This window comes from Haloarchaeobius amylolyticus (genome assembly GCF_026616195.1).
Classification (GTDB): Archaea; Halobacteriota; Halobacteria; order Halobacteriales; family Natrialbaceae; genus Haloarchaeobius; species Haloarchaeobius amylolyticus.
In genome coordinates this window covers 332,122-558,636 of record NZ_JANHDH010000002.1, presented here as the reverse complement: position 1 = coordinate 558,636, position 226,515 = coordinate 332,122, and the positions used below count along the sequence as shown (strand labels likewise).

The 226,515-nt window shown below is 69.5% G+C and carries 211 protein-coding genes and 1 tRNA gene (1 of these 212 only partly in view); 114 read left to right on the top strand and 98 right to left on the bottom strand.

Annotated features, from left to right (window positions below; genetic code table 11):
• Positions 1 to 998: the 5' portion of an MATE family efflux transporter gene (locus NOV86_RS15115; RefSeq protein WP_267642448.1), read on the bottom strand. It extends 448 nt beyond the left edge of the window; 998 of the gene's 1,446 nt are visible here — the first part of the coding sequence; the start codon lies at positions 996 to 998; its stop codon lies off the left edge, out of view.
• Between the two features lie 128 nt (positions 999 to 1,126).
• On the opposite strand from NOV86_RS15115, the gene NOV86_RS15110 reads away from it, so the two are divergent.
• The 4 genes from NOV86_RS15110 (at position 1,127) to NOV86_RS15095 (ending at position 4,285) form a co-directional block, all read left to right on the top strand.
• Positions 1,127 to 2,302, top strand: a complete 1,176-nt coding sequence (locus tag NOV86_RS15110; RefSeq protein ID WP_267642447.1) for an outer membrane protein assembly factor BamB family protein — start codon at positions 1,127 to 1,129, stop codon at positions 2,300 to 2,302.
• The gene (locus NOV86_RS15105; protein WP_267642446.1) at positions 2,295 to 2,882 is read left to right on the top strand and encodes a hypothetical protein; all 588 of its coding nucleotides are present in this window, start codon (positions 2,295 to 2,297) and stop codon (positions 2,880 to 2,882) included. The genes NOV86_RS15110 and NOV86_RS15105 overlap by 8 nt, the downstream gene beginning before the upstream one ends.
• A 32-nt stretch (positions 2,883 to 2,914) precedes the next feature.
• Positions 2,915 to 3,772: an S-methyl-5'-thioadenosine phosphorylase gene (mtnP, locus tag NOV86_RS15100; RefSeq protein ID WP_267642445.1), complete on the top strand. Its 858-nt coding sequence runs from the start codon at positions 2,915 to 2,917 to the stop codon at positions 3,770 to 3,772.
• Positions 3,773 to 3,841: 69 nt separating this feature from the next.
• Positions 3,842 to 4,285 (top strand): hypothetical protein, encoded by a 444-nt coding sequence (locus NOV86_RS15095; RefSeq protein WP_267642444.1) that lies wholly within the window; start codon positions 3,842 to 3,844, stop codon positions 4,283 to 4,285.
• 4 nt (positions 4,286 to 4,289) lie between these two features.
• Here NOV86_RS15095 and NOV86_RS15090 read toward each other — a convergent pair whose 3' ends face one another.
• The 6 genes from NOV86_RS15090 to NOV86_RS15065 all read right to left on the bottom strand — a co-directional run bounded on the left by NOV86_RS15090 (position 4,290) and on the right by NOV86_RS15065 (position 12,348).
• Positions 4,290 to 5,243, bottom strand: coding sequence for a HEAT repeat domain-containing protein (locus NOV86_RS15090; protein WP_267642442.1), 954 nt, complete (start codon positions 5,241 to 5,243; stop codon positions 4,290 to 4,292).
• A 403-nt stretch (positions 5,244 to 5,646) separates the two neighbouring features.
• On the bottom strand, positions 5,647 to 6,315 hold the full coding sequence (locus NOV86_RS15085; protein WP_267642441.1) for a helix-turn-helix domain-containing protein: 669 nt from the start codon (positions 6,313 to 6,315) through the stop codon (positions 5,647 to 5,649).
• 329 nt (positions 6,316 to 6,644) lie between these two features.
• Entirely contained in the window at positions 6,645 to 7,856 is a 1,212-nt protein-coding gene (locus NOV86_RS15080; protein WP_267642440.1) for a segregation and condensation protein A, read from the bottom strand.
• Positions 7,849 to 11,436 carry a chromosome segregation protein SMC gene (smc, locus tag NOV86_RS15075; RefSeq protein WP_267642439.1) on the bottom strand — a complete coding sequence of 1,196 codons (3,588 nt, stop codon included), beginning with the start codon at positions 11,434 to 11,436 and terminating at the stop codon, positions 7,849 to 7,851. The genes NOV86_RS15080 and smc overlap by 8 nt, the downstream gene beginning before the upstream one ends.
• A gap of 39 nt (positions 11,437 to 11,475) precedes the next feature.
• Positions 11,476 to 11,832 carry a DUF7518 family protein gene (locus NOV86_RS15070; protein ID WP_267642437.1) on the bottom strand — a complete coding sequence of 119 codons (357 nt, stop codon included), beginning with the start codon at positions 11,830 to 11,832 and terminating at the stop codon, positions 11,476 to 11,478.
• A 108-nt stretch (positions 11,833 to 11,940) separates the two neighbouring features.
• Complete coding sequence (locus tag NOV86_RS15065) at positions 11,941 to 12,348, bottom strand: hypothetical protein (RefSeq protein WP_267642436.1); 408 nt, start codon at positions 12,346 to 12,348, stop codon at positions 11,941 to 11,943.
• A gap of 459 nt (positions 12,349 to 12,807) precedes the next feature.
• Between NOV86_RS15065 and gatB the strand changes: the two genes are divergently transcribed.
• The 3 genes from gatB (at position 12,808) to NOV86_RS15050 (ending at position 18,576) form a co-directional block, all read left to right on the top strand.
• Positions 12,808 to 14,292, top strand: a complete 1,485-nt coding sequence (gene gatB, locus NOV86_RS15060) for an Asp-tRNA(Asn)/Glu-tRNA(Gln) amidotransferase subunit GatB (RefSeq protein ID WP_267642435.1) — start codon at positions 12,808 to 12,810, stop codon at positions 14,290 to 14,292.
• A gap of 78 nt (positions 14,293 to 14,370) precedes the next feature.
• Complete coding sequence (locus tag NOV86_RS15055; RefSeq protein WP_267642434.1) at positions 14,371 to 15,942, top strand: response regulator; 1,572 nt, start codon at positions 14,371 to 14,373, stop codon at positions 15,940 to 15,942.
• A 138-nt stretch (positions 15,943 to 16,080) separates the two neighbouring features.
• Positions 16,081 to 18,576 (top strand): DNA topoisomerase I, encoded by a 2,496-nt coding sequence (locus NOV86_RS15050; protein WP_267642433.1) that lies wholly within the window; start codon positions 16,081 to 16,083, stop codon positions 18,574 to 18,576.
• Here the strand turns inward: NOV86_RS15050 and NOV86_RS15045 are convergent.
• Entirely contained in the window at positions 18,573 to 21,122 is a 2,550-nt protein-coding gene (locus tag NOV86_RS15045; RefSeq protein WP_267642431.1) for an Eco57I restriction-modification methylase domain-containing protein, read from the bottom strand. The genes NOV86_RS15050 and NOV86_RS15045 overlap by 4 nt on opposite strands.
• Before the next feature lie 89 nt (positions 21,123 to 21,211).
• On the opposite strand from NOV86_RS15045, the gene NOV86_RS15040 reads away from it, so the two are divergent.
• The 3 genes from NOV86_RS15040 to aspS all read left to right on the top strand — a co-directional run bounded on the left by NOV86_RS15040 (position 21,212) and on the right by aspS (position 24,111).
• Positions 21,212 to 21,910 carry a phosphoglycerol geranylgeranyltransferase gene (locus NOV86_RS15040; protein ID WP_267642430.1) on the top strand — a complete coding sequence of 233 codons (699 nt, stop codon included), beginning with the start codon at positions 21,212 to 21,214 and terminating at the stop codon, positions 21,908 to 21,910.
• A 162-nt stretch (positions 21,911 to 22,072) separates the two neighbouring features.
• Complete coding sequence (locus tag NOV86_RS15035; protein ID WP_267642429.1) at positions 22,073 to 22,738, top strand: helix-turn-helix domain-containing protein; 666 nt, start codon at positions 22,073 to 22,075, stop codon at positions 22,736 to 22,738.
• 68 nt (positions 22,739 to 22,806) lie between these two features.
• Positions 22,807 to 24,111 carry an aspartate--tRNA(Asn) ligase gene (aspS, locus tag NOV86_RS15030; RefSeq protein WP_267642427.1) on the top strand — a complete coding sequence of 435 codons (1,305 nt, stop codon included), beginning with the start codon at positions 22,807 to 22,809 and terminating at the stop codon, positions 24,109 to 24,111.
• 154 nt (positions 24,112 to 24,265) lie between these two features.
• Here aspS and NOV86_RS15025 read toward each other — a convergent pair whose 3' ends face one another.
• Entirely contained in the window at positions 24,266 to 24,652 is a 387-nt protein-coding gene (locus tag NOV86_RS15025) for a hypothetical protein (protein ID WP_267642426.1), read from the bottom strand.
• A gap of 99 nt (positions 24,653 to 24,751) precedes the next feature.
• Here NOV86_RS15025 and NOV86_RS15020 point away from each other — a divergent pair, with 99 nt between their 5' ends.
• From NOV86_RS15020 to NOV86_RS14990, 7 genes are all read left to right on the top strand, one after another.
• Positions 24,752 to 25,318 carry a hypothetical protein gene (locus NOV86_RS15020; protein ID WP_267642425.1) on the top strand — a complete coding sequence of 189 codons (567 nt, stop codon included), beginning with the start codon at positions 24,752 to 24,754 and terminating at the stop codon, positions 25,316 to 25,318.
• A gap of 98 nt (positions 25,319 to 25,416) precedes the next feature.
• On the top strand, positions 25,417 to 26,247 hold the full coding sequence (locus NOV86_RS15015) for a pantoate kinase (protein ID WP_267642424.1): 831 nt from the start codon (positions 25,417 to 25,419) through the stop codon (positions 26,245 to 26,247).
• 297 nt (positions 26,248 to 26,544) lie between these two features.
• Positions 26,545 to 29,340, top strand: a complete 2,796-nt coding sequence (locus NOV86_RS15010) for a DUF1508 domain-containing protein (RefSeq protein WP_267642422.1) — start codon at positions 26,545 to 26,547, stop codon at positions 29,338 to 29,340.
• Between the two features lie 48 nt (positions 29,341 to 29,388).
• On the top strand, positions 29,389 to 30,141 hold the full coding sequence (locus tag NOV86_RS15005; protein WP_267642421.1) for a 4-phosphopantoate--beta-alanine ligase: 753 nt from the start codon (positions 29,389 to 29,391) through the stop codon (positions 30,139 to 30,141).
• Positions 30,142 to 30,195: 54 nt separating this feature from the next.
• Complete coding sequence (locus NOV86_RS15000; RefSeq protein WP_267642420.1) at positions 30,196 to 31,494, top strand: dienelactone hydrolase family protein; 1,299 nt, start codon at positions 30,196 to 30,198, stop codon at positions 31,492 to 31,494.
• Positions 31,495 to 31,574: 80 nt separating this feature from the next.
• The gene (locus NOV86_RS14995) at positions 31,575 to 32,351 is read left to right on the top strand and encodes a hypothetical protein (protein ID WP_267642419.1); all 777 of its coding nucleotides are present in this window, start codon (positions 31,575 to 31,577) and stop codon (positions 32,349 to 32,351) included.
• 6 nt (positions 32,352 to 32,357) lie between these two features.
• A complete protein-coding gene (locus NOV86_RS14990) occupies positions 32,358 to 32,930 on the top strand; it encodes a DUF6517 family protein (RefSeq protein WP_267642418.1) in 573 nt (190 codons plus the stop codon).
• A 10-nt stretch (positions 32,931 to 32,940) separates the two neighbouring features.
• On the opposite strand, the gene NOV86_RS14985 is transcribed toward NOV86_RS14990, so the two are convergent.
• On the bottom strand, positions 32,941 to 33,174 hold the full coding sequence (locus NOV86_RS14985; RefSeq protein WP_267642416.1) for a hypothetical protein: 234 nt from the start codon (positions 33,172 to 33,174) through the stop codon (positions 32,941 to 32,943).
• Between the two features lie 86 nt (positions 33,175 to 33,260).
• Here NOV86_RS14985 and NOV86_RS14980 point away from each other — a divergent pair, with 86 nt between their 5' ends.
• A complete protein-coding gene (locus NOV86_RS14980) occupies positions 33,261 to 34,193 on the top strand; it encodes a sulfide-dependent adenosine diphosphate thiazole synthase (protein WP_267642414.1) in 933 nt (310 codons plus the stop codon).
• A gap of 63 nt (positions 34,194 to 34,256) precedes the next feature.
• Here NOV86_RS14980 and NOV86_RS14975 read toward each other — a convergent pair whose 3' ends face one another.
• The 5 genes from NOV86_RS14975 to NOV86_RS14955 all read right to left on the bottom strand — a co-directional run bounded on the left by NOV86_RS14975 (position 34,257) and on the right by NOV86_RS14955 (position 38,810).
• Positions 34,257 to 35,786: a SagB/ThcOx family dehydrogenase gene (locus NOV86_RS14975; RefSeq protein ID WP_267642413.1), complete on the bottom strand. Its 1,530-nt coding sequence runs from the start codon at positions 35,784 to 35,786 to the stop codon at positions 34,257 to 34,259.
• Positions 35,787 to 35,870: 84 nt separating this feature from the next.
• Positions 35,871 to 36,545, bottom strand: coding sequence for a class I SAM-dependent methyltransferase (locus NOV86_RS14970; RefSeq protein WP_267642412.1), 675 nt, complete (start codon positions 36,543 to 36,545; stop codon positions 35,871 to 35,873).
• Positions 36,542 to 37,438 carry a thiamine-phosphate synthase family protein gene (locus NOV86_RS14965; RefSeq protein WP_267642411.1) on the bottom strand — a complete coding sequence of 299 codons (897 nt, stop codon included), beginning with the start codon at positions 37,436 to 37,438 and terminating at the stop codon, positions 36,542 to 36,544. Before NOV86_RS14965 ends, NOV86_RS14970 begins: the two co-directional genes overlap by 4 nt.
• Entirely contained in the window at positions 37,435 to 38,028 is a 594-nt protein-coding gene (gene dcd / locus NOV86_RS14960) for a dCTP deaminase (RefSeq protein ID WP_267642410.1), read from the bottom strand. Before dcd ends, NOV86_RS14965 begins: the two co-directional genes overlap by 4 nt.
• A gap of 53 nt (positions 38,029 to 38,081) precedes the next feature.
• Positions 38,082 to 38,810, bottom strand: coding sequence for a Yip1 family protein (locus NOV86_RS14955; RefSeq protein WP_267642409.1), 729 nt, complete (start codon positions 38,808 to 38,810; stop codon positions 38,082 to 38,084).
• A gap of 117 nt (positions 38,811 to 38,927) precedes the next feature.
• Between NOV86_RS14955 and NOV86_RS14950 the strand changes: the two genes are divergently transcribed.
• The 14 genes from NOV86_RS14950 to NOV86_RS14885 all read left to right on the top strand — a co-directional run bounded on the left by NOV86_RS14950 (position 38,928) and on the right by NOV86_RS14885 (position 51,549).
• On the top strand, positions 38,928 to 39,425 hold the full coding sequence (locus tag NOV86_RS14950) for a hypothetical protein (protein ID WP_267642407.1): 498 nt from the start codon (positions 38,928 to 38,930) through the stop codon (positions 39,423 to 39,425).
• Between the two features lie 35 nt (positions 39,426 to 39,460).
• Positions 39,461 to 39,799 (top strand): peptidyl-tRNA hydrolase Pth2, encoded by a 339-nt coding sequence (pth2, locus tag NOV86_RS14945; RefSeq protein WP_267642406.1) that lies wholly within the window; start codon positions 39,461 to 39,463, stop codon positions 39,797 to 39,799.
• Positions 39,800 to 39,883: 84 nt separating this feature from the next.
• Positions 39,884 to 41,206: a tRNA pseudouridine(13) synthase TruD gene (gene truD, locus NOV86_RS14940; protein ID WP_267642405.1), complete on the top strand. Its 1,323-nt coding sequence runs from the start codon at positions 39,884 to 39,886 to the stop codon at positions 41,204 to 41,206.
• A gap of 192 nt (positions 41,207 to 41,398) precedes the next feature.
• On the top strand, positions 41,399 to 42,118 hold the full coding sequence (locus NOV86_RS14935; RefSeq protein WP_267642404.1) for a DUF2103 domain-containing protein: 720 nt from the start codon (positions 41,399 to 41,401) through the stop codon (positions 42,116 to 42,118).
• A 111-nt stretch (positions 42,119 to 42,229) separates the two neighbouring features.
• Complete coding sequence (locus NOV86_RS14930; protein ID WP_267642403.1) at positions 42,230 to 42,964, top strand: hypothetical protein; 735 nt, start codon at positions 42,230 to 42,232, stop codon at positions 42,962 to 42,964.
• 104 nt (positions 42,965 to 43,068) lie between these two features.
• Entirely contained in the window at positions 43,069 to 45,294 is a 2,226-nt protein-coding gene (locus NOV86_RS14925; RefSeq protein ID WP_267642402.1) for a type II/IV secretion system ATPase subunit, read from the top strand.
• Between the two features lie 44 nt (positions 45,295 to 45,338).
• Entirely contained in the window at positions 45,339 to 47,219 is a 1,881-nt protein-coding gene (locus NOV86_RS14920; RefSeq protein WP_303647807.1) for a type II secretion system F family protein, read from the top strand.
• A complete protein-coding gene (locus tag NOV86_RS14915) occupies positions 47,216 to 47,944 on the top strand; it encodes a DUF7289 family protein (RefSeq protein WP_267642400.1) in 729 nt (242 codons plus the stop codon). The genes NOV86_RS14920 and NOV86_RS14915 overlap by 4 nt, the downstream gene beginning before the upstream one ends.
• On the top strand, positions 47,941 to 48,420 hold the full coding sequence (locus NOV86_RS14910) for a DUF7266 family protein (protein ID WP_267642399.1): 480 nt from the start codon (positions 47,941 to 47,943) through the stop codon (positions 48,418 to 48,420). Before NOV86_RS14915 ends, NOV86_RS14910 begins: the two co-directional genes overlap by 4 nt.
• Positions 48,417 to 49,103 carry a DUF7263 family protein gene (locus NOV86_RS14905; RefSeq protein WP_267642398.1) on the top strand — a complete coding sequence of 229 codons (687 nt, stop codon included), beginning with the start codon at positions 48,417 to 48,419 and terminating at the stop codon, positions 49,101 to 49,103. Before NOV86_RS14910 ends, NOV86_RS14905 begins: the two co-directional genes overlap by 4 nt.
• On the top strand, positions 49,096 to 49,533 hold the full coding sequence (locus NOV86_RS14900) for a DUF7262 family protein (RefSeq protein WP_267642397.1): 438 nt from the start codon (positions 49,096 to 49,098) through the stop codon (positions 49,531 to 49,533). Before NOV86_RS14905 ends, NOV86_RS14900 begins: the two co-directional genes overlap by 8 nt.
• A complete protein-coding gene (locus NOV86_RS14895; protein ID WP_267642395.1) occupies positions 49,530 to 50,069 on the top strand; it encodes a DUF7261 family protein in 540 nt (179 codons plus the stop codon). The genes NOV86_RS14900 and NOV86_RS14895 overlap by 4 nt, the downstream gene beginning before the upstream one ends.
• Positions 50,070 to 50,170: 101 nt before the next feature.
• Entirely contained in the window at positions 50,171 to 50,392 is a 222-nt protein-coding gene (locus NOV86_RS14890) for a hypothetical protein (RefSeq protein WP_267642393.1), read from the top strand.
• Between the two features lie 179 nt (positions 50,393 to 50,571).
• Positions 50,572 to 51,549: an AAA family ATPase gene (locus tag NOV86_RS14885; protein ID WP_267642392.1), complete on the top strand. Its 978-nt coding sequence runs from the start codon at positions 50,572 to 50,574 to the stop codon at positions 51,547 to 51,549.
• A 30-nt stretch (positions 51,550 to 51,579) separates the two neighbouring features.
• On the opposite strand, the gene NOV86_RS14880 is transcribed toward NOV86_RS14885, so the two are convergent.
• Genes NOV86_RS14880 through NOV86_RS14865 form a run of 4 tightly spaced genes read right to left on the bottom strand, consistent with a single transcriptional unit; the run spans position 51,580 to position 55,116 of the window.
• Positions 51,580 to 52,299, bottom strand: a complete 720-nt coding sequence (locus tag NOV86_RS14880) for a DUF7519 family protein (RefSeq protein WP_267642391.1) — start codon at positions 52,297 to 52,299, stop codon at positions 51,580 to 51,582.
• The gene (locus NOV86_RS14875) at positions 52,296 to 53,573 is read right to left on the bottom strand and encodes a DUF58 domain-containing protein (protein ID WP_267642390.1); all 1,278 of its coding nucleotides are present in this window, start codon (positions 53,571 to 53,573) and stop codon (positions 52,296 to 52,298) included. The genes NOV86_RS14880 and NOV86_RS14875 overlap by 4 nt, the downstream gene beginning before the upstream one ends.
• Entirely contained in the window at positions 53,570 to 54,181 is a 612-nt protein-coding gene (locus NOV86_RS14870; protein WP_267642389.1) for a DUF7269 family protein, read from the bottom strand. Before NOV86_RS14870 ends, NOV86_RS14875 begins: the two co-directional genes overlap by 4 nt.
• Positions 54,178 to 55,116: a DUF4129 domain-containing protein gene (locus NOV86_RS14865; protein ID WP_267642388.1), complete on the bottom strand. Its 939-nt coding sequence runs from the start codon at positions 55,114 to 55,116 to the stop codon at positions 54,178 to 54,180. Before NOV86_RS14865 ends, NOV86_RS14870 begins: the two co-directional genes overlap by 4 nt.
• Before the next feature lie 142 nt (positions 55,117 to 55,258).
• On the opposite strand from NOV86_RS14865, the gene NOV86_RS14860 reads away from it, so the two are divergent.
• The 6 genes from NOV86_RS14860 (at position 55,259) to NOV86_RS14835 (ending at position 62,873) form a co-directional block, all read left to right on the top strand.
• Positions 55,259 to 56,218 (top strand): polysaccharide deacetylase family protein, encoded by a 960-nt coding sequence (locus NOV86_RS14860; RefSeq protein ID WP_267642387.1) that lies wholly within the window; start codon positions 55,259 to 55,261, stop codon positions 56,216 to 56,218.
• Positions 56,205 to 56,990, top strand: a complete 786-nt coding sequence (locus NOV86_RS14855) for a formyltransferase family protein (protein WP_267642386.1) — start codon at positions 56,205 to 56,207, stop codon at positions 56,988 to 56,990. The genes NOV86_RS14860 and NOV86_RS14855 overlap by 14 nt, the downstream gene beginning before the upstream one ends.
• Before the next feature lie 147 nt (positions 56,991 to 57,137).
• Positions 57,138 to 59,222 carry a GAF domain-containing protein gene (locus NOV86_RS14850; RefSeq protein WP_267642385.1) on the top strand — a complete coding sequence of 695 codons (2,085 nt, stop codon included), beginning with the start codon at positions 57,138 to 57,140 and terminating at the stop codon, positions 59,220 to 59,222.
• Between the two features lie 25 nt (positions 59,223 to 59,247).
• Positions 59,248 to 60,009: a helix-turn-helix domain-containing protein gene (locus NOV86_RS14845; RefSeq protein WP_267642384.1), complete on the top strand. Its 762-nt coding sequence runs from the start codon at positions 59,248 to 59,250 to the stop codon at positions 60,007 to 60,009.
• Positions 60,010 to 60,100: 91 nt separating this feature from the next.
• Positions 60,101 to 61,105 carry a glycosyltransferase family 2 protein gene (locus NOV86_RS14840; RefSeq protein WP_267642382.1) on the top strand — a complete coding sequence of 335 codons (1,005 nt, stop codon included), beginning with the start codon at positions 60,101 to 60,103 and terminating at the stop codon, positions 61,103 to 61,105.
• Complete coding sequence (locus NOV86_RS14835; RefSeq protein WP_267642380.1) at positions 61,098 to 62,873, top strand: asparagine synthetase B family protein; 1,776 nt, start codon at positions 61,098 to 61,100, stop codon at positions 62,871 to 62,873. The genes NOV86_RS14840 and NOV86_RS14835 overlap by 8 nt, the downstream gene beginning before the upstream one ends.
• A 33-nt stretch (positions 62,874 to 62,906) precedes the next feature.
• On the opposite strand, the gene NOV86_RS14830 is transcribed toward NOV86_RS14835, so the two are convergent.
• From NOV86_RS14830 to NOV86_RS14810, 5 genes are all read right to left on the bottom strand, one after another.
• Positions 62,907 to 64,085: a sugar-transfer associated ATP-grasp domain-containing protein gene (locus tag NOV86_RS14830; RefSeq protein ID WP_267642379.1), complete on the bottom strand. Its 1,179-nt coding sequence runs from the start codon at positions 64,083 to 64,085 to the stop codon at positions 62,907 to 62,909.
• Positions 64,086 to 64,312: 227 nt separating this feature from the next.
• A complete protein-coding gene (locus tag NOV86_RS14825; protein WP_267642378.1) occupies positions 64,313 to 65,227 on the bottom strand; it encodes a glycosyltransferase family 4 protein in 915 nt (304 codons plus the stop codon).
• Positions 65,224 to 66,267, bottom strand: a complete 1,044-nt coding sequence (locus tag NOV86_RS14820; protein ID WP_267642376.1) for a DUF354 domain-containing protein — start codon at positions 66,265 to 66,267, stop codon at positions 65,224 to 65,226. Before NOV86_RS14820 ends, NOV86_RS14825 begins: the two co-directional genes overlap by 4 nt.
• A gap of 2 nt (positions 66,268 to 66,269) precedes the next feature.
• Positions 66,270 to 67,316, bottom strand: a complete 1,047-nt coding sequence (locus NOV86_RS14815; protein WP_267642375.1) for a glycosyltransferase family 2 protein — start codon at positions 67,314 to 67,316, stop codon at positions 66,270 to 66,272.
• Complete coding sequence (locus NOV86_RS14810) at positions 67,316 to 67,804, bottom strand: hypothetical protein (RefSeq protein WP_267642374.1); 489 nt, start codon at positions 67,802 to 67,804, stop codon at positions 67,316 to 67,318. The genes NOV86_RS14815 and NOV86_RS14810 overlap by 1 nt, the downstream gene beginning before the upstream one ends.
• A 294-nt stretch (positions 67,805 to 68,098) precedes the next feature.
• Here NOV86_RS14810 and NOV86_RS14805 point away from each other — a divergent pair, with 294 nt between their 5' ends.
• From NOV86_RS14805 to NOV86_RS14775, 7 genes are all read left to right on the top strand, one after another.
• Positions 68,099 to 69,415 (top strand): nucleotide sugar dehydrogenase, encoded by a 1,317-nt coding sequence (locus NOV86_RS14805; protein WP_267642373.1) that lies wholly within the window; start codon positions 68,099 to 68,101, stop codon positions 69,413 to 69,415.
• A 236-nt stretch (positions 69,416 to 69,651) separates the two neighbouring features.
• Positions 69,652 to 70,254: a DUF7344 domain-containing protein gene (locus NOV86_RS14800; RefSeq protein ID WP_267642372.1), complete on the top strand. Its 603-nt coding sequence runs from the start codon at positions 69,652 to 69,654 to the stop codon at positions 70,252 to 70,254.
• 62 nt (positions 70,255 to 70,316) lie between these two features.
• The gene (locus tag NOV86_RS14795) at positions 70,317 to 71,780 is read left to right on the top strand and encodes a DUF7343 domain-containing protein (RefSeq protein WP_267642371.1); all 1,464 of its coding nucleotides are present in this window, start codon (positions 70,317 to 70,319) and stop codon (positions 71,778 to 71,780) included.
• 911 nt (positions 71,781 to 72,691) lie between these two features.
• Positions 72,692 to 74,512: a glutamine--fructose-6-phosphate transaminase (isomerizing) gene (glmS, locus tag NOV86_RS14790; protein WP_267642369.1), complete on the top strand. Its 1,821-nt coding sequence runs from the start codon at positions 72,692 to 72,694 to the stop codon at positions 74,510 to 74,512.
• Between the two features lie 255 nt (positions 74,513 to 74,767).
• A complete protein-coding gene (locus NOV86_RS14785) occupies positions 74,768 to 76,396 on the top strand; it encodes an alkaline phosphatase family protein (protein ID WP_267642367.1) in 1,629 nt (542 codons plus the stop codon).
• 292 nt (positions 76,397 to 76,688) lie between these two features.
• Positions 76,689 to 77,441, top strand: coding sequence for a hypothetical protein (locus NOV86_RS14780; RefSeq protein WP_267642366.1), 753 nt, complete (start codon positions 76,689 to 76,691; stop codon positions 77,439 to 77,441).
• A gap of 51 nt (positions 77,442 to 77,492) precedes the next feature.
• On the top strand, positions 77,493 to 78,842 hold the full coding sequence (locus NOV86_RS14775) for a CapA family protein (RefSeq protein ID WP_267642364.1): 1,350 nt from the start codon (positions 77,493 to 77,495) through the stop codon (positions 78,840 to 78,842).
• Positions 78,843 to 78,905: 63 nt separating this feature from the next.
• Here NOV86_RS14775 and NOV86_RS14770 read toward each other — a convergent pair whose 3' ends face one another.
• The 4 genes from NOV86_RS14770 to glmM all read right to left on the bottom strand — a co-directional run bounded on the left by NOV86_RS14770 (position 78,906) and on the right by glmM (position 84,408).
• Positions 78,906 to 80,540, bottom strand: coding sequence for a lipopolysaccharide biosynthesis protein (locus NOV86_RS14770; protein ID WP_267642363.1), 1,635 nt, complete (start codon positions 80,538 to 80,540; stop codon positions 78,906 to 78,908).
• Positions 80,541 to 80,665: 125 nt separating this feature from the next.
• Entirely contained in the window at positions 80,666 to 81,847 is a 1,182-nt protein-coding gene (gene glmU / locus NOV86_RS14765; RefSeq protein WP_267642362.1) for a bifunctional sugar-1-phosphate nucleotidylyltransferase/acetyltransferase, read from the bottom strand.
• A 359-nt stretch (positions 81,848 to 82,206) separates the two neighbouring features.
• Positions 82,207 to 83,007 (bottom strand): dienelactone hydrolase family protein, encoded by an 801-nt coding sequence (locus NOV86_RS14760; RefSeq protein WP_267642361.1) that lies wholly within the window; start codon positions 83,005 to 83,007, stop codon positions 82,207 to 82,209.
• Positions 83,008 to 83,073: 66 nt separating this feature from the next.
• The gene (gene glmM, locus NOV86_RS14755; RefSeq protein WP_267642359.1) at positions 83,074 to 84,408 is read right to left on the bottom strand and encodes a phosphoglucosamine mutase; all 1,335 of its coding nucleotides are present in this window, start codon (positions 84,406 to 84,408) and stop codon (positions 83,074 to 83,076) included.
• Between the two features lie 218 nt (positions 84,409 to 84,626).
• On the opposite strand from glmM, the gene NOV86_RS14750 reads away from it, so the two are divergent.
• On the top strand, positions 84,627 to 84,917 hold the full coding sequence (locus tag NOV86_RS14750) for a PadR family transcriptional regulator (RefSeq protein ID WP_267642358.1): 291 nt from the start codon (positions 84,627 to 84,629) through the stop codon (positions 84,915 to 84,917).
• Between the two features lie 127 nt (positions 84,918 to 85,044).
• Here the strand turns inward: NOV86_RS14750 and NOV86_RS14745 are convergent, their stop codons facing one another.
• The gene (locus NOV86_RS14745; RefSeq protein WP_267642357.1) at positions 85,045 to 85,254 is read right to left on the bottom strand and encodes a hypothetical protein; all 210 of its coding nucleotides are present in this window, start codon (positions 85,252 to 85,254) and stop codon (positions 85,045 to 85,047) included.
• A gap of 177 nt (positions 85,255 to 85,431) precedes the next feature.
• On the opposite strand from NOV86_RS14745, the gene NOV86_RS14740 reads away from it, so the two are divergent.
• Together NOV86_RS14740 and NOV86_RS14735 are read left to right on the top strand one after the other, a co-directional pair.
• Complete coding sequence (locus NOV86_RS14740; RefSeq protein ID WP_267642356.1) at positions 85,432 to 86,355, top strand: DUF1616 domain-containing protein; 924 nt, start codon at positions 85,432 to 85,434, stop codon at positions 86,353 to 86,355.
• A gap of 105 nt (positions 86,356 to 86,460) precedes the next feature.
• Positions 86,461 to 87,039 carry a metal-dependent hydrolase gene (locus tag NOV86_RS14735; protein ID WP_267642355.1) on the top strand — a complete coding sequence of 193 codons (579 nt, stop codon included), beginning with the start codon at positions 86,461 to 86,463 and terminating at the stop codon, positions 87,037 to 87,039.
• A 117-nt stretch (positions 87,040 to 87,156) separates the two neighbouring features.
• Here NOV86_RS14735 and NOV86_RS14730 read toward each other — a convergent pair whose 3' ends face one another.
• Together NOV86_RS14730 and NOV86_RS14725 are read right to left on the bottom strand one after the other, a co-directional pair.
• Positions 87,157 to 88,461 (bottom strand): polysaccharide deacetylase family protein, encoded by a 1,305-nt coding sequence (locus NOV86_RS14730; RefSeq protein WP_267642354.1) that lies wholly within the window; start codon positions 88,459 to 88,461, stop codon positions 87,157 to 87,159.
• Positions 88,462 to 88,705: 244 nt separating this feature from the next.
• A complete protein-coding gene (locus NOV86_RS14725) occupies positions 88,706 to 90,505 on the bottom strand; it encodes a right-handed parallel beta-helix repeat-containing protein (RefSeq protein ID WP_267642353.1) in 1,800 nt (599 codons plus the stop codon).
• 304 nt (positions 90,506 to 90,809) lie between these two features.
• On the opposite strand from NOV86_RS14725, the gene NOV86_RS14720 reads away from it, so the two are divergent.
• The gene (locus tag NOV86_RS14720; protein ID WP_267642352.1) at positions 90,810 to 92,888 is read left to right on the top strand and encodes a glycosyltransferase family protein; all 2,079 of its coding nucleotides are present in this window, start codon (positions 90,810 to 90,812) and stop codon (positions 92,886 to 92,888) included.
• Here the strand turns inward: NOV86_RS14720 and NOV86_RS14715 are convergent.
• Positions 92,875 to 94,485 carry a M14 family metallopeptidase gene (locus NOV86_RS14715; RefSeq protein ID WP_267642351.1) on the bottom strand — a complete coding sequence of 537 codons (1,611 nt, stop codon included), beginning with the start codon at positions 94,483 to 94,485 and terminating at the stop codon, positions 92,875 to 92,877. The two genes, NOV86_RS14720 and NOV86_RS14715, sit on opposite strands and share 14 nt — an antisense overlap.
• 285 nt (positions 94,486 to 94,770) lie before the next feature.
• On the opposite strand from NOV86_RS14715, the gene NOV86_RS14710 reads away from it, so the two are divergent.
• On the top strand, positions 94,771 to 95,970 hold the full coding sequence (locus NOV86_RS14710) for a polysaccharide deacetylase family protein (RefSeq protein WP_267642350.1): 1,200 nt from the start codon (positions 94,771 to 94,773) through the stop codon (positions 95,968 to 95,970).
• A gap of 21 nt (positions 95,971 to 95,991) precedes the next feature.
• Here NOV86_RS14710 and NOV86_RS23230 read toward each other — a convergent pair whose 3' ends face one another.
• The 3 genes from NOV86_RS23230 to NOV86_RS14695 form a co-directional block, all read right to left on the bottom strand.
• On the bottom strand, positions 95,992 to 97,989 hold the full coding sequence (locus NOV86_RS23230) for a right-handed parallel beta-helix repeat-containing protein (protein ID WP_267642348.1): 1,998 nt from the start codon (positions 97,987 to 97,989) through the stop codon (positions 95,992 to 95,994).
• Between the two features lie 305 nt (positions 97,990 to 98,294).
• A complete protein-coding gene (locus NOV86_RS14700) occupies positions 98,295 to 98,792 on the bottom strand; it encodes a helix-turn-helix transcriptional regulator (protein WP_267642346.1) in 498 nt (165 codons plus the stop codon).
• Between the two features lie 65 nt (positions 98,793 to 98,857).
• Positions 98,858 to 99,439 (bottom strand): DUF7344 domain-containing protein, encoded by a 582-nt coding sequence (locus tag NOV86_RS14695; RefSeq protein ID WP_267642345.1) that lies wholly within the window; start codon positions 99,437 to 99,439, stop codon positions 98,858 to 98,860.
• A gap of 379 nt (positions 99,440 to 99,818) precedes the next feature.
• Between NOV86_RS14695 and NOV86_RS14690 the strand changes: the two genes are divergently transcribed.
• Entirely contained in the window at positions 99,819 to 100,688 is an 870-nt protein-coding gene (locus tag NOV86_RS14690; RefSeq protein WP_267642344.1) for a universal stress protein, read from the top strand.
• A 29-nt stretch (positions 100,689 to 100,717) separates the two neighbouring features.
• Here NOV86_RS14690 and NOV86_RS14685 read toward each other — a convergent pair whose 3' ends face one another.
• Together NOV86_RS14685 and NOV86_RS14680 are read right to left on the bottom strand one after the other, a co-directional pair.
• A complete protein-coding gene (locus NOV86_RS14685; protein WP_267642342.1) occupies positions 100,718 to 101,380 on the bottom strand; it encodes an AIM24 family protein in 663 nt (220 codons plus the stop codon).
• A 111-nt stretch (positions 101,381 to 101,491) separates the two neighbouring features.
• Positions 101,492 to 102,196 (bottom strand): helix-turn-helix domain-containing protein, encoded by a 705-nt coding sequence (locus NOV86_RS14680; protein ID WP_267642341.1) that lies wholly within the window; start codon positions 102,194 to 102,196, stop codon positions 101,492 to 101,494.
• Between the two features lie 318 nt (positions 102,197 to 102,514).
• On the opposite strand from NOV86_RS14680, the gene NOV86_RS14675 reads away from it, so the two are divergent.
• From NOV86_RS14675 to NOV86_RS14665, 3 genes are all read left to right on the top strand, one after another.
• Positions 102,515 to 103,123: a hypothetical protein gene (locus NOV86_RS14675; RefSeq protein WP_267642339.1), complete on the top strand. Its 609-nt coding sequence runs from the start codon at positions 102,515 to 102,517 to the stop codon at positions 103,121 to 103,123.
• Positions 103,120 to 103,698: a cupin domain-containing protein gene (locus tag NOV86_RS14670; protein WP_267642338.1), complete on the top strand. Its 579-nt coding sequence runs from the start codon at positions 103,120 to 103,122 to the stop codon at positions 103,696 to 103,698. The genes NOV86_RS14675 and NOV86_RS14670 overlap by 4 nt, the downstream gene beginning before the upstream one ends.
• A gap of 71 nt (positions 103,699 to 103,769) precedes the next feature.
• Positions 103,770 to 103,952, top strand: a complete 183-nt coding sequence (locus tag NOV86_RS14665) for a hypothetical protein (RefSeq protein WP_267642337.1) — start codon at positions 103,770 to 103,772, stop codon at positions 103,950 to 103,952.
• Positions 103,953 to 103,964: 12 nt separating this feature from the next.
• Here the strand turns inward: NOV86_RS14665 and NOV86_RS14660 are convergent, their stop codons facing one another.
• The gene (locus tag NOV86_RS14660) at positions 103,965 to 105,605 is read right to left on the bottom strand and encodes a bacterio-opsin activator domain-containing protein (protein WP_267642336.1); all 1,641 of its coding nucleotides are present in this window, start codon (positions 105,603 to 105,605) and stop codon (positions 103,965 to 103,967) included.
• A gap of 213 nt (positions 105,606 to 105,818) precedes the next feature.
• Here NOV86_RS14660 and NOV86_RS14655 point away from each other — a divergent pair, with 213 nt between their 5' ends.
• Positions 105,819 to 107,207, top strand: coding sequence for an Hvo_1808 family surface protein (locus NOV86_RS14655; protein ID WP_267642335.1), 1,389 nt, complete (start codon positions 105,819 to 105,821; stop codon positions 107,205 to 107,207).
• 23 nt (positions 107,208 to 107,230) lie between these two features.
• Here NOV86_RS14655 and NOV86_RS14650 read toward each other — a convergent pair whose 3' ends face one another.
• The 12 genes from NOV86_RS14650 to NOV86_RS14595 all read right to left on the bottom strand — a co-directional run bounded on the left by NOV86_RS14650 (position 107,231) and on the right by NOV86_RS14595 (position 120,089).
• Positions 107,231 to 107,776, bottom strand: coding sequence for a DUF8054 family protein (locus tag NOV86_RS14650; RefSeq protein ID WP_267642334.1), 546 nt, complete (start codon positions 107,774 to 107,776; stop codon positions 107,231 to 107,233).
• Positions 107,773 to 108,546, bottom strand: a complete 774-nt coding sequence (locus NOV86_RS14645) for a nucleotide-binding protein (protein ID WP_267642333.1) — start codon at positions 108,544 to 108,546, stop codon at positions 107,773 to 107,775. Before NOV86_RS14645 ends, NOV86_RS14650 begins: the two co-directional genes overlap by 4 nt.
• Before the next feature lie 87 nt (positions 108,547 to 108,633).
• A complete protein-coding gene (locus tag NOV86_RS14640) occupies positions 108,634 to 110,559 on the bottom strand; it encodes an outer membrane protein assembly factor BamB family protein (RefSeq protein ID WP_267642332.1) in 1,926 nt (641 codons plus the stop codon).
• A 186-nt stretch (positions 110,560 to 110,745) separates the two neighbouring features.
• Entirely contained in the window at positions 110,746 to 112,674 is a 1,929-nt protein-coding gene (locus NOV86_RS14635) for an outer membrane protein assembly factor BamB family protein (RefSeq protein WP_267642331.1), read from the bottom strand.
• A 305-nt stretch (positions 112,675 to 112,979) separates the two neighbouring features.
• Positions 112,980 to 114,527 (bottom strand): cobyric acid synthase, encoded by a 1,548-nt coding sequence (locus tag NOV86_RS14630; RefSeq protein WP_267642329.1) that lies wholly within the window; start codon positions 114,525 to 114,527, stop codon positions 112,980 to 112,982.
• Positions 114,524 to 115,231 (bottom strand): adenosylcobinamide amidohydrolase, encoded by a 708-nt coding sequence (locus tag NOV86_RS14625; protein WP_267642327.1) that lies wholly within the window; start codon positions 115,229 to 115,231, stop codon positions 114,524 to 114,526. The genes NOV86_RS14630 and NOV86_RS14625 overlap by 4 nt, the downstream gene beginning before the upstream one ends.
• A gap of 4 nt (positions 115,232 to 115,235) precedes the next feature.
• Entirely contained in the window at positions 115,236 to 116,249 is a 1,014-nt protein-coding gene (locus NOV86_RS14620) for a threonine-phosphate decarboxylase (protein WP_267642325.1), read from the bottom strand.
• The gene (locus NOV86_RS14615; protein WP_267642324.1) at positions 116,239 to 117,240 is read right to left on the bottom strand and encodes a nicotinate-nucleotide--dimethylbenzimidazole phosphoribosyltransferase; all 1,002 of its coding nucleotides are present in this window, start codon (positions 117,238 to 117,240) and stop codon (positions 116,239 to 116,241) included. The genes NOV86_RS14620 and NOV86_RS14615 overlap by 11 nt, the downstream gene beginning before the upstream one ends.
• Entirely contained in the window at positions 117,231 to 117,791 is a 561-nt protein-coding gene (locus NOV86_RS14610) for an NTP transferase domain-containing protein (protein ID WP_267642323.1), read from the bottom strand. Before NOV86_RS14610 ends, NOV86_RS14615 begins: the two co-directional genes overlap by 10 nt.
• Positions 117,791 to 118,576, bottom strand: coding sequence for an adenosylcobinamide-GDP ribazoletransferase (gene cobS / locus NOV86_RS14605; RefSeq protein ID WP_267642322.1), 786 nt, complete (start codon positions 118,574 to 118,576; stop codon positions 117,791 to 117,793). Before cobS ends, NOV86_RS14610 begins: the two co-directional genes overlap by 1 nt.
• Complete coding sequence (cbiB, locus tag NOV86_RS14600) at positions 118,567 to 119,469, bottom strand: adenosylcobinamide-phosphate synthase CbiB (protein ID WP_267642321.1); 903 nt, start codon at positions 119,467 to 119,469, stop codon at positions 118,567 to 118,569. The genes cobS and cbiB overlap by 10 nt, the downstream gene beginning before the upstream one ends.
• A complete protein-coding gene (locus NOV86_RS14595; protein WP_267642320.1) occupies positions 119,466 to 120,089 on the bottom strand; it encodes an HAD family hydrolase in 624 nt (207 codons plus the stop codon). The genes cbiB and NOV86_RS14595 overlap by 4 nt, the downstream gene beginning before the upstream one ends.
• Positions 120,090 to 120,347: 258 nt before the next feature.
• On the opposite strand from NOV86_RS14595, the gene NOV86_RS14590 reads away from it, so the two are divergent.
• Entirely contained in the window at positions 120,348 to 120,524 is a 177-nt protein-coding gene (locus NOV86_RS14590) for a hypothetical protein (protein ID WP_267642319.1), read from the top strand.
• Positions 120,525 to 120,743: 219 nt separating this feature from the next.
• Here NOV86_RS14590 and NOV86_RS14585 read toward each other — a convergent pair.
• Positions 120,744 to 120,817: transfer RNA gene (locus tag NOV86_RS14585), tRNA-Tyr, on the bottom strand.
• 165 nt (positions 120,818 to 120,982) lie between these two features.
• Between NOV86_RS14585 and NOV86_RS14580 the strand changes: the two genes are divergently transcribed.
• From NOV86_RS14580 to ftsZ, 3 genes are all read left to right on the top strand, one after another.
• Positions 120,983 to 121,576 (top strand): double zinc ribbon domain-containing protein, encoded by a 594-nt coding sequence (locus NOV86_RS14580; RefSeq protein ID WP_267642317.1) that lies wholly within the window; start codon positions 120,983 to 120,985, stop codon positions 121,574 to 121,576.
• 189 nt (positions 121,577 to 121,765) lie between these two features.
• Positions 121,766 to 121,948 (top strand): transcriptional regulator CdrS, encoded by a 183-nt coding sequence (cdrS, locus tag NOV86_RS14575; protein ID WP_267642316.1) that lies wholly within the window; start codon positions 121,766 to 121,768, stop codon positions 121,946 to 121,948.
• 2 nt (positions 121,949 to 121,950) lie between these two features.
• Complete coding sequence (gene ftsZ / locus NOV86_RS14570; RefSeq protein WP_267642315.1) at positions 121,951 to 123,156, top strand: cell division protein FtsZ; 1,206 nt, start codon at positions 121,951 to 121,953, stop codon at positions 123,154 to 123,156.
• Between the two features lie 144 nt (positions 123,157 to 123,300).
• Here ftsZ and NOV86_RS14565 read toward each other — a convergent pair whose 3' ends face one another.
• Genes NOV86_RS14565 through NOV86_RS14550 form a run of 4 tightly spaced genes read right to left on the bottom strand, consistent with a single transcriptional unit; the run spans position 123,301 to position 126,258 of the window.
• On the bottom strand, positions 123,301 to 123,891 hold the full coding sequence (locus NOV86_RS14565) for a hypothetical protein (protein WP_267642314.1): 591 nt from the start codon (positions 123,889 to 123,891) through the stop codon (positions 123,301 to 123,303).
• Between the two features lie 51 nt (positions 123,892 to 123,942).
• Positions 123,943 to 124,464, bottom strand: a complete 522-nt coding sequence (locus NOV86_RS14560) for an NUDIX domain-containing protein (protein ID WP_267642313.1) — start codon at positions 124,462 to 124,464, stop codon at positions 123,943 to 123,945.
• Between the two features lie 51 nt (positions 124,465 to 124,515).
• A complete protein-coding gene (ncsA, locus tag NOV86_RS14555) occupies positions 124,516 to 125,493 on the bottom strand; it encodes a tRNA 2-thiolation protein NcsA (protein WP_267642312.1) in 978 nt (325 codons plus the stop codon).
• A 60-nt stretch (positions 125,494 to 125,553) separates the two neighbouring features.
• Positions 125,554 to 126,258 (bottom strand): alpha/beta fold hydrolase, encoded by a 705-nt coding sequence (locus tag NOV86_RS14550; RefSeq protein WP_267642311.1) that lies wholly within the window; start codon positions 126,256 to 126,258, stop codon positions 125,554 to 125,556.
• 129 nt (positions 126,259 to 126,387) lie between these two features.
• On the opposite strand from NOV86_RS14550, the gene NOV86_RS14545 reads away from it, so the two are divergent.
• Positions 126,388 to 126,885: a lamin tail domain-containing protein gene (locus tag NOV86_RS14545; protein WP_267642309.1), complete on the top strand. Its 498-nt coding sequence runs from the start codon at positions 126,388 to 126,390 to the stop codon at positions 126,883 to 126,885.
• Between the two features lie 78 nt (positions 126,886 to 126,963).
• Here NOV86_RS14545 and NOV86_RS14540 read toward each other — a convergent pair whose 3' ends face one another.
• Positions 126,964 to 127,833, bottom strand: a complete 870-nt coding sequence (locus tag NOV86_RS14540; RefSeq protein ID WP_267642307.1) for a spondin domain-containing protein — start codon at positions 127,831 to 127,833, stop codon at positions 126,964 to 126,966.
• 234 nt (positions 127,834 to 128,067) lie between these two features.
• Here NOV86_RS14540 and NOV86_RS14535 point away from each other — a divergent pair, with 234 nt between their 5' ends.
• From NOV86_RS14535 to NOV86_RS14525, 3 genes are all read left to right on the top strand, one after another.
• Positions 128,068 to 128,535, top strand: coding sequence for a DUF4442 domain-containing protein (locus NOV86_RS14535; protein WP_267642306.1), 468 nt, complete (start codon positions 128,068 to 128,070; stop codon positions 128,533 to 128,535).
• A 63-nt stretch (positions 128,536 to 128,598) separates the two neighbouring features.
• Positions 128,599 to 129,249: a DUF7095 family protein gene (locus tag NOV86_RS14530; RefSeq protein WP_267642305.1), complete on the top strand. Its 651-nt coding sequence runs from the start codon at positions 128,599 to 128,601 to the stop codon at positions 129,247 to 129,249.
• 80 nt (positions 129,250 to 129,329) lie between these two features.
• Positions 129,330 to 129,536 carry a hypothetical protein gene (locus tag NOV86_RS14525; protein ID WP_267642304.1) on the top strand — a complete coding sequence of 69 codons (207 nt, stop codon included), beginning with the start codon at positions 129,330 to 129,332 and terminating at the stop codon, positions 129,534 to 129,536.
• Between the two features lie 171 nt (positions 129,537 to 129,707).
• On the opposite strand, the gene NOV86_RS14520 is transcribed toward NOV86_RS14525, so the two are convergent.
• From NOV86_RS14520 to NOV86_RS14480, 9 genes are all read right to left on the bottom strand, one after another.
• The gene (locus tag NOV86_RS14520; RefSeq protein WP_267642303.1) at positions 129,708 to 130,799 is read right to left on the bottom strand and encodes an aminopeptidase; all 1,092 of its coding nucleotides are present in this window, start codon (positions 130,797 to 130,799) and stop codon (positions 129,708 to 129,710) included.
• Between the two features lie 224 nt (positions 130,800 to 131,023).
• On the bottom strand, positions 131,024 to 132,103 hold the full coding sequence (locus NOV86_RS14515; RefSeq protein ID WP_267642302.1) for an aminopeptidase: 1,080 nt from the start codon (positions 132,101 to 132,103) through the stop codon (positions 131,024 to 131,026).
• 100 nt (positions 132,104 to 132,203) lie between these two features.
• On the bottom strand, positions 132,204 to 133,295 hold the full coding sequence (locus NOV86_RS14510; RefSeq protein ID WP_267642300.1) for an aminopeptidase: 1,092 nt from the start codon (positions 133,293 to 133,295) through the stop codon (positions 132,204 to 132,206).
• Between the two features lie 55 nt (positions 133,296 to 133,350).
• Entirely contained in the window at positions 133,351 to 134,217 is an 867-nt protein-coding gene (locus NOV86_RS14505) for a DUF7351 domain-containing protein (RefSeq protein ID WP_267642299.1), read from the bottom strand.
• Positions 134,218 to 134,265: 48 nt separating this feature from the next.
• Positions 134,266 to 134,415 carry a DUF7331 family protein gene (locus NOV86_RS14500; protein ID WP_267642297.1) on the bottom strand — a complete coding sequence of 50 codons (150 nt, stop codon included), beginning with the start codon at positions 134,413 to 134,415 and terminating at the stop codon, positions 134,266 to 134,268.
• 91 nt (positions 134,416 to 134,506) lie between these two features.
• The gene (locus NOV86_RS14495; protein WP_303647796.1) at positions 134,507 to 135,253 is read right to left on the bottom strand and encodes a class I SAM-dependent methyltransferase; all 747 of its coding nucleotides are present in this window, start codon (positions 135,251 to 135,253) and stop codon (positions 134,507 to 134,509) included.
• A gap of 278 nt (positions 135,254 to 135,531) precedes the next feature.
• Entirely contained in the window at positions 135,532 to 136,362 is an 831-nt protein-coding gene (locus NOV86_RS14490; RefSeq protein WP_267642295.1) for a deoxyribonuclease IV, read from the bottom strand.
• 74 nt (positions 136,363 to 136,436) lie between these two features.
• Positions 136,437 to 136,631: a hypothetical protein gene (locus tag NOV86_RS14485; RefSeq protein WP_267642294.1), complete on the bottom strand. Its 195-nt coding sequence runs from the start codon at positions 136,629 to 136,631 to the stop codon at positions 136,437 to 136,439.
• Positions 136,632 to 136,673: 42 nt separating this feature from the next.
• Positions 136,674 to 137,480, bottom strand: coding sequence for a lipoate--protein ligase family protein (locus NOV86_RS14480; RefSeq protein ID WP_267642293.1), 807 nt, complete (start codon positions 137,478 to 137,480; stop codon positions 136,674 to 136,676).
• A gap of 83 nt (positions 137,481 to 137,563) precedes the next feature.
• On the opposite strand from NOV86_RS14480, the gene NOV86_RS14475 reads away from it, so the two are divergent.
• Positions 137,564 to 137,992 carry a methylated-DNA--[protein]-cysteine S-methyltransferase gene (locus tag NOV86_RS14475; RefSeq protein ID WP_267642292.1) on the top strand — a complete coding sequence of 143 codons (429 nt, stop codon included), beginning with the start codon at positions 137,564 to 137,566 and terminating at the stop codon, positions 137,990 to 137,992.
• Between the two features lie 15 nt (positions 137,993 to 138,007).
• Here the strand turns inward: NOV86_RS14475 and NOV86_RS14470 are convergent, their stop codons facing one another.
• The 8 genes from NOV86_RS14470 to NOV86_RS14435 are packed head-to-tail and all read right to left on the bottom strand — an operon-like array spanning position 138,008 to position 148,660.
• A complete protein-coding gene (locus NOV86_RS14470; protein WP_267642291.1) occupies positions 138,008 to 140,002 on the bottom strand; it encodes a beta-galactosidase in 1,995 nt (664 codons plus the stop codon).
• Entirely contained in the window at positions 139,999 to 142,209 is a 2,211-nt protein-coding gene (locus NOV86_RS14465) for an alpha-galactosidase (RefSeq protein WP_267642289.1), read from the bottom strand. The genes NOV86_RS14470 and NOV86_RS14465 overlap by 4 nt, the downstream gene beginning before the upstream one ends.
• Complete coding sequence (locus NOV86_RS14460; RefSeq protein WP_267642287.1) at positions 142,206 to 143,027, bottom strand: SDR family NAD(P)-dependent oxidoreductase; 822 nt, start codon at positions 143,025 to 143,027, stop codon at positions 142,206 to 142,208. Before NOV86_RS14460 ends, NOV86_RS14465 begins: the two co-directional genes overlap by 4 nt.
• A gap of 1 nt (position 143,028) precedes the next feature.
• On the bottom strand, positions 143,029 to 144,177 hold the full coding sequence (dgoD, locus tag NOV86_RS14455; RefSeq protein WP_267642285.1) for a galactonate dehydratase: 1,149 nt from the start codon (positions 144,175 to 144,177) through the stop codon (positions 143,029 to 143,031).
• A complete protein-coding gene (locus NOV86_RS14450; RefSeq protein ID WP_267642284.1) occupies positions 144,178 to 145,311 on the bottom strand; it encodes an ABC transporter ATP-binding protein in 1,134 nt (377 codons plus the stop codon). It abuts the gene before it with no gap.
• 2 nt (positions 145,312 to 145,313) lie between these two features.
• The gene (locus NOV86_RS14445; RefSeq protein WP_267642283.1) at positions 145,314 to 146,261 is read right to left on the bottom strand and encodes a carbohydrate ABC transporter permease; all 948 of its coding nucleotides are present in this window, start codon (positions 146,259 to 146,261) and stop codon (positions 145,314 to 145,316) included.
• The gene (locus NOV86_RS14440; protein WP_267642281.1) at positions 146,254 to 147,273 is read right to left on the bottom strand and encodes a carbohydrate ABC transporter permease; all 1,020 of its coding nucleotides are present in this window, start codon (positions 147,271 to 147,273) and stop codon (positions 146,254 to 146,256) included. The genes NOV86_RS14445 and NOV86_RS14440 overlap by 8 nt, the downstream gene beginning before the upstream one ends.
• Before the next feature lie 16 nt (positions 147,274 to 147,289).
• Entirely contained in the window at positions 147,290 to 148,660 is a 1,371-nt protein-coding gene (locus NOV86_RS14435; RefSeq protein WP_267642280.1) for an ABC transporter substrate-binding protein, read from the bottom strand.
• 331 nt (positions 148,661 to 148,991) lie between these two features.
• Here NOV86_RS14435 and NOV86_RS14430 point away from each other — a divergent pair, with 331 nt between their 5' ends.
• The 6 genes from NOV86_RS14430 to NOV86_RS14405 all read left to right on the top strand — a co-directional run bounded on the left by NOV86_RS14430 (position 148,992) and on the right by NOV86_RS14405 (position 157,155).
• A complete protein-coding gene (locus tag NOV86_RS14430) occupies positions 148,992 to 149,738 on the top strand; it encodes an IclR family transcriptional regulator (RefSeq protein ID WP_267642278.1) in 747 nt (248 codons plus the stop codon).
• A gap of 434 nt (positions 149,739 to 150,172) precedes the next feature.
• The gene (locus NOV86_RS14425; protein WP_267642277.1) at positions 150,173 to 151,081 is read left to right on the top strand and encodes a serine/threonine-protein kinase RIO2; all 909 of its coding nucleotides are present in this window, start codon (positions 150,173 to 150,175) and stop codon (positions 151,079 to 151,081) included.
• 332 nt (positions 151,082 to 151,413) lie between these two features.
• Positions 151,414 to 152,649 carry a trans-sulfuration enzyme family protein gene (locus NOV86_RS14420; RefSeq protein ID WP_267642276.1) on the top strand — a complete coding sequence of 412 codons (1,236 nt, stop codon included), beginning with the start codon at positions 151,414 to 151,416 and terminating at the stop codon, positions 152,647 to 152,649.
• Positions 152,650 to 152,707: 58 nt separating this feature from the next.
• Complete coding sequence (locus tag NOV86_RS14415; protein WP_267642275.1) at positions 152,708 to 153,967, top strand: MFS transporter; 1,260 nt, start codon at positions 152,708 to 152,710, stop codon at positions 153,965 to 153,967.
• Positions 153,968 to 154,016: 49 nt separating this feature from the next.
• Positions 154,017 to 155,411, top strand: a complete 1,395-nt coding sequence (locus NOV86_RS14410) for an aryl-sulfate sulfotransferase (RefSeq protein ID WP_267642274.1) — start codon at positions 154,017 to 154,019, stop codon at positions 155,409 to 155,411.
• A gap of 130 nt (positions 155,412 to 155,541) precedes the next feature.
• On the top strand, positions 155,542 to 157,155 hold the full coding sequence (locus NOV86_RS14405) for a long-chain-fatty-acid--CoA ligase (protein WP_267642273.1): 1,614 nt from the start codon (positions 155,542 to 155,544) through the stop codon (positions 157,153 to 157,155).
• Positions 157,156 to 157,192: 37 nt separating this feature from the next.
• Here NOV86_RS14405 and NOV86_RS14400 read toward each other — a convergent pair whose 3' ends face one another.
• Positions 157,193 to 157,774, bottom strand: coding sequence for a DJ-1/PfpI family protein (locus NOV86_RS14400; protein WP_267642272.1), 582 nt, complete (start codon positions 157,772 to 157,774; stop codon positions 157,193 to 157,195).
• 51 nt (positions 157,775 to 157,825) lie between these two features.
• Here NOV86_RS14400 and NOV86_RS14395 point away from each other — a divergent pair, with 51 nt between their 5' ends.
• A complete protein-coding gene (locus NOV86_RS14395) occupies positions 157,826 to 158,863 on the top strand; it encodes a deoxyhypusine synthase (protein ID WP_368408769.1) in 1,038 nt (345 codons plus the stop codon).
• Between the two features lie 8 nt (positions 158,864 to 158,871).
• Here NOV86_RS14395 and pdhA read toward each other — a convergent pair whose 3' ends face one another.
• Together pdhA and NOV86_RS14385 are read right to left on the bottom strand one after the other, a co-directional pair.
• Complete coding sequence (gene pdhA, locus NOV86_RS14390; protein ID WP_267642271.1) at positions 158,872 to 159,975, bottom strand: pyruvate dehydrogenase (acetyl-transferring) E1 component subunit alpha; 1,104 nt, start codon at positions 159,973 to 159,975, stop codon at positions 158,872 to 158,874.
• Positions 159,976 to 160,035: 60 nt separating this feature from the next.
• Positions 160,036 to 160,719: an MBL fold metallo-hydrolase gene (locus tag NOV86_RS14385; protein ID WP_267642270.1), complete on the bottom strand. Its 684-nt coding sequence runs from the start codon at positions 160,717 to 160,719 to the stop codon at positions 160,036 to 160,038.
• A 109-nt stretch (positions 160,720 to 160,828) separates the two neighbouring features.
• Here NOV86_RS14385 and NOV86_RS14380 point away from each other — a divergent pair, with 109 nt between their 5' ends.
• From NOV86_RS14380 to NOV86_RS23225, 3 genes are all read left to right on the top strand, one after another.
• A complete protein-coding gene (locus NOV86_RS14380; RefSeq protein ID WP_267642268.1) occupies positions 160,829 to 162,034 on the top strand; it encodes an MFS transporter in 1,206 nt (401 codons plus the stop codon).
• Between the two features lie 173 nt (positions 162,035 to 162,207).
• Entirely contained in the window at positions 162,208 to 162,798 is a 591-nt protein-coding gene (locus NOV86_RS14375; RefSeq protein WP_267642266.1) for a 50S ribosomal protein L15e, read from the top strand.
• Positions 162,799 to 162,924: 126 nt separating this feature from the next.
• Positions 162,925 to 163,791 carry a DMT family transporter gene (locus NOV86_RS23225; RefSeq protein WP_267642264.1) on the top strand — a complete coding sequence of 289 codons (867 nt, stop codon included), beginning with the start codon at positions 162,925 to 162,927 and terminating at the stop codon, positions 163,789 to 163,791.
• A 14-nt stretch (positions 163,792 to 163,805) separates the two neighbouring features.
• Here the strand turns inward: NOV86_RS23225 and NOV86_RS14365 are convergent, their stop codons facing one another.
• From NOV86_RS14365 to NOV86_RS14350, 4 genes are all read right to left on the bottom strand, one after another.
• The gene (locus NOV86_RS14365) at positions 163,806 to 164,264 is read right to left on the bottom strand and encodes a luciferase domain-containing protein (RefSeq protein WP_267642262.1); all 459 of its coding nucleotides are present in this window, start codon (positions 164,262 to 164,264) and stop codon (positions 163,806 to 163,808) included.
• Between the two features lie 163 nt (positions 164,265 to 164,427).
• Positions 164,428 to 165,117 carry an archaeal proteasome endopeptidase complex subunit beta gene (psmB, locus tag NOV86_RS14360; protein ID WP_267642261.1) on the bottom strand — a complete coding sequence of 230 codons (690 nt, stop codon included), beginning with the start codon at positions 165,115 to 165,117 and terminating at the stop codon, positions 164,428 to 164,430.
• Positions 165,114 to 165,863: an archaeal proteasome endopeptidase complex subunit alpha gene (gene psmA, locus NOV86_RS14355; RefSeq protein WP_267642260.1), complete on the bottom strand. Its 750-nt coding sequence runs from the start codon at positions 165,861 to 165,863 to the stop codon at positions 165,114 to 165,116. The genes psmB and psmA overlap by 4 nt, the downstream gene beginning before the upstream one ends.
• A 237-nt stretch (positions 165,864 to 166,100) precedes the next feature.
• Positions 166,101 to 166,400 carry a DUF7521 family protein gene (locus tag NOV86_RS14350; protein ID WP_267642259.1) on the bottom strand — a complete coding sequence of 100 codons (300 nt, stop codon included), beginning with the start codon at positions 166,398 to 166,400 and terminating at the stop codon, positions 166,101 to 166,103.
• 179 nt (positions 166,401 to 166,579) lie between these two features.
• On the opposite strand from NOV86_RS14350, the gene NOV86_RS14345 reads away from it, so the two are divergent.
• The 6 genes from NOV86_RS14345 to NOV86_RS14320 all read left to right on the top strand — a co-directional run bounded on the left by NOV86_RS14345 (position 166,580) and on the right by NOV86_RS14320 (position 173,251).
• Positions 166,580 to 167,068, top strand: a complete 489-nt coding sequence (locus NOV86_RS14345) for a plastocyanin/azurin family copper-binding protein (RefSeq protein WP_267642258.1) — start codon at positions 166,580 to 166,582, stop codon at positions 167,066 to 167,068.
• Between the two features lie 26 nt (positions 167,069 to 167,094).
• On the top strand, positions 167,095 to 169,092 hold the full coding sequence (gene nosZ / locus NOV86_RS14340) for a TAT-dependent nitrous-oxide reductase (RefSeq protein ID WP_267642256.1): 1,998 nt from the start codon (positions 167,095 to 167,097) through the stop codon (positions 169,090 to 169,092).
• Positions 169,093 to 169,154: 62 nt separating this feature from the next.
• The gene (locus tag NOV86_RS14335) at positions 169,155 to 169,928 is read left to right on the top strand and encodes a hypothetical protein (RefSeq protein ID WP_267642255.1); all 774 of its coding nucleotides are present in this window, start codon (positions 169,155 to 169,157) and stop codon (positions 169,926 to 169,928) included.
• Positions 169,925 to 171,364: a nitrous oxide reductase family maturation protein NosD gene (gene nosD, locus NOV86_RS14330; RefSeq protein WP_438266725.1), complete on the top strand. Its 1,440-nt coding sequence runs from the start codon at positions 169,925 to 169,927 to the stop codon at positions 171,362 to 171,364. Before NOV86_RS14335 ends, nosD begins: the two co-directional genes overlap by 4 nt.
• Positions 171,348 to 172,322 (top strand): ABC transporter ATP-binding protein, encoded by a 975-nt coding sequence (locus NOV86_RS14325; protein ID WP_267642251.1) that lies wholly within the window; start codon positions 171,348 to 171,350, stop codon positions 172,320 to 172,322. Before nosD ends, NOV86_RS14325 begins: the two co-directional genes overlap by 17 nt.
• On the top strand, positions 172,319 to 173,251 hold the full coding sequence (locus NOV86_RS14320) for an ABC transporter permease (protein WP_267642250.1): 933 nt from the start codon (positions 172,319 to 172,321) through the stop codon (positions 173,249 to 173,251). The genes NOV86_RS14325 and NOV86_RS14320 overlap by 4 nt, the downstream gene beginning before the upstream one ends.
• 29 nt (positions 173,252 to 173,280) lie before the next feature.
• Here the strand turns inward: NOV86_RS14320 and NOV86_RS14315 are convergent, their stop codons facing one another.
• A complete protein-coding gene (locus tag NOV86_RS14315; RefSeq protein ID WP_267642249.1) occupies positions 173,281 to 173,688 on the bottom strand; it encodes a MoaD/ThiS family protein in 408 nt (135 codons plus the stop codon).
• Between the two features lie 73 nt (positions 173,689 to 173,761).
• Between NOV86_RS14315 and fdhF the strand changes: the two genes are divergently transcribed.
• Together fdhF and yqeC are read left to right on the top strand one after the other, a co-directional pair.
• Positions 173,762 to 175,816, top strand: coding sequence for a formate dehydrogenase subunit alpha (gene fdhF, locus NOV86_RS14310; RefSeq protein ID WP_267642248.1), 2,055 nt, complete (start codon positions 173,762 to 173,764; stop codon positions 175,814 to 175,816).
• Complete coding sequence (gene yqeC, locus NOV86_RS14305) at positions 175,807 to 176,538, top strand: selenium cofactor biosynthesis protein YqeC (protein ID WP_267642247.1); 732 nt, start codon at positions 175,807 to 175,809, stop codon at positions 176,536 to 176,538. The genes fdhF and yqeC overlap by 10 nt, the downstream gene beginning before the upstream one ends.
• 12 nt (positions 176,539 to 176,550) lie before the next feature.
• Here the strand turns inward: yqeC and mobA are convergent, their stop codons facing one another.
• Positions 176,551 to 177,138 carry a molybdenum cofactor guanylyltransferase gene (gene mobA, locus NOV86_RS14300; protein ID WP_267642246.1) on the bottom strand — a complete coding sequence of 196 codons (588 nt, stop codon included), beginning with the start codon at positions 177,136 to 177,138 and terminating at the stop codon, positions 176,551 to 176,553.
• Positions 177,139 to 177,213: 75 nt separating this feature from the next.
• On the opposite strand from mobA, the gene NOV86_RS14295 reads away from it, so the two are divergent.
• From NOV86_RS14295 to NOV86_RS14275, 5 genes are all read left to right on the top strand, one after another.
• A complete protein-coding gene (locus NOV86_RS14295; RefSeq protein ID WP_267642245.1) occupies positions 177,214 to 177,660 on the top strand; it encodes a pyridoxamine 5'-phosphate oxidase family protein in 447 nt (148 codons plus the stop codon).
• Between the two features lie 98 nt (positions 177,661 to 177,758).
• Positions 177,759 to 178,154, top strand: coding sequence for an ArsR/SmtB family transcription factor (locus tag NOV86_RS14290; RefSeq protein ID WP_267642243.1), 396 nt, complete (start codon positions 177,759 to 177,761; stop codon positions 178,152 to 178,154).
• Positions 178,151 to 178,558, top strand: a complete 408-nt coding sequence (locus NOV86_RS14285; protein ID WP_267642242.1) for an arsenate-mycothiol transferase ArsC — start codon at positions 178,151 to 178,153, stop codon at positions 178,556 to 178,558. The genes NOV86_RS14290 and NOV86_RS14285 overlap by 4 nt, the downstream gene beginning before the upstream one ends.
• Entirely contained in the window at positions 178,545 to 179,591 is a 1,047-nt protein-coding gene (locus NOV86_RS14280) for a DUF7973 family transport facilitator (RefSeq protein WP_267642240.1), read from the top strand. Before NOV86_RS14285 ends, NOV86_RS14280 begins: the two co-directional genes overlap by 14 nt.
• 41 nt (positions 179,592 to 179,632) lie before the next feature.
• Entirely contained in the window at positions 179,633 to 180,688 is a 1,056-nt protein-coding gene (locus NOV86_RS14275; RefSeq protein ID WP_267642239.1) for an AIR synthase family protein, read from the top strand.
• Here NOV86_RS14275 and NOV86_RS14270 read toward each other — a convergent pair.
• On the bottom strand, positions 180,685 to 181,410 hold the full coding sequence (locus tag NOV86_RS14270) for a 2-phosphosulfolactate phosphatase (protein WP_267642238.1): 726 nt from the start codon (positions 181,408 to 181,410) through the stop codon (positions 180,685 to 180,687). The genes NOV86_RS14275 and NOV86_RS14270 overlap by 4 nt on opposite strands.
• 190 nt (positions 181,411 to 181,600) lie before the next feature.
• A complete protein-coding gene (locus tag NOV86_RS14265) occupies positions 181,601 to 181,831 on the bottom strand; it encodes a hypothetical protein (protein WP_267642237.1) in 231 nt (76 codons plus the stop codon).
• A 112-nt stretch (positions 181,832 to 181,943) separates the two neighbouring features.
• On the opposite strand from NOV86_RS14265, the gene NOV86_RS14260 reads away from it, so the two are divergent.
• The 3 genes from NOV86_RS14260 to thiD all read left to right on the top strand — a co-directional run bounded on the left by NOV86_RS14260 (position 181,944) and on the right by thiD (position 185,132).
• Positions 181,944 to 183,149: an MFS transporter gene (locus tag NOV86_RS14260; RefSeq protein WP_267642236.1), complete on the top strand. Its 1,206-nt coding sequence runs from the start codon at positions 181,944 to 181,946 to the stop codon at positions 183,147 to 183,149.
• Between the two features lie 123 nt (positions 183,150 to 183,272).
• The gene (locus NOV86_RS14255; protein ID WP_267642235.1) at positions 183,273 to 183,722 is read left to right on the top strand and encodes an ester cyclase; all 450 of its coding nucleotides are present in this window, start codon (positions 183,273 to 183,275) and stop codon (positions 183,720 to 183,722) included.
• A gap of 45 nt (positions 183,723 to 183,767) precedes the next feature.
• Complete coding sequence (gene thiD, locus NOV86_RS14250; RefSeq protein WP_267642234.1) at positions 183,768 to 185,132, top strand: bifunctional hydroxymethylpyrimidine kinase/phosphomethylpyrimidine kinase; 1,365 nt, start codon at positions 183,768 to 183,770, stop codon at positions 185,130 to 185,132.
• Between the two features lie 18 nt (positions 185,133 to 185,150).
• On the opposite strand, the gene NOV86_RS14245 is transcribed toward thiD, so the two are convergent.
• Positions 185,151 to 185,711, bottom strand: a complete 561-nt coding sequence (locus tag NOV86_RS14245) for a response regulator (RefSeq protein ID WP_267642233.1) — start codon at positions 185,709 to 185,711, stop codon at positions 185,151 to 185,153.
• 47 nt (positions 185,712 to 185,758) lie between these two features.
• The gene (locus NOV86_RS14240) at positions 185,759 to 185,938 is read right to left on the bottom strand and encodes a hypothetical protein (RefSeq protein ID WP_267642232.1); all 180 of its coding nucleotides are present in this window, start codon (positions 185,936 to 185,938) and stop codon (positions 185,759 to 185,761) included.
• Between the two features lie 100 nt (positions 185,939 to 186,038).
• On the opposite strand from NOV86_RS14240, the gene mutS reads away from it, so the two are divergent.
• Entirely contained in the window at positions 186,039 to 188,690 is a 2,652-nt protein-coding gene (gene mutS / locus NOV86_RS14235) for a DNA mismatch repair protein MutS (RefSeq protein WP_267642230.1), read from the top strand.
• 4 nt (positions 188,691 to 188,694) lie between these two features.
• Here mutS and NOV86_RS14230 read toward each other — a convergent pair whose 3' ends face one another.
• Positions 188,695 to 189,111: a PaaI family thioesterase gene (locus tag NOV86_RS14230; RefSeq protein ID WP_267642229.1), complete on the bottom strand. Its 417-nt coding sequence runs from the start codon at positions 189,109 to 189,111 to the stop codon at positions 188,695 to 188,697.
• Positions 189,112 to 189,349: 238 nt separating this feature from the next.
• On the opposite strand from NOV86_RS14230, the gene mutL reads away from it, so the two are divergent.
• From mutL to NOV86_RS14185, 9 genes are all read left to right on the top strand, one after another.
• Positions 189,350 to 191,581 (top strand): DNA mismatch repair endonuclease MutL, encoded by a 2,232-nt coding sequence (gene mutL / locus NOV86_RS14225; RefSeq protein ID WP_267642228.1) that lies wholly within the window; start codon positions 189,350 to 189,352, stop codon positions 191,579 to 191,581.
• 123 nt (positions 191,582 to 191,704) lie between these two features.
• Positions 191,705 to 192,715, top strand: coding sequence for an RNA 3'-terminal phosphate cyclase (gene rtcA, locus NOV86_RS14220; protein WP_267642227.1), 1,011 nt, complete (start codon positions 191,705 to 191,707; stop codon positions 192,713 to 192,715).
• A gap of 84 nt (positions 192,716 to 192,799) precedes the next feature.
• On the top strand, positions 192,800 to 193,756 hold the full coding sequence (gene kdgK1 / locus NOV86_RS14215) for a bifunctional 2-dehydro-3-deoxygluconokinase/2-dehydro-3-deoxygalactonokinase (protein WP_267642226.1): 957 nt from the start codon (positions 192,800 to 192,802) through the stop codon (positions 193,754 to 193,756).
• 121 nt (positions 193,757 to 193,877) lie between these two features.
• The gene (locus NOV86_RS14210; protein WP_267642225.1) at positions 193,878 to 195,131 is read left to right on the top strand and encodes a hypothetical protein; all 1,254 of its coding nucleotides are present in this window, start codon (positions 193,878 to 193,880) and stop codon (positions 195,129 to 195,131) included.
• 183 nt (positions 195,132 to 195,314) lie between these two features.
• A complete protein-coding gene (locus tag NOV86_RS14205; protein ID WP_267642224.1) occupies positions 195,315 to 195,794 on the top strand; it encodes a universal stress protein in 480 nt (159 codons plus the stop codon).
• Positions 195,795 to 195,852: 58 nt separating this feature from the next.
• Entirely contained in the window at positions 195,853 to 197,262 is a 1,410-nt protein-coding gene (locus tag NOV86_RS14200; RefSeq protein ID WP_267642223.1) for a dihydrolipoyl dehydrogenase family protein, read from the top strand.
• A gap of 108 nt (positions 197,263 to 197,370) precedes the next feature.
• The gene (locus tag NOV86_RS14195) at positions 197,371 to 198,357 is read left to right on the top strand and encodes an Hsp20/alpha crystallin family protein (protein ID WP_267642222.1); all 987 of its coding nucleotides are present in this window, start codon (positions 197,371 to 197,373) and stop codon (positions 198,355 to 198,357) included.
• A 223-nt stretch (positions 198,358 to 198,580) separates the two neighbouring features.
• Complete coding sequence (locus NOV86_RS14190) at positions 198,581 to 199,051, top strand: Hsp20/alpha crystallin family protein (RefSeq protein ID WP_267642221.1); 471 nt, start codon at positions 198,581 to 198,583, stop codon at positions 199,049 to 199,051.
• 148 nt (positions 199,052 to 199,199) lie between these two features.
• Entirely contained in the window at positions 199,200 to 199,436 is a 237-nt protein-coding gene (locus NOV86_RS14185; RefSeq protein ID WP_267642220.1) for a DUF8132 family protein, read from the top strand.
• 1 nt (position 199,437) lies between these two features.
• On the opposite strand, the gene NOV86_RS14180 is transcribed toward NOV86_RS14185, so the two are convergent.
• Positions 199,438 to 201,183 (bottom strand): MutS-related protein, encoded by a 1,746-nt coding sequence (locus NOV86_RS14180; protein WP_267642219.1) that lies wholly within the window; start codon positions 201,181 to 201,183, stop codon positions 199,438 to 199,440.
• Positions 201,184 to 201,292: 109 nt separating this feature from the next.
• Between NOV86_RS14180 and NOV86_RS14175 the strand changes: the two genes are divergently transcribed.
• From NOV86_RS14175 to NOV86_RS14165, 3 genes are all read left to right on the top strand, one after another.
• Positions 201,293 to 202,186 carry a ribonucleotide-diphosphate reductase subunit beta gene (locus NOV86_RS14175; RefSeq protein ID WP_267642218.1) on the top strand — a complete coding sequence of 298 codons (894 nt, stop codon included), beginning with the start codon at positions 201,293 to 201,295 and terminating at the stop codon, positions 202,184 to 202,186.
• A gap of 129 nt (positions 202,187 to 202,315) precedes the next feature.
• Positions 202,316 to 203,128, top strand: a complete 813-nt coding sequence (locus NOV86_RS14170) for a DsbA family protein (RefSeq protein WP_267642217.1) — start codon at positions 202,316 to 202,318, stop codon at positions 203,126 to 203,128.
• 9 nt (positions 203,129 to 203,137) lie between these two features.
• Positions 203,138 to 203,686 (top strand): hypothetical protein, encoded by a 549-nt coding sequence (locus NOV86_RS14165; protein WP_267642215.1) that lies wholly within the window; start codon positions 203,138 to 203,140, stop codon positions 203,684 to 203,686.
• A gap of 4 nt (positions 203,687 to 203,690) precedes the next feature.
• Here the strand turns inward: NOV86_RS14165 and NOV86_RS14160 are convergent, their stop codons facing one another.
• From NOV86_RS14160 to NOV86_RS14150, 3 genes are all read right to left on the bottom strand, one after another.
• Positions 203,691 to 203,954 (bottom strand): DUF7521 family protein, encoded by a 264-nt coding sequence (locus NOV86_RS14160; RefSeq protein WP_267642214.1) that lies wholly within the window; start codon positions 203,952 to 203,954, stop codon positions 203,691 to 203,693.
• The gene (locus NOV86_RS14155) at positions 203,951 to 204,388 is read right to left on the bottom strand and encodes an ArsR/SmtB family transcription factor (protein ID WP_267642213.1); all 438 of its coding nucleotides are present in this window, start codon (positions 204,386 to 204,388) and stop codon (positions 203,951 to 203,953) included. The genes NOV86_RS14160 and NOV86_RS14155 overlap by 4 nt, the downstream gene beginning before the upstream one ends.
• A 110-nt stretch (positions 204,389 to 204,498) precedes the next feature.
• Positions 204,499 to 204,927, bottom strand: coding sequence for a universal stress protein (locus NOV86_RS14150; protein WP_267642212.1), 429 nt, complete (start codon positions 204,925 to 204,927; stop codon positions 204,499 to 204,501).
• 110 nt (positions 204,928 to 205,037) lie between these two features.
• Between NOV86_RS14150 and NOV86_RS14145 the strand changes: the two genes are divergently transcribed.
• The 3 genes from NOV86_RS14145 (at position 205,038) to NOV86_RS14135 (ending at position 207,541) form a co-directional block, all read left to right on the top strand.
• Complete coding sequence (locus NOV86_RS14145) at positions 205,038 to 206,048, top strand: alpha/beta hydrolase (protein ID WP_267642211.1); 1,011 nt, start codon at positions 205,038 to 205,040, stop codon at positions 206,046 to 206,048.
• A 69-nt stretch (positions 206,049 to 206,117) separates the two neighbouring features.
• A complete protein-coding gene (locus NOV86_RS14140; protein ID WP_267642210.1) occupies positions 206,118 to 207,101 on the top strand; it encodes a calcium/sodium antiporter in 984 nt (327 codons plus the stop codon).
• Positions 207,102 to 207,205: 104 nt separating this feature from the next.
• Positions 207,206 to 207,541 carry a thioredoxin family protein gene (locus NOV86_RS14135; protein WP_267642208.1) on the top strand — a complete coding sequence of 112 codons (336 nt, stop codon included), beginning with the start codon at positions 207,206 to 207,208 and terminating at the stop codon, positions 207,539 to 207,541.
• An 18-nt stretch (positions 207,542 to 207,559) separates the two neighbouring features.
• Here the strand turns inward: NOV86_RS14135 and NOV86_RS14130 are convergent, their stop codons facing one another.
• Positions 207,560 to 209,317 carry an alkaline phosphatase D family protein gene (locus NOV86_RS14130; RefSeq protein ID WP_267642206.1) on the bottom strand — a complete coding sequence of 586 codons (1,758 nt, stop codon included), beginning with the start codon at positions 209,315 to 209,317 and terminating at the stop codon, positions 207,560 to 207,562.
• 72 nt (positions 209,318 to 209,389) lie between these two features.
• Positions 209,390 to 210,868 carry an AMP phosphorylase gene (locus NOV86_RS14125; RefSeq protein WP_267642205.1) on the bottom strand — a complete coding sequence of 493 codons (1,479 nt, stop codon included), beginning with the start codon at positions 210,866 to 210,868 and terminating at the stop codon, positions 209,390 to 209,392.
• Positions 210,869 to 211,117: 249 nt separating this feature from the next.
• Between NOV86_RS14125 and NOV86_RS14120 the strand changes: the two genes are divergently transcribed.
• The 3 genes from NOV86_RS14120 to NOV86_RS14110 all read left to right on the top strand — a co-directional run bounded on the left by NOV86_RS14120 (position 211,118) and on the right by NOV86_RS14110 (position 215,007).
• Positions 211,118 to 211,771 carry a lactate utilization protein gene (locus tag NOV86_RS14120; RefSeq protein ID WP_267642204.1) on the top strand — a complete coding sequence of 218 codons (654 nt, stop codon included), beginning with the start codon at positions 211,118 to 211,120 and terminating at the stop codon, positions 211,769 to 211,771.
• A gap of 214 nt (positions 211,772 to 211,985) precedes the next feature.
• A complete protein-coding gene (locus NOV86_RS14115; RefSeq protein WP_267642203.1) occupies positions 211,986 to 214,028 on the top strand; it encodes a bifunctional metallophosphatase/5'-nucleotidase in 2,043 nt (680 codons plus the stop codon).
• A 163-nt stretch (positions 214,029 to 214,191) separates the two neighbouring features.
• Positions 214,192 to 215,007, top strand: coding sequence for a DUF4097 family beta strand repeat-containing protein (locus tag NOV86_RS14110; RefSeq protein ID WP_267642200.1), 816 nt, complete (start codon positions 214,192 to 214,194; stop codon positions 215,005 to 215,007).
• Between the two features lie 84 nt (positions 215,008 to 215,091).
• Here NOV86_RS14110 and NOV86_RS14105 read toward each other — a convergent pair whose 3' ends face one another.
• Positions 215,092 to 215,454 carry an SHOCT domain-containing protein gene (locus NOV86_RS14105; protein WP_267642199.1) on the bottom strand — a complete coding sequence of 121 codons (363 nt, stop codon included), beginning with the start codon at positions 215,452 to 215,454 and terminating at the stop codon, positions 215,092 to 215,094.
• A 230-nt stretch (positions 215,455 to 215,684) separates the two neighbouring features.
• On the opposite strand from NOV86_RS14105, the gene NOV86_RS14100 reads away from it, so the two are divergent.
• The 3 genes from NOV86_RS14100 (at position 215,685) to gfo6 (ending at position 220,074) form a co-directional block, all read left to right on the top strand.
• Positions 215,685 to 216,752 carry a guanosine monophosphate reductase gene (locus NOV86_RS14100; RefSeq protein ID WP_267642198.1) on the top strand — a complete coding sequence of 356 codons (1,068 nt, stop codon included), beginning with the start codon at positions 215,685 to 215,687 and terminating at the stop codon, positions 216,750 to 216,752.
• A gap of 274 nt (positions 216,753 to 217,026) precedes the next feature.
• Positions 217,027 to 218,916 carry an ABC transporter ATP-binding protein gene (locus NOV86_RS14095; RefSeq protein WP_368408786.1) on the top strand — a complete coding sequence of 630 codons (1,890 nt, stop codon included), beginning with the start codon at positions 217,027 to 217,029 and terminating at the stop codon, positions 218,914 to 218,916.
• Positions 218,917 to 218,982: 66 nt separating this feature from the next.
• Positions 218,983 to 220,074 carry a D-xylose 1-dehydrogenase Gfo6 gene (gene gfo6 / locus NOV86_RS14090; RefSeq protein WP_267642196.1) on the top strand — a complete coding sequence of 364 codons (1,092 nt, stop codon included), beginning with the start codon at positions 218,983 to 218,985 and terminating at the stop codon, positions 220,072 to 220,074.
• Here the strand turns inward: gfo6 and NOV86_RS14085 are convergent.
• Positions 220,067 to 220,585, bottom strand: a complete 519-nt coding sequence (locus NOV86_RS14085; protein WP_267642195.1) for a DUF8173 domain-containing protein — start codon at positions 220,583 to 220,585, stop codon at positions 220,067 to 220,069. The genes gfo6 and NOV86_RS14085 overlap by 8 nt on opposite strands.
• A 164-nt stretch (positions 220,586 to 220,749) precedes the next feature.
• Between NOV86_RS14085 and NOV86_RS14080 the strand changes: the two genes are divergently transcribed.
• Together NOV86_RS14080 and NOV86_RS14075 are read left to right on the top strand one after the other, a co-directional pair.
• Positions 220,750 to 221,949 carry a M48 family metallopeptidase gene (locus NOV86_RS14080; RefSeq protein WP_267642194.1) on the top strand — a complete coding sequence of 400 codons (1,200 nt, stop codon included), beginning with the start codon at positions 220,750 to 220,752 and terminating at the stop codon, positions 221,947 to 221,949.
• Positions 221,950 to 222,034: 85 nt separating this feature from the next.
• Positions 222,035 to 222,259, top strand: a complete 225-nt coding sequence (locus NOV86_RS14075) for a DUF6199 family natural product biosynthesis protein (protein ID WP_267642192.1) — start codon at positions 222,035 to 222,037, stop codon at positions 222,257 to 222,259.
• 5 nt (positions 222,260 to 222,264) lie between these two features.
• Here NOV86_RS14075 and NOV86_RS14070 read toward each other — a convergent pair whose 3' ends face one another.
• The 3 genes from NOV86_RS14070 to NOV86_RS14060 all read right to left on the bottom strand — a co-directional run bounded on the left by NOV86_RS14070 (position 222,265) and on the right by NOV86_RS14060 (position 226,470).
• Complete coding sequence (locus NOV86_RS14070) at positions 222,265 to 223,056, bottom strand: 2-oxo acid dehydrogenase subunit E2 (protein ID WP_267642191.1); 792 nt, start codon at positions 223,054 to 223,056, stop codon at positions 222,265 to 222,267.
• Between the two features lie 131 nt (positions 223,057 to 223,187).
• Positions 223,188 to 225,758, bottom strand: coding sequence for a heavy metal translocating P-type ATPase (locus NOV86_RS14065; RefSeq protein ID WP_267642190.1), 2,571 nt, complete (start codon positions 225,756 to 225,758; stop codon positions 223,188 to 223,190).
• 121 nt (positions 225,759 to 225,879) lie between these two features.
• Positions 225,880 to 226,470, bottom strand: a complete 591-nt coding sequence (locus NOV86_RS14060) for an AsnC family transcriptional regulator (RefSeq protein ID WP_267642188.1) — start codon at positions 226,468 to 226,470, stop codon at positions 225,880 to 225,882.
• Positions 226,471 to 226,515: the final 45 nt, after the last annotated feature.

The following is a 226,515-nucleotide window of genomic DNA, read 5'->3' as shown; positions in this document are numbered from 1 at the left end:
GCGGCGAGCTTGGCGGCGATCCAGACCGCGCGCTCGGCGCGCTCCGGTCTCCCGGCACCGAGGTTCTGGCCGACGATGGTGTTCGTCGCCTGCCCGAGGCCCATCGCCGGCAGGAACACCAGCGAGATGAGCCGGTTGCCCAGCCCGTAGGCCGCGATGACGGCGGGCGGGAACGTCGCGACCATCGCGGTGAGCGTGATGAACGCCAGCGAGGCCATCGACTGCTCGGCCGCGCTCGGGACGCCGACCCGGACGATGTCGCGGATGGTCGGCAGGTCGGGCACGAGGTGCTCGCGCCGGATGGTCGGGCCGACCGTCGTCGCGAACAGGATGTAGAACCCGAGCACGGTCGCCACGGCGCGGGCGAACACGGTCGCGATGGCGGCGCCCTCGATGCCCATGGCGGGGAACGGGCCCACGCCGAAGATGAGCAGCGGGTCGAGCACGACGTTCACGACGACGGAGACGAACATGATGCGCATCGGCGTCCGGGTGTTGCCGTACCCCCGCAGCAGGGAGACGAAGACGAAGAAGCCGAAGAGGAACGGCGACCCGAGGAAGAACAGGCGCATGTAGTCCGCGGCCAGCGGGATGACCTGCGTCTTCGTGGCGGGGTCGGCCGGCAGGACGCCGAGCATCGCGTCCGTCAGCAGGAATCCCAGGAGCCCGATGACGACGGAGAACGCACCGACGAAGACGATGGTCTGGCCGGCCACGAGGCCGGCGGACCCGTCGCTCTTCGCGCCGGTGTACTGCGCCACGAGGATGGCGCCGGCCGCGGTGAACCCCCCGCCCACCGAGATGAGGAAGAAGATGAGCGGGAACGCCACCGACAGCGCGCCGACCGCGTTCGAGGAGTACGCCCCGAGCCACGCCGTGTCGGCGAGGTTGTACGCGACCTGCAGAAGCTGGATGGCCACCATGGGCCACGCGAGCCGGAGCATCGGGCCGAGCAGCTCACCCTCGGTGATGTCGTTCTGTACCTGCGGTTCAGCCATTACGAATCGAAACGGTCCCCAGACGTATCAATACGTCTAGGGGCCGGTAGCACGTGGCACGGCCCGGACCCCTCGCAGGACCAGTGCACTCCACGAGATATTTAGTTCCAGACAGATATGTCCCGACCATGCCTGGTCCCCTCCAGTCCCTCTCCCGCCGGCAGGTCCTCCTCCTGGGCTCGAGCGCCCTCGCCGGTGGCCAGTTGCTCCGCCCGTCGTGGTTCCGGGAGTCGTTCGACACCGGCCCGTCGGTGCCGGTCGCGGAGTGGCACCTCCCGGGTCGGACCCCGCGCAGACAGGGGTACGTCCCCGTCGACGGGAGCGACGCCCTCTCGGTCGCGTGGGAGGCCGCCTTCGAGGCCGAGGCCGGTTACAGCCTCACCATCGCCGACGGAACCGTCGTCGCCCCGACCCGGGACACCGGCCTCCACGCGTTCGGCACCGACGACGGGCAGCGACGATGGGAGTACACGCCCGACACGAGACGCTCGGGTGGCGTCGTCGTCGCGGCCGACCACCTCTGCTGGCCGACCTACGAGGCCCTCCGCGTGCTCGACCGGGACGGCCGCCCGGCGTGGCAGCTGCCGGACGTCGAGAACCTGACCATCCACTGGCTGCTCGACCCGACGCTGCTCCCGGTCGGCTCGGTCCTGTTCCTCCACGGCGAGGGCGGTCTCGAGGCGCGGGACGCGGCAAGCGGGTTGCCGCACTGGCAGACGCTCGACGACGTCGGCCCGGTGGCCTACGGCGACGGGACACTGTTCTGTAGCGACACGCGCCTCGACGCGGTCCGGCACAGCGCCTACGACCCGACCGACGGCTCGCGGCTCTGGCAGACGCCAGAGTACGAGTACCTCCATCGCGGGTCCGCGACCGTCACCGACACGCTGCTCGCCTACGGCGGCTCCGACGGGTCGGGTCGCGTCCAGGCGTTCGACGTGAACGACGGCAGCCTGCAGTGGGAGGTCGAGGTCGACGCGCGACTGTACGACGCCACACTGACCGTGTCGACTGCGGTCCTCACCGGGCTGGACGGGGACCTCTACGCCTTCGACGTGTCGTCGGGCGAGCGCCGCTGGCACCGGGGCGACCTCGGGGACGTCGGCGGGACCGTCCGGACCGAGGACCGCCTCTACGTCCACCGGCCGACCGGGGTCGACGTGCTCGACCCGGAGACCGGCGAGCGCCGCGGGAGCGTCGACCTGGCCGGCGGTGAGCCACACGCGCTGGCCTACGGGTCGGGTCGCCTGTTCGCGCTCACGAACGCCCGGCTCTACGCGCTGGAGGTGGGCGACGGTGCCTGACGAGGCAGAGGCCACGGCCGACGAGCATGCCCGGGAGAGGCGCGTACCCGGGCGCGCGGACGACCCCGGCAGCGACCGCGACACCGGCGACGGCCGCGGCATCGAGGGAGACGACGCGCACCGCGAGTCAGCGACGGAGACCGATAGCTCGGCGGCCTCCTCACTCGGGCGGCTCGGCCGGACCATCCCGATGCTCATTCCGGCGTGGCTGGCGACCTACCCGGTCGGCTGGCTGCTCGGCCAGCAGGCGACGGTCCCCTCTCCGTGGGTCGTCCGCTGGGCGCTCCTCCTCGCGTTCGCCTACCACGGCGCCGACCCGGAGAACGACCCCAACGGCGTGATACAGTTCTCCGTCGTCTCGGCGGTCGTCTTCCTGGTCGCACAGGAACTGTTCGCGCCGGCGGTCCCGGCGGTCCAGGGCCGGCCGATGTACCTGGCGGGACCGGCCCTCACCCTGGCCGGGACGTACCTGCTCGCCTACCTCGTGGGCTACCGCGACGGCGTCGGGGCCTTCCGGCGGTGGGCGACCGACCTCGTCGCCGTGGTGCGCGACGCGGTCCCCGACCGCGACGACTCGTAGCGGTTTTACGCACGCCACGAGTTCGTGCACGCATGACCATCGGCGTCATCGGTGGCAGTGGCATCTACGAGGCCCTGCCCCTCGAGAACGTAGAGAAGCGAAGCGTCGAGACGCCCTTCGGCGAACCCTCCGACGACATCACGCTCGGCGAACTCGCCGGCAAGGAGGTCGCCTTCCTCCCGCGACACGGCCCCGACCACCAGCACACCCCGACGAACGCGCCCTACAAGGCGAACATCTACGCGCTGAAGTCCGTCGGCGTCGACCGCGTCATCGCGACGAACGCGGTCGGCAGCCTGCGCGAGGACCTCCCGCCGCGCACGCTGGTCGTCCCGACGCAGATCTTCGACCGGACCAGCCACCGCGAGCACACCTTCTTCGGCGACGGCATGGTCGTCCACATGGGCTTCGCCGACCCCTACGACCCCGCGATGGTCGAGCACCTCGCCGGGGCGGCCGAGCGCGCCGACACCGACGCCGACCTGCACGAGGGCGGCACCTACGTCTGCATCGAGGGGCCGCAGTACTCCACCCGCGCCGAGAGCGAGTTCTACCGCGAGCAGGGCTGGGAGATCGTCGGCATGACGGCCATCCCGGAGGCCAAACTCGCCCGCGAGGCCGAGATGAGCTACGCGACGGTCGCCGGCGTCACCGACTACGACGTCTGGAAGGCGGACAACGAGGTCACCCTCGACGAGGTGCTGGAGAACGCCGCCGCGAACCAGGAGTCCATCAACGCGGTCGTCGAGGAGGCCGTCCGGTCGATGCCCGAGGACTTCGAGTCCGACGCCTGGTCCGCACTGGCGGGCACCATCAACACGCCCAGCGAGGCCATCCCGGACGATACCCGCGAGCGCGTCGACCTGCTCGCCGGCCAGTACCTCGACTGAGCCGCCACAGCCACACAGCGACCCCGACCACCGGACGTTTTTTGCTGGTCGCCGTCCCTCGTCAGCCTGATGGCAGAGGACGACGCGGAACTCGTCACACAGACCGCCGCCCAGCTGGACTGCGACGAGGACGCCGCACGCGAGTTCCTCGACACGCTCGACCACGCGGTCGGGTCGGTCTGTCCGCTCTGTGGCGAGGGCTACATCGTCGAGGCCGACGACGAGCGCTGGTTCCCCTCGCGGGGCCGCCAGTCGCGGTCGGTCAACCTCGGCGTGATGCAGCTGTCGCTCTCGAAGGCGCGAGAGCTCGACGAGGACGAGGTGTCCGGGCTCGAGAACCCCTACTTCTGTACGTCGGGCAACGACAGCGAGACGTGCGTCCTCGCCGGCCAGTTCGAGGAGGTCGTCGGCGTCCGGACGCTCCGCGGCGTCGAGGAGACGGCACGGCGCCACGAGCGCCGGCGGTCGTACGTCGACCGGCGGCTGGGCGCGCTCCGCGACCGGCTGGAGTGAGCGCTTAGGACAGCCGGTCGAGCACCGCTTCTATCGGCAGGTCGACCTCGTCCGCGAGCCACCAGAGCCGCTGGCGGGTCCCCTCGTCGGTCGGGAGGACGTCGGGGTGCTTCTCGACCACGGTGACGTAGGCGGCCGCCGCGGCCCGCCTGACCTCGCCCTCGTCGGCCGCGAGTGCCGGGACGACGGTGTCGAGCGCGGTCGGGACACCACCCGGGACCGCGCGGCCGAGACGACCGATGGCGAGCAACGCGGCGGCGCGCTGGGCCGGCGGCGCGTCCTGTGCGACCGACGCGAGCACCGCGTCCACCTCCTCGTCCACCACGCCGGGGCGTTCCGCACCGACGGCCGCGAGCAGGTCGACCGCCGCGACCTGGAGCGCCGGCACGGGCTCGCGGGCGTTCGAGACGGTCTGCTCGACGGCCGGCACGACCTCCTCGGGGTGGCGCACCGCGATGTCCGCGAGCGCGCCGGTCGCGAACGTCCGGACGTCCCAGTCGCCGGGATCGACCAGCGCGGTCCAGAGGTCCTCGACCGCCGCGGTGACGTTGCTCGGTCGGTCGGCCGCGACGAGCGCGAGGACGTTCGCGACCGTCGCCCGGACGTAGGGGTCGTCGTCCTCGATGTACGGCGTCGTCGTCTCGACCCAGGCGCCGAAGGCCGACGGGTCGGCGTCGGCGAGCGCGACCAGCGCGTCGGCGGCGCGCCGGCGCGAACTCGCGTCACCGTCTTCGAGTCGGGTGAGCAGGCGGTCGATGGCCGGCTCGACCGCGTCCGGATGCGACGCCGCGAGGTGGGAGAGGCCGTCCGCCGCCGCGGTTCGCGTGTCGGTGTCACCGCTGGTCAACAGTTCCCGGAGCTCGTCCGCCTCGGCCGCGGCCGCGTCGGGGTCCGTCCGTGCCAGTTCGCAGAGTTCCTCGGCGCGGTCGGCGTCGCCCGACCCGCTCAGCAGTCCCATTGGCACGGCTATCGTCGTGAAGGTACAAGAATGAATCCCTGCGGCTGGTGGCGAAGTCCTCGTAGAACGATGAACGCCCGGCCGGGCCGACGTGCAAGCGATTTGCGGTGACGCCTGACGGATGTGATGATGGGCTTCGACTGACGGTGGATGCGGTGTGGGGCCAGTCGGCCCGGCGGCGTTCGAGTGATGCGGGACCAGCCTGCGACGGAGGGTCCCGCACCCCCAGACTGCCGCCCCCTTCCCCCTCCGAAATCCGGGACGACAGTCAACTCTACATAATCCTTATGGCCACTTGGTCGTGGTGCTTGCTATCTAAACCGGTATATGGTACCAGACCACGAACCGGGCGGTCGCGGGTGACCGTGACACAGCGAAGAATCGAAAGCCGGCGACGGGTTCCTCAGGGGTGCTCGACGAGCGCGTCGACCTGGTCGACGAGCGCCTGTCGCAGCACCTTCTCCGTCGCGCGCCGGATGCGCTCGGAGGCCGCCTGGTTCGAGATGTCGAACTGCTCGGCGATGTCGTCGAGCGTCGACTGGCGCGGAATCGAGAAGTACCCCGTCTTCACCGCGTGCATCAGGGCCTCGCGCTGTTCCGGCGTCAGGCCGAACTCGTCGGCCGCGCTGTCGGCACCCTCCTCGACGTGGGTGAGCCGGTGCAGGTCGAGGTGGATGTCGCGCTCCTGACACATCCCGTGGAACTTGCTCACGCTCGCATCGTCCGGGAATCGGACGGTGAAGCGCCAGCCGTTCCCGCCGCGCGCGCGGAGAATCGTCCCGTTGGCCTCCACGAAACACGCCAGCAGGTCGTGGATGCCCTCGTTCCAGGTGATGCGATAGAGGCGTCGCTCGCCGAGTTGCTCGACGAACTCGTAGTGCTCGGCGTACTCACACGCCTCCATACCTTCCTCGAACGACTCGTACTCTCCGGTGACCCAGACGTACGGGAACACCTGATCGGACGCGGGCACGATGGGTTCGACCTCGATGTTCAGTTCTGTTCCCCCCTCCGTCGGTGCGCCCAGGTCGAAGTCCTCGGCGCCCACGGTGAAATCGGCAATGACCCCCATGCGTCACGAATACGTTGGTGGAGAATATGACCGTTCCGTACAGCCGATTGAAATGTCGATTCGAGAGTTATAGTTTACAATACCCCAACACCGTGTATCGAAAATGCCGTGTCACTGGCTTCACACGTGAGGCGACCTCGACGGGTCGACGACTGTCTCGTCTGTTGAAAAACGGTCGTCCCTGACCGGGTGAGAGATCGGTGTGGGACGGCCCGACCTACGGAGAGGTGCGACCTCGGTGTGTTGCCTTACCAGTTCGGTAGTGAGGGACGGTAACTCCGGCTACGACGCGAAGAGAACCCACGCCGTCTCCGGGTCGGCCGCGAGAATCAGTCCGCGACCGCTTCCTCGGAGCCACGGGCCGCGGTCGGGTCCTGCACCCAGAGGTCGCCGAACAGTTCGTCCTGCTGGAGCCGGACCTGCCCGCGGTGGGCGAGGAACAACAGCGCGAGGAACGTCTGCACGCGCGAGCCGCCGACCGTGTCGATCTCCGCGTACAGCACCTCCGCCCGACCCTGGTCGTAGTGCTCGTGCAGGGCCGCGCGCACGTCGTCGATGATCTCCTCGATGTCCTCCTCGTGGGTCGTGCCCGTCACCTCGTCCTCGGTCGGCTCGTCGTCGACCCGGAAGTCGTCGCCCGAGTGGTAGTCGAGCGTCTGCGTCCCGCGCTGGAAGCCCCGCGGCGAGTCGCTCGTGTCGTACTCGCGCTGGCGCTTCCACCACGACCCGCGCTCGGCCTCGCGCAGGTCCCGCACGAGTTCGTCCAGCGTCTCCGGCGTCCCGCGGACCTGCTTGCGGTCGAGCCGGCGCTCCATCTCCGCCTCCAGCCCCGCGACCGGGTCGTGGTCCGGGTCCGGGGGCTCCTGTGGCGCCTCGTCCGCGAAGGGCTGCTCCCACGGCGCGAGTTCCTCCTCGTCCTCGTCGTCGTCGCTCCCGTGGATGAGCTCGTCGCCCTTCATCCGGAGCAGGACGCTCGCGTAGAACAGCGCGCGGCCCGAGGTCCGGAGGTCCGCGTCCTCCAGCGCGTCGAGGAACTCGTCGGTGACGCGGACGATGTCGATGTCCCACGGGTCGATGTCGCCCCGTTTGGCCAACTGAACCAGCAACTCGACGGGCTCGACCGCGCCCTCGTCGCCGTCGACCATCGCGTCGTCGTCGGGCAGGACCTCGTCCATGGCCGGCTGCTCGGCCTCGTCCGCCTCGGCGTCCTCCTCGTCCTCGGCCAGCACCTCGTCGAGGTCGTCCTCGTCGCCCGCGTAGAACTCGTCCGGGTCCGCTGACCCGTCGGATTGTGCGGATTCGGCGGGTTCTCCGTCGGCGTCGCCGCCGAAGGGGTTCTCTTCTTCACCGGGCGGCGTCCGGTCCTCGTGCCCCGCGATGTTCAGGAGGCTCTCGGGGTTCTCGTCGTCACTTCGCTCCCCGCTCGCGCCTTCCGAGGAGCCGCCGCTTCGCTCCGGTTCCTCGCTCTCCTCCCGGGTCGCTTCGCTCCCCGTTCGGGTTTCCGACGGTCCTCCGCGTTGCTCCGGACCGTCGCTAGTCATCGGCTGGCACCTCCTCGTCGACGTCACCGCCCTCGGACAGGTCGATGCCCGTCACCGCCGAGACGTTGTCCTGCTGCATCGTCACGCCGATGGCGCGCTCGGACCGGTCGAGCATCGCGGTGCGGTGCGAGACCACGACGAACTGCGCGCGGCCCGCGAGTTCGTCGACCATCTGGCCGACGCGCTCGGCGTTGACCGCGTCGAGGAAGGCGTCGACCTCGTCCAGCGCGTAGAACGGTGCCGGGTTGTGGCGCTGGATGGCGAAGATGAACGCCAGCGCCGTGAGCGACTTCTCGCCGCCGGACATCGCGTCGAGGCGCTGGATGGGCTTGTCCCCCGGCTGGGCCTTCATCGTCAGGCCGCCGTCGAAGGGGTCCGCCTCGTCCTCGAGGTGGAGGTGGCCCGTCCCGGCCGAGAGCTGGGAGAAGATCTCCTGGAAGTTCTCGTCGATGGCCTCGAAGGAGTCCATGAACGTCTGCTTCTTCTGGGCCTCGTAGGACTCGATGCGCTCGACGATGCCGTCGCGCTCCTCGGTGAGCGTGTCACGCCCCTCGACCAGCGTGTCGAGGGCGTCTTTGACCTCGTCGTAGTCGTCGATGGCCTTCATGTTCACCGGCTCCATCGCGTTCATGTCGCCCTCGAAGCACTCGACCATGCGGACGACCTCGTCGTGGTCCGGGATGTCCTCGGGGTCGTAGTCCCCGACCTCCTCCTCCAGGTTCTCGATCTCCCAGGCGAGTTGCTCGCGGGTGTCCGTGAGCGAGTCGAGCTTGCTCTTCACCGCGTCGACCTGCGACTTGACCGAGTCGCGTGCCTTCTCGGCCTCCTTCAGGTCCTCGCGGAGGTCCTCGCGTTCGTCCTTGAGTTCGGAGAGTTCGTTCTCGAGTTCGAGCACCTTCCGGCGCTTGGCCTCGAGTTCCGCCTCCTTCTCGTCGATGGTCTCCTCGATGTCCGCGATGCGCTCCTCGTGTTCGGCCTTCTTGTTCTGGGCCGCCTCGATGTCGTCGTGCAGGCCCTCGATGGCCTCCTCGGCGTACTGCTTCTCGAGCTGGAGTTCGTTCAGGTCGCCGTCGAGGTCGTCGGTCCGGTCCTCGAGGTCGTCGATCTCCGCCTCGATGGACTCCACCTCCGCGGTGAGTTCGGGGATGCGCGAGTCCGCGAGTTCGGACTCCAGCTCCTCGATGTCGGCCTCTATCTCGGCGATGGCCTCCTTGCGCTCGGCGATGCCGGCCTCGATCTCCTGCATCTCCTCGTCGACCGACTCGCGTTCGGCCTGGATCTCCTGCTGGCGCTCCTCGAGTTCGGCGATGCGGGACTCCAGGCGCTCCTTCTCGCTCTCCCTGGACTCGATGTCGCTCTCGATGGAGCGCACCTCGTCGGCCGCGTCGCTCTTGCGGTCGCGCGCGTCGTCCAGCCGCGACTCGATGCTGCGGACGTCCTCGCGGATGGACTGGCGCTCGTCCTCCAGTTCGGAGATGCGTTCGGCGACGCGCTTGAGCTGGCCCTCGCCGGAGGCGTCGAAGGAGTATCTGGACCCTTTCGAGGAGCCCCCGGTCATCGCGCCGGACTTCTCGACGAGGTCGCCGTCGAGCGTGACCAGCCGGTAGTCCCCCTGCATGTCGCGGGCGGTGTCCAGGTCCTCGACGACCAGCGTGTCGCCGACGACGTGGCTGAAGATGCCGGCGTACTGCTGGTCGAAGTCGATGAGGTTGTACGCGAAGTCCACGACACCGGGGACGTTCGGCGCGCTCGGGAGCGACCGGTCGCGCATCTTGTTCATCGGCAGCATCGTCGCCCGGCCCGCGTTCCGGGACTTGAGGTGCTCGATACAGCGCTGGCCGATGACGTCGTCCCGGACGACCACGTTGGCCATCCGGCCGCCGGCCGCCGTCTCGCAGGCGGTCGCGTACTGCGGGTCGACGCTGCCGAGCTGGGCGACCGCGCCGTGGACCCCGTCGATGCCGGAGTTCAGGACGGTCGTCACGGAGCGACCGAACGAGGAGTCACCGGACTGGCCAGCGTTGGCCTCCAGTTCGGCGTACTCCTGCTGTTTGGCCTGGAGTTCGTCCTCGACCTCGTCGAGGTCCCCCTGACGCTCCTGCTTCTCGGCCTTGAGGTCGTCGACGACCCCCTCGATGTTGAGGACGTTCCGGCGGGCCTTCTCCAGTTCGTCCTCGAGGTCGGTGATGTCGGCCTCGACCTCGGGAATCTCGGCCCGCGTCTCCTCGATCTCCGTCTCGATCTCGCTGGCCTCGTTCGAGCGTCGCCGGGCCTCGTCGAGCAGGCGGTCCTTCTCGCGCTGGAGTTCGTTCTTCGCGTCCTTCTGCTCGTCCAGGTCCTCCTTGCGGGCCTGGAGGTCGGCCTTGAGTTCGTCGTACTCGGTGTCTATCGCGTCGATCTCGGCCTGGACGTCCGCGAGTTCGGCCTGCTTCGTCTGGATGTCCGCCTTCAGCGAGGACTTCTGGACCTTCGTCTCGCGGATCTCGGCCTCGATGTCGTCGACCTCCTCCTGCTTGCGGTCGATCTGGACGAAGGCGTCCCGGCGCTTGTTCTCGGCCTCCTCGATGGCCTCCTCGCTCGCGGCGATCTTGTCCTCCAGCCGCGAGATGTCGCCCTTGAGGCTCTCGATGTCGCGCTTGATCTCGAGTTGCTCGTCCTCGCCCTTGCGCTCGATCTCGGCGTTGAGGTCCTCCAGGTCCTCCTGCAGGCGGACGACCTTGCCCTGCTTCTCGTCGAGGTCGCGCTGGAGGTCGTCGAGTTCCTCCTGCTTGGCCTCGATCTTCTCGTCGGCCGCGGCGAGGTCCTCGCGCTTGTCCTCGAGTTCGGCCGCCTTCAGGTAGCCCTCGTAGCGCTCGCGCTCGCGGCGGAGCCGGCGATACCGCAGGGCCTGCTGGCGTTCGTCCTCGAGCTGGGTGAGGCGCTCGCGCTTCTCTGAGATGCGCAACTCGGCCTCGTTGATGCGCTCTTCGACCGTCTCCAGTTCCTCCATCGCGTCGGCCTTCTTCGCGTCGAACTCCGCGACCCCGGCGATCTCGTCGATGATCTCGCGCCGGGAGTGGGGCGTCATGTTGATGATCTCGGTCACGTCGCCCTGCATGACGACGTTGTACCCTTCCGGGGTGACGCCGGCCTGTGCGAGCAGGTCCTGGATGTCCGAGAGGTTGACCGAGCGACCGTTGAGGTAGTAGTAGGAGTAGTAGTTGTCCTCGGTCTCCTTGACGCGTCGTTTGATACGTATCTCGTCGACGTCCCCGACGTCCTCGGAGCCGGCGGCGTTGACGACCTGGGCGCGGTCGAGCTTCCCGTCGGCGTTGTCGAGGATGACCTCGACGCTGGCCTCGCGCGGGCCGCTCGACTCGCCCCCGTCGTCGTGGCCGGGGTTGTAGATGAGGTCGGTCAGTTTCTCGGCCCGGATGCCGCGGGTGCGGGCCAGGCCGAGTGCGAACAGGACGGCGTCGATGATGTTCGACTTGCCGGAGCCGTTCGGCCCGGTGACGACGGTGAAGTCCTCGTAGAAGGGAATCCGTGTCTTCCGGCCGAAGCTCTTGAAGTTGTCGAGAACGAGCTCTTTGATGTGCATGGTAGGGGGGTGTCGCCCGGGCTGGCCGGAGACCGCGGATTACGCGACGATGATGTCGTCGCCGAGCCCGGACTCGTCGGTGTCGTCGTCCGGTTCTTCCTCGGCACTCTTAGCGCCTTCGCCTTCGTGATTAGCCATCGCGGCGGCCGCGTCCACCTCGGACTGTGCCGCCTCCTGGCTGACGCCCGGTTCGGGCTCCAGCATCTCGGTTTCGGACGACTCCGCCGTGTCGGCGTCGGCCGTCTCGGGCGCGACGCTGCGGGGGTCTGCTTCCAGTTCTGCTTCCAGAATCCGAACGCGCTCTTTGGTCTCGACGAGTTCCTCCGTGAGACCGCGAACGGTCGATTCGAGTTCGTTGACGGTGGCCTCGAGTTCCTCGACCCGGTTCTTCGGCATACCTACATCGCGTGCGGCGGGAACCATAAACCTGCGTCAGACATCTGACCGCTTCCTGACATTCGTCCAACGTGACTGCCGAACCCGGTGCCGAGACCGGCCTGTGACTCAGATGGCCGTCTCGTACCACGCCGACATCTCCTCGCCGTACCCGACTCTGGCGCGCGCCCTGATGTCCTCGGGGATGCTCGGGTACGAGGCGACGTCCGTGAACAACAACTGCAGTGTCAGGCGCTTTCGCTCCCCCGAGAGCCGGACCGTCCGCGCCTCGCGGGCCGCCGTCTCGTCCACCTCGACCTCACCCTCGACCGTCAACTCGGTCGGCGCCGACCGGTCGACGTACACCTCGACCGCGAGGGTCACGTTCCCGCCGTCGGGCTGTGCCCCGATACTCGTCACCAGCAGGTCGTCGGGGCCCTGCGTGGGCGGCTGGTCGTCCCCGAACTCCAGACAGCCCGACAGCGCGACGCAGGTCCCGATGCCCGACGCCCGGCGGAGGAATCGACGGCGGTTCATTAGCTGGTGACAGTTCGCCGAGACCGTTCAAAAAACCGCGCCTCGGGTCGAGGTTCGAGTCGAATCTCGAGGAGTCGGAGACGGGGCGAAAGAGCCTCCACAGCCGGCTGGCGCGTGCTGGCGAGTGTGCCGAGTAGCGCGGCACGGAGTGCCGCGAGGCGAACGGGGAGGAACGACCCGTGAGCCAGCGAGGCCGCGAGCAGGGGCGCGCGAGGGACGACCGGAGTGAAGTGGAGTGCAACGGAACGAAACGGAGAGAGTCGGCTGGGGAGGGCGTGGTGCGGGGCGGTGCTGTGCGGGGGCGGTCTCCATGCCGCCAGCGCGAGTGAACTGCTAGTCACCACCAGCACTCCCAGACACACCGAACCGGCCATCAACACCCGCAACTCGAGAACACCGACCGACCCCCCAGAACGGAACCCGTCACGCTTTAACCACCCCACACCGAATCCACGGCCAATGACTGCGCAGGCTGTGCAGCCGGACGAACTCGCGGCCGTCATCGGGCTGGAGGTCCACGTCCAGCTGGAGACGGACACCAAGATATTCTGTGGCTGTCCGACGGAACCGACCGAGGAACCGAACACGAACGTCTGTCCCGTCTGCCTCGGTCTGCCGGGCGCCCTGCCCGTCCTCAACGAGGGCGCGGTCGAGGCCGCCGTGAAGGTCGGCAAGGCCATCGACGCCGACATCCCCGAGGAGACCCGGTTCCACCGGAAGAACTACTACTACCCCGACCTGCCGAAGAACTTCCAGATCACCCAGTACGACGAGCCGGTCTGTCGCGACGGCGAGCTCGAGATCTCGGTCGAGGGCGAGCGCAAGGACATCCGCATCCGCCGCGCCCACCTCGAGGAGGACCCCGGCAGCCTCCAGCACGTCGGCGGCGACATCGACAACGCGGACTACACGCTGGTCAACTACAACCGCGCCGGCACGCCCCTGATGGAGATCGTCACGGAGCCGGACTTCCGCAGCCCGCAGGAGGCCCGGGCCTTCCTCGCGAAGCTCACCGAGGTCCTCGAATATCTGGGCGTGTTCGACAGCCAGCGCGACGGCAGCCTGCGCGTGGACGCCAACCTCTCCATCGTCCCGGCCGACGAGGTCGCCGACGACGGCAGCATCTCGAAGGAGGTCCTCGAGGACGCGAACCGCACCGAGGTCAAGAACATCTCCAGCCACAAGGGCGCCGAGAAGGCGCTGGCCTACGAGCGCAACCGCCAGAAGAACCTGGTCCAGCGCGGCAAGGCCGTCGCCCAGGAGACGCGCCACTTCAACGAGACCCACGGCACCACCGTCTCGATGCGCTCGAAGGAGGAGGAGAAGGACTACCGCTACTTCGAGGAGGCCGACCTCCCGCCGCTGCAGGTCTCGGACTGGAAGGAGCGCATCGCCATCCCGGAACTCCCGGACGCCCGCCGCGAGCGCTTCCAGGAGGAGTACGGTCTCGACCGCGAATCCGCCTCCAAACTCACCAGCACGAAGCAGGTCGCGGACTTCTACGAGGACGTCGCCGAGCAGTTCGACCCCGACCTCGCCGCGACGTGGGTCGCCGACAACCTCCTCGGCGAGCTCAACTACCGCGACATGGCCATCACGGACGTGGCCCACCGCCTCGACGAGTTCACCCGGCTCGTCGAACTCGTCGCCGAGGACGAGATTACGACGAAGAACGCCGAGGAGATAGTCCTCCGAAGCATGCTCGACGACGGCGATGCACCGGACGACATCGTCGACCGCGAGGGCCTCGGCAAGACCGGCGAGGACGAGGTCGCGACCGCGGTGCAGGAAGCCATCGACGAGAATCCCGACGCTGTCGAGGACTACTACGACGGCGAGGACGGCGCGCTGAACTTCCTCGTCGGCCAGGTCATGCAGAAGACCCAGGGCTCTGCGGACCCCGGGACCGTCAACCAGAAGCTCCGGGCCGCGCTGGACGAGTAGGGCGGCCTGACTGTCTCCCCCTCCAACTGCTTTCGGCTGGCCGACACGTTCTTCAGGGTACACCACTTCCTCAGAGCCATGCCGACCGGGAGGCAGCGCCCGATCAGGGTCTGCCACGTCGACGACGACGAGGGGTTTCTCGAACTCACCAGACGGACGCTCACCCGCGAGTACGACCACGTCACCGTCGAGCCGACCACGGACCCCGAGGCTGCTCTCGACGTGCTGGACGACGTGGACTGCGTCGTCAGCGACTACCGGATGCCGACGATGGACGGCCTCGCCCTGTTCGCGGCGGTCCGTGAGCGCGACCCGGACCTCCCGTTCGTGATGTTCACCGGGAAGGGCTCGGAGGACGTGGCGAGCGAGGCCATCTCGGCGGGCGTCACCGACTACGTCCGCAAGGACGCCAGCCCGGACCGGTTCGACCTCCTCGTGAACCGCGTCGAGAAGGTCGTCGAGGCGGCCGAGCGCGAGCGCGCCCTGCGCGAGGAGCGCGAGCGCTTCCAGGCGCTGTTCGACAACATCCCGGAGCCGACGGTCGCCTACGAACTCCGCGAGGACGACGAACCGTACGTGACCGACGTGAACCCGGCGTTCGAGCGAGTGTTCGGGCACTCGACAGCGGCTATCCGCGGCGAGTCCCTCGACGACTTCGTCGTCCCCCAGGACAGGACCGACGAGGCCGCCAACCTGAACCAGCAGGTCGCTCGTGGGGAGCCACTCGACGCCGAGGTCACCCGGCTGACCGCCGACGGGGAGCGCCAGTTCCTCCTGCGAGACGTACCGAACCGCCACGAGAACGGCGTCCGGTTCGGGTACGCCATCTACACCGACATCACGGAACAGCGCGAGCGCGAGGAAGCCCTGGAGCGCAGTCGCGAACGCCTCGAACGCCAGAACGAGCGCCTGGAGGCGTTCGCGGGCGTGGTGAGCCACGACCTGCGGAACCCCCTGTCGGTCGCGACCAGTCACGCCGACCTGCTCGCGGAGACGGGCGAGGTCGAGCGCATCGAGCACGTCCGGGAGGCGCTCGCCCGGATGGACGAACTCGTCCAGGACCTGCTCGCGCTGGCCCAGCACGGGACCGCGGTGCAACAGCTGGCCCTGTGCGACCTCGAGTCGCTGGCGGTCCGGGCGTGGGCGAGCGTCGAGACGCCGGACGCGGAACTCGAGGTCGAGGGCGACTGTGCCATCCGGGCCGACGAGGGGCGGGCACAGCAGTTGCTGGAGAACCTGTTCCGCAACGCTGTCGAGCACGGCTCGACAGGCCGTCAGATGGAATCTGACGACGCCGTGGAACATGGCGGTCCACGAGCCTCCGGCGGAGCCGGAGACGCTGTCGAGCACGAATCGGCCGATGAAGGATGGGAGCAGGCCGGGGACCAGCCCCTCCTGACCGTCCGCGTCGGCTGTTTCGAGGGCGAGGACGGCTTCTTCGTGGCCGACGACGGCCAGGGCATCCCGGCGGACTGCCGGGAGACGGTGCTCGACCACGGCCACTCCTCACAGCCCGACGGCTCCGGGTTCGGGCTGGCCATCGTGGAGTCCATCGCGGACGCCCACGACTGGACCGTCACGGTGACCGAGAGCGCGGCCGGCGGGGCGTGCATCGAGGTCCGCGGGGTCGACGTGGTCCAGCGAGGGTGACACGTCTCGCGGTCGCTCGCTCCCGCGCGCAGGTGCGCCTTGTCCCGCCGCCGTCTCTCGATTTTCGGCCCCGAAACCTTTAGAACGGCCTCCGACCTATCCACCGCCAATGACCGACCGGAGAGCCGGGGGTGACCCATGGAGCTGATAATCACGGAGAAGGACAACGCGGCACGACGCATCGCCGACATCCTGAGCGGCGAGTCCGCCAGCGCCGAGCGCGAGAACGGCGTGAACGTCTACAAGTGGGGCGGCAAGCGCTGCGTCGGCCTGTCGGGCCACGTCGTCGGCGTGGACTTCCCGCCAGAGTACAACGACTGGCGCGACGTGGAGCCACACGAGCTCATCGACGCGAGCATCCAGAAGACGCCGACGAAGGAGAACATCGTCGCGACGCTGCGCCTGCTCTCGCGCAAGGCCGACCGCGTCACCATCGCGACAGACTACGACCGCGAGGGCGAACTCATCGGGAAGGAGGCGTACGAACTCGTCCGCGAGGTGAACGACGACGTGCCCATCGACCGGGTGCGCTTCTCCTCCATCACCCAGCGCGAGGTCACGGAGGCGTTCGACAACCCGGACGACCTCGACTTCGACCTCGCGGCGGCGGGCGAGGCCCGCCAGATCATCGACCTCGTGTGGGGGGCGGCACTCACCAGGTACCTCTCGCTGGCCGCCCGCCAGCTCGGTGACGACTTCATCTCGGTCGGGCGCGTCCAGTCCCCGACGCTGAAGCTCATCGTCGACCGCGAGCGCGAGATCGAGGCGTTCGACCCCGAGGACTACTGGGAGCTGTTCGCCGACCTCGGGAAGGACGACGAGGAGTTCGAGGCGCAGTACTACTACCTCGACGAGGACGGCAACGAGGCCGAGCGCGTCTGGGACGAGGCGACGGCGGAGTCGGTGTACGAGGAACTGCAGGAGGCCAGCACCGCCACCGTCTCCGACGTGGACCGGCGCACCCGGACCGACACGCCCCCGGCGCCGTTCAACACCACGCAGTTCATCCGCGCGGCCAGTTCGCTTGGCTACTCGGCCAAGCGCGCCATGAGCATCGCTGAGGACCTCTACACCGCCGGCTACATCACCTACCCGCGGACGGACAACACGGTGTACCCGGACGACCTCGACCCCGAGGAACTGCTCGACGACTTCGTCGGGCACTCCGAACTGGGCGAGTCCGCCGAGGACCTGCTCGACCTCGAAGACATCGAGCCGACCCGCGGCGAGAACGAGACGACCGACCACCCGCCCATCCACCCGACCGGCGAGATTCCGGTCCGCGGCAGCGACGTGGACGACGACGAGTGGGAGGTGTACGAACTCGTGGTCCGGCGCTTCTACGCGACCTGTGCCGAGCCCGCGAAGTGGGAGCACCTCAAGGTCGTCGCCGACATCGGCGAGCACACCCTGAAGGCCAACGGGAAGCGCCTCGTCGACCCCGGCTACCACGCCGTCTACCCGTACTACAACACCTCCGAGAACCACGTCCCCGACGTGTCCGTCGGCGAGGACCTCGCCATCGGCGAGGTTCGGTTCGAGGCCAAGCAGACCCAGCCGCCGCGGCGCTACGGCCAGTCGCGGCTCATCGAGACGATGGAGAAGATGGGCATCGGGACGAAGGCGACCCGCCACGAGACCCTGGAGAAACTGTACGACCGGGGCTACGTCGAGAGCGACCCGCCGCGGCCGACCCAGCTCGCGAAGGCCGTCGTCGAGGCCGCCGAGAACTACGCCGACCACATCGTCAGCGAGGACATGACGGCCCAGCTGGAGAAGGACATGGACCGCATCGCCTCCGGCGAGGTCTCGCTGGAGGACGTGACCGACGAGTCCCGCGAGATGCTCGAACAGGTGTTCGCCGAGTTGCGCGACTCCCGCGAGGAGATCGGCGACCACCTCCAGAAGAGCCTGAAGGCCGACAAGCAACTCGGCCCCTGCCCGGAGTCCGGCCACCAGCTGCTGGTCCGGCGCTCCCGGCGCGGCTCGTACTTCGTCGGCTGTGACGGCTACCCCGACTGCGAGTTCACGCTCCCGCTGCCCTCGACGGGCAAGCCGCTCATCATGGACGAGACCTGCGAGGAGCACGAGATGCACGAGGTGAAGATGCTCGCGGGCCGCCAGACGTTCGTCCACGGCTGCCCGATGTGCAAGGCCGACGCCGCGGGCGAGGGCCCCGCCGTCGGGCCGTGTCCCGAATGCCACGAGGAGCACGATGGCGAACTGCGCGTGAAGACCCTGCGGAACGGCTCGCGACTCGTCGGCTGTTCGCGCTACCCCGACTGCGACTACTCCGTGCCCCTGCCCCGGCGCGGCAACGTCGTCGTCATCGAGGACGAGGTGTGTGACGAACACGGCGCGTTCTCCATCCACGTGGAGTACGAGGACTCGGACCGCGACCCGTGGGAACTCGGCTGTCCCATCTGCAACTACCGCGAGTACCAGGCCAGAGAGAGCGACTCGGGGACCGGCCTCGAGGCGCTGGAAGGCATCGGCGCGAAGACCGCCGAGAAGCTCAAGGAGGCCGGTATCGAGAGCGTCGACGACCTGAAAGAGGCCGACCCAGACGAGGTCGCCGGGGCGGTCCAGGGCGTCAGCGCCGACCGGGTGCGCGGCTGGCAGGCGAACGCCTAGTCCTCCTCGGCAGCCCGCGCGACGATTTCACTCTCCTCGACCGACAGCCCGAACAGCGACGCGACCACCTCGTCGATTCTCGCGTCGGTCTCGCGTATCGTCGCCGCCAGCTCTGCGGCCTCCTGCGTCGTCTCGCGATAGGAGTCGAGTTCGTCGGCGACCGCGGCCGGGTCGGGCACCCGGACCGCGAGCAGCCGGTCCGTGAGCGAGTTCGTCTTGCTGGCCTCGCGGCGGAACCCGGCCGGGCTCCCCTCGCCCGCGACCGCCTGCGAGACGACCGCGCCGACGAGCGCGCCGAGGCGGTCGTCACACGCCAGCCGGACCGCGGGGCGCAGGTCGGTCTCGACGTACCCCCAGCTGTCGGGTGCGAGGTCGGTCGCCGGGTCCTGCTCGTCGGGGCGGTACCGCGCCGTCGCCAGGATCACCACGCCCTCGTCGGTCTGCTCGACCGCGACCCGGCCGATGCGAAGCCGGTCGTGGGTGCGCGTGGTGGCCCCGAGCGGGCCGGTCGCCACCGCGACCGCACCGAGGTCTGCGAGTGTGTCGGTGTCGTCTCCCGCGAGGGCGCCGTCGACCGAGAGCGCCAGCGCGGGCTCGAGGTCGCGGCGCGCTCGCCGGGCGTCGTGTGCCTGCCGGGCCAGCGCGGCGAGTCGGTCGACGGCGTCGGGTGGCGGCGCCGCCGGGAGTGGCACCTCGCCGAGGAACATGGGCTTGCACCGGAGGTAGCCGCCGCTGACGTGGCTGCCGCCGTAGACCTGCCGGAAGTACCAGTCCACGAGCCCCGCGTTCAGGAGGCCGAGCAGCGCCCAGGTCGAGTACGGCGAGCCATCGCGGGGCCGGACGACGTAACAGGAGTTCAGGACGTAGCGGTCGTGGTCGTCGTAGCCTGCCTCGGGTCCCTCGCTCACGTCCGGGACGAGCAGTTTCTCGCCCTCGAAGAGGGCCGGCTCGCGGAGGTCGGCGTACTCCCCCGCGGCCTCGTCCACGAGCCCCGGGTCGTACCGGATGTAGCGCCCGGCCCAGTCCACGAGGTAGGGCGTGACGGCGTCCCCGCCGACGACCGGTTCGGTGTCGGGGCCGGGGTCGTCGACGAGCAGTCGCTCGCGGACGTTCCCGGTGTGGATGCCCTCCGTCATCGTCGCGTGGTCGCCGAGACGGTCGCCGGCCCCCGAGAGCCGGGCGACGAGGTCGGCGGCGTCCGCGGAGAGGTCGGTCGGGACCACCCGGTCGCCGAGGCGGTCCACGACGGCTCTGGGGACAGCCACGCGCTCGGCGGCGGTGATGGTCGCCTCGGCCGCCGGCCGGGCGACCGTGACGGTCTCGGTCGGGCCCGCGTCGGCCGCGAACCGCAGGACGAGGGGGTAGACGTTGGCGTCGGGGAACACGTCGTGCGAGGAGAGGTCCACGAGTTCGGTGAGCCGGTGGCGGTCGAGCAACTGGTCGCGCAGGGGCCGGCCGTACCGGGTGGTCGTCCACTTGTTCGGGACGACGAGCCCGACGTGCGCGGCGAGGTCGCCCGAGCGCTCGACGAACGGGATGTAGAGGTCGAACGCGCCGGTGACGGTGCTGTAGTGCTCGCGGAGGTACGTCTTCAGGTCGGCCGGGAGGTGCCGGCTGCGGACGTAGGGCGGGTTCCCGATGGCGGCGTCGAACCGGCCGCGCTCGCCGGTCGCCCCGTCCGGCCCGAGCACGTCCGGGAACGTGGCTGGCCAGTCGAGGGGCTGGCTGTCGGCTGGTGGTCGGCTGTCGGCCGATGGCTCGGTGGACGCGCCGTCGGGGCCGGCGCCGACGAGCGAGTCGCCGACGGCGAGGTGCTGGCGGAGGCTGGCGAGGGCGGCCGGGCCGGCGTCGGTCGCGAGCCAGCAGACCAGCACCGCGAGGTCGACCGCCCTGGCGTCGAGGTCGACGCCGTAGACGGTGTTCGCGACGAGGTCGTCGACGAGGGTCTGCGGGTCGTCGCCAGACTCGCCAGCCAGCCGGTCCCGCAACTCGCAGACCGCGCCGACGAGGAAGCGGCCACAGCCCATCGCGGGGTCCAGCACCGCGAGGTCGGTCAGGTCGCGTTCGCCCGCCGCGACCGCCTCGGCGAGGGGGCCGACCGTCTCGGCGACCACGTAGGCGACCACCGGGAGCGGGGTGTAGTACGCGCCGGCGGCCTTGCGCCGGTCGGCCAGGACCGCCTCGTGGACCGTGCCGACGTGTCGCGGGTCGATGGCCGCGAAGTCCCGGGGCTCGTCGGTGTCGCCGACGGTCCGGAGGGCCGCCACGGCGTCGGCGAGTGCGGCCGCATCGGGCCACGCGTCGAGTGGGAGCGGGTCGGTCGGGACCCGGTCCTCGACGGCGGCCCAGGCGGCGTCGAGGCGGTCCGGCAGACCGTCGCGGTCCCCCCAGTCGAGAGCGCCGGGGAATCGGCCCCTCGCGTCGGCGAAGCAACAGACGAGGACGCGCGAGAGTGCCACGTCGCCGGCCTGTCCGTCCGGCAGGTGCTCCCGCGCGTCGAGTGCGTCCGCTCGCAGTCGGGCGGCAGCAGCGGGCGCAGGAGCCATGAGTCACCCGTACAGACGGCGGCTGGCGACGTTAAACTCCGGGTCGGGGTTTCGAAGAGATTTTAGCCGGGCACGAGGTTCGTCCCCGTATGAGCCGACCGTGGGACGACTGGAACCACATCCTGAAACTCGACCCCGACAAGGAGCTCCCCGACGGGGTCACCTACGAAGACGTGTGTGCGACGGGCACCGACGCCATCGAGATCGGCGGAACCCTCGGCATGACCGAGGAGAAGGTCGCCGAGGTCATCGAGGCCTGCGCCGAGCACGACGTGCCGCTGTACCAGGAGCCGAGCATGCCGAACGTGGTCGTCGACTCCGACCACCTCGACGGCTACCTCGTCCCGACCGTGTTCAACGCCGGCGACGTGTTCTGGGTCACCGGCGCGCACAAGGAGTGGCTCCGCATCGACGACTTCGACTGGGAGAAGACGACGACGGAGGCCTACATCGTCCTCAACGACGAGGCCAGCGTCGCCGAGTACACCGAGGCCGAGTGCGACCTGCAGGCCGACGACGTGGCGGCCTACGCCGAGATTGCAGAACGCATGTTCGGCCAGGAGATCATCTACATCGAGTACTCCGGGATGCTCGGTGACACCGAGAAGGTCGCCGCGGCCCAGGACGCGGTCGACGAGGCGACCGTGTTCTACGGCGGCGGCATCCACGACTACGAGTCGGCCAACACGATGGCCGAACACGCCGACGTGGTCGTCGTCGGCGACCTCGTCCACGACGAGGGCATCGAGGCGGTCGAGGCGACGGTCCGCGGCGCGAACGACGCCTGACCTGCCGGGGCCCGACACACCCGGTGCGCGGGGGGACCCGCGAGCATTACCACTGGGTGATGATACGAGAACCTCGGATACGCTGGAAATTCATGGTCGTCTGCGGGTATCACGGCCGTCTAGCCGTGACATTTATCTATAATATGGCCTTCTTCGAGACGAATGACTGTCAGTGTCGAGTTCGCCGTCGAAGCGAGTTCGCTGGGCCTCGGGGACACCCTGCGGCGCTTCCCGGACGCGGTGCTGGAGGTCGACCAGGTGGGACGGACCGACCGGGGGACCGTCGAACTCGACTTCTGGGTCCGGAACGTCGACGTCGCCGACTTCCGGGCGGCACTGGCCGACGACGGCTCCGTCGGCAAGCAGACGCACGTCTGTGACCACGACCGGTGGGCACTCCTCTCGGTCACGCTCACCGACGCGGTCCTCGTCTCGCTGTACGACCTGCTACTGGACCTCGACGGCCAGTTGCTCTCGGCGACGTGTCGCGACGCGCAATGGCGGGCCCGGTTCCGGTTCCCCGACCGCGAGGACATGGCGACCTTCGAGGCACACCTCTCCGACAGCGCGGTCTCGGCGTCGGTCGAGGCCGTCGCCAGCGGGCCGTGCGAGCAGCACGTGACCAGACGGGTGACGCTGAGCGACGACCAGCGGGAGGCCCTCCGGGTCGCACTGGCGGCCGGGTACTTCTCGGTTCCACGGGAAGCGAACCTCGGCGACGTGGCTGAGGAACTCGGTATCTCCGGGCAGGCCGCCTCGGAGCGTCTGCGCCGTGGCCTGTCCGAACTCGTCGACCGACAGGTCGGCGAGGACCCGCGGAACCACTGAAAACCCTTTCGGAGGCGTGCTGGCACGAAACGAAGTCATTTAAGATACAGCCTCCGGAATCACGCGGTATGGAGAACAGAACGTACACCGCGGACGTGGAACCCGGCACCTCGGCGACCGTCGCCGGCTGGGTCCACGAGACCCGCGACCTCGGTGGTATCGCGTTCGTCATCGTCCGAGACAAGACAGGCAAGCTCCAGGTCAAACTGGAGAAGGACGAGATGGACGAGGAACTCGTCGAGACCGGCCTCGACGCCGCCCGCGAATCCGTCGTCAAGGTCACCGGCGACGTGAAGGAGGAACCGCGCGCGCCGACCGGCTTCGAACTCGTTCCCGAGTCGTTCGAGGTCGTCGCGCCCGCCGACCCGCAGCTCCCGCTCGACCCATCCGGCAAGGTCGACGCCGAGCTCCCGACCCGCCTCGACAACCGCACCCTCGACCTCCGCAAGCCCGACGTGAAGGCCGTCTTCGAGATCCGCTCGGAGGTCCTGCGCGCGGTCCGCGAGCACTTCCGCGACGTCGGCTGCACGGAGATCAACACGCCGAAGATCGTCGCCACCGGCACCGAGGGCGGCACCGAACTCTTCCCCATCTCGTACTTCGGCGAGGAGGCGTTCATGAACCAGTCGCCACAGCTGTTCAAGCAGCTCATGGCCGGCTCCGGGCTGGAGAAGGTCTTCGAGATCGGCCCCATCTTCCGCGCCGAGGAACACAACACGCCCCGTCACCTGAACGAGGCGACCTCCATCGACTTCGAGGGCGCGTTCCACGACCACAACGACGCGATGGACGTCGTCGAGGGCGTCGTGAAGGCCGCCTACGAGGCCGTCTCCGAGAACTGCCAGGAGGAGCTCGAACTCCTCGGTCTCGAGGACGAGTTCGACCTGCCCGAGGGCGACTTCCCGCGGCTCACCTACGAGGAGGCCATCGAGCGCGTCAACGCGACCGGCGAACTCGACGAGATGCTCGTCTACGGCGACGACCTCTCCACCGAGGCCGAGCGCGCGCTCGGCGAGGACGTCGGCGAGCACTACTTCATCACGAACTGGCCCAGCGAGATCAAGCCGTTCTACATCAAGGACCTCGACGACGACCCCGAGACCTCGACCGGCTTCGACCTCATGCACCCGCGCATGGAGCTCGTCTCCGGCGGCCAGCGCGAGCACCGCTACGACCACCTCGTCGAGGGCTTCGAGCAGCAGGGCCTGAACCCCGACGAGTTCGAGTACTACACCAAGATGTTCAAGTACGGCATGCCGCCCCACGCCGGCTGGGGCCTCGGTGGCGAGCGTCTCATCATGACGATGCTCGGGCTCGACAACATCCGGGAGGCTGTGCTGTTCCCGCGAGACCGCCAGCGTCTGAGCCCGTAAGGGCGAAGTGCGCTGTTTCGGAGCGTGGGAAGCACGAGCAAATCTTCGATTTGCGAGTGAATTCCCGCGAGACGAACACAGTGAGTCTCGCCGAATCGTCAGCGTCCGAGCCCCTCCCCGCCCGCAGAACACCCGATTCCTTTCTTCGCGACCGCTACAGCAGGTAGACCGCCAGCGTCGCCGCCAGCATCCCGACCGCGCTCGACCCGACGAGGGTCTCGACCTGCCTGACGGCGGTCGTCTGGTCGGCGCCCTCGTCGGCGGCGACCCAGCTGTCGCTGTTGTACGCCATCAGGGCGAGTGCGAGGGTGATGATGCCGCCGACGACTCCTGCGAGGAGGCCCCCGACGAGTGCCTCGACCCCGACCAGCAGCCCGCCGAAGACGGCCACGAGGGCTGCGGTCGCGACGCCCGTCACGACGACCGTCGTGGCGGCACCACCCGGACCACCTTCGGTCCCGACGACCAGCCGGGAGCCGCCGGCGAGGACGCCCGCGAGCAGGGCGGCGACCGCGATGCCAGTCAGCTGTGAGAGAGCCATACCGACCCCCTCTCGGGCGGCGGGTTTCAATGGTGCGGTCGCGGGTGGGCAAGCCACCTTGGGCGGCCACTGACACGGGTCGAGGCCCGAGTCCCGGACATGACACGACTCGACGACGCAGTCCTCCAGCGAGCGGTCGACCGTGGTCGGAGTCTCCGCGTGACCGAGTTCCTGACGCTGGTCGAGCGGTTCCACGACGCCGACCGGCCGGGGGTCGCCACCGAGACGGTCCGCGAGTACGCCGCGGCGGTGCGTGACGAGATGGCCGGCGGCGAGGACGTGCCGTTCGAGCCGGAGAGTCTGGTGACGGTCGTGACGGACCGGGCCGACGACGCGGAGACGTGGACCGGCGCCGACTGCTACTGGGTCGGTGATGGCCGGGTGAGCGCCTTCCCGGCGTCGTGGCACGACGACCTCGCGGGCGAGACCGACGTGACGGCGTACGTCGAGCGCCTGCGGGACCCGGGCAGCGGGGACGACGCCCGGACGCCGATGGGCGGCGCCGGCGAGGGCGTCCCGGACGAGCTGTTGCTCGACGCGCTGGGCATCCTCGGCGGCGTGGAGCGCGAGGCGGCGAAGGCCCGCATCGAGGAGTTGCTCCAGTCCGACGTCCTCGCCGCCGGCGCGGACCAGCACCCGAACCGGCACATCAGGCTCGCCGAGTAGGGCAACGGGCTGGGCGGGTCGACAGTCGGCCGAGTAGAGCCCCACGGGGGAGCGGGAGATGATAACGATTTAACGCCCGCGTCGCAGACTCTCGGGGTATGACCGACGAGGCGCGTGCTTTCGTCCCCGGGCACATCACGGGGTTCTTCAGCGCGCATCCGAACGCGGACGACCCGACGAAGGCGGGCTCCCGGGGTGGGGGGCTCACGCTCACCGACGGCGTCGAGGTGACGGTCCGACCGAGCAGCGACCCGACGGTGCGGCTGAACGGCGAGGTCACCGAGGTCGACTCGGTGCTGACGGTGCTCCGGACGCTCGACGCCGGGGCGACCGTCGAGGCCGAGACGCCGCTACCCCTCGGCGCCGGCTTCGGCGTCTCCGGCGCGATGGCGCTCGGGACCGCGCTGGCGACGAACCAGGTGTTCGACCGGCAGCTCTCGGAGAACGAACTGGTGACCATCGCCCACGGCGCGGAGGTGCAGGCCGGGACCGGCCTCGGCGACGTGGTCGCGCAGGCTCGCGGGGGTATCCCCCTCCGGCTGGAGCCGGGCGGCCCGCAGCACAACCTGCTCGACGGGATTCCGGCGCGCGCCCGGGTCGAGTACCTCAACATCGGCCAGCTCTCGACCGCCGAGGTGCTCTCGGGCGACACGGAACAGCTCTCGGAGGCGGGCAAGCAGGCACTCTCGCGCGTCGTCAAGGAGCCGACGCTGGCGAGTTTCATCTTCGCGTCGCGCCGGTTCGCCCGCGAGGCGGACCTGCTCACCCCCGACGTCAGGGACGTCATCGAGGAGGTCATCGACGCGGGCGGCCAGGCGTCGATGGCGATGCTCGGCGAGACGGTGTTCGCACTCGGCAGTGGTCTGACCGACGCCGGCTACGACGCCTCGGTGTGTGCGACCCACCCGGCCGGCGCGATGCTGAAGTGACGGCGGGGCGCTGGTGACCGCCGGCGCACCGCCCTCGATTCTCCGTGGGACCGCGGCCGCGCGAACGATGCGATTTCCGGCTGATTCGCCGTCCAGAGCCCTGTCAGCGCCCAGTCACGTCGCCACTGGAGATAGTGTTAACGAACAACCATAAGAAATACTATCGTTCGAAACCGCCAGACGGTTCGGCCGCAAGTGTTAATACATAGACGCGGTTGTACGTTTTATTTTCCTAAAATTAGCCGTGAGTGGGGTTGAAGCATTTATTATAAATGGGGGATAGATTCGCCTGTGGGCATGTCGACGCATACCGAAGTGCGGAACAAGCTGTTCGGGTTGTACGAACAATACGTGGGTGAACCGGAGTCGGCCCGTGAGGTCTACGGGTACTGGCTCTTCATCGCCGGCTATCTCGTCGGGTTCGGTGGAATCCTCTTCTACCTGCTCGGTCCGGGGATGATGGCCGGCGAACAGTTCTTCCTACAGGAGATCGCCTGGTCCATCGCGGCCGTGGGGCTCTCGCTGGGACTGTTCGGGATCGTGTTGCTGTTACCGGTACGCAGGCGAGCGATACAGGCCTCGGTGGTGGGGCTCGCCATCGCCATCGTCGGCGTGATACTGTTCACGACCGTCTACCCGCAGTACTGGGGGCCTGACGGCATCTCCGACCGGAGCCCGATGGTCATCGTGACGTACCTGACCGGGAACGCGATACTGGCCGGCGTGACGGCGCTGGTCCCGGTCGTCACCGGGCGCAAGGGCTTCCTCGTCGAGGAGGAGGGCTACGGCGACCAGCCGCCCGTCATGGTCGGCGAAGCGATGCGGGGCGCCCTGTTCGCGGTGTTCCGGAACGCGACAGGCGACTGGACCTGGCGCATCATCCAGCAGGACGCACTGGCCAGCAGCGAGGCGACGGCCGCGACCCGGCCCGACGCCGAGGCGACCATCGACGGCGTGAAGACACAGATCGACGAGGCCGGCCTGCTGGAGATCACGACGGCCGCCTTCCGCCTGTACGAGAACGACGAGGGCGAGTGGCGCTGGGTGCTGATGCGCGACGACGGCAGCGTCGTCGCCGAAGGTACCGACCTCTACGAGGACCGCGACACGACCGAGGAGTCGGTCAGTTTCGTCAAGGAGGCCGGTGCCGGCGCGGACATCCTCGACATCGACGGGGCCGCGTTCAACTACACCGAGCGCGACAACCGCTGGACGTGGGAGCTGCTCGACGCGGACCGGAACGACCTGGCGACCGGCGTCGGGGACTTCCCGAGCCACGAGGACGCCGAGCGCGTCGCGATGCGGATGGCCGAGGAGTTCGGCGACGCGCGCGCCCTCGCCGTCGAGTCCATCGGGGTCGAACTCGCCAACGAGGACGGTACGTGGGACTGGCGGTTCGTCGACGGCGACGACGAACTGCTCGCGACCAGCACGGCCGACTTCGACACCCGTCGGCAGGCCGAGTCCGCGGTCGAGGACGTGCTGCCGGCGGTCGGCGACTCCTCGGTGACCGTCGCCGGGACGCCGACGTACGAGCTCCACGAGACCGACGAGGGCTGGCGCTGGCGGCTGGTCGACGCGACCGAGAGCGTCGTCGCCCGGAGCCACGAACCCACCGGCGACCGCGCGGCGAGCGAGCGCTCGGCCGACGAGGTCGCCCGGAACGTCGAAGCCGCCGACCTCGTCGACATCGACGGGGCCGAGTACGAGGTCTACCCCGACGGCGAGGACTGGCACTGGCGGCTCGCCACCGAGGACCGGACCGTCCTCGCGGACTCGACGTTCGACCACATGTCCGAGGACGCCGCGACCGAATCCATCGAACGGGTGCGCGAGCAGGCCGCCGAGGCCGACCTCATCGAGTTCGAGAACGCCGCGTTCCAGGTCTACGAGGCCGACGACGGCGAGTGGCGCTGGCGGCTCATCGACGAGGACGGCGCCGTGATGGCCGACTCCGGCGCGGAACACGAGTCCCGCTCGGAGGCGACCGAGGCCATGATGACGCTGAAGCAGAAGGCACCCGACGCGGAGATGCTGGAGATCGACACCGCCGCCTTCGAGCTGTTCCGCAACGACGACGACCTGTGGGGCTGGCGGCTCATCGACGAGGCCGGCCACATGGTCGCCGAGGGGCCGAAGCTCCACGACACCCGTGGCGGCGCACGCACCTACCTCTCGCAGCTGAAGGACAACCTGCACGCCGACGTGCGGACCATGTCCGACGCCATCTTCCAGGCGTACACCGACGACGGTGACTGGCGCTGGCGGTTCGTCCTCACGGACGGCCGCGTCGTCGCCGACGGCGAGGCGGCCCACGCGACCCGCGACGACCTCAAGCAGACGGTCGAGCGCATCCGCGGCGTGGCCGCCGAGGCCGACTCCTACGCCATCGGGCAGTTCGTCGTCCAGCTCGTCGGGGAGGAGGACGACTGGCGCTGGCGGCTCCTCGACCGCGACCGCGACCTGGTCGCCGAGAGCGCACGCGCCTACGAGACCGAACAGGCCGTCAAGGACGTCGTCATGGCCGTCCAGAACGACGCGGCCGACGCCCCCGTCTTCTCCATCGAGTCGGCGGTCATCTGGCTCACCCGCGAGGACTCGGGCTGGCGGTGGACCCTCAGCGACGAGGACCGCGAGGTGCTCGCGCAGGGGACGCGGTTCTTCGGGACCAGGGGCGACCTCGAGGACCACGTCGAGGACCTCCGGCGGCTCGCCCCGCAGGCCGGCCGGGTCGACTTCGGCGACGCCTCCTACGAGCTGTTCCGCGAGGGCGACAGCTGGTACTGGCGGCTGCTCGACTCCTCCCAGCAGGTCGTCTCGACCGGCGCGGGCGCGTTCGACAGCCGCGAGGAGGCACGCAAGACGGTCGAGAGCGTGCGCGACCTCGTCAGCGCGGCCAGCGTCATCGAGATCGACGACGCGGCCTTCGAGTTGCACATGGTCGAGGGCGGCTGGATCTGGCGCCTCGTCGACGAGGGCGGCGACGCCCTCGCCGAGAGCATCGAACCGCACGAGAGCCGGAGCGAGGCCCGCACGGAGATGAACCTCGTGAAGGAACACGCACCCGACGGCTGGGTCTCGTTCACCGAGTAGTCGGCCACAGACCGGGGGTATTTTTTCGTCGGTGGCGTATCGCGGGCCATGAGCGACCACGTCGAGGTACCCGAGAGCCATCCCCGGTACCTCTCGTTGCTGACCCGTCACCGCATCGAGGCGGGCGTCGACAAGGGCATCACGAGCAAGCAGGGCCTCATCGCGGAGGGTCGCGGCGAGGCCTTCGACTACCTGCTGGGCGAGGAGACCATCGAGAGCGCCGACGCCGCCGAGCGCGCCGCGGCCGCACACCTGCTGCTGGCCGAGCACCCGGTGCTCTCGGTGAACGGGAACGTCGCCGCGCTCTGCCCGGAGGAGATGGTCGAGCTGGCCGAGGCGACCGGGGCGGACCTCGAGGTGAACCTGTTCAACCGCACCCCCGAGCGCATGCAGGCCATCGCCGACCACCTGCGCGAGCACGGCGCGACGGACGTGAAGGGGCTGACCGCGGACGCCCGCATCCCCGGCCTCGACCACGAGCGCGCGAAGGTCGACGCCGACGGCATCTACAGGGCCGACGTGGTGCTGGTCCCGCTCGAAGACGGCGACCGCGCCGAGGCGCTGGCCGAGATGGGCAAGACCGAGATCGTCGTCGACCTCAATCCCGGCTCGCGCTCGCCCCGGATGGCCGCCGTCCCGGTCATCGACAACATCATGCGGGCGATTCCGAACATCACCGAACACGCCCGCGAGCTCGCGGACGCCAGCGAGGACGAGCTTCGCGACATCGTCGAGTCGTTCGACCGCGAGCGGGCGCTGGACGAGGCCGAGGCCGCGATCCGCAACGGGAGCTTCGACTGACCGCGAGCCGTCCTCAAGCTATTTGTCTACTGACCAGAAATCTGGGCGACGACCATGGTCCCCAGGGACGATGTCGAAGACACGGTCCGAACGTTCGCCACCCGCTTCGGTGACCAGTCCGTCGCCGATGCAGCCGACCTGCTGACCGCGGCCGGCCGGGAGGCGGTCGTCGAGCACCTGCCCGACGAGTTCCAGCAGGGGGAGCCCGACGCCGAGGACGCCCTCGAGCAGTACTGGTGGGGCCTCTACAGCCAGTACGGGCGCTTCGAGGGCGTCGGCGAGGTCCGCGTCGATGGCACCGACGCGACCGTCACGTTCGACTTCGAGAACGGCTCCGAGACGGCCAGCGTGTCGGTCGCCGACGAAGGGGACGGTATCACGGGCTTCTCGTTCTCCCCCGAGTACGCGGCCCCGGACTACGTCGACGAGCGCGACTTCGGCGAACGCGAGGTGACAGTCGACACCGGCGACGTGTCCCTCGACGGGCTGCTCACGGTTCCCGACGGTTCCGGCCCGTTCCCGGGCGTCCTGCTCGTCCACGGCGCGGGCATCCACGACCCGGACGGGACCGCCGGGAACGCGAAGATACTCAGGGACCTCGCGTGGGGGCTCGCCAGCGAGGGCATCGCGACGCTCCGGTACGAGAAGCGACTCGCCGACCACGAGGTCGCCGACGAGGCGTTCACGCTCGACAGGGTCGTCACCGACGACGCGGTCGCCGCGCTCACCGAACTCGCCGCGGCCGAGGAGGTGACCGCGGACGCCCTGTTCGTCGTGGGCCACAGCCAGGGCGGGATGGCCGCCCCGCGCATCGCGGCCCGGTACGGCGGGGTCGCGGGCATCGTGAACCTCGACGGGCCCGCCGACCCGCCGCTGGCCCCCGAGGACGCCGACATCATCCGGTACGAGTTCGAGGTCGACGGCGACCTCGACGCGGAGCAGGAAGCCCGGCTCGAGGACGACCGCGAGACGCTCCGTCGTATCGCCACGGGCGAGTTCGAGGACGACGAGACCATCCACGGGCGACCCGGGACGTGGCACCGGAGCGTGAACGAGTGTACCCCCGCGGCGACCGCCAGCGACCTCGGGCTGCCGGTGTTCGTCGCGAAGACGAGCCGGGCCGACGAGGAGACGCAGGCAGAACTGCTCACGTTCCAGCGACAGGAGTTCGAGGTGTGGCAGGCCGCCGACCTCCCGCCCGGCAGCCGGGTCGAACTGTACGAGGGCGTCGACCACTACTTCCAGGCTGGCCCGACGCCGGTGACGATGGACGGGCTCTACTTCGGCGGGAACGTGGCCGAGGAACTGGTGACGGACCTCGCGACGTGGGTCCACGAGACCGCGCCGCAGTAGGGTGGGGTGGGGTCGCTACGCCGTGTGCGACCTACCGAGTGACGCCCAACGTTCTTGTCCTCCGGGTGCCAACAGTTCCCATGGTCAGATACACGGCTGGCAACGACCACGGCGCGGCGGTGCTCTCCCGTGCCGGGTACGAGATGGATGCGGGTGATGGCCCGGTGGTCGGACGACCGACGGGCGACGGCCCCGACCTGTTCCGGACCGACCGACCCGTGGTGGTCGAAGCACTGGCGCCGGAGAACGTCGACGCGAAGACGCTGGTCCCGCAGTTCGCGAACGCGCTCGCCGGCGAGCAGAACGTCCTCTTCGTCGTCCCCGACGAGTCGAAACTGGGCGTCGCCCTGGGCATCCTCGACCGGCCCTACTGCGTGGCCGCCGAGACCGACACCCGGTGTCGTACCTTCTACAACGGCCCCGACCGCGTCCCGCTGGCGAACGGCCGGTACGCGCTCGCACAGGCCGACGAGTACGTCTGGCGCGAACTCGACCCGGACGAGTCCGAACTGGACGGAAGAACGGGCTCCGACCGCAAGGAGGTCGTCCTGACGGGTGACGGCGAGACCGTCGCACTGTTCACCGACGTCGACGGGCTCTCGTGTCCCACGCCCGACGCGTTCCCGTTCTCCTACGGGCGCGGCCACGACAAGCAGTTCCACGTCCACGACCGCGACGGCCGCGAGGTCGGCCGGTTCACCAGCATCCAGGCGATGCGCAAGCACGGCTACGAACCGGTGCCGATGCCGCTGGTCCCCGAGCACCTGTTCGAACGCGGGTCGCTCGCGGGGTCGTGGGCCGTCGTCGTCGAGGATTCGTTCCGCGTCCACACCGGCGACGGAACTCACGCGGTGTAGATGCCGGTGACACTGCCAGAGTCCCGGCTCGACGGGGAGTGGCGCCTCGTCGAACAGGTGACGGAGACGGTGTTCCGCCTTCCCGCGGCAGAGGTCGTCGGCGAGACGCACCTCTACGAGGACGGTGCGCTCCGCGACACCGTGCGGGAGGCGACCGAGGGAGCCCACGACCTGCCGTGGCGGTTCTTCTTCTCGACCGACCTGACGTTCCGGCCGCCGCTGGCCCCCGGGTTCGGCACCGCGTCGGTGTTCCCGACCGTGGTCTCCTCGGCGCGCCGCGAGTTCGCCGGCGACCTCCGCGAGCGCGGCTTCGAGAACGTCGAACAGGGCCGGAGCGAACGGATGCGCCTCGGAAGCGGGAGCCGCGCCCGGCTCCACCGCTACACCGCCCGGTACCCGCTCTCGGGAGACGCGGTCGAGGTCGAGGGCTGGCTGGCGGTCTGGTCGGACGGCGGCTCGTTCGCCCTCGCCGGCGGGGCCTACCCGGTCGCCGGGCTGTCCGAGCTCGCGCCCTCGGTCACGGTCTCACCCGGAACCTACCGCAACGAGTTGCTGGACATGATCGAGAGCGTCGGGTAGTCTGGCCCTCTCAGAACCAGCCGCGCCACCAGCTCCCCGGGTCGACGTAGAGTCCCAGCACGACCAGTGGCAACAACAGCACCAGCGCCCCGACGAAGACACCCACGAGCACGAGGGCGAACGTCTCGCCGTGCGGCCCGAGGCGCGCGACGCGGGCGGCGACGACGCCGACACCGACGAGACAGCCCACGGTGGCGACCGCCACGAACGCGAGTCGCCAGCGGAGCAACCGGTCGCTGACCATGCACGCTCCTCGAATCTCTGCGGTTTCGTTCTTTCGGTCGGGCGACCGAAAGAGGTATCAAACACTTGGTGGTAACACTAGGTGGTATGCGAGACTTCGACCAGTTCAGCGACGTCGGCGAAGCGGCGGTCACACGAGCCATCGGCCAGGAGTGGAGCGAGGAGTTCCTCGACTACTCGGACACGGAGGTCATCATCGTCGGGGGCGGCCCCTCCGGCCTGATGGCCGCGACGGAACTCGCCGAGCGCGACGTGGACGTGATGGTCGTCGAGAAGAACAACTACCTCGGCGGCGGGTTCTGGCTCGGCGGCTTCCTGATGAACAAGGTCACCGTGCGCGACCCCGCCCAGAAGGTGTTCGACGACCTCGAGGTGCCCTACGAGGAGGCCCGCGACACCGAGGACCTGTTCGTCGCGAACGGCCCCCACGCCTGTTCCGCGCTCATCAAGGCCGCCTGCGACGCCGGCGCGAAGATGCAGAACATGACCGAGTTCACGGACATCGTCGTCCGCGAGGACCACCGCGTCGCCGGCATCGTGATGAACTACACGCCGGTCCACGCGCTCCCCCGGGAGATCACCTGCGTCGACCCGGTCGCCGTCGAGGCCGACCTCGTCATCGACTCCACCGGCCACGACGCGATGGCCATCAACAAGCTCGACGAGCGCGGCGTGCTGGATGCGCCGGGCATCGAGGCCGCGAACGAGCGCGGGCAGGTGATGGACCAGACCGGCGACGACAGCTACGGCGCGCCCGGCCACGACTCGCCCGGCCACGACTCGATGTGGGTCGGCCGCAGCGAGGACGAGGTCGTCGAGCACACCGGCCTCGTCCACGACGGCCTCGTCGCCTCCGGCATGGCGGTCGCGACGGCCTACGGCCTGCCGCGGATGGGGCCGACCTTCGGCGCCATGCTCGTCTCCGGCAAGAAGGCCGCGGAGGTCGCCCTCGACGAACTCGGCGTCGACGCCGAGCCGGTGTCGCTCTCGGCGAAGGCGCCCGCGCCCGCGGACGACTGAGGCCCGGAACCGCCTGCTGACGACTCACTCACGCAGGGGCCTCGATGCGGCACACCCTCGGCCCTACTGCTCCGGCTTCCCGAACGCGAACAGCGTCATCGGCGTCTGGTTCGACGCGCGCGGCGAGAGGTGCTCGCTCACGAGGTCGTCGTAGAACGTGAACCCGCGGCCGCCGAGGGCGCGATGGGCGTAGGTCGCGAGGTAGAGCCGGCCGAGCGCGATACCGCCCTCCAGCTGGGCGAGCCGGTAGCCCCGGTTCCCGACGTGCTCGACCACCGCGTCCACGTCGGCCATGGCGTAGACGTTGACCGCGGCGTCGCCGACGACCTCCTGCCCGAGGGCGAGGTAGGCCGCTTCCTGCCGGCCGGTGTCGCCGACGCGCTCCAGGGCGTTCTCCCCCGGGTGGTACTGGTACGCGCCAGAGGGGACGCCCTCGACCGCGTGGACGAGGACGTAGTAGTCGAGCAGCGAGTCGGGCGCGCCGCGGCCGAAGCAGTCGGTCGGAACCCCCCGGAGCGCCCGGTCCAGGATGGTCGCGAGCTTGCGGTCACTGATGGGCTCGTGGCTGTACTCGCGAAGCGAGCCGCGACGCTCGATGGTGTTCCCGACCGGGCGGGCAGAGGCGGTCTCGTCGTCCACCGGGTCGAGCTGGACCAGGTCACCGGCACCGGGTGCGTGGGTGCCACAGTCGGCCGCCGTCGCGTCCGCGAACCCCTCGCGCCACGCTTCGGCGGTCTCGCCGTCCGCGAGGGTGGACTGGTCCCAGGCGTCGTGGATGAGGGGGAACTCGACCGGGTCGGAGGCCACCTCGATGGCGGGGTCGATGTGCTCGACCGACCCGGGCGCTGGCGCCGGGTCGTCCGCACCGACGGCGACCAGCTCCAGTGGCGCCTCCCACTCGGGGTCGATACCCAACAACTCGACGACCGGCTCGTCGGCGAAGCCCGCCACGACCTCGGCCCGGTAGCCCGCGCCGTGGGCGACCGCGAGCAGGTTCGCGAGGACGGTGCCCGAGTCCCAGAAGGCGTGGCGATAGGTCCGGTCGCGGTACTTCCAGGAGTTGCGCCACCACGTCGACGTGGCGACGAGCGTGACGGGCGCATCCGCGACGCCCTGTTGCCCACCACTGGCGGCCGCGAGCACGCCCCGGAAGTCGCCCTCCCGCAGGACGTGGAACTCGTCGGACTCGGGGTCGTACTGGTAGACGCCCGGGTCTGCGTCGTCGAGGTCGCCCGTCACCGCGTAGAGGTCGATGTGGTAGAGCTTGCCCGTGCAGGAGGCGGCCCGGAACGACGCCTGCTCGCCACGTATCTCGAGGGTCTTCGTGACCCCGGCGGCGTAGTGACAGAGCTCCGCGAGCCCGGTCCCGGTCGCCGGGTCGCCGACGCGGTCCGGTGACGGCCGCGACGTGGCGACCGCCGACAGCGCCGGGGCGTCCGGGGGGTTCACCGGCTCACCGAGGGAGAGACGCGGGAGATCGGTGTACACCTTCGAGGGCCGTGGCTTGTTGTCGAAGTCGAGCGTCCAGTCGGTGTCGCGGACGCTCTGCGGGGAGTGCTTCGAGCGTTCGTGGTACTCGCGGGCGTCGACCATGCTGGCGGGTTCGCCGGAGTGCGGCAAAGAAGTTGGGCCGGTGTGGGAACGGCCACCGGCCGGAGCCAGCCGACGGCCAGCCCGTCAGAGCCGGCCGCCCGTCACCCGGACGATGCCGAGGACGTGCTCTTCGTGGTGGGTCGCCCGCGCTCGCGCCCGGAGCGCCTCGCGGGCGTCGGTCACGCGTTCCAGCAGTTTGTCGTGCATCGACTCCTCGTAGCGGAACTTGAACGTCGGCGGCGTCGAGAGGACCGTCAGCGCCCGGAACAGGGCGTTGACGGGCTTCGCGATGGTGCGCTCGGAGAGCGCGGCGTCGACGAGGACGACGGTCCCGCCCGCCCCGACCAGGTCGCACCACGCCTCGACCTCGCCCGCCGGGTCCGCCAGCATCCCCGAGACGAACGTCGAGAGGACGGCGTCGACCTCGCCGCAGAAGGGCGCCTGCGTCGCGTCGCCGTGGACGAGGTGGACGTTGTCCCAGCCCTCGCGGTCGACGAGTCGCTGTGCCCGGGCCAGCATCCCACGGGTGTAGTCGAGGCCGACCACGGTCCCCTCGGAGCCGACACGCTCACGGAGGTAGGGCAGGTTCGCGCCGGTCCCACAGCCCATCTCGACGACGGTGTCGCCGCGGTCGAGGTCGAGCGCGGCCGCCGCCCGGTCGCGCAGGTCGCCGATACCCGGCGTGGCCCGCGCCAGCCAGTCGTACAGCCGCGCCCAGCGCCCGTAGAACTGCTGGGCGGCCGCCGTGCCGTCGCTCATACCAGTTTGCGGACGACCTCGGCGACACCGACCGCGTCGTCGCCGAGGACGTAGACGATGGGTTCGATGCCGTAGCTCCCCGTCTGGTAGAGCACCGTCGCCTCCGGGTTGTCCGCGAGTGCGGCCGCGACCGAGGCGTCGAGGCCGTCCTCGCTCTCGAACTCGGCGGTCTCGTAGCCCAGCTCCTCCAGTCGCGCGACGAGTTCGGCGTCGTAGCGGATGTTCAACGCGGCGTTGACGTCCGCGCCGGCCTCGCGGGCCGCCAGCAGGACCGACGCGACGTACTCGCTCACGCCGAACTCGGGCTCGCTCGGGACCGTCGCGCGCCCCTTGATGTCGACGATGCGGCCCGGGACGCCCGCCACGTCGTCGATGCTGGTCGCGTCGGGGGTGCAGGCGACGAGGTTCGACCCCACGTTCGGGATGAGCCCCGCGAAGCCGCTGGCGTTCTCCAGCACGCGCAGGCCCCGCCGGAGCGAGGACAGCACGCGCTCGGCGGTGCGGAACTCGCTGTCGGCGTCGTGGATGTCGAACTCGGAACCGTACTCCGCCAGCTCGGGCATCTCGCGCTGGTGGATGGTCGCGAGCAGGTCGCCACGCTCCAGTTTGCGGATGAGCACCTCGGTCTCGACGAGACCCTGCACGGGCGTCATCGTCCCGTCGGCGAGGCCCTCACCGACGCGTTCGACCAGTGCCTGGACGCGCTCGTCCTCCAGGAACTCCTCGCGCTGGCCCACGTCCCCGTGGGCGTACTTCGAGACCGCGGACTGGCTGATACCCAGTGCCTCGGCGACCTCGCTCTGTGTGAACCCGCGCTCTCGCAGGTCGGCCGCGAGCATGGATCGGAACGTCGGGAGGAACTCCTCGACGACGATCTCTTCGATGAACCTCATTCTTTCTGGTGTCCACTAAACTCGTGGTCACCTTGAATCTTCGAGGCCTGTGGGCCGGCCTGGTCCTGGTACTTCGACCCGCGCTCGGCGCCGTAGGGGCGCTTCGCGGGCGAGGTCATCTCGGTGAAGACGAGCTGGGAGATGCGCATACCGGGCGTCAGCGTCACCGGTGCGGTGCCGAGGTTCGACAGTTCGAGGGTTATCTGGCCCCTGTAGCCGGGGTCGATGAAGCCCGCCGTGGCGTGGACCACGACCGCGAGGCGGCCCAGCGAGGACCGCCCCTCGACCTGTGCCACGAGGTCCGGAGGGACCTCGACGCGCTCTTTCGTCGTGCCCAGCACGAAGTCGCCCGGGTGGAGGATGAACTCCTCGTCGTCGTCGACGACCGTCTGCGAGACGTAGTCGTCGACCTCTTGCTCGCTGTTGGGGTGGATGCAGGGGATGTTGGTGCGCCGGAACTCCAGGAACTCCCGCCCGAGGCGCACGTCGACGCTCGCCGGCTGGACCTGCAGGTCGATGTCGTCCAGCGGCTCGATGACGAGGTCGCCCTCCTCCAGTCGCCGGAGGATGTCGGCGTCCGACAGTATCATGCGCGGAGAATGCCGGTGGGTGCGGTAAAAGCTCCCGGTCCGGCGCTCGCCGGTCAGAGCGACAGCAGGAACAGCAGCCCCGCGACGATGCCGGCCGCGGTGAAGCCAGCCGCCCGGGAGACGTGCCGGAGGCGTTCGAGGCCGTAGCCCCAGATGGCGACCTGCCAGGCGGTCGTCCCCAGCCGGAGCACGAGCAACAACGCGCCGAGGGTGCCGCCGAAGACGGCCCGGAACTCGCGGACGAAGGCGTCCGGGTTCGAGAGCTGGAAGGTCTTCCCGGCGAGGACGGCCGAGACCGCGGCGGCCCCGACGACCCCGGCGATGGCGGTCGGGACGAAGCCCCAGCCGGTGACCGCGAGCGTCCGGGTGAAGCTCCCTTCGCCACCGCCGAGGGCGGTGAGGACGTGCAGCCCCACGCCGAGGATGGGCCACAGCAGCAACAGCCCGACGAACAGGATCGGCAACTGGCCGGAGGCGACGTTCCAGAACAGGGCGCCGGCGTCCCGGTCGAGCGTCTTCGGCTGGTTACAGCCGTCCTCGAAGACGCTGTCGTTCTCCATCGGAGAGTCGTCAGAACAGACCCAGTCCGGCGGCCGCTCGGGGTTGTCGACGGTCACGGTCCCGGTGATGGACGTCGACGCGACGTACAGCATCGCGCCGGCCGCGCCGGTCACGACGAGCGCGGCGAGCAGGACGGCGGCGAACGCCGGGCCGAGGTCACGGCCACGGGCGTCCGGGGCGAAGAAGGCGGCGGGGTCGACCAGGAGGTCGCGGAGGGACATACCAGAGACCCCACACCAGTATTGTAAATGTTTTCTGATACGATGGGGTCGGCCGTGACGACTCAGGTCTCGATACGTCGCGAACGATTAAGCGCCTGACCCGACGAGGTTCACCGGATGCGACGACGACGTTTCGTGCAGGCAGCGACCGCCGGACTGGTGGGCAGCATCGCCGGCTGTTCGGCCCTCGAGGCCGAACTCCGCGGGCAGACCGAGACGGCGGGCGGCGGCGTCGCGCTCGAACCGAACGAGGACGACCCGCCGCGGGCGGTGCTCCCGAAACCACCCGGGTACCTCGACATCACGGAACTCCGCAGTACCGGGAGCAGCATCGGCGCGAACGCCGGCCAACTGGCGACCTACGCGGGCGACGGCGACCGCTTCCGGGTCGGCGTCTACCGGATGGAGAACGACTCGCAGGCGAGCAAACTGGCCGACCGCATCGCCGAGCAGGGCCGCTTCTACGGCTTCGACGTCGCGGCCCGCCACGGCGTGTTCGTCATCGGTGGGGGCGCCGAGCAGGGGACGCGGGAGGGCCTCGTCGCGCTGCTGATTCGCTCGGACGCGCTCTCGCGGTCCTACCTCGCCGCACACGACCTGCTGGGCGCCGAATAGCCACCGTTTTATCCGGACCAGCCGACGGTTCGCGCATGAAACAGGCCATCGTCGCGCGGACCGACATCGGCATGGGGAAAGGGAAACTGGCGGCACAGGTCGCCCACGCCTCGCTCTCGGCGTACGAGGACGCCGGCCGCAAGGCCCGGAACGAGTGGAAGGGCTCCGGCCAGAAGAAGGTCGTCCTCAAGGCCAGCAGCGAGCACGAACTGTTCGAACTCGCCGACAGGGCCGAGCGCGAGGGTATCCCCCACGCCATCGTCCGCGACGCCGGCCACACACAACTCGACCCGGGCACCGTCACCACGCTGGCGGTCGGTCCGGCCGACGACGACCTCGTCGACCGCGTGACCGGCGACCTCTCGCTGTACTGAATCGACCCGGACGCCGAACGAAATCCCTTATTCCCGGGCGGGCGAACACTCGGCCGTGACGCGATTCATCGCGGGTGGTGCCTGATGCGGGACGCCCACCCACGCGAACGGGCGGTCGGCATGGAGTACTACGTGAGCGACGCCGACGGGGTCGGCGGCCACCTGCGCGACCGCGATCGCGACTTCCGGGTGCGCGAGGTCGAGGCGTTCGACGCCGAGCCGGTCGAGTCCGGGACCAGCGACTACCCGTACCTCGTGGTGCGGGCGACGCTTTCGGGCTGGGACACGAACGACTTCGCGCGCCAGCTGGCGAACGATCTCGAGATGAGCCGCGGGCGGGTGTCGTGGGCCGGCACGAAGGACAAGCACGCTGTGACGACGCAGCTGTTCACGCTGCAGGACGTCGAGCCCGACGACCTGCCCGAGCTGAACGGGGTCGACCTGGAGGTCGTCGGCCGCGCCGGGCGTGCGCTCATGTTCGGTGACCTCGTCGGCAACGAGTTCGAGATCACCGTCTCCGACGCCGCTGCGCCAGAGAACGCCGCGACCATCACCGAGGAGCTGCGCGAGTTCGGCGACGGCGACGTGGCGGTCCCGAACTTCTTCGGCCAGCAGCGCTTCGGCAGCAAGCGCCCGGTGACCCACGAGGTCGGCCTCGAGGTCGTCCGTGGCGACTGGAAGGGCGCCGTGATGGCGTACCTCGGCAGCCCCGACGAGGAGGAACCCGAGAGCACACAGGAGGCGCGCCGGCTGGTCGAGGAGACCGAGGACTGGCAGGCCGCACTCGACGCCTTCCCGCACCGGCTGCGCTACGAGCGCTCGATGCTGCACGCGCTGGTCGAGAACGGCGGAACCGAACCCGGGGACTTCCGCGAGGCGCTGGAGGTCCTCCCCGAGAACCTGCAGGCGCTGTTCGTCCACGCCGCGCAGTCCTACGCGTTCAACCGGATGCTGAGCGAGCGCCTGGAGCGCGGGCTCCCGTTCACGAAGCCGGTGGCTGGCGACGTGGTCTGCTTCGCAGACCGCGACGGACCGGCGGACCTGCCGCTGCCGGACACGGACCGACTCCAGCGCGTGACCGAGAAGCGCGTGGACACCATCGCCCGCCACTGCGAGCGCGGCCGGGCGTTCGTGACCGCGCCGCTGGTCGGGGTGGAGTCGGAACTGGGTGACGGCGAACCGGGCGAGATTGAGCGCGAGGTGCTCGACGACCTCGACCTCGAACCGGGCGACTTCGACCTGCCGGGCGAGTTCTACAGCGCCGGGACGCGGCGGGCCATCCTCGTCGAGACGGACCTGTCGGTCGCCGAGGACCCGCTGACGTTCTCGTTCACGCTCCCGAAGGGGTCGTACGCGACCGTGGTACTGCGGGAGTACCTCAAGGCCGACCCGCTGGACCTGGGCTGACGGGGTGCGACCGAGGCGTGTCGCTGGGGCGAACAGGCGACGCGCCGCTGGCCGGCGAGCGCTGCGTCGCGCAACCGCGGGACGCCCGCCGGTGGTGTTCAGAGCACACCGGCGCTGGCTCCGGCCTGGTATTTCAACCCCCACATTGCGAGAACCGCACGGCTTTTCCCCGGCTACCCGATAGCTACGGCCATGCAATGCGGGCAGTGTGCCACCGCGCTCGAGAAACCGGGAGACTACTGTCTCACCTGTCACACTGCCAACTGCGACGCGGTCGTCGCCGACTGCACCCGCGACCGGACGACGCTTTCCTTCCTCGACGGCGAGGAGGTCGTCGGCGAGACGACCGTGACGACCGTCCCGGAAGACGGCGAGGAGACCGGCGTCGTCGAGTTGCGCAACTACGCCGGCAAGGTCGCCGACGAGATCCGCCGCAAGCGTCCCGAGACGGTGTACGCCGCCGGGGACAGGGCCGTCATCCGCGAGGCCCGCGCACAGCTGCACCACGAGTTCTACCGCGTCACGGACGACGACCCCGTCTCGGCGGTGCTGGATAGACTGGGCGAGCCGGCCCTGGACGTCGTCGACCTCGCGCCCCGGGAGAAGATCGGCGGCTCGCACTCGACGCTCATCGGCGGCCGGACCGGCCAGCGGACAATCAGGACGGTGGCGGAGCACCCCCACGTCAAGAAGGTCATCCCCGGCCCCATCGAGGCCGGCGGCTCCAGTTCGCAGGCCAGCGTCGGCGCGAAGGTCACCCGGGCCGACGTGAACGGGAACGTCCGGCTGCTCATCCGCGACGGCTCCAGCGTCCAGGAGAACCGCGTCGTGACGACCGCGGGCGACCGCGAGATGGGCGAACGCGTGCGCGACGACCTGAACGCTGCGCTGGCCGAAGCCGAGTTGCAGTGACGCCCGGCTCGACCGGCGTTCACGGGAACGACGGAACCGACCGGTAGGGGCCCTACGCCCCGGTTCGAGACGACCTATCTCGCTCGGCGACCAATCACCGAGCCAGGGAACATGGCAACGCTACCGAGACGACAGTATCTGGCGGCGGTCGGGAGCGGGCTCGTGGCGCTCTCGGTCGGCGTCGTGGGCGGGACCGTCGGCCGACGCGCGACAGACCGGGAACCGGTGTCGGCGACGAACCGGGTCGGAGCCGGCGCGCCGGACCCACTCCAGTTCAGCACGACGGGCATGGTCAGGCTGGACTTCGAGCGCGACGCCGACGGCAACGTCGAGTTCGACGACCCCGTCTCCGGGACGAGCTTCGAGACGACCGGCGACGAGGTCGAGTTCGACGACCCGTTCACGCGCTGCCGGGAGCGCCCGAGCGAGGCGTTCTTCGAACTCGAACGGGTCGGCCGGCCGGGGAGCGACCTCGACTACCTCGAACTCGAACGCGACGGGGACGCCATCGACCTGCGGCTGTCCCTCGGCGGCGAGGCCATCGAGGCCGAGTTCGACGACGACCGTTACGAACTGACCGTCGCCGGGGCGCCGCTCGACTTCGAGGACGACGGCGGGAACGACGTGGAGTACCGGGGGCTGTACTTCGACCTCGAGACGAAGGGCCGGGCGGTCGAGATCCGCGGCTCGCTCCGGCTCGACTTCGACGGCGTCGACGACCTCGAGTTGCGCGACGTGGGCGTCGACTTCCGGTCGGATTCGGGTCAGTTCCGCAGTACCTCGACCGAACTCGGCCTCGACTTCGAGCGCGACACCGGCGAGTTCGAGGCGGGCCGGTTCGTCTGAGTGTCGGCCGCCGCGGCCGGTGCCGCCGTCCCCGCCGAAAGAACAAGAATATTTCTAATCAGATAAACCAGATTTTAAGTAGTATTCTTCTGCAACTATCCTGCATGACCGACGCGCCGACGCTCGAACTCCCCGACCGGCCCGGAGGGTCGGCGTCACACGACGACAGCGGGACCGTTCCGCCGCCGATTCCACCCGGCGAGGCCGACGCCTGGTACGCGCCGGACGTTCGCGCCCAGTACTCGCTCGGGCCGGAGACCGTCGCGACCATCCGCGAGACCGACGAGGGCTTCCAGTACCGCGTGCGGGAACCGTCGCTGAGCGAGGCGGACGAGGCGACCCTCGAGGCGGTCCGCAGCCACTTCGCGGGCGCGAACCTGCGCCTGCCCCGGACGCGCGAAGCGACCGTCTCTCGGATGCGGAGTGGCATCGGCGAGAAGTACGAGCGCGTCCTCGACCACCTGCTGCCCGGGAGCGCGGCCACCCGGCGGCGCCTGCGCTACCACGCCCGCCGGGACGTGGGCTGTCTCGGCGACCTCACGCCGCTGGCGCTGGACGACCACATCGAGGTCGCGGACCCGAGTGGCGACCGGCTGGCCGTCCACACGACCGACTACGCCCCCGCGACGACCGATCTCGCCTCGTCGGTCGCCCACCTCGACCGCTTCGCGAGCGAGCGCCTCGCGACCCACACCGTCGACTTCCGCGGGTTCGCGGTGCCGGTCGTGCTCTACCGCGAGAACCTCATCGGCTCGGACGTCTTCGCGACGAAGTACGCCGTCCTCGAGCCCGGCCTGCTGCCGGGCGACGAGGCGCTCATCCAGGCCTGCAAGGACCGCATCTGGGAGACGAACGTCTCGACGGTGGTCGACGACAGTGCCGCGGTCGTCCGCGAGCAGGCCGAGCGGTTCCTCTCGCGGCAGCTCACGGCCGCGAACGCCGGTGCGTGGCTCGACGCGACCAGCCACCGGGTGCGCGACGCCCTCGCCGACGCCGGTCTGGGCGTCCCGCCGGTCGACGGCCGGTACGACGAGGCGCGGCTCGCGGACCTCGTCTACTACGTCCTCCGCGACTACGTCGGCCAGGGCCAGCTCACCGTCCCCATCCGTGACCCGTTCCTCGAGGACATCGAGGCGAACCGGGTCGGCGAGCGCGTGAAGGTGGTTCCGAGGACTGCCCTCGGCCACGACGGCCGGGTCCCGACCAACCTCGTCTTCGAGGAGGAGGCCGCGTTCGTCAACGTCGTCACGCAACTCGCGGCCGCCGACGGCGTCGAGTTGAACGCCTCGAACCCCTCCGCGAAGGTGAACCTGCAGCCCAGCGAGGTCGACGACGACGTGACCATCCGGTGTGCGGTCGCCCTCCCGGTCATCTCCGAGGACGGCCCGCACATCTCCATCCGGAAACAGGCGCCCGACGCGCTGACGCCGGTCGACCTCGTGTCGGGTGGGTCGCTGACCGCAGACCTCGTCACCCTGCTCTGGATGCTGTACGAGCACCACGGCGTCGTCCTCTTCGCCGGTCCGACCGGGGTCGGCAAGACGACCCTGATGAACGCGCACATGCCGTTCGTCGCCTACGACGACCGGCCCATCAGCATCGACGAGGGCTCGCGCGAGGTCCGACTCCCCCACGAGACCGGCATCTCGCTGACCACGCGCGACCACGAGGACGAGTTCAAGGCCGTCACGATGGCCGACCTGATGACCGAGGCCAATTATCTGAACCCCGACGTGGAGGTCATCGCGGAGATCAACACCCCTGCCTCCTTCGCCACCTTCGCCGAGAGCCTCTCGACCGGCCACGGCCTGCTCGGGACGGTCCACGCCCAGAGCGTCGAGAAACTCGTCAACCGCGTCGTCGAACAGGGCCTCCCCCCGTACCTCCTGCGGGAGCTCGACCTCGTCGTGTTCCCGCGCCACGTCGACGGCGAGCGCTACGTCGGCGAGGCCATCGAGTTCGTCACCGAGGCGGAGTACGAGCAGTGCCGCGGGCGCTGCGGCGTCGTCGAGAAGACCGGGACCGCGGTGTACTGGAACAGCGTCTTCGAGCGGACCGTCGAGGGCGGCTTCGAGTTCGGCTATCGCGACCCGGACCTGCACGACGGCGACGACGAGCGGGCCGACCTCTGCACGTTCGACGCACTCGCCGACCGGACCGACCGCCCGGTCGGGGAGGTCGAGGACGAGTTCCACCGGAAGCACCGGTACGTCCAGTACCTCGTCAGGGCGGGCATCGACGACTTCGACGAGCTGTTCGGCTTCCTCTGTGACCTCCAGACCGACGAGGCCGCGACGGTCGAGCGCATCCGCGCCCGGAGGGAGGCGTGAGCCAGCGGACGGTTTCGGATTCGGGAGCGGCGGACGCCGCGAACCTGCCGCTGGGCGGCGAGCGCGACGCCCTGCTCGACCGGCTCTGTTACGCGCTGTTCTCCCGGCATGCAGACCGGCGCCGCCACGACGCCGACCGGACGCAGTACCGGGCGACGGCCATCGCGGTCCCCTTCGACCTCTACGTCTCCCGGGTGTACGCGCTCTCGTGGCTGGTCGGTGCCCTCTGTGCGGCCGCCGGCGGCTGGCTCACGCTGGCCGTCTCCGACCGGGAGGTGCGGACGCTCGTCGACTTCCTCGCCGCGGGCGCTCCGGTCGTCGCGCCCGGCGTCGTCCCCTCGCTGCCGCCACTCGTGACGGCGCTCGGCATCGGGCTCGCCGTCGGCGTCGCAGGCAAGTGGGCCACGCGCCGCCTCGGCGGCCGGTACCTCCGGTGGGTCGCCGCGGCCCGGCGGACCGACATCGAGCGCACCCTGCCGGGCGCTGTCCGCTACCTGCGGGCACTCTCGACCGGCAGCGACGACCAGCGCGCGATGCTGCGCAAGGTCGCCGCGAACCGGGAGGCCTACGGTGAGACGGCCGTCGCCGCCCGGACCGTCCTCAACAAGGCGGCCCTGACGGGCAGCCTCGACGCCGGGTTACGGCTCGTCGCCCGCGACACGCCCTCCCGCGACGCGCTGGCGCCGTTCCTGCTGAAGTTCCGCGAGCACGCAGACCAGGGCGCGGCGGAGCTGACCAGCTACCTCCAGATGGAGGCACGGATGCTCGGCCACCGCCAGACCCGCGACCGCGACCGTGCCGAGGGCTTCCTCGAACTGCTCGCCGAACTGTTCATCGTCCTGCTCGTCCTGCCCGCGCTGCTCGTCATCGTCCTGACCGTGATGAGCGTGCTGACGCCGGGACTGAACCGGCCGACCCCGACGCCACTGGGTCCGGTGACGCCCCGGACCGCCATCGTCTACGGGTCGGCCGTCTTCGTCATCGTGGTCGGCTGGTGCGCCGCCAGTCTGGTCGGGCGCCTCCGGCCGCCGAACGGGGTGCCGAGCTACCGGCGGCCCGCGGAGGTCCTCTCCGTCCTCGCGACCGCGACCACGAACCCGGCCAGCGCCGCGGCCGTCTGGGCACTTCCCGCGCTCCTGTTCGCTCTCGTCGTCTTCGTGCTGGGCGAGCACCCGCTCTCGGCCGGCCTGCTCGGCTACGTCGCCTACGCGGTCCCGGTCGGGGCGGTAGCGCTGCGCCGTGCCGGCGTCGACGACGCGAAGGACCGCGAGATAAAGGACTTCGTCCACGCCATCTCGGGCCACATCGCGCTCGGCCGTCCCTTCGCGGAGGCCGTCGCGCTGGTCGCCCGCGACGTGGACCTCGGCGCGCTCGACGCCGACGTGGCCGACCTCGCCTTCAACGCGAACCTCACCACCCGGAGCGGCGACCTCCGGGCGCAGGCACTCGCCCGCTTCGTCGAGCAGGTCGGCACGCCGCTGGCCGAGCAGACCATGGGGCTCGTGACGGGCGCGCTCGACGCCGGCAGCGACGTCGAGACCGTCTTCGACACCCTCCAGACCGAGGTCGGCCGGCTCTACCACGAGAAGAAGGCGCTCCAGAGCGCGATGCTGGTGTACGTCGCGGTCGGCTGGACGGTCGCGCTCCTCATCGTCGGCATCATGATCGCCGTCAACACCTACGTGCTGGACAGTTTCGCCCAGCTCTCGGCCGTCTCCGCGCCCGGCACCGGCTTCAGTCTCGACCCGGACGCGGTCAAGGTCGAGCGCGAGCACTTCCGGTTCTACGTCGTCACGCAGGCGACCATGCTCGCGAGTGGCTGGTTCGCCGGCATGGCCAACCGCGGGTGGTACGACGCGCTGTTGCACTCCGGTTGTCTCGTGCTGGTCGCCCACGTCGTCTTCCGCGGGGTGGGGATGGTATGACCGCCGGTCGCAGCAACGGCGAGAGAGCCCAGTCCTCGGTCATCGGCGTCGCCATCCTGCTCGGCATCACCGTGCTCGCGCTCGGCGCGCTGACCGCGAGCATCGGGCTGGCGGTCGAGAACGGCGCGGCGGCCGCAGACGCGAGCCGCGTCACCGACGGCCTCGACAGCGCCCTCCGCCCGGTCGAGGTGACTGGCAGCCACGTCGGCCGCATCCAGGCGACCGATGGCACCCTGCGGACCGTGCCCCGAACGGTCCGACTCCTCAACGACTCCGCGACCGTCGCCCGGGTCGAGGCCGACGCGCTGGTGTACGAGTCCGGCAGTCACCGCGTCACCTTCCTCGCGGGTGCCATCGTCCGCGGCGACGGACCGGGCGCGCGCATGGCGCGGGACCCGCCGGTCGTCGCCAGTTCCGGCGGCGACGTGCTCGTGGTCGGGGTCGCGAGGCTGGACGAATCGGCCGCGATGAGTCTCGCAGGGCACCCCGTCGAACTCCGGACGAACGTCTCGCACGCGCGCCGGCAGCTCCCCGACGACGAGTACCGCCTCGCGGTCGAGACCACGACGCCGGCGGCCTGGCGCGACTACTTCGAGCGCCTCGGCGCGACCGTCACCAGCCGTGACCTCGACGGCGACGGGACCGAGAGCGTCGTCGCCACGTTCCCCGGCGAGCGCACGCTCTACCTCGTCGTCCACGACCTCGGGCTGGAGGTGGGCCGATGAGGCTCGACCGGGCCGACGACCGCGACCGCGGCCTCTCGCCCGTCGTCGGGAAGGTCATGGAGACCAGCGTCGTGTTGCTCTACCTCGGGTTGCTCACGACCACGCTCTATGCCGGCGTCGTCCCGGACTACCGGGCCGCGACGGGCGACGAGGTGGCCGACCGGACCCTCTCGGCGGCGACACAGCGCGTCGAGGCGGCGGTCCCGCCGAACGCCTCGCGCGTCACCGTCCGCCGGACCGTCGACCTGCCCCGGACCATCCGGGGCGACCCCTACGAGGTCCGGACCACGGGCGACCGGCTCGTACTCGCGCACCCGGACCACCGCGTCACCAGCGAGGCGACGCTGGCGCTCCCCGCCCACGTCGTCCGCGTCGAGGGCAACTGGACGAGTTCCGCGCCCGCCGTCCTAGTCGTGGAACCCGCGTCCGGCGGGCCGGGTGTCGTCGTGCGCCTCGAACGGGGTGGGACTCCATGAACCCCGACCGGGACCGCGGGCAGGCGAACCTCGTCGCCCTCGGCATCGCCCTCCTCGCGCTCACCGCGGTCCTCGGCGTCGCACTGGTCGTCGCCGACAGCGCGCTCTCGGGCGCCGACCGCGACCCCGCCGAGCGTCGCGTCGCCGTCTCGCTCTCGGACCGACTGGTGGCCGCCGACGGGCCGGTCACCGCGCGGGCGAACGTCCTCGACGCGGCCGCCGTCGGCTCGCTCGACGCCACCGCGCTCGCCAGCCAGTTCCCGGTCGGCGACGGCCACGACGTCCGGGTCCGGCTCGGCGACCGGACCATCGCCGAATCGGGCGACGTGACCGACGGGACGAGCGTGCGCCGCATCGTCCTCGTCGAGCGCGAGACCACCGCGACCCTGACGCCGGACCTGACCGCCGACGGGGCGGTGACCCTGCCGCGGCGCACCGACCGCGTGGACGTGCGCCTCGCACCACCCTCGGGCACCACCGTCACGACGGTCCGGGCGAACGGTCGCGTCGTCCTCCACGACCCGGGCGGCCTGCGCGGGTCCGTCACGGTTCCCGTCTCCCGGTTCGAGACGACGACCCTGTCGTTCGACGCCGCGGGGACGCTCCCGCCGGGCAGCGTCGACCTGACCTACTACCCGACCCGGACCACGAAGGCGGTGCTGGTGGTGACGGTCGATGCGTGAGGTCGGCAGCCGTGGTGACTGCGGCGAGAACCGGGGACAGCTCTCCCTCCCCGCGGTCGAGGCCGGCATCGGCGTCCTGCTCGTCCTCGGCGTCGTCACCATGTTCGCGCTGCCCATCGCGGACGCGGACACCCGGCAGGCACAACTGGACACCTACGCGAGCGACACGGCGAGCGTGCTGGCCGGGGAACCGCCCCGCCACGGCGGGACGACCCGGCTCGCGGAGGTCGCGGCCTCCCCGTCCTCGTTCGCCCGCGAGGAGGCCGCACTCGACCGCCGGGTGGACCGCATCCTCCCCGAGAACCTCCTCTACCGGGTCGAGACGCCCCACGGCGCGGTCGGGTATCGCCCACCGGCCGGCGTCCCGGTGGGCGTGGCGACGGTCCCGACGGCCAGCGGCGACGTGACCATCCGGGTGTGGTACGTGTGACCCGGACTGGACTCGCCGGCAGGCGCGGCCAGCTCGTCCTCGCCGCGGCTGGCGTGCTGGCCATCGCCCTGCTCCCGCTGGCGCTTGCGTACCTGCAACTCGGCGCCCACCCGGACGTCGTCGCGACTGCCGACGCCGACAGGCCGGTCCACGACGGCGTGCAGGTGCTGGAGGGCGCGGTCCACCGGGCCGGCAGCGACGCCACCGGGCAGCCGTGGGCCGACAGGGAGGCGGCGGTCGCGCAGGTCCGCGCCGACCTCGCGCCCCGGTTCGCGACGCTGGAGGCCTCGCAGGTCGCCGCGGGCATCGCCTACGAGGTCGCGTACGACCAGACCGCGGCCACCTCGTGGGCCGCTTCGGACTGTCCGTCCGGCCCCCGGCGCCAGTTCGGTGCCTGCGAGGCCATCGACGGCGTCGTCGTCCAGGAACGCGCCGGCGAGACGACCGTGCTCGCGGTCGCGGTCGACCTGACGGTCACGACCCGCGACGGGGTGTCGGCGGTGACGGTCGTCGTGCCGGTGGTCGACGATGGCTAGCGGGCCACGAATACGGGGACGGACCGCCGACTGCGGGCGGGCGAACACCCGGCAGTACCTCTATGTGGGTTCGACCAGAATACGTGACCAAGACCTGTCCCATGGAAGGTGAGGAGACCCCGATTCCACCCTACGCCGAGGACTCGCTCGACGTTCTCGCCGATGCCATCCCGGACGACCAGCCCGGCATCGACGCGGCCGCCGCACGGAAGGCGCTCGTCGACGAGGGGTTCACACGGGCCGACGCCACCGACGCACTGGAACTGCTGGAGATGCGCGGGTACGTCTACCGCGTCGACAGCGAGGTCCGCATCACCGACTGATACCGTGTATTGTATCTGTTTCCCGCTGGGTCGGCACCACGTTCCGGCGACCCAGCGGTAACGACCTCCAATAGACATTATGAGACCGTGGCGAGGGCGACCACTTATCGGGTGGCTAAACCCTCTCGCGGCCGCCTTGTGCCTCTATAATAAGAAGGGCCCGCGGGGAACCGGTCCGTATGAACGTCGACGAAACGGGCCAGCTCGCAGACGACGTGCTCGCCGAGGTGTCCCGCGCCGTCATCGCCGACCAGACCGTCCTCGAAACCATCCTCGCCGGTATCGTCTCCAGGGGCCACGTCCTCCTCGAGGACGTCCCGGGGACCGGGAAGACACTGACAGCGCGGAGCTTCGCCGCCGCGCTCGGGCTCTCGTTCTCGCGCGTGCAGTTCACCCCGGACCTGCTGCCCGCCGACGTGACCGGCAGCTACGTCTACAACGAGGCGACCGGGGAGTTCGAGTTCAACCAGGGGCCGCTGTTCGCGAACATCGTCCTCGCCGACGAGATCAACCGCGCCTCGCCGAAGACCCAGGCCGCGCTGCTCGAGGCCATGGAGGAGAAACAGGTCACGGTCGACGGCGAGACCTGGCAGCTGCCCGAGCCCTTCTTCGTCATCGCGACCCAGAACCCGGTCGAGCAGGGCGAGGGGACCTTCCCGCTCCCGGAGGCCCAGCAGGACCGCTTCCTCGTGAAGACGAGTCTTGGCTACCCCGAGACCGAGGGCGGCGTCGAGATGCTCATGCGCCGGGGCGAGCGCGACGAACAGCAGCCACAGGCCGAGCAGGCCGTCGCGACCGAGGACCTGCACGCGATGCAGTCGGTCCCCGAGCGGGTCGACGTGACCGAGGACCTCGCGCGCTACGTCGTCGAGGTCGTCGAGGCGACCCGCGACGACCCCCGGGTGACCGTCGGGGTCTCGCCCCGCGGGGCCGTGCGACTGTTCGAGATGTCGCGCTCGTGGGCCGCACTCTCCGGGCGCGGCTACGTGATTCCGGACGACGTGAAGGCGGTCGCACACCCGGTGCTCGACCACCGGCTGGTGCTCACGGCCGACGCCCGGGTGAACGACGTGACGAAGGAGTCCGTCGTCGCGGACGTACTGGAGGAGGTACCGGTGCCGCGGGTGAACCGGGAGCCGGCGACAGCACAGCACTGACCGCGCACCGAGAATCTCTTCTGCGTCTGCTCACTCGTGCAGCGCCGCCGCCAGCACCACGACCGCGACCAGCAGGAACGCGAACTGCGTGAGCGGGAGCCCGGGCGTCCCGAGCCCCTGTGCGACCCGCCCGAGCGCGACGGTGACGGCGCCGACGACCAGCGTGCCGGCGAGGTGGGCGGCCTCGACGGGCCAGGTCGTCGGCTCCTGCCCGAGCTGTTCGCCGACGTTGACGGCCGTCTCGCCGGCGTCCCAGGCGACGACGGCGGCGACGCCCGAGAGCAACAGCGCGTCGAAGTCGGCGAGTTGCGTGACGCCGGCGACGAGCACCGCGAGGAAGACGAAGCCGCTGCCGGCCTTCAGGAGCGTCCGGGTGCTGTCGCCCCGCCCCGGTGCCAGCGCGATGGTGACCAGTAGCGCGCCGACGAGTGCGGGCGCGACGGTCGCGAAGACGGTCGCGCGGGCGACGCCGGTCCAGGCGAAGACGACGGCGGCCGCGACCAGCGGGATGCCGAGAACGCCGAGGACGAACCCGAGGGCACGGGTCCAGCGCCAGCCGACCCAGAGGCCGAGCGTGACGAGGCCGACGCCCGCGGCCCCCAGCAGCATGGTCGAGTCGCGCGCCGCGCCGAGCGCCCAGAGGCTGGTGAGGGCGGCGACCACGGCGACGACCGTGCTCGGCAGCGTCGGGCGGTAGGTGACCGAGACGGGACTCGTGGCGGTCGTCGTGGCCGTCGTCTCGCCCGTCATACCTGTGCACCTCCGGCCTGTGCCGTCGCGCCCTGGCTCGCCAGCGCGGCCTCCAGCGGCTCGTCGCTCTGCCACTCGGTCGTCGGGATGCCGGCGGCGCGCAGCCGCCGCACCCGGGTCCGTCGCTGGACCGCCGCGAGCCGCTGGCCCAGCGTCTCCTCGCGGGTCACGTCGGGCGTGACGACCGTGACCGCGTGACCGTACTCGTCGAGTCGACGCGCCGTCTCGACGATGTCGTCGTCACACAGCGGCGAGAGCACCACGACCTGCGTCCGGTCGGACAGGCGCTGGCGCAGCGCCCCGAGGAGTTCGGTCGTGTCCGGGCTCGCGTCCGGTTCCGTCGAGGAGAACGCCTCGTGGGTCGACAGGAGGCGCTGGATGCTGGCGCGGTGGTCGGGTCCCATCCCGACCGGGTGCCAGACGAGGTCCTCGCCCGCGAAGGCCGCGACCCCGACCTTGTTCCGGTCGGCCGCGAAGGCCCCGATGAGCTGTTCGGCCGCCGCGGTACACAGCGCCACGGCGTGGGGGTGGTCCGGGCGCGCCCGGTACGACGAGGGCCGCGCGTCGACCAGACAGACGACGTTCGCGGCCCGCTCGGTGCGGAACTCGGTGGTCGTGAGGTCGCCGGTCCGGGCGTAGCGCCGCCAGTCGATGCGGTTCAGGGGGTCGCCGCGCTGGTACTCGCGCGTCCGGTGGAACTCGACACCGCTGCCGCCGGTGTCGCTGGCGACCTGCCCGCTCCGGGGGACGGTCTGCGAGCGGGCGGTCACGCCCTCGACGCCGCTCGTGCAGTCGATCTCGGTCGCGGCGGCGACCGTCGTCTCGGTCTCGTGTGCGCCGCTGAGGTCGCGCGAGACGACCGTCACCGGGTCGAAGGGGTGGGTCCCGCGCTTGGCCTCGACCGTGTAGGAGAACGACGTCGACCGGCCGGGCAGGAGGCACGCGCCGTGGCGGGCCATCCCGTCGGTCACGGTCAGCATCTCCGGCACGCCGTCGACCAGCCGCAGGTCCGGCAGGGGCGTCCGCCCGGTGTTGGTCACGGTGACGGTCACGTCGACCGGGTCGCCGTGGTCCGGGTCCTCGTCGCTCAGCCGCCGGTCCACGTCGAGGCTCGGGTCCGGCGGGGACGTGAGCCGCGGGTACGCCGCGTAGACCACGCCCAGCACGGACAGCAGGAGGATGGCCGGCCGGTCCGCGACGACGCCGACGGTCGTGGCCACGAGCGCGATGGCGACGACGCCGCGCCAGCGCCGGGTCGTCCGGGTCGGACTCATCGCGACCGCCCTCCGTTCTCGGCGCGGTCGGCGATGGCCCGGGCGGTCCGGCGGGCGCGGTGCTGGAAGGGCGAGTCGCCCCCGGCCAGCGCCCGGAGTCGCGCAGTCAGCGACGACCCGGGCGACCGCTGGTCGCCGGATTCCGCGAGGAACCGTGCGACCGCCTCGTCGTCGGTCCAGGTCCCCTGCCTGACGCGCTCGGCGGCCTCGTGGCGCCCCGTGCCGGTGGCCTGTGCCACGACGGCGACCGCGCTCTCGCGCAGGTCCTCCCGCACCGTCTCGCGCCGGTCGGCCGACACGTGGGGCACCATGAGGACGTCCGCCGTCAGCGTCTCGTCGAAGTCGTCGCCCGGAGCCGGCTTCGTGAGCGACTCCTCGGGTTTCGGCATCGTCGCCTGGTCCAGGGTGCTCGCGCGCGCCGAGAGCAACACGGGGACCGCGACGAGGAGGCCGAGGCCGGCGACCGCGGCCGCCACGACGTAGTCGTTGCCCAGCGCGGCCAGCAGGGTCTCGGCGACCGGCTCGCCGAGGTCGGACCCGAGCGCCGTGACGCCCGCGACCAGCGCGAGCACGCCGAGGACCGCCGTCAGGAACCGCCGCCGGTTCATCGCTCCTCCCCGGTCGGTGCGCTCCCGTGGTTCGCCCGGAACCGGCGAAGGCCGTCCCGTGCTCGCTCCCGGCGGGCCTCGGTCACGGGCTCCTGCCCGTACCGGACCGCCTCGAAGGGTTCGGTGATGGCGTCGACCGTCTCCTCGTCGACGCCCTGTGCCCGGGCGACCGCGGCACACTCGCGGGGCGCACGCGACCGCACGTCGCCGAGGCCGAGCGCCTCGACGAACTCGTACCACGCCTCGGAGACCTGGTTCCGGGGCGCGGGCGCCGGCGGCGGGTCGCTCGACTCCTCGGTCCCGGGGTCGATGACGCCCCAGCGCTCCAGCCGGTCGCGCAGGAGCGCGCCGAGGCGGTCACGGTACCGGAACGCGAGCGCGAGCAGACCGAGCGCGAGCAGGGCCGGGGCGAGCCGCCGGAGCAGGGCGAGCAGTGCCGCGAGCAGTCGCTCCAGCAGGCTCGTCGTGCTCTCGCCGGGGCCGAGCCCCTGTTCCTGACCCGCGCCGGGGCCGGTCGCCTGCGTCGGCGTGCCGGCGGCACTCCCGCCGCTGTCCGACTCCTCGCCGTCGCCGGGGTCGCCGTCGCCGTCGCGTTCGCGCGAATCGGGCTCGCTCTGCCCGCCGGCGACGACCGTCGTCTGCTCGCCCTCGCCGGCCGACACCGACTCGCCGTCGGTGCCCTCGCTGCCGTCGGTCCCCTGGTCGCCGTCCCGGGTCCCGCCGCCCGTCGAGGTGGCGTTCGGTGTTCCTTCCGACTGTACCTGCGACTTGAGACTCACCGCGCTGTCGGTGCCGATGGGGATACCCGTCTCGTCGAGGTCGATGACCTCGTCGGGGTCCGTCGTCACCGAGGACTCCAGGGACGTCGCCGCCGTGCTGATGGCGAAGACACAGCAGAGCGCGACGGCGACGGTCAGGAGTGACTCCCAGTTCATGTAGCTCGTTCGAACGAACACGCCGCAGAGGGGGATTATTATGCGGCGTGTAAGCCTCGCTACGGGCCGTGTAACGAAGCCACGGGGGGCCGAACGCAGAGGCGATGAGTATCACGAATCGCGACGGGCAGGGGCGGTGCCGATGAGCATCGTCACGCTGAGCCTCGAGGTCGAACTCGGCTGGGGCGTCCACGACATCGACGAGTACGAACGCATCAGCACGGACCGCGAGCGCGAGTCGCGCTACCTGCGTCGGCTGCTCTCGCACTGCGACGACGTCGGGGTCCCCTTCAGTTTCGACGTGGTCGGGCACCTGTTCCACGCCGCCTGTAGCGGCGACCACGGGAGTCCCCACGACGAGGGCTGGTTCGGGGACGACCCCGGGACGGACTGGCAGACCGACCCGCTGTTCTACGCCCCGGACCTCGTCGCCGACATCCGCGACGCCGAGACCGACCACGAGATATGCACGCACTCCTACTCGCACGTCTCCTGCGACGAGGCGGACGACGAGACCATCCGGTGGGACCTCGAGGAGGCACAGGAGGTCCACCAGCACGTCCTCGGCGAGCGCACCGTCTCGTTCGTCCCGCCGAAGCACGAACAGCCCCCGACGCACGTCCTCCGGGACGCCGGCATCGAGATCATCCGGATGCACCGCCCGGACGGGGTCTCGAAGCCCCGGAAGTTCAAGCGGCTGGTCACCGGGCCGCACCCGGAGTTCTCGCCCGCCGTCACCATGGAGGACGACGTCGTGGTCACCTACTGCACCGAGTACCCCTCGCTGACCTCGGCGCTGTTGCCCTCGGGCCGGCGCGAGACGCACCCGGCGTTCCGGTACCTCCCCCTCGATAACGGGACGCGCCGGCGCCTCCACCGGCAGTACCTCCGCGACGCGGCCGAGCAGGCCCTCGAGAACGACACGCCGGTCCACCTGTGGGCGCACCTGTACGACCTCGCGAACGAACAGCAGTTCCTCGCGCTGCGGGACTTCCTCACCGACCTCGCGGCGCTGGAGGCACAGACCGACCTGGAGGTCATGACCATGGCCGAGCTGAACGACCGCGTCAGGGCGGAGGAACGGGCCCATGTCGTCGTCTGAGGCCCCCCGCGTCGGCGTGCTGCTGAGCGGCGAGACCGTCCCGCGCTGGATGGCCCGCGCGCTCCAGTTCGTCGAGGTCGAGACCGACGCGACCATCACCCGGCTCGTCGTCGACGACAGCACGAGCGACGACGGCACCGTCGACACCCTCCAGCGACTCGTCGAGCTGCGCGAGTGGGCGCCGTTCGCCGCCGCCATCTCGCTCCGGTCGGACCCGCACTTCGCCGAGTCGGTTCCCATCGACGAGGTGCCGGCACTGGCCGACGCCGAGCGGACCTACTGCGAACCGGTCGACACCGACGGCTTCGGACAGGAACTCCCCGCCAGCGCCGTCGCCGACCTCGAACCGCTCGACCTCGTCGTCCGCTTCGGTTTCGGCATCCTCGTCGGCGAGGCACTCACCGCGCCGACCCACGGCGTGTTGAGTTACCACCACGGCGACCTCACCGAGTACCGGGGCCAGCCCGCCGGCTTCTGGGAGTTCGTCCACGACGAGCCGACCGCCGGCATCACCGTCCAGCGCATCACCGACGAGCTCGACGCCGGCGAGGTGTTCGCCTACGAGGAGGTCGACATCACGGACGCCGACACCTGGCGCGAGGTGCGCCGCCGGCTCTACGTCACGTCCGAACCGCTGCTCGCGCAGGCGACCCAGACCGTCCTGGAGGGCACCGACCCACAGGAGCCGTCCGACCTCGGCGACCTCTACTCGCTCCCGACGGGGAAACCCGTCCTCACCTACGCGCTCAAGACCGCGTCCGGTTACCTCTGACCCGGACGCTGGCCCGATTACCGGACTGCTAAGGTCGGCTACCCGGCCGATAATAAGGGTCGCCCCTCTCGAAGCGTCGCTCGACATGGGCGCAATACGTACGGAACGTGTCGAGCCGAGCATCCGGCCGGCGGGGGTGCCACGACGATGAGCCGCGACGCAACCGTCAGGTCGCGGTCCTCGACGCCGTGTTTCCTGCTCGTCGGCAGCGAGGAGCGCCTCGCCCCGGCCGCGGGAACGCTCGACGAGAACTTCGACGACCCGACCCTCCTGACCCACCCACCCGTCGAGCCGGGCGACGACTGGGCCGACGTGACCTTCGACGTCGACTGCATCGTCGTCGACGCCCAGACCGGCGGCGACCGCCCCGAGGCGGCCATCCGGACCCTCGCCGAGGCGTTCGAGGACACCCTCCTCTACACCGTCATCGACGAGTCCGGGCCGCTGAGCGTCGAGGAGGCGCTCTCGCTCGGCGCGACCGACGTGGCCTGGCACGACGTGACCGGGTACGAGGTGTTCGCCTCACGGCTCCGCGGCGCCATCGAGGAGGACGCGACCCACCGCTTCGAGTCCGCGACGAGACGGGCCCCCGAGCGCGTCTCGCCGGGGAACGTCGGCGACGTGCTCGACGGCGGGACCCCACTGGAGGTGAGTCGCCGCCTCGTCGAGACCGCGACCGACCTGCTCGGCGACGCGCCCGTCGAGTTCTACCTCCACGACCCCCGCACCGAGACGCTCCAGCTGACCGCCTTCTCCGACGCCCGCGACGAGAAGCCGACCACCTCGTACGAACTCGGCGAGGGCTCGCCCATCGCGCGGGCCTACCTCACCGAGGAGACGCTCATCGGCGAGGCGACGATACAGGGGGCGGAGAACGCCCGGAGCGTGGTCGTCCCGGCGTCGGGCATCGGCGTCCTCGTGGTGACCGCCGCCGACGTCGACGTGCGGACCGTCGAAACCGCCAGGCTCGTCGCCTCGCTGGGCGAACTCGCGTTCGGCTGGCCCGACGCGGCGACGGCCGGCCCGCCCGGCGAGTCCGCGACCAGCGGGGGGCACGCGACCCTCCTGACCGACGTGGCCGACCGCGTACGCACCATCGAACACGAACTCGTCCAGACCGAGTCGCGCGAGGCCGTCGAGCAGACCCTCTGTGAGCGACTGGTCGGGTTCGACGAGGTCTCCCTCGCGTGGGTCGGCCGGACCGACACCCGGAACGGCACCGTCTCGCCGCGGTCGTGGGCCGGCGACGGCGAGTACATCGAACGCGTCTCCATCGACGCGGTCGACCCCGACGACGACACCGGCGCGCCGGCCGCCCGGACCGCCGCCACCGGCAGCACCACCGAGGCGTTCCACCTCGACGACGGCGAGGGCGGGCCGACCTGGCGCGCGGTCGCCCGGGAGTGCGGCCACGGCTCGGTCCTCAGCCTCCCCATCACGTTCGACGGCCTGACCCACGGCGTCCTGACCGTCTTCGGCGCCGAGGGCGACACCTTCGAGGGCGTCCTTGGCACGCTCGCCCGCGAACTCGCGACGACCGCGGGCTACGCCATCGACGCCATGGAGGTCCGCGAGCGCGCCATGACCGACCACCGGGTCGAACTCGACTGCCTCGCGCACTCGGCGACGACGTTCCTCCCGCGACTCGTCGACCGGCTCGGCGCCGGGGTCGACCTCCAGGCGCTCTACGCGGTCGAGGAGGGCGCTCGCGCCTTCTTCGACGTGCCCGAGGACCAGACCGAGACGTTCGAACGCCTCTGTGGCGACTGCTCGGACGTGTGGTCGGTCCACTGGCCCGGCGACGACGGGACCTGTCACGTCCTGCTGGCGGACCCGATCCTGTCGACGGTCGCCGCAGCCGACGGGGCCGTCCACGGGCTCGCGCCGCGCGACGACGGTGTCCACTTCACCGTCGAGGTCCCGGCCGGTACCGACGTCGCGGACCTCCGCACCGCGCTCGACGTAGGCGGCGACGACGTCGACGTGCTCGCCCGGCGTCGGACCGGCCGGTCGGTCCGGTCGCGAGAGGGCGCCCTCGCGGACGTGGAACGCCAGCTCTCGGCCGCGGAACTGGACGTCCTCCGGACCGCCCACGAGGCCGGCTACTTCGAGTGGCCCCGGACGGTCAGGAGCACCGAGGTCGCCGAGCTGACCGGCGACAGCCAGACGACGGTCGACCGGCGACTGCGCGCCAGCCAGGCGACAGTCATGGCCGAGCTGTTCGACAGATGACGGGACGCCAGCGCGGGGGCGGCCGATGAGCTCCGAGGACGCGGGCGACGACGCCGCGCGGGCCTGGCGGGAGAGCCCGTTCATCATCGACCTGTCGGACGACGAGACGCCGGTCCCCCGGCTCCTCGACGAGGAGTCCTCGCCGCTCATCACCGAGGTCCACCTCGTCCACCCGGACCTCCTGTTGAGCCACACCATCGCGACCGTCCCGGACGTGACCGTCAGACCCGAGTACCAGACGGTGGTCGACAGCGACGTCACCATCTTCTTCTTCACCGTCTCCGGCGACGAGTACGAGGCCTTCGAGCGCGCCCTCGTCGACGACCACACCGTCGCCGACCCCACGCTCGTCGCCGAGAAGGACAGCTACCGGGTGTACCGCGTCCGCCTGCTCCCCGACGCCCGGGCGGTGACGCCCGCGACCGCCAAGCTCGACATCCGGCTGGTCGACGCCCGGAGCGGCGACGGCGGCTGGCTCGTGCGCCTGGAGATCCCCACGCGGGAGGCGCTGTTGCGCTTTCGCGACTTCTGCAACGAGGAGGACATCCAGTTCAACATCCGTCGACTGTACACCGACACGTTCGACGAGGACGCCTTCCTCGGGCTGACCGACACCCAGCTGGAGACGCTGCGCACCGCGTTCGAGACGGGCTACTTCGACGTGCCCCGGCGCATCTCCCAGGAGCAGCTCGCGGAGATACTGGGCATCTCGACCTCCGGCGTGTCACAGCGCATCCGGAGCGCCCTCAGTCAGCTCATCGAACACACCGTCATCGACGAGGAATGACGGGATGGCGACGGGGCGCGGACGGTCCCGGAATCCGTCCCGCCGCTTAACCGGTCGATAACAAACAGCCCTCGTCTCGAAGGCCGGGTGAATGCCGAGAGTCAGCGTCATCATCCCCACGTACAATCGTGCAACGCCCCTCCAGCGAGCGATAGACAGCGTCCTCGCCCAGACCGTCACCGACATCGAGTGCATCGTCGTCGACGACGCCTCGACCGACGACACACAGGCGGTCCTGGCCGAGTACGACGACCCTCGCTTGCGGACGTTCCAGCACGAGGAGAACCGTGGCGCGAACGTCGCCCGGAACACCGGCCTGGACCAGGCCGAGGGCGAGTACGTCGCCCTGCTCGACTCCGACGACGAGTGGAAGCCGGAGAAGCTCGAACGACAGCTCGCCCGGCTCGAGGTCGCCCCCGACGACTGGGTCGCCGCCTACTGCGACTGGGAGTACGACCTCGGCGGCTCCAGCGACGGCCTGAAGCGCCGGATCGCCGCCCTCCTCGACCGCGCCGAGGCCGACCACCCGACCGAGGGTGGCGGCGACGAACTCGTCCGCGAGATACTCGCCGACAACCTCCACACCGGCGCTGGCTCGACGCTCCTCGTCGAGACCGAGGTCGCCCGCGAGGTCGGCGGCTTCGACGAGGACCTCGACCGGTTCCAGGACACCGAGTTCGCCCTGCGGGTCGTCCAGGCCGGCAAGCTCGCCCACGTCGCCGAGCCGCTGATGATCCGGCACGACACCGCCAGCCCCTCCGCGGAGACCTACCGCGACGCCAACGAGGCGCTGCTGGCGAAGTACGAGGACACCATCGACGAACTCGAGGCCGAGGGCCACGACGTGCGCAGCCAGCGGAACCTCTTCGTCGCCAAGCACTTCCTCGCCGAGGGCCGCCCGGTCGCCGGGACCCGCTACCTCCGACAGGCGGCCGTCTCCAGCCACGAGGTCCCCGGCGTGCTCGCGGCGGTGGCCCGTGGCGCGACCCAGCGGAAACGGGCGGCCGTCGTCGCGATGTCGATGGTGACAGCACTGACCCTGGTCGTCGGGCTGACGCGTGCGTACACCCATGCGAGGGCGAGCGACAGTGCGTGACCCAGACGCGGCTCGGCGCGGTTACGACGGCCCGACCCGGCCGGACAACGATGCAGGCCCGCCCGCGGTCACCTGCTCGAACGACAAGGAGCTGTTCGGCGTCTTCGGCGACCGCGACCGGTTCGACGCGAACGTCGGCGACCGGCGCTTCGACGAGGTGCTCGACGGCGAGTGCGTGACCGTCGGGGTCCGCAGCCCCGGCCTCGGCATCCCGAACCGGACCTCCGTCGCCGACGACGAGACCGGCGTCTGTGCCGTCTGGGGCGAGGCGTTCGTCCCCGCCGGTCGCTCGCAGACGCCCGCGGCGTGGCTCCTCGACGCCTTCGCCGAGCGCGGCACCGACGCCCTGGCCGACCTCAACGGCTCGTACCTCGCCGTGGTCGAACACGACGGCGAGGCCATCGTCGCCACCGACCCGGTCCGGTCGTGGGCCTGCTACTACACCGACGAGCCCGGCGTGCGCGTGTTCGGGACCGACGCGACCGCGGTCGCCCGGACCATGGTCGACCCGGTGCGGGACCGTCAGGCCATCGGCGAGTTCCTCCACCTCGGCGTCGTCCTCGGGGAGAAGACCGCCTTCGAGGACCTGCACCGCGCCCCCGTCGACGCCTACCTCACCGCGAGCGACGTGACGACGCTCGACCGGTTCGTCCACGAGCCCCGCGAGTTCGACTACGTGGACGAGCTGGCCGACCGCCTGGAGCGGGCGATGACCCGCCGGTCGCACTACCCCGGGACGAAGGGCATGATGCTCTCGGCCGGCTACGACTCGCGCCTGCTGCTCTCACAGATACCCGACATCGACGTGGCGTTCACCGTCGGCCATCCGCAGGCACAGGAGACACAGGGCGCACGCGACCTGGCCCACCAGTACGACACCCGCCACGTCGCCTTCGAGCCCTCGCGCCGGTACATCGAACCGACCGACGAGAAGGTCCAGTACTCGCAGGGCATCAAGGAGTCGCTGCACATCCACCACGCCGGCTACGACGACGAGGTCGGCGTCGACACGATGTACCACGGCCTGCTGTGTGACACCTTCCTCACCGGCCACTTCCTCAAGCAGGACTACGTCCACGGGTTCGGCAAGCGCCTGCCACTCCCCCGGCTCGACCCGGACCCCGACCCGGTCGAGGCGCTGCTCGACAAGTTCGGCTACGTCGAGGGCGGGTCGACCGCACTGGCCGAGCAGGTCGGAATCGCGGCCGACGACCCCCACGGGTTCGTCCGCGAGGCGGTCGGCCGCGAGGTCGAGAAGGCCAGGGCCCGCGCCGACGACATCCAGAACGTCATCGACGTGGCCGGCATCAGCAACCAGCCCTCCATCCCGTTCCGCCGCCACCTCTTCGACAACTACCTGGAGTCGTTCTTCGTCCTCGACACCGCCCTCATCGACTGGCACCTCTCGGCGCCGCCGGAACACCGGAACACGAAGACGTTCCTCGACGCCTGCCGCCAGCTCGACCCGGACATCCTCGAGAACCGGCCGCCGGACCGCCCCCACGACTCGCACACGCTCAACCAGATCGAGCTGTTCGCCCGCCGCACCCTCCCCCTGCTCGACCCCTTCGAGTCGGCGTGGCCGGACCGCCGCGACATCTACGAGCGCAACGACATGGACGAGCACCTCTTCCCCAACACGCAACGGCTCCACGACCTGCCCGTCCGGCACAAGCTCCGGGTGAACGACGTGGTCGACTGGACCGCGATGGCGGCCGGGACGGAGCGTCGCACCCCCTACTGGCTCGTCCCCCCGGGCACCGTCTGATTCCTCGTCGACCCCCTCTGCCGTCGTCGCGCCCTAGAGTACGTCGTGTGTCTCGTAGAAGCGCCTGACCCGTTCGTCCGTCAGCAGCGGCTCGTGGACCTGCAACAGGTCGACGTCGGTGTAGTTGTTCGCCTCGATGACCGCGAACTCGCCCGGCGCGTCGACGACGATGTCCCAGGCGATGTAGGGGACGTACGAGAGTTCGTCGGCCATCGCCAGCAGCTCCTCGCGGATGTCGTCCCAGCCGGGGACGGTGACGCCGGCGATCTGCTCCTCGGTGTCGGGGTGGACCTCGCGGCGGCCCTCCCAGCCGAACTTCGGGGCGCGCGCCGCGGGGCTCAACTCCCCCGTGTCGAGGTCGATGCTGGCCGAGAGCCCGCCGGCCGACCAGTTGTCGACGGGCGCGGAGGCGTCGGTCCCGATGCGGTGGACCGCGGTCGCGAGGAACGGCTCGCCGGCCTGGGCGTCGTACATCGACAGCGCCCGGATGGTGTTCGGCGAGTCGGGGTAGAGGTGGTAGGCGTAGGTGTCCATCCCGACGAGTTCGGTCACGAGGTAGTCCGACAGGGCGTCGACCCGGCGCTCGAACGCCTCCCGGGTGACGGTCTCGCCGTCGATCCGGACGCCGTCGTCCATGCGCTGACAGAGGAGCACGTTGTTGCCGCCCCCGCCGTTCGTCCACTTCAGGACGAGGTTTCCCTCGCGCCGGAGGTGGTCGTAGACGACCGCGCCCGCGTTCCGGTCGTCGACGCCGGTGAGTTCGGCGTCGCCGGGGTGCCCGTCGTCACGCCGCCCGAAGCGGGTCGGAGAGACCTCCGCGTCCGGCGCGGGCACGGTGTCGGCCGGGACGCCGTCTCCCGTCCGCCCGTCGGAGACGTGGTGGAACCGGCCGTCGCGGACGACGCCGTACAGCTCGGGTCGATGCTCGTCGAAGGGTTCCAGCAGCCGGTGGAACAGGAGCTTGTTGTCGAGCGCGAGGCTCCAGCGCCCGTTGATGCGCTTCGTCCGGACGTACCGGCGGTAGTCGTCGAGGTAGGCGTCGCGGCCGTGCTCCTCGAAGTCGTAGAGGGTGGCCGCCTGGCTCTGGAAGCCGTCGCGCCAGAGGTCGAACCGGTCGCCCAGCGAGAGGTCGTGGTCGCCGTCGTCGCGGAGTTCGTCCATCGCCAGCGACTGCACCTGGTTCGTGGTGATGTACGCGTCTCTGACGTTCACCGACGGTCACCTCCGGGGTGGGGTCGTGTCGGTGGACGGTGGGTCGCGGACGACGCTGTCGGGAGCGAACGCGGCGGCTGCAGCGCGGGTGACATGGTCGCGTCCTACTGGCGGCTGACAGATGAAACGAGCAGTTACTCCCGGTCGTTGTCCGCCGGTTGTGCGTCGTTCCGCCGCTTAACTGTCCGCTAACGGAGGTGCAACGACTCGACGGGCGGCGAGAGAACTCAGGCGAGTGCGGCGTCGTACACCGAGAGCAGGCGGTCGGCCATCTCGTCGTGACTGACGAGTTCGTCCGACCACCGGCCGTCCGAGCGCACGTCCGGGGCGGCCACCTGCTCGATGCCCCGGACGAGGTCGGGGTCGGCGTCGGAGACGTGACAGTGCGCCACGTCGCCGACCACGTCGCGGACGAACCCCACGTCGGTCGAGACCACGGGCAGGTTGCAGGCTGCGGCCTCCTTGACCGTCATGGGACCGCTCTCGCGGGTCGAGGTGAGCAACAGCAGGTCGCTGGCGTTCATGTAGTACGGCATCTCGGCGTAGTCCACGCCGGAGACCGGCCGCAGGGTCACGTCGGCGTCGGCCTGCTCGACGAGCCGCCGGGCCCGGTCGAAGTCTTTCTCGGGCCGGGTCGTCTCGTAGGGGAACAGCGCGACCGTCTCGTCCTGCGGCCAGCCGACGCGTTCTTTCGCCTCCTCGCGGGGGATCGGCCGGAACTGCTCGGTGTCGACCCCGAAGGGGACGTGGGCGTAGTCCGTCGGCACCTCGGGCGCCATCGCCTTGCTCGGCAGGACCACCTCGTCGGCGAGGCGGGCGCTCTGGCGGCTCAGACTCCGTAGCCACGTCATGTCGCTCATCAGGTCGGTCCCCCAGAAGGTGACGACGACCGGCCGCCGCGGCTGGGCGAGTGCGAAGGGACCCACGAGGCCGTAGTTCGCGTGGACCACGTCGTAGTCGTCGATGGACTCCCGGAGCACCTTCGGCGCGTACTTCAAGTAGTCCGAGACCGACCGGGGCTCGTCGGGGGCGTACGTCCCCGGGACGGCGAGAGTGGTACACTCGACGCCGCGGTCCTCCAACGTCTCGACCTGCGTCTCGAAGAACGTCCGCGTCGAGGTGATGAGCTGGAGGACCTTCATGCGACGGCCAGTTTCGACCGGGGCTCGGTCACCTGGTCGACGATGACGTCGGTCGCGTCGACCTTGTCGGCGAGCAGGTTCTGGCGCCGGCGCTCCCAGCGCGCCGGCTGGTAGTCCTCGAGGATGTGTTCGGCCTTGCGCAGTGCCTCCTGGTGGCGGTTCTTGCTGTCGAAGTTGTACAGCAGGCCGTACTCGCGTTCGAGTTCCCGGGTGTAGCCCATCGTGAGCGTGTTGACGTACACCGCGGGGGTCCCGAGGACCGCGCTCTCGGCCGCGGTCGTCGCGCCCTCGCCGACGAACAGGTCGGCGTAGTACAGCAGGTGGTGCATGCGCTCGGGTGGGACTGTCATCCGGCGGTCCTCGAGGTGGTCCGGGAGCGGCTTCTCGGACGTGAACAGCACCTCTGCGCCGGTCGATTCGAGCCGGTCGAACACCTCGGTGACGTTGTCGAAGCCGCCCTCGCCGAGGTCGTGGGACGCGCCCCAGCCGTTGAACCGCCCGACGACGAACGAGTCCTCGGGCGAGAGCCCCACCTCCTCCAGCACCGTCGGGTCCGGTTCGAAGCGGTCCGGGTGGAGGTAGGCGAGTTCGTGGTAGGCGGGGTAGCGCGTCTGCTGCCCGCTGGGGTCGCCGTCGTAGCAGTCCGGCAGGCAGAGTCGGTCCGCGAAGGGGTACGCGAGCGACTTGATGAGCGTCGCGTGCTCGGTGTCGTAGAACACGATGCTCTCCGCGCCGACGAGTTTCGCGACGTGGGAGGCCGCGACCCCGCCGATGGCGGTGATGACGTCCGGGTCGATCTGCCGGGCGCGGGCGAGTAGCTTCGCCTCGTAGGTCGCCTGCACGACGGCCAGCGAGGACAGCCCCTCGGACTCGTCGGCGAGCACCTCGTAGTCGATGCCGTAGGCGTCGAGCAGTTCGAGGTTCACGCCCATGCGCCGGGCGAAGACGTGGACCTCGTGGCCGCGTGCCTCCAGCTCGCAGATGGCGTGCTTGAAGAAGTGGACGTGGCCGGGGTGCTGGATGGTGACGATGACGCGCATCGTCACTCACCTCCCTCCCGCTGGTTCTCGCGCCGGTCGAGCACCATCCCCATCAGGACGAGGAAGGTACCCTGCAGCGTCAGGAGGACGGACCCGTCGTCCTCGCGGCGGAACAGCTGGCGCAGGATGCCCGCCAGGACCGCCACCGCCCCGATGCCGTAGAACAGCGAGAGCGGGTGGAAGTCGCGGGCGACGTAGCGCTCCTTCAGGCGCCACAGGAACCCCTGCAAGAGCGCCAGCGAGGTCTGCGGGACGAACCCGGTGAGCGAGATGGTGCTGTCCTCCTCGCCGTACTCGGCCGCCATGGGAACGTCGACGACGTCGAAGCCCTCGACGTTGAGCTGGACGAGGATGTCGTTGGTGTACTCGTGGTCGTCCCCGAGTGACTCCAGGTCCAGCGCGCGCAGCGCCCGGTGCGAGATGGCGGTGTAGCCGTTCTGGGAGTCCATCACGTTCCAGTAGCCACTCGCGACCTTCGTCAGGGTCGAGAGCAGCCAGTTGCCGACCAGTCGGAACGTCGGCATCTCCGCGCGGTACTCCTGGTCGGCGAGGCGGTTCCCCTTCGCGTAGGCCGCCTCGCCGGTGGCGACCGGTTCGACGAGGTCGTCCATCTGGTCGGGGTCCATCTGGCCGTCGGCGTCCAGGGTCACCGTCACGTCCATCTGCTCCTCGCGTGCGCGCTCGAAGCCGGTCTTGAGCGCGCCGCCAGCCCCCCTGTTCTCCTCGTGGCGGATGGGGACGATGTCGGGCGGGACCGTCCCGCCGTCGGTCGCCGGCGGAACCGCATCCTCGACCCGCGAGTCGGTCGCGTCCTCCTCCGGCGGGTCCGGGTCCCTGTGGCCGGCCGGCGGCGCCGAGTCGTCCGACGCGTCGATGTCGGCGGTCTCGGAGACGACGCGACAGATCTCGTCCCAGGTGCCGTCGGTCGACTGGTCGTCGATGGCGTACACGCGGTCGACGAACCGCGGGATCGACGTGAGGACGTCGCCGACGTGTTCGGCCTCGTTGTACGCCGGAACGACCACGGCGACGGTCGCGTCCCGGTACATCAGAGACCCCGGTAGGTGACGCTGACCGCCCCGTGTTCGACGACCGACGCGGGCTCGACCGTCCCGGTGACGTCGACGAACAGCTGGAACGGCGCCTCCTCGGACAGGAGGTCGTCCACCCCGAGGTCGTCGACCTCGTGCAACGGCCGGAACAGGACGATGGCGTCGTAGCAGTCGGTCGGGGTGTCGGCCTGCTCGCCGAGCGTGTCGACGGCCGCCCCGCTCGAGAGTCCCATCACCTCGATGCCGTTCGACTTCAGCTCGAACAGCGTCTCCTGTGCGAGGTCGTTCAGCGACTCGCCGCTGGCCTCGTCGTCGGCCTCGTGGCCGATGCCGACGGCCAGGACGTGCGGGTCGTCGTCCACGCGGTCGTGGTTCTCGAGGGCGTCGTGCAGCATCGTCACGATGTGCTCGCTCGCCGATTCGTCGATCCGCGTCGTGACGCTCGGTACGCCCGCCGCGGTTTCGTCGTCTGTGGTTGTGGTCATGGTGTATGCCTCGTCGAGGGAGTCTCGTGGTCGCCAGCGTGAGACTGGGCTCGTTCCAACACCCGGCTGTGAGGGGCATTATTATAGTCTGGATAAGACGACGGTCGGGCGTTTCACGACGAACGACACCCGCTGGGACAGTTTCGGCCGAGATTACCGCGCCGCTAAGTCGGGCTATTGCGGTCTATAACGAAGGCCGACGGGTCCCGTGGGTGTCGTACAGATGCGAGTCTCAGCCAATCGAACGCCACCCGCAGCGACGAACGCGACGCACAGGCACGGAGGTGTCTGTCCATGAGCCAGACGCTCGCGCCGCCAGACGCCGAGACGGAGTCGGTCTGCATCGTCGGCCTGGGCTACGTCGGCCTCCCGCTCACCCTGGCATTCGCCGAGGAGGGCCACCCCGTCGTCGGCTACGACGTCCAGTCAGAGAAGGTCGCCACCCTCTCGAACGGGACCGACCCGACGGGCGAACTCGGCGACGGCCGCGTCGCCGACAGCGACGCGACGTTCACCGACGACCCCGACGCCATCGCGCGGGCGGACGTGGTCGTCCTCACCGTCCCGACACCGGTCGACGAGGTCGGGACCCCGGACCTCTCGTACATCGAGAGCGCCGGCGAGACGGTCGGCGAACACATGAGCGCGGGGACGACGGTCGTCCTCGAGTCCACGGTCTACCCCGGCGCGACCGAGGAGGTGCTCGTCCCCGCGCTCGAGTCCACGTCCGGGTTCACCGTCGGCGAGGAGTTCGAGGTCGGCTACTCCCCCGAGCGCGTCTCGCCGGGCGACAGCAAGCGCGGCCTGCGGGACGTGACGAAGATCGTCAGTGGCCGGACCGAGGACGTCTGCGACCAGGTCGCCGCCGTCTACGAGTCCATCGTCGACGCCGGCGTCTACCGTGCGCCCGACATCCAGACCGCCGAGGCCGCGAAGGCCATCGAGAACGTCCAGCGCGACATCAACATCGCGCTGGTGAACGAACTCGCCATCGCCTGCGACCACCTCGACCTCGACACCGAGGCGGTGCTGGAGGCCGCGGGGACGAAGTGGAACTTCCACGACGAGTACCGCCCCGGCCTCGTCGGCGGGCACTGCATCCCGGTGGACCCACACCTGTTCTCCTACCAGTCGAAACAGGAGGGCTTCGCGCCGGAGCTCATCATGAAGGCACGCGAGATCAACGAGTACGTCCCCTCGCACGTGGCCGAACTCGTCCGCCGGGCGATGAACGATACGGGCAACGTCCCCCGCGAGAGCCGCGTCCTCGTGCTCGGGGTCGCCTACAAGCCGAACGTCGGCGACATCCGGACCTCGGAGGTCGACGCCATCCTCGACGACCTCGAGGAGTACGGCGTCGAGATGGTCGTCTACGACCCGCACGCCGACGCCGACGCGGTCCGCGAGAACTTCGACGTCCCGGTCACCGACTCCCTCTCCTTCGAGGACTACGACGGGGTGCTCGTCGGCACCGGCCACGACGAGTTCGCCGAGATCGACGTGACGACGATGGCCGAGCGACTGGCGGACGACGGGTTCGTCGTCGACGTCCCCGGCGCGTTAGCACGTGCCAAAGAAGACGGGGTCGACGTTACGTATCGGAAATTGTAGACTAACTCGCTTTGTCCCGGTCTTAATCTGGAACTGCACCCCCGATTAAGTCCACCTGATTAAACAAGTTTGGCAACTCGTGACACCACCCACAAACAGCCGTTAAACCGTCTGAAACAGACTTTCCCGCTCTGTTTCGACAGTCCGCAACAGTCCGAAACAGTCTATACATAATCCAACTGTCGGGACGAGTTGCCGGGTTTATTATCGCTGTATCGAATGTATCGGATGAGACAATGAGCGCCGCAGTAGAAGACACCGAGTCCGAAAGCGAGGTTCCGCCCGAGCTCCTCCCCGACGGCACGGACGAGTTCACCAAGGACGACATGTTCCACCTCCTCCAGAACCGTCGTCGCCGCGACGTCCTGCGTTACCTGCAGGATACCGACGACCCCGTCCGCATGCGCGACATCGCAGAGCAGGTCGCCGCCTGGGAGCACGACACCACGGTCCAGCGACTCACCTCCAAGGAGCGCCAGCGCGTCTACATCGCGCTCTACCAGTCGCACCTGCCCGCACTGGACGAGGAGGGCGTCATCGACTACAACCAGGACCGTGGCATCGTCGAGCGCCAGCCCCTCGCCGAGGAACTCATGCCGTACCTCGACGAGCCGGCCGGCGACGAGGCGACCGACGAGTCGACGACCGGCCGCGATCACGACTGGACGTTCTACTACCTGGCCGCGACCGGCGTGGCCTCGATGCTGTTCGTCGGAACCGCACTCGGCGTCGTCGGGCTGTCGGCCGAGTTGCTCGCCATCGGGATGCTGACGCTCTTTGGCTCCCTCTCCGGCGCGGACGCACTCTCCTCGCGCGAACAGACCTCGGGGAGCGACTGACTGGTCGACCGCGGCGAGACGGATACGACAATGGCCGGATACACTACGCGACGATTCGATAGATGAACGGACGAACGATACGCTGTTGGCTGCTGGTCAGCCTCGTGCTGGTCGGGACCGCCGCCGTCTCGCCCGCGCAGGCCGCACCCTCGCGTGCGAACCAGACGAGCATCGAGAACGTCGGCATCTCCGGTCCCGCGGTCGTCGACTACAACGGGAGCGGTGACCGGGTGTTCCTCTGGCAGCAGGCCAACCAGACGGTCACGGTCCAGCTCACGTCCCCGGGCGGGAACGTCTCCGACGAGCCGCTGTCCGTCTGCCTCCGGAAGACCGGGTCGCAGTCGAACACCTCGAGCACCGGAGGGAGTACCACCACCGGCCCGTGTGCCCAGACGACGATCTCCGGGAACACCTCGACCGTGACCCTCTCGTCCAAGTCGTGGCCGTTCAACGGGACGGGCAAGCAGGAGGTGACGGTCACGGTCGGCAACGGCTCCACGGTCTTCGACGACACCTCGGTCCAGGTGTTCGTCATCACGAAAGACGGTGACGTCGACGGCGACAGCCTCTCCAACACCGCCGAGTTGAAACACGGCACGAACCTCACCGCCGTGGACACCGACGGCGACACCCTCGAGGACGGCCCGGAGGTGAACGAGTACGGGACCGACCCGACCGACCCCGACACCGACGGCGACAAGGCCCGCGACGCCCGGGAGATATCGGTCGGCACCGACCCCACCAACCCCGATACCGACGGTGACAACCTCACCGACGGGTTCGAGCTCGAGAACGGCCTGAACGCGACCGACGCCGACACCGACGGCGACGGTCTCACGGACCCCGCGGAACTCGACCTCGGGACGAACCCCAAGAAGGCAGATACCGACGGGGACGGCCTCACCGACCTCCAGGAGTTCAAGTGGAAGAGCGATCCGACCGTCGCCGACACCGACGGTGACGGGCTCGACGACGCGCGCGAGAAGGCCCTCGGCACCGACCCGACCGTCGCCGATACCGACGGCGACCTCCTGAGCGACGAGACGGAGGCGAATCTCGGGACGGACCCGACCAGCGTCGTCTCGCCGCTGCTCTACGTCGTGCTCCTCGTGGCGATCCTCGTCGCCGGCCGGCTGGTCTACACCGGCCGGGTCGACTCCGCGTCGGCCCGCGCGGTCGCGTCCCAGTACCTCGGCGACGAGGACGACCAGCCCGAGACGGGCGTGGAGACCGGACAGGTCGAGGACCGCATGGCACCCCCGCAGGAGTCCGAGCAGGTCGGCCCGGAACCGCCCAGTACCCCCGTGTTGACCGACGAGGAGCGCGTCCGCCAGATCCTCCGCGAGAACGGCGGGCGGCTCCAGCAGAAGGAGATCATCGAGCAGACGGACTGGTCGAAGTCGAAGGTGAGTCGCCTCCTCTCGAAGATGGAGAGCGAGGGCGAGGTCCGGAAGATCAGCGTCGGCCGCGAGAACCTCATCACCCTCCCGGACGAGGAGCCCGAGAACTCGAAGCCGTTCTTCTGACGCCCCGGCGCGACCAGCGACCTGGCGTCGTCTTCGCTTCGCTGCCCTCGAGACGCGTCTCGCGATTCCTCCCTTCGATAGCGCCCGTTCTTCCAGCGTCGATTCCAGCCGTCCACCAGCCGCAGCATCCCGATCGTCCACCGGCTGGCGCGCCCAGCCGCCAGACAGCATCGCCCCGTTCTGCGCCACAGCATCGACTGGCCGTCCTTCGACAGCAGCTCTTGTCGAGGGGCCGCACCGCTCCTTCTCCCGGTGCGGCTCTGCAGGCTCGGTACGGCGTCGTTCCTTCTCCCGGCACACCCCCCGCGGGCTCCGTACCACCCCCCGCACCGCCGTCCCCTGCCTGCACCGTCACTCCCGCCGCGGCCCCGCCATTCGGCCGCCACCCGTCGTGCCCGACCTCGCACCCTCGACCACGCCTCCGTCCCCTGTTCTCGGGCCAGATTCGTTCTCCCAGACAGTTGTGGAGCGCCCGCGAGCCGGTCGGCGGCCGCGGCTGTCCCGCCGCAGAGCCATGTGACATGTGAGCAGGCGAACACCGACGGCGTCGGGGTGGGCCGGTCGACCGGGGAACCGACGGCGGGCTTCGGACCTGAACCGAATGAACGACCGTGGACAGTTCGGCGGTTTGACCAGTGTCTGACGCGGTGATTACCGGTTTCAGCTTACAGCCGCACTAACAACTCCCTTAACCGGTCTATAGTAAACCCCCGAGGTCGTGTACGCCTGAATCGTCCCCGCGACCCGTCGTGGCTCTGGCGGGAGATACACCGAACCATGACCGAACAAACAGACACCGAAACGAGCACTCGCACCGCTGGCGAGTCCGAGACGAACCGATCTGAACCGCTCTGGAGCCGTCGGGTGTACCAGCCCGTACTCGTCGACGACCCGACGGGGGTGAGACCCTGATGTGTGGCATCATCGCGTGCGTCGGGCCGCGGCGGACCGTCGACCGGCTCGTCACCGGCCTCGAGAACCTCGAGTACCGCGGCTACGACTCCGCCGGCGTCGCCATCCAGAACGGCTCCGGCGTCGAGGTCCACAAGCGCTCCGGGCGCGTCGGTGAGCTGAAAGAGGAGGTCCCCCTCGGGAAACAGGCCGACGTCGGCATCGGCCATACCCGCTGGAGTACGCATGGACCGCCGACCGACGAGAACGCACACCCGCATACGCCGTCGGACGAGAACGTCGCCGTCGTCCACAACGGCATCATCGAGAACTACAGCGAACTCCGCGACGAGCTCGAGGCGAAGGGCCACGAGTTCACCAGCGACACCGACACCGAGGTCATCCCGCACCTCGTCGACGAACGGCTCGAGGAGACCGGCGACCCCGAGGTCGCGTTCCGCGAGACCGTCCGCGAGCTGGAGGGGAGCTACGCCATCGCCGCCATCATGGACGGCCACGACGGGCTGTTCGCGGCCCGGCAGGGCTCCCCGCTGGTGGTCGGGCTCGACGACGACGCCCACTACCTCGCGAGCGACGTGCCGGCGTTCCTCGACTACACCGACGACGTGATGTACCTCGAAGACGGCGACGTCGTCGTCATCGAGGAGGACGACCTGTCGCTGACGGACCTCTCGGGCACCCCCGTCGCCCGGGAGGTCCAGACGGTCGACTGGGACCCCAGCGAGACCGGCAAGGGCGTCTACGACCACTACATGCTCAAGGAGATCAACCACCAGCCGACGGCCCTGTCGAACACCATCCAGGGCCGGGCCGACCCCGAGTCGGAGACGGTCCAGCTGGAGGACTTCCCGCCGGAGACGTTCGAGGACGTGCGCGACGTCCACTTCGTCGCCTGCGGTACCTCGTACCACGCCGCGATGTTCGGGGCGAAGATGCTCCGGGACGGCGGCATCAGCGCGAACGCCTACCGCGCCAGCGAGTACGGGCTCCAGACGGACACCATCGACGACGAGACGCTCGTCGTCGCGGTGACCCAGAGCGGCGAGACAGCCGACACCCTCAGCGCCATGCGACAGGCGGCGGACAAGGGTGCGTCGGTCGTGACCGTGACGAACGTCGTCGGCTCGACCGCGGCCCGCGAGGCCGACGAGTCGCTGTTCATCCGCGCCGGCCCCGAGATCGGGGTCGCCGCGACCAAGACGTTCTCCTCGCAGGTCGTCTCGCTGGCGCTGCTGAGCCAGCGCGTCCTCGGGGACGCGACCACGGGCGAACAGCGCGACGACCTCGCGGACTTCCTCGCGTCGCTGCAACAGCTCCCCGAGCACATCGAGCAGGTGCTCGACTTCTCCGCCGCCAAGCGACTGGCGCAGCACTACAGCAACCACAACGCGTACTTCTTCATCGGCCGCGGCGTCGCGAACGCGGTCGCCATGGAGGGCGCGCTGAAGTTCAAGGAGATCACCTACGAGCACGCCGAGGGCTTCGCGGCGGGCGAGCTGAAACACGGCCCGCTGGCGCTCGTCACCGACCGGACGCCCGTCTTCGCCGTCTTCACCGGCGACGAGGACCACGACCGGAAGACGCTCAACAACGCCAAGGAGGCCCAGACCCGCGGCGCACCCATCGTCTCGGTCGCACCCGCCGACCACCCGTCGCTCGAGTTCGCCGACGAGCACCTCCAGGTGCCGTCGTCGTCGCCGGAGTGGGTCGGCCTGCTGGCCAACGTCCAGCTGCAGCTGCTCTCGTACTACGCGGCCGAGACCCTGAGTCGTCCCATCGACAAGCCGCGGAACCTGGCCAAGAGCGTCACCGTCGAGTGACGCCACGGTTCGGCCATGCGTTCGGTTCCCGCCCCACGCGGCGGGCCACCCGCCGCGACGCCACGGTGACGGGCCATCCCAGCGACTGGGGACCGCTTAGGCGGACTGTATCGATACCGGAACGGTCGCTTACGACTCGGATAATAACGTATACCTCTCTACAAGGCACCCACATGCACCGACGACGAGTACCGACACACCTGCGTAGCCACGCGGGCACGGTCGCCGAACCGACGACGCTGTCGAGGGATATCGATGAGTGACGACGGACTCGACGTCCTCCTCGTCGGTATCGACGCGGGCTGTCTGCCCGTCTTCGACCGGCTCGCAGAGACCGACACGATACCGACGCTCGAACGACTGAACGACGAGGGCGCGGTCGGGCCGCTGGAGTCCCAGATTCCCCCGTGGACCCCGAGCGCCTGGCCCTCGATGTACACCGGCGTCAACCCCGGTAAACACGGCGTGTTCGGCTTCGTCTCCTACGACGGCTACGACTGGCACGTCAGCAGCGCCGACCACGTCGACGAACTCACGCTCTGGGAGATACTCGACGAGCACGGGCTGACCAGCGTCGTCGTGAACGCGCCGGTCACGCACCCACCCGCCGAGATCGACGGCGCCATCCTGCCGGGCTTCATCGGCCCCGAGGACCCGACCTGTCACCCCGAGGGCACCCTCGACGAGGTCCGCGACGAGCTCGGCGAGTACCGCGTCTACCCCGCCTACTCCCGGGGCGACGACTCCTACAGCGAGGCCGAGAAGATGGACGAGTACCGGACCCTCGTCCGCATGCGCGGCGAGGCGTTCAGCTACCTCACCGAGAAGCACGACGCCGACTTCGGCTTCGTCCAGTTCCAGAAGACCGACACCGTCTTCCACGAGTTCGGCGGCGACTGGGAGAAGATCCGCTCGGTCTACGAGGAGACCGACGACCAGATCAGCCGCATCATCGACGAGCACGACCCCGACACCGTGTTCGTGGCGAGCGACCACGGCATGGGGAAGTACGAGGGATACGAGTTCCGCGTCAACGACTACCTCCACGACGAGGGCGTCGTCGAGGTCACCAACGGCGGCAAGGGCATGCCGTCGTGGAACCCCATCCGGAACGAACTCCGCGAGGGGAAGGACGTCGACTCCTGGGAGCCCGGCCTCGTCGAGAAGATGGCCTCCGGCGCGGCCAAGGTCGGCCTCACCGCGAGCCGCATCCGGCAGGCACTGGAGGCGGTCAACCTCGACGACATCGCGATGCGCTACGCCCCCGAGGACGTGGCCCGGACCGGGAACAAGCAGGTCGACTTCCCCGAGTCCGTCGCCTACCTGCGCTCGCGGACCGAGCTCGGCGTCCGCCTCAACGTGGAGGGCCGCGAGCCCGACGGGGTCGTCCCGGTGTCGGAGTACGACGACGTCCGCGCCGAGGTCATCGAGTCGCTGCGGTCGGTGACCGACCCCGACGGGAACCCGGTCTTCGACGAGGTCGTCCCCCGCGAGCAGTACTTCGAGGGCGAGCACGTCGAGGACGCGGTCGACATCGTCACCATCCCGCGGAACTTCCAGTACTTCCTCTCGGACCAGGTCCGCGACGAGTACTTCGCGGACCCGACGGAGACGTGGAACCACAAGCTCGACGGCATCGTCACCGCCTGGGGCGAGGGCGTCGACGGCGACGCCGACCTCTCGGACGCCCACCTGTTCGACGTGGCGCCGACGATCCTCGCCGCGCTCGGCATCCCCTACAACGAGCGCATGGACGGCGAGGTGCTGCCGGCCGTCGAGGGGGCGGGCGGGCGCGCCTACCGGTCCGCCGAGACGGGCGCGGACCGGGACTCGCCCGAGGCTGCCGTCGAGAACCGCCTGAGCGACCTCGGGTACCTCGAATGACCCGCCACACCGACCGCGGACTCCTTCTCGCTGCGACGTGATTCGGCCCGGGCACGCGACCGCGACTGTGCCTGCCTGCTGCTGAGACGGACGGCACCGTGTTACCTCACACCGCCAGTGGCGACGCTGGTCGAAGGCGCAGTACCCCGAGAACAGTGTGTGTCGAGAGCCGCGTGCGTCGCGAAGAGCGGGAATCGAGAACAGCGTGGCGGGCCCCGGGAAGGCCCCGGTCCCGGCCTGATCACCGCCGGCGCGCCGTCAGAAGAGCCAGCCGCCGAAGACCGTCGAGAGGATGGACGAGTCGTCGTCCGTCGTCGTATCGGTCGAGGTCGACGTATCGGTCGAGGTCGACGTATCGGTCGAGGTCGACGTATCGGTCGAGGTCGACGTATCGGTCGAGGTCGACGTATCGGTCGAGGTCGACGTATCGGTCGAGGTCGACGTATCGGTCGAGGTCGACGTATCGGTCGAGGTCGACGTATCGGTCGAGGTCGACGTATCGGTCGAGGTCGACGTATCGGTCGGGGTCCGCGTCTCAGTGTCGGTCTGCGTCGGGGTGTCCGTCTCCGTCTCCGTCTCGGTCTGCGTCGACGTGGCCGTCGTCGTCTCGGTCGACGTTCCGGTGGTCGTGTCCGTCGTGGTCGACCCCGTGGTCGTTCCCGTCTCCGTCGTCGTGTCCGTCGCCGTCTCGGTCGCGGACGTCGTGGTCGAGTCGGACGTGGACGACTGGGTGTCACTGGTCGACGCCGGTGTCGTCACCGTCGGCTGCTCGGTGCCCGACCCGTCGTCGGCAGGCATCGGGAGGCCGACCTCGCCTCCCGGGACGGCCGCGACGGCGATGCCGACGAACAGGAACAGGATGCCGAGGAGGGCGAGGGCGCGCTGTGACGACGTCATCCGGGCCCACCTCGCCTGTGGCGCGGACACGACCGGGCTGTTCGACGGGGCGACGCTGTCGCTTCGCAGGGGGAGAGGGTGCGATATCGGTACACGGGTTGCTCGCTTCGGAGTCGACTCGCCCGGAACATTGTTATCGACTCGCTAAGCGTCGGGACGGTCGTCGGGGCTTTTTCGCCCCCAGACCGTGGTGACGGCCATGCAGACACGGGACTGGCGAGAGGCGACCGACGAGCCGACGCCGCTGGGTCGACTCGACCTCGCGGCCGACTCGTCGGACGCGACCTGGTCGCTCTTCGCCGCCGGCGACGTGAAGTACCGCGACAGGGAGGCAAGAGACGCCCCCGTCGCACAGCCGCTCAGCTCTCGGATCCGCGACGCCGACCTCTCGATGGTCAACCTCGAGGCGCCGGTCGCCGGTGCCGGCGAGCCACTCGGGAAGTCCGGGCCGACGTTGAACGTGGACCGTGACGTCCCCGACGTCCTCCGGGCGGCCGGGTTCGACGTGGCGACGCTCGCGAACAACCACCTGATGGACTACGGGGCCGAGGGGCTCCGGGCCACGACGGCGGCCTGCGAGAACGTCGGGCTGGCGAGCTGTGGCGCCGGCGAGAGCGAGTCCGCCGCCATGGCGCCCGCCCGGTTCGAGGTCGACGGGACCTCGGTCGCCGTCTTCAGTTTCTGCGAGCGCGAGTTCGGCATCGCGGACGGCGACGAGCCCGGTACCGCCCACCTCGGGTCGCCGGGGGCGCTGGAGCGCGTCGCCGCCTCGAATGCCGACGTGACCATCGTCGCGGCCCACGGCGGCGTCGAGTACGTCCCCTTCCCACCACTCCACCGACAGACGCGACTGCGCGAGTTCGTCGACGCTGGCGCGGACCTCGTCGTCGGGCACCACCCGCACGTCCCGCAGGGCTGGGAGGTGTACGACGACACGCCCATCTTCTACAGCCTCGGCAACTTCCTGTTCCCGATGCCAGAGCGCCCGAAGACCCAGTGGAGCCTCGCCATCGAGGTCGCCTTCGACGGCGACGAGCCGGTGGCGGTCGACCTCGTCCCGACCGAGACGGTCGACGAGACGGTCGACGAGGCGGGCGACCGGGTCGACCCCGGGAACCGCCTCGCGTACCTGCACCACGTCGCCTCGCTGACCGCGGACCGGGACCAGCTCCGGGCCCACTGGCAGGAGGTCGCCGTGGCCATCTTCCACCAGCGCTACACGCGCTGGCTGCGGACCGCGCTCGCGGGCGACCTCGTCTCGCAGGTCCGCCACCCCGAACAGCACTTCAGCCCCGACACCGCCTGGGCGTCGGACGACCAGGAGTCACAGATGCTCGCGCTGTTGAACCTCGTCCGGAACCGCTCGCACCGGTCGCTGATGGAGACCGCACTCGAGGTCGAGACCGGCAAGCGCGAGGACCACCGCACCGAGTCGGTCCGCGAGCACGTCCGCGAACTCGTCGCCGAGACGGAGGACCGCCCGGTGTACGACCGGCAGTCCCCCGCGAGGAAGACGCTCTCTGCACTCATCGACCGCGTCACGAGTTGAGCAGGCGCGACTCGACCGCGCCCGAGAACACGACCGCCGACCGTTCTCTCCGCGACAGTCCACTCAGAGCCCAGCGCCGCCGGTGAGCAACGCGACCGCCGACACCACGAGCACGATGCCCGTGAGCGCGAGTATCTGTTGCACCCGGTCGCTGACCTCCGGTGATTGGTCCTTGATCGGCGAGCCGCCGTCGGCGGCGTCGGCGAGTTCGCTCGCCTTCTCGCCGAGCGGCCCCGGGAGCGACGAGCAGAAGTCGAGGACCTCGCCCACGTCGACCGCGCCGGTCAGCACCGCCGCCAGCGCGTAGACGACGAACCCGACGACGGGTACGACGACGAGCGCGAGCAGGTCGTTCTCGATGGCCGCCGGCAGGAAGTAGATGGGGACCGCCGCGACCGCGCCGGTGACGACGATGCGCACGATGCGAACGTCCTCCAGCGGGTCGTAGCCGAGGTCCCGCGCGATGAGCATGTTGAACAGCGGGAGCGACCCGTAGCCGATGGTCGTCGCGACCGCCGCCCCGACCATGCCGTACGCCGGGATGAGGTTGAGGTTCAGCGCGAAGTTCAGGGTCGCGGAGGCCCACGTCGCCGCGATGAGTGCCTTCACGTCGCCCTTCGCGTGGCTGATGGCCAGCAGCGGGCGGGCGACCGCGAACGCCACCGTCCCGGGCAGCAAGAGCAACAGCGGCGTGACCGCCGGGCGCATCTCGCTGCCGAGGTACAGCGGGACGAACGTCGAGGCCAGCGCGGCCATCCCGATGGCGAGCAGCAGCGTCAACAGCAGGACGTACCGGGTGGTCCGCGAGGCGAGGTCGGTGATGCGCTCTACCTTGTTCTGCTCCCAGAGGTCGGAGGTGGACTGGACCATCACGCCCTGGACCGACCGCGGGAGGATCCAGAGGAACTGCACGATGACGAGGGCGGCCTTGTAGTAGCCGACCAGTTCGCTGGTCTTGAACGCCTCCAGCATCAGCACGTCGATGTGGTACAGCGAGGTGAGCAGGAAGACGTACGCGATGGTGAGGTGGTTGAAGTTGAACAGGTCCGAGCTGGGGAACCGGTCGGGCGTCGTCGTCACGATGGCGTCGAACGAGAGCCGGCCGCGGACGACCGCCAGCCCGACGCCGACGGCGACCAGGCTCGCGACGATCTGGGCGACGATGAGCCCGGGGACCCCGAACTCCAGTGCGGCGAGGCTGACGCCGACGACGCCGAAGACGATGCGGTAGAGGACGTTCAGGGGCTCGGAGACGTGCTCCAGTTTGAGCCCCATCAGTGTCCGGCGGATGTACTCGCGGTACTGGACCGCGAGCGCCATCGCCCCGAGCAGGTAGAAGTACGGCTCGAACTCCGCCCCCCACACCATGGCGACGACGCCGGTGTAGGCGGCGACCGCGAAGCCGATGGCCGCGAGCACCGCCAGCAGCGTCGCGAGCCGGAAGTAGTAGCCGAAGACGTGGTCCTTCCAGCAGTTCATCGAGCGCTCCTCGGCGATGTACTTCTTCACGCCCGTGTTCGTCCCCGAGCTCATGAAGATGGTGAGCAGGGCGAACACCGACATGATGGTCGCGTACCGCCCGTAGATGGTGACGCCGAGGAAGTGGATGAGCAGCGGTGTCACTGCGGCCGTCACGATGAGCCCGACGAGGCGACTCCCGACGGTGGACAGGAACGCGGTGACGATGTTACGGTTCATGTGGTGGTCTCGGCGTGTCGTCCCCGCGAGGCGGGGCTGCGTCGTGTGGCCTGCTGTGCGGGCGATGCGTCCGGGGAGGGTGGTGCGTAGGGGGAGGCCGATGCGTGGTACTGGCGCCGCATCAGTTACCGGTCACGCGTCACGGTCTCGCCGGGGCTGGTCGTCGCCCCGGTCGAGAGGGTCACGCCGGCGTTCAGGCTCGTGTCGATGGCGGTCTTCGCGCCGTCACCGACGACGACCCCGAACTTCCGGCGGCCGGTCGAGACGCGCTCGCCCTTGACGGTGTGGCGCACCGGCTCGCCGTCGTGGCGCAGGTTGGCGACGGTCGTGCCCGCGCCGAAGTTCACGTCACGGCCGAGGATGGAGTCACCGACGTAGGCGAGGTGGGCGACGCTGGAGCGCTTGCCGACGACGCTGTTCTTCACCTCGACGGCGTTGCCGACCTTCGCGTCCTCGTCGATGAGGGTCGCCCCCCGCACGTACGCGTTCGGCCCGACGGTCGCGCCGGACCGGACGAGGACCGGGCCCTCGATGACGACGCCGGGCTTGACCGTCGCGCCCTCCTCGACGACGACGGTCCCCTCGAGGTGGGCGTCGTCGCTGACCTCGCCCTCGACGCGGGCGTCGAGTTCGGCGAGGTAGGTCTCGTTGGCGGCGAGGAGTTCCCACGGGCGGCCCACGTCGAGCCAGCGGTCGACCTCGACCGGCGTGACCGAGAACTCGGCGACGACGCGGTCGAGCACGTCGGTGATCTCGTGTTCGCCGCGCTCGCTCTCCTCGACCTCGAGCCAGTCGCGGGCCGCCTCCGGGAAGACGTACGCACCCGCGTTGACCAGGTTGCCCGGTGGGTCGTCGGGTTTCTCGGTCACGCCCGTCACGATGCCGTCCTCGGTGTGGAGTACGCCGTAGTTCGACGGCTCCTCGGCCCGGTACGCGAGCACGCTGGGGCGGCGCTCGAACAGCTCGACGACGCTCTCCGTGTCGAAGCAGTTGTCGCCGTTCAGCACCGCGAACGGGCCGTCGATGTACTCTGCGGCGGCCGCCACCGCGTGGGCCGTGCCGCGCTGTTCCTCCTGTACCGCGTAGCGGATCGGGGTCCCCTCGTACTCGTCGCCGAAGTACTCGCGGACCGCCTCGCCCTCGTACCCCACGACCATGAGGAGTTCGTCGGCGCCAGCCGTGACCGCCGCCGCGACGGTCCGCTCGACGAGCGGGCCGTCGGCGGTCGGCACCATCGGTTTGGGGACGTTGTCGGAGAGGGGGCGAATCCGCGTTCCTTCGCCAGCTGCGAGGATGACTGCTTGCATCGTTCTCGCATTCACGACAGTACCCTTTTGTTATCGACGCGTTAAGCGAGCAGGCCACTGCGGGATGGGAGTGTGCTAAAAAATGGCAACGAGAAGATGGGATGGTTGGGGGTGCCCTGCCAACATCTGAGGGGATCGGTCGTCCGGTGGGGGATGGACGAAGATCGACCGGGAGGTGGGCAACTCCCGGGCGATGACTGTGATGTTGCGCTGGGCGACGACTGCTGAGGGCTTTCACCTCGCCAGTGTGACCACCGGCACTCGTGCCTTGAACCCGGTTCCCCATTACTACGAGCCACATAACGCGACTGTCCCGACGTGCGAGCCGGTTTAATGCGCTCGTAAGCGACCGTTATCCGTCACTGCTCACCACAGGCGGTCGTCACGAACCGGCCGAGGAGTCGTCGGAGTCTGTCGCCCTGTTCGGTCTCGAAGATGCCCTGTCCGTGGGCGTCGCCCTCCAGTCGAACGAGACGTTTCGGGCCGCGTGCGGCCTCGTGCAGCCGTTCCGCGGTGTCGACGAACCGGTCGTCGTCGCCCATGCTGACGGCGACGAACAGCCGCGCGTCGAGGCTCCCTGCGGCCTCGACCCCGCCGCCGGGTGAGAGCGCGGCGACCGCGTCGATGGCCAGCTCGCGGCCCGCCGCCTCCACGGCGGCCTCGGCCCCGGAACTCGCCCCGACGACGACGAGCTGCTGGATACCCTCGTCCTGAAGGTACGAGACGGCCCCCAGCACCGCCGCGGTCTTGTGCTCGCCCTCGTCGATGGCGAGGACGCGGTGGCCGGCGGCCGCGTACTGCTCGACCTGGGGTCGCCAGCTCTCCCTGTCGCGGTCGATCTGCGGGACGAAGATGACGCCGCAGTTCCCCGCGCCGGCGATGGTGCCGGTCACGGTGGTCCCCGCGGGCGACTCGAACTCGACGGTGTGGGGGTCGGTCCGCGTGGTCGCGGTCGAGGAGTCGCCCTCGTCTTTGTGTTTCTCACCGGTCCCGGGCGTGTCCTCGGCGCTCCGGTCGGTGCCGGTCGCGGCGTCGGTGCTCGTGGGGTCCTCGGTCGGCCGTCCGTCGCCCGCACCGCCGCCGAGGCAGCCCGCGACGCCGGTCGCGGCGACAGCACTCAGGGAGGCGAGGAACCGTCGTCTGCGCTGGTCCGCGGTCATACGTCCCGGTACGTCGGGAACCGGGTTTACTAGCGATGAGCTAAAGGGAACGTGCTAGCCGGCTGGTCAGTCGCTGCGGGACTTCGCGCTCGTCGCACTGGTGACCAGCCGGTGGGCGTGCTCGAAGAGTTCGTCTGCGCGCGCGTCGCCGCGGGCCTCGGCCGTGATACGGACGAGCGGCTGGGTCCCGCTGGGACGCACCAGGAACCAGCCAGCCTCGGTGTCGACGCGGATGCCGTCGAGGTCGTTCACCGACTCGTACTCCTCGCGGAGGGCGGTCTCGACCTCGCGCATGACCGCGCCCTTGGCCTTCGTCTCGACGCTGTCCCGGCGGATGGGGTAGGTCTCGACGGAGTCGGCCAGCGCACCGAGCGAGTCCGCCCCCGCGACGAGTTCGACGAGTTTGCACGCCGCGAGGGGGCCGTCGGGACAGAGGGTCTCCGCGGGCCAGATCCACGCGCCGCTGGGCTCGCCGCCGAAGACCACGTCCGGGTCGGTCGCCGCCTCGGCCACGAACACGTCGCCGACCTTCGTGTGCTCGACCGACGCGCCCTGGCGCTCCAGCACGTCGTCGACCGCGAGGCTGGTGTTGAGCGGGGCCGCGACCCGGTCGCCCTCGCCCGCGGCCTCGCGCGCGAACAGTGCCATGAGCACGTCGCCGGCGACGAACTCGCCGTCCTCGGTGACCGCCATCATCCGGTCGGCGTCGCCGTCGTGGGCGATGCCCAGGTCGGCCGTCTCCGCGACGAGTCGTTGCAGGCTCTCGCAGTGCTCGGCGGTCGGTTCGCTCGGCCGGCCGGGGAAGCGCCCGTCGGGCTGACCGTTGAGCGTCTGGACGTCGCAGCCGAGGTCGTGGAGGACCGAGGCGGTGAGCCCGCCGACCCCGTTGCCCACGTCCACGACGACCGAGAGGTCGGTGTCGTCGAGGTCGACCGCCGCGCGCAGCGCCGCCTCGTGGGCCGCGGTGGCGCCGTCGTCCTGTTCCTGGCCGCCGACGCCGTCCCAGCCGGTCAGGTCCACGTCCTCCTCGCGGACGCGCCGGGCGATCTCCTCGCGCTGGGCCGCGTCGAACGCCTGCCCGGACGGGTTCCAGAGCTTGATACCGTTGTCCTGCGGCGGGTTGTGCGACGCGGTGACGACCGCGCCCGCGGCCGCGTCGTTGCGCGCGATGGCGCGCGCGACCGTCGGTGTCGCCGCCAGCCCCACGTCGACCACGCTCGCCCCGGCCTCGCGCAGGCCCGCGACGACCGCCTGCTGGAGCGGTTCGCCACTCTCGCGGGCGTCGCGCCCGACGACCACCCGGTCGTAGCCCGCCGAGGCGACGGCGCGCCCGACCGAGAGCCCGAGGTCGCAGGTGACAGTCGTACCGAACTCGCCGCGGATCCCGCTGGTACCGAACATGCCGGATGCCACGGGAGGCCCGGGTATAAGTATACGAGTGGTAACGACCGCATAGCCGGGTATGTTTTATTTCTGACACCGTCTTCGTGGGGGGTCCCCCCGGTCTTATCCAGTGCCAAAACCCGCCGCAGTCGTCTGTTGCGCGGATTATAGATGGTGTAGGTTTAGCAACGGCCGCGCGGGTATTTGTGTGGGTACGTGGAACAATAGAGTGAAGCATGAGGACAGATCTGACCGGATTCCAGCACAACCTGCTCGTCGTGCTCACGAAGATGGACGAGCCCAGCGGTCGAGAACTGAAGAAAGAGATCGAGGAGTCGCTCGACTGTACCCTCCCACACGGCCGTCTCTACCGGAATCTCGATACACTCGTCGAGAAAGGCCTGGTCGAGAAGGGCTGCATCGACGGTCGAACGAACTTCTACGAGATATCCGAGGACGGGAAGGAGGCCATCAGGGAGCGCTACCAGTGGGAGCGAGAACACATCGCGCCCGAGCTCACCTCGTGAGGCCGGTCCCGTTCCGAGACGGCGCAGTGGCTGTACAGCTCGGTGGGTGCAACAGGGACGACCATCGGTACTCGATCGACGAGCGCCAGCAGGAGAGACTCCTTCTCGCGGACCGCGACGCGCGTGCTCAGTCGCCGGCCTCAGCCGGGCGTACGCCAGCGACGTGTTCCAGGGGGAGTGCCGACCCGAGACTGCCCTCCTCCCCGACGTCGAGGGTCTCACCGAGGTCGACACCCTCGCTGGCCGCGGCGTCGAGGATGGTGACCAGCGAGACGCGGAGGTCGTCACGGGTCGTGGTCTCGGCGAGTGCCACCGAGACGATGTCGTGTTCTGGCATGTCCACCCGTCTCGACTCCTGCCTTGTAAGTGTGTGAGTCCCTCCCAATCGTTGTCCGACCGCAACTGTTTACTCCGCTGTTAAGTCCCGCTCCCCGTGACCTCCCGGCCGGAGCAGCGGCCGACCACCGCCTTACTCTGCCGGTAATAAACACGTCCGGGCGGGTAGGCACACGCGATGAGTCGCACGAAGTTGTGGTTCCTCGACGCCCTCGTCGTCCTCGCACTGACCGCGGTCGGGGCCGCCTCGATATACCTGCACGTGCCGGTCGCACGGACCGTCGCGACCGGCCTGTTCGTCCTCTTCCTGCCGGGGTACGCCGTCTCCGTCGTGCTGTTCCCCCGCGGCCGGTCCGACGCCTCGGAGCGAGACACCGGCATCGCCTGGAGCGAACGGTTCGGCCTCACCGTCGCCATGAGCATCGCCCTCGTCGCCCTCGTCGCCCTCGTGGCGAACTTCACGCCACTGGGCATCACCCTGCTCCCCATCCTCGCCGGGGTCGCGGGGCTGACGACCCTCTTCACCGTCGTCGGCCTGTTCCGGCGGTTCCGGGTCCCGGCGAGCGACCGACACGGCTTCTCGGTCCCGCTCCGGGCCGTGCTGTTCACCCAGCAGCGCGACGCCTTCCGGGGTGGGAGCTCGCCGACGACCGTCTACAACGTCGCACTGGTGGTGAGCATCCTGCTCGCGCTCGGGAGCGTCGGCTTCGCGGTCGCCTACGGCCCCGCGACGAGCGGGTTCACCGAGTTCACCGTCGAGACGGGCGACCAGAGCATCCAGGAGGCCGCGGTGCTCCAGGGCAACGAGAACCCGACCCTCGTCGTCGACAATCACGAGGGGCAAGACCAGGAGTACACCATCGTCACGACCGTCCAGCGCGTCTCCGAGGGCGACGACGGCGAGGTCCAGGTGCAGGCACAGCGCGAACTCTCCCGGACCACCGTCTCGACCGAGGCCGGCGAACGCGCCCGGAAGACGGTGCAGGTCTCCGCACCGGGCGACGACAGCGTCCGGGTCGTCATGCTGCTGTACAGGGGCGAGGCGCCCGCGGACCCGTCGCGCGAGTCCGCGTACCGGGTGCTCACCTTCCGCACCGCATGACACCGGGACACCGCCTGCCTGCCGGCCGGACAGCCACGGGCACGACCGACTCGACGCCGACCGGGGCGTTCATGAGCCCCTGGCGGCACGTTCGATAGGAGACCGATGTGGCCGTGGGAACACCTCGCGTTCGGCTACGTCTGCTACTCGCTGGCCGTCCGCGTCACGGCGGGTGAGCGACCGCGCGGCGTCGCGGTCGCCGTGGTCGCCCTGGCGACGCTCCTCCCGGACCTCGTCGACAAACCGCTCTCGTGGACGCTCGGCGTGACCGCGACCGGCTACTCCGTCGTCCACTCGCTGTTCGTCGCCCCGTTCCTCCTCGCCGGTGTCGCGGCGCTGACCCGGCGGCTCGACCGCCCGCACCTGTTCGCGGCCTTCGCGGTCGGCTACCTCTCGCACCTGCTCGGCGACGTCATCTACCCGGCGATGCGGGGCGACGGGCTCTGGGTCCACGCCGTGCTGTGGCCGGTCATGGAGCGCGAGGGCGCGCCCGTCGACGGCGTCCTGACCAACGCCTCGCGGTACTTCCTGCGCTTCCTGCACGACCTCCTGACCGGCGGGCTCTCCGGGTTCCTGCTGTTCGAGCTGGCGCTGGTGACCGCCGTGACCGTCCTCTGGGCGGTCGACGGCTTCCCGGTCGCGGCCGGGCTCTACCGCGCCGTGACCGGGCGAGGACGCGAGTGAGGTGCACGCGGCGGCGACGCCACTGTGGGCGTCACGTCGCCACTAGCGTACGAAGAACAGGTCGTCGTTACGCGACTGCGAAGCGGGGACCGGGCCGAGACGAACGGGCCGGCCTCGTCACCAGCCGTCCTTCGGCTGGGCGACGTCGGGGATCTTCGAGAGGGTAATCGGCTTCACGTCGGCGTTGGAGAGGTACTGTGCGAACTCCTCGAACTCGCCCGAGGAGATGTCCATCTTCCCCTCCCGGTCGATGCCGTGGAAGGTGATGACCTCGAGGTCGTTGTAGAGGCTCGCGAAGTCGACCTGGGAGGCGGCCTGGTCGACGTGGCGGCCGTTGCCGCGCGAGATGGTCATCTGGTCCGTGATGTTCCCGCTGGCCGCGTTCCGGGCGCTGAACAGTCCGAAGCCCATGTCGTAGTGCTTGGAGACGAAGTTCGTGACCTGCGAGTCGTACAGGCCGTAGGGGTACATGAAGCTCTTCGCGCCCTTCTTGAAGCCGTGGTCGACCAGCCACTCCTTCGACCCGACGACCTCCTCCTGGGCCTCCAGCCGGGAGGCGTAGAGCAGGTTCTTGTGGGTGGCGGTCTGGGACGCGAACTCCCAGCCCGCACTCTTCATCTCCTCCATCTGCTTCATCGTCAGGAAGCCGTCGTTCCCGACGTGTTCGGTGACGACCGCGGAGGTGGCCGGGATGTCGTACTGCTTGAGCGTCTGGAAGGCCTTCGTGTAGTCCGAGGCCTGCCCGTCGTCGAACACGAGCGCGACGTAGCCCTGGTCGGGCGAGCCGACCTTCCGCAGGTCGTCGACGCGGATCTTGCCGCCACTGCCGGCACCCTTCAGGCGGATGCGGATCTTCGTCACGTCGCCGAGGTTCGGCAGGCCGCTGACCTCGGTCGTCCCGAGGTCGAGGCGGTGCCAGAACCCGCTCGCGGAGTGCCGGATGGACTCGGCCAGCTGCACCGAGTTCTGGTTGTTCTCGTTGAGCAGCGTGATCTGGAGGACGGCGTGCTTCTCGGCGTCGAGGTTCACCGCCATCGAGAGGTTCGACCCCTCGAAGTCCGCGTCGAGCGACCGTTCGATGACGGGTTCGCCGTTCTTGCGGGTGATGACCGCCGACTGGCTGCCGGCGTAGGCGTTCTCCGTCATCGCGGACAGGTCGCCGTTCTTCACCTTCCACGCGGAGAGCTGCTCGAAGTCGTCGACGACGGCCGCCTCTTGCTTCTGCTTGTCGCCGTCTGTCGTCGTGTCGGTGCCCTCCTGTTGGGTCGTCGTGTCGGTTCCGGTCCCGGCGCGCGCCGTCGTCCGGGTGGTGTTCGTGGGGGAGGTGTTCTGTTCGCCCTGGTTCATACAGCCGGCGAGGCCGGCGAGTGCGCCCAGCCCGAGGGTCTTCAGGGTTCGGCGTCTCGTTCTGTCTTCGACCATCGAGTCGGTTTTCTCTCGACACCCGTAATATTATAATCAGGATAAGCACCTGTCCGTGCGCTGCGAGGACGAGCGGGCGTCACGGACGCGACCGTCCCGGACGACCCCGCTGTCGAGAGTCGCGTGGAAACCGTCTCGAAACCCGTCAAATCCGCCGGGGCGGGCCGCTCGCGAGAACCGTCGCTCACCCGCCGGAGACCGCGATTACACCAGTGTTAAACGCGGGACGGTCGCCCGTCTCGGCTCAGAGCCGGTCGCCGATCCACTCCAGCAGGTCGCCGGTCGCCATGTTCGCGTCCGCGAGGTCGCCCTGGAACTCGACCTGCGGGACGTAGTCGAGGCCGGCGTCGGCCGCGTCGAGCCGGGACTGGTAGACCTCGTCGCCGTAGTAGTCGTCGGAGGCGAGGCCGGGGAGCCAGCCCGCGACGCGCTCGACGCCCGCGTCCTGGAGCATGTTCTTCGCGTCGCCCCAGGTCTGCCACTCGATGTCGCCCTGGTTCGCGAAGAGGTACTCGAAGACGCCCCAGTAGTTCTCCCAGTTGTTCTTGTCCCAGACGCCGAGTGCGAGCTGGGCGAGACGTTCCTCGCCCTCGACGCTGTTGAGGTAGTGGCCGGTCGGGTACGCGATGGACCGGAACTGGACGTTGATGTGGCCCGGTTCGACGAACTCGGAGACGATGGCCGGGAGGTTCTCCTCGACGAACCGCTTCGTGTTGGGGTAGACGAAGTTCCCGTAGACGGTCAGCGTCGGGTTCTCGTTGCTCGTCCCCATCGTCGGGTAGGTCATCCGGCTGGCGTTGATGGGCAGCGGGACGTCGGCGAGCGAGCCCGACGAATCGCCGCCGTCGTCCGACGAGCTCCCGTCGTCGCCACCGCCGCCGAGGTTCGGCATCGGACACGAGTCGCCGGAGGTCACGTCGACGACCTCTGCGTCGCCCTCGATGGCCGGGCCGTCGACCGTGATGTTGGTGTTCTTCACGTCGTTCGCGGTCGTCCCGTGGAACCGGATGCCGACCGGGCCGTCCCACTGGATACAGGAGTCGAGGACGTTCACGTCGTCGCGCCTGCCGACGATGGCGGGGTAGTAGTCCCCGCCGCCGGTGATCGAGGTCCGGACGATGTCGTGGTCCAGCTCCGGGGCGTCCGGTGCCTCGTCGACGTAGACGCCGGGCGAGGTCCGGGTCCCGCCCGAGAGGTTCGCCGTGTAGTCCGGCCCGACGTGGATGCGCGAGTCCTCGAGCACCATGTGACCGCCGTCCTCCGCGACGAACACGGCACCGGTCCCGCGGCCGCCCGTCATGGAGATGTCGCAGTCCGAGATGGTGACCGGCCCGAGCCCGTCGGAGATGCGGACCCCGGTACAGGGGTCGTCGCCCGAGGGGTCGTCGACGACGACCTCGGCCCCGTCGACGTAGCTGCCCGCGCTGCCGAGGCGGACCTGCGCCCGGTCGTTGTCCTTGAAGACGCCGCCCTCGACGTGGACCGGCCCGTTCGACCAGGAGGCGTACAGGCCGTTGTTGCCGTACCCCTCGACGTGGCAGTCCCGGAACGTGGTCGTCCCGTCGCCGTCGACCCAGATGCCGACGGGGCCGACCGCCTTGCTCCCGTCCGGCAGCTGGAGGTTCTCGACCAGCGTCTCGCTCCAGTCGTGGTACGTCCGGAACCCGAAGGCGGTGTTGTCACCGTCCTGCGAGCCCTTCTTCACGATGTTCCGGACGACGAGGCCGTCGTGGCTCCCGAACTCGACCGAGGGGTCGACGCCGTCGCCGGTGTGGTCCAGCGTGAAGTTCTCGAAGAGGAGGTCGCGCGTGCTCGCACCGGCGATCCAGAAGTCCTCGGCGTGGTCCTCGTCCGCCACGAGCGTCACGTCGTCGCCCACGCCGCGGAGCCCGAGGTTCGAGGTGTCGTAGAGGTCCACCCGGTTGATCTTGTAGCGGCCGTCCGGGAACTCGACCAGGGTGTCGTCGTCGGCTACCTCGGCGAGGACGCCGTCGATTGGCTCCTCGCCCGTCGGGTCCGCACCCGCGTCGACGATGTCGACCACCGTGTCGTAGCCCCCGTCGTCGGCAGCAGCCGCCCCCGAGACCGCAGCAGAGCCGGCGAGTCCGCCAAGAAGTGTCAGTATCTCTCGTCGATCCGCCCTTCCTAGGTCCGTCAACCTATTAGACATCATCCCAACGCACCTCGGGTTACCCACTTAGTACCGGACAGTCGTTGCCGTTCGTTGCGGATTTTGCACGTTTTCACGACCGTTCTGCAATGTTTCGGAGGGCGTAAACCGCCGGTATCGGGCCCGCATCCGCTTACCCAGCCGATAACAATGAGGGTACGAGCAGTTGGGCGAACCAATGAGTACGCCGTCCGGTGGCAGTCGCGTCGTCGCCTGGATACACGACCGCCCCTTCGACCGGGACGTCGCCATCGTCGGGTTGTTGCTCGCACTCGCGCTGTTCCCCCTCCGGTTCGTCCTGACGCACCTGTTCGCGGAGACGCTGCCGCTGGTGCTGGCCACCGCCTGCATCCTCTACCTGATTGCGTGGCGGTCGGCCAGGAGCAGCCGGCGGCGCGAGACGGGCCTCGGGCACAGCCTCCCGACACTGGCGACCCCGGCCGCCAGACTCGCGCCCGCGGTGACCTTCGTCACAATCGCGGTGGCGATCGTCGCCGCCACCCTGTCCGGGGAGCGCACGCCGTTGTTCCACGCCGTCACCGCCGTCGGCGCGCTCTCGGTGTTCTGTCAGGTGTTCTTCGCGCCCGACGAGGACCTCGTCCCGGGGCTGGTCCTGCTCCAGATCGTCGCGCTCGCGGCGACGGTGCGGTTCACCGCCCTGCACACGAGCGCGGGCTTCGTCGGCATCGACATCTGGACCCACATCACCAAGCTCGCGGTCGACGTGCGCGAGACCGGTGGCATCGCGGTCATGCGCGAGCACGCCTCGCGCGGCGCGAAGTACTACGCGTCGCCGCTGTACCACCTGCTGGTGGTCGCGACCGCCATCATGGCCGACGCGACCCTCGAAGCCGCGCTCTACCTGTCGCTCGGGGCGGCGATGGTGCTGACGCTCCCGCTGGCGTACGCGGCCGGCCGGTCGTTCGTCCCCATCCGCTGGGCGCTGGCCGGGACGGCCCTGTTCGCGTTCAGCGACCACGTCATCAAGTGGAGCATCCACCTCGTCCCGACCAGCCTCGGCGTGTTGCTGTTCGTCGCGGGCTTCCACTACTTCGTCCGGGTGCTGAACGACCGCGACCCGCGGGACATCGCCCTGCTCGTCTTCTTCATCGTGGCGCTGACCCTCTCGCACCAGGTGTCGGCGTTCATCATGCTGGTGACCATCGGGACCGCGGCCGTCGTCCAGTACTTCGTCACGACCGACGTGCTCTACCCGGACGTGAGCACCCGCGACCTCTCCGGGCTGCTCGTGTTCCAGACCGGGTTGCTCACCCTGGTCTGGAGCGTGACGCCGTACCGCGGCGAGACGTTCACCGAGGCGATGATCGCGAAGCTCCAGGAGACGCTGGTGGAGTCCGCCGGCCTGTTCAACCTCCAGTCGACCGCCACCTCCGGCGGCGGTGCGGTCGCCGAGCAGACGCCCTCGATCGTCGACAAGGTCATCCCGTACCTCGACGTGGCCGGGTTCATGCTCCTGCTCGGGGTCACCGTCCTCGGCTGCCTGTACGCGCTGAAGAGCGACCGGACCTCGCTGGCCCGGCTGTTGCTCATCTTCGTCGTGACGGTGATGATCCTGTTCGCCCTGTTCCTGCCCATCATGGGCGTCGGGCTGTTCCTGCCGGGGCGCTGGTTCGCGTTCATGTACCTCCCGATGGCCATCCTCGGCGCGCTCGGCCTGGGCTACGTCGCGACGAACCTGAACGCGAAGGTGGCGACCATGGTGTTCCTGTTGCTCGCGGTGGGCTACCCGGGCGCCATGTTCGTCTCGACCGACGCGACCCTCGACGCCCCCGTGTTCGACCAGGACCAGCCCCGGTTCGGCTACAACCAGGCCGAGCTGACGGGGATGCACACGACCGGGAGCATGGTCGCGGACGACCAGCCGGTGTACACCGACTCGCCGTACACGGAGGTGTACCGCCGGACGGAGACGAACCCGCGGGCGACGATGCTGTTCGTGAACCCGGAGACGGGCAACACGGTCAACGACGTGGTGGTGTATCGCGGCTACCACTCCTCGGGGGCACCCATCTTCCGGGTGGGTGACCGCTCCGGCATCATCCCGGTGGAGCGACACGAGGTGTGTGGGCCCGAGCGGAGCATCCTCTACGCGAACGGGGAGGTGACGATGTGTGTCGGCGAGGACCAGGACGCGGTGCCGGACGACGGGAACGACGGTGGCGGTGATGACGGCAGCGGAGGCGGAGAAGAGATGGTTCGCGCCGTCGAGACGGCCGCCGGCCCTACCCGTCGATGACGAAGTAGGCGACCTTCTCGGTCACGTGACCGGTCTCGGTGTCCTCGGACTGTTCCTCCTGCAGGAAGGCGTTGACGCCGTCGGCCCGGAGGTCGTCGTGGCGGACCGTCACGGTGTTCCAGCCCTCGTAGGTCATCGGGGCCGCGAGGAACACCGGGTTATCGTACGAGCGCCCGAAGTCGATCCACTCCCAGTTCTCGTCGATCTTGCGGGTGCCGGTCTCGTAGTTGCGCCCGTTCAGGGTGCCGGGGCCCTCCTCGAAGGCGACCCAGGCCGTACGCTCCTGTTCGTCCCAGGCGAGGTCACGGCCGCCGTCCTCGGTGTGGAGGCGCATGTCGAACCCGTACCGGGTGACGTTCCGGACCCGCGAGATGACGGGGGTGTCGTGCCAGTCGCTCATCGGCGAGGTGAGCACGACCGGGGTGGCGTCGAAGGGCTCGTCGAACTCGACGTACTCCCACTGGTCGCCGACGTTCTTGCGGCTCGACTGGACGAGCTTGCCGTCGTCCGAGCGCGTGACGGTGTTGGCCGGGAACGCCAGCATGCCGGCGCTCTCGGTGTAGTGCTTGTCGTTGAGGTAGTTCCACTCCTCGACGCGGGCCGTGCCGCCCGAGTTGCTGTCGTCGTCGATGCGCGGGTGGGCGGGGTCCGAGCCGTTGTAGGACATCGAGGGCGCGACGATGGCGGGGTACGAGAGCGACTGGTCGAACTGGAACGACTGCCAGTAGTCGTCCAGCGAGAGCGTCGACGCGTGGAAGTCGACGTCCCCACCCGTGGTGGTCCGCGGCGTGCCGCGCTGCTGGCCGTACTGGTTCATGACGTGCTCGACGGTGTAGAGGTGCCACTGGATCTGCTCGTCGAGGGGCTGCTTCTCGGTCGTCTCGCAGATGAACCCGGGCCGGTCGAGCAGGCCCGCGACCCGGTGCATGAGCATCGGGTTGTCGGCGTCGAGGGTGTTGCCCATCCGGTAGGCCACGTCGCCGGAGAGGCCGAACTGCTGGTTCAGGTCGGCGACCGCGTTCTCGCCGTAGTCGCGAGCCGGCGAGGTCCAGGTCGGGAACAGCGCCTGCCCGACGCCGCCGTCGCCGGACTTGTAGATGCCCCGCGAGCTGTGGAGGTCGAACATCCAGTCGGGGTCGTGCTCGACGACCGCGTTCCAGATGTGGCGGGCCAGCGAGGACTGGCAGGTGCCGCCGGTCGGCGGGAACAGCCGGTTGAGGTCGTGGTCGTACGGGCGGTGGTCGAGCGCGATGGCGTCGACGTTCGCCCGCGGCATGACGACGAGCTTGCCGGAGGTGACCGACCACTGGGCAATCTGGTCGGCCGCGAGATAGCCGGACTTCTCGTCGCCGTGGATGCCGCCGACGACCATCGTCGTCGGCCCAGCGACGCCCGAATCGTACACGTAGACCGTGGTCTCCTGGTACGTGCCTTCCTTGATCTTGTAGCTCGTCCGGCTGGGCCCGGACGCCGCGCTGGCGGGGGACGATGCACCGGAGAGGGCTGCTGCGCCGAGACCGAAGGCGGCTGCACCGCGAAGGAAACCGCGTCGGCTGAACGTGCCGCGAGTGTCGTCGGAGGAGTGGGGTTCTGTCATCAACAACTGGTACTCCGGCAGTGTCCATCGCTCCGGTACTTCAGCGAGACAGGGTTTATATACCTGCTGGCCCGTCTCCGGAGGAGACGGGCCAGCCGCGAACCGCCGATTCCGGGCCCCAGGAGCCTTGTTACGCCATCACATGGGCGGTGGGACGAACCCCGCTATTCATATAGGGGTCACTGGTTCGCGATGGGATGGAACGGCTTACCCACTCCTTTAGCAGCAGGGTCGGTCCCGTTAGGTGGCCTATAGTGTTACGTCCGTCACCAGTACGGTTCGCGTATGAGTTCCCCACAGGTCTCCCGTCGCCGGTTCCTCCAGGCCACCGCGGCCGTCGGCGCCGCCGGGAGCGTCGGAGTCGTCAGCGGTCAGTCACAGAACGGTAAGCTCGTCATCATCTACGACGACGGGCACGACGGCGCGATGAGCGAAGCGCTCCCGGTCCACAAGGAGGAGGGCGTCCCCGCGTGTGCCGCCATCGTGGCGGGCTACACGCCGTGGACCCGGAAGGACCACGACTACCGGCTCGTCGGCGACGAGATCAGGACCCTCGAGGACGAGGGCTGGGAGATCATCTCGCACGGGCTGTACCACCGCAACCTCGGCGAGCAGCCGGTCACACAGCCGGTCGCGCCCGAGGACGAGAAGATATGGGTGCGCGACAACATCCACGGCGCGTTCCCGGACAGGGAGTACGAGATCCGCATCACGGACGGCGAGAAGACGGCGACGGCGCCGGTCGTCGGCGCGAACACTGGCGAGAACGGCGACTACCTCATCCTCGGCAAGCCGGTCGGAAAGTCCTTCGACCCGGCCGACGGCGTCACCGAGCGGTTCGTCGAGTCGGAGATCCGTCGCTCGATGGAGAAATCACAGGAGGTCATCGCCAGCCACGGCATCGACAAACCGCAGCACTTCGTCTACCCCTACGGGGCCCGGTCGCCCCTCGCACAGGAGCTGGCCACGGAGTACTACACGTCCATCACCAACTACGAGGTCGAGGGACTGAACCCGATGACGGGGCTCAACCCGCACAGACTCAACCGTCAGCAGATGGAGGGTCGCGCCCTGAACGAGAGTGAACTCGCTCACATGATGGCGACCATCTCCGACGAGAACCGCCTCGCCGTCTTCGGGGCGCACACCCAGTACGACGACCTCGGCCCGGAGCGCATCCGGAAGGTCATCCGCGAGGCGAAGTACCAGGGCATCGACATCGTCACGATGACCGAGGCGCTGGAGGCCGCCGAGATCAAGCCGAAGTTCCAGGAGACGGCGACGAAGACGACCACCCAGCCGCCGACCACGACCGGGTCGACCACGGCCGGGTCGGCCGCCACCACCGGCACGACGAACGGGAGCGGTGGAGACGGCGGCGAGCAACCCGGAGCGTCACAGCTGCCCGGGATGGGGCTCCTCGCCGGCGCGGCGGGGCTGCTCGGCGGCGCCGAACTCGCCCGTCGCCGGGGCGGCGAGGACTGAAACCGACCGCGTACGGCCGGTTCAGAGCCGGTCGTCTATCCAGCCCATGAGCTTCTCCGTGTCCCAGTTCGCCCCGGCGAGGTCCCCGTTGAGGTGGAGCTGCGGGACGTACATGAGGCCGTCAGCCGCCGCCTGCTCGCGCGAGGCCAGGACCTCGTCGTCGTACTCGCCCTCGTTGACGAGCGCGGGGATCCAGCCCTCGACGCGCTCGACGCCGGCGGCCGCGAGCAGGTCGCGGTCCTGCTCCCAGGTGCCCCACTCGAACTCGCCCTGGTTCGCGAAGAGGTACTCGAAGACGCCCCAGTAGTTCTCCCAGTTGTTCTTGTCCCAGACGCCGACCGCGAGCTTCGCGAGGCGTGCCTCCCCGGGGACGCTGTTGAGGTAGTGGTCGGTGGGGTAGGCGACCGACCGGAACTCGACGTTGAGTCGGCCGGTGACGACGTACTCGTCGATGATGTGCTGGAGGTTCCCGAAGACGAACTCCTTCGTGTTGGGGTAGACGAAGTTCCCGTAGAACCGCATCGTGGGGTTGCTGTCGTCGGTCCCCATCACGGGGTAGGTCTTCCGGCTGGAGTTGCCGGGGATGGGAACGTCGGCGAGCGAGACCTGCGCGCGGTGGCCGTCCGGCATGGGGTCGACGCCGCTCGGGACCGGACAGGTGCCCGAGGCCGTGCAGTTCTGCAGGTCGACGCTGCCGTTGGCCATGTCGCCGGGGACGTTCACCGTCGAGTCCTCGACGACCGTCGGCTCGTCGAAGAAGGTCACCTCGTGGTCGATGTTCCACGTCTCGATGCCGTCGCGGTCGGTCCCGGTCTGCTGGATACAGCAGTTCCGGAAGGTGTTGTTCCCGCGGAACAGCAGGACGACCGGGTTGCGCCCGAAGGCGTCGCCGCTGCCGGTGATGGAGACGTTCTCGAACAGGCGCTCGCCGCCCTGCCCGGACTGCTCCCAGTCGCTGGGCTGGTCGACGTAGACCGCCGGCGCGGTGTCGTCGTTCCAGTACATCAGGTAGTCCGCGCCGACGTGGATGTTGGTGTCGCGGACGGTGACCGAGCCGCCGTCGAAGGCGTTGACGATGCCACCGAAGCCGCGCCCGCGGAGCATCTTGACCTCGCAGTTCTCGACGGTCACCGGACCGGGGTTGTCCGAGATGCGGATACCGCGGTAGTTCGGGACCCAGTCCTCGCGGACCTTGTCCGGGCTGGCGTCGACGACGACCTCGGCGTCACGGACGTAGCTGCCGGGTGCGCCGAGGCGGACCTGGCTGCGGAGGTTGTTCTTGTAGACGCCGCCCTCGACGCCGATGGGGCCGGTCCCGGTCGAGGCGTAGAGGCCGTTGTTCCCGAAGCCCTCGATCTCGCAGTCGCGGAAGACGAGCTTGCCGGTCGAGGCGGTGTAGACGCCGACGGGTGCGACCGGGATGGAGCCGTCGCGCATGACGAGGTTCTCCACCAGGCCCTGGCCGTCCTCGTCGAGGACGTAGAACCCGAAGGCCGTGCTGTCGGTATCGTGGTAGCCGACCTTCGTGACGTTCCGGACGAGCAGGTTGTCGTGGGCACCGAAGGAGATGCACGGCCCGCAGTCGGTCGCGGAGTTGTCGATGGTGAAGTTCTCGAAGGTGAAGTTCCGCATGTGCCAGCCCTGGAGCCAGTAATCGCGGTTGTAGTCCTCGCTGGGGACCAGCACCACGTCGTCGCCGATGCCGCGGAGGGTGAAGTTCTCCCGGCCGTACATGTTGAAGTCCTGGATCTTGTACCGGCCGTTCGGGAACTCCAGGACCGCGTTGTCGTGTTCGAGGCGGCCGAGCACGGGGTCGATGGGTTCCTGTCCCGTCGGGTCCGCGCCCTCCTCCACGACGTTGTATACGGTCGGTTCGGCCGTTCCGGCGGCCGTCTGTCCACTGGCGGTCGTGGCACCAGAGAACGCGGCTGCACTGATTCCGGCGACAGATGCCGCACGAAGATAGTCACGGCGAGTGAGACTGCGCTTCTTGTCTGGAGAGGGGGAGTGTTCGGTCACGTTTGTTCGGGCTTCGATACGGAGAACACCCTGATTCATCAACGCCTTCAACCATCCAGCATTTATTAACGGTTGCGAGACATTCACATGGAGGGAGAGGTAGACTCCCGCACGCGGCGCAGACGCGATGACGGTGAAGGACGCGACCGGGGAACGCGACAGGTGTCACGAGCCGACAAGCGTGCCCGCGCCGCCAGCGATCACCGCAGAACCCGGTGACGCCGCTGGCCAGGTATCGGAACAGAACAGGGTGAAACGGAGAACGACCTCGAAGCGAAGCCAGGGTATCCTGGCCACTACCGGAACTACGCCGCCTGCTGGTGCGGGTCCTTGTCGTCGTGCATGGTCATCGTCGCGTCGAACTCGTAGTCCGGGAGGGCGACGATCTTCTCGCGTCCGACCGTGACCCGCTGGATCGCGCCCTCGGATTCGAGCGCGCAGAGGTGACGGCTCACCGTCGAGGAGGAACAGTTCACGCTCTCGACGATGTCGTTCTGCCACATCCGTCCCCCTTCGCGCTCGACCGCGGCGAGTATCTGGTCGCTCGGACACGCCGGGATCGTCGCCTCGGCTTCGACCACGTCGGCGCTGGGTGGGGCGTCCGGCTGCTCGGCTACCGGTTCGGTCGCTGGTTCGTCGTCGACGGCCGACGGTCGCATCCGCTGGAACCGTCGCCGGGTCTCGTCGCGGAGCCGGGCGACCGCACTCGTCGCGCGGTCCCGGGCACCGACGAGGGCTGCGTGCAGCCACAGGATGACGTGGTCGACTGTCGTTTCGCCGTTGGTGGGGGAGGGGGAACTCATCTGTAATAACTCTACTGGCCGAGTATAAAGTACGTAGACCCAAGTGGCTTAGGTTTATCAGTTGGCTAACCAGAGGACGAGGGAGTGAGCAGTTCCTGGGCGCGACTCCTGAGGTGGCCCAGCGCGACGGTCAGACTCGACAGGATGGACCCGGTGTGCAAGAGCAACGGCGAGATGCGGAGCACGTTCAGGAAGTGGACCGTCCAGAACGCCAGCCCGACACACCCCGCCAGGAGGTGATAGCCCAGCCAGCTCGAGGAATCGCCGGACTGTGCCTCCGGGTCGAGGTACGCGACCAGCGGGTCGAGGTTCGGGCCGGGCTCGACGCGACTGGTCTCCTCGTCGTACCGGACCACGTCCGCGTCGTCGAGCGCCGGCAGGTGCGACTGGTACAGCGAGATGTACACGCGCTGTCGCTCGTCCGACGACACCTCGTCTATCGGCGCGCCCGTCTCGGCCGCTGCCACCTCGTCGGCCAGCGTCCCGAGGTCGGTCCCGCCGTCGTCCTCGTCCTCGCCGGCGAGTGCGCGGATGGTGTCGCGACGCCGTCTGTTGGTCAGTAACTGGAACACCTCGTCCGAGTCGAGGTCCGTGACGCCCCCCTCGCCGGTCTGCCCGCCGAGCAGGGTTGGCCTGGCGGAAGTCATTACTAGTCCACTCATCAGCCACCAAGAAAAACCGCGTCCCAAATTACTGCAGACTGTGATGAACCCGGACGCTCCGGCTGGCCACCGCCACCGACTCGGCCCGGACAGCGCCCGAGACCGTGCTAATCGCTACCCTGCGGCGGCCACCAGTCGCAGTCGGCGCAGTGTTCGATGCCGTTGACCGTCGTCGTCGGTTCGTGACAGACCGGACAGGGCAGGTCCTCGAGTGTCGTGTTGGACATACCACAACTGCGGCCGGACGGCTGCTAATAGATACCCCTGCCCATGGTCGGGCGGGTCCGGGGACCTGTCGGTCCGCGTCGGCCGGGACGCTGGAAAGCCCTTAGGTAGCCACCCCACGTAGTCACCGCAGCGACACATGTACGACGACATCCTCCTGCCCGTCGACGAGAGCACCGAGTCGACGGCCGTCATCCACCACGCCGCCGAACTCGCACACTGGGCCGACGCAACCCTCCGGGTCCTGAACGTCGCCGACACCGCCCGCGACAGCGTCACCGTGGTCGAGAACGACGTGGTCGACGCGCTGGTCCGGGAGGGCCAGGACGTGGTCGACGAGGTGGCGGCGACGCTCGACACCCTCGGCGCCGACTACACGACCGACGTGGTCCAGGGTGACCCGGCCTCGACCATCGTCGAGTACGCCGAGCACTACGAGTACGACCTCATCGTGATGCCGACACACGGCCGCAAGAACCTCTCGCGGTACCTCCTCGGGAGCGTCACCGAGAAGGTGGTCCGCCTCTCGACGGTCCCGGTGCTCACCGCCCGGATGGTCGAGGACGAGGCCCTGCGGTTCCCGTACGAGTCGCTCCTGCTCGCGACCGACGGGAGCGAGTCGGCCCAGGCCGCGGTCGAGTACGGTCTCGACCTCGCCGCCACCCTCGACGCCGAGGTGCACGTCATCTCGGTGGTCGAAGACGACATGCTGGGAGCCGACGTCCGCTCCTCGGCCGCCAGCGACAGGGCCGATACGGCCGCGGCCGAGGCCATCGACGCGGTCCGCGAGGCCGCCGCCGAGCGCGGCATCGACGACGTGACGGGCCACCTCGAACACGGGGACCCCGACGAGGTCATCCTCGAGTTCGTCGAGGACGACGGCGTCGACGCCGTCGTGATGGGGACCACCGGCCGCCGCGGGGTCGACCGCATCCTGCTCGGCAGCGTCGCCGAGAAGACCGTCCGGTCGGTGCCCGTCCCCGTCATCACGGTCAGGAAAGAGTCGTAGGTGGCGGTACCGGCCGTCGCGGGCGACGATTACTGGCCCGGGCCGACCTCCTCGTAGGGCTGGACGATGACGAACCCACCCGGCTCCGCGAAGTCGAGCTGGTAGGTCTCGCCCGAGGACTTCCCGAGGAAGCCCTTGATGGTGCGGTCGGTCTTGACGCCCGGCGAGACGGAGCTGCTCCAGGCGACCGTCGCGTCCGGGTCGGTCGTGACCGGCGTCTCCAGCACCAGCGGCTCGCCGTGGGTCGTGATGGCGACGTTCCCGGGGCCCTCGAGGTAGACGTTGAACAGCCCGCCGGTGGTCGCGCCGGCGATGCTGTCGATGGTCCGGATGTCCCAGTCGATCGTGCTCTCGAACGCCAGCACGTCGTTCCCGTTGACGCTGATCTCCTCGCCGGCGTCGAGGCTCAGGATCTGTACCTTCTTGCCCTGGTCGGCGAGGTAGAGGTTGCCCGACCCGGTGGCCTGCATCATGACCGAGCCCTCACCGGTCGCAGCCTTCTTGAGCATCCCTGTCAGGCCGCCAGCGGACTTGCGTTCGAAGGAGATGTCGCCCTCGTAGGCGACCATCGACCCGGCCTTCGCCATGACGCTCCCGTCGAGCGCCACGTCGAGCAGTTTCGAGTTCTCCAGCTGGAAGCCTTCGCCTCCCGCTTTCGGTGCGTTCTCTCGCGTGAATTGGTCGAGGTCCATCGTGTGTACTCCGAGGCGCGCACGGCGCGACTCGGCAGAGAGTACTCCCGAGAAGTATAAGAACGTTGAGTCGCCGGCGGTGCCGGTAGCCGGGGAAGACAGCCGGACCGGTCACCGGATCTCTGCTTTGGGCTCCTCGCGGCGGCGCTCCCCGTCGTCCGAGACGATGGTCTCGTTGAGCACGGTCCGCATCCCGCGCCGGAGGCGTTCGGAGGTCGCCTGGCTCGACACGCCGAGTTCGTCGGCCACGTCCTCCAGGGTGGCCTGCCGGGGCACCTCGTAGTAGCCGGCCTCGACGCTGGCCTCGAGTGCCTCCCGCTGGGCGGGTGTGAGGTCCGAGACCTCGGCCCCGTCGCTGGTGTCGGCGTCGGTGGGGTGTTCCCGGAGGATGCGCCTGACGGTCACGGGGATGTCCCGGCGCTCGCAGTACGCGGTGAACTCCTGGAACGTCTCCTCGCTGGCGAACGTGGCCTGGATGCGCGACTCGGTCGCCGTGGCGGTGTGGGTCTGGAAGTAGATGTCGTGGTCCACGACGAAGGGGTAGAGCGTCTGCTCCCGACTCGCCTCGGACAGCGTCACCCGGTACATCCGACGGCCGTCCGACTCGGAGAGGACCCGGTAGTCCGCGAGCGTCTCGTCGTCCTCCATCCCCGCCTCCAGCGCCCCGTAGTCACCACCCGACGCCTCGAACACCAGGACGACGATGCCGTCCTCGCGAAGGCGGAGGTCGTGCACCTTGTACGTCATCCCCGGCGCCCGTTTTCGCGCTGTCTGCAGGATCGGGGATTCGATGACGAAGTCGACGAAGACACTCATTACCAAACCTCAGTATCCGTAGAATTGTAAAATCTTCCCAACATCTAGCCTCGATATCCTTTTATTTTCAAGCACCAGTTATCACGGTCGCACGGGAGCCACGACGAGGAACGAAACAGCCGTTCGTCGCCCGCTACCCGGCCGGACCCGGGCGGTGGTCTATCCCGAACGTTGATTATACGAGCCGACGAGCACTGAACGTGTTCGCGATGCGACCGAAACGCACGACCGTGGTCGGGGGACCACGGCACACGAGGGGGACAGAAACAGGGGACGCGACCGAACCCGGGTCGGCCCGGACCAGGGGGGTGGCCTGACATGGGGGCGTCGGCGACGGTCACGGAGACGCCGGCGGACGTCCGCGAGGCGGGGCTGTCGGCCCGGCTCCGGCACCTCGCAGAACGGGCGAACCCCGCCTTCGCGGTCGGCTCGCTGGCCGTCCCGCTGTCGGCGTTCGGCCTCGCCTGGCTGGTCGGCGGCGTGACGGCGCTGTTCTACGTCCACGTGGCCGCGGGCGCGCTCTGGTTCTCGTTCGCGGTCATCTTCCCGGTCATCATCGGCCCGGTACTCGGAGGCGTCGACGAGGACGCCGCGGCCCAGGTCGTCGGGTTGCTGACGCCGAAGACCGTCTTCTTCCTGTTCGGCATCAGCGCGACGACGGTCCTCTCGGGGACGGCCCTGCTCGACGCCTACGGCCAGCTCGGCGGTGGCGCCCTCTGGCCGACCGTCGCGCTCGGCGCCGGCTGGGGGCTGTTCGTCTTCGGGCTGGCCGTCCCGAACCGGCTGCACCTGCGCTCGTACTACGAGCACCAGTCGCCGGACCCGGACGGGGAGACACTGGCGCGCGTCGAGAGACTGAACGTGGCGGTCGGGCTGTTCGAACTGGTCGTCATGTTCGCCATCGTCTACGTGATGGTCACACTATGAACCGGGCCGACCCCAGGGACGTGGCGGCGGACGACCTCGGCGCGGCGAGCGAGCGCCACCGGCTTTCGAGAGAACTCGCCACGACCGACCTCGCGCTGCACCGCTACCGACTCGCGCCGGGCGACGGCCTGCCCGGTGGGCTGCACGCCCACGCCGACCAGGAGGAGGTGTTCGTCGTCCTCGCCGGCACCGCGACGTTCGAGACCCCCGAGGCACCCGGAGACAGGGTGACCGTCTCGGCCGGCGAGGCCGTCCGGTTCGCGCCCGGCGAGTTCCAGTCGGGCTGGAACCGCGGCGACGCGGACTGCGTCGTCCTCGCCCTCGGTGCGCCCCGCGAGAGCGAGGATACCCGGGTACCGATACCCTGCCCGGACTGTGGCCACGGCGACCTGCGCCTCGCCCTCGACGGTGCGGACCCGACGCTCGACTGCCCCGACTGCGGGGCCGCGCACGTCCCGGAGCCGTGTCCCGACTGCGGCGACGGCGAACTGCTCGTCCGACTCGACGACGAGGGCGGGACACAGGTCGTCTGCGAGGACTGCGCAAGCACCTTCGCCGGGGCACCGCTCGGGTGACCTGTCCTTCACTTTCACTTTCACTCCGCCCTTGGCTCACCCCTTTTACCGGCGGGTGTGACCACCCGGGTATGTCACGGACGCACGAGACGCCGACCGAGGAGGAGATCCGGAACGCACTCGCGGCCGCCGAGCGCGCCATCGACGAGGCCGACTACGACGGCGTCGAGCGCGCGAGCCTCCGGCTGCTCAGTCTCGCGAGACGCGGGCGGCGAGAACACGTGACCGAGGCCGCCGGGGCGACGGCCGACTGAGACGGCTCCGGTTCAGCGCTCGCCCTCGAACAGCTCGCTCATCACCTTCCCGAGCCCCGCGCGCAGGTGCTCGTGGAAGGTCGGCGCGGAGATGTCGAAGGAGTCCGCGAGGTCGCCGCCGTCGGCCGCCCGCGGCCACTCGAAGTAGCCCGCGTCGAAGGAGGCCTCGAGGATGGCCAGCTGGCGGTCGGTGAGCCGCGCCTCGAGGCGCTCCCAGTACGCGAGGGCGCTGTCCGACTCGCGCTCGACCCGTTTCTTCGCCCGGAGGTCGACCCGGTCGAACTCGGCCTGGAGCTGCCCGACGAGGTCCCCCACGTCGGCGGTCGAGGCCGCCTCGACGGTGAGTTCGTACTCGCCGGCCGCGATCGTCGCGTTCCGGTTGCTCGCGCCCCGCTGGGCCACCGAGAGCAGCGGCGACCCCGCCGTGAGGACGCACGAGAACCGGCAGCGCCCGCCGCGCTCCCCGAGGACCGACGCGTGTGCGACGTCGTCGTGGGCCGTCAGCGACTCGACGACCGTCTCGGGGTCGACGCCCGCGGCCTCGACGAACACCCGGAGGCCGTCGTCGGCGACCCCGCTGCTCGTCACCTCGAGCGTGGCGTCGACGGTCCGGGCGACGGTCGCGAGCGGCGCGTGGGGGTCGTCGACGGCCAGCCGCAACTCGGTCGCGTAGTCGCCGTGGAGCAGTTCCCGCGACTCGACGGCGTTGATCGCGTACCCCAGCGTGTTCCCCAGGACCGCGAAGGCGTCGCGTTCGAGTTCGCCGAACGCGTCGGGCTGGGCGGTGTGGACGACGAGCGTCCCGTACCGGGCGCCCCGGTAGGTCAGCGGGACCGCGAGGTAGGCGGTACAGCCCGTCGCGGCCGCGAGACGCTGGACCGCGTCGTCCCGGTCGCGCTGGACGAGCGGCCCCTGGCCGTCGAGCGCCTCGCCGACCGTGGTCCCCTCGACCGTCTCCGGGGTGAGCGCGGCGAGTTCCTCGAGGAGGTCGTCCTCGCCGGCGCCGTCCCGGGGGCGGATGTGCCCGGTGACGCTCCGGTCGACGACCCACGCGAGCCGGCAGAACCGGGCGGTCGAGAGCTCCCGGCAGACGATGGACTCGATGTCCTCGCGGCGGGAGACGTCGAGCAGCGACCCGATGACCTCCCGGACGAGCCGGCCGACGCGGTTGACCTGTTCGAGCTGGCGGTTCCGGTGTTCGACCGCGGCCTCGGACTCCTTCCGGCCGGTGATGTCGAGGTGGAGCACGAGGACGAAGTCGTCGTCCCCGTGGGAGAACCGGCTCGCCCGCATGACGAACCAGCGCTTCGCCGCCGGGCTGTGGCAGGGGTACTCCAGCGAGTAGGTGTCGCGGTCGTCGTCGAGGACCCCCCTGATGCCGGTGGCCGCGTCGGTCGCGTCGTCGGTCGCGCTCTGGTCGCAGACGTCGAGGTAGTTCGCCCCGACCATCCCCGGGTCCTCCTTGTAGTCGTTGTCACGAGCGAAGTCTCGCCACGCGTCGTTCGTGTACACGATGGTCCCGTCGGTGTCGAGCACCGCGAACTGGGTCGGAATCGCGTCGAGCGTCGAGCCCCCGAACGTTCCGTCTCGGTCGTCTCTCCCCAGCGTCGGCGCCATCGTGGCGGTCCCGTCGTCGATGTTGGTGTCACTCATTGGTCAGTAGGGTTCAGGCACGGCAACCGCGAACGCGTGCTATCGACAGTCATCCAATTTAACGATGAGAGACCTATAAGTCTACTCCCAAAACACCGGACATCGCCCCCGACGAGGCCGGTTCGCTCCGGAGCGCTCCATAGCCCTCCGGAGACGACCGCGGTTACCGTCCGGCCAGATAACCGTTTTTATCCTCGACAGCCTATCATCCGCGTGAAGGCGAAGGCGATACAGACAGTCACGGTCGTCGCGCTCGTCCTCCTCGCCGGCTGTTTCGGGTTCGGGGGCTCCGACGGCGGACCGGGTGTCGGTGACGACACCGGGCCGTTCGCCGACCCCGCAGTCGACACGATCGGCTGGGAGAACGGGTACTGGTACAACGAGACGATAGCCGTCGACCAGAGCGACGGACTGACCGAAGCGGAACAGGCGGCGTTCCTCGCGCGGTCGATGGCCCGCGTCGAGGTACTCCGGGGGCTCGAGTTCGAAGAGCCCGTGGAGGTCTCGGTCATCTCGCGGGACGAACAGCGCGCGAAGTCCGCCAACGGCAGCACCGACAGCGAGAACAAGAACCGCTGGAACGACCAGGTGTGGGAGGCGCTGTTCATCTCCGACGAGCAACAGCGCATCGAGGACGAGTTCGGCTCGGTCGCCGGCTCGGCCGTCCTCGGCTACTACGCCGCCGGGACGAACAAGGTCGTCATGGTGAGCGACGACCCCGACCGGCTCGTCGTCAACAACGCGACGTTCGTCCACGAGCTGGTCCACGCGCTCCAGGACCAGCACTTCGACATCAAGCGCGTACAGGACCAGGCGAAGACCCAGGACCAGCAACTCGCCGCCAACGGGCTCATCGAGGGTGAGGCCGAGTACATCGAGGCGCAGTACGTCGAGCGCTGCACCAGCGGCGAGTGGGACTGCGTGAAGACGCCCAAGACCGAGGCCGGTGGTGGCAGCAGCGACGTGAACCTCGGCATCCTCGTCACCATCTTCCAGCCGTACTCCGACGGCCCGTGGTTCGTCCACCAGCTCGTCCAGGACGGCGGCTGGGAGGCCGTGAACGCCCTGTGGGCGAACCCGCCGCAGTCCTCGAGCGCCATCATCCACCCGGACCGCGCGGTCGACCCCGTCGCGGTGACCATCGACGACCGGGCGCGAAACGGCTGGCAGACCTTCGAACACGGCAGCGACACCGTCGGCGAGGCGTCGCTGTACTCGATGTTCTGGTACCAGTCCCGCCAGTACAACGTCTCGACCATCAACACCTCGACGTTCGGGACGCCCTCGGGCCTCTACGACCGGTTCGACTACCGGAGCCCGCCCTCGGACGGCTGGGTCGGTGACGCGGTCCTGCCCTACCAGAACGACGGCGAGTACGGCCACGTCTTCGTGACGGAGTGGGCGACGCCCGCCGACGCGACCGAGTTCCGGCAGGCCTACGAGGCCATCCTCGCGGGCCAGGGCGGCAGCGAGCAGTCGCCCGGCGTCTGGGTCATCCCCGAGGGCGGCTTCGCGGACGCCTTCCACGTCCACCAGACCGGCACCACGGTCACCATCGTCAACGGGCCGACCGTCGACGACCTCGCCGACATCCGGCCGTAGGAACCCGCGTCGGTCGGCCGGTTCTATTCTTCGAGCGCGTCCGTCAGTCCCCACTCCTCGGCCCGCCGGGCGGCCTCCTGCTCGGCCTCCGCCTGTATCGCGGCGATGCGCTCCTCGTCGGCCAGGAACGCCGCCAGCGGGTCCTCGTCGTCCGGAACCGTCTCCTCGCGCCGGTGGGCAGGCGCGGCCTCGCGGGTCCGGTCGGCGAGGGCGGGGTCGGCCGCGAGTCGCTCCGCCGGGAGCTGGGGCGGCACCCGCAGGTCGACGGACTCGTGTGCCACGTCGAGCGACCCCGCCGGGACCGCGTACAGCTCGACGCTGTAGGGGCCCGGCGCGGTCAGGTCCGCGATGGCCTCGGGGCCGCCGCGGTCGGTGCCGACGTGGTACGCCAGCACCGGGACGCCGGCATCGAGCGTGACCACGCCGCTGCCGTCGTCGCCGAGCAGCAGGGCGTCCTGCGGTTCGAGGACGAGGTAGCCCGTCACCCGGTCGTCGAGGGCGGCCGCGAGCGCGGTCGCCGGGGACCCGACGACGCGCGACCGGACGAGGTCGCCACGCGGCAGTCTCACGGTTGCTTCGGGATGACGGCGCTGCGGAAGCGGTCGGCGACCGCCCCGGGTTCCTCGTCGCGCACCTCGATGGCGGCGGCGGCCTCACGGAAGGCCCCGGCGGCGGCGGAGTCGGGGGCGTGTGCGAGCAGCGGTTCGCCGGCAGCTCTGGCGGCCCGGACCGCGTCCGAGTCGGGGACGGTCCCGACGACCGGGCCGTCGAAGTAGCGCTCGGTCTGGTCGGTGATCGTCGCGACCGCGTCGGCGTCGTGGACCCGGTTGAACAGCACGCCCGCGCCGCCGGTCCCGTACGACCTGGCGTACTCCTGGACCTTCAGGCCGTCAGAGAGCGCCGGGATGGTGGGCTGGAGGACGACGACCATCCGGTCGGCGAGCACCACCGGGAGGACCGCGCCGACGCTGCCGATGGCCGCCGGTGAGTCGAGCAGGAGGACGTCGGTGTCGGCGGCGAGGTCGGCGACGACGTCCCGGAGCCGGGTGGGGTCGGCCTCCCGGAAGTCGCCGAGCGAGGTGCCACAGGGGACGACCCGCATCCCGAACCGGTCGTAGGTCGCGTCGGCGACCGACACGTCCGCGTCGCCGAGCAGGAGGTCGTGCAGGGTCACGTCGGCATCCTCCAGCCCAGTGTGAAAGAGCAGGTTCGCGAGACCGGTGTCGGTGTCCACGACGGTCACGTCGTGGTCGGCGGCGAGGGCCATCCCCAGCGCGAGGGTCGCCGTCGTCTTGCCGGTCCCACCCTTCCCGCTGGCGACGGCGATGGCTTCGACCATGTGCTGGATGTAGCTTCGACAACGGACATAAGTATTCGCATCGGCATCGAAGAAATAAACGGGTTGACGGCCAGCGGGTTCGACAGTTTACTCGTCGACCTGGACCGTCGTGCTCGCCGTGTACTCGTCGTCGGTCTCCGTGTCGGTCGCGGTCAGGGAGACGGCGTACTCGCCGGGGTCGTTCCACACGAAGCGGACGACCTCGCCGTCGGCCCCGACCTGGTCGGCACACGCGGACTCCCAGTCGTACTGGAGGTCGGCGTCGTCGCCGTCGACGGTCGCCTCGAACCGGACGGTCTCGCCGACGGTCGGGTCCTCGGTCTCGACCTCGATGCCGACGCCGGCCGTCTCGTCCTCCTCGCAGTCGGCGGAGACGGTGATGGTCATCGAGTCGGTGTCGCGGCGGTCCCACCAGTCGTATGCGATGGCCTTCACGGTGTGTTGACCGGGCTCAAGTCCCACCGCGATACTGCCACTGCCGACGGCGTCGAACTCCGCGAACGTCGTCACGGCGTAGTCGCCGTCGACGAACCAGCGCACGAGCGTCTTATCTCGCTCGGACAGCTCCCGCTCGGCCAGCTTCGCCTGGAACTCGATCTTCGAACACGTGGTGTACGTGTCGTCCGGGCTGACGACGCTCACGTCGGGCGCCGAAAGCTCGAGGTCGTCGGTGCCCTCCAGGCAGCTGAGGAAGAAGCTCGCGAGGCCGTTGGCGATGTAGCTGGCGACGAGGACCGTCCCGTCGACCACCGTCACCGGGGCCTCGACCTCGGCGTTGCCTTCGCTTCCGTCGCCGACGCCGTTGAGCCCGTGGTAGGCCTTCGCGATGCTCCCGTCGGCGGCGTCGAGCGCGTAGACGGTCTCCGGGTTCGGCATGGCGTCCTCGCCGGAGCCACTCTTGCCGACGACGTAGACCAGCCCGTCGGCGACCGTCGGGCAGTTCTTGACCGAGGAGTACTGGTCCCCGAGCCGGCTCCCGCTGAAGGTCCAGTTGGTCTCTCCCGTCTCGCGGTCGAGCGCGTACAGGCTCGCCGAGCGGTCGTCCTCGGCGTCCTCGACCGTCGCGAAGACGCTGTCCTCGGTGACGGCGACGCGCTCCAGCCCGGCGCCATCCCAGCCGAGGCCGGCCGAGATGGTCGTGCCAGCAGTCCCCGGCTCTCTCGTGTCTTCGCGGGTCCAGACCGTCTCGCCCGTCGCCGCGTCGAGTGCGAACACGCCGGCCGCGGTCTGGCCGTACACCGTCCCGTCGACGACCGAGACCGTCGTGGTGATCCCGTCCTCGGGCTCTACACCCTCTCCGCGCCGGTCGGCGGTCCACTGCTTCTCGCCGGTCTCGGCGTCGAAGGCCGTGACCAGCCCCTCGCCACCGACGACGAGGCTACCGTCGGCGACCGCGGGCGAGGTGTCGACCATGCCGTCGGCCGTGGCGGTCCACTGCTCGCTCCCGTCGGCGATGGAGAGCGCGGCGACGGTCTGGGGACCCCAGTTGTCCGCGTAGTCGTTCTCGCCCGCCCAGCCGCCGGGTTCGCCGGTCACGTACAGGGTGTCCTCGACGACCGTCGGGGAGCCGAGGCCGCCGATGTCGGCGCTCCACTTCGGCTCGCCGGTCGCCGCGTCGAGGGCGACGGTCTGCTCGACCGTGGTCAGGTAGACGGTCCCGTCGGCGACCGCCGGCGAGGCGTAGCACAGCGAGTAGCGGTCGTTCTCCCAGAGCACGTCGCCGGTCTCGACCTCGATCGCCAGGAGCGAGCCGCCGCCCCGGGTCGCGTACGCGACGCCATTTGCGACGACGGGCGAGGCGAGGAAGCCGCCGCCGTCGACGCGCTTCAACCACGAGCGGTCCATGTACGTCGCCGAGATACCGGCGGGGCCGACGCCGGAGTTCCCGAGGTCGCTGCCGAACACCGGCCAGCCGGAATCGGGCAGGGCCGCGGAATCGTCGGCCTGCCCGACGCGGGAGACCCCGTCGAACGCGAGCCCACCTGCGCCGAGGAGTGCCGCCGATTTCAGCACTGTGCGTCGACTGCTCGTCCGGGGACCAGAGTCACCCATACGCCCCACCCACCCGGACTGGCACTAATGATATGCTCTAGGTAATCGGGAACGTTCGAAGCTCAAGTGACGTTTTGACCGGATTACGGTCGGTACAGACCGCAAAACAGTACCGGAACCACGAACGAACGTGGCGCCTCGCTGCCCCTACTCGTCCACGTCGACCGTCGTGCTCGCCGTGTACTCCTCGTCGGCCGCCTCGTCGGTCACGGTGACCGAAACCCCGTACTCGCCGGCGTCGTCCCAGCGGACGCCGACGGTCCTGCCGTCGCCGCAGATGTCGTCGGTGCACTCGGCCGACCAGTCGTAGTCGAGGCCGTCGGCCTCGCCATCGACGGTCGCCGTCACCCGGACGTTCTCGCCAGCGGTCGGGTCCGTGGTCCGGACCTCGATACCCACGTCGGTCTCCTCCTCGTCGCCGCAGTCCGCGGAGACGGTGACCGCGACGCTGTCGGAGACGGTGCGGCCCCACTGGTCGTAAGCGGTGACGCTGACGGTGTGACTGCCCGCATCGAACTGGATGGACGGACCGCTGTCCATGACGGTCGCACGCGTCGTCGCGAGGTACTCGCCGTCGACGGACCAGCGCAGGTAGACATCCGGGTCGACCCCGAGGTCGCGCTGGTCGAGGCTGGCGGCGAAGTCGGTCGCGGTGCAGGAGTCAGGGTCGTCCGTGTAGCTGATGGAGACGCCCTCGGGCCCGATCTCCGGCGGCTCGTCGACGCCGTCGAAGGCGGACAGGAACCGGCCCGAGGTCCCGTTCCCGACGTGACTCGACAGCAGGGCGTACCCGTCGACGACCGTCACCGGGGCCTCCACGTCGGCGTTGCCGGTGTCCGGGGCGGTCCCGCCGACCGCGTGGAACTCGCGGGTGACCTCGCCGGTCTCGGCGTCGAGGGCGTAGAGGGTGATGGGCTGGTGGGCGTTGGCCGGGTCGTCGCCGGTGCGGACGCTGTCGCTCTCGCCGACCACGTAGACGGTGTCCTCGGCGACCGCCGGGGCGTTCTGGACCGAGGCCTCGGCGCCCGCGACGTCGTCCCACCGGCTCCCGTCGAAGCTCCAGCGCGTCTCGCCGGTCTCGGCGTCGAGCGCGAACAGGTGCGCGACGTCGGGGTCGTCCTGGACCCGGACGGTCGCGAAGACGGTGTCGCGGGTGGCCGCCGCGGTGAACAGACCGTCGGACTGCCACGGCGGGGGCGAGGCGCCGGAGCCGACGCGCCAGTTCGGGAGCCCGCCGAGGTCGCGGGTCCACGTCTCCTCGCCGGTCTCGACGTCGAGCGCGAACACGCCCGCGTCGGTCTGGCCGTAGACGTCCCCGTTGACGAGCGAGACGCTCGAGGCTCGCTCGGAACCGTGCTCGGTGGTCCACTGCGCCTCGCCGGTCTCGGCGTCGACGGCGTGGACCGTGCCCTCGCCCGCGACGACCACGAGGCCGTCGGCGACCGCCGGCGTGGTGTCGAGCTGGCCGTCGGTCTCGACGGTCCAGCGCTCGCGCCCGTCAGCGGTCGAGAGCGCGGCGAGTTCGCTCGGCGAGATGTAGTCCGACCCCGCGTCGAACCCGCCGGGCGCGGCCGCGACGAACAGCGTGTCGCCGACGACCGTCGGGGCGGCGAACCCGCCGCGGTCGACGGCCCACTGCTGCTCGCCGGTCCCGGCGTCGACCGCCACGGTCCGGCTGGTCGTGACGAGGTAGAGCGTCCCGTCGACGACTGCGGGGGAGGCGTACGACCGCGAGTACCGGTCGGTCGTCCAGACCGGCTCGCCGTCGGCGAGGTCCCACGCACCGAGCCACCCGTTCGCGGTGACGGCGTAGGCCGTCCCGTCGACCACGACCGGCTGGCTGGCGAAGCCATCGGGCGAGGACCCGTCGGCGGTCTCCGCGTCGACCCGCCACGCGCGGTCGAGGAACGAGCCCGCGGGGCCGGCCGCGCCGACCGTCGTGTTCATCGGGTCGCGGCCGAACTGTGGCCAGCCCGCGGGTGCTGCGTGCGTGTCGCTGTCGTCCGCCCGGCCGACGCGCGAGATGCCGTCGAACGCCAGACCGCCCGCGCCGAGGAGTGCGGTCGATTTCAGCACTGTTCGTCGACTGCTGGTTGGAGGGCTGGAATCAGCCATGCGACAGGTACGTCACACGACAGCTGGTTAGCTACGCACCCGGTAAACCACTGTTTCATCACGGTACCGGAACTATCGATAGCCAATCAGGTCCATCGGTGTACAGAAACGGACAACGCGTTCGACGCCCAACCACCCCAGGGACTCCCGACCCATCGTCTCTGTATCTTCACCACTGAAAGGGGGGAAAGAGACAGCGTGTGACTGGCGTCGACTGGTCAGGGCACAGGTGCCCGTAACCAGGCGAAGAAGGGACTGAGTGCCTCCTATAATTTTCGGCCGTCAGGTGACCTGTTACCACTGGAATCAGCTATCGGAATAAGGGGGCCGAGGTCGACCGCCTCGGCGACGAGGGTCGCGGCACGGTCGGCCGGGTCCGGGGACTGGTCGTCGGCGGGCGAGCGGGTCGGCGCGCCGAGGCCATCGAGGAACGCTGCGCGGGCGAGCCGGTTCTCGAACAGCCCGTGGAGGTAGGTCCCACAGACGCGACCCGCGGCCGCCCCGAGCGCCGCGCTGGCCGTCCCGTCGAGCGTGAAGGGCGTGGCCACGTCGCCCGCCGCGACCGTCTCGCCGGCGTGGATCTCGTAGCCCGAGACCCGGCCCGAAGCGCCCGCCAGCGGGCCGACGCCGTCGAGATGGTAGGTGGCGGGGCGGACCCGTTTCTCGTGGTCGAACCGGGTCACGACGGGCAGCAGGCCGACGCCGGGGACCGTGGTCTCGTCGCCGGTCCCCTCGACCTGCGCGTTCTCGATGCGCTCGCCGAGCAGCTGGTAACCGCCGCAGAGGCCGACGATTGGGCCCTCGAAGGCCCGGAGCGACTCGTCGAAACCGGCCTCCCGGAGGGCGAGCAGGTCGTCGACCGTGTTCTTCGTGCCCGGGACGACCACGGCGTCCACGTCCGCGAGCGACCCGTCGAGTGGGAGGTACACCACCCGGACGCCGTGTTCGCGGGCGAGGGGCCCCACGTCGGTCGCGTTCGAGAGCCGCGGGAGCCGGGGGACCCCGATGCGGACCGGGTCGGGGTGGTCGTCCGCGCCCTCGACCCGACGCTCGCCGACGGGCGGGAGCGAGACGCTGTCCTCCGCGGGGAGGCCCGGGTCGTCGTACGGGAGCACGCCGAGGACCGGGACGCCGGTCCGCTCCTCGAAGGCGTCGAGACCCGGCCGGAGGATGTCCACGTCCCCGCGGAACTTGTTGACGACCACGCCGACGACGCGCTCGCGGACGTCTTCGGGCAGCAGTTCGAGCGTCCCGACCAGCGAGGCGAAGACGCCGCCGCGCTCGATGTCGGCGACGAGCACGACGTCGGCGTCGGCGAACCGGGCCGTCTCGATGTTGGCGAGGTCGCGGTCGTGGAGGTTTATCTCGGCGATGCTGCCCGCACCCTCGGCGACGACCACGTCGTACTCGTCGGCCAGTCGCCGGTGTGCGGCCTCGGCTGCGTCCCGGGCTCGCTCCCAGTGCTCGTCGTAGTACGACCCGGCTTCGAAGTGGCCGACCGCCTGCCCGTCGATGACGAGCTGGGACTCGCCCTCGCCCCGCGGTTTGAGCAGCACCGGGTTCACGTCGGTCGTCGGCTGTCTCCGCGCCGCCCGCGCCTGGACGTACTGGGAGACGCCGATTTCGCCCCACTCGCCGTCGGGGGTGGGCGCGACGTGGGCGTTGTTGCTCATGTTCTGTGCCTTGAAGGGCGCGACCGCGACACCCCGGTCCGCGAGCCACCGGCAGAGGCCGGCGACCACGGTCGACTTCCCGACGTGGCTGGCGGTCCCGGCGACGAGGACGGTCTGCGCGTCGGGCGGGGGTCGCGTCACGGCCGGAACACCTCGGCGCGCACGTCGGTCGAGACGCCGTAGGTGGCGTCTTCGACACCCGCGGGCGGGTCGACCTCGTCGTACCGGGCGGCCAGCGACGCCGAGACCGCCTCGCGGACGCAGGCCCGGGCGGCCGCCCCGACCGGGGTCGCACTCCCCGAGAACTCGGCCGGTTCGCCGTCGGGGTCGCTGGCGGCCACGACCGCGTCAGAGGTCGTCCCCGGGGCGCCGACCCGGTCCAGCAGGGTCGCGGCCTTCGCCTCGGCGGCAATCGCCACGAGGTTCGCCAGCGCCCCGGGGGCGAGGTCCCGGGTCGTGCCGACGACGACGTTGACGGTCCCGGCGACGAGCTCGCCCGTGGGTAGTTCCCCTCCACCGGGGTCCATCGGGAGGGCGGCCGGGTTCGAGACGCCCGCGGTCACGTATGCTTCGACCGGGCCACAGCGCGCGCCCCGGAGGTGCCGGAGGTCGACGCCGGTGAGCAGGACCGGTGCGTCCGGGAGCCCGGCCGGGTCGAACCCCGCGTCAGACAGGCGGGTCGTCACGTACGACGCGAGGTCGTCGCAGTGCCAGCCCTCGGGGACGGAGATCGAGTAGGCCGCGTCGGCCCGCGAGCGCCCGCCGCGCCAGCCCGTCGAGAGCCAGTCGGTGTCGGGGCGGGCGAGGCGGCACACGTCGGCCCGGGTGGTCGGCTCGAACAGCATCGGCTCACCCCGTGACGCCGAGGGCGGCCAGCACCCGGTCGGTCGCCTCGCTGTCCTTCACGGCGATTCGCACGTGCGAGTCGAGGCCCCGGAACGTCCGGGCGTCGCGGAGGACCACGCCGGCCTCCCGGGCCCGGTCGAGCAGCGCGTCCACGTCGCGGTCGCCGCAGTCGACCAGGACGAAGGGCGCGTCCGAGGGGGACACGTCGAAGTCGGGTTCCAGCGCCTCCCGCAGCCGGGCGCGCTCCCTCGCGACCGTTTCGCGGGTGGATTCCACGAACTGGGTCTGGCGGAGGCAGTGCGCCCCGACCGCGGCCGCGGGCGTCCCGAGGTTCCAGGCTCGCCGGGCCGTCTCCAGTGCCTCGCGGTCCTCGCCGGTGGCGACGGCGTAGCCGGCTCTGAGGCCGGGGAGGCCGAACAGTTTCGTGAGCGAGCGCGCCGCGACGACGGCCTCGTGGCCGGCCAGCGAGTCCTGCCCGGTGTAGCCGAGGAACGCCTCGTCGGCGAGCAGGGTGGTGCCGGCGTCGGCACACCGGTCCGCGAGCGCGAGCAGGGCCTCCCGGGCCGGGCACTCACCTGTCGGGTTGTTCGGGGTGCAGACGACGACCATGGCGTGGTCGGCAGGGTCCGTGGCCACGATATCGTCGTGTGGCACGCGCACGGGGTCGCCCCCCTGCAGGTCGACCTCGCGGGCGTACTCGCCGAAACTCGGGGACGGAATCGCGACCGTCTCGCCGGGTCGGACCGTCGTCTGGATGGCGAGCCGGATGGCCGCGAGGCCACCCGGCGTGGGCACGACCTGCTCGGGGCGACAGCCGAGGAAACCGGCCGCGGCGGCCCGGAACTCCCGGTAGGAATCGTCGGGGTAGCGGTCGGCCTCGGCGAGCGCGGCCTCGTAGGCGGCCTCGGTTCCCGGCGGCGACTCGGGGTTCGTGTTCGCACTCAGGTCGAGCACGGCCCGGTCGGTGCTCCCGCCGTGGGGGACGCGCTCGGCCTCGCGGACCGCGTCAGGGTGCATGGTCGCCCTCCTCGCCGACGACGGCGTCGTACACCCGGGGGATGGCCTCACGGACCGCGGCGAGGGCGCCGGCCCGGTCGGCCAGCGCGAGCGCCCCACCGAGGCCGACGCCCTCCTTCGCCTCGCCGGCGACGTACCGGGCCATGGCGACGTGGTCGGCGGACCCGAAGCCGGGGTCGGTGACCGTCAGGTCGAGGTCGAGCCGGCCGGCCGCGTCGGCCAGGTCGTCCACGTCGTCGGCGACGAAACTGGTCGTGGCGAGTTCGAGGGGCGCCTCGCAGCCGGCGTGACGGACGAGCGCCCCCGCGGTCAACAACTGGGTGCCGCCACCCAGGGTGACGCTGGCCCCCGACTCCAGCGCGCCGAGGGTGAACCCAGCGACGGCGGCGAGGACGGGGTCGCCCATCCGTCGGACCGCCTCGCGCGGGTCGCCGGCACAGTCGCCGGGGTCGAGCCCCGAGGCGGCCAGTCCCTCGCGGACGACCTCGCGCTTCTGTTCGAGGGGGTTCTCCGGGAACGACGAGGAGACGGTCGCGTCCTCGCCCAGTGCCCGGAGCACGCCCATCGCGGTCGTCGTCCCGCCGGGGACCGTCTCGCCGACCACGACGTGCTCGTCGGGGAGTTCGCGGCCGAACTCGCGCGCCGCGGCGAAGGCCCCCGGTGCGGTCGCGACGGGGTCGGCCTCGCGGATGTCGGCACCCGGCCGGGCCCCGACGGAGACGGTCGGCGCGCCGGTCTTCTCGGCGAGCCCCGCGTCGACCACGGTCACCGTGAACCCGAGCACCTCGCGGGCCGCCCGGGTGAGGATGGCCGGCGTCGGACAGCCCGACGGGCTGACGGGGACGACCGGCGCGCGGACCGGCTGGCCGTAGGCCAGAATCTCGGCGTCGGCGCTCGGCGTGTGGCGCATCAGGGCTGGGTCCGCGCCCGCGGCGCTGATGCCCTCGATGCTGGCGGTCTCGGTCGAGCCCGCGAACAGGATCAGTCGCATAGTGCCTCCGCGAGGTCGGCGTCTGACTGGCGGTTCACGTTCACGGCGAGTCTGGCGTCGTAACTGGTGTACATGGTGTCTGAATCGGCATCGGCGACGACGTTCACGCCCGTCGGGGCGAGCCCGTCGAATTCGGTGTCACAGCTCGCGCCGAGGGCGCGCTTGAGGTCCGTCGGGACGACGACGGTCAGGGAGTCCCGTTCCCCTGCCGCGAACCGGTCGAGTACCCGGTCGACCACGACCGGGGCGAGCAGGGGCAGGTCGGCCGCGACCGTGAGGACGGGAGGTTCGACGGTGTCGAGGGCGGCCTGCAGGTCGGTGACGTAGCCCTCGCCTGGTGTCTCGACGAGGGAGAGGGCGAGGTCGTCGAACGTGGTTTTCGAAAGGTGTTCGCGCGTCGCGGGCGCGTGCGGGGAGACGGCCGCGTACGCGGTCTCGACACGGCTCCCGGCGAGTGCCGAGAGCACCCGGTCGACCATCGGCGTGCCGGCGATGGGGTACAGCGGCTTCTCGATGTCGGCATCGAGGCGTGTGCCGCGACCGCCACACATCACGAGAGCGTCCACGCGATCACCCCCACGTGGATGCCCGCGACGCGGGCGAGTTCGTTGGTCGCACCGAAGACGTCGCCGGTGACCCCGCCGAGGCGGTCGTCGGCCCAGCCGAGGGCCGCGAGGGCGACGAGGACGCCCGCCCCCATGGAGGCGATGGCGACCCCGGCGACTACCGGCCAGTCGGGCGCCGGGAGTCCGAAGAGGACGGCCGGGGTCGCCAGGGCGAGGCCGGCGAGTGCGGTTCCGCGGCCCGACTCGCCCGTCAGGGCGCTCCCGAAACCCTCGTGGGCAGGCTTTCCGACGCCGGCCAGCAGGACCATCCCCGCCTTCGCGCCGACCTCGCTGACGACGACGACGGCGACCGCGGCCCCCAGTGGGAGACCGGCGAGGGCGACCCCGCCGAGAGCGAGGCCAGCGATGACCAGCCCGACCGCGGCGAGCGCGCCGACGCCGGTCGTCGTGTCCTTCAGGACCTCGCGGCGGTCCGCAGGGGAGCCGTGGACGACCGCGGCGTCCCCGCAGTCGGCAACCCCGTCGAGGTGGTTGATGCCCGTCGCGCCGTACACCGCGAGCAGGTAGCCGAAGCCGACCACCGGAGCGGGCAGGGAGAACAGGCCCCCGAGGACGACCGGGAGCGCACAGAGCACGCCGACGAGGTAGCCCACGGGCACCATGGCGACCGGGTACCGGGTGTAGGCGTCCCAGGCGGCCTCGTCGTGGCCCGCGGGCAGGCGCGTCAGGAACCCGAGCGCGCCGCGCACCGCGGCGACGGTCAGAACCACGCGACCACCCCCGCGTAGAGCACGCCGACGAGCGCGGCCGACCCGACCACCTGCACCCCGCGGCGGGCCTTCTGGGGCGAGGGCAAGTCGGCGCCCGCGTTGAGGACGTACACGCCCGGCTTCTCCAGGCGTACGTCCAGCACCGCCGCGATGGCGCCCATGGGCCAGCCGGAGTTCGGCGACGGGACCTCCGAGAGCCAGTAGCGAGCCCGGAGCACCGCCCGGGGCTGGCGGGCCGCCTGCGCGATGAGCAGCGCCGAGAGCCGCGCCGGGAGCCACATCACCACGTCGTCGAGGCGCGCCGGCGCCCACCCGACCGGCTTCGAGTGGTAGCCCAGCATCGAATCCAGGGTGTTCACCGCCTTCACCCACGCCGCCGCCGCGGCCGCAGCCGGGAGCGAGACGGTCGTAAACAGCGTAAACGCCAACAGCGGCGCCACGAAGCCGTCTGCCAGATTCTCCGCGATCGATTCCACCGCGGCGCTCCGGAGTTCCCCCGCCGAGAGTTCGCTGGCATCCCGGCCCGCCAGCGACAGCAGTGCCTCGCGAGCGCCCTCCTCGTCCACCTCCGAGAGCCGGATGACCCCGAGCGCCTCGCTCAGCAGCATCCGCAGGCTCGTCGTCAGGTAGAGCGCGACCGCGGCCGCGCCGGCCCCGTACCAGGTGTCGTACCGGTCGACGAGGAGGACGAGGCCGCCCACGACCGCGGCCGCGACCGCCGGAAGCACCAGCGCCGCCAGCACGCCGACCAGCCGGGGGTGTGACCACGCCCGGTCGACCGGCGCGACCAGTTTCCCGAACCACGCCACCGGGTGGGCCTGGGTCGGCGGTTCGCCGGTCAGCACGTCGAGCAGGAAGCCGACGCCCACCGCGACCGACGCCGCGACCGTCACCCCGACCACCCCAGTTCGGCCGGGAGCGCCGACAGGGGTACCTCGCCCACGTCGACGAACCGGCCGCCCGCGTCCTCGATGCCCCCGTCGGTCCGCGGGTCGTCGCCGACGTGGACGAGGTCGGCCACGTCGCACTCGAGCTGGCGCGCCACCGTCTCGAAGATGTGCGCGTCGGGCTTGCGCCAGCCACAGGCGACGCTCGTGACGATGGTATCGAAGTCCCCACGCCCGAGGTCGGACCGGACCAGCGTCCGGCCGACGAGCTCCGGCACCGCACAGTTCGAGCAGATCGCGACCGGCCCCCTCTCGCGGGCCGCCGCGACGGCCTCGACCGCGCCCTCTCTGGTCTCGACCGCGGGGTCGAACGCCGAGACGACCGCCCGCCGCGGCGCGTTCCCCGGCGCGTCGACTCCCCGGCTCTGCAGGGCCGCCGAGACGTGCGCCGGCAGGGGTACTTCCGCGCCCGCGGGCGCGTCGATGTGGACCTCCCGGTAGGCCTCGCCCCAGTCATCGGGGACCGCGACGTCCCGGTCCCGGAGGGCCGCTGCGACCGCCGCCGCTGGGTCTGCCGGCCGGTCCACGTCCACGAGCGTCCCGAAGAGGTCGAACGAAACTGCCACTACCGTAGGACTAGCGCAACTTCACTTGAACATCGCGGTCGTGGGTGGAGGGTTCGCGACCGGCCACACCGGGCCACACGCTGACAGCTCAGCATCAAATATATTAATTTTGATATTCAAAGCTTGCGTTGATATTCGAGACTCATTTGCCACCACCACTAGTTATTTGCCCTAGAACGAACATTCCAATAACATCAACTACACAGGAGAAGCGAGAAATAGCCAAAATTTTTACTATAAAACGTGCAATCATGTCATATGGCGGGGTTACCAAGTATGTGCCCAAACTGCGGTAACAACTGGGCCGAGTCGAAATGGACCAACATGGTGACCGAGGACGTGGGACACGCCAAGATGGGAGGTGGCGAGGTACAGTGCGAGGACTGTAAAGCGATCATCGACCTGGAAACGAGGGAGATCAAGGAATTCGACTGACTGCCCCAGTGTCTCTCCGAATCTCTCTCCACTATCTCGGTACGGTACTCGTACCAGCCTCGACTACAGCTCGACTTCAGAAGAAGTCCGCCCTTCCCGATGTTGAACACCGTGAGACATGCTCGCTTCGCTGCGCGTGACTCACGAGCGCAAATCGGCTCGGCAGAACGTGCATTCCGCTCACGGTCTCACTACGTTCGACGGTTCGCGGAAAAGCAGTCCGCCCTCCCCGATTTGAACGGGGGACAAGTCGATCTACAGTCGACTGCTCTACCAGTCTGAGCTAAGGGCGGGCGTACTTTCAGATAGACGCCGGCGGCGACATAAGGGTTATTATCTCGACCGGCTCCGGTACATCGTAGCAGGTCACACGAGCTGAAACCAGCGTCAGACGTTCGTCAGACGCTTGGGGATACATTCAAGTACCTGCCGTATAATACGTTAGCCGAACGAGAGGTATGAGTAAGATTACCGTGCGTGCGGACGACGACCTGGTCGAGCGACTCGAGGCCAGAGACGAGTCCAAGAGCCAGCTCGTCCGCGACGCGCTCCGGGCGTACCTCGACGGGGACGTCGGCGACGACACCCCCGACGAGGGCGACCGGCAGGCTACCGTCGAGAGCCACGCCAGTCTGGACGACCTCGTGGCGGCCCGGATCGACGAGCTGGTCGAGGCGCGGGTCGACGAGATCCTCGACCGGCGGCTCGACGCGGCGATGGCCGGTCGCGGCCAGGACCTGAACCTCACCATCGCGCTCGACGGCGTGCAAGCGACCGGAGAGGTCGACGCCGAGGCGTCCGACCAGGTGTCGGACACCTCTCCCGGGTCGCCGGTGGCAGGTGTGTCGGACACCGCGGGAGACACCCACGAGACGACCTGCGGGCAGTGCGGTGAGACGGTCGATTCGGACCACGTGTACTGCCCGAACTGCGGCGAGAAGGCCTCGCATCGGGCGTTCTGCGAGTGCGGCGACGAGGTGCGCTCGGACTGGGCGTTCTGCCCGAGCTGCGGGCGTCGGACCCCGGCTGCCGACGTGCTCGACTCGACGTAGGACAGATCGAGACCTGTTATCGGCGGTACCTTTATTACGTATGACACAGTGCATACAGTCGCGTAAGACAGTTGTCTTACACAGGGCGGAATCGGGAGTTTACGGGGCTCCCGTGCCCGTAATCACCGTGTAAGACGATGCGCGTGCGAACGACGCACATGCGCGAGGTCTTACCAGGGGAATACAACCATGGAGCGTGTGACACTGCGAATTCCGAAACAGCAGATCGAAGAGGTAGAACAGATGGTCGAGACGGGAGAGTTCCCGAATCGAAGTGAGGCCATTCGGTCGGCCGTCCGCGAGATGCTCAACGAGCAACAGACCGAGCGTTCCGGTGCCAGCGATAACAAGCGCACCTACGCCAGGGTGTAACGATGCAGGATATCGTTCAGGACGCCCTCGAGCACGAAGAACGCGAGAAGCAACAGAAGCAGGACTTCGACAGCGACGAGTTCGGGGACCCCCGGATCGTCATCGTCGGCTGCGGTGGCGCGGGTAACAACACCGTCAACCGGCTGTACAACATCGGTGTCGACGGGGCCGACACGGTCGCCATCAACACCGACAAGCAGCACCTGAAGATGATCGAGGCCGACACGAAGATACTCGTCGGCAAGTCCCTGACCAACGGGCTCGGCGCGGGTGGCGACCCCTCGATGGGCGAGCGCGCGACCGAGATGGCACAGGGTACGATCAAGGAGGTCCTCGGCGACGCCGACCTCGTGTTCGTCACGGCGGGCATGGGCGGCGGGACGGGGACCGGCGCGGCGCCGGTCGTCTCGAAGATCGCCAAGGAACAGGGCGCCATCGTCGTCGGCATGGTGTCGACGCCGTTCAACGTCGAGCGTGCCCGCACGGTCAAGGCCGAGGAAGGCCTGGAGAAGCTCCGCGAGGAGGCCGACTCCATCATCGTGCTGGACAACAACCGACTGCTCGACTACGTGCCCAACCTGCCCATCGGCAAGGCGTTCTCGGTGATGGACCAGATCATCGCCGAGACGGTCAAGGGTATCTCCGAGACCATCACACAGCCGAGTCTCATCAACCTCGACTACGCCGACATGTGCGCCATCATGAACCAGGGTGGCGTCGCGGTGATGCTGGTCGGCGAGACACAGGACAAGAACAAGACGCGCGAGGTGGTGAACGACGCGATGAACCACCCGCTGCTGGACGTGGACTACCGTGGTGCATCCGGTGGTCTCGTCCACATCACGGGCGGCCCCGACCTCACGCTGAAGGAGGCCGAGGGCATCGCGAACAACATCACCGAGCGCCTCGAGGCGAGTGCGAACGTCATCTGGGGCGCGCGCATCCAGGAGAACTACAAGGGCAAGGTGCGCGTCATGGCCATCATGACGGGCGTCCAGAGTGCCCAGGTGCTCGGTCCGAGCACCCAGAAGCAGGCCGACCGGTCCCGGGAAGCTATCGACGAAGGTAGCTTCGACGCCAGCGAGGCGGACTTCGGTAGCCCGGCATCGAGCTCCTCGAGTTCGAGCGCCCAGAGCTTCGGGAGCACGCGCGGCGACGGCGGCCGCGACGAGGTCGAGCAGAACAACGGCCTCGACGTCATCCGCTGAGCCGGACACAGTCGTACCAGTCGTCCCTCTGGCGGGGGACACGAACCCACTCCCAGAACCGACCCCAGCGGGGGTCGTTCTCTCCGTTCTCACACCGCGTACCCACCGGTATCGCGGTCGGGTCGTCGAGGACCGGTCGACCGGTCAGACGCCCGTCTCGCGTTCGAGCTTCTCGACGAACGACCGGAAGTGCGGCGCGTCGGTGAACGCCTCCGCGGCGATACTGAACACGGCGACGGTCGCCTGTCCCTCTGGACCTTCCACGACGACCGCCCAGTTGCCACTCCCCGCCTCCGTCCACTCGCCGTCGCAGTCGCGGACGAGCGTCTCACCGACGTAGCTCCCGATGGACTGGACGATGCCGTAGAAGGTCCGGGCATCGGACCCGCCGTCGGGGGTCGGCTGGACGCCCGCGAACGCCTCCGGCTCCCAGTTCTCCGTGACGAGGCTGTCGAGGTGGGCGAGCGACGAGAGCGTGAAGTCGAGGGGGTACTCGTGCCAGAAGTCGACGAACTCCTGGGCCTCGTAGGCGAACGCCTCGGGCGGCTCGGTCGGGCGTTCCTCGGGCTCGTCCCCAGGTTCGTCGGGCAGCCCGAACCCGTCGTCGTCATCGTCGGGTGGTGTGCCGTACATCCGGTCCGGGTCGGACGCCGGGGTCGCCCGTTCCGCCGGCTCGGGCTCCGGGTCCGACGGCGGCGACCGGAACAGCTCGCGCAGGCTATCGAGGAGTCCCATGGGCGGAGGTACGGGCGATATCGGAAAGCGGTTTCGGGGCCGGACCCCGTCTTACGGTCCGGCTCCGTCGACGAAGCGTCGGACCTCGGCCTCGTGGTCCGGGTCCACGTCCGCCGGGACCGCCGCGAACCACTCGACCGCCTGGATGTCCTCGTCGGCCACGCCCGGGTCGTCGGCGACCGTCCCGTCGTCGCGGGGCGAGGCGGCGAAGAAGACCGCGTAGCCGTCCTCGAGCACCTCGCCGGTGTCGACGTGTTCGAGTCGGCCCTGGTAGACGAGTTCGGGGCCGTCGAGGGTGACCGCGACCCCGGTCTCCTCCTCGGCCTCGCGGCGGGCCGCCGCCTCCCAGTCTTCGCCCGGTTCGACGCCGCCGCCCGGCAGTATCCAGCCGTCGCTCCAGTCGTTCTGGACCAGCAGCACTCGGTCCTCGTCGTCGGTGACGCCGACGACCACGCCCCCGTCGATGGTCTCGGCGCGGTCGCGGGCGGCCTCGAACTCCTCGGCGGGCAGGACGTGCGTCTGCTCGACGTAGTCCACGCTCCCGCGGTCGAGCAGGTCCTCGGGGTAGGTCATACGCGGGCGTTCTCACGCCGGGGTAGAAGCAGTTCGGGTTCTCGTCGCCGGTCAGACCGCGCCCAGCGCGTCCAGCAGCGAGCACTTGCGACAGACGTCGCGGGTCGTCGTCGACCCGCACTCCTCGCACTCGTTCAGGTCGGTCTTCGAGCCGTCGCCGTCCTCGCGGTAGCGTTCCGCGACGATGCCGGCCAGTTCCTCGTAGCCGGCCATGATGGAGTGGCGGGTGCCGGGGTGGTTCTCCTCCAGGTCGAACAGCAGACGCTGTATCTCGCCGCGGTAGGCCTCGCTGGCGTGGGGGCACTCGGTGATGTGTGCGGGGAGGTCCTGCAGGTGGCAGTAGAGCGCGACCTCCTTCTCGGGCACGTCGCGCAGGGGCTTGGCGCGCGGGACGAACTCGTCCTGTTCCTCACGGTCTTCGAACGCGCCGATGCTGGCGTCGAAGTGCTTGGCGATCTGGGCCACGTCGCCCTCGAGGAAGTTCATCAGGGCGGTCTGGGCCTCGTCGTCGAGGTTGTGGCCCGTCAGCAGTTTGTCCGCGCCGAACTCGTCGGCGTACGATTCGAGGAGGTCACGCCGGAAGACGCCGCAGTAGGCACAGGCCGCCATGTTCTCGGGGTCGTCCTCGACCACGTCGTCCATGCGGACGCCGAACTCCTCCTCGTAGGTGACGAGTTCGTGGCGCAACTCGAGGTCTTCGGCGAGTTCGACGCAGGCGTCGACGCTCTCGTCGCGGTAGCCCTCGATGCCCTCGTGGATGGTCAGCGCGACCAGCTCGATGCGGGGGTCGGGCGCGAACACGTCGTCGAGGATGTGGGTGAGCACCACGCTGTCCTTCCCGCCGGAGAGCCCGATGACCCACGTCTCGGGCTCGTCGGGAGTGGCGTCGCGTGGCACCAGCCCGTCCTCGCGAATCCGCCGGCGCACCCGCTTCTCGACGGACTCGCAGAAGTGCGTCTCGCAGAGGTGTGCGCCGGAGTACGCGGCGTGCATCACCGCCTCGCGGTCGCACTTGGTGCACTCGGTCATCGGCGTGTGGTTGCCGCCACGGCGGGATACGGGTTTCGTCTTCGCGCGTCGGGTCGTGTCTTACGCCGTCTCGACCGCCGCCAGCCCGCCGTCGACCGCCGCGAGCAGCTCCTCGACGTACGCGTCGCGGCGCTCGGAGGAGAACAGCTCGTGGCCGCCGTCGTACAGGACGACCTGCTCTTCGGGGACGGCCTCGCCGATGGCGCGCGTGCTGACGACCTGGTCACGGAGCGTGCAGAAGACGACCGCGTCCTCGTCGATGGACGGGCGCTCGCGGTGGCCGCGCCGGGTCTCTCGGACGAACCGGGGCGAGACCTTCTCGGCCCCGTCGGCCAGCTGGCGGTCGGTCGCCAGCGCTCCGATGGCCTCGCGAGTGCTGATACCGGAGGGGATGAGCTTCCGCCGGGAGCCGAGTCGCCCGACCAGGTCGAGCACCCGGCCGGGCATGTCCTCTGGGTAGCCCCACCACGGGCTGAGGTAGGTCGTCGTCTCTGCCCCGTCGAGGTACGACGCGATGAGCCCGCCCGTGCTGTGGCCGGCCAGCCGGAAGTCGTCGAGGTCGGCGACGTACTCCCGCGCCGGGCGGACCCACTCGTCGTAGAAGTCTGCCGGGAAGTCCGGAATCTGGATCGTGTGGATCCGGTAGCCACCCTCGGCGAACCGGTCTTCGAGCCACTGCACGTTCTCGTGGTGCAGCCGGTTCCCCCAGCCGAGTATCCACACGAGGTCCTCGTCTCCTGCCTCGTTCGTGATGCGGCCTCTCATACCACGGCCTGAGGGCCGCCGCCCGCATAAAGCTCCGAGAACCGACGACACCGCGCCCGCGGTTTCCGCCCCGTCGCGGCGGGTGCCACGGGGGGAAGCTATTCGGGGGTGGCGAGGATACGGGCGGGTATGTCGTCCCCGCGCCGTCGGGTCTCGTCCCCGCGCCGTCGTGCCCTGCTCGCCGCCTGTGCGACCGTCGCCGCGGCCGGGAGCGCGGGCTGCATCGAGCGTATCAGGGGCGTCGTGGACCCGTCGCGGAACCGGACCCACCGGCCCAGCGCCGACCTCCGGCTCGAGGTCGACGCGGGGGGCGAGCACGAGTCGGTCTTCGTCCGGAATGCAGGGGAGGACGTCGTCCAGCTCCGGAGCTACACGCTGGAGTACGAGGGGCTCGGGACCTACCAGCTCGACACCATCCCGCTGGAGCCGGGCGGGTTCGTCGAGGTGCGGACCACGGGCGACATCGACGGCGTGAAGGGTGGCTCGCCCCGGGAGTTCCTCCGCGGCGCGAACTTCGCGGAACCGCTCTGTCCCGGGAGAACCGTGACGCTCCGCGGACCCCAGGGGACCGTCGTCGCACAGGCGACGTGTGCCGGCTCGCCCGGCGGCAGGCTCGACCCGCGCTGACCGCGGGTCGACGTGAGGCCGCATTCGACCGGGCCGACTGGCCAGACCCGCCTGCCGGACCGGCGAGGCTCCGTTCCCCTATTCGGGCGTGAGCGTCACCCGGATGGCGTCGGCCGGGTCCGGGTAGCTGTGCCCGTCGTTCACGTTGTCCGTCGGTCGGAGCTGGCGGACCACACCGTTCTCGTCCGGTCCCTTGTCCGGGTCCCCGAACTCGAGCCCCTGGCGGGGCGCCTGCGTCGGGTGGCCGCTGGCGGGGTCCTCGTTCGGTTCCGTCCCGGCGTCCCAGAGGGCGACGCGGTCGGTCACGTCCGTGGCCGAGGTGATGCCCGAGAGCGGGATACCGCCCATCCCCGGGGCGAAGAACGCGTCGTTCGATGGCACGAACATCGTGGCGAAGGCGAGTTTCTCCCCCCGCTCGGCGGTCACCGCGAACTCGAAGGCACCGCCCGGGGCGATGGGTGGCGCACCCGGGACCGAGCCGGTCGGGTCGTTGGGGTCCGCGACGGTGTCTGCCGGCGTCCACGCGCCGGCGACCCGGACGTTCCGCAAGTTCCGCAGTTCCTCGACGAGGGAACCGTTCTCGGGCGTCCCCATCGGGCGCCCGGCCTCGGCGATGGCTTCCAGCCCCGGGCTGGCGGACCGGCGGCGCGTGAAGACCGGGTTCTTTCCCCGGTAGAGTGCGTACGCACCGGGAGTGATCCAGACCGCGCCGCCGGTCGAGCGCGGCAGCCCGGGGGCGGTCGGGTACTGGTCGAGCGACGCGACGTTCTCGATGCGCACGGTCAAGGTGGTAGTCTGTCCGCCACCGCGACCGGGTCCTGCCGCCGCGAAGCCCGGGACCAGCCCCGCCGCGCCGAGGGCCGTCATCGTGGCGAGCGCACCGCGTCGCGTGGTCGTTCGTCCGTCGCTGTCTGCTGCAGCCGTCCGTCGTGGTGTTCGGTCTGACATGGTCGCTCAGGGGTTCGTCCCCGAGAATCCGGTTCGACACATCGCTGAAAGAGCGTTTTTCAAACTCCGTGTGGGCTCGTCCCAAACAGCGTCTAGAATCCGTCCGGACTCCCTCTAGGTTCGCCGTCCCGACCGACGCGCGGTGACACTCACCGCTGACCGAGGTCGACAACCCGAGACGACGCGTCTCGGGTTCCACAGCACTCACGGTCGGTCGTCACGTGGGCGGCATCTATGAGCGAGTCCTGGCGCACGCGACTGTTCCGCCTCCTCTTCAACGTCTGGCCCTCCTACCGGGGGACCGGCGGCCGGGTCCAGTACATCGCCGACGACTGGCAGGAGATCCGCGTCCGCATCCCCCGGAGCTGGCGCACCCGCAACTACATGGGCACGACCTTCGGCGGGAGCATCTACGGCGCCTGCGACCCGATGTTCGCGATGATCCTCATCAAGGCCCTCCCCGAGGAGTACGTCGTCTGGGACAAGGCCGCCGAGATCCGCTTCAAGAAGCCCGGCACCGAGGACCTCTACGCTCGCTTCCGCGTCCCCGACGAGGAACTCGCCGACATCCAGTCGACCCTCGAGGACCAGGACTCCATCGACCGCGAGTACACCGCCGACGTGGTCGCCGAAGACGGCACCGTCCACGCGACCGTCGAGAAGACGGTCCACATCTCGACCGACGAGAACAAGCGCGCCTGACCGGTGTCGCGGCTGGCGACCGAAGCGCGGACGTTTTTCCCCTGCGGCCGGTAGGGAGGGGCAATGAGTCTCGAACGTGACGCGGCCCTCGACCGGGTGGAAGCCATCCTCGACGCGGTCGAGTCCGAGCCGATGCCGGTTCCGGTGCGAGAGGTCTGGGTGTACGGCGACGTGGCCCTCGGCCTCGACCCCGTCGACCGCCTCGACGTCTACCTCACCAAGGACATCCTGCTGGGCGGCGACGCCGACCGCGCCGACGAGTTCGAAGCCGAGTACGGCGTCAAGGGTGTCGGCCAGACCGTCCGCACCGAGTGGGCCGAGGCGAACCCCGAGTCCCTCCGCGCGAACGCGAACGGCCACGCCGCCCCGGAGAAGTGCCTCGCGGCGCACCTGCTGGAGGACGACGAACCGGTCCACCTCGAGGTGTGCAACGCCAGTTTCGAGGACAACGTCACCCAGCGCCTCGCCGGCGCGAAGCGGCGCGAGGACTGGACCACGCTGCTCGACCCCCGCGGGGTGTGCCTGTGGGTCGACGGCCAGCGCAGCGAGGAGGCGATGCGCAAGCTCCGCGAGTCCGAACTCGCGCTTCCGACGCTCTCGCGGGCGCTCGGGATGCTCGGACTGGAGGAAGAGCAGGCGCAGGAAGCCGCGAAGGACCTCCACGCCTGGCGCGACCAGCAGGAGGGCGCGACGGTCCGCGGCGACGTGGTCTGACGACACGCCGGCGAACCGAGCTCTCACCCGACCCGGTCCCGTCGAAAAGGTATACGGTCGCGGCGCGAGAACCGCGTCCCATGGTCCCCACCTCCCCCCTCACCGACAGGTTCTCCGCCATCTCACCGGTCTACGCGCTGACGCTGCCCATCGTCGTCGCGCCCTGGGGCTACCTCTCCGGGTGGCTCTTCGGCACCCACCTCGTCGGGTCCGACACCACGGCGGTCTGGCTGACGACCGTCCTGCTGACGGTCGCGGTGCTGCTGGTGGTGTCGCTGCGGTCGTAGAAAGCGGGTCGCGACCGACGGAGACGGTCTAGTTCTCGAAGTCCTCTTCACGGCTCCCGACGGTCGCCGTTCAGATTCGAGGTTCTTCGCTCCGCTCAGAACCTCGCTACTCCTCACGGGTCGCTACGCTCCCCGTTCGGACCTGGAGATTCTCACTCCGTTCGAATCTCCCTACCCCTCGAACCCGTCTTCGAACCAGAACGTCCCGTCCCGCTGGATGACCTCGCCATCCACCTCGATGGACGAGTCCTCGCTCATGTCGACGATCATGTCCATGTGCATCGCGGAGTCGTTGCGCTCGTTGCCCTCACCGACGGTGTCCTCGTAGGCGCGACCGAGGGCCATGTGGACGGTGTCGCCCATCTTCTCGTCGAACAGCATGTTGTACGTGAACTGGTCGATGTCGCGGTTCATCCCGATACCGAGTTCGCCGAGGCGGTTCGCGCCCTCGTCGGTCTGCAACACCGCACCGAGGACCTCCTCGTTCTTGTCGGCCTCGAACTCGACGACCTCGCCCGCTTCGAAGACGAGTCGGACGCCGGTGATCTCACGACCCTGGGCCATCAGCGGCTTGTCGAACAGCACCTCGCCCTCCACGCTGTCGGGGACCGGCGCGGTGAACACCTCGCCGCCGGGCAGGTTGTGCTCGGCGTAGTCGTTCTTGACGATGTTGCCCGCGATGGACATCGTCACGTCGGTCGTCTCGCCGGAGACGATGCGGACCTCGTCGGCCTCCTCCAGCCGGTCGACGACCTGCTGTTGCAACTCGCGCTGTTCGTCCCAATCCTTGTTGACGGCGCTGTAGACGAACTCCTCGTAGGCCGGCGTGCTCATCTCCGCCTTCTGGGCGTCGCCCGTGGCGGGGAACTGCGTGCCGAGCCAGCGCTTCTCCATCACGGCCTCGCTGATGGGCTTGTGGAGCGTGGCCATCGCCGAGTTCTTCTCCGGTGGCACGTCGCTCGTCTCGTTCTTGTTCGAACTCGCCCGGATGCCGATCATCACGTCCGTCTCGTCGATGAGGGCCTGGAGGTGTGTCGGCAGGTCGAGTTCGTCCGGGTCGACCGCGAGCATGTACTCACGCATCGCCCGCGGGTCCTGGGTTATCTGGACCGGGAGGGCACCGATCTCGCCCAGTTTCCCGTAGACCGCGGCGACGAGGTCCCGGGCCTCCGGCGGGCCCGAGACGACGACCTGGTCACCGGGCTGGACGTCCGTGGAGTGTTCGACGATGATCTCGGCGTGTTCCTCGATTCGGGGATCCATACCACCGGAGACGGCGGGGGACCCGTTAATAGTTCGCAGAACGACATTTCTGTCTAGTGGCTGATATGGTGCGGGGCGGGCGTCCGAGTCCCACCAGTCGGTGGGCCCCGGACAGGGTACCATCCCGGCGCACACCACGCTCCGCGTTCGGAATACGAGGTTCTCGCTACTGCTCGCGGCTCCGCCGCTCGCATTTCGAGGGCCTCACTTCGTTCGGCCCCTCGCTACTCCTCGAACACGAACGTCCCGTCCCGCTGGACGACCTCGCCATCCACCTCGATGTACGAGTCCTCGCTCATGTCGACCAGCATGTCGACGTGAACCATGCTCTCGTTGCACGGTTGGCCCTCCGGGACCACGTCCTCGATTGCCGTCCCCAATGCGAGGTGGACGGTATCGCCCATCTTCTCGTCGAACAGCATGTGGTTCGTCACCCGGTCGATATCCCGGTTCATGCCGATTCCCAACTCACCGAGACGCCTCGCGCCCTCGTCGGCGTCGAGGATACTTTCGAGGGTCTCCTCGTTCTTCTCGGCCGCGAAGTCGACCACCTCGCCCGCCTCGAACCGGAGCCAGACCCCGGCGAGTTGCTTCCCGCGCTGGACGACCGGCACGTCGAAGCGCACCTCGCCCTCGACGGACTCGGGAATCGGGACCGTGTAGACCTCCCCGCCGGGCAGGTTGCGCTTCGCGTGGTCGTTCCCCGCGTCCATCCCGTCGACCCGCATCGTGACGTCGGTCTCGTCGCCGGAGACGATGCGGACCTCCTCGGCGGGGTCGAGGATCTCGACCATGTTCTCCTGGAACTCGCGCTGGGCCTCCCAGTCCTTGTCGATGGCGTCGTAGACGAAGTCCTCGTAGGCGGGCGTGCTCATCTCGGCCTCCTGGGCAGTCCCCGAAAGTGGGTGCATCGTCCCGACCCAGGGCGTATCCATTCGCTCCTCGAAGACGGGGCGGTTCGCCTCGCCCATCGCGTTCGAGATCTCGGGGTCCATCTCGCTCGACGCTCGCGTGTTCTCCATCCCCCAGACGAGGACGACCTTGTCTGCCGCCTCGTAGGCTGCCAGCCGATGCTCCTTCAGCGCTGCGGCGTCGATATCGAGTTCGCCGAGGTACGCCTGCGAGGCGCGCGGGCTGTCCCCGACCCGCATCGGGAGCGCGTTCCGCTCCCCGAGCAGTTCGTACAGGGCGACGACGAACTCCTCCGCCGCCGGCTTCGCCACCACCAGCACGTTCTCCCCCTCCTGCACGTCCAGACAGTGGTCGACCACGATTTCGGCGTGTTCTCTGACACGTGGGTCCATGTGTACAGCCACCGTCCAGCGACTGGAAAACGGTTCCGCGAAGCGCGTTTCTGTTTTCGAGATGGTAGTTCTGGCGAGCAACAGGAGAGAGGCTCCGGGCCTAGCCTTCGAACCCGTCTTCGAACCTGAACGTCCCGTTCCGCTGTACGACCTCCCCGTCGACCTCGATGAACGAGTCCTCGCTCATGTCGACGATCATGTCCATGTGCATCGCGCTCTCGTTCAGGGGCTGACCGTCGGGGACGGTGTGGGCGATGGCCTTCCCGATGGCGAGGTGGATGGTGTCGCCCATCTTCTCGTCGAACAGCATGTTGTAGGTGAACTGGTCGATGTCCCGGTTCATCCCGATGCCGAGTTCACCGAGGCGGCGGGCACCCTCGTCGGTGTTGAGTACCGCTGTCAGCACCTCCTCGTTCTTCGCGGCGGAGTGCTCGACGACCTCGCCCTCCTCGAACTTGAGCCACACGTCGGTCATCTCGCGGCCCTGGGCCATCAGCGGCTTGTCGAACAGCACCTCGCCCTCGACGCTGTCGGGGACGGGGGCGGTGTAGACCTCGCCGCCAGGCAGGTTGAGTTCCGCGTAGTCGTTCGCGGTGACCATCCCGTCGACGCTCATCCGGATGTCCGTCGTCTCGCCGGAGACGATGTGGACCTCGTCGGCGGGGTCGAGTATCTCGACCATGTTCTCCTGGAACTCGCGCTGTGCGTCCCAGTCCTTGTCGATGGCGTCGTAGACGAAGTCCTCGTACGCCGACGTGGACATCTCGGCCTCCTGGGCGTTGCCGGTCGCGGGGTACTGCGTGCCGACCCAGCGCTTGCCCATGCGCTCTTCGCCGATGGGCTGGAGGGCCTTCCCGTACGCGCTCGTCGTCTCCGGCGGCACGTCGCTGCGCTCGTTCGTGTTCTCGTCGCCGCGGACGATGATGACCACGTCCGTCTCCTCCATCTGCGCGAGGTCGTGCTCGGGCAGCTCGAAGTCCTCGGGGTCCGAGGAACGCAGGTAGGCGCGCATCGCCCGCATGGAGCGCATCGAGAGCGACGGGTTCGCCCCGATGTCGCCGAGGCGCTCGTAGATGGCGACGACGAGGTCCTCGGCGACGGGTGGCGCGACGACCAGCACGTCGTCGTCGGGCTCGACCTTCGTGGAGTGTTCGACGATGATCTCCGCGTGACGTTCGATTCGGGGATCCATACCGCCCACGTCTCGTGGGCCGTAAAAAAGCGTTCCCAGAAGGACCGTTCTGTAGTCAGTCTGACCGGTCGAGCCGCTCTGTCGCGACGACGGAGCCGTCGCCGTCGAGGGTCGCCCGGAACGTCTCGTCGTCCTCCGCGATCTCCAGCCGGTAGCGTTCCGGCTCCGCGGAAACCTGCTCCGCGGGCGTCTGGATGACGGGCAACAGCCACGGGTACGTCTCGGCCACGTCGACGCCGTGGTCGCGGTAGAAGGTGAGGAGGTCGGGATGCTGGAGCAGGCAGATACCGAGCGAGGACTGGGACTTCGTGCCGCACTGCTGGCAGGTCCAGTGCAGGGCGTGGAACGACACGTCGTTGGCCTCCTGGTACTGCACCTCGCTCTCGACGTGGCCGTAGCACTCGTGGCAGATGCCCCGCGTGTTCAACAGCACCCGGCTGTGGATGAGGTCGACGGAGAACGAGAGCAGTTCCTCGACCGTGCGCCCCCGCGCCGCCGCGAGCGGGACGCCCGTCCGGTAGACCTGGTGCCCCTCGTCGCATTCCGCGGTGAGCGTCCCCTGGTCGAACCGGGCGGTCATCGTCGCCCCACAGATGGGGCAGCCGTGGTCGAGCCGGACCGTGTCGAGCGTCTCGCCCTCGTCGAGCGTGCCGGCCAGGATGGCGGCCGCGACCTGCTCACCCGCGTAGCTCAGCTCGTAGCCGTCGTCCGTCCGTTCGACGAACCGGCCGCGGAGCTTGCCGAGGTGGTAGTTGAACCGTCCGGAGTCGTCGACACCGACGCGGTCGCGCAGGGCCGAGAACGAGAGCGTGGGGTCTCCGGGGTCCTCGCGGCGGGCCGCGACGAGTGCCTCCACGATGCCGACCCGGGTCGGGTCGCTCAGCGCGTCGAACGCTGCCGACCGGTCACGTTCCTCGTGCACACCGGCCGTCCAGCCCGCGGCGACAAAAGACTACCGTCGACAGCCGGGTCACCGCATCTCGTCGAGGGCGTACGTCACGTCGGACTGGATCCACGCAGCCGTGTCTCGCGTGTCGTAGATGATGGTCTGGTCCGTGGAGATGTCGAACGCACTGTACACCTCCGCTCTGGTGGCGTCGGCGGGGACGTCCTGTTCCATACAATCAGTGGGGTCGGGACACACCTGAGTTGGCCTCCTAACCCGTTCGGGTTGGCGAGCCCCTCGCACAGCCGCGAGACCGTCCAGGTGGTCAGGTCCGCCCGACGGTCACGAAGAACGGGACCGTCTCCGTCCGGCGGTACTCGCCCGCCTGCATCTGCTCGATGACGGCACGACCCATCTCCCGCCAGGCTGCCCGCAGGTCGTCGTACTCGCCGTCGGAGAGGCTCCGGCGGAGTTCGGCCTCGTCGCTCGCCAGGCTGGCCCCGCTGGCCTTCCGGGTCGCGGCGTCGAGGGCGGCCTGGTCGTACGGCGGCGAGACGGTCCGCGAGTGGTCGTACCGCCGGGTCTGCACGTCGGAGAGCCCCGCCGACGCGAACACGTCGCGGGCGTCCGCGCCGAGTGCCACGTCGGTGTCGACGCCGGTGAGGTAGGCCTCCCGCGCCCGCGCCGCCAGGTCGGATTCGGCGGCGACCGAGGACTCGACCGTCACGAGGCCGTTGTCGGGTTCGACGGCGGCGACCGCGTCGCGGGAGACGCGGGCGAACTCGCGGACGGCCGCGGCCGGGTCGGGGAGGTTGATGAGGAGCGCCTGACAGACCACGAGGTCGAAGCTATCGTCGGGGAACGGGAGCCGGGTCGCGTCGCCAGCCACGACGGGTGCGACCTCGCGGGCGTGGGCGAGCAGCCCCGGGTCGGCGTCGAGGCCGACGACCTCGCCGTCGGTCTCCTCGGCCAGCACCGCCGTCAGTTTGCCCGTCCCGCACCCGACGTCCAGCACGCGCTCACGGGTGTCGAGGTCGAGCGGGTCGAGGGCCGCCCGCGAGTCCGCCCACATCCCCTCGCGGGTGGCGTTGAGGTACTCGGCGTCGAATCTGCGCACGGGCGGGCTTGGAGAGGGTGCGCCAAAAGCGGGTCGGTGTCTCAGCGCGGCCGGTCAGCCGACGGGGACGAACGAGAGACCGACCGCGAGCATGGCGAGCAGGGAGGCGAGCAACAGCAGGGTAGTTCGGAACGAGACCATACACAGGGGTTCTGTAGCCACCACTAAAGCGGCTCTGTAGGCTGAAAGAACGATTTCAGTCGTCGTGTCGACGCGTCCGTTCGACGAGGAGTCTACGCGCGGAGTTCCTTCACGCGCTCGATGTTCCACGCGAAGCTCTTGCCGTCCTCCGTCGGCGTCTCGAGGACGAGCGGGACGTCCCGGATCATGTCGTGGTTGACGAACGCGCGCATGCCGTCCTCGCCGATGAGCCCCTCGCCGATGTGGGCGTGTTCGTCCTTGTTTGTCCCGCACTCGTGCTTGGAGTCGTTGAGGTGGACGCACTGGAGGTGCTCCGCGCCGACCACGTCGTCGAACTCCTGTAGCGTCTCCTCGACGGCCTGGGGCGAGGAGAGGTCGTAGCCGGCCGCGAACATGTGGGCCGTGTCCAGACAGACGTCGAGGTCCTGGGCCGACCGGTCGAGGATCTCCGCGAGGTGTGCGAAGTCACCGCCCAGTTTGGTCCCCGAGCCCGCGTCCGACTCGATGAGGACGGTCACGCCCTCGGGCACGTCGAGTTCGTCGAGCGCGCTCGCGGCGTTGTCGAGGCCGCCGTCGACGCCGGCGCCGGTGTGGGCGCCGAGGTGGACGTTGACGTACGGGATGTCGAGCGTGGCGGCCGCGTCGACCTCCTTCTGCATGGAGTCGACGGACTTCTCGCGGAGGTCCTCCTTGGGGGTACAGAGGTTCACGAGGTACGACGAGTGGATGACCCAGGGGCCGACGCCGTGCTCGTCGGAGAGCTGGCGGAACTCCTCGGCCTCGTCGTCGTCGATGTTCGGGTCCTGCCACACCTGCGGGGAGTGGGTGAATATCTGCCCGCAGTTGCCGCCGTCTTCGACCTGGTCCTCGACCGCGTTGTACACACCGCCCGCGATGGACTCGTGGGCACCGACTCGTAGCATACCAGACCGCAAGGAGGGCGGGAGGAAAGGCGTATCGGACCGCGACGGTCGACGACCACCGCCCCGGAGCCGCGCTACTCGGGTGCGCTCATCTCCGGCTCCTCGACCGCGTCTCCGAGGCCGTCCTCGCGAGCCTCGTCGAAGAACGCCTCGTCCTCGTCGGTGGCCGTCTCGTGGCTCACACTGTCCTCTTGCTCGTCCACGAGCTCCGTCTCGCCGGTGACCTTCTGGAACAGTGCTGCCGCGTCGGGGGAACCTGCTTTCGACATACCCATGGGTATCGATGCCACAGAGTTGAGGACAGTCCCTACTCAGGTAGGGTCCGCACGCTCGCGGTTCCACGTGTCGCTTCGGTACTTCGATTCCGCGAGGTCGGCGGCGGCCGCGAGTTCGTCCTCGGTCCAGGCGCCCTCGTCGGCGTCGGCCCAGTCCTGCAGGGTGTCTTCGAGGGCGCCGACCGCCGCCTCGCGGTCGATGCCGGACTGGGCGTGGATGCTCGTCACCCGGTCCTCGAAGGTGTCGCGGTCGGGCTCGCCCGCGAAGACGCCGCAGTGGTTCGCGGTCGCGAGGTCGAACGAGAGCGAGCCGTGCTGGATGACGGCGTCGCGCTGGCGGTACTGGGCGTTGCCCGATATCTTCTGCCCGCCCGCGAGCACGTCGTGGGCCGGGTGGATGTCCCGCAGGTAGCACGCCGGCTGGTGGATGCTCGGGTACTCGTCGTCGGCGAAGGCCGCGTCGACGCCCATGTTCGCGAAGGCGTCGAGGATGGGGTCACAGAGCAGTTCGTAGCACTCCATCAGGTCACCCGGCAGCTCCTCGGCTGGCGCGACGATGGAGTAGGAGATGTCGGCGTGGGAGTCGTGGTAGATGCCGCCACCGCCGGTCTGGCGCCGGGTCACGTCGATGCCCTCGCGCTCGCAGAAGTCCCAGTCGACGCTCTCGGGCGCCTGCCCGTATCCGAGCGAGAGACAGCTCGGCTCCCACCGGTACACCCGGATGGTGCGAACCCCGTCCTCGGTCGCCGACTTCGCCGCGACCTCGTCGAGCGCCATGTTGGTCGGGCCGTCCCGCGATTCCTCTCGGATGAGTCGCCAGTCCCGTGCCGCGACGTCTGCCATGCGCCGGGGTTCGAACCCGAGTGGCAAGGCGGTTGCGGGACGCGGACAGCAGAGTTAGGTCGCTGGCACGCCCACCCAATCGCATGCACCTCTCGGTCCTCGGCGGCTCGTTCACGGTGGACGAGACGCTGGTCGACGCACCGCCAGAGACCATCCGCGAGCAGGTCGCGGAGTACGGCCGCGGCGAGCGCGAAAGCGTCGACCTCACCGTCTCCTTCCCGGACTCGTTCACCGGCGAGGTGATGCGCGAGATGGCCGCGATTCCCCTCGGTGAGACGCGAACCTACGGTGAAATCGCCGCCACTCTCGACTCCAGCCCGGTCGCGGTCGGGCAGGCCTGCGGCCGGAACCCCGTCCCCGTCGTGGTCCCCTGCCACCGCGTCGTCGGCACGGACTGGCTCGGCGGCTTCTCCGGTGAGACCGAAGGTGACCGCGTCGACCTGAAGCGCCGCCTGCTCGAACACGAGGGCGCGATTCCGGGACGGCAGGCGACGCTGTCGAGCGATTTCTGAAAGAAGTAGATTCGATCAGCGCGTGTCGACCGCGAGGTCGCTGGCGGGCGCCTCGACGACGGCCACGTCGTAGCCGCCGACCTCCGCGCTGCCGACGACGAATTCGGCGTCTGCAGGCGCGTCGATTACGACCTCGTCGGGCCCGAAGTTCGTCACCCACGCGAAGCCGTCGCGCTCGGCGACCCGGACCGACTCGGGGAGGCGGTCGGTCCGCGGGACGCCGGCCGCGTCGAATACGTCGCTCACGAGCGCGTCCGCGAGGGCTTCCTCCGGCCAGGCGCCGCAGTAGGTGACCCGGCCGTCGCCGCGGTCGGTCGTCGTCACCGCGCTGTGCCCAGTGGCGGTCCCGGTCGTGAACTCGCCCCGGGATTCGGCATCCCGGGGAACCAGCCACTCGGCCCACGTCCGATACTCGAAGGACTCGCCCCGGTACCGGAGTTCGGTCGGCACCTGCTCCGGGAGGCTCTCGTGCTGGTCGACCGTCGCGCCCGCGAGGTCGGCCAGCGGGCCGGGTCCGGGCGCGTCGTGGAGCTTGTTGTACGGGTCCTTCAGGCCGGTCCGGGCGCCGAGCAGGAGGTGCCCGCCCGAGTCGACGTACTCCGAGAGGCGGCCTGCCAGTTCCTCGTCGACCAGATGGAGTGCCGGCGCGACGACGGCCTCGTACTCCGAGAGGTCGGTCTCCGGGTGGACCACGTCGGCCTGCACGCCGTGGCGCCGGACCGCGGCGTAGTAGGTCCTGAGGTGCGCCCAGTAGTCCCAGTCGGGGCTGTGCGGCTGTATCTCGGTCGCCCAGAGGTTCTCGTAGTCGTGGAGTACCGCGACCGGCGCGTCCACGGGGTCGAGGTCGAACAGCTCCTCGCTAGCCTGCGCGGCGTCGTGGTAGCCGCGGTCGGCCGAGCCGTCGGCCTTGCGAAGCCCGGCGTGGTACTGCTCCTGTCCCTCCCGGCAGCGCCGCCACCGGAAGTAACAGACCGCATCCGCGCCGTGGGCGACCGCGTGATGTGCCCACAGGCGCATCGCGCCCTCGCCCGGCTGCGGGGCGTGGGGCGGCCAGTTCACGTCGCCGGGTTGCTGTTCGAGTACCCAGAACGGTTTCTGTTTGGCGCCCCGGTAGATGTCGTGGTTCATGCTCACCTCGTCGGGGTCGCCGGCCCGGAGTTCCGGGACGGTTGCCTCGCCGGGGCGGCGGTCCTGGACGAACCCGGTGGGGTACGAATCCCAGCCGAGGAAGTCCAGGTCGGGCGCCAGCGAGTAGGCGTCGAGGCTGGCGAAGTCGCCCATGAAGTTGTGCGTGACGAACCAGTCGTCGTTGGCCTCGCGGATGAGGTCTGCGTGGATCCGGTTGTACTCCACCACGCTGTCGTTGGCGAACCGGTAGTAGTCCAGCAGGCGCGAGGGGTGACGTTCCGCTGGAGAAGGCCGCGGCGGGTCCACCGCCGCGAAGGAGTCGTACTGCTGGCTCCAGAAGGTGTTGCCCCACGAGTCGTTCAGGTCCGCGATGTCGTCGTACTTCTCACGGAGCCAGTCCCGGAACGACTCGGCGCAGTCGTCGCAGTAACACCGCACCGTCTCGTGACAGCCGAACTCGTTGTCGGTCTGCCAGCCCGCAACGTGGGGGTTGTCGGCGTAGCGGTCCACGAATCTCCGGACGATGCGCCGCGTCTCCTCGCGGTAGGTCCCGGAGTTGAAGCAGGTGAACCGCCGGCTGCCCCACTCGCGGGGAGTCCCGTCCTCGTCGGCCTGCAGTATCTCGGGATGTTCGTCGACCAGCCACTTCGGCGGGGTCGCGGTCGGGGTGCAGAGCACGGCCTGCATGCCGTGCTCGCCGACCAGCTCGACCGCCTCGTCCAGCCACTCGAAGTCGAACTCGCCGCGCTCGGGCTCGACCCGGCCCCACGAGAACTCCGCCATGCGGACGTACTCGAGGCCGGCGTCGGCCATCTGTGCGATATCGCGCTCCCAGTTCTCACTGGGCCAGTGTTCGGGGAAGTAACAGACACCGATGCTCATGTGTTGGTAGTCCTAAATCGCAGTGCGTTCTCGCCGGGCGTGAGGGTGACCCGCGCCACGTCGGCAGTGCTGTCCTCGTCTCCATCGTCGCCGGGTGCACAGCCGTCGAGCCGCCAGTCGTCGGGGACGGCGACCACGACGGACTGTGGCTGCTCGGCCGCCAGTTCGACCGTCAGGGTGCCCGTGTCGTCCCACCCGGTCGCCTCGACCTGCGAGGCGAGTCCGGCGAGGTGGGCGGTCCCGAGCAGGTGTGGCCGGTCGCGGGGCGGCGCGAGATGCACCAGCAGGCAGCCGTGGGCCGGGGCCTCGCGCTCGACAGCCCCGGCGTGAACTTCCTCGCGGAAGGCGTCCCACGCGGGCCCACCCTCGCAGCCGTACACTTCGGGGTCGACCCGGAGCGTCCGCGGTTCGTCGTCCCAGTTGAAGACGGCCACGGCGCGGCCGCCGTCGGCGTCGCGCTCGGTGACGATGCGGGTCGGAATCTCGGCCTCACCGACGACCTGGACGCGCCCGTCCTCGACCGGCGGCAGTGACCGCTCGACCAGTTCGCGGCCGACGTCCTCGATCTCCGCGACGCGGTCGCTCACGAAGTTCGAGCCGCCGAGCAGGCCGACGATTGCGGCGAAGCTCCGACGCTCCGCCAGCGAGAGGTCGGTCGTCTCGCGGACGAGCTGGCAGTCCGGGTCGTTCACCCACCAGCGCCGGTGGGTCCACTGCCGGTTCAGGACGTTGCGAATCGCGTTCTCGTGGGCCGGTTCGCTCGCGGGCGTGTTCGCCCAGTGCGGGGCGGTGTCCGGGCCGACCCGCATCGCGTCGACCAGCCCGACGCTCGGGCCCTGTGGCGCGCCACAGCCGAGGATGAACGTGTCGTCGCCGACCGCCTCGCGGATGGTGGCCATGCCCTGCCGATACGCCTCGGCGCGGGTCACCCCGTCGTCGTGGCGGTCGCCTGCCAGGGCTGCCGCGTAGAGGAAGTCCAGTTTCAGGTACTCGAACCCCCAGTCCGACACGATGGTCGTGAAGGTCTCGCGGAGCCACTCCTGTACCCCGGGATGGGTCGTGTCGAGGCCGTACATCGGCCCGTGGCGGGCCCCGGCGTCGACCGGCTCGCTATCTTCGGTGATCAACCACTCCGGGTGCTCCTGGACGAGGGCCGAATCCGCCTGCACGTAGAAGGGTGCGAGCCACAGTCCGGGCTCGTAGCCCGCTGCATCCACGTCCTCGACGAGGCCGGCCATGTCCTCGAACCCCTCTGCCAGTGTTCGCCAGTCGCCGAAGGCGGTCTGGTAGCCGTCGTCGAGTTGCACGAGGTCGAGGGGGACGCCCCAGTCGGCGAGGGCGTCGACGTTCTCGTGGAGGTCCTCGGTCGTGACCGCGGTGAAGTAGTGGTACCACGAGCACCAGCCGGTGGGCACCCGGTCGGGGACCCGGGCATCCATCCGGTCGGCGGTCGCCTCGGCGATGGATTCGACGGCGGCTGACACCGAGTTCGTGGCGTCGATTCGGAGGGGCGGCAGGTCGATTCTGGTGCCGACACCCTCGTCGCCCCGGACCACGGTCCCATCGCCGGGACAGACCGCGTCGACCTGGTGGACGCCCTCGCCGTCGCGGGCCACGTCGAACCGGGTGACGAACCGCGAGTGGTCGAGGAACCCGAGCGTGCAGTCTGGCGACCCCTCGTCGCCGACCAGTGCGGTGAGGTAGTTCGAGGTGTCCGCCGGCGCGCCCGGGTCGAGCATCATCGGGACGTTGTCGGCGGGTTCCTCGGGGAACGACTCGCCGACAGGGAGCGTTCCAGTCGGCGTCCACGACTGGTAGCCGTGGCGGTAGACCGCGGCCCCGGCACCGAACCCCGGCGCGTCCGCGTCGGCCAGCACCCGGAGGTCGCCGAGTTCGGCGGTGCTCTCGGGGAGCAGTCGGACCGAGACGCACACGTCGACGTGGTCCCGGCCAGAAACGAGGTCGACCCTCGTCTGCCAGTCGTCGTCGTGGGCGATGCGGACGCCATCCTCGGCGTCCGGTACCGGGTCGACCGAGGCTGGCGAACCCGCCAGTGGGGCGGTGTCGTCGCCGAGTGCCAGCGACATCGTGCCGGAGAGGAGCGTCGTCGCACCCGCCTCGCCGGCGTGCTCGACCGTGAGCCGGCGGACCGCCGGGTCGTAGGTGACCGTCGTCTCCCCGCCGGTCACGTCCACGCCCGGGCTCATTCGGGCCCTCGCTCGCGGCGCGCGCCGTAGTCCGGCAGCATGTCGTCCTGCATCACCTGCGAGCGCCCGCCGTCGACCAGCACCGACTCGCCGGTCATGAACGCGGCGTCGTCGCTGGCGAGGAAGGCGACCACGCCGGCGACGTCCTCCGGTTTCCCCACCCGCCCGACCGGGTGGATGGCGTCGAGGTGCTCGCGGTACTCGGGGTCCATCTCGCCGGTGGTCCGGTCGATGGCGACCCAGCCGGGGTTCACCGTGTTCACCCGGACGTGGGGGCCGAAGTCGAGCGCCATGGCGCGGGTCATCCCGTTGATGCCCGCCTTCACGGCGTTGTAGGGGAACATCGCAGGCATCGTCAGGAACGCGTGGTTCGAGGAGACGTTGACGATGGCGCCCTCGTCCATGTACTCGCGGGCGTGCTTGGCACAGAGCCAGTACGACCGGAAGTCCGTCTCCAGGACGAACGCCCAGTCGTCCATCGTGGCCTCGTCGGCCGCGGTGTTGGTCTCGACGCCCGCGTTGTTCACGAGCACGTCGAGGCCGTCGTACGCCTCGGCGGTGGCCTCCACGAGGGTCGCGATGTCGTCGGGGTCGCGCATGTCGGCCTCGACGAAGACGGCCTCGCCGCCCTCGTCTCGAATCTCGGCGACGGTCGCCTCGCCGGCCTCGACGGTTCTGCCGGTGACGACCACGTTCGCGCCCTCGCGGGCGAAGCGCTTCGCGATGCCCTCGCCGATGCCGCGGGTCGACCCCGTGACGAGGACCGTCTGGTTCGCGAACCGGCCGCCGCCGTCGGGCAGAGTCACGTCGAACGGCATGTTACCACTCCGCCACGCTACCGTCCTCGTGGCGCCAGACCGGGTTGTGCCAGTCCACGTCGCCCGACTTGGCGCGGACGTGCTGTTCGTCTATCTCGATACCCAGACCGGGGCCGCCGGGCAGGTCGACGTAGCCCTCGTTGTACTCGAAGACCGACGGGTCCGCGAGGTAGTCGAGCACGTCGCTGCCCTCGTTGTAGTGGATGTCGAGGCTCTGCTCCTGGATGAGCGTGTTCGGCGAGCAGGCGTCGACCTGGATGCAGGAGGCGAGCGCGATGGGGCCCAGCGGGCAGTGCGGGGCCATCGCCACGTCGTACGCCTCGGCCATGTCGGCGATCTTCTTGACTTCGGTGATGCCGCCGGCGTGGCTCACGTCGGGCTGGATGACGTCGACCGCGCCCGACTCGAACACCTCCTTGAAGTCCCACCGGGAGAACATGCGCTCTCCGGTCGCGATGGGCGTCGTGGTGTGACAGGCGATCTCGGGCAGGGCGTCGTTGTGCTCGGGCAGGACCGGCTCCTCGATGAAGAACGGGTCGTGCGGTTCGAGCGCCTTGGCGAGGCGCTTGGCCATCGACTTCGAGACGCGGCCGTGGAAGTCGACGCCGATGTCGACCTCGGGGCCGACGGCCTCGCGCACGGCGGCGATTCGAGCCACCGCGTCGTCGACCGCGGCCGGGTTGTCCACCCGGCGCATCTCGGCGGTCGCGTTCATCTTCAGCGCCGTGAAGCCCTCCGAGACCTTCTCGGCGGCGGCCTCTGCGACGCCCTCGGGCCGGTCGCCGCCGACCCACTGGTAGACGCGGACGCGGTTGCGGGCCGCACCGCCCATGAGTTCGTACACGGGTGCCCCGAACTGCTTGCCCTTGATGTCCCAGAGCGCCTGGTCGATGCCGGCGATGGCCGACATGAGGACCGGGCCACCGCGGTAGAAGCCGCCGCGGTACATCGTCTGCCAGTGGTCCTCGATGGGGTTGGGGTCCTTCCCGAGCAGGTACGTGTCGAGCAGTTCCTCGACCGCGGCCCGGACGGTGTGGGCCCGCCCCTCGACGACGGGTTCGCCCCAGCCGACGGTCCCGTCGCTGGTCTCCAGGCGCAGGAAGAGCCAGCGCGGCGGGACCTCGTACAGCTCGTAGTCGACGATGCGCATCTACCGACCACCCTCCGTGGCGAACTGTTCGACCGCCACGTCCGTCTCGTCGGTCTTCGTCTTCAGCGCCTCGCCGGTGCGTGAATCGAACAGGTACAGCGACTCCTCGTCGAACTCGAGTGTCACCGTCTGGCCCGGGCTGGGCCGGAGGGCGCTCGCGATACGTGCCGTCATCTCGATGTCTGCCAGTTGCATGTACAGGAAGTTCTCGTTACCCATCGGCTCGACGACCGACACCTCGGCGTCGTTGCCGGGGCCGTCGGTGAGCCGGAGGTCCTCGGGCCGGATACCGACCCGGACCTCGTCGTGACCCTCGACCCACGAGGTGTCCGCGAGTTCGTAGGTGAACCCGCCGGGGCCGCGCAGGGTCGACCCGTCCACCTCGCAGGTGAGCAGGTTGATGCTCGGCGAGCCGATGAAGTTCGCGACGAACTCGTTCGTCGGGTGGCGGTACACCTCCTCGGCGCTGCCGACCTGCTGGAGCACGCCGTCGTTCATGATGGCGATGCGGTCGCCCATCGCCATCGCCTCGGTCTGGTCGTGGGTGACGTACACCGTCGTCACGTCCAGGTCGTGTTGCAACTCCTGAAGTTCGGTGCGCATCTCCGCACGGAGCTTCGCGTCGAGGTTCGACAGCGGCTCGTCCATCAGGAACACCTCGGGCTCGCGGATGATGGCGCGGCCGAGGGCGACGCGCTGTTGCTGGCCGCCGGAGAGTTCCTTCGGCTTCTTGTGCAACAGGTCGGAGATGCCGAGCATCTCCGCGACCTTGTCGACCTTCTGTCGAATCTCCGCCGAGGAGAGCTCCGTCGAGAGCTTCAGGCCGAAGCCGATGTTCTGGCGGACGTTCATGTGGGGGTAGAGCGCGTAGTTCTGGAACACCATCGCGACGTCGCGGTCGCGGGCGCGCTTCTCGCTCACCTCGCGGTCGTCGAAGAATATCTCGCCGCTGGTCACGTCCTCCAGGCCGGCGATGGTGCGCAGCGTCGTCGTCTTGCCACAGCCCGAGGGGCCGACCAGCACGAGGAACTCGCCGTCCTCGATGGTGAGGTTCACGTCCTCGACCGCGACGATGGTGCCCTCTTCGTCGTTCTCGAACTCTTTGCGTACCGTATCGATGTCTATCGTTGCCATGGTTACTCTTTCACCGAACCGGCCAGGATGCCGCTCACGAAGTACTTCTGCAGGAACAGGAACAGCAGGAAGATGGGGACGATGGAGAGTCCTGCCGCGACCATGATCTGGTCGTAGTACACGCGCTGTGCGCCGACGAGGTCGCTGATGGCCACCGGGATGGTGTACTTCTCCTGGCCCAGGATGACCAGCGGGAACAGGAACAGGTTCCACTGGAACAGGAACAGGATGATGGCCAGTGCCGCCAGCGAGGACTTCATCGTCGGGAGTGCGATGCGGTAGAACAGCTGGAACTCGGTCGCGCCGTCCATGCGCGCGGACTCCAGCAGTGCATCGGGAATCGACCGCATGTTCTGGCGCATCAGGAAGATGCCGAGGGGGTTCGCCGCCCACGGCAGGATGATGGCCCAGTAGGTGTTGGTCATGCCGATGCGGGACATCAGCAGGAACAGCGGGATGACCAGCAACTGGATGGGCAGGATGAGCGTCGCCAGGATGGTGTAGAAGATCGGCTCCTTGTACTTGAACTCGTACTTCGCGAAGGCGAACCCACCCATCGAGCAGATGAGCAGCGACAGCAGCGTGTACACCACGCCGATGAAGACGCTGTTCCCGATGGCCCCGAGGAAGCCGGCCTGGAAGCCCTCGAAGCCGGGGATGAGCGTGACCCGGACCGGCGTCCCGCCGACGTTGAACGCCAGGACGAACTCCTTGAGTTTCAGGAAGTAAATCTCGCTGGTGCGCTCTTGCAGCGCCGCGAAGTTGCTCATGAACTCGCTCCCGGGCAGCAGGCTCGGCGCGCTACCGGCCGCGAGGAACGCCTCCTCCTTCAGGGTCGAGGCGACCACGATCCAGTACAGCGGGACGATGGTCACGACGACCGCCACGAGCAGGAACAGGTACGTGACGACCTTCCAGGCGAACTCGCGCTGGGCTGCTCGCTCACTCATCGTCATCACCGCCGATCTTGATCTGGGCGATCGAGAGGACGCTCACCACGGCGATGAGGACCCAGGTGAGCGCACTCGCGTACCCGAGCTGGAAGCGTTTGAATGCCATCTGGTAGATGTACTGGACGATGGTACGGGTGGCCTCCGCCGACGCCCCGGCCTGGCTCACGATGAGCGGCTCGGAGAACAACTTGAACGTGCCGATGGTCGAGGTGACGACCACGAACAACAGCACGGGCTTGAGCTGTGGCAGGGTCACGTACCGGAACTTCTGGATGCGGTTCGCGCCGTCGATCTCGGCGGCCTCGTACAGCTGTCGCGGGACGTTCTGCAGGCCCGCGAGCAGGATGATCATGTTGTAGCCGGTCCAGCGCCAGGTGACCGCCCCGACGATGGTCATGCGGGACCAGAAGTCGCTCTGGAACCACGGGATGGGGTCGATACCGACCGCCCCGAGCATGAAGTTCACCAGCCCCGTCTCCTGCATCAGCAGGACGAACACGGTCGCGTACGCGACGAGGTTCGCCGACACCGGCAGCGCCAGCAGCGTGCGGAACAGGCCGCGCGCCCGGACGAAGGCGGCGTCGAGCGCCACCGCGAGTGCGAGCGCGATGACGATCATCAGCGGGACCTGGACCACCAGGATGAACACGGTGTTGTACATCGCCTGGTGGAACTGGCCGTCGGAGAGGAGCCGGGCGTAGTTGTCCAGTCCGACGAACCGCAGGTCCGCGATGGCGGTCAGGGTGAACTGGTAGAACCCGAAGTCGAACGTGAGCAACGCGTCCCCGCCGACGCTCTGGAACTCGAAGAACGAGAGGTAGAGCGTGTACAGGATGGGGAACGCGAGGAACACGCCGAACAGCACGAAGAAGGGCAGCAGGAAGAAGTAGGGCACGCCGGGCAGCTCCGGCAGCGTCCGCGTCAGCTGCTGGCGGCGCTTCCGGAACGCGTCCACGACGGTCTCCCGTCGCGATGCCTGCCGCTCGTCGACTTGTGTTTCGAATGACATGAAGGGTGGTGGGGTGTCAGGCCAGGTCGCGACCCGTGCGGTTGGCGACCTGCTTCGCGGCCTTCTCGACTGCCTTCGTCGGGCTCACCTTGCCGGCGATCATGTCGCTGAAGTGGCTGTTGATGGCCTTGGTGACCTCGGGCGTGTCGACGGAGTAGCGGTACGACGGGATGTTCGGCGCGACCTCGGCGAACATGCGCCCGGCGCGCTGGCCGCCGAGGAACTCGTTCTTCGTGTCGAACTCGTCCGACTCGTAGGCCGGCTTGTACGCCGGGAAGATGCCGAAGTTCTTGTACATCTTGATCTGCATCTCCTTCGAGGCGAGCGTGTACTGCATGTAGTCCCACGCGCGCCGGGCCTTCGCGTCACTGACCTGGTTCGCGATGACGAGGTTCGAACCGCCCCAGTTGGTCGCGCGCCCGCCGCCCTTCTCGTACGCCGGCGGCTTCATGACGCGCCACTTGCCCGAGGTGCTCGGGAGTTCGGCCTTGAGCGTCCCCTCCATCCACGCGCCGCCATTGAGCGAGGCGATGGTGCCGTCCTTGAACGCGGAGAACCACGCGCTCGACCACGAGGCCTTGCTGTCGGCGATACCGGCGTCGTGGATGGCCTTGAGGTTCTGGGCCACGCGAACGCTGGTGTCGTTGTTGAAGGCGACCTTCCCGTCCTTGGTGAACGGCTGCCCGCCGAGCTGGCGGTACTGCATCCGCCAGAGGCCGTCGTAGTCGTTCGACGGGAGGTTGATCATGAACTGGCCGTCGGGGAGCTTCTTGCCCTCCTCGATGAACTGGTCCCAGGTCTCGACCGTCGAGAGGTCGATGTCGTGCTCGGCGAGCACGTCCTGCCGGTAGAACGTCCCGACCGGCCCGATGTCCCACGGCATCGCGTAGACGCCGCCGTCCTTCGTGAGCGGGCCCCACTTGCCGGAGACGAACTTGCTCTTGACGTCGTCGTCGAGCCACCCGGAGACGTCACGCAGCCCGCCCGTGTCGATCCAGGCGGCGGCGTCGACGCTCTCCATCATCGCCGCGGCGGGCGCACCCGAGCCCGCGAGTAGCTTCGACTTGAACTTGTCCTTCATGTCCGAACGACCGATCTGCTTGATGGCGACGTCGCCACCGTTGGCTTCCTCGTAGGGGTCGTCCGTGAGGTCGAGCGACTTGGCTGCGACGTCCCAGCCCCACGCTTCGATGCTGTCCGCCATGGCGGCGCCGCCACCTCCACCGCTGGTGGTGTCGTTCCCGCCACCGCCGCCGCCACCCCCACCGCCGTCGGTGGTGGTGTCGCCGCCGCCCGTGCTGACGCAGCCCGCGAGTGCGAAGAGGCTGGCTGCGCCGGTTCCTTTCAAGACCGTCCGCCTGTCGATGGTGCGTTCCTGACCACTCATGCTGACCACTGTCATACAGCATGAAAAATAGAAACTTAATACTTTTGGTAAAATGTCGAGAGCTAAACTAACACCACGACGTACTGCGTTTTTGGCCCAATATATCGCGATTGAATGCACCGATTGGACAGATTCATTATCATTTCGGCAGTTCACCATCGGTGAACGGACGAGGCAGAGACGGGCGCTGCTAATCAGCCAGTAACAGTCGTTTCACCGGGTCCATACGGCTATATTGGCCACACCGAAGAACGGCTTCAACATCATTTATCACGGGGTTTCGTTCACCGACCGCGAACGGTTTTATATACATGGGGTGTCTGGTGCGACCATGAGCGAGCATCCGGTGGGTGCGACCGGGACGACGTTCCGGGTCGTCGAGGCACTCACGGCCGTCGAACAGGCAGGCGTCACGGAACTCGCGGACCGACTGGACATGTCGAAGGGGGGCGTCCACAACCACCTCCGGACCCTGGAGCAACTCGGCTACGTCGTCCGGGAGGACGGCGAGTACCGCCTCGGCCTGCGCTTCCTGGACCTCGGTTCGCGCATCCGTGCCCGCGACCGACTGTACCAGGTCGCCCGCCCGCACGTCGAACGCCTGGCCGAATCCAGTGGCGAGACGGCCAGCCTCGTCGTCGAGGAGCAGGGCGAAGCCGTCTACGTGTTCAGTTCGGGGTCGGACGTGGACGACCCGATCCGTGACGGGGGCCGAGCGCCCCTGCACGCCTGCGCCGGCGGGAAGGCCATCCTGGCGAACAGACCCGCCCCCGAACGTGACGACCTCCTGGGTGACGACCTCACGCCGCGGACCGAGCGCACCACCACGGATAGGGACGAACTCGCCAGCCAGCTCCGGACCGCCCGGGACCAGCGACTGGCGTTCGACCGGGGGGAACTCCGCCCGGACCGCCGGGCCGTCGCCGCGCCGATACTCACCGACGCGGACGTGGCAGTCGGGGCGGTGAGCGTCTCGGGGCCGACAGACCGGATGAGCGGGAAGCGACTCGACGAGGACATGCCCGGACTCGTCATCAGCTGTGCCAACAGCGTGACGGTCGAGTTCGTCTCCGGGTGAGGAGGCCGTTCACCATTCGTGAATATTGCTGTATTAGCCTTCCATCGTCCTTCTCCCCCCAGAATAAATTATCATTAATCTAAATCCTCGTTCGGCGCTCGATGCAGTGGTTCACTGTGAGTGAACCAGCCGAGTGACAGAGCCTCGCACAGAACGTCTTCTTCTTCAATCACTACTGGAGGCGAATTCTAGCCGCATCTGCCCACAGCAGGTCGACACCCCTGCGATCACCGCGTGCGAGCCGTGATTCCCGCGCCCGAGACCCTCGCGGGTGAGTCCCCACGAGCGCGCCGAGCTCCCAGTACCACTCTCGCGGGGGTCGGAGCAGTGGCCGTCCCCTCACAGACGATATTTCGTATCGCAGTATACGGTTCATCGTATATATCGAGGGCGACGCGCGGGGCTTTTACCGCCCGCCCGGCTACAGCACCGATATGGTACAGAACGTCGCCCCCCTGATGCCCGACCTCGAGGCCGAGGACTTCTATCTGCTCTCGGGCGTCGAGCAGGGGATGCGATTCTCCGAGTGGGTCCAGCGCGAGAAGATCCCCAAGTTCTCCCGGCTCACCATCGAGAACGTCGACTACCGGCTGGACCGCTGTCTCGACCGGGGGCTGCTGGAGCGCAAGACCATCCAGTACGAGGGGTACAAGCTCACCTTCGAGGGGTACGACGCGCTCGCGTTGCACACCTTCGCCGAGCGCGACACCATCCAGGGCTTCGGCTCCTCGCTGGGCGTCGGCAAGGAGTCCGACGTCTTCGAGGTACAGTCGTACAAACCGCTGGCACTGAAGTACCACCGCGAGGGGTTCACCAACTTCCGCGAGGTGATGAAAGAGCGTGACTACACCAGCGACCGGGACCACGTCTCCTGGCTCTACACCGCGCGCAAGGCGGCCGAGCGCGAGTACGAACGACTGGAGAGCCTGTTCCCCGACGTGTCGGTCCCGCGGCCCATCGACCAGAACCGCCACGCCATCGTGATGGAGAAGATGGAGGGGGTCGAGCTCTCGCGCGCGAAACTGGAATCCGAACAGGTCGTGGGCGTGCTAGACCTCGTGGTCCGCGAGATGGCGACGGCCTACCGAGAGGGGTACGTCCACGCGGACATGAGCGAGTACAACGTCTTCGTCTCCGAATCCGGGGTGACGGTGTTCGACTGGCCGCAGGCGGTCCCGACCGACCACGACAACGCCGCGGAGTTCCTCGAACGCGACCTGCGGAACATCGTCGGGTACTTCCGCCGGAAGTATCCCCAGGAGGTGCCCGACGTCGACGTACCGTCGGTGGCAGACGCGATCGCGGCCGGCGAGTTCGACTCGGTCCGCGAACACGCCGACTGAACCTCTTCTTGCCGTTTCACGCCCACAGCCCGACGAGCCACCCGGCCGCGTCGTAGCTGTCATAAACCACTGGCCGCGATATCAAATCCGAATCTTCCGGGGAGACAGTGCCTTCGCGGCGGGCGACGCCGAAGCGAGCGTCGTGACACGAGCGCTGGGCTCGAACCCAGCGAGTTCGTGGTCGTGAGCAGCCAGGATGTCAGGTACTGAACCAGTCTTGAGGCGGCAGAAACGTCACCGGATGGACCAGATACGCCCTGATAATAAAGAAAAACGAAGAAATTACTAACATATGAGAAGTTATTAGGCAATACTGACCGTCACCGTCAACCATGAACGACGGGGAGCACCCGAGTCGCTTCGAAACGCTCGCAGTCAGCCACGGTGAGGAGCCCACGCCCGGCGAACCCCAGGTCGGCGACGTGGTCTCGCCCATCCACCTCGCGTCGACGTTCGCGCTCCCGGGCCTCGACACGGAGATGAGCCTGGAGGACATCGACCCCGACGAGGGCGAGTTCGTGTACTCGCGCCTCTCGAACCCCACCCGCCACGCCCTCGAGAAGCGCCTGGCCGCGCTGGAGGGCGGGAAGCACGCCTTCGCCTTCTCCTCGGGGACGGCCGCCATCGCCTCGGTCGTCCTCTCGGTCGTCCGACCCGGCGACCACATCGTCGCGTTCGACGACCTCTACGCCGGCACCCGCCGGATGTTCGAGACGCTGTTCGCGTCGCGCCTGGACGTGGACGTCTCGTTCGTCGACGCGAGCCAGACCGAGAACGTGGCCGACGCCGTCACCGACGACACCAGCATGGTCTGGATGGAGACGCCGACGAACCCGCGCATGAAGATGTGCGACATCGCGGCCATCGCCGAGGTGGCCGACGACGCGGGGGCGGTCTTCGGCGTCGACAACACCTTCATGAGCCCGTACTTCCAGAACCCGCTGGACCTCGGCGCCGACGTGGTCGCCCACAGCACCACGAAGTACCTCAACGGCCACTCCGACTCCGTCGGTGGGGCGGTCGTCATGAACGACGACGAGCTGGCCGACGAACTCACCTTCATCCAGCAAATCGGCCTCGGCGACATGCTCTCGCCGTTCGACAGCTACCTCCTCATGCGCGGCATCAAGACGCTCCCCCTGCGCATGCGTCAGCACGAGGCGAACGCGACGGTCATCGCGGAGTACCTCGAAGAGCACGACCTCGTCGAGACCGTCTTCTACCCCGGGCTGGAGAGCCACCCACAACACGACCTCGCCAGCGAGCAGATGCACGGGTACGGCGGCGTCCTGAGCTTCGAACTCGCGGGCGAACTCGAAGACGCGAAGGCGTTCCTCGAGGCACTGGAGGAGTTCACGCTCGCCGTCTCGCTCGGGGGCGTCGAGTCCCTCATCGAACTCCCGGCGGGGATGACCCACGAGCCGGTCCCGAAGGAGGAACGCGAGGCCCTGGGTATCACGGACACCCTCGTCCGCGTCTCGGTCGGCATCGAGCACATCGACGACCTCATCGACGATCTCGACCGTGGCTTCGACGTGCTCGCGGAGCGACTGGCCGTGACGGCCTGAGCCGGTCGCGTCGCCGGAACCGGAATCGACTTGTGTCGAACCACCGGACCCTCCGGCAGTGACAGACGACTCGCGATTCTACGCGCTCTACCTCACCCGCTTTGCGACCGGGTTCGGGTTCGTCACCCTGGCGACGTTGCTCCCCTTCTACATCAACATCTTCGACCCTTCCGGCCTCGTGGTCGGCCTGTTCATCTCGGGTTTCACCATCGCCCAGACCGTCGCGGTCGTCCCGCTGGCGTGGGCCGGCGACCGCTACGACAAGCGCGACGTGTTGCTGTTCAGTCTGGCGGTGAGCGTCCTCGCGTACGCCGGGTTCGCCGCCATCTCGGTGTTCGACGGCGCGAGCCTGGAGTTCATCCTCGTCCGTGGGCTCCAGGGCATCGCCGTCACCGGCTCCGGCCTGATGTCGCTCTCGATGGTCGGCGAACTCGCGGCCCACGACGAGCGCGCGAACTACATCGGGAAGGCCAACGCCTGGCGCTTCGCCGCGGCCATCCTCGGCGGGCTCTCGGCGGGCTACCTCTACGAACAGGTCGGGTTCACGCCCATCTACATGCTCATCGTGGCGCTGGTGTCGGTGGCGACCCTCGGCGTCTGGCTCATGCTCGCGCCGGACGACACCCGCATCGAGGGCTTTCCGTTCTCGGACCTCGCACTCAACGACCGCATCCTCACCCTGACGAGCTTCCGGGCGCAGTACGCGGTCGCGGTCACCCTCGTCCGGACGTGGGTCCCCATCTACGCCGGGGTCGCCGCGGCCGAGGGTGGCCTGGGCTACACCGAGGCCGGGCTCGCGGTCGCGGTCGTCCTGACCTCGGAGAAGTTGACGAACATGCTGTTGCAGCCCTACACCGGCATCCTCTCGGACCGGTTCGGCCGGTCGCTGTTCGTCCTGTTCGGCGGCACGATGTACGCGGCCGTCGCGGTGCTCGTCCCGTTCTCGCCCGCGGTCGGGGCGGCGCTCGGCCTCCCGGCGACCTATCCCGTCCTGGGTGAGCTCTCGGCGGCCTTCCCGGTCCTCGTCGGCCTGAACATGCTCCTCGGGGTCGCGGACTCCTTCCGCGAGCCCGCGAGCATGGCGCTGTTCGCCGACGAGGGGACCGACGGGGCCGGCGTCGCGTCCAGTTTCGGCGTCCGCGAACTGGTCTGGCGCCCGGGGAGCGTCGGCGCCCCGATGCTCGGCGGGTTCCTCATGACCCAGGTCGGCATGCAGTGGGTGTTCTACGTCGGCGGCGCGTCGGCGCTCACGGGCGTCCTCGCGTTCTTCGGGTCGCTCTGGTACACGCAGGGGGCCGGCGCCATCACGGAGTGGTGACCGCGCCGCCTTCGTAAGATACTCTTTCGGCCTCCCCCGAGTCGGGGCCGTGCGACAGCTCCCCGCCCTCGATTCCTGGGTCGTCCGGGCCGCCGTCTTCGTCCTCGTGCTCGCGCTCTTCGCGCCGGCCGTGGGTAGCGCGGCCACCTACGACCCCGCAGACCAGCCATCACTCCAGCGCGGGACCGTGACGAGTCCCGCCAGCGACACGACCGTCGTGAGCGTGCAGGGCTTCACGTTCCGCGGTTCGACGAACAACAAGAAGCCCGCCCGCCTCGTCGCCGCCGGTGAGCGCGGTATCACCGAGTGGGTCCACAACAGCAGTAAGGGCAAGAACGCGTGGTTCTTCGACACCGACCCGCTCCCGAACGGGAACATGCTCGTGGTCTCCCCGCGCTCGGGGAAGACCGTCATCTACGAGTTGAACCCCGACACCGGCGAGCGCGTCTGGGAGCGGACCTTCCCCTTCGAGGACACCCACGACGCGGACATGCTGAGCGAGGACGAACTCGTCATCTCGCACATGCGCGCGTGGGACGCCGACAACGAGACCAGCGAGGACGAGATCGTCGTCTACAACCTGACCACCGACGAGGTGACCTGGCGCTGGAAGTACAGGGACCACTTCCCGGCGGACACCGACGGGGGGATGAACACCGACTGGTCCCACAGCAACGACGTCGACGCCATCGGCGACGACCGGCTCCTGCTCTCGCCGCGGAACTTCGACCAGGCGGTCATCGTGGACATGGAGACGAAGAACATCACGAACCGCCTCGGCAGCGACGGGGACCACTCGGTCCTGAACGAGCAGCACAACCCGGACTACATGGTCAGCGACAACGGCACGCCGACGCTGCTGGTCGCGGACTCCGGGAACAACCGCATCGTCGAGTACGCCTACGAGAACGGCGAGTGGGTCCGCACCTGGACGGTCGGCCAGAACACGCTGAACTGGCCGCGCGACGCCGACCGCCTCCCGAACGGGAACACCCTCGTCACCGACACGCTCAACCACCGCGTGCTGGAAATCACACCGACCGGCGAGGTCGTCTGGGAGTACTACGCGACGTGGGGGCCCTACGACGCCGAGCGCCTCGGGACGGGCGACGAGTCCGTACAGGAGGGGCCGACCATCCGCGACATGGGCGCGAGTGGGACCTACGACATCACCGGGAGCGCGAACCTCACCGCCGGCGGCGGCGACAGCGTCCCGTTCCGCGCCTCGGTGCAGGCGACCTTCGCGGGCACCCCGCTCTCGGGCTACGCGACCGAGTTCGCGACGATGTGGGGCCACTACGCGCCGTGGATCAGCCCGGTCTGGATGACCGGGTGGGACATGTTCTACGCCATCCTCGGTGGCCTCATGCTCGTGGGGTGGTTCGGCACCGAGGCGACGGTCCTCTCGTATCGGGCCGTCGACCGGTATCGGTCGTCCATCTGAGAGTCACCCTCTCGCCGGCGGGGTGGCACAGGTCGCCCCTGTCTCGGTCTCGTGACACCAATGCGTTCGTTATCCGGCGAGATTTGTAATGAACAATCAATCATAGTGGGGGGCCGTCGTCGGTTCTCGTATGCGAAAACCACTACTGGTCACGGACTTCCTCGACCGCGCACGGCGACTGTACGGCGAGAAGGAGGCCGTCGTCGCGACCGACGGCGAGCGCTTCACCTACGGCGAACTGGGCGAGCGCGTCGACGCGCTCTCGGCCGCCCTGGAAGCCCGGGGCGTCGAGCAGGGCGACCGCGTCGCCGTCCTCGACCCGAACACGCACTACCAGCTCGAGACCGCCTACGCGACGATGCAGCTCGGCGGCGTTCACACCCCGCTGAACTACCGGCTCACACCGGACGACTTCGCGTACATCCTCGAGGACGCCGGCGTCAAAGCCGTCGTCGCCGACTACGAGTACGCCGAGAAGGTCGAGGCGGTGCGGGACGAGGTGCCGACCGAGATATTCATCTGCAACGACGCGGACGCTGTGGACGGAGATTGGGAGGACTTCGAGGCCGTCCTCGACGAGTCCGACGGCGAGTACGACCGCCCCGAGATGGACGAGGACGACGTGGTCACCATCAACTACACCTCCGGGACCACCGGTGACCCGAAGGGCGTGATGCGGACCCACCGCAACGAGACCCTGCACGCCTACCTCATCACCATCCACCAGGACATCGCGGACGACGACATCTACCTCTGGACGCTCCCGATGTTCCACGTCAACGGCTGGGGTCACATCTACGCCATCACCGGCATGGGCGCGACACACGTCTGCGCCCGCGGGGTCGACCCCGCGTACGTCTTCGACGCCATCCAGACCGAGGACGTCTCGTACTTCTGTGGCGCCCCGACCGTGCTCAACATCCTCTCGAACTACTACGAGGAACACGAGCCCGTCGTCACCGGCGAGAACGACGTGCGCGTCGCCACCGCCGGTGCGGCCCCGCCGGAGGCCACCCTCCGACTCGTCGAGGACGAGTTCGGCTGGTACCTCAAGCACGTCTACGGCGCGACCGAGACCGGCCCCCTCATCACGACCTCGGACTTCCGGCGGTTCTTCGACGACGAGGACGACGCCCGGTTCGCGGTCAAGAAGCGCCAGGGGCTGGGCTTCCTCGGCACCGAGATCCGCGTCGTCGACGAGGACGGCGAGGAGGTGCCCCGCGACGACGCGACCGTCGGCGAGGTCGTCGTCCGCGGGAACCAGGTCATGGAGGGCTACTGGAACAAGCCCGAGGCCACGGAGGAGGCGTTCTCCGAGCGACTGGAGGGCTTCTACCACATGGGCGACCTCGCGACCGTCGACGAGGACGGGATGATCGCCATCCGCGACCGCAAGAAGGACATCATCATCTCCGGCGGCGAGAACATCTCCAGCATCGAACTGGAGGACACGCTGTTCGACCACCCTGCCGTCGCCGCGGTCGCCGTCATCCCCTCGCCCAGCGAGCAGTGGGGCGAGACGCCGAAGGCGTTCATCGTGCCCGAGAACGGCGACCCCGAGAACCCCGGCGTCGACCCCGAGGAGCTCACCGCGTTCACCCGCGAACACCTCGCGAGCTACAAGGTCGTCCGCCGGTTCAAATTCGTCGAGGAGCTCCCGACCACGGCGACCGGGAAGATCCAGAAGTACGAACTCCGCCAGCAGGAGTGGGACGACGAGGAGGACATGGTCGGGCAGGGGTGACCTGCCGGCCGACTCGCTCCAGCCGGCGTCCCGTCGCCTACACCCGTGGCTGGTACTCCATCTCGTCGGCGACCGCCTCGCCGATACCCGCCTCACAGCGGGTCCTGACCAGGTAGAACGCGAGGTCCAGCCCCGCGGTCACGCCGCCCGCGGTCAGCACGTCGCCCTCGTCGACGATGCGGTCGTCCCGGACGTTCGCGAACACCGCGAGGTCCTCCTTCGCGCTGTGGTGGGTCGTCGCCGGGCGGTTGTTGAGCAGGCCCGCCGCGGCGAGCAACATCGCGCCGGTGCAGACGCTGGCGACGGTCGTCTCGTCGTGGATAGATTCGAGCAGGTCGGGGATCTTCCCGGCCTCGAACTCGCGGCGCGCGCCCGGTTCGTCCGCCCCCGAGTTCCAGCCGCCGCCGGGGACCAGCACGAGGTCGGCGTCGTAGTCATCGAACTCCCCGTCCGGCGCGACCGTGAGGCCGTGACTGGCGGTGACCGTCGACACCGGGTCGACCGTCCGCAGGGAGGCTTCCATCTCCCCGCCGAGGTCGCCGGCCGTCTGGAACACCTCGTAGGGCCCGATCGCGTCGAGTTCGTCGAAGCCATCGTACAGCAAGATAGCGACTCGCATACCCCACCTTGGAGTGTAAGCCTCTTATCGGTCCGGTTCGAGTATCCGGACATGAGCGACGACGACACCAAGGACAACGTCATCCCGGGCTCCGAGGAGGAGCTCGCCACACCCGACGTGCGCGGGTACGACTTCGAGGGCGAGTTCGACCTCACGGAACTGCTCGCGTCCTACGAGACGACCGGCTTCCAGGCGACCCACCTCGCCGAGGCCATCGACATCGTGAAACGGATGCGCGACGAGGGCGCGACGATCTACCTCACCTACACCTCGAACATCGTCTCCTCGGGCCTGCGCGAGACGCTCGCGTACCTCTGCCGCGAGGACCTCGTCGACGTGATGATAACCACCTCCGGCTCCATCACCGAGGACGTCATCAAGACCGAGAAGCCGTTCAAGATGGGCGAGTGGGACGTCGACGAGGCCGCCATGCGCGAGCGCGGCATCAACCGCCTCGGCAACATCTTCGTCCCCTCGGACCGCTACGTCTGGCTGGAGGAGTACCTCAACGACTTCTTCCCTGACTTCTTCGCCGAGGAGAAGGTCCGCACGCCCGTCGAGTTCTCCCGCGAACTCGGCGAGACCATCGACGACGAGGACTCCATCCTCGCCAACGCCGCCGACAACGACATCCCCATCTTCTGCCCGGCGCTGACCGACGCCGAGGTCGGCAACTTCCTCTACTACTACAAGCAGGGCTACGACTCCGAGGTCGGCATCGAGATACTGCAGGACTACGACGACCTCATCGAGGAGGGCCTGCTCGCCGACAAGACCGGCCTCATCGTGCTGGGCGGCGGCATCCCGAAGCACCACGCCATCATGACGAACCTGTTCCGCGGCGGCGCCGACTACGCGGTGTACGTCTCGACCGGCGTCGAGGGCGACGGGTCGCTCTCGGGCGCGCCGCCGGACGAGGCCGTCTCGTGGGGCAAGATCAAGGAGGACGTGACCAACCACGTCGAGGTCAAGTCCGAGGCGACCCTCACCGTGCCGCTGCTCGTCGCGGAAGCGTTCAAGAAGTACGAGCCGCAGGTCGGCGAGGACGCCGACGAGGAAGAAGCCGAAGCCGTCGCGGACGACGACTGAGTCCTCTCTTACTCCTCTAGCAGCGCGTCGTCACCGAACTCCTCGCGGAGCGCCTCGAGGTACGCCTGCTGTTCTGCGAGCTTCTTCGGCTGGTTCGCGTACACGTGCTCGAAGATGTGCCGCGGGTCGGTCGTCGCGGACTCCGCCTCTTCGACGGCCTCGTTCAGCCGGTCCTCGATGTCCTGCTCGATGGCGTCGACCGCCTCCTGGTCGAGCCGGCCGGTCTCGACCATGAACCGCTCGAACCGCGGGACGGGGTCGAGCTGGCGCCACTCCTCGGTTCGCTCCTCGTCGCGGTAGACGCCGGGGTCGTCGGAGGTCGAGTGCGCGCCGAGGCGGTACTGGAACGCCTCGATGAGCGTCGGCGCTGGCTCGTCTCCGGGGTTCTTCGCCTTCTCGATGGCGTTCCGGGTGACCTCGTAGACGGCGATGGGGTCCATCCCGTCGACGCGGACGCCCTCGAAGCCGTAGGCGACGGCCTTCTGGGCGATGGTGGTGCTCGCGGTCTGGTTCTCCCGCGGGACCGAGATGGCCCACTGGTTGTTGTTGCAGAAGAAGACCACGGGGGCGTCGAAGACGCCGGCGAAGTTCATCCCCTCGTGGAAGTCCCCTTCGGAGGTCGCACCGTCCCCGAAGTGGACCAGCGCGGCCCGGTCGTCGCCCTTGAGCTTCGCGCCCCACGCCAGCCCGGTCGCGAGGGGGATCTGCGTCGCGATGGGGTTCGTGACGGTGAAGACGTTCTTCTCGCGCAGGGCCGCGTTGCCGGCCTCCGACCCCATCCAGTACTCCAGGTTCTTCGACATCGAGACGCCCCGGGCGAGCATCGCGCCGTTCTCCCGGTAGCTCGGGAACAGCCAGTCCTCGTCCGCGAGCGCGTGGACGCTCGCGACCTGTGCGCCCTCCTGACCGTAGATGGGCGGGTAGGTGCCCATCCGACCCTGTCGCTGGAGGGCGACCGCCTTCCGGTCGAACCGACGAGCCAACTTCAGGTCCTCGTACAGCGCCAGCAGCGTGTCGTCGGACAGCGAGACCGATTCGCCATCGACGACCGACCCATCGCGGTCGATGACCCGGTGGAGGTCGTCTTCGGTGTCCGAGAGGAGTTGAGACATGGAACTACGTCAACCGAGGGCCGATTCCGCGATAAAGATGACGACAGATTCCGGCGCGGGTCAGAGCCGGGCCGCGAGCCGGCGCACCTGCTCGTCGCCCTGGTCCCGGAGCGGCTCACCGTGGCCCATGCAGGCGACCTCGAAGGCGGGCGTGCGCTCCGCGAAGGACGCGATGCTCTCGCCCGCCTGCTCCCGGTCGGCGTCGACGAACCGGGGCACCCGTTCGAGGGTGCCGTCCTCGGTCCCGCGAGCGAGGTCACCGAGCAGGCCGACCCCGAGGTCCGGACTGACGAAACAGGTGTGCCCCGGCGTGTGTCCGGGCGTCGCGAACGCGGCGAAGCTCCCGGTCTGCTCGCCGTCAGGGACCGCCTCGACGGGGAGGTCCGGGAGCGTGACGAGGCGGCTGACGAGGTGCTTCGTCAGGAACCCCTTCGTGCCGGGCGCGTCCGGCCGGCGGTCGCCGCGGAGCACGCTGGCGGTGTGCTCGCCCGCGACGAGGTACGCGTCGAGGTCTGGGGCCAGTTTCCCGAGTGCACCCACGTGGTCGAGGTCGTAGTGCGTGACGACGACGCGGTCGACGTCCCGGAGGTCGTGGCCCGTGTCGAGCACGCCGGCCCGGATGCGCCCGGCGTCCCAGGGCGTCCCGGCGTCGACGAGCACGAGGTCGTCGCCGTCTTCGAGGAGGTAGACGTTGACGCCCCGGCAGGCGAACTGCCAGACGCCGTCGGCGAGTCGCGTGGTCATGTCGGCGGTTACGGGTGTCGGGTACAAAGTCGTAGAGGCCGCGGCAGGCCCCCGGTACGGTGCTCCCGGAATCCGTGCATCTTCATACGATGACGCCCTACGCCCGGGCGTGACAACCCGCCGCGACCGCATCGTCCTCGCGAGCGTCGTCTTCGTCGTGCTCCTCGCGCAGGTGTTGCTCTACCCGGGGCTCGACACGCTCGTCGCCGCCTTCGGCGGTGGGGCGGCGCTCGAGGGCGGGATGTGGTTCCTCGCGGTCGAGTTCGCCGCGTTCGTCGCCTTCGCCGGCGTCTGGGGCGCCGCCAGCGACGCGACCGGCCGCCGGGTGCCCTTCGTCGTCGCCGGGACCATCGGCGGCGGCGTGGGTTACGCCCTGCTCGCGCTCCTGCCGACCGTGACGACCATGCCGTTCTGGGCGGTGCTGGTCGTCCGGCTGTTCCAGGGCGCGGCCACCATCGGCGCGTTCTCGCTGGCGATGACGATGCTGATGGACCTCGAAGGTGGCCACGGCCGGAACATGGGCGCGGCCGGTATCGCCATCGGCGCCGGGACCGCCCTCGGCGCACCACTCGGCGGGCAGCTCTACGAGGTCGGCACGCTGGTCCCGGTCGCCGCCGCCAGCGTCCTCATGTTCGGGGTGGCGGTGCTGGCGACCGTCGCCATCGACGAGCGCGAGGGGCCGGTCGACGACACCGAGTCGACCATCTGGCGGGCGCTCGCCGGCGTCCGGGACACCCCCATCCTGCTCGTCCCCTACGCCTTCGGCTTCATCGACCGCCTGACCGCCGGGTTCTTCGCGCTCGTCGGCACGCTGTACTTCCGGGAGGTGTTCGAACTCAGCCCCGGCGCGACCGGGCTGATGCTCGCGCTCTTCTTCGCGCCCTTCGCACTCCTGCAGTACCCCTTCGGCGTCGCCTCCGACCGCATCGGCCGGACGGTTCCGGTCGTCGCGGGCTCGGTCTGCTACGGGGTCGCCATCGTCGCGGTCGGCCTCGCCCCGACGGTCCAGCTCGCGGGCGCCGCGATGGTCGCGGTCGGCGTGGTCGGCGCGATGATGTCGCCGGCGACGATGGCCCTCGTGACCGACCTCGCGCGCGACACCGAGCGCGGGGTCGCGATGGCCGGGTTCAACATCTTCGGGAGCACCGGCTTCCTCGCGGGCATCCTCGTCGGCGGGACCGTCGCCGACCGCTTCGGCTACGAGGCCGCGTTCCTCACCGCCGGTGGGGTCGAGATACTGCTGGCCGCGGTCACCGTCCCGGTCTTCCTGCGGTTCCGCATGCGCCGGGAGACGGCGGTCGCGTCGAGCCGGTGATGTGGGATTCGGGAGCACACGTGCGGACGGTTCGACACGCTTAAAGGCCGAGACGAGGAAGTATCGACAACTCGCTGGACGACGGGCACCAGTGGGCACCTGCCCCCGTGCAGGTCATCGGAATGTGGTTCGCTCGCGCGAACTGAACCGGCCAACGCCCGTGGTGATACACCATGACAAAGAGCTTCTACTCCCACATCAAGGAAGCGTGGCAGGACCCGGACGACGGCCAGCTGGCCGAACTCCAGTGGCAGCGAAAGCAGCAGTGGCGCAAGGAAGGCGCCATCGAGCGCATCGAGCGCCCGACTCGCCTCGACAAGGCCCGCGAACTCGGCTACAAGGCCAAGCAGGGCATCGTCGTGGCACGCGTCTCCGTCCGCAAGGGTGGCGCACGCAAGAGCCGACACAAGGCCGGTCGCCGCTCGAAGCGCCAGGGTGTCAACCGCCTCGGGCGGAACAAGAACATCCAGCGCATCGCCGAGGAGCGTGCCTCGCGCAAGTACGTCAACCTCCGTGTGCTGAACTCCTACTGGGTCGGTGAGGACGGCTCCCAGAAGTGGCACGAGATCATCCTCGTGGACCCCGAGCACCCCGCCATCCAGAACGACGACGACCTCAACTGGATCTGCGACGACGCCCACAAGAACCGCGCGTTCCGCGGCCTCACGAGCGCCGGCGTCCAGAACCGCGGCCTGTCGTTCAAGGGCAAGGGCACCGAGCACACCCGTCCGAGCACGTCCTCGGGCACGCACCGCAAGAACTGACGCGGTCTCTCTTTCACCGTTCTCCACCACCGCCGAGCCGCGGCACCGTCTTCGATTCCGAAGAAACGTCCCCGACGCCTCGTGCGAATCGAACCGTTCTTCGGCGTGCGTCTTCGATGACGAGACGTGAGTGGAATCGCGTACGCGCTGTTCGCCGCCGTCCTCTTCGGCACCTACCTCTTCGTCGTAAAGCGGTACTTCAGCGCGTACGCGGTCCCCGTCTACCTGACCTGGGTGTACGCCGCGGCCGTCGTCTGGTACCTGCCGACCGCGGTCGCGACCACCGACGGCCTCCCCATCCCCACGGACCCGGTCGCGCTCGTGGCGACCGTCGCCGTCTCCCTCGGCGTGGTCGTCGCACTGGTCGCGTTCTTCCGGGCGCTGGCCATCGGCGAGGTGAGCTACGTCGCGCCCATCAGCAAGGTCGTCCCGGCGTTCGTCCTTCCCATCGAGGTGCTGGCGCTGCACGAACGGCTCGCCCCGATGCAGGTCGCGGGCGTCGTGGTCGTCACCGCCGGTCTCTACCTCGTCAACTACGAGCCGGGTGAGTTGCTGACGCCGCTGCGCCGCGCGGTCACCGCCCGCCCCGCCCAGCTCGCGCTGGTGAGTGCGGCCACCTTCGGGCTGGTCGACGTGGGCAAACGCCTGCTCCTGCAGGAGCTCGCGGTCACGCCGACCGAGTTCGTCGTCGTGATGCTGGTCACCATCCTCGCCGCGGTCGTCCCGATGGCGCTCCCGGACCTGGAGACCGACCGGGTCGCCGACGACTGGTGGAAGTTCGTCGCGGTCGGCGCGCTCGTCGCCGGCGGCCAGCACGTCATCGCCATCTCCTTCACCACGCTCCCCGCGAGCGTCGCCTCGCCCATCGTGAACGCGCAGGCCGTGGTCGCGGTGCTCCTCGGCGGCGTCCTGCTGGAGGAACCGCAGTTCAGGCTCCGGCTCGTGGCGTCGAGCGTCGCCATCGCCGGCGTCGCGCTCATCACGCTGGGCTAGGCCCGCCCGGAGCCTCAGGCGAGCAGTTCCGTGTAGAGTCGCTCCAGTTCGGCACGGGCCAGCCCCGGCAGCGCGTCGAGTTCTGCGTCCACGTCGAGTTCGTCGAGCGCCGCCCGACAGGTGTGGGTGTGCGACCGGGTGAGCAGGGTATCGAGGTATGAGATGCGAAGGAGGAGTACGGCGTGGTCGAGGTCGTCACCCCCGGCGACGCGGAACGAGGTCCACCCGGACCGGGGGGCGAGCGAGTGGGGTTCGGCCAGCCCCTCGGCGAGGACCGCGTCGCGCACCGGCAGCCGGTACTCGACGTCGACCAGCCCGGAGCGATGGATGTGGCCGAGTTCCTGCGTGTCGCAGTGGAACTCGCGCCCGCCGTCGCGGTGGTCGCCGTCCGTGACGGCAGGCCACGTGGTCACCTCGTCGCAGATGGCGGCGATGAACTCTCCGGAATCCCGGTCGGTGGCAGCATCCCTCATACAGTAACAGAGGCGTTACTCCGGCTTGAGAAGCACGCCGGAGTTACCCGGCCGGTTGAGAGGTCGGTCGCCGGAGATGTCGCTGGCGAAGGGTGCGAAGAGAGCGGGCAGAAACGACCGGCCCGGAACCCGGTTCGCGAGAGCCGGGGGATGGGACGCCTAGTTAGAGTTCGTCTTCGTCCGGGAAGCCGTCGAACTCGGTGATGTCGACGCCGTCGGACGTGATCTCACACAGCACCAGCCCGTTGCCGGAGCCGGTGTCACGCTCGGCGGCCGAGCGGACCGCACGCGCCGCGGCCTGCTTGGCCTCGGCCATGGTCATGTCCTCGTGCCACTCGCCCTCGAGCAGCCCGTAGGCGACCATCATGCCGGAGCCGGTGACGGTGTAGTCGTCCTCCATGACGCCGCCGGCGGGGTCGATGGAGTAGACGTGGCTGCCTTCCTCGTCGACGCCGCCGAGGATGGGGTTGATGGCGAAGAAGGGGCCGCCGCGGGCGAAGTTGCCCGCGAGGGTCGCCAGCGCCGGGATGCTGATGTCCTCGCCGCGGCGGGTCTCGTAGAGGTTGACCTCCGCGCGCAGGGACTTGATGAACGACTGGGCGCCGCCGACGCTGCCGACCAGCGTCATCGCACCCGTCGGGTGGATCTGCTCCACCTTCACGACGTTCTTGTTCGAGACGAAGCGGCCGCCGAGGCTGGCCCGGCGGTCGGTCGCGATGAGGACGCCCTCGTCGGTCGCGATGCCGACGGTGGTCGTCCCGGTCTTGTTGACCGATTCCTCGTCTCGCTCCTGTTCTTTCCACTCGGCGTTGCCGAGTTCGGGGTCGTAGGGGTTCGTGTTCTCGAGCGTCATTCGTCGTCACCCTCCGTGAGGAGGTCGAGTTCGGTCAGTCGGTCGGCGATCTCGTCCGTCTCCAGGTTCCGGTAGGACCCGGTCTCGGCGTCGATGGTCGAGATGGCCAGACCCTCCGCGGGGAAGCCCTCGTCGTCGACGGGGGTGGCGAGCGCCTCGATGGCGAGGTCGATGCCGCCCTCGAGCCCGAGGTCCTCGGAGTAGTTGTCCTCGAGGTGGCTCTGGATCTCCTCGCGGTTGCCGCCGATGGCGATGGCCTTCCACTCGTAGGGGGTCCCGGAGGGGTCCGTCTCGAAGAGGCGGGGTTCGCCGTTCTCGACACCGCCGACGAGGAGCGCGACGCCGAACGGGCGCGCGCCACCGGTCTGGGTGTACTGCTGGATGTGGTCGGTGACCGCCTTGGTGAGCGTCTCGACGCCGATGGTCTCACCGTAGCGGAGCTGGTTCACCTGTGCTTCGCGACGGGCGACGTCGATGAGCTGCCGCGCGTCGGCGACGTGGCCGGCCGACGCGATGCCGATGTGGTCGTCGACCTTGTGGAGCTTCTCGACGGAGTCGCGCTCCATCAGGGGCGAGCGGCTGCGCCGCTCGGCCGCAAGGACGACACCCTCGGGTGTTCGCACGCCGACACTCGCACTCCCGCGCTTTACCGCTTCGCGGGCGTACTCGACTTGATAGAGACGACCGTCCGGGGAGAAGATGGTGATACCCCGGTCGTACGCCTGCTGCTGATTCTGGCCTTGCATGGTAAGCCCTTACCTGAGGTAAGTATCCGCTTTTTAAGTACCTTTTGTATGTTCCCTCGGATTTCGGATAGAACCGGGGGACCGCGCTGCGTACTCGGACCCAGAACTCCCAGGCCCATAACGACTCCGCACTCGGCAAGCCGACCGGGTGCTCGCGACGCTCGCCGGGGCTGTGTGGTACGGGGACTGCGTGAGGGACAGACAGTCTCGCGCGTGCGACAGGATAGTGTCCCTCGCTCAGGCGTGGTCGGCGGTGCGGCGCAAGGCCACGGTGATGACGACGAGGCCGGCCGCGGTCGCCGCCGCCTGGGCACCGAAGCCGAGGTCGGTCGCGGTCGGCGCGACGCTCAAGATCGCGACCGCGACGAGGGCGCCGACGGTGATGCAACCGAAGCCGACGGCCAGCGACCGGAGGCTCCGGATACCGGTCCGCCGACCGGCACGCCGGGCGAGGGTGGTGAGGTACGTCCCGACGAGGGCCGTGACCGCTTGCGCGGCCACGAAGGCGGTCTCTGCTGGGGTCATCCCGGTCCCCATTCGTATGGTAGTGTCCACCAGTGAGTAAAACGGGCGTCCGGTTCCCAGTTCGCGAAAACGCAGCGGGTCGAGCGTCCCGCCCCCAGCCCCCGACGAACATGTTCGAAGGGGTTGCCAGCACCGGAGAATCCGCTCGACGGTTGAAATGGGTCTACCCGTAACGACCGAATGAGGAGACAATGACCGACGACCACACCAGACGACACGTGCTGCGGACGGCTGCGGTCGGTGGCATCGGCCTCGCCCTGGCAGGCTGCCTGGGCGGCGACAGCTCGGGGACGAAGACGGCGGCCGACGACGGCGACACGGGTGGCGGCGGCGAAGACACGACCGCCGGCGGCGACTCGAAGGAGTCCGGCGACGGTGGCGGCTCCGACGCCGCGGTCACCATCGAGGTCGGCCCCGGCGGGCAGTTCTCGTACAAGCCCGAGAACCCGACGGTGAAGACGGGCGAGACGGTGAAGTGGGTCTGGAAGTCGAACCAGCACAACATCGTGGTGTCCGGCCAGCCCGACGGTGCCGAGTGGGAGGGGACGAAAGGTGGCACGTCGAAGCTCTTCGACAAGGGCTACACGTACACCCACACGTTCGACACGGCAGGCACCTACGAGTACTACTGCTCGCCGCACAAGAGCGTCGGGATGAAGGCGAAGGTGACGGTCGAATAACGCGGTCGTAATCCAGCGATCCAACCATGTCAGAGCATACCCCCAGTGCCGACAGTATCGATCCAGAAGCAGTGGTCGAGGAGTACGAGGAGCAACTCGAGGACGTGCTCGCGGAGGTCGAGACGGAGACGCCCCGCGAGGAGGACGACGGCCTCGACCTCGAGCTCGCCGGGCTCGAACTCGACCGTCGCGACTTCCTCAAGGCCGGGGCGGTCGCCGGCGCGATGTCCGCGACGGCCGGCTGTGCCGGCGGCATCCTCGACGACGGCGGGAGCGGGACGAGCAACCCCGCCGGCGGCGGTGGCTCCAAGCCCGACCACCTCGTCCCCCCGGGCGAGCACGACGAGTACTACGGGTTCTGGTCCGGCGGCCACTCCGGCGAGATTCGCGTCATCGGCATCCCGTCGATGCGCGAGCTGACCCGCATCCCCGTGTTCAACACGGAGGGGGCCCGCGGCTACGGCTACGACGACCAGACGAGCGAGATGCTGGAGGAGGCCGGCGACTACACCTGGGGTGACAACCACCACCCGAACCTCTCGGAGACGGACGGCGACTACGACGGCCGGTACCTCTACGTCAACGACAAGGCGAACGGCCGCATCGCGCGGGTGAACCTGAAGTACTTCGAGACGGACGCCATCACGGACGTCCCGAACGTCCAGTCCGTCCACGGGACGACCGTCCTCAGCCCGGACACGAAGTACGTCTTCGGCAACGGCGAGTTCCGGACCCCGTTGCCCAACGACGGCCGGGACGTCCACAGCCCGGAGAAGTACACCAGCCTGTTCAGCGCGGTCGACCCCGAGTCGATGGAGACGACGTGGCAGGTCAAGGTCGACGGCAACCTCGACATCTGTGACTCCGGCAAGGAGGGCCGCTGGGTCATCTCCTCGGCGTACAACTCCGAGGAGGCCGTCGGCATCAAGGGCATGACCCACGACGACCGCGACTTCGTGAAGGCGTTCGACATCCCCGCCATCGAAAAGGCGGTCGAACAGGGCAAGTACGAGGAGATCAACGGCGTCCCCGTCGTCGACGGCACGAAGAGCAGCTCGCTCAACTCCGGGGACCGCCCCATCGTGAAGTACATCCCGACGCCGAAGAGTCCGCACTGCGTCGAGATCGAACCCAACGGCGACTACGCGATGATCGCCGGCAAGCTCTCGCCGACGGTCACCATCCTCGACCTGAACAAGCTCGGGGAGGTCTCGGACCCGGCGAAGGCCGTCGTCGGCCGGCCGAAGGTCGGCCTCGGGCCGCTGCACACCACCTTCGACGGCAACGGCCACGCCTACACCAGCCTGTTCATCGACTCGCAGGTCGCGAAGTGGGACATCCAGGAGGCGGTCGAGGCCAAGAAGGGGTCTGCGGACCCGGTCATCGAGAAGATAGACGTCCACTACAACCCCGGCCACATCCAGGCGCTGGAGGCGATGACGACCGACCCGGACGGCGAGTGGCTCGTCAGCCTCAACAAGCTCTCGAAGGACCGGTTCCTCCCGGTCGGCCCCATCCACCCCGACAACGACCAGCTCATCCACATCGGCCAGGGTGAGAAGGAGATGGAACTGGTCGCGGACCACCCGGCCTACCCCGAGCCCCACGACTGCGTGTTCGCACACCGGGACAAGATCAACCCCGCGACCACGTGGGACAGGGAGGACTACAAGGGCGAGAAGCCGTACGTCACCGCGAAGCAGTCCGGCGTCGAGCGCACCGGCGAGCAGAGCGTCCACGTGAAGTCCTCCGTGAAGCGCTCGCAGTACGGCCTGCAGGAGTTCACGGTGAAGGAGGGCGACGAGGTGCGACTCACCCTCACCAACATCGAGGACGTCCGGGACGTCATCCACGGGGTCGCCATCCCCGAGCACGACGTGAACCTCGCCATCGCCCCGCAGGACACCCGCGAGGTCACCTTCACCGCCGACGAGCCCGGCGTCTACTGGATCTACTGTACGTACTTCTGCAGCGCGCTCCACCTGGAGATGCGCTCGCGGATGATCGTCGAACCGCGCGACTGAGCAGCCACGGACCGAACAGCCCGCGAACCCCACCCCTCGTTCCCACCCGGAAGTGAGAGCCCATGCAACTACCCACGCCCGACGATTTTCGTGAACTCAGGCGCACGCTGCCGGCGATAGCCGCGGTGCTCCTGGTCGCCGCGCTGGCGTTCCCGATGTGGACCATCAGCGTGCACGCCGTGCAGTACCCCGACACCGTGTTGCACCTGCAGCTGTACGCGTACCCCCACATCAGCGGCGACTACGTCGAGATGGCCCGGCTCAACAAGTACATCGGGTTCTACTACCCGGACCCGGTGCACTGGAGCCCGAACTACCAGCCCAAGCCGACGGCGGTCGACGTCCCCGAGTGGTCGCTCGGGCCGCTGGCGTTCGTCGGTGTCGCGGCCGCGGGGGCGTTCGTCGCCCTCGCGCCGGACGAGTCCCGCCTGCGCCGCGGGCTGCGCTGGCAGCTCGTCGGCACCGTCGCGGTGTTCGGCATCGTGCTCGCCGACATCCAGTACCGGCTCTACCAGGCCGGCCACACCCTCGACCCCGGCGCGCCCGTCATGGGCGTCGACGGGTTCACCCCGCCCATCTGGGGGAAGTACGAGGTCGCCAACATCACGAGCTACTCGCGCTTCGGCCTCGGCGCCTACCTGGCGATGTGCTCGGTCTGCCTGCTCGTGGTCGCGTTCTACTACCGCGACGAGCCGGTGACCTTCGGCGACCTGCCGGGCCGGCTCGCGAGCCTGCCCGGTGCCGTCCGGGAGCGACTCCCCGGCGGTGGCGGCGACGACGAGCGAGCGGAATCGGAAGACGGGGAACGGCCACCGGGCCACGTCGGGGGTGACTGACCGTGCGCGAGGTCCGGGAGTACGGCATCGTCGCGGTCGCCCTCGTCGTGGTGCTGGCAGCCGCCGGCATCGCGGTCGCCGGGCCGGCGGCCAGCGCCGCGAGCGACGCCGGTGCCGGCGGCGACGGCAGCGCCGCAGCCAGCACCGACGCCGGCCGACAGGTCGACTTCGACCCGTCGGTCGCCCGCGAACTCGACTTCGAGGCACCCACCGAGGACGGCGTCGCTCGCGTCGGCGACACCGAGTACGACACGCTCCGGGCCGCGCTCGACGCCGCCGAGCCGGGCGACGTGGTCCGCGTCGAGGGACGGTTCGACGAGACCGTGACGGTCACCACGCCGAACGTCACCATCCGCGGGGCCGGGCCGCGGGAGGCTCTCGTCCGGGGAGACGGCGAGGGTGACGTGCTCACCATCGACGCCCCGGACGTCACGGTCCGGGGGCTCTGGGTCCGCAACTCGGGCTGGCAGACCAGCGAGAACGACGCGGCCATCTGGGTCGACGGCGAGGGCGTCACCGTCCGGGACAACCGCGTGACGGACATGACCTTCGGCGTCTGGGTCGACGGCACCGAGGACGTGCGGGTCCTCGACAACACCATCGTCGGGCGCGAGTCGGTCGAGTCGCTCACCGACCGCGGGAACGGCATCCAGCTCTACCGTGCGACCGGCGCCGTCGTCCGGGACAACCGCATCACGGACGTCCGCGACGGCGTCTACTACTCGTGGGCGAGCGAGGTCGTCGCCACGGGCAACACCATGTGGGACCTCCGGTACGGGGTCCACTACATGTACTCCGACCACTGCGTGTTGCGGAACAACACCGCGTTCGACAACGACGCGGGCTACGCGCTGATGATCTCGGAGTACCTGCGCATCGAGAACAACACCGCGGTGAACAACACGGGGCAGAGCGGCCACGGCATCATGGTCAAGTCCATCGACCACAGCGTCCTGCGGGGGAACGAGGTGGTCGGGAACGGGCAGGGGCTGTTCGTGTACAACTCGCTGAACAACACCATCACGCACAACCTGGTGATGGAGAACCGCGTCGGCGTCCACCTCTCGGCCGGGAGCGTCCGCGAGCGCGTCCACCACAACAGTTTCGTCCGGAACGACCGGCCGGTGAAGGCCGTCCTCGGCGAGCAGGTCGCCTGGAACGGGACGGACGCGGGCAACTACTGGTCGGCGGCGACCACCGCCGACACCGACCAGGACGGGGTGAGCGAGACGCGCTACCAGCCGGCCGGGCTGGTCGAACACCTCGTCGCACAGCACCCCGAGGCGAGCGTCTTCACCGACTCGCCCGCGTTCGCGGTGGTCCGCACGGCCGAGCGCTCGGTGCCCGTCATCGAGGCGCCGGGGGTCGTGGACCAGCACCCGCTCGTCCGGCCACCACACGACAACTGGAGGCGATACTATGACGACGATGATTGACGTGACCGAGGTCCGGCAGACGTACGGTTCGGTGACCGCACTCGACGGCGTCTCGCTGTCGGTCGACCGCGGCGAGACGTTCGGCCTCGTCGGGACCAACGGCGCCGGCAAGACCACCCTGTTCCGCCTGCTCGTCGGGCACGAGACGCCCGACGAGGGCGAGGTCCGGGTCGCCGGTTACGGGGCCGACGCGGGCGTCGAGCGCCGCCGGCACGTCGGGTTCCTGCCCGAGGACGCCGGCTTCGAGCCGCGCCTGACCGGGCGCGAGGTGCTGACCTACTACGCCCGCCTCCGGGAGGTGCCGGCCGACGAGCGCGAGCGCCGGGTCCGCCGGGTGCTGGCGACGGTCGGCCTCGAAGACGCGGCCGACCGCGAGGTGGCGGGGTACTCCAACGGGATGACCCGCCGGCTCGGGCTCGGGACGACCCTGCTCACCCGCCCCGACGTGCTCCTGCTGGACGAGCCGACCGCCGGCCTCGACCCCGAGGGCGTCGCGGACTTCCACGACGTGGTCCGGTCCATCGCGGAGACGGCGATGACGGTCGTCCTGACGAGCCACGACCTGCGCGAGGTCGAGGCACTGTGCGACCGCGCGACCATCCTCCGTGACGGCCACGAGGTCGTCACCGGGCCGGTCGACGAGCTGCGGACCGCGGTCGCGACCGCGGCGACCGTGACCTGTCGGCTCGCGCCCGACGCCGACCCCGCCGCCGCGGTCGAGGCGGTCGCCGACCTCGAAGCCGTCCCGGACGCCGCGGTCGAGCAGGCCGGCGACCCGCTGGTCGTCACCTGCCCGCGGGGCGACGAGGGCCCCGTCCTCGACGCCATCCGCGACGCGGTCGCCGTGACCGAGTTCGAGGTCGAGGGCCCCGGCTTCGCGGACGCCTTCCGCCAGCACGTCGCGGACGACCGGCCCGCGAACGAGGTCTTCGCGGAGGACGGGGGTGAGCCGGCATGACGGACGAACGCGAGTACCTTGAGGACGAAGGTGCCGAAACCCGCCCCGACGGCGGCACGGCGACGGCCACCGAGAGCGCGGTGAGACTCGGTGCGCTCACCGCGTCGCTGCCCGCACTGGGCGGTCTCGGGCACGTCCTGACCCTGGCCGACCGCGAGTATCGCACCCTGTCGCGGTCGCGCTGGCCGGTCGGGCTCGCGGCCCTGTTCGCGGTCGTCTCGCTCGCGGTCGCGGCCGCCAGCGGGGCGGGCGCGGGCACCGGCCGCGCCGGCGCGGTCGTCGTCTCGCTCGCCGAGTTCTCGGTCTACCTCGTCCCGCTCGCGGCGCTGGCGTTCGGGTACGCCGCGGTCGTCGAACCGGCCGAGCGCGGCACCCTCGACATGCTGTTCGCGCTGCCGGTCCGGCGGTCGCGGGTCCTGCTCGGGACCTACCTCGGGCGGGCGCTCGGGCTGGTCGCCGCGCTCGCCGTCGGCTTCGGCTTCGGCGGCGCGCTCCTGTTCCGGTTCGTCGGCGTCTCGGGACTGGGCCCCTACGCCCGGTTCCTGCTCGCCGCCGTCGGGGCCGGCCTCGCGTTCCTCGCCATCGCGGTGCTGGTGTCGACGCTGGCGCGCGAGAAGACCCACGCGCTGGGCGGGGTCCTGCTGGCGTGGGTCTGGTTCGTCTTCGCGCACGACCTGCTCGCGCTCTCGGCGGTCGTGTTCGCCGACCCGCCCGAGGTCGTCGTCACCGCGCTGGTGCTCCTGAACCCGGCGGACTGCTTCCGGGTGCTGGTGCTCTCGGGCGTCCAGACGACCGGGGGCGGCGTCGGCGCCGCCATCGCGAGTTCGTCGCTCCCGCCGGCACTCGCCGGGGCCGGGCTACTGGCGTGGATCGTGCTGCCGCTGGCCGGCGCGGTGCAGGCAGCAGGCAGGGTCCACGGGCGGCAGTAGCAGGCGAGAAACCGATTCTCGTAGCGGTCTCAGCAGCAGTAGATGAACGGGTACATCAGGGCGACGCGGTCGCCCGCTTCCAGCTCGGTGTCGAGCCCGTCGAGGTGCTCGTTGAACCGGCCGTTGACACAGATACGGGCGTAGCGCCGGCTCTGTTCGCCTTCCGGGTTCTTCCGCCAGGTACCGGGGAGGTCCTCCGCGTCGGGGACCCAGCCCCGGTGGGTCGACTCCGTCTCGCTCTCGGCGATGAGGAGGTCCGCCACGTCGTACTCCTCGAGGAACGCGTCGAGGAACTCCCGGAGAGTGTCCCCCTCGAAGGTGTACTCCATGCGCGGCTGGCCGACCGCGGTGCGGACGTGGCCGGTGCACTTCACGTCGACCGTGGTGGTCGCCGCGTTCCCTCCCGACTCCTCCAGCCGATGACCAGTCGATACCATACGGGAGAGTAGCGCGAGTGGAACAATAAGGCCTGTCGCGAACATTTACGCCTGCCGCGTGTCACGTGACTGTATGGACGACCGTACCCACGAGCCAGCCCACAGCATCTGTCCGTTCTGCGGGGTCGGCTGCGGCATCGAGTACGCCCCGGCGTCGGGGAAGGCGACCGGCTGGCGCGGGCCGGTCAACCGCAAGGGCGAGGTCTGCCCGAAGGGGGTCGCGGCCTACGACGCGGTCACCGACGACGAGCGCCTGACCACCCCCCGGATCCGCCGGGGCGACGGGAAGCTCCACGAGGCGAGCTGGGAGGAGGCATGGAAGCGCATCGAGCAGGAGTTCGGTACGGTCCTGGACCAGCATGGGCCGGACTCGCTGTACTTCTTCGCCTCCTCGAACTGCACGAACGAGGAGAACTACCTGCTCCAGAAGGTCGCACGCCTGTGCGGGACGAACAACGTGGACAACTGCGCGCGGCTCTGTCACTCCTCGACGGTCGCGGCGATGGGCGCGCGCTTCGGTGCGGGCGCGATGACGAACACCCTCGACGACCTCACCGAGGCCGACTGCTTCCTCGTCGTGGGCGCGAACCCGGCGGTGAACCACCCCGTCATCTTCCGGTCGTACCTGCTCCCGGCCATCAAGCAGGGGACGACGATGATACACGTCGACCCGCGGGCGACCGACACCACGGAGGCTGCCGACCACCACCTGCCCGTGCGCCCGGGGTACGACATTCCGCTGCTGAACGCGATGGCCGCGGTCGTCGTCGAGGAGGGGCTGGTCGACGCCGGGTTCATCGCCGACCGGACGACCGAGTTCGGCCCCCTGAAGCAGTTCCTCGGGGAGGTGGACGTCGACGCGGCGGCCGAACAGGCGGGCGTCGACCCCGAGGACCTCCGGGCCGCGGCGCGCGCCTACGGCGAGGCCGACGCCGCCGCCATCTTCACCGGGATGGGCATGAGCCAGCACCACTGCGGGACCGCCAACGTCCACGCGCTGCTCAATCTCGCGCTCCTGACCGGGAACGTCGGCAAACCCGGCTCGGGCGTCAACCCCCTCCGCGGCCAGAACAACGTGCAGGGCGCCGGCGACGTGGGCGCGCTTCCCTCGGTCCTGCCCGGCTATCGCCCCGTCACCGACGACGAGGGCCGCGCCGACCTCGCCGACGTGTGGGGCGTCGACCCGGCCGCGATTCCCGCCGCCCCCGGCCTGACCGAGGTCGAGGCGACCCACGCGATGGGCGAGTCGGTCCACGCCGCCTACGTCTTCGCCGAGAACGTGGCCGTCACGGAGCCGAACCAGTCCCGGGTGCGCGAACAGCTCGAGGAGTGCTTCCTCGTCGTCCACGACATCTTCCCGAGCGAGACCACCGAGTACGCCGACGTGGTCCTCCCGGGCAGCGCGTGGGCCGAGAAGGAGGGCACCGTCACGAACACCGACCGGCAGGTCATGCGCATGCGCCCGAACACGACCCCGCCGGGCGACGCCCGGACCGACCTCGCCATCATCCGGGAACTCGGCCGGCGCATCACCGACGACGCCTTCGAGTACGACAGCCCGGCGCAGGTGTTCGCGGAACTCACCCGCGCCACGCCCATCTACGGCGGGATGCGCTACGAGAACATCGGCGACGGGAGCCTGCGCTGGCCCTTCCCCGAAGGTGCCGAGTCGGGGACCGACGTGCTCCACGTCGACCGGTTCGAGCACGGTGACCGGACCGCCGAGTTCCGGGTGGTCGAGCACGTCGACCCCGTCGACCCCGTCGCCGAGGACGACCTCGTGCTCACCACGGGCCGGGTCATCGAGCACTTCAACAGCGGCGCGGTCACCCGTCGCTCGGACACCCTGCTGCGCCTCCGGGGCGCCGAGACGCTCCAGATACACCCCGACGATGCCGAAGCGAGGGGCATCGAGGACGGCGAGACGGTCCGCGTCGAGAACGACCGCGGGGCGGTGACCGTCGCCGCCGAGGTGACGCCGGCCATCCGCCGTGGGGCGGTATTCATGACCTTCCACGACGATGACCCACTCGTGAACGTGCTCACCGGCGACACCCTCGACCCCGAGGCGAAGATTCCCGAATACAAGCACAGCGCGGTCCGCGTGGAGGTGGTCTCGTGCGACTGACGGAGGCCGTCCCGAGCGAGGGCACGGTCTGCGTGGTCGGTGCGGGCGGGAAGAAGTCCCTGCTCTACACCCTCGCGCGCGACCTCCACGAGGCGGTCGTCACCAGCACGGTCCGCATCCCCATCTTCGACGGCCACGTCGGCCGGGTCGTGGCGACCGAGGACCCCGTCACCGCCCTCGCCGACGCCCAGCCCGACGACTGGCCGCTGGGACTGGTCCGCGAACAGGACCGCAAGGACCGCTACCGCGGCTACGACGTCGAGACCGTCGCAGAACTCTCCGAGGCCGCCGACGTGCCCGTCCTCGTCAAGGCCGACGGGGCGCGCGGGAAACTGTTCAAGGCGCCCGGCGACCTCGAACCGATGATTCCGGCGACCACCGACGCCGTCTGCCCGATGGTCAGCGTCCAGATCGTCGGCCAGGCGCTCTCGGACCTCGTGGTCCACCGGCCCGAGTCAGTCGTCGACATCACCAACATGCGCATCGGCGGTGTCATCACGGCGCGCCACGTCGCGCAGGTGCTCACCGACCCCGACGGCGGGCTGAAGAACGTTCCCGAGGACGCGACCGTCGTCCCGGTCCTGAACATGGTCGACGACGACGACCTCGAGGCCACCGCCCGCGAGGTCGCCGCCGAGATCTACGACCAGAGCGACCGCGTCGACCGCGTGGTCCTGACGTGTCTGCTGGACGAGGACGACCCGGTGGTCGACGTCGTCTAGGGGAGGCCCCACCTACGGCAGGTCTCCAACCTCGTTCACGTCCGTGAACGTCGTCATGTCCGGCACCGCGTTCTCGGATAGTTCCCGTATCGTCAGCCTGTCGAGCGCCGCGAGGATGCGGGCGTCCTCGCCCCCGAGCACCTGCTCGCAGGCCGCCCGCATCGCGTCGGTCCGGTAGACCGCCTGCGTGGTCTGGAACCAGCCGTCGTCGGTCCGGACCAGGGCGCCGTCGGCCCCGGCAGCGCGCTCGAAGAGCAGTTCGAGGAACTCGGGGTCCACCTGTGGCATGTCGCAGGCCACGACCGCGGTGTAGGGGGCGCGAATCGCACGAAGCCCCGCCCAGATACCCGCCATCGGCCCGCGGTCGGGAACCGGGTCCACCGCGAGCGCGACCCGGGGATACCCGGACAGTTCGGTCCGGAGCGCCGGCACCTGTTCGGCCCGGCAGTTCACCACCACGCCGTCTGTCACCTCCCCGACGCGCCGGACGACCCGGCGGACCATCGGCTCGCCGTCGTAGGCCGCGACCGCCTTGTCACGGTCGCCGAAACGGGTCGAGAACCCGCCGGCGAGGACGAGGCCCGCGCGTCTCCCGGTCATGCGACCGAGTCCGGCGGCCAGCCCCAAATAGGCCCCGGGGGAACGGCCTTCTCCCCCCGCATCGTATGTTCACCTATGAAACACGTCGAATACGTCTACACGTTCGGCATGGAGCCGGACGAGGTCGAACGGCGGCTCGCCGAACAGGGACACGGGACCCTCGCGCTGGCAGACGACGGCGACGCCTACGCCATCCCCATCTCCTACCACTACAGCGCCGACGACGGGCGCATCCTCGTCCGCCTCGCCGACCACGAGGACAGCGACAAGATGCACTACGTCGAGGCGACCACCACCGCGACGCTCGTGCTCTACGGGTCGCCCGAGAGCGACGAGTCCTGGAGCATCCTCGTCCGGGGCGACCTCCGGCCCGCCGAGGGCCTGACGGACACCCAGATCAACGAGCTGTACCAGCCACTCCGCGTCTTCGGTGAGGACGTCGCCGAACTGGAGCCGACGTTCTGGGCGCTCCACCCCGACGAGGTGACGGGCCGGCGGACCGGCGACGTGGACGAGACGTGAGCCGCCCCGTCTCGATAGCGCTCATCCTGTGAACGTCCGTCACAGGAACTGTGAACCGACCAGAGCGTTTATCCGAACGATTGCTGAATCGTTCAGATATGGCTCAGACCGAGCGCCTGGAGCGCCTCATCGCCGACCAGGCTGGCGAGTGCTGTGACACCGACGTGGCCGCCCGCGTCGCCGAACTGGACGACCTCCGGACCGAGGCCGCCCTCGACCGGGGCGACGACGACGTCGGGGTCTTCGGCGCGCTCGCGAACGAGACGCGCTACCGCATCGTGCGCCTGCTGGCGGCGGCCGACGGCGAACTCTGCGTCTGCGAGTTCGACCCGCTGCTGGACGTGAGCGAGAGCGCCATCAGCCACGCGCTCTCGGACCTGACAGGTGCCGGCCTCGTCGCCCGCCGCAAGGAGGGCAAGTGGCGGTACTACCGGACGACGGACCGCGCCGAGGCGCTGCTCGCCGCCGTCGACGAGCCGGAGGTGGACCGATGACGACGCTCGGGTTCGTCTGCGTGCAGAACGCCGGGCGCAGCCAGATGGCGACCGCCTTCGCCGAGCGCGAGCGCGACGAACGCGGCCTCGACTGGGACATCGTGACGGGTGGGACCCTCCCCGCCGAACACGTCCACGAGGAGGTCGTCGACTCGATGCAGGAGCTCGGCATCGACATCTCGGACCGGACGCCGCGCGAGGTGTCCGACGAGGAACTCGAATCCTGCGACGTGGTGGCGACGATGGGCTGCTCGACCCTCTCGCTGAACACCGACGTCGACGTGCGCGACTGGGACCTCACCGACCCCGACGGGAAGTCGCCGGAAGCAGTCGCGGAGATTCGCGACGAGATCGCGTCGCGCGTGACAGCACTGTTCGACGAACTCGACGATGGCAGTCGGTGACCTCTGGGCGCTCGAACTGCTGCTGGCGGCGTTCGCCGGTGGCGTGTTCGGCGCGGCGGTCGGCGCCCTCCCCGCGTTCACCGTCACGGGCGTCCTCGTGGTCGTCGGCGAGCTGTACGACCTCGGGCGTGAGACGCTCGCGACCGGCGCACCTGAGCTGGTACTGACCGGCAGCCTCGCCTTCGGGCCGGTGTTCGGGCCCCACGTCAGTTTCGGCGGCGGCGCGGCCGCGGTCGCCTACGCCGCGAAGCAGGGCTACGTCGACACCGACTTCGACTACCACGAGGCGAAGAACGTCACGCGTGGCCTCGGGACGAGGGTCGACGTGCTGCTCGTCGGCGGCGCCTTCGGGGTCGCCGGCCACCTGCTGAAGACGGTCTCCGCGCTCGCGATGCCCTGGGACCCGGTCGCCTTCGGCGTGGTCGCGTCGGCGCTGCTCCATCGTGCCGTCTTCGGCTACTCGCTTCTCGGGACGAGGCGGGGATTCCTCGATATGACCCCCTTCGAGCGCGACGAGAAGCGGTTCGTCACCGACGGTGGCGAGACGCGTCACGCCGTCGAACCGTGGCTCCCCTACCAGTACGAGTGGGCGGGCGTCTCGCTGTTCGGCCTGGCCTTCGGTGTGCTCGGCGCGTACCTCACCTACCTGACGGCGAGCGTCTTCCTCGGCTTCGGCGTGAGCGTCCTGCTCCTCGTGTACGTCAACGCCGGTGTCGACCAGGTGCCGGTCACCCACCACATGACGCTCCCCGCCGGGTTCGCGGTCGTGGCGGCGGCTGGCGGCGCAGCGACCCCCGGCGCACTCGCGGCGGCGCTCCCGCTCTGGCAGGCCATCCTGCTGGGTGCGGGCGCCGGCCTGTTCGGCGCGCTCGCCGGCGAGGTGAGCCAGCGCGTGCTGTACGCCCACGCCGACACCCACCTCGACCCGCCCGCGGCGAGCATCGTCGTGACCACGCTGGCGGTCAGCCTGCTCGCCGCGACCGGCGTGCTCGGCGACCCGAACGTCCTTCCGGACCCGGCCTGGCTGGGCTGAGACCGCTACCCCTTTTGACGACCGCCCGGTAACACCGGGCAATGACCGACCGTGGGAAGATCGACCGCGAGTTCTTCGACCAGCACATCTACCCCAACCTCGGCGCCGAGCGCGCGGACGTGGCGCTCGGCCCCCGCCACGGCGTCGACTTCGGCGTGCTGGACGCGGGCGGGACCGCGGTCGTGACCGCCACGGACCCCATCTCCATCCTCCCGGACCTCGGCTGGGACCGTGCGGCCCGGTTCGCCCTCGGCGTCGTCCTCGCGGACGTGGCCGTCTCCGGCATCCCGCCGAGCCACCTCGCCATCGAGTTCACCCTGCCGCCGGCGATGACCGACGAGGAGTTCGCGGCGGTCTGGACGACGATGCACGACGAACTCGACGACCTCGGGACCGCGGTCCTGACCGGGCACACCGCGCGCTACCACGGCTGCTCGTTCCCGTGGGTCGGCGGCGCGACCGTGCTCGGTGTCGGGGACCACGACGACGTGATCCGGCCAGACGGTGCCCGGCCGGGCGACCACCTCCTCGTCACGCACGGGCCCGCGGTCGAGGCCACGGCGCTGTTCGCGAACCTCTACCCGGACCAGCTCCGCGACGCCGGGACGGACGCGGACCTCGACGCCCTCGCGGACCGCCTGCCCGAGACGGGCCACGTCCGAGACGCGCTGGTCGCGGCGGCCTCGGGACCGGTCACCGCGATGCACGACGCGACCGAGTGCGGCCTCCACGGCGCGCTGGTCGAACTCGCCGAGACCGCCGGCGTCGGCATCGACTTCGACCCCGACGCGGTCCCGGTGGGCGACGACGTTCGCGCGGTCTGCGCCGCGCTCGACATGGACCCCTGGGCGTCGACCACCTCCGGGACGCTCCTCGTCGCGGTTCGTCCCGAGGGCGTCGACGACGTGCTCGCGGCACTGCGCGAACGTGGGACACCCGTCGCCGACGCTGGGCGAATCACCGACGGCGCAGGTGTCAGCGTCGACGGCGAACGCCTCGACCACCCCGAGGAGGACCCGGCGTGGCGGGCCTACGCAGAGCTGGCCGAGGCTGCAGCAACGGATGACGGCTCGGACGACGACGAATCCCGGGACTAGCTCGCCAGGTCGACCAGCCGGCGGCCGTCGAGTCGCGGGACCACGTCGCGGGTCGACAGCGACATCGCGTAGTCGCGCACGTCGCTGCTTCGGATCTCGTTCTTGTCGGGATAGTTCGGGCCTTTCGCGTACTCCAGTTGCTCGCGGAAGAGCGCTTCCTCGACGGGTTCGAGGGGGAGCCCGGCCATGTGGCGGCCGATGAGGAGCGCCCCGATGGTGTCCTCGGTCGCGGGCTCGCCGTCCTTCCCGGCCGCGACGAGGTGGACCGGGCCGTCGACCTCGCGGAGGTGCTGGCCGAGCGCGGCCGCGTTCGTCGTCGAGCCGACGTAGACGCTGGCGCCGTCGGCGTCGAGCAGTCGGTCGATGGCCCGGCCACCGTTCGAGGAGGTCATCGCGACCGGCCGCCCCGCCACGTCGATGCCCTGGACGTAGCTCGGCGAGTTGAAGAAGTCGTAGCCCTCGGTCGGCTCGTAGTCGGGGGTCGAGCCGCCGCCGATGCGTGCGTCGGGGTAGGTCTCGCGGAAGGCGAACTCGTCGCCACGTTCCGCGGTCACGTGGACGTACTCGGCGCCGTTCGCGAGCAGTTCCACGACCGTGGTCGAGAAGTGCATCACGTCGACGACGACGTAGTGTCCCGGGTCGGGGGCCGCAGGAAGGTCCTCGATTCGTTCGAGCAGTCGGTCCGTCAGGTAGTCGCCCCACTCGGTGCTGCCACCTATCACGAGCGTTCTCTGGGAGCCGACCCTAATGAGCGTGTCCCGAGGCTCAGGTACGTTGACAGGCGCGTCGTCGATTGCGAACAGGCGGCGGTCGCGGTCCCGTCGGCGGGTCGCCGCGCAACCGCAGGCCGCCGCGGGGCAGTCGTCAGGTGATACCGGGACTGGCCCCGGCTTCCGGTTTGAACCCTCGGGCTCACTGGTCGGCGCGGACCGCTCGGAGCTGTGTCAGGACCCACGCCAGCACGAGGAACGTACTCCCCAGCACGGCGACCCAGACCGCCCACTCGACGAGGACGGCCCGGTTCGCCGTCACCGCGGCCTGCGGGACGCGCCGAGAGAGCGCCCAGACGTGCCGGACGACCTGGACGAAGGCGACGAGGCCGAGGGCGACGCCCGGGAGGAGCAACTTGGTCTTCGTGTCCACGAGCGTGACTCGCGGTGGAGTGGCTTCAACGCGCTGGCCGGTCGGGGCGAATCTCCTGCGATACGCCCGTGAACCGTAAACCATCACCTGCCGACGCGAGACGGTTCTGTCGATGGTCCCGTCGCTCCCCGGGTCGAGCGTGGTCCGGTACTACCTGTACAAGGCCACGAAGGCGGTCGAGTTCTACCGCCCCGTGATGTACCTGTACTTCCTCTCGCAAGGGCTGAACTTCACGCAGATCGCGGCGCTGGAGGCGGTCTACAACGTCACGACCGTCCTCGGCGAGGTCCCGACGGGCTACGTCGGCGACCGGGTGGGCCGGCGGAACAGCCTCCTGCTGGGGACCGCGGTCATCGCGGCGACGCTGGTGGGGCTGGGCTTCGCGGAGACGTTCCCCGCGTTCCTCGGCCTGTACGCGCTCTGGTCGCTCGGGTACACCTTCCGCTCCGGCAGCGAGGACGCGTGGCTGTACGACACGCTGACGGTCGAACTCACCGAGGACGCCTTCGCCGAGGTCCGCGGCCGCGGGGAGTCGATGGCCCTGCTGGTCGGCGTCGTCGGTGCGGTGGCGGGGGGCTACCTCGGGAGTATCGACCTTCGATACCCCTTCTGGGTCGCTGCGGGCCTCACCGCGGTCGGCATCCCCGTCCTGCTCTCGATGCCAGAACCCGAGACGGTCGAGGGCGCGGGGGGTGACGTGCTCTCGGTCCGGCGCGCCCTCGGCATCATCCGCGGCGCACTCACGCGCAGGCGACTCCGCGCGTTCGTCCTCTACTACTACGTCCTGTTCGCGGCCGTGCTCTACCTCGTGTTCATCTTCGTCCAGCCCATCTTCGAGACGGTCACGCTCGACCTCGGCCTCCAGCAGAGCCAGGTCGAGCAGGCGCTCGGCTGGTACTACGCCGGCATCAGCCTCGTCGGGGCCGCCCTGAGCTACAACGCCGGCGCCATCGAGGAGCGCGTCGGGCTCCGGACGTGGTTCCTCGTGCTCCCCGTCGGGGTCGGCGCGGCGCTGATCGGGATGTGGCTCGTGCCGGTGCTCGCGCTCCCGGTGCTCCTGCTCGCCCGCGGCATCGCGGACACGACCCGGACCCTCGCCAGCCAGTACGTCAACGACCGCATCGAGTCGACCGGGCGCGCGACCATCCTCAGCGCGATGGCGATGGTGAGCGCGGTGACCGTCGTCCCGTTCCAGCTCGGCAGCGGTGCCCTCTCGGACGTGGTCTCGCCCCTGTTCGCGCTGGCGGTCGGTGGCGGCGTGCTGGCGGTCGGGTCGGTGCTGGTGTGGCTGTGGGAGGCGCCGGTTCCGAGAGAGTAACTCCTCTGTCAACTCCATAAACCACCCAGTAACCCGCTAACCTCGCAGAAACGAGCTATCGACAATAATCCCTAGAGAATCCATATATTCTCTGTCGGCGTATCGTACGACTGGGGATTTTCAATGGCCACCAACGACACCAAACTCATCGACCGGTACAGCGAGATCATCCGCGCGGTCGTCGACGGCATCAACGACCAGGACCTCACAGGCTTCGAGGACTACTTCGCCGACGACCTCGAGACCGAGATACCCTACGGCTGGAGCGGCGACTACGCGACCGGCTACGACCAGTTCGAGGCGATGCTCGAGGACTACTTCACGGCGTTCCCGGACTTCGCCATCGAGGCGCAGTCGTTCACCGCCAGCGGCGACTGGACGTTCACCTGGCTGACCTTCGCGGGCACCCACGAGGGCAACTTCTGGGGCTTCGAGCCGACGGGTGAGTCGTTCGCGACCAGCGGCTTCTGGATCAACCGCTTCGAGGACGAGACCATCGTCGAGAGCTTCGGCTGGTTCGACCTGTTCGACCTGCTGACCCAGCTGGGGTACGAGTTCTCGTTCGACGACTAGGCCGGACCGCCAACGACTTTTATCACAGGGTTGTACCACACGTGTATGAACCAGCGACAGCCAGTTCCGACCGGCTACCCGGTCGGGCTCACCATCGCCGGCAGCGACTCCGGCGGCGGCGCGGGCATCCAGGCCGACATCCAGACCATGGCGGCCCACGACGTGTTCGCGACGAGCGCCGTCACGAGCGTGACCGCCCAGCACACCCGCGGCGTCACCGCCAGCACCGTCCTCGACCCCGCCGACGTGACCGCACAACTCGACGCCGTCTTCGACGACTTCGCCGTCGGGGCGGCGAAGACGGGCATGCTCGGCACCGAACCCGTCGTGCGGGCCGTCGCAGACCGGCTCGCGGACACCGACGTTCCGGTCGTCGTCGACCCCGTGATGGTCGCGACCTCGGGGGACCGCCTGCTCAGCGAGGGGGCCGAGGTGGCCTACGAGGAACTCGTCCAGAGCGCCGCGGTCGTGACCCCGAACACGGACGAGGCGGCCGTCCTGACCGGCATCGACCCGACCGACGAGCAGACCGCCCGAGATGCGGGCGAGGCCCTCGTCGACATGGGCGCCGACGCCGCACTCGTCACCGGCGGCCACCTCGAGACCGACGGCACGCTCGACGTGCTGGTGACCGAAGACGGCGTTGCGACCATCAGACACGGGCGCATCCGGGACGCAGCGACCCACGGGTCCGGCTGCACGCTCTCGGCCGCCATCACCGCGAACCTCGCCCGCGGCACGGACACCGAGTCGGCGGTCCGTGACGCCATCTCGTTCGTCGAGCGCGCCATCCGGTACTACCTCGACGTGGGCGAGGGGGCCGGCGCCGTCCACCACATGGTCGGCGTGCGGAACGAGGCCGCCGCCCGGGAGACGCTCTCGGCGGTCGAGGCGGTCGTCGACGAACTCGTCGCGGCCGACGCGTCGGCACTCGTGCCCGAGGTCGGGATGAACGTCGTCGGCGCCCTCCCGTTCGCCGAGACGACCGACGAGGTCGCCGCGGTCGACGGCCGTATCACCCGGCTTCACGGCGGCGTCCGGCCGAACGGCGGCGTCCGCTTCGGTGCCTCCAGTCACGTCGCGCGCTTCCTGCTCGCGGCCCGGGAGGCGGCCCCGGCGCTCCGGTTCGCCGTCAACTGCCGACTCGGCGACGACGTGGAGACGGCGCTCGACGCGCTCGACTGGCCGACCGCGGCGTACGACCGCGACGCCCAGCCCGCGCCCGACGTGGAGGGCAGCACGATGCAGTGGGGCGCCAGGCAGGCGTTCGGGGGCGACGGCCCGCAGCCGGTGGCCGTCCTCGACCACGGCGCCCACGGGAAGGAGCCGATGTGCAAGGTCGTCGCCGAGAGCCCGGCAGAACTCCGAGAGCGAGTGCTGGCGCTCGCAGACACGATCGACCGGGAGTAGCCTCCGGAGGACGACGGGTCAGTCGCGGTCGATGGCCTCGACCGCCGCCACGAGGTCGTCGAGGTCGGCGACCTCGGAGTCGAGGTCGCGCCGGAGCTCGTCACATCGCTCGCGGGCGTCGAGGTAGGCTTCCTCGCGTTCCAGTTCGAGCCGGGAGAACGTCGATTCGAGCAGGTCCAGCGTCGCCACCAGCGCGAGCAGCGACCGGACCGACTCGTCGTACTCGGCCAGGTCGAGCTGGCAGTCGATGGCGGCGCGGAGCGTCTCGCTGTCGACCGGTTTGCAGAGGTAGTCGTCGAATCCCAGGTCGATGATGTCGGTGACGGGGTCGACCGCCGTCACCATGATGACGCGACACGGCGCGTCGCGTGCCCGGAGCTCCGCGAGGACCTCGTCGCCGGACATGTCCGGCATCCGCCGGTCGAGGACGACGACGTCGTAGTCCTCGGCGAGCTCAAGTGCGGTCGAACCGCTGTACGCGACCTCGGTCTCGTACCACTCGGACAGTCGCAACGCGTAGGCGTCGGCCACCGCCTCCTCGTCGTCGACCACGAGGACGCTCGCTCCATCTGCTCCCATACGTACACGATACGCTCTGTAGCCGAATAGTTCTCGCGGCGGGGGACTCAGAGCTTCGCCGTCGCCAGCAGGAACGTCACGAGGACCATCGAGAGGGCGACGGCGGCGCTCTGCAGGAGGACGATTCCCATCTCGACCCGGAACGCGACACCCACCGCGAGGGTCACCAGGAACCCGAAGACGGCGTAGACGAGCGCCCTGACGAGTCGGTTCGGGTCGGTTGCCATACTGACATGCCCGCCCCACGGTGGCAAAGTTCCTTCGGCAACCACGGGCCCGCGGGCCGAACCCGCAGGGTTTTACCGCGCCTGCCGACCAGTACAACCCATGACAGAGGCGACGGGTATCGTCGGCGAGTTCCTCGCGCTCAAGGAGGAGACCGACGCCGACGTGCTGGCGATGCAATGCGGTGACTTCTACGAGTTCTTCGCCGACGACGCCGAACTCGTCGCGGCCGAACTCGACCTGAAGGTGAGCCAGAAGTCGAGCCACGGCTCCTCGTACCCGATGGCCGGCGTCCCGCTGAAGGACCTCACACCGTACCTGAAGGCACTGGTCGAACGCGGCTACCGGGTGGCCGTCGCCGACCAGCGCGAGGAGAACGGCAACATCTACCGGGAGATCGAGCGCGTCGTCACCCCCGGCACCCTGCTGGAGACGAGCCGAGACGACGCGCAGTACCTCGCCGCGGTGGTCCGCGACGGCGACGAGTACGGGCTGGCCTTCGCCGACGTGACGACGGGGCGCTTCCTCGTGGCGAGCGTCGAGACGGCAGAGGCCGCCCTCACCGAACTGTACCGGTTCTCGCCCGCCGAGGTGCTTCCGGGTCCGGACCTGCGGGACGACGCCGAGTTCTGCGACCGCGTCCGCGACCGGACCGACGCGACCGTGACCAGCTACGACGCCGACGCCTTCGCCCCCGGGCAGGCGACCCACACCGCCCGCGAGCACTTCGGGGCAGAGACGTTCGACAGCCTCGGCGTGACCGACCTCGCGGTGCGAGCCGGTGGTGCGGTCCTCGACTACGTCGCCGAGACAGGGACGGGCGTGCTCGCGTCGATGACCCGCGTCCAGCCCTACCACGGCGGCGACCACGTCGAACTCGACGCGACGACCCAGCGCAACCTCGAGCTCACCGAGACGATGCACGGCGACCGGGCCGGGAGCCTGTTCGACACCATCGACCACACGGTGACGAGTCCGGGCGGCCGCCTGCTCAAGGAGTGGCTCCAGCGCCCGCGACAGGACCTGTCGGTGCTGGAGGAGCGACAGGCGTCGGTGGCCGCGCTCGCCTCGGGCGCACTCGGCCGCGAGGAGCTGCGCGACGTGCTCGACGACGCCTACGACCTCGAACGCCTCGCCTCGAAGACGGCGAGTGGGAGCGCGGACGCGACCGACCTGCTGCGCATCCGGGAGACGCTTGCGGTCCTCCCCGCACTCGCCGAGGCCATCGAGTCCTCGCCCGCGCTGTCCTCGTCTCCCCTCGCAGCGATCGTCGACCGGCCCGACCGCGAGGCCGCGGCCGACCTGCGCGAGGAGCTCGTCGAGGCGCTCGCCGAGGACCCGCCGAAGACCGTCACCCAGGGTGGGCTGTTCAAGCGTGGCTACGACGACGAACTGGACGACCTCATCGAACGCCACGAGGCGGTCCAGGAGTACTTCGACACGCTCGCCGACCGGGTGAAACGCGAGTACGGTCTGAGCCACGTCACGGTCGACCGGAACAAGACCGACGGCTACTACGTGCAGGTCGGCAAGTCGGTCGCCGACCAGGTGCCAGAGCACTTCGAGCACGTGAAGACGCTGAAGAACTCGAAGCGGTTCACGACCGACGAACTCGCCGAGAAGGAGCGCGACCTGCTGCAACTCGAGGAGCAACGCGGCGACTTCGAGTACGCGCTGTTCGAGGAGCTACGCGAGCGCGTCGCCCGGCACGCCGAACTCCTCCAGGACGTGGGTCGGACCGTCGCCCGGGTCGACGCGCTCCAGAGCCTCGCGACCCACGCCGTCACCAACGACTGGACGCAGCCGGAACTGGTCGAAGACCGGGCGCTCGACATCTCGCAGGGGCGCCACCCGGTGGTCGAGCAGACCGTCCAGTTCGTCCCGAACGACTGCCGGATGGACGAGGATAGCACCTTCACCATCGTGACGGGCCCGAACATGAGCGGGAAGTCGACGTTCATGCGCCAGAACGCACTCATCGTCCTGCTCGCGCAGGTCGGGAGCTTCGTCCCGGCGACGGAGGCCACGGTGGGGCTGGTCGACGGCATCTTCACGCGGGTCGGCGCGCTCGACGAACTCGCCCAGGGTCGGTCGACGTTCATGGTCGAGATGCAGGAGCTCTCGAACATCCTGCACTCCGCGACCGAAGATTCCCTCGTCATCCTCGACGAGGTCGGCCGCGGGACCGCCACCTACGACGGAATCTCCATCGCCTGGGCCGCTACCGAGTACCTGCACAACGAGGTGCGGGCGAAGACGCTCTTCGCGACGCACTACCACGAGCTGACGGCGCTGGCCGACCACCTCGACCGCGTGGTCAACGTCCACATCGCGGCCGACGAGCGCGACGGCGACGTGACGTTCCTCCGGACGGTGCGCGAGGGCCCGACCGACCGCTCCTACGGGATCCACGTCGCCGATTTAGCCGGTGTGCCGGGACCGGTCGTGGACCGGGCGCGCGACGTGCTGGACCGGCTCAGACAGGAGAAGGCCATCGAGGCGAAGGGTGGCTCCTCGGGCGGCGACAGCGGCACCCAGCAGGTCGTCTTCGACCTCGGGAGCGGCAGCATGACCACTGCCGACGGCGGGTCGGTACCGGACGAGGAGTCGGGTGGCTCGGAGCCGGCACTCGACCCGGAGATGGAGGCGGTCCTCTCGGAGCTGGACGACCTCGACGTGAGCCACACCTCACCGGTGGAGCTGATGGGCAAGGTGCAGGAGTGGCAGGAGCGTCTGGACGACGCCGACCGCTAGCCGACTACCCGACGAACGGGTTCTGTTCTTCCACCAGGTTGGTCTTGTAGACACCGCGGGTCGTCCCGAGCCGGCGGTCGTCCTCGTCGAGGAGTTCGACCTCGACGACCCCGGTGTCGCTGCCGTACCGGGCGACCTCGGCCTTCCCGTAGATGTCGCCGGTCGCCGGTCGCATGTAGTCGATGCGCACGTCGAGCGTCGGCCCCGGGTTCCCCTCGACCGAGGCCAGCGCGGCCGCCGAGAGTGAATCGGCCAGTCCGAACGCCACGCCGCCGTGGGCCAGCCGCGTCGTGTCCGAGAGCGAGTGGTGGTCTTCGAGTTCGATCTTCCCCTCGACGTAGCCCTCCTCGACGTGGGTGATCTCGACGCCGAGGTGCTCGCCGAACGGGTACCGCTCGTTGAAACGTTCGAGAACGTCCATGGCATCCCCACACATGGACAGTACATGATACTTCTGGAGCGACCCACCGGTAGGCACCGGTCGCGACCATGGCGAGCAGGGACCACGTGGGAGAGCGCGCGACGGCGTGGTCCACACCCGCCTCGACCGACGCGCGGCGATTCTCAGAGCGTGTCGTGGCTGGCCGCGGCATGGTACTTGAACCGTCGCGAGCACGGCACGTTTTTGCGCTTCCAGTCGAACAGTGTCGTCAGCAACCATGCCGGACACCGACATCCAGCGACTCGACTCGAAGACCATCGACCGGATCGCCGCGGGCGAGGTCGTCGAGCGCCCGGCGTCCGTCGTGAAGGAACTCGTCGAGAACAGCCTCGACGCCGACGCCTCGCGCATCACGGTGGCGGTCGAGGAAGGCGGGACCGAGGGTATCGTCGTCTCGGACGATGGCGTCGGGATGTCGGAGGCGGACGTCCGGAAGGCGGTCCAGGAGCACACGACGAGCAAGATACGTGACATCGAGGACCTCGAATCCGGTGTGGGAACGCTCGGGTTCCGCGGGGAGGCGCTGCACACCATCGGGGCGGTGTCGCGGACGACCATCCGGACGAAACCCCGGGGTGGGAGCGACGGGACGGAACTCGTCTACGAGGGCGGCGAGGTCGAGGCGGTCAGGCCGGCGGGTTGTCCCGAGGGCACCACCATCGAGGTCACCGACCTGTTCTACAACACCCCGGCACGCCGGAAGTACCTGAAGACCCGCGCCACCGAGTTCAGCCACGTCAACCGCGTGGTGACCCGGTACGCCCTCGCGAACCCGGACGTGGCGGTGACGCTGGAGCACGACGGTCGCGAGGTGTTCGCGACCACGGGGCAGGGCAACCTGCGGTCGACCGTCATGAACGTCTACGGGAAGGAGGTCGCGAAGGCGATGCAACCCGTCGACGCGGCGGGCGCGGAAGACCCGCGAGACACGCCCCTGGAGTCGGTGTCCGGGCTGGTCTCGCACCCGGAGACGACCCGCAGCACCCGCGAGTACGTCTCGACGTTCATCAACGGCCGGTACGTCACCTCGAAACTCGTCCGGGACGCGGTGCTGGACGCCTACGGCGGGCAGTTGGCGTCGGACCGGTACCCCTTCGTGGTGCTGTTCCTGGAGATGCCCGCCGGCGAGGTCGACGTCAACGTCCACCCGCGCAAGATGGAGGTCCGGTTCTCCGACGAGGCGGGCGTCCGCCGGCAGGTCCGCGACGCGGTTGAGGACGCACTGCTCGACGCCGGCCTGCTCCGGTCGTCGGCGCCTCGCGGGAAGTCGAAGGCGCCCGAGGCCGAGGTTCGACCCGAAGCCGGGGGTGCGTCGGGGGCGGGCGAAGACCCGGATTCCGTCGACGAATCCGCGGAGCCCAGCAGCGAGACGACGACTGCTGGTGACGAACAGGCACACGACGACGACGCCAGCCCGGCGACCGCCGCAGGGGCGGCAGACGCAACCGAGACTGCGGAGGACCGCTACGCCGACGAGGGCTGGCTGCCGCCCGAAGAGCGGGAGGACGGGACAGGCACCGGAGAGCAGGCAGCCGGGACAGCCGCCGGGGCCGAGGACGAGGCCCCAGCCGACGCCGAGACCGAGGAACCGCCGTCGACCGCCAACGCTGGCGAGCGCCGCGAGACCGTCTCCCGACCCGACCACGAGGCGCTGGGCGACTTCGGACCCACGGGCGGGTCGCTGGAGTCGGCCGACACGCCCTCCGAGGAGTCGCCTGCCGGGAGCGCCGCCACCGGTTCCGGGTCCGGTTCCGAGCGCAGCCGCAAGTTCTCCGGCGAACAGACCCAGACCACCCTCTCCGGCGAGGACGCCACCGACCGCGGCGAGTACGAGACGCTGCCCAGCCTCGACGTGCTCGGGCAGTACCGCGAGACGTACCTCGTCGCCGAGGGGCCGGACGGCCTCGTCCTCGTCGACCAGCACGCCGCCGACGAGCGCGTGAACTACGAGCGCCTGCAGGAGACCTTCGCCGACGGCGCGACCGCCCAGGCGCTCGCCGCCCCGGTCGAGCTGGAGCTCACGGCGGGCGAGGCCGCGGCCTTCCCGGACTACAAGGACGCGCTGGCCCGCCTCGGCTTCCAGGCCGAACGGAGCGGCGACCGGACCGTGACCGTCACCGCGGTCCCGGCGGTCTTCCGCAAGACCCTCGACCCCGAGGACGTGCGCGACGTACTGGCCGGCTTCGTCGCCGAGGAGGCCGACGGCTCCGAGACGGTCGCGGAGCTGGCGGACGCCTTCATCGCCGACCTCGCGTGCTACCCCTCCATCACGGGGAACACCTCCCTGACGGAGGGGTCGGTCGTCGACCTGCTCACCGAACTCGACGCCTGCGAGAACCCCTGGGCCTGCCCCCACGGCCGACCGACCGTGGTCCAGTTCGGGAGCGAGGAGATCGAGAACCGCTTCGAGCGGGACTACCCCGGCCACGGCGGGCGCCGCGAGCGCTGACCGGCTGCCGAGGGTGTCATCCCAGACCACCCCTGCACACCATTTACCACCGTTCGCCGGGAACCTCCCGGGTATGCCGACCACGACAGCGACAGCCAGCGGCCACACCGGGGGGAGCCGACCGTGCGAGTGATAGACGGCGCGGCCGGCGGCGGCCAGATCCTCCGGTCGGCGCTGACCCTGTCGGCACTCACGGGCGACCCCGTCACCATCGAGAACGTCCGCGGGTCGCGCCCGAACCCCGGCCTGAAGCCACAGCACCTCGCCGGCGTCGAGGCCATCGCGGCGGTCTGTGACGCGACGACCGAGGGCGCCAGCGAGGGGAGCGAGCGACTGGTGTTCGAGCCGACGGCACCCCGGCCCGGCCACTACGAGGTCTCGGTCGGGACCGCCGGGAGCGTCACGCTGGTCTTCGAGACGCTGCTCCCGCTGGCGACGGCCATCGACGGCCACCTCTCGGTGACGGTCTCCGGCGGGACCGACGTGAAGTGGTCGCCCTCGATGGCGTACTACCGGCACGTCAAGCTCCCCCTGCTGCGCAGGTTCGGTCTGGTCGCCGCGGTCGAGGAGGCACGCCCGGGGTTCTACCCCCGCGGCGGCGGCGAGGCGACGCTGCACCTCGCGCCCTCCTCGCTGGAACCGATCCGACTGCTGGACCGCGGCGAGTTCCGGGCGGTCCGGGTGTACTCGACCGAGTCGGCGGACCTGACGGACGCGGACGTGGCGGCCCGGCAGGCGGATGCGGCGGTGCCTGGCTTCCTCGCGGAGACGGACGCATCGGTCACAGAGCGCGTTGTCCGGACCGCCGACTCGCCCAGTACCGGGACCGCGGTCTGCGTGCGCCTCGACTACGGGGGGACGATGGCCGGGTTCGACGCGCTCGGCGAGCCCGGCAAACCGGCCGAGGAGGTCGGGCAGGAGGCCGCCGACGCGGCCGCCGACTTCCACGCCGGGCGCGCCACCGTCGACGAGTACCTCGCGGACCAGCTGGTGCTCCCCCTCGCGCTGGCCGGCGGCGCGGTCCGCATCCCCGCCGTCACCGACCACGTCGAGACGAACTGCGCGGTGATGGCCGCCTTCGACCGCGACGTGTCCGTCGAACTGGACGACGACGGTGCAATTCTTTCCGGCTGAGGAGGGGACACTTATACCGAACCCGTCCGTTCACGCAGGTATGATTAACGAGAGCGAGCAGGCGGAGGTGCCCCGCGGACAGCTATGAGCGACGACCTCGTAACCTTCGGCGAGACGATGCTGCGACTCTCCCCACCGGGACAGGAGCGCATCGAGACGACCGACTCGCTGGAGGTCCACGCCGCCGGCGCGGAGTCGAACACGGCCATCGCGGCGGAGCGCCTCGGCGCGGTCGCCTCCTGGATGTCGAAGCTCCCGGACACACCGCCGGGCCGCCGGGTGGCGAGTGGCGTCCGCAAGCACGACATCGACGTCGACGTGGTCTGGGCCGACGAGGGCCGCGTCGGCACGTACTACCTCGAGCAGGCGGGCAAGCCCCGCGGGACGAACGTCGTCTACGACCGCGCGGATTCGGTCATCTCGCAGGCCGAGGCCCAGGAGTTCAACGTCGACCGCATCCGTGACGCCAGCGCCTTCTTCACCACGGGCATCACGCCCGCGCTGTCGAACACGGCCCGGGACACGACCGCGAACCTGCTCCAGGCCGCCAAGCAGGCGGGGACCATGACCGCCTTCGACGTGAACTACCGCGCGAAGCTCTGGAGCCCCGAGGAGGCCCGCAAGACGCTGACGACGCTGTTCCAGCTCATCGACGTGCTCATCATCGGGATGAAGGACGCGACGACGGTGCTGGACTACGACGGGCAGCCGGCCCAGCTCGCCCACCACCTCGCCAGCGAGTTCGACTTCAAGACGGTCGTCGTCACCCGGGGCGCCAACGGCGCGCTCGCCTGGAACGACAACGTCATCCACGAGCAGGAGGCCTTCGAGACGGAGACCCACGACCCCATCGGCTCGGGCGACTCCTTCACCGGCGCGTTCCTCGCCCGCCGGCTCTCCGGCGACGACGTCCCGCGCGCGCTGGAGTACGCGACCGCCACCGCCGCGCTCAAGCGGACCATCCCCGGCGACGTGGCGACGGTCACGAAGCGCGAGGTCGAGGCGGTCATCAACGAGAGTTCCGGCGCTATCTCACGATAGCACCGCCCTCGCCCGCCGTCTTCTTTCGATTCCGCCCCGTAGTCGTGTATGGAGCGTACACGACAACCCTAGTCGATTTGGCTACAGGTTCTCTACCGGACGGGGGAAAGCAGGGGATGCGATGAAACGGATACCAGTACTGTTCGCGATGCTGATGGTTGTCGCGTCGGTCCCGGCCTCGGCCGCCGGCGCGACCGCAGCGACGAGTACAACACCCGAGACGAGTACCTACGCCGGAGCGCACGTCACGTTCCAGGCGCAGTCGGACGCGGTCGCGAACTACACGGTGAACGGCCACACGATGGTCGAGTCCGTCCAGGTCCAGTCCGAGTCGCAGGTCAAGGAGGGGCTCGGCGTCGGCCTCGACGGTGACCTCGACCTGCAGACCGTCACCGAACTCGACGCGGCCGGCCTCTCGGTCGCCGCCGAGTCGACGACGCAGGCCGACGTCCGGACCCAGAGCGGCGCGGAACTGACCGCCCACGACAACGACGACGGGACGCTCGTCGTCACGGCGGCCGAGCAGTCCCAGGTCGTCGACGCGGACGTCGCCGCCGGCGCGACCGCCGACCAGCAGAGCGACAGTCGCGTCACCGTGACCACCGAGAACGGGACGACTGGCTCGTTCATCGTGGTCGGTGACGGGCGCGTCGCCGTCGACGAGGAGGGCGACGTGACGGCGAAGTTGGGCGAGGACGCCCGGCTCGTCTTCCGGTCCGCCGGCGAGGAGCGCAGCCAGCAGGAGGCGCAGACCGCGACGCTCATCGCCGACGGTGAGGCCGCCGCCGAGGTCTACGTCACCGAGCAGGACGGCGAGACCGTCGTCGACACGGTGACCTACAGCCAGAACACGACGGTCGAGACGAGCCAGGAGGCCGAGAACGAGGTCCGGCTGACCGTCGAGCGCGAGGCCCACGAGGGCAAGGTCGTCGTGACCCACGTCCGCGAGCAGGCCGTCGGCAGCGTCGAGAACCTCTCCGTCACGGTCGACGGCGAGGCCGCCGCGAAGGCAAGCGCCTTCAGCGAGTTGCGGGCCGCTGCGGACGACGGCGCGACCTCGAAGTACATGGTCGAGCAGACCAGCAGCGCCCAGGCCGACGCCGACGCGAAGGTCTACGTCGCGGTCAACCACTTCTCGACCCGGACCGTGACGATGTCCGGCGCGGGCGACGGCGGCGCGGCGACGACCACGGCCGACACCACCGGCGGCGACGGTGACGCCACCGACGACGGAACGACCGCCGGGGATTCGACGACGGCCGGTGACGGCTCGGACGACGACGCCGGCGCCAGTGGCGGCTCGCCCGGCTTCGGCCTCGGTGTCGCCAGCCTCGCCATCGCGGCCCTCGTTGGCGTCGCGCGCATCCAGGGCTGAGCACCGACAGCCAGCCCGTCGATAGGCAGTCCATCGACAGCCACCCCGCTGACGATTCCCGGTTCCCGGTTCCCGATTCCTCGCATCGCTCGCCCTCCAGGCGAATCCCCCGTTTCGTGCTCGGTCCCCGCCACCCCTCGCGTGGGCAGTTCGTTTAATACCCAGTACGGCCGACAGACAGGTATGACGTTCGTGGTACCGTACGACGGTGGGGAACTGGCACGGACCGCGCTCGACCGGGCCGTCGCGCTGGGGGAGTTGATGGACGTGAACGTGGTGGTGGTGACGGTCGTGCCGCACGATTCGCGCTACGCGCGCAAGCACGGGTGGCTCGCGGCGGACGAGGCGTTCGACGTCGAGACGGTCGTGACACAGATCCGTGCGGACGTCCGGGACCTCGCCCCCGAGGCCCGGTTCGAGTACGTCCTGACCGACCAGTACGCCTCGCCTGGGACCATCGCCTCGAAGGTCCGCAACAAGGCCCGGGAGGTCGGCGCCTCCGTGGTGTTCGTCGGGAGCGACGACGCCGGCAGACTGGTCACGTCGCTCCGGAGCGTCGGCAGCACCATCGCAGCCGACGACCGCTACGACGTGTACATCGTCCGGAAGGCAGAGCCAAGCGCCATCGACCAGGTGGCCGAACGCTCCCGACTGTTCGATTAGGCGTCGCCGACGCAATCGGGGACAACCGCTTTCCCCGTGGCTGTCGCAGTCCCGGACGATGACACACGTCGCTATCATCGGCGCGTACGGGAGTGCCGGCGCCGCGGTCGCCGGCGAGCTGGCCGACGAACCCGGTATCGAGTTGACCCTCGTCGACGACGGCGAGCCGGGTGGTGGGCTCTGCATCCTCCGGGGCTGTATGCCCTCGAAGGAGGTCCTCTCCGCGGGCGCCCACCGGTTCCAGGCACGACACGACGACCGGCTGGTGGGCGACCTCCCCGACGTCGACCTGGAGGCCGTGGTCGAGCGCAAGAACGAACACACCCTCTCGTGGGCCGGCCACCGCCGCGAGTCCATCCACGACCTCGCCGAGCGCGAGAACGTCGAGTTCATCCACGACACCGCCGAGTTCGTCGACGACCGGGTCATCGCGGTCGGCGGCGAGACCATCGAACCGGACTACGTCGTGGTCGCGACGGGGTCGTCCGTGAATGTCCCGGACCTGCCGGGCATCGACTCGGTCGACTTCTCGACGAGCGCGGACGTCCTCGACCGGACCGAGTTCCCCGACTCGGGCATCGTCATGGGCTTTGGCTACATCGGGATGGAACTCGTCCCGTACATCGCCGAGGCCGGCGGGACCTCCCTGACCGTGGTCGAGCACGACGCCCGGCCCATCGACGAGGCCGATGCGCCCTTCGGCGACGCCGCACTCGACATCTACGAGGAGAACTGGGACATCGACGTGCGCCGCCACGCCTACGAGCAGCGCCTCGAACCCACCGAGGACGGCGGGGTCCGCCTCTATCTCGACGAGGACGGCGAGGAGACGGTCGTCGAGGCCGACGAACTGTTCCTCTTTACCGGTCGCAAGCCGAACCTCGACCGCCTCGGGCTGCAGAACACCAGCCTGGACCCCGAGGAAGGCTGGGTCCGCGACACCATGCAGGCCCGCGAGGACGACCACGTCTTCGTGGTCGGCGACGTGAACGGGAAGGAGCCCATCCTCCACGTCGCGAAAGAGCAGGGGTTCACCGCCGCGGACAACATCCTCGCCCACGCCCGCGGTGACGAGGAGGACATCACCGAGTACGAGAACGTCCACCACCACGTCATCTTCTCCGGGCTGGGGGTCTACCCCTTCGCCCGCGTGGGGCACTCGAAGTCCTCCGCGGAGGAGGCCGGCCTCGACTTCGTCCACGTCACCCGCGAGGCCAGCGACGACGGCGTGTTCAAGACGAAGGACGTGCCCGAGGGGCTGGCCTCGCTCGTGGTCGACGCCGACGACGGGACCGTCCTCGGCTACCAGGGGCTGCACTACCACGCCGACGTGATGGCGAAGACGCTCCAGCTCGCGGTCGAGATGGAACTCGACGTGCGCGAGCTACCGGACCGGGCGTACCACCCGACCACGCCGGAGATCCTCGACGGACTGTTCCGGGAGGCCGCGGCCGCGGTCGAGAAATAATATAAATCAGACCATTATATTCCCGGTGGTGTTCTCCAGCCTTCTAAAGCACCATTACACAGACTGCAGATGTATTTATCTTCTTATGGTTCGTACATCGTGGTACCCATGGCGAGCTACACTCCGTCCGACATGGACTACACGTACGACCGACCGACCCGCTTCCCCGCCCCGATGCGTCGCGGCTACGACGCGATGCGCGGCGACGAGCGCATGGGCGGTGACTACTACGCGGCGGGCGACCGCCGCGGCGGCGAGGTGCCGCGGTTCTTCGAGGAATGGGACGGCCGACGAGCCGGTCGCTCCTATCCGCGACGACGCTACGAGGGGTCGCGCCCGCGATACGAGGACGACTACTACTACCCACGCGGCGAGTACCGCGGTGACTACCGGCGTCCCGACTACTACCCGTCGGAGGGCTACCGCGGCGAGGGCGACTACTACTCGCGTGGCGAGAGCTACTATCGCGGCGAGGGATACTACCCGCGTGGCGAGAGCTACTACCCCCGCGGTGAGAGCTACTCCCCCCGCAGCGAGTTCCGCGGCGACTACCGACCCGAGTTCTACGCGCGCGGCGACTACTACTACCCGCGCGGCGACTACCGCATGAGCGAGGACTACTACCCGCGTGGCCGCGGGATGGACGCACCGCGCGGCGAGTCCCGCGGCGACTACTACCGACGCTTCGCACCCCGCCCGATGGACCGCCCCGCGATGCGCCCCATGGGCGAGTACATGTCCGAGGAGACGGGCTACTACGCCGGCTCCCCGGTCGAGGCGGGCCGCGGCTACGAGCTCCGCGAGATCGACGGCGAGTACGTCTGTATCTGTGAACTGCCCGGCTTCGAGCGCGGTGACATCGAGTGCTCCTACGAGGACGGCGTCTTCTACGTCGACGCCTCCCGCGAGGGCAGCCGCGACGCCGAGAACGTCTGGATGCGCCGCTCGCGCCGCGTGAGCGAGCGCATCCCGGTCCCGCGCCCCGTCGACGTCGACGGCTTCAGCGCGTCGTACCGCAACGGCATCCTCGAGGTCCGCATGCCCATCGCCGGCCGCGACGGCCGCAGCGCCCAGGTCATCTCCATCCGCGACTGAGGAGTCGACCGCACACACGACACCAGCGGGTGTTCCTGTTCTTTGACTGGTTCCGGGACCGCCGACGCGATGCGCCGCCCGGGGCGACAGGACGACCCATCTGCCAGATAGGTCCCCTACCGAGTACGAATTCCCTCAGACCTTCGTTTCCACGCGAAAGAAGCGTGCTAACAGCCATCCACATATGTTTATATCCTTATGGGTGGTACGTGTGGTGAGTACTATGAGCTTCAAGAGATTCGACGACATGAACTCGATGTTCGACCAGATGGACCGCATGTTCGACCAGATGCGCCGCAACTGGGCCGGCATGACACCCGAACTCGAGACCCGACGCGGGGACCTCACGACCCGAGCCAACGTCGGTTCGCGCGGCTTCGAGCAGTCCGGCATGATGCTCACCGAGGAGGACACGATGTACGTCTTCGTCATGGACATCCCCGGCTTCGAGAAGTCCGACATCGCGTGCACCTACGACGACGGCATGCTCCGCATCGTCGCCGAGCGCGAGGAGGACGAGTCCGCCGAGAACGTCTGGATGCGCCGCTCGCGCCGCATGAGCGAACAGGTCCGCATCCCCCGCGAGATCCTCGCCGACGAGATCACCGCCTCGTACCGCAACGGCGTCCTCGAGGTCCACCTCCCCTTCGCGACGATGGACGAGGAGTCGGGCCGCAGCATCGACATCCAGTAAGTCGAATCCGCGTCTCCAGAGACGCGTTCACTCGCATGTACTGTTGAAATAACCGTTCCTTTTAGAAACCATTCGGTGTAATTTTCACCAACCAGCCGCGTGATTTTTTCGAGTAACTTTAACCTTGTGGCCGTTGGAACGATGTGATATGGGAAGGATACTGGGGAGAATCCTCGAACTGCTGGGACTGTTCGTGACACTCAGCTCCGGCTGGTACGTCGCGAAGGGACCGTTCTTCGGCTACGCGACGCCGCCACTCGAGTACATCATGGTCGCGACGGCCATCTTCATCGGCGGCATCATCCTGTTCGGCTGGGGACTCAGCGGCCGCGTCGCCGCGTCCCAGCAGGACGAACGCGTGATTCCGAGCAACAAGAAGGTCTGAGCTAGTCCTGCGCCCACTCCGCGTCGGCCAGCGTCTTCTGCACCAGCTCGTCACCGACAGCCGCGGCCAGCGTCTCGAACCCGGTGCGTTCGACCCGGTCGCTGGCGTTCGCGACCAGCCGTGACACGATGAACTCCGGGGTGGACTTGCCCAGTTCGCCGAACCGGGGCTGGTAGTCGACCTCCAGTTCGAGGTCGGCGGTGAGTCCCTCGGCGAAGATACCGTCGACCCGCGCCGCCGGCGGGAGCGGTTCGAGGTCGTCCGCGAGGTGCGTGACGAACGCGCCCAGCGCGTCGCGGTCGACCGTCAGCGTGACCAGCCCGTGCAGCAGGTCCGCGGCACTGCCCGGTTCGGTGATGGCCTCGAACTCGTCGACGAGCATCAGCGTCCGGCCGTCGCCAGTCAGGGGCGGCACGACCGACTTGAGCGTCGATTCGAGCACGCCCGCGTTGAAACTGGCGTGCCGGCGGTGGAACACCACGTCGTCGAACAGCGCCACCTCGGCGCGCTCGGCCGGGACGGGCAGGCCCATGTGCGCCAGCAGGACGACCTGGCAGACGGTTTCGAGGAGGGTCGTCTTCCCGCCGGAGTTCGCCCCGGTGACGACCGCGACGCGCTCGCCGGCCGGCGGGTCGCCCAGCGAGTGCGGCCCGAGCGCGTACCGGATGGGCTGGACCGATTCGCCGCGGGCCACGAGGTCGAGGTTGCGTGCGCCCGCGACGGCGACCGCGGCCTCGCCGTCGACGAACGTCGGCTCCACGAGGTCGAACTCGGTGGCGAACCGGGCCAGCGAGAGGTCGAGCGCGATGTCGTCGACCGCCGCGACCGCCCGGTCGACGTCCTCGCGGGCGTCGCTGATGGCGTGCTGGAGGTCGACCCGGACCTCGCGCTCGCGTTCGTCGGCCGCCTCGCGCAGTGACGAGGAGAGGTTGCGCAGGGTGCTGCTCACGAAGTCGGTCACGTCCCGGGCGTCCTCGGGCACCGCGTCGCGGACGCGCCCCGGGTCGACCTGGGCCTCGCTCCGGACGTGCTCGACGAACGCCTCGCTGAACTCGTCGGTCGTGCGCGCGCCGCCGTCGCGGACCCGTTCGATGACCGACTCGGCGTTGGCCTCCATCGTGTCGACGGCGGCCTGGGCGTCCCGCAGGCGGTCGAGCCGGTCGTCAGCCCCGGCGGCGACCCGACCGTCTTCGAGGGCGCCGAGTGCCTCCGCGGCCTCGTCGAGGGCCTCGCGGTCCAGCGCCGCCAGCGGTTCGAACACCCCGTCGGTGACGCCCGCGTCGAGCAGCGCCATCGCGGCCTCGACGGCCGGCTTCTCGCCGCCGCCGGCCTCGTCGTAGCGCTCGAACGCGGCGAGGACGGCCTCGCGGTCGCCCTCGTCGATGCGCTCCCACGACGCCTGCGCGGTCGTCACGTCGTCGAGTCGGTCTTCCATCGCCTCCTTCGTGGCCAGCGGCGTCAGCACCCGGATGCTGTCGGCCGCGCCCTCGGTGACGGCGTGCTTGCTCGCGAGGTCGATGAGGTCCTTGTAGACCGAGCGCGCGTCGCTCGTCGCGAGTACGTCCATCCCTGCCCCGCCGGTCGCCCGCCGGAGGATGCGGGTGGCCCGGCCGCGCGAGAGCCCCGCCTGCGTGAGCGTCCGCACGTCGGCCGACTCGATGGCCCGGATGGCCCGTTCCTCGCCCAGTTCGTCGGCGAGGAGTGCCCGGGTCTTCGGCCCGACTCCCCAGTAGTCGTCCAGTCGCATGTGCGCCGCCACGGGCCGGTCCCCAATGAAGTGCCCGGATGTTGGCTGGCGAAGAGGTTCCACGATGAACGCCGGTACGATTTTTCCGGTGGCCCCCGAACCTGCAAGCATGACCACGGCGTTCGACGCGGACGGCCACATCGACACCGAGAGTCGCTCGTACCGGTACTACCGGAACGCGGTCGAGCGACACTGGGACCCCGGCGCCATCGACCTCGACGTGGACCGAGCGCGCATCCAGACACTCGACGACGACACGTTCACCCGCCTGCGCACGACGCTGGCGCTGTTCGGCGCGGGCGAGGAGGCGGTCACGGAGGACCTCTCGCCGCTGGGCGTGGTGCTCGGGGACGTGAACGACCAGCTGTTCGTGACGACACAGCTCTACGAGGAGGCCAAGCACGCCGACTTCTTCCACCGCTACTGGACCGGTGTCGTCCACCCCGAGGAGGACCGCCGGGGACTCGCGCGCTCGGACCCCCGCGACCAGAAGTGGTACAACGACGCCTACGTCGAGCTGTTCGAGCGCAACGAGGCGGCGATGCACCGCCTGCTCTCCGAGGACACCCCACGGACCCGTGCCGAGGCATACTGTCACTACCACCTGACCATCGAGGGCATCCTCGCCCAGACCGGTTACTACGGCGTCCAGAACACCTTCGACGGGACGACCGAGGGCGTCCCGGAGTTACCGGGACTGGTCGACGGGTTCTCGAAGATCCGGTCGGACGAGGGCCGCCACGTCGGCTTCGGGATGGCGAAACTGAAGGACCTCGTCGAGTCGGGCGCGGTCGACCCGCAGGACCTCTACGACCTGACCACCGACCTCGCGATGCTCACCCAGCAGGTCGTCTCGGGCGCGGCGAACCAGGACGCACCCGGCATCGGGCCCGATGGGCTGGCCGCCTACGCCGCCGAGAAGCACACCGAACGCATGCGCCAGATAACCGAGGCCTCGGCCGACATCCCGGACGTGTCGGACCTGGTGCGCATCGACGAGTGAGGCGGTGTCGCCGCCGGGCGACGGGCACGAGGCGACGGGGCGAGAATTGTAATATAATCCTTTCGGCCGTCTGCCGGGCCAGCGACAGCGCTCGACCCCCTTTCACCCCGGCGACCGAACCGGGACTCGATGAGCGAGAGACGCGCTTCCAGCGACGGCGCGACGCGACGTGACGCCCTCAGACTCGCCGGTGCCGCCGGCGCCGCCGGTCTCACGGCGCTGTCGGGCTGTGCCGCGCTCGGGTCGAGTGTCCCCGGCGAGTCCGGGGGCGGTGGCGACGTGACGACGACCGGCGGCAGTGGCGGCGGTGGCGGAACCGCCAGCGACGACCCGGCGCGCGTCCGCGCCAGCACGAAGGAGACGCCGCTTGGCACCTCCCTCGCGGGCAACCCGGTGCAGGGCGCCCCCGACGCGCCCGTCGACCTCTACTACTGGAGCGACTTCCAGTGCCCGTTCTGCAAGCGTTTCGAGAAGAACACCCGCCCGAAGCTCGTCGAGGGACCCGTCGCCGACGGCCAGGTCCGACTCGTCTACCTCGAACTCCCGAACATCGGCTCGGCCTCCTGGCGGGCGGCGGCCCACAGCAAGTGCGTCTGGCGGCGGGTCAAGGACGACGACCCGGGGACGTACCTCGACTGGCACGAGGCGGTGTACGCCGCCCAGGAGAAGCCGAACTCCGGCTGGGCGAACCGGGAGAACCTGCTCTCGATAACCGAATCCGTCGACGGCGTCTCCCGGGACGGCGTCGAGACGTGCCTGTCGGAGTCGGAGCAGGCGGTGAAGGACACCATCCGCGCCGACGTCGAGCGGGCGAAGTCCCACGGTATCGCGGTCACACCCTCGTTCCTGCTGCACGACAAGGCCGACGAGGAGACGAGACAGATCGCCGGCGCACAGCCCTACGAACGCTTCGCGAGCGTCCTCCGGTCGATGCTCGCCTGACTCCGAACGATGGTCCAGACAGCTACCCGCCTCCGACGGTTCGGCGCCGGCCTCCGCGAGGCCCTCGGCTACCCGGTCGGGTCCCCCCGGCGAGCGACCGCGGCCCTCCTCGTCGCCGTCCTGACCTACTGCGTGCTGGTGTTGAGCACCTTCCCGACCTACAGCGCCCAGATGCTCGGCGCGGGCCTGCACTACCTCGACTACGTCCTGGTCTCCCTGACGCAGACGACGGTCCGCTCGAACGGCTGGCTCGGCCTCGCACTCATCGTGGTCTACGCCGCCCTGACCGGCGTCGCGGCGGTGAACGCGGTCGCGCAGGTGTCGGTCCAGGGGCTCTCCGGGTCGACCGACCTCGGCGGGACCCTCCCCGGCCTCGTCGTCTCCGGCTGTGCCGGCTGTGGCGCCGGCGTCCTCGGCCTGTTCGGCTTCGCCGGCGCGCTCGCCGCCATGCCCTTCCACGGGAACCTCCTCCGGGTCGGCGGCCTCCTGCTGTTGCTGTTCTTCCTCGGTCGGACCGGCGACCCGACGACCTGCCGGTACCGCCCCGGCGCGGGCTGACGGGTCAGTAGAACATCGAGTAGGCGACCGTCCCCAGCCCCAGCGTGGTGAAGCAGGTCGGGAGGAACCCGTCGAGGGGTTTCGCCATCCCGAGCGCCGCGAAGAGGTTGCAGTCGACGACCCCGCCGAGGCTGATGAAGACGAAGCCGACGGCGAGGTACAGCATCGGCTGGCTGTCGTTGCGCCGGTAGCCGCGGTAGCTCTGGACCGCGACGAACAGCCCGAGCAGGACCGTGAGCGCCTTGGCGACCCACAGTGCCGTACTCACGCGTCCTCACCCCTGACGCCGCTCCAGAGCTGTGTCCAGCGGTCCGCGAGGTCGTCGCGGTCGTCGTCGTGTTCGTGGTGGTCGTCGTGTTCCTGGGCTGCCTCGACGCCCTCGGCGTCGTCGGACCCCCCGGCCGCGGCCGCGTCGTCGGTGACCGTCACGGCGAGTTCGCCGTCGTCGATGTCGAACGACACCGAGGAGACGGTCGCCTCGTAGACGGTCGGGTGGTGGCCGTCCGGGTCCGGGCGCGTGTACGACCGGAGCAATCCCTCCTCGACGAGTTCGTCGGCTCGCCGGTAGACGGTCGAGCGGGACATGTCGCAGTCCTCGCTGAGTTCGCTTGCAGACATCGGTTTCGCACTCGTTCGGAGCAGTATCGACCGCGCGTACTCGTCGTGCAACAACCGCAGGAGCCGGGACGGGTCGGTACTCACTCGTGCGCGGTTTCTCCACAGACGCACTTGAACGTGCGGGACCGTCCCGCGAATGGGAGCGTCGCCACTCGGGGGCGTCGCGCCGACAGGAGAAGCGAGGCAGTCCGAGCTCAGGCCTTGACGACCAGTACCGGCACGTCGCTGAGGCGCACCACGCGCTCGGTACAGGAGCCGAGGAGGCGCCGGTACTCGTCGGAGTGCTGGCCCTCGCCCATGACGATGCAGTCGATGCCGTGGTCGGCGGCGTACTCGAGGATGGCCTCGTGGGGTTTGCCGCGGACCTCGACCGCCTCGAAATCGAGGTTCGCGCCGTCCGCGGCCGAGGCGACCTGGTAGAGGGCGTCCTCGCCGAGGTCGGCCAGGGCCGCCTCCGCGTTCTCGATGGCGTCGGTCGCGGCGTAGTGCTCGAACACGTCCTCGTCGATGACGAAGAGGCCGTGCACGCGCGCGCCGTGTCGCTCCGCCAGGTCGACGCCGTGCTCGATGGCCACCTGCGAGCCGTCCTTGCCGTCTGTGGGGATGAGGATGTCGTCGTACATCGTCTGGAGATACGCTCCCGACCCCCGACTACCTGTCAGCTAGTTCTCACGCGCTGAGAACGCGAGAACAGCAGATTTCAAGCCACCGCCGTCCCTCTGTCCGCCAGACAGTGGCCGCACTCGACCCGACCCTCGCGACCGTCCTCGACGACCTGACCGACCTGCCGGAGTGGCACGAACTCGGCGTCGAAGACGCCCGGCGCGTCGAGGACGAGACGTTCGGCGGCGCGAGCGCCCCGGCGGTGGAGACCGAGGACGTGACCGTCCCGCTCGGCAGCCGCGACGTCGCGGTCCGGGTCTACCGCCCGCCCGGCGTCGAGGCACCCGCCCCGGGGCTCGTCTTCGCCCACGGCGGCGGCTTCGTCCTCGGCACCCTCGACTCCGCCGACGACCTCGCGGCACGGCTCGCGACCGGGACGGACAGCGTCGTCGTGAGCGTCGATTACCGGCTCGCGCCCGAACACCCGTTCCCCGCGGGGCTGGCCGACGTCGAGGCCCTGACCCGCCTCGTCCTCGCCGGGAGCGACGAATTCGGCATCGACCCGGACCGGGTCGGCGTCGCCGGCTCCAGCGCCGGCGCGAACCTGGCCGCGACCGTCGCCCGCCGCCTGCGCGACGAACCAGCCCCGGCGGGAGGCCGCACCAGCCTCACCTGCCAGCTGCTCTTCTACCCGATGCTCGACCCACGTTGCGACCGGAGATCGCACGTCGAACACGCCGACGGCCCGCTGCTGACCCGGCGCGACCTCGTCTGGTTCTGGGCGCTGTACCAGGGCGACGACGAGGTGACGGCGACCCAGGCTGCGGCGCACGTCGCCGCCGGAGGCGAGGGCGCGGCGGTGACACGGGGCGCAGCCGCCAGCGGCGGGCCGCCGGACCTCTCGCCGCTGGAGCGCGGCAGCTACCGGAATCTGCCGCCCGCAGTCGTCGTCACGGGCGGGGTCGACCCACTCCGGGACGAGGGGCGGGCCTACGCCGCAGCACTGGCCGACGCCGGGGTGCCCGTCGCCGACCTGCACTACCCCGGCATGTGCCACGGCTTCCTCTCGCTCGCGGACGTGGTCCCGGCCGCCGCCGACGCCTGGGACGACGTCGAGGCGGCGGTCCGGCGGTATCGCTGACGCCAGCGGTTCCTGTCCTGCCCCGACGAGAAGCGTTAACCCACCGACGTGAGTGAGGACAGACAGGCAATGGTCACCGCCACCCTCACCGACCTCCTGTTCGTCGTGCTGGGCGCCGCCGGCCTCTGGTTCGGCGCGGTCGTCCTCGTCGAGTCCGCGGTCCGCATCGCCTGGCGGCTCGGCATCCCGACGCTGGTCATCGGGCTCACCGTCGTCGCCTTCGGCACCTCGGCCCCGGAGTTCGTCGTGACGATCGACGCCGCGCTCACCGGGAAGGCCGCGGTCTCGGTCGGGAACGTCATCGGCTCGAACGTGTTCAACCTCGGGTTCGTCCTCGGCGGTGTCGCGCTGGCCGGCGCGCTCCCGGTCTCGTACGACCTCGTCCAGCGCGACGGGACGGCCCTCCTCGTCGCGGTCGTGCTGACGACCGCCTTCCTCGTCGACGGCCAGCTCGACCGGCTGGAGGGGAGCGTCCTCTTCGTCGCCCTGTTCGCGTACCTGTCGCTGCTGGCGACGCTGAGCTCGCGGGAGCCGATGCCGGAGACCCTCGTCGGGGCGGGGGACGACGACGGCGACGAACCGGTCGACCTCGCCGAGGTCAGCGGGTTCGAGCTGCTCGACGTGCCGAAACTGCTCGTGGGACTGGCCGTGGTCGTCGTCGGCGGGCACCTGCTGGTCGAGGGCGCGGTCGGCATCGCCCAGGCCGCGGGCATCTCCGAGTGGGTCATCGGTGCGACCGTCGTCGCGGCCGGCACCTCCGCGCCCGAGTTCGCGACCTCGCTCATCGCGGCTCGCCGGGGGAGTGCGGGCCTCTCCGCCGGGAACCTCATCGGGAGTTCGGTGTTCAACCTGCTCGGCGTGCTCGGGCTGGCGAGCCTCATCACACCCCTGAACGTGGGGCCGGCCGCGTACCCGAGCAGCATCGCCCTGCTCGTGCTCTGCCTGCTGGTCGTGGTGCTGCTGGGGACCGAGGAGGAACTCGCCCGGTGGGAGGGCGCACTGCTCGTCGTCGTCGGGTTCGTGAACTGGGTGGTCGGGTTCCTCGCGGGGTGAGTGTCGTTCTCCCGCGGCAGCGTCGCGTGCGAACACTCGCCAGTCTGGCGCGGCCTGCGCCATCCAGCCGCACCCCTAAAACGGCGGCCGCCGTAGCACCCCCCATGAGCCAGCACCAGCGCCCCCATCGCCTGACAGGCGGTGCCGAACTGGACGACCTCGTCGCCACCGAACCCCTCGTCCTCGTCGAGTTCTACACGAAGGGCTGTGGCAAGTGCCAGTCCATGGAACCGATACTCGGCAACGTCGCCCGGGTCACCGACGCGACCGTCGCCATGGTCAACCCCGGCGACGACATCTCGCTGATGGACGAGTTCGACATCCGGAGCGTCCCGACGCTCATCCTGTTCCGCGACGGCGAACCGGTCGCACGACTGGCAGACGGCTTCGTCCCGACCGACGAGGTCGTCGCGTTCGTCGAGGAACACGCGAGCGACTGAACCCCGCGAGCGGTCCGGTCACGCGAGTCGCTGTAACTCGGCCCGTCCTGCGGGCACCCGGAACCGCCGCAGGAGCCGCCTCCTCGCGGCCGCCGTATTCTCCGTCCTGTCCACGCCCCAGGCCGTCCAGACGCACTCCTCCCTGGTGAGCCGCAGCGTCGTGTACCCCCAGCGACTGCTGTTGAACCACGCGACGTGGGGGTTCTGGGCCCGGACCAGGTGGTCGACCACGCGCTCGCCCGCGGTCGCCGGGACCGCCCCCAGCGCGGCGAGGTTGTCGCTCGACACCGCGGGCGTCATGAACTCGACGCCGACGCGCTTCCCTGGTGCCGGCAGGTCCGACGCCGAGTCGACCCCGTCGTAGGAACCGAGGAGGTGGCCCGCGAGGTAGGAGTGCATGTCGCCGGTCAGGACCACGAGGTTCGTCACGTCGGCCGCCCGGAACGACCGGAGCAGGTACCGGCGTTCGAACCCGAAGCCGTCCCAGGCGTCGGGGTTGCGTCTCCCGGTGCCGGACTTCCCGAACGACAGCGGCGAGAGCACCACCTCGTTCCCCCATAGCTTCCACGTCGCGTCGGACCGGGTGACCCCGTCGACCAGCCACCGGCGCTGCTCGCCGCCAAGCATCGTCCGGGTCGGGTCGCCGGGCGTGCCCGCAGCCCAGGGGTCCTGTCCGGGCGCGGCCGCCGCGACCGCCGGGGGCGGCGACCGGTACAGGCGCTCGTCGGTCAGGAACAGGTCGGCGAGGTCGCCGAACCGGAGCGACCGGTAGAGGCGCACCTCGTCGCGGATCCGGGTCGGGTCCGGCGCTCCAGCCGGGTACCGGACGCGAGAGGGGACGTACTCCGTCATCGCCGCGAGGCCCGCGACGTAGAGTTCGCGCATGAACTCCGGGTCGTCGCCCATCGGGTGGTCGTCGGTCGCCGGGGCGTCTGTCTCGGGGTCCCACCAGCGGTCGTTGACGATCTCGTGGTCGTCCCAGACGTGCAGGAGGGTGTGACGCTCCAGCGCCCGCTGCATGAAGGGGTCGCTCCGGTAGGTCCGGTGGAGGTGCCGGAAGTCCGCGAGCGACCAGGCGATGGCCTCGCCGCTGGGCAACGCGATGTCGCGGCCGGGCAGGGCGCTCTCGCCGGCGTACTCGTAGATGAGGTCGCCGAGGTGGAGCAGGTAGTCGAGGTCCTCGGCCGCGACGTGGGCCAGCGCCCCGAAGTAGCCCTGCCGGTAGTTGTTGCACGAGAGCACGCCGAGGGCGAGTTCCGGGGGCGAGGCGTCCGGGGTGGGGAGCGTCCGACACCGCCCGACCCGGCTCGCCGCCCCGTCGTAGACGAACCGATAGAACAGGTGGCGGTCCGCGGGGAGACGGCCGTCGAGGTCGACCGTCACGCAGTGGTCGTCGTGGGGGCCGATGGCGGCGGCCGGGACGACCCCGCGGAAGACCACGTCGGCGAAGGCGTCGTCGGCCGCGACCTCGATGCCGAGGGGCGTCGCCGGGACCACGAACTCGGGTGCGATGCGCGTCCAGCAGAGCACCCCGCTTGGCGTCGGGCCACCACTGGCGACCGACTGCGGGAACACGTCCGCGGCGGCCTCGCGGTCGACCGCGAACACGGCGGCGTGCTCGGCGTCGGGTGACTCCGGTGCGACCGGCGTCGCGGCCGTCCCGGCCCGTGCCAGAACCGCGAAGGCGGCGGCCGCGGTGGTCGCACTGGCGGCGTGGCGGCGGCTCCGGCGGGAGACTGCTGTCCGGCGGTCCCCCTGGTCGTCGGCGCTGGTCATCGCTCCAGAGTACGCGATTCGCGGGTAAATCGTGGACGAGTACTCAGCCTGATGAGCAGTGAGCGAGCCAGTTCAGAGTCGCTCGACCAGCGCGTCCTCTGGCCCCCGGACCCGGATGGCCTCGGTCCGTTCGGCGAGTTCGAGCGCGTCCTCGAGTTTCGCGGCCTGCTCGGCGTAGATGGTGAACAGCGGGTCGCCGACGCTCACCTCGTCGTCCTCGCGCCGGTGCAGGTAGAGGCCGGCCCCCGCGTCGCGGGGAGCCCCGGCCCGGCGGGCGATGGCGCTCACGAGGCGGTTGTTGACGTGCGTGACGACACCGTCGCGTTCCGACTCGACGACCGCGGTCTCTGCCCCCGGTTCGAGGTCGGCCATCGTCACGTCCGGGTCGCCGTCCTGGGCGGCGACGATCCGGCGGAACCGTTCGAGCGCCCGCCCGGAGTCGAGCACCGCGGTCGCGTCCTCGTCGATGCCACAGCATTCGAGCAGGATGTCCGCGAGCCGGAGCGCCTTCAGCCTGAGTTCCTGTGGCCCACCGCCTTCCAGGACCGCGAGGACGTCGCGGGCTTCGAGCACGGGACCGATCCCCCGGCCGATGGGCTGTTCGCCCGTGGTGATGGTGCACTCGACGGTCAACCCGAGGTGTTCGGCGACGCGCTTGAAGTCCTCGGCGAGTTCGCGGGCCTCGACGAGGCTCTGGACCTTCGCCCCCTCGCCGTAGGGGAGGTCGACCACGACGTGGGTCGACCCGGCGCTCTTCTTCTTCGAGAGCACGGAGGCGATGAGCTGTCCCGGCGGGTCGAGCGACAGCGGCGTCTCGGCACGGATGATCTTGTCGTCGACCGGCGAGAGGTTGACGCTCCCACCCCAGACGAAACAGCCGTTCGTCTCCTCGACGATCTCCTTCATCTCCTCCAGGGAGAACTCCACCTCGCAGAACACCTCCATCGTGTCCGCGGTCCCGGCGGGCGAGGTCACCGCCCGCGAGGAGGTCTTGGGTATCTTGAGCCCGCAGGCGGCGACGATGGCGACCACGATGGGCGTGACGCGGTTGCCGGCGACCCCGCCGATGGAGTGCTTGTCCGCGACGACGTCGTCCTCCCACATCACGACCTTCCCGGCCTCGGTCATGCACTCGGTCAGGTACGTCGTCTCCGACAGCGAGAGCCCGTTCGTGTAGACGCCGGTGACGTAGGCACCGAGTTCGACGTCGCTCAGGCGGTTCGCGTCGATGTCGTGGACGATGGCCACCAGTTCGTGTCGTTCCAGCTCGATGTCGTCGAGCTTCTTCCGGATGTACTCGACCGACCGTGGCCGGGGGGCCGGTTTGACCTCCACCTCGCCGGTGACGTGACGGATGCCCTTCGTGACACCGAGTTCGCCCCGCGCGACGACCTCGTCCATCAGCTCGACGATGGCGATGGTGGTCCGGTCCGCCGACTGCATCTGGACGCGGTCGAGTGGGTTCACCGCGAGTTCCTCGGCGTCGGCCGTGTTGAGGAGGACGGTCGGGTGTCGCGTCCCGATGTCGACCTCCTTGGCAGTCAGTCGCATAGTCGTAGAGAGGCGTGCCGTGCTCAAGGCCTTCGTGGTCGCTCGCTGACACCCCATGTCAGGAGCACGGGCAGACACGGATGCCCCCCGCTGACACCCATGTCACCTGGTGAACCCGGCGTCCGCGAGCGTTTATGGGGGTGCCGTCCCTGCGTAATGACGAGGACAGTTCCAGGGGGCGCAGTCCGTCACGGGCCGCCGCCCTCGCGCGTATTCCCCCTCACCAGAGACATCCCTACCCCACCACCCATGTCACAGAAATCGCAGTACCTCGACGACGTCTCCGCCGACGAATCGTACGACCAGCTCCCCGACGACGAGACCGTCGAGGCGACGGTCGCGAACCTCGAAGACCGTGGCTTCGACGTGGTCGTCGTGGACGACGCCGCGGCCGCCCTCGACGCCGTCACCGACCGGATTCCCGACGGCGTCTCGGTCATGAACGGTCACTCCACGACACTGGAGGAGATCGGCTTCATGGACCTGCTCGAATCGGGCGACCACGACTGGGAGGACCTCCACTCGCAGGTCTGGACCATCGACGACGACGAAGAGCGCCAGCAGTTCCGCCGCGAGGCTCAGGCCGCCGACTACTTCCTCGGAAGCGTCAACGCCATCGCCCAGACCGGCGAACTCGTCGCCGCCGACGCCTCCGGGAGCCGCATCGGCGCGTACCCCTTCGCCGCCGGGAACCTCGTGCTCGTCTCGGGCGTGAACAAGATCACCGAGGACCTCGACGCCGCCCTCGACCGGCTGGAGCAGTTCGCCTACAAGCTCGAGGACGCCCGCGCTCAGGAGGCCTACGGCCAGGGCTCGGTCATCGCGAAGCAGCTCATCTACCGGCACGAGACCGAGGAGGACCGGACGACGGTCGTGCTGGTCCGCGAGAACCTCGGGTACTGACCGGCGGGTACTGTCGAGCCCCGCGAGGCCCCTGTCCCGAACCGACCGATTCCAGTACAGTTCAAAATTCTAACTTTTTTCGGCGTGACTGCGCCGACAGTGCCCAGAGAACGCCAGCAGCAGCCCACAGTATATACTCTATATTCCGGACTGTTCCCCACTCGTGTCGTCATACATACTTTTACATTCCGGTTATCGGTAGTGGTAACCGCGCATGCGACGGTTACTCACGGTCCTGCTCGTCACGCTCCTCGTCGCCGCCGGGGCTGTCGGCCCGGTGGCGGCGAGCGAACCGGTATCGTCCCCCGAGACACGGGCCGGTGCGACCGCGCCCGCCACCGGGTCCTCGCTCGCGGCCGAGGCGCCCGACAACGAGTCCAACGGCTCGACCACGCTGACGCTGCTGACCTACAACGACATCCAGACCGCGGCCGTCGAGAACCAGACGTTCCCGCGGATGGTCCACCTCATCAACGAGCGCCGGGCCGCCCACGACAACCCGACCGTCGTGGTCGGCGGTGGTGACCAGATCAGCCCCCACGCGCTCTCGCCGCTGACGCAGTGGCGGACGCCCGTGGCCGCGCTGAACGTCCTCGAGCCCGACGCCGAGGTCATCGGGAACCACGACCTCGACTACGGCTTCGGCGCGGTCGAGAACTTCTCGAACGAGTCCGAGTTCCCCTGGCTGATGGCGAACATCGTCGACCAGGAGACCGGTGAGCCCATCCCGGGCACCGAACCCTACACCGTCGTCGAGCGCGACGGCGTGAAGGTCGGCATCGTCGGGCTCGCCGACGAGGCCATCAAGTCCAAGACCGCCGTCGACTTCGACGAGAAGGGCTACGAGCTCCGGAACTACTCCGAGACCGCAAGCGAGTACGCCACGATGCTGAAGGAGGAACGCGGCGTCGACGTGGTCGTTGCGGCCGCCCACATCGGCATCCCCGAGTCGAAGACCCTGGCCCGCGAGACCGACAACGTCGACGCCATCGTGGTCGGTGACGACGAGGTCGAGTACCCGCCCCAGGAGACCGCAGGAGCCGTCATCGTCGAGGCCGAGGCCCGCGCCGAGCACGTCGGCGAGGTCGACCTCACCGTCGAGAACGGCGACGTGACGGCCTGGAACGGTCGCCTGCTGAACGTCACCGAGGACGTCCCGCGCAACGAGACGGTCGCGGACATCATCTCGAAAGCGCGCGAGGACACCCTCGAAGACGTGGCGGGCCGGACGACCGTCCCCCTCGACGCCCGGTTCGCCTCGAACTACCACGACGAGACCGCCCTCGGCAACATGATCGGCGACAGTTTCCGCGCCAAGACCGGCGCCGAGGTCGCCATCACGAACGCCGGCGGCATCCGCTCGAACAGCGTCTACGGCCCCGGGAACGTCACCGTCGGGGACGTGTACAACATCCTGCCGTTCCGCAACACGCTCGTGACGGTCGAGTTGACCGGCGCCGAACTGAAGCAACTGCTCGCCAGCCAGGTCGTCACGCTGGAGAGCGAGACCGGCCAGCGCTACGGCTCGGAGGCCCAGCTCCAGGTCAGCGGCGTCACCTACGAGTGGGTCGGCCACGAGGGCGAGGAGCCGTACATCCGCGAGGCGTGGGTGAACGGCGAACCGCTCGACGAGGACGAGACCTACACCGTGACGGTCAACTCCTACATGGCCGGCTGGGAGGGCTCGGTCCTGACGAACGCGACCCGCGTCAGCACGACGAACACGCTGTACGGGACCGCCCTGCTCGACTACATCCGGAACAACACGCCCGTCTCGCCCGCGGACACGAACCGCATCCGGCGGGTCGACAGCGTCACCGCGGTCCGGGACATCTCCGTCGAGAAGGGGATGGCGACGGTGACCATCGACGCACCGAACGGGACGACCGCGACCGTGCCGGATAGCTTCTACGTGGTCGACGGCGCCAGCAGCGAGCGCCTCGCCGCCGAGTCGGTCACCCTCACCGACGGGACCATCGAGGTCACCTTCGAGAACGCCGCCTTCCGCCGCATGGCGGGCGAGGGCGGCGACCTCGAACTCTACGGGAAGTACGAGACGACGGCGTTCGACCGGGTCTACTTCGAGCACTCGGTCGTGAACGCCGACCTGCGCGCGAGCGACTCCGGCGGGAACGCCTGCGCCGACAGGTCGGGCCACGGTGCTGACGACGACGAGGCCGACCGCGGCCAGTCCGCGAACGCCAGCGCCACCGTCCCGGCCGGCGTGCCGGCCACGCCCGCCGCGCCCGTCGCGTAGGGGCGACCCAGTCGGACACCGGCACTGGCACCACACGCGAACCGAGTTCCATTTTTCGGGCCAGTAAGATAGCAACTCCCCGACAGAAGTTCGTTTCAGTTCGCGCCAGGACAGAAACGGAGTTCTGCGAACCTATACCCTGCTCGCAGCCGTCTCTGCTCCTATGACGACCGAATCAAACCGCGGCTTCCTCGGCTCCCTCGTCGACGGCATCGTCGACCAGGCCACCCTCGACACCGGCACGGAGACCACCGCCACCGTCGAAGAGACGGTCGACGCGACAGCACTCGACCGTCTCACCGTCGAAAGCGTCAACGGTGACGCGGTCCTGCGCCTGACCGAGGACGACACCGTCACCGTCACCGCGACCAAGCGGACCCGCGCCGGCGCCGACCACCTCGACCGCCTCCACGTCAGGACGACCGTCGCGGACGGCACCCTCCGCGTCGTGGTCGAACCCGAGGACGAGGGCGTGGGCAGGAACGTCCGGGCGAAGGCGGACCTCGACATCGCGGTCCCGGCGAGCGTCGCGGTCGACCACGTCGAACTCGTCAACGGGAGCATCACCCTCGACGGCGTCACCGGCGACACCCGGGCCGAGGTGGCCAACGGGGGCATCGAGGCGACCGACGTGGCCGGCTTCGTCTCGCTGCAGGCCGCAAACGGGAGCGTGACCGCCCGCGGCTGTACCGGCATCGACGCCGCCGAGACGGCCAACGGGTCGGTCGACGTGGCGGTCCACTCGCTCCGGCGGAACGCCGAGGTGGGGTCCCCGAACGGGTCGCTGACGGTCCGGCTCGCAGCCGACCTCGACGCCGACGTGCTGGCCGAGACGCTCATCGGGCGCGTGACCGTCGAGGACTGTGACCTCGCGGTCGCCAGCCAGTCCTCGCGCCGACTGCTCGCGACCCACGGACAGGGCGGCTACGAGATAGAGGCGTCGGCGGTGAACGGGTCGGTCACCGTGACCGGCGTCTGAGTTCGGCAGGGGGACGCCCGCGTAGTCCCCACGGTCCCGTTTTCAGCCGGCCAGCGCGGCCGGGACGAGACAGGTTGGGTCTGGTCAGTCCCGTTCGAGTCGCTCGCGGCGGCGCTCGAACTCCTCGTCGGTCAGGTCGCCGCGGGCGTACGCCCGGCGGAGTTCGTCGAGGGCAGGGTCGCCCTCGTTCCCGCCGCCGAGGGACTTCAGCAGCAGGTAGCCACCGCCGACGACCACCGCGAGGACGAGCAGTCGGCCGACGAGGCTGGCGGCGAACCACCACCACGACCACTGGCCGTCGAAGCCCATCCAGTGGTCGTGCCAGGTCGCACCGCCCCCGCCCATCCCCATGCCCATCATCCCGCCGAACAGCAGCGGGACGAGGAGCACGGCGGCGAGCAGGAGCGCGACGATACCGAGGCCGGACCGCGCTGCGGCAGTGTCCATACTGGAGGCTACGGGGTCCTCGTTCACCTCGGTTCCCCTTCGGGGTCACCGGGTCACAGCCCGGTCGTGGCTTCGAATCGAGTGTGCAGTGGCGGCGTGCCCTCGGAATCCAAGGCCACCGTGCTGCTGGTCGGTCAGGTTCCGGGCGGTGGCCGCGGTAAGTGACAGTGAGTCGAGGCGTAACGGTGGACTTACCCGCCTGACGGTTCTTCTAGCCTGCGGAACATACGATGGAACTCAGAACCGGGCTCTCGTACGGCGACGTGTTGCTCGTCCCACAGCGCTCGCCCGTGGAGAGTCGCGACGACGTGACCCTCTCGACGACGCTCGCGCCGGGGCTCGACCTCGACGTCCCCGTCCTGAGCGCGGCGATGGACACCGTGACGGAGGCCGAGCTCGCCATCGCGCTCTCGCGGGCGGGCGGCCTCGGCGTCCTCCATCGCTTCTGCACGATCGCCGAGCAGGTCGCCGAGGTCGAGCAGGTGGTGGACGCGGGCGAACGCGTGGCCATCGCGGTCGGCATCGACGAGGACTTCGAGGCACGCGCCGCGGCCTGCGTCGAGGCCGGCGCCTGCGCACTCGTCGTCGACGTGGCGCACGGCCACCTGGAGACGTGTCTCGACGCGACGCGCCGGCTCGCGGACGAATTCCCCGACGTTCCGCTCGTGGTCGGGAACGTCGTCACGGCACAGGGGGTCGAGGACCTCGCGGCGGCCGGCGCGGACTGCGTCAAGGTCGGCGTCGGCCCCGGCTCGCACTGCACGACCCGGGAGCGGACCGGCGCGGGTATGCCCCAGCTCACCGCGGTCGACGACTGCGCCGCGGCCGCCGAGCGCTGTGGCGTCACCACCATCGCCGACGGCGGCATCCGGTCCTCCGGCGACGCCGTGAAGGCGCTCATGGCGGGGGCCGACGCGGTGATGATGGGTGGCTACTTCGCCGGCACCGACGAGGCCCCCGGCCGGACCGTCACGCTCGACGGCGAGCGCTACAAGGTCTCGCGGGGGATGGCCAGCGAGGCGGCGAACCACGAGCGCACCGACAAGGACCTCACCCTCGAACACGGCGAGGGCGTCGAGGCGCTCACGCCGGCCGTCGGCCCGTTCGACGAGCACCTCGCCGAGTTCCTGTCGGGGATGCGCTCGGGGCTCTCGTACTGCGGCGGCCGCGACATCGCGGAGGCCCGCGCCAAGGCCGAGTTCGTACAGGTCGCCGAGAGCGCCCGCGACCGCGAGGGCATCCACTCCGTCGCGGCGATGGTCGACGGCGACATCGAGGGCGCGGCGGCCGACGACTGAAGCGTCGTCGGCGTCGTTGCCGTCTCCACCCGGTGAGCCACCGGTGACCGCTCTGGCTATGTCCCGTCGGAGCCTAACATCTGGTTAGTGACGGCGCCCCGGTCCAGCGGTCGCCGTCTTCGACCAGCACCCTATCAGCAGCCATGCCGCGACGACACACCACAGCCGCGGGACCCGGCGCACGGAACCGCCGGCACCCGCCCACGACGGAGGCCCGATGAGACCGGGCAGAGAGACCCTTCCCTTCGAACCCGACGCGGACGCCCCGGACCCGATGCTCCGGCTCTTTCGAACCTACGGGCGCGACGACCTCCACCTGTTCGTCCTCGGGCTGGTGACCAGCCTGTTCTCGCGGCTCGTGGGGCTGGTGCCGCCGCTGGTGCTCGGTATCGCCATCGACTCGGTGTTCAACGACAACACGCCATTCCGGCTCCCGCTGGTCCCGGGCTCGCTGCTCCCGGCCACGACGCTCGACCAGCTCTGGCTCTCGGTCGCGCTCATCGTCGGCGCGTTCGTCGGGAGCGTCGTCTTCGGCTGGACGCAGGGCGTCAGCCTCTCGCTGTTCTCGAACCGGGTGCAACACGCCCTGCGGACCGACACCTACCGGGCGATGCAACGGCTCGACATGGCCTTCTTCGACGACAAGCAGACCGGGCAGGTGATGTCCGTGCTGAACAACGACGTGCGCAACCTCAAGCAGTTCCTGAACGGCACGGTAAGTGGAGCCATCCAGCTCGTCGTGACGGTCGTCGGCATCGCCGCCCTGTTGCTCTACCTGAACTGGCAGCTGGCACTGGTCAGCCTGGTCGGCGTGCCCCTGTTGCTCACCTTCACCGTCTGGTTCATGCGGACCATCCGACCCCTCTATCGTGCCCTGCGCTCCAGTTTCGGGGACCTGAACACCAGATTAGAGAACAACCTCGGCGGGATGGAGGTCATCAAGACGAGCAACACCGGCGAGTACGAGGACGGCCGCGTCACCGACGCCTCGTGGGACATCTACGAGCGCACCTGGGCGGTGGCTCGCCTCGAGTACCTCTACCAGCCGGGGATGGACATGCTCGCGGGCGTCGCCTTCGCCGCGACGTTCCTGCTCGGCGGCTACTGGCTGGTCGCCGGGCCGCCGCCGGGGTTCTCGGGGACGCTGTACGTCGGCGAGTTCGTCACGTTCCTGTTCATGACCCAGCGGTTCGTCGACCCCCTCGCGGGGATGGGTCGCATCGTCAACTCCTACGAGAACGCCCGCGCCTCCGGCGAGCGCATCTTCGGGCTGAAGGACCTCCCGGTCGCGGTCGCCGAGGCCGACGAGCCCGTCACCCTCGATTCCGTCGCGGGTCGCGTCGAGTACGACCACGTCGACTTCAGCTACGTCGAGGGCGAGCCGGTGCTGCACGACGTGACCTTCACCGCGGACCCGGGCGAGACGATCGCCTTCGTCGGGCCCACGGGCGCCGGGAAATCGACCGCCGCGAAGCTCCTGCTCCGGCTCTACGACGTGGACTCCGGCGCGATCCGCGTCGACGGACACGACGTGCGCGACCTCGCGTTCGACAGCCTGCGCGACCACGTCGGCTACGTCAGCCAAGACGTGTTCCTCTTCGACGGCTCGGTCCGCGAGAACATCGCCTACGGGAGCTTCGACGCCACCGACGAGGCGGTCCGGGAGGCCGCCCGGGCCGCCGAAGCCCACGAGTTCGTGCTGGACCTGCCCGACGGCTACGACACCCGCATCGGCGAGCGCGGCGTGAAGCTCTCCGGCGGCCAGCGCCAGCGCCTCTCGCTGGCACGGGCGATGCTGCAGGACCCGGCCATCCTCGTGCTGGACGAGGCGACCTCGGCGGTGGACACCGAGACGGAACTGTACATCCAGCGCGCCCTGACCCGGCTCACGGCCGACCGAACCACGTTCGTCATCGCCCACCGGCTCTCGACGGTGCGCCACGCCGACCAGATTCTCGTGGTCGAGGACGGCCGCATCGTCGAGCGTGGCACCCACGACGAACTGGTCGCGTTGGGTGGGCTGTACGCGACGCTCTGGCGCGTGCAGGCCGGCGAGTTCGAGGGCGACGCCGAGGGGCTGGTCCGGCGGCTGCTCTCGGACGGGGAGGGGAGACGGGAAGGCGAAAGCGACGGCGAGGGCGAGTCGGGCGAGTCCGCGGTGTAGCCGGCAGCACCGACCGCCGGGGGCAGACCTTTGGGTCCCCCCGCCGACGTGCCAGGCGACGAGACGATGACAGCGTCCCCATCCGGCACCCGGTTCGACGAGTGGCAGCGCGAGGACTGGCGAGCACCCACCGAGGGCGGCCCGGTTCGGTTCGCGGTGGTCGGCCTCGGTAGCTTCGCCCGGGAGTACGCGCTCCCGGCGTTCGCCCGGGCGAGCGACTGCGAGGCGACCGTCGCGGTGAGCAGTTCGCCAGCGAAGGCCGAGTCGGTCGCCGGCGAGTTCGACATGGCCCGGGCCATCACCTACGACGAGTACCACGACGGCGTCGCCGCCGAGGACTACGACGCGGTGTACGTCGTGACGCCCCACGCGCTCCACGAGCCCTACGTCGAGACGGCGGCCCGGCTGGACAAGGCGGTGCTCTGCGAGAAGGCGATGGCCGCCACCCGCGAGGGCGCCGAACGCATCGCGGAGACGGTCGCGGAGGCCGGCATCCCCTTCATGGTCGCCTACCGGATGCAGTTCGGCCCGGCGGTCCGGCGGGCCCGCGACCTCGTCGAATCGGGGTTCGTCGGCGACCCGGTCCACGTCCACGGGAGCTTCACCTTCCGGCTGCTCGACGACCCCGACGCGGAGTCGGACCGCTGGCGGGTCGACAAGGGCCTCTCGGGTGGTGGCGCGCTCACCGACATCGGCCTCTACCCGCTCAACACCACCCGGTTCGTCCTCGATTCGGAGCCGGTCAGCGTCTCGGCGACGACCGCCAGCCCGGACGCCGCCTTCGCCGACGTGGACGAACACGTCGCCTTCCAGTGCGTCTTCGAGAACGGCGTGCAGGCCCAGTGCAACGCCAGTTTCGACGCCTACACCGGCCACCAGCTCCGCATCACGGGCACCGAGGGTCGCATCACCCTCGACCCCATCTTCGTCGAGGGGAACGAGCAGACCGTGACGCTGGAGCGCGACGAGCTGACCGAGACGGTCAAACTCGGCGAGGTCGACCAGCTCACGCCACAGTTCGCCTACTTCGCCCAGTGCGTGCTCCGGGACGAGGAGCCCATCGCCGGCGCGGCCGAGGGCGTCCGGGACATGGCACTCGTGGAGGCGATCTACGAGGCCGCCGAGAAGGAGGAGACGGTCGACGTGCCGGTCAGTTGAGCCAGTTCCGCAGGACCGCACCGAAGCCCGCCGCGCCGATGCAGAACGAGACGATGCCGCCGATGCCCGTCAGGGCGAGGCCACCGTTGATGGCCGCGCCGACCAGCAGGGGCTTCGTCCAGCCGTCCTCGCGGCCGACGAGGCGCTCCGCGATGGCGAGGTAGGCGATGGCCGCGCCGACCGCCCAGGCCACGAACAGGACGATGCCCAGCGGGATGGCGAGGAGGATGCCGACGATGGTGATGACGAGGATGACCATCAGGACGAGCACGAGCACGAGGCTCAGCACGCCGTAGATGGCCGACCCGATGGGTTCGTCGCGGACGTACGCCATCATCTTCTCGGTGTATCCCGGTGCCAGCGCGACGAGGATGGCCCCGACGATGAGGGTCGTCAGGAACGCGCTGACGGCACCGCCGACGAGTCCGGCACCCGGATTGACGTTCACGTCGACGCCGTTGCCCTGCACCTGCAGGACGAGGCCGAGGAGCTGTGAGGGAAGTGGAACCATGGGTGCACAGACGCGCCGTGAGGTGAAAACACCACCCTGTCACGAGGTATCAGCGCACGAGACCGGCAGCCGAGGCCCCGACGCGGGGTCGGCGGCGCCAGCCCCAGCCGCCCCCCGCCGCCACAGCCGGAACCTTGAAATTCTGTTGAACTGAGACGTTCGGTATGGACGTGCGTCTCAGGCTCTCGCTGGTGGTGCGGATGGCAGTCGCGACCGTAATCGTGGCCTCGCTGTCGTTCTGGGTGGCGCTGTTCACCGGTGTTCTCGGGTCGGCGCTCCTGCTCGGTGTCGTCGGCTGGATTCCCTCGAAGGTGGCGACGTTCGCACTCGAAGCCCCACGGCTCTCGGCGGTGCTCGGCATCCATCCGGGCATCGTCGCCGTCGCCGCGCTCGCCGCCCTCTGGCTGGTCTACGTGGGCTGGCAGCGCGTCGCCCCGCGGGCCAGAGACGACTACCTGTTCCCGCCCTCGGACCTCCCCCAGTGGCTCCTCGTCCTCGTCTGCCTCGGCGCGCTCTACTCGCTGCTCGTCGAGGCCGCCGCGGCCATCACGCTCGCGGTCCTCGCGGTCCTCAGCCCGTTCTCCCTCGGCATCCTCGTCCTCGCCATCGGCTTCCTGCTCGGTATCTACGGCTTCGTCAGCGGGGTGAAGAAGACCATCCGGCGCCTGCAGGAACGCTCCATCTCGGAGGCGGTCCCGGCCGACGAGGTGGACGACCGACTGCCCGAGGTGGTCGCCAGGCTCGCCAGGCAGGGGAGCGTCCCGGCCCCGGCAGTGCAGGTCACGCCCCGGGACCGCCCCGAGGCGTTCACCATCGGGTCCGGGTCGTCGGCGATCCTCGTCGTCTCCGAGGGCCTGCTCGACGTGCTCCCCGACGACGAACTCGAAGCCGTCCTCGCCCACGAGGTCAGCCACCTCGCCAACGGCGACAGCCGGGTGATGGCGACCGCGATCGCCCCGATAGTCTACGCCGAAGGGCTGTACATCGACGAGCACCCGGACGACCCCGGCGACGTGGTGTTCAACCTGTTCGTTCGCATGGCGCTCCGGTACGGCGAGTTCGGCGTCGCGTTCCTCTCCCGGGGCCGGGAGTGGGCCGCCGACGCCGGGGCGGCGGAGTTGACGGGGAACCCTGCCGCGCTCGCCAGCGCACTGGCCCGGCTGGACGACGAACACGGGGTCCCGCAGGAGGACCCGCGGGAGTGGTCGGAGGCATATGCGGCACTGGACATCGTGCCGACGCTGGACCCCGACGGCCGGGCGTTCCCGTTCCGGACCCACCCGTCGACGCAGGACAGGATCGAGCGGTTGCAGCGGCTGGCGACGGAACTGGAGTCGAAGGGGTCGGCTGCGACCAACAGCTAGCGAGACGGCCGGTCAGTCGCGCAGGGCGGGAACCTCACCCGGGGCACCACAAAATTTTCCTGCGCTCCTCGACAGTCACTCGACCATGCCCCCCGCGATATTCCAGTTCGTGGCCCTCCTCATCGCGGTCCTGTCGCTCGCGACGGCCGCGTTCCCCCGCCAGATGAGTCGATGGCAGATGCGCGGCCCCGCCGGGACGACCCAGATCGAACCGGGTGAAGGTCGCCTCCTCGTGATGCGGCTCATGGGCGTCGTCGTCGCGGTCATCGCCCTCCTCATGGCCTTCGGTGGGCCCGCGATGCTCATGTGACGCTTTCACTCGGCCGCCGCGGTGTCCAGCCCGGTCCCGGCTTCGAGATGCTCCCCGAGGCGCTGGACGAACCGCGCGGCCGGCGCCCCGTCGACCACGTCGTGGTCGAAGGTGACGGTGAGGCTCAGGTACTCCCGTGACTCGAGTTCGCCGTCGACGAGGCGCGGTCTGGTCCCGATACCGCCGACGGTGAGCTGGAGCGTGTAGTTCGTCGGGCTGATGGCCCACCCGTTCCCGGTGCCGAACATCCCGACCGACGTGACGGCGACGGTGCCGGCGAGGCGCTTCCATCGTTCCGGTGACACCCGCGGAAGCCGCCATATCTGCCTGCGAACGAAGCCGGGCAGGCGCCGGGCGAGCCGGGCGAGCCTGCCCTCGGAACGCGTCGAGGCGTCCGCCTGGACGGCGCGGATCTCGTCGTGGATCGACCGGACAGACCGCCGGTCAGCCCCCCGGATGACGTGGGGGACGCCGGCGCGGTCGCCGTCGACCTCCCGCTCGACCAGGACGTTCACGTCCACCTCCTCGAACTCGTGGACCCGCCCGCGCCAGTCCCGGTAGCGATGGACCCGTGGCTGTTCCGCCACGGCCGTCGCCAGACAGCCGACGACGAAGGCCGTGAACGAGAGGGCCGTGCCGGTCTCCGTCTCGATGGTCCGCAGGCGCTCTCTGGCCGCGGTGACGTCGACCTCCACCAGGCCGTGGACGTTGCTCCGGGTGCCCGCCACCCGCATGTAGTCCGCCGTGAATCGCTGCTGCGGGGACACGCGCTCGGCGCCGGGCGCTCGGTTGTTCATAGCCTTACATGAACGGCGCGGGCTAAATCCGTATGCACCGACCGAGGTGGTCGGTCACGAGGAGCAGGCACCTGTCGGGAGGTCCCAGTGGAAAATGGAAGAGCGGACAGCGTCGAGTCCCGGCCCGCGCCTCAGCGCAGCCAGCCGAACAGCTCGTAGTCGTGGTCGGGCGTGTAGCGCCGGAACAGCAGGCTGTTCGTGAGCACCGAGACCGACGAGAGCGCCATCGCGCCGGCCGCCAGCACGGGCTGGAGCAGGCCGAGCGAGGCCAGCGGGATCATCGCGGTGTTGTAGCCGAGCGCCCAGAAGAGGTTCTGCTTGATCTTCTGGAGCGTGCCGTCGGAGATGCGGATGGCCTTCACCACGTCGAGCGGGTCGTCGCGCATCAGGGTCACGTCGGCGGCCTCGATGGCCACGTCGGTCCCGGAGCCGATGGCGGTGCCGACGTAGGCGGTGGCGAGGGCGGGCGCGTCGTTCACGCCGTCGCCGACCATCATGGCCTTCGTGCCGTCCTGCTGGATGGCGTCGACCGCGTCGGCCTTGTCCTCGGGGAGGACGCCGGCCCGGACGTTCGCCGGGTCGATGCCGACCTGCTCGGCGACGGCGCGGGCGGTGCGCTCGTTGTCGCCGGTGATCATGTGGACCGCGACGCCGCGGTCGTGGAGGGCGGCGACGGCGTCCGTCGCGGAGTCCTTGATGGTGTCGGCGTCGGCGACGACGCCGGCCAGTTCGTCGTCCACGGCGACCAGCATCGCGGTCTTCCCCTCGCTCTCGAGGCGGTCCATCGCGTCCTCGGCGGGGTCGGTGTCGATGCCGGCCTCCTGGAGCAGTTCGCGCTTGCCGACCCGGACCGCACGGCCCTCGACGGTGGCGACGATGCCCTTCCCGGGGACGTTCTCGAAGTCCGTCGAGTCGGGGAGGTCGATGCCGCGCTCTTCGGCGCCCGCGACGATGGCCTGGGCGAGCGGGTGCTCGCTGTTCTGCTCGGCGGCGGCGGCCATCCGGAGGACGAACTCCTCGTCCAGCGTCTCGGGGTCGGTGGTGGCCGCGCCCGCGCCGTCGGCCCGGGGCGGGTCCACGACGACCACGTCGGTCAGGCGCATCTCGCCGGTGGTGAGGGTGCCGGTCTTGTCGAAGACGACGGTCTCGACGTCCCGAACGCGCTCCAGCACGTCACCGCCCTTGAACAGGACGCCGTTCTGGGCGCCGATGGTCGTCCCGACCATGGTGGCCGCGGGGGTCGCGAGCCCGAGGGCACAGGGGCAGGCGATGAGGACCGCCGAGGCGAACACGATGATGGCGAACTCCTGGGCGCCGATGGCGGCCGGCCCGCCCAGGATGACCCCCCAGAGGGGCAGGGCGTTCACGACCCCGGCGAGGGCCTCGGGGGCGAGGTACCACACCGCCCCCCAGAACAGCGCGTTGACGATGACCGCGGGGACGAAGTACGCCGAGATGCGGTCCGCGAGGTTCTGGATCTCGGGCTGGCGGGACTGGGCCTCCTTGACCGTCTGGACGATCTGCTGGATGGCCGTGTCCTCGCCCACCTTCGTCGCCTCGACGACGAGCACGCCGTTCTCGTTGATGGTCGAGCCGACGACCTCGTCGCCGGGCTCCTTCGACACGGGGACGGACTCACCGGTGACCATGGACTCGTCCACGGCCGAGTCGCCCTCCACGACGACGCCGTCGGTGGGAATCTTCTCGCCGGGCCGGACCTTCATCCGGTCGCCGACCTGCACGTCCTCGAGGGGGACCTCGCGTTCGGTCCCGTCATCCTCGACGACGGTCGCGGTGTCGGCCTCCATCTCCAGCAGGGAGCGAAGCGCCTCGCTGGCCTGCCCCTTCGAGCGCGCCTCGAGGTAGTTCCCGAGCGTGATGAACACGAGGATGAGCGCGGCCGTGTCGAAGTAGAGGCCGGCACCCTCTATCGCGAAGACGAGCACGCCGAGGCTGTAGAAGTACGCCGTCGACGACCCGAGCGCGATGAGCACGTCCATGTTCGCGGTCCGGTTCTTCACCAGCGACTTGTAGGAGTTGGCGTAGAACGGCTTGCCGAGCAGGTACTGGACCGGCGTCGCGAGCGCGAAGGCGACCCAGCCGATGGACAGGCCGGTGCCCGGCACCGCCGCGGGCAGCACGCCGGGGAAGAACAGGTGCTCGACGAGCATGAACAGCAGCGGGAGCGAGAAGGCGGCCCCGATGAGCGTCAGCCGCTTCTGCTTGCGAATCTCGGCGTCGCGGGCCGACTCGCGCGCCTCGTCCTCGCCCTCGCCGGACTCGTCGCGGACCGGCGTGTAGCCCGAATCCTCGATGGCCTGGTAGAGGTCGGCACGGGAGACCACATCGGGGACGTACTCGATGCTGGCCTCGTCGGTCGCGAAGTTCACGTCCGCCCGGACGATTCCGGGGGTCCGTTCGAGGGCGTCGTCGATGGTCTCCGCACAGTTCGCACACGACATGTCGGTGATACCGACGGTCGTCGACTCCGTGACGGGCTCGTAGCCCGCGTCCCGGATAGCGTCGAGGACCGCGGCCAGCGACACCTCGCTCGACTCGTAGGTGACACTCCCGGCGTCGGTCGCGAAGTTGACCGACGCCTCGCGCACCCCGTCGAGCGACGTGAGGGCGTCCTGCACCGTGTTCGAGCAGTTGGCACAGGACATGCCCGATATCTCGAGTTGTATCGTCCGCTCTGGCATCTCGGTAGAACGTAGGGGCTACTCTTTCAATCGGGTTGTGCTTTCGATGCCGGTTCTGGAAGACCGGTTCGAATTTCGATTCGAAGCTACAGTCCGGGTTCCGCACACGTTCCGTGAGCAGTCACGCCCCTTCCTCCAGACGCTCGTACCGGTTCCGGAACCGGCCCTCGCAGGACGTACAGCAGAAGTTGTAGACGGAGTCGCCGACCCTGGCGGAGACACCCTCGCTGGTGACGGTGTTGCCGCACTCGGCGCACTCGAGCGCGAACTCGGTGCCGCCGACGCTCGGCGACCAGTCCACGTTCGACAGCAGTTCGACCGAGACGTCCCGGACGAGGGCCGTGTCGGTCACCGAGGCGAGCCACCGGTGGACCGCCGTGTCCGGCACCCGGGCGTGGAACGTCAGGTCGCCGTCGGCCGCCGTGAACAGGTGTTCGACCGCCTCGGCCTCGCGCAGGTCTGCCTTCACCGCGTCGGCCATCCCGGCGTCGAGTTCGAGGCGCACCAGGACGGGCGTCCCCTCGCGGAGTTGCGACCGGTCCACGTCGACCGTGAACCCGCGGACGACGCCGACCTCCTGCAGTCGCTTCACCCGGTCGGAGACGGCAGGGCCGGAGAGGCCGACCTGCTCGCCGATGTCGGCGAACGACCGGCGGGCGTCGTCGGCGAGGGCGCGCAGTATCTCCATGTCCGTATCGTCGAGGTCGCGCATACCGGGGTCGACGACACCCAGAGTCAAGAGTGTGACCCCAATCCT

Coding starts and splice junctions, on each gene's coding strand:
- NOV86_RS15110 (WP_267642447.1), top strand. CDS start 1,127: ATGCCTGGTCCCCTCCAGTCCCTCTCCCGCCGGCAGGTCCTCCTCCTG.
- mtnP (WP_267642445.1), top strand. CDS start 2,915: ATGACCATCGGCGTCATCGGTGGCAGTGGCATCTACGAGGCCCTGCCC.
- NOV86_RS15095 (WP_267642444.1), top strand. CDS start 3,842: ATGGCAGAGGACGACGCGGAACTCGTCACACAGACCGCCGCCCAGCTG.
- NOV86_RS15090 (WP_267642442.1), bottom strand. CDS start 5,243: ATGGGACTGCTGAGCGGGTCGGGCGACGCCGACCGCGCCGAGGAACTC.
- NOV86_RS15085 (WP_267642441.1), bottom strand. CDS start 6,315: ATGGGGGTCATTGCCGATTTCACCGTGGGCGCCGAGGACTTCGACCTG.
- NOV86_RS15080 (WP_267642440.1), bottom strand. CDS start 7,856: ATGACTAGCGACGGTCCGGAGCAACGCGGAGGACCGTCGGAAACCCGA.
- smc (WP_267642439.1), bottom strand. CDS start 11,436: ATGCACATCAAAGAGCTCGTTCTCGACAACTTCAAGAGCTTCGGCCGG.
- NOV86_RS15070 (WP_267642437.1), bottom strand. CDS start 11,832: ATGCCGAAGAACCGGGTCGAGGAACTCGAGGCCACCGTCAACGAACTC.
- NOV86_RS15065 (WP_267642436.1), bottom strand. CDS start 12,348: ATGAACCGCCGTCGATTCCTCCGCCGGGCGTCGGGCATCGGGACCTGC.
- gatB (WP_267642435.1), top strand. CDS start 12,808: ATGACTGCGCAGGCTGTGCAGCCGGACGAACTCGCGGCCGTCATCGGG.
- NOV86_RS15055 (WP_267642434.1), top strand. CDS start 14,371: ATGCCGACCGGGAGGCAGCGCCCGATCAGGGTCTGCCACGTCGACGAC.
- NOV86_RS15050 (WP_267642433.1), top strand. CDS start 16,081: ATGGAGCTGATAATCACGGAGAAGGACAACGCGGCACGACGCATCGCC.
- NOV86_RS15045 (WP_267642431.1), bottom strand. CDS start 21,122: ATGGCTCCTGCGCCCGCTGCTGCCGCCCGACTGCGAGCGGACGCACTC.
- NOV86_RS15040 (WP_267642430.1), top strand. CDS start 21,212: ATGAGCCGACCGTGGGACGACTGGAACCACATCCTGAAACTCGACCCC.
- NOV86_RS15035 (WP_267642429.1), top strand. CDS start 22,073: ATGACTGTCAGTGTCGAGTTCGCCGTCGAAGCGAGTTCGCTGGGCCTC.
- aspS (WP_267642427.1), top strand. CDS start 22,807: ATGGAGAACAGAACGTACACCGCGGACGTGGAACCCGGCACCTCGGCG.
- NOV86_RS15025 (WP_267642426.1), bottom strand. CDS start 24,652: ATGGCTCTCTCACAGCTGACTGGCATCGCGGTCGCCGCCCTGCTCGCG.
- NOV86_RS15020 (WP_267642425.1), top strand. CDS start 24,752: ATGACACGACTCGACGACGCAGTCCTCCAGCGAGCGGTCGACCGTGGT.
- NOV86_RS15015 (WP_267642424.1), top strand. CDS start 25,417: ATGACCGACGAGGCGCGTGCTTTCGTCCCCGGGCACATCACGGGGTTC.
- NOV86_RS15010 (WP_267642422.1), top strand. CDS start 26,545: ATGTCGACGCATACCGAAGTGCGGAACAAGCTGTTCGGGTTGTACGAA.
- NOV86_RS15005 (WP_267642421.1), top strand. CDS start 29,389: ATGAGCGACCACGTCGAGGTACCCGAGAGCCATCCCCGGTACCTCTCG.
- NOV86_RS15000 (WP_267642420.1), top strand. CDS start 30,196: ATGGTCCCCAGGGACGATGTCGAAGACACGGTCCGAACGTTCGCCACC.
- NOV86_RS14995 (WP_267642419.1), top strand. CDS start 31,575: ATGGTCAGATACACGGCTGGCAACGACCACGGCGCGGCGGTGCTCTCC.
- NOV86_RS14985 (WP_267642416.1), bottom strand. CDS start 33,174: ATGGTCAGCGACCGGTTGCTCCGCTGGCGACTCGCGTTCGTGGCGGTC.
- NOV86_RS14980 (WP_267642414.1), top strand. CDS start 33,261: ATGCGAGACTTCGACCAGTTCAGCGACGTCGGCGAAGCGGCGGTCACA.
- NOV86_RS14975 (WP_267642413.1), bottom strand. CDS start 35,786: ATGGTCGACGCCCGCGAGTACCACGAACGCTCGAAGCACTCCCCGCAG.
- NOV86_RS14970 (WP_267642412.1), bottom strand. CDS start 36,545: ATGAGCGACGGCACGGCGGCCGCCCAGCAGTTCTACGGGCGCTGGGCG.
- NOV86_RS14965 (WP_267642411.1), bottom strand. CDS start 37,438: ATGAGGTTCATCGAAGAGATCGTCGTCGAGGAGTTCCTCCCGACGTTC.
- dcd (WP_267642410.1), bottom strand. CDS start 38,028: ATGATACTGTCGGACGCCGACATCCTCCGGCGACTGGAGGAGGGCGAC.
- NOV86_RS14955 (WP_267642409.1), bottom strand. CDS start 38,810: ATGTCCCTCCGCGACCTCCTGGTCGACCCCGCCGCCTTCTTCGCCCCG.
- NOV86_RS14950 (WP_267642407.1), top strand. CDS start 38,928: ATGCGACGACGACGTTTCGTGCAGGCAGCGACCGCCGGACTGGTGGGC.
- pth2 (WP_267642406.1), top strand. CDS start 39,461: ATGAAACAGGCCATCGTCGCGCGGACCGACATCGGCATGGGGAAAGGG.
- truD (WP_267642405.1), top strand. CDS start 39,884: ATGCGGGACGCCCACCCACGCGAACGGGCGGTCGGCATGGAGTACTAC.
- NOV86_RS14935 (WP_267642404.1), top strand. CDS start 41,399: ATGCAATGCGGGCAGTGTGCCACCGCGCTCGAGAAACCGGGAGACTAC.
- NOV86_RS14930 (WP_267642403.1), top strand. CDS start 42,230: ATGGCAACGCTACCGAGACGACAGTATCTGGCGGCGGTCGGGAGCGGG.
- NOV86_RS14925 (WP_267642402.1), top strand. CDS start 43,069: ATGACCGACGCGCCGACGCTCGAACTCCCCGACCGGCCCGGAGGGTCG.
- NOV86_RS14915 (WP_267642400.1), top strand. CDS start 47,216: ATGACCGCCGGTCGCAGCAACGGCGAGAGAGCCCAGTCCTCGGTCATC.
- NOV86_RS14910 (WP_267642399.1), top strand. CDS start 47,941: ATGAGGCTCGACCGGGCCGACGACCGCGACCGCGGCCTCTCGCCCGTC.
- NOV86_RS14905 (WP_267642398.1), top strand. CDS start 48,417: ATGAACCCCGACCGGGACCGCGGGCAGGCGAACCTCGTCGCCCTCGGC.
- NOV86_RS14900 (WP_267642397.1), top strand. CDS start 49,096: ATGCGTGAGGTCGGCAGCCGTGGTGACTGCGGCGAGAACCGGGGACAG.
- NOV86_RS14890 (WP_267642393.1), top strand. CDS start 50,171: ATGGAAGGTGAGGAGACCCCGATTCCACCCTACGCCGAGGACTCGCTC.
- NOV86_RS14885 (WP_267642392.1), top strand. CDS start 50,572: ATGAACGTCGACGAAACGGGCCAGCTCGCAGACGACGTGCTCGCCGAG.
- NOV86_RS14880 (WP_267642391.1), bottom strand. CDS start 52,299: ATGACGGGCGAGACGACGGCCACGACGACCGCCACGAGTCCCGTCTCG.
- NOV86_RS14875 (WP_267642390.1), bottom strand. CDS start 53,573: ATGAGTCCGACCCGGACGACCCGGCGCTGGCGCGGCGTCGTCGCCATC.
- NOV86_RS14870 (WP_267642389.1), bottom strand. CDS start 54,181: ATGAACCGGCGGCGGTTCCTGACGGCGGTCCTCGGCGTGCTCGCGCTG.
- NOV86_RS14865 (WP_267642388.1), bottom strand. CDS start 55,116: ATGAACTGGGAGTCACTCCTGACCGTCGCCGTCGCGCTCTGCTGTGTC.
- NOV86_RS14860 (WP_267642387.1), top strand. CDS start 55,259: ATGAGCATCGTCACGCTGAGCCTCGAGGTCGAACTCGGCTGGGGCGTC.
- NOV86_RS14855 (WP_267642386.1), top strand. CDS start 56,205: ATGTCGTCGTCTGAGGCCCCCCGCGTCGGCGTGCTGCTGAGCGGCGAG.
- NOV86_RS14850 (WP_267642385.1), top strand. CDS start 57,138: ATGAGCCGCGACGCAACCGTCAGGTCGCGGTCCTCGACGCCGTGTTTC.
- NOV86_RS14845 (WP_267642384.1), top strand. CDS start 59,248: ATGAGCTCCGAGGACGCGGGCGACGACGCCGCGCGGGCCTGGCGGGAG.
- NOV86_RS14840 (WP_267642382.1), top strand. CDS start 60,101: ATGCCGAGAGTCAGCGTCATCATCCCCACGTACAATCGTGCAACGCCC.
- NOV86_RS14825 (WP_267642378.1), bottom strand. CDS start 65,227: ATGAAGGTCCTCCAGCTCATCACCTCGACGCGGACGTTCTTCGAGACG.
- NOV86_RS14820 (WP_267642376.1), bottom strand. CDS start 66,267: ATGCGCGTCATCGTCACCATCCAGCACCCCGGCCACGTCCACTTCTTC.
- NOV86_RS14815 (WP_267642375.1), bottom strand. CDS start 67,316: ATGTACCGGGACGCGACCGTCGCCGTGGTCGTTCCGGCGTACAACGAG.
- NOV86_RS14810 (WP_267642374.1), bottom strand. CDS start 67,804: ATGACCACAACCACAGACGACGAAACCGCGGCGGGCGTACCGAGCGTC.
- NOV86_RS14805 (WP_267642373.1), top strand. CDS start 68,099: ATGAGCCAGACGCTCGCGCCGCCAGACGCCGAGACGGAGTCGGTCTGC.
- NOV86_RS14800 (WP_267642372.1), top strand. CDS start 69,652: ATGAGCGCCGCAGTAGAAGACACCGAGTCCGAAAGCGAGGTTCCGCCC.
- NOV86_RS14795 (WP_267642371.1), top strand. CDS start 70,317: ATGAACGGACGAACGATACGCTGTTGGCTGCTGGTCAGCCTCGTGCTG.
- glmS (WP_267642369.1), top strand. CDS start 72,692: ATGTGTGGCATCATCGCGTGCGTCGGGCCGCGGCGGACCGTCGACCGG.
- NOV86_RS14785 (WP_267642367.1), top strand. CDS start 74,768: ATGAGTGACGACGGACTCGACGTCCTCCTCGTCGGTATCGACGCGGGC.
- NOV86_RS14780 (WP_267642366.1), top strand. CDS start 76,689: ATGGACGAGTCGTCGTCCGTCGTCGTATCGGTCGAGGTCGACGTATCG.
- NOV86_RS14775 (WP_267642364.1), top strand. CDS start 77,493: ATGCAGACACGGGACTGGCGAGAGGCGACCGACGAGCCGACGCCGCTG.
- NOV86_RS14770 (WP_267642363.1), bottom strand. CDS start 80,540: ATGAACCGTAACATCGTCACCGCGTTCCTGTCCACCGTCGGGAGTCGC.
- glmU (WP_267642362.1), bottom strand. CDS start 81,847: ATGCAAGCAGTCATCCTCGCAGCTGGCGAAGGAACGCGGATTCGCCCC.
- NOV86_RS14760 (WP_267642361.1), bottom strand. CDS start 83,007: ATGACCGCGGACCAGCGCAGACGACGGTTCCTCGCCTCCCTGAGTGCT.
- glmM (WP_267642359.1), bottom strand. CDS start 84,408: ATGTTCGGTACCAGCGGGATCCGCGGCGAGTTCGGTACGACTGTCACC.
- NOV86_RS14750 (WP_267642358.1), top strand. CDS start 84,627: ATGAGGACAGATCTGACCGGATTCCAGCACAACCTGCTCGTCGTGCTC.
- NOV86_RS14745 (WP_267642357.1), bottom strand. CDS start 85,254: ATGCCAGAACACGACATCGTCTCGGTGGCACTCGCCGAGACCACGACC.
- NOV86_RS14740 (WP_267642356.1), top strand. CDS start 85,432: ATGAGTCGCACGAAGTTGTGGTTCCTCGACGCCCTCGTCGTCCTCGCA.
- NOV86_RS14735 (WP_267642355.1), top strand. CDS start 86,461: ATGTGGCCGTGGGAACACCTCGCGTTCGGCTACGTCTGCTACTCGCTG.
- NOV86_RS14730 (WP_267642354.1), bottom strand. CDS start 88,461: ATGGTCGAAGACAGAACGAGACGCCGAACCCTGAAGACCCTCGGGCTG.
- NOV86_RS14720 (WP_267642352.1), top strand. CDS start 90,810: ATGAGTACGCCGTCCGGTGGCAGTCGCGTCGTCGCCTGGATACACGAC.
- NOV86_RS14715 (WP_267642351.1), bottom strand. CDS start 94,485: ATGACAGAACCCCACTCCTCCGACGACACTCGCGGCACGTTCAGCCGA.
- NOV86_RS14710 (WP_267642350.1), top strand. CDS start 94,771: ATGAGTTCCCCACAGGTCTCCCGTCGCCGGTTCCTCCAGGCCACCGCG.
- NOV86_RS14700 (WP_267642346.1), bottom strand. CDS start 98,792: ATGAGTTCCCCCTCCCCCACCAACGGCGAAACGACAGTCGACCACGTC.
- NOV86_RS14695 (WP_267642345.1), bottom strand. CDS start 99,439: ATGACTTCCGCCAGGCCAACCCTGCTCGGCGGGCAGACCGGCGAGGGG.
- NOV86_RS14690 (WP_267642344.1), top strand. CDS start 99,819: ATGTACGACGACATCCTCCTGCCCGTCGACGAGAGCACCGAGTCGACG.
- NOV86_RS14685 (WP_267642342.1), bottom strand. CDS start 101,380: ATGGACCTCGACCAATTCACGCGAGAGAACGCACCGAAAGCGGGAGGC.
- NOV86_RS14680 (WP_267642341.1), bottom strand. CDS start 102,196: ATGAGTGTCTTCGTCGACTTCGTCATCGAATCCCCGATCCTGCAGACA.
- NOV86_RS14675 (WP_267642339.1), top strand. CDS start 102,515: ATGGGGGCGTCGGCGACGGTCACGGAGACGCCGGCGGACGTCCGCGAG.
- NOV86_RS14670 (WP_267642338.1), top strand. CDS start 103,120: ATGAACCGGGCCGACCCCAGGGACGTGGCGGCGGACGACCTCGGCGCG.
- NOV86_RS14665 (WP_267642337.1), top strand. CDS start 103,770: ATGTCACGGACGCACGAGACGCCGACCGAGGAGGAGATCCGGAACGCA.
- NOV86_RS14660 (WP_267642336.1), bottom strand. CDS start 105,605: ATGAGTGACACCAACATCGACGACGGGACCGCCACGATGGCGCCGACG.
- NOV86_RS14645 (WP_267642333.1), bottom strand. CDS start 108,546: ATGGTCGAAGCCATCGCCGTCGCCAGCGGGAAGGGTGGGACCGGCAAG.
- NOV86_RS14625 (WP_267642327.1), bottom strand. CDS start 115,231: ATGCTGTTCGAGCCGACCACCCGGGCCGACGTGTGCCGCCTCGCCCGC.
- NOV86_RS14620 (WP_267642325.1), bottom strand. CDS start 116,249: ATGCACCCTGACGCGGTCCGCGAGGCCGAGCGCGTCCCCCACGGCGGG.
- NOV86_RS14615 (WP_267642324.1), bottom strand. CDS start 117,240: ATGCGACTGATCCTGTTCGCGGGCTCGACCGAGACCGCCAGCATCGAG.
- NOV86_RS14610 (WP_267642323.1), bottom strand. CDS start 117,791: ATGTGTGGCGGTCGCGGCACACGCCTCGATGCCGACATCGAGAAGCCG.
- NOV86_RS14590 (WP_267642319.1), top strand. CDS start 120,348: ATGGCGGGGTTACCAAGTATGTGCCCAAACTGCGGTAACAACTGGGCC.
- NOV86_RS14580 (WP_267642317.1), top strand. CDS start 120,983: ATGAGTAAGATTACCGTGCGTGCGGACGACGACCTGGTCGAGCGACTC.
- cdrS (WP_267642316.1), top strand. CDS start 121,766: ATGGAGCGTGTGACACTGCGAATTCCGAAACAGCAGATCGAAGAGGTA.
- ftsZ (WP_267642315.1), top strand. CDS start 121,951: ATGCAGGATATCGTTCAGGACGCCCTCGAGCACGAAGAACGCGAGAAG.
- NOV86_RS14565 (WP_267642314.1), bottom strand. CDS start 123,891: ATGGGACTCCTCGATAGCCTGCGCGAGCTGTTCCGGTCGCCGCCGTCG.
- NOV86_RS14560 (WP_267642313.1), bottom strand. CDS start 124,464: ATGACCTACCCCGAGGACCTGCTCGACCGCGGGAGCGTGGACTACGTC.
- ncsA (WP_267642312.1), bottom strand. CDS start 125,493: ATGACCGAGTGCACCAAGTGCGACCGCGAGGCGGTGATGCACGCCGCG.
- NOV86_RS14550 (WP_267642311.1), bottom strand. CDS start 126,258: ATGAGAGGCCGCATCACGAACGAGGCAGGAGACGAGGACCTCGTGTGG.
- NOV86_RS14545 (WP_267642309.1), top strand. CDS start 126,388: ATGTCGTCCCCGCGCCGTCGGGTCTCGTCCCCGCGCCGTCGTGCCCTG.
- NOV86_RS14540 (WP_267642307.1), bottom strand. CDS start 127,833: ATGTCAGACCGAACACCACGACGGACGGCTGCAGCAGACAGCGACGGA.
- NOV86_RS14535 (WP_267642306.1), top strand. CDS start 128,068: ATGAGCGAGTCCTGGCGCACGCGACTGTTCCGCCTCCTCTTCAACGTC.
- NOV86_RS14530 (WP_267642305.1), top strand. CDS start 128,599: ATGAGTCTCGAACGTGACGCGGCCCTCGACCGGGTGGAAGCCATCCTC.
- NOV86_RS14525 (WP_267642304.1), top strand. CDS start 129,330: ATGGTCCCCACCTCCCCCCTCACCGACAGGTTCTCCGCCATCTCACCG.
- NOV86_RS14520 (WP_267642303.1), bottom strand. CDS start 130,799: ATGGATCCCCGAATCGAGGAACACGCCGAGATCATCGTCGAACACTCC.
- NOV86_RS14515 (WP_267642302.1), bottom strand. CDS start 132,103: ATGGACCCACGTGTCAGAGAACACGCCGAAATCGTGGTCGACCACTGT.
- NOV86_RS14510 (WP_267642300.1), bottom strand. CDS start 133,295: ATGGATCCCCGAATCGAACGTCACGCGGAGATCATCGTCGAACACTCC.
- NOV86_RS14500 (WP_267642297.1), bottom strand. CDS start 134,415: ATGGAACAGGACGTCCCCGCCGACGCCACCAGAGCGGAGGTGTACAGT.
- NOV86_RS14495 (WP_303647796.1), bottom strand. CDS start 135,253: ATGTGGGCGGACTCGCGGGCGGCCCTCGACCCGCTCGACCTCGACACC.
- NOV86_RS14490 (WP_267642295.1), bottom strand. CDS start 136,362: ATGCTACGAGTCGGTGCCCACGAGTCCATCGCGGGCGGTGTGTACAAC.
- NOV86_RS14485 (WP_267642294.1), bottom strand. CDS start 136,631: ATGTCGAAAGCAGGTTCCCCCGACGCGGCAGCACTGTTCCAGAAGGTC.
- NOV86_RS14480 (WP_267642293.1), bottom strand. CDS start 137,480: ATGGCAGACGTCGCGGCACGGGACTGGCGACTCATCCGAGAGGAATCG.
- NOV86_RS14475 (WP_267642292.1), top strand. CDS start 137,564: ATGCACCTCTCGGTCCTCGGCGGCTCGTTCACGGTGGACGAGACGCTG.
- NOV86_RS14470 (WP_267642291.1), bottom strand. CDS start 140,002: ATGAGCATCGGTGTCTGTTACTTCCCCGAACACTGGCCCAGTGAGAAC.
- NOV86_RS14465 (WP_267642289.1), bottom strand. CDS start 142,209: ATGAGCCCGGGCGTGGACGTGACCGGCGGGGAGACGACGGTCACCTAC.
- NOV86_RS14460 (WP_267642287.1), bottom strand. CDS start 143,027: ATGCCGTTCGACGTGACTCTGCCCGACGGCGGCGGCCGGTTCGCGAAC.
- dgoD (WP_267642285.1), bottom strand. CDS start 144,177: ATGCGCATCGTCGACTACGAGCTGTACGAGGTCCCGCCGCGCTGGCTC.
- NOV86_RS14450 (WP_267642284.1), bottom strand. CDS start 145,311: ATGGCAACGATAGACATCGATACGGTACGCAAAGAGTTCGAGAACGAC.
- NOV86_RS14445 (WP_267642283.1), bottom strand. CDS start 146,261: ATGAGTGAGCGAGCAGCCCAGCGCGAGTTCGCCTGGAAGGTCGTCACG.
- NOV86_RS14440 (WP_267642281.1), bottom strand. CDS start 147,273: ATGTCATTCGAAACACAAGTCGACGAGCGGCAGGCATCGCGACGGGAG.
- NOV86_RS14435 (WP_267642280.1), bottom strand. CDS start 148,660: ATGAGTGGTCAGGAACGCACCATCGACAGGCGGACGGTCTTGAAAGGA.
- NOV86_RS14430 (WP_267642278.1), top strand. CDS start 148,992: ATGAGCGAGCATCCGGTGGGTGCGACCGGGACGACGTTCCGGGTCGTC.
- NOV86_RS14425 (WP_267642277.1), top strand. CDS start 150,173: ATGGTACAGAACGTCGCCCCCCTGATGCCCGACCTCGAGGCCGAGGAC.
- NOV86_RS14420 (WP_267642276.1), top strand. CDS start 151,414: ATGAACGACGGGGAGCACCCGAGTCGCTTCGAAACGCTCGCAGTCAGC.
- NOV86_RS14405 (WP_267642273.1), top strand. CDS start 155,542: ATGCGAAAACCACTACTGGTCACGGACTTCCTCGACCGCGCACGGCGA.
- NOV86_RS14400 (WP_267642272.1), bottom strand. CDS start 157,774: ATGCGAGTCGCTATCTTGCTGTACGATGGCTTCGACGAACTCGACGCG.
- NOV86_RS14395 (WP_368408769.1), top strand. CDS start 157,826: ATGAGCGACGACGACACCAAGGACAACGTCATCCCGGGCTCCGAGGAG.
- pdhA (WP_267642271.1), bottom strand. CDS start 159,975: ATGTCTCAACTCCTCTCGGACACCGAAGACGACCTCCACCGGGTCATC.
- NOV86_RS14385 (WP_267642270.1), bottom strand. CDS start 160,719: ATGACCACGCGACTCGCCGACGGCGTCTGGCAGTTCGCCTGCCGGGGC.
- NOV86_RS14375 (WP_267642266.1), top strand. CDS start 162,208: ATGACAAAGAGCTTCTACTCCCACATCAAGGAAGCGTGGCAGGACCCG.
- NOV86_RS14365 (WP_267642262.1), bottom strand. CDS start 164,264: ATGAGGGATGCTGCCACCGACCGGGATTCCGGAGAGTTCATCGCCGCC.
- psmB (WP_267642261.1), bottom strand. CDS start 165,117: ATGACGCTCGAGAACACGAACCCCTACGACCCCGAACTCGGCAACGCC.
- psmA (WP_267642260.1), bottom strand. CDS start 165,863: ATGCAAGGCCAGAATCAGCAGCAGGCGTACGACCGGGGTATCACCATC.
- NOV86_RS14350 (WP_267642259.1), bottom strand. CDS start 166,400: ATGGGGACCGGGATGACCCCAGCAGAGACCGCCTTCGTGGCCGCGCAA.
- NOV86_RS14345 (WP_267642258.1), top strand. CDS start 166,580: ATGACCGACGACCACACCAGACGACACGTGCTGCGGACGGCTGCGGTC.
- nosZ (WP_267642256.1), top strand. CDS start 167,095: ATGTCAGAGCATACCCCCAGTGCCGACAGTATCGATCCAGAAGCAGTG.
- NOV86_RS14335 (WP_267642255.1), top strand. CDS start 169,155: ATGCAACTACCCACGCCCGACGATTTTCGTGAACTCAGGCGCACGCTG.
- NOV86_RS14325 (WP_267642251.1), top strand. CDS start 171,348: ATGACGACGATGATTGACGTGACCGAGGTCCGGCAGACGTACGGTTCG.
- NOV86_RS14320 (WP_267642250.1), top strand. CDS start 172,319: ATGACGGACGAACGCGAGTACCTTGAGGACGAAGGTGCCGAAACCCGC.
- NOV86_RS14315 (WP_267642249.1), bottom strand. CDS start 173,688: ATGGTATCGACTGGTCATCGGCTGGAGGAGTCGGGAGGGAACGCGGCG.
- fdhF (WP_267642248.1), top strand. CDS start 173,762: ATGGACGACCGTACCCACGAGCCAGCCCACAGCATCTGTCCGTTCTGC.
- mobA (WP_267642246.1), bottom strand. CDS start 177,138: ATGACCGGGAGACGCGCGGGCCTCGTCCTCGCCGGCGGGTTCTCGACC.
- NOV86_RS14295 (WP_267642245.1), top strand. CDS start 177,214: ATGAAACACGTCGAATACGTCTACACGTTCGGCATGGAGCCGGACGAG.
- NOV86_RS14290 (WP_267642243.1), top strand. CDS start 177,759: ATGGCTCAGACCGAGCGCCTGGAGCGCCTCATCGCCGACCAGGCTGGC.
- NOV86_RS14285 (WP_267642242.1), top strand. CDS start 178,151: ATGACGACGCTCGGGTTCGTCTGCGTGCAGAACGCCGGGCGCAGCCAG.
- NOV86_RS14280 (WP_267642240.1), top strand. CDS start 178,545: ATGGCAGTCGGTGACCTCTGGGCGCTCGAACTGCTGCTGGCGGCGTTC.
- NOV86_RS14275 (WP_267642239.1), top strand. CDS start 179,633: ATGACCGACCGTGGGAAGATCGACCGCGAGTTCTTCGACCAGCACATC.
- NOV86_RS14260 (WP_267642236.1), top strand. CDS start 181,944: ATGGTCCCGTCGCTCCCCGGGTCGAGCGTGGTCCGGTACTACCTGTAC.
- NOV86_RS14255 (WP_267642235.1), top strand. CDS start 183,273: ATGGCCACCAACGACACCAAACTCATCGACCGGTACAGCGAGATCATC.
- thiD (WP_267642234.1), top strand. CDS start 183,768: ATGAACCAGCGACAGCCAGTTCCGACCGGCTACCCGGTCGGGCTCACC.
- NOV86_RS14245 (WP_267642233.1), bottom strand. CDS start 185,711: ATGGGAGCAGATGGAGCGAGCGTCCTCGTGGTCGACGACGAGGAGGCG.
- NOV86_RS14240 (WP_267642232.1), bottom strand. CDS start 185,938: ATGGCAACCGACCCGAACCGACTCGTCAGGGCGCTCGTCTACGCCGTC.
- mutS (WP_267642230.1), top strand. CDS start 186,039: ATGACAGAGGCGACGGGTATCGTCGGCGAGTTCCTCGCGCTCAAGGAG.
- NOV86_RS14230 (WP_267642229.1), bottom strand. CDS start 189,111: ATGGACGTTCTCGAACGTTTCAACGAGCGGTACCCGTTCGGCGAGCAC.
- mutL (WP_267642228.1), top strand. CDS start 189,350: ATGCCGGACACCGACATCCAGCGACTCGACTCGAAGACCATCGACCGG.
- kdgK1 (WP_267642226.1), top strand. CDS start 192,800: ATGAGCGACGACCTCGTAACCTTCGGCGAGACGATGCTGCGACTCTCC.
- NOV86_RS14210 (WP_267642225.1), top strand. CDS start 193,878: ATGAAACGGATACCAGTACTGTTCGCGATGCTGATGGTTGTCGCGTCG.
- NOV86_RS14205 (WP_267642224.1), top strand. CDS start 195,315: ATGACGTTCGTGGTACCGTACGACGGTGGGGAACTGGCACGGACCGCG.
- NOV86_RS14200 (WP_267642223.1), top strand. CDS start 195,853: ATGACACACGTCGCTATCATCGGCGCGTACGGGAGTGCCGGCGCCGCG.
- NOV86_RS14195 (WP_267642222.1), top strand. CDS start 197,371: ATGGCGAGCTACACTCCGTCCGACATGGACTACACGTACGACCGACCG.
- NOV86_RS14190 (WP_267642221.1), top strand. CDS start 198,581: ATGAGCTTCAAGAGATTCGACGACATGAACTCGATGTTCGACCAGATG.
- NOV86_RS14185 (WP_267642220.1), top strand. CDS start 199,200: ATGGGAAGGATACTGGGGAGAATCCTCGAACTGCTGGGACTGTTCGTG.
- NOV86_RS14180 (WP_267642219.1), bottom strand. CDS start 201,183: ATGCGACTGGACGACTACTGGGGAGTCGGGCCGAAGACCCGGGCACTC.
- NOV86_RS14175 (WP_267642218.1), top strand. CDS start 201,293: ATGACCACGGCGTTCGACGCGGACGGCCACATCGACACCGAGAGTCGC.
- NOV86_RS14170 (WP_267642217.1), top strand. CDS start 202,316: ATGAGCGAGAGACGCGCTTCCAGCGACGGCGCGACGCGACGTGACGCC.
- NOV86_RS14165 (WP_267642215.1), top strand. CDS start 203,138: ATGGTCCAGACAGCTACCCGCCTCCGACGGTTCGGCGCCGGCCTCCGC.
- NOV86_RS14150 (WP_267642212.1), bottom strand. CDS start 204,927: ATGTACGACGACATCCTCATCCCCACAGACGGCAAGGACGGCTCGCAG.
- NOV86_RS14140 (WP_267642210.1), top strand. CDS start 206,118: ATGGTCACCGCCACCCTCACCGACCTCCTGTTCGTCGTGCTGGGCGCC.
- NOV86_RS14135 (WP_267642208.1), top strand. CDS start 207,206: ATGAGCCAGCACCAGCGCCCCCATCGCCTGACAGGCGGTGCCGAACTG.
- NOV86_RS14130 (WP_267642206.1), bottom strand. CDS start 209,317: ATGACCAGCGCCGACGACCAGGGGGACCGCCGGACAGCAGTCTCCCGC.
- NOV86_RS14125 (WP_267642205.1), bottom strand. CDS start 210,868: ATGCGACTGACTGCCAAGGAGGTCGACATCGGGACGCGACACCCGACC.
- NOV86_RS14120 (WP_267642204.1), top strand. CDS start 211,118: ATGTCACAGAAATCGCAGTACCTCGACGACGTCTCCGCCGACGAATCG.
- NOV86_RS14115 (WP_267642203.1), top strand. CDS start 211,986: ATGCGACGGTTACTCACGGTCCTGCTCGTCACGCTCCTCGTCGCCGCC.
- NOV86_RS14110 (WP_267642200.1), top strand. CDS start 214,192: ATGACGACCGAATCAAACCGCGGCTTCCTCGGCTCCCTCGTCGACGGC.
- NOV86_RS14105 (WP_267642199.1), bottom strand. CDS start 215,454: ATGGACACTGCCGCAGCGCGGTCCGGCCTCGGTATCGTCGCGCTCCTG.
- NOV86_RS14100 (WP_267642198.1), top strand. CDS start 215,685: ATGGAACTCAGAACCGGGCTCTCGTACGGCGACGTGTTGCTCGTCCCA.
- NOV86_RS14095 (WP_368408786.1), top strand. CDS start 217,027: ATGCTCCGGCTCTTTCGAACCTACGGGCGCGACGACCTCCACCTGTTC.
- gfo6 (WP_267642196.1), top strand. CDS start 218,983: ATGACAGCGTCCCCATCCGGCACCCGGTTCGACGAGTGGCAGCGCGAG.
- NOV86_RS14085 (WP_267642195.1), bottom strand. CDS start 220,585: ATGGTTCCACTTCCCTCACAGCTCCTCGGCCTCGTCCTGCAGGTGCAG.
- NOV86_RS14080 (WP_267642194.1), top strand. CDS start 220,750: ATGGACGTGCGTCTCAGGCTCTCGCTGGTGGTGCGGATGGCAGTCGCG.
- NOV86_RS14075 (WP_267642192.1), top strand. CDS start 222,035: ATGCCCCCCGCGATATTCCAGTTCGTGGCCCTCCTCATCGCGGTCCTG.
- NOV86_RS14070 (WP_267642191.1), bottom strand. CDS start 223,056: ATGAACAACCGAGCGCCCGGCGCCGAGCGCGTGTCCCCGCAGCAGCGA.
- NOV86_RS14065 (WP_267642190.1), bottom strand. CDS start 225,758: ATGCCAGAGCGGACGATACAACTCGAGATATCGGGCATGTCCTGTGCC.
- NOV86_RS14060 (WP_267642188.1), bottom strand. CDS start 226,470: ATGCGCGACCTCGACGATACGGACATGGAGATACTGCGCGCCCTCGCC.